A 230686-nucleotide genomic window follows, 5' to 3' on the forward strand; every position below is an offset into this window, starting at 1 on the left:
TTTTCCTAAATAAAATGAAATACAGGGACATGATAGAACTGATCCAGAAAGGTGAATTCGTGAGTTACTTGCAGCCGATCATGGAGCTTGAGAAATATGAATTGTATGCGTATGAAAGTCTTCTCCGGAGTGCTGATCCTTCACGAAAGATAAATCCAGGGCAATTGTTCAAAGCTGCTGAATTAACCGGATTTCATTCCATGCTGGATCAGCGTGCAAGGAAGACGGCGATCGAAAGCAGGGTGGGCAATATTGAAAAAGGCGTTAAGAGCTTTATTAATTTTCTGCCATCGACCATATACAATCCTGAGTATTGCCTGAAACATACTTTCCAAATCGTTGATAAATACGGAGTGAACCCGGAGGATTTAGTTTTTGAAGTGGTAGAAACAGAGAAGATCGAGGATGTATCCCATCTGAAGTCCGTATTGGAAGTCTATAAACGTGAAGGAATGAAAGTGGCTCTGGACGATGTGGGGAGCGGGTTTGCCACAATTGAAATGCTCTCACTCCTGCAGCCCGATATTGTCAAAATCGATCGTTCCTATATTTCAGGATGCGACAGGGATACTGATAAACAGCAATTTTTAAAAACAGTCATCCAAACTGCGCGGGAGTTGGGCATCTCCGTACTGGCTGAAGGAATTGAACGAAAAGAAGAGCTGGCATTCTGTAAAGAGGTCGGGGTCAACTATGGTCAGGGCTATCTGATCGGCAAGCCTGCTTTGGTCCCTGAAAAGCCGTTGATTTCCGCATTGTAAGCAATTTTTGTGGAAACTTCACTCCATGTCAATCGAGCATGGAGTTTTTTTATATTATCATATTGACTTCCCTTCACATCATGATAAAATAATAACTATAACCAATTACTTTAGTGCATAAAAGCTTAAAAGCGTTTAAGTGTAAAAATAAATAGTCAATGTCTTGGACAAATCAGTAGGAGCTCTTTTGACAGCAGCCAGAGACTAAGCGGAAGGTGGAAGCTTAGGTCAAAGATGATCTGAATTACAGTGTTCATAAAAGTCGTATCACTTTGACTTTTATAAAGAGGCAGTCTTTACGAAGCGGGAGTTCATGATCTTACTTTGAGATTGAACTCCAACTAGGGTGGTACCGCGGAGAAACTCTTCGTCCCTATATGAGGGATAGAAGGGTTTTTTCTATTTTCTGCACATGCTAAAGCTAACCATGACGACACAAATATAAAAGGAAGTGACAACAAGTGTTAAACATCAAACCTGTACAAAATCCCAGATTAATCGAGGCAATTGCTATTTTAATGATCATACTAGCTATTATCAGTTTCAGCATCATCCGTTTGGAAGCAGTACCGCACATCCCGATCATCATTTCTTTATTCATTCTCATGGTGTACGGGTTCATTCGCGGTTTGAAGTTTAAGGATATTGAAGAAGGGATGATTCTCGGTGCGCAAGGTGGACTGGGAGCCGTATTGTTATTCATTTTCATTGGCCTTCTGATCAGCAGCTGGCTGATCAGCGGAACCATTCCAACCTTGATGTTCCATGGATTTGACCTGGTTTCACCGCAGTTTTTTTACGCGGTCGCTTTCCTGCTGACTTCTTTAAGCGGAGTGATGATCGGCAGCTCTCTGACAACAGCTGCGACCATCGGGGTAGCTCTCATCGGAATTGGTGAAGCGATGGGGTTGTCCATGGCAGTTACTGCAGGGGCAATCGTATCAGGTGCATTTTTCGGGGACAAGATGTCTCCGCTGTCTGATACGACAAACCTTGCATCTTCCATTGTAAAAGTGGATCTGTTTACCCACATCCGAAATATGGCGTGGACGACCATTCCAGCATTCATCATTACCCTTGCCGTGTTTCTATTTTTATCACCGGGGAAGCAGCAGGTTGACTTTGCGGAATTGCAGGCAATCCAAAATGGATTGAGTCAGTCGGGTCTCATTCATTGGTACAGTTTCATCCCTGTCATACTGTTATTGCTGCTTATTGCATTTAAGGTCCCTGCCCTGCTTGCACTTGCGATAAACGTCGCAGTGTCAGTATCCATTTCATTCATTCATTCTTCAATGGGACTCAAAGACATTTTTTCAGTGCTGTTCTCTGGCTTCACATCAAAAACCGGAGTGGAAGCCGTCGATTCGCTGTTGACCCGGGGAGGGGTGGAAAGCATGATGTTCACCATTTCTTTAGTCATTCTTTCGTTGAGTCTGGGAGGTCTGCTATTCAAGCTGGGGATCATTCCTGTCATTCTTTCTAAATTGTCAGGGGTAATCGGATCAGCAAGACGTACCATTTTTGCTGCGGCTCTTTCTGCAATCGGAGTGAATGTGGTCGTTGGTGAACAGTATCTGTCCATTTTGTTGACCGGAGAAGCCTTTCAGAATCAATTCAAGAAACTCGGCCTTCATCCGAAGAATTTATCCAGGACCCTGGAAGATGCCGGGACCGTCGTTAACCCTTTAGTTCCATGGAGTGTGTGTGGAATTTTTCTGACAGATGTCCTTGGTGTATCTACCATTGAATACCTTCCGTTTGCCGTATTCTGCATCGTCTCCCCTCTGATTACCATTCTGTATGGGTTTACGGGGTGGACAATAAAACGGGAAAATACAAAAATAAAACCTGCAACTAACCAATAACGAAAGAAAAAAGACTGTTTTCCATCCGATTGGCCAGGTTTCTTGGTTAATCATGATGGGGCAGTCTTTTTTTGTGCTGATTTTGGATAGACCTTAAAGTATCGGCTGTATACATGCCTGCCTGTCTGAATCAGAAGTAAGTGAAATGCAGGAAGCAGGAATATATAAACGGGTGCCTTTAGGAACAGAATTCCCTGATTCACCATTGCTATCTCAATGAATGATAAAAAGGCGACAGTCATTATGGTGAATGAAAGTTCGGTGTTCCGAAAATAAATGACAAGTGTATAAAGATAAGTGGTGAAAAATAGATAGACAAAATTCCCGGTAATATTATTTCTCGCTTCCTCTGGGAACGCATAGATCGGCAATTCATACAAACTCAATAAAGAGGAAAAAAACCAGCCTCCCGATTGAGCCAGGGTCAGCATGGCAAAGAACAGGGTGGTAAAGTTGATGTAGCGTGACCTGTTGTTATCCATGTGTTTCCACCATATCTTTGAAAGTATCACAGTCAGTATCAGAAAAAATGTAGTGAAAATAGTCCTCCACCAAATATGGACATACACATCCAGATATATGAACAGCGTTTCAATCAAGAAAAAAAGACCAATAATAAGGATGATCCACCTGATTCTTAAATGTGTTACAACGACAAATGTAATGGCCACTGGTACGGCGAAGGCTTGTGAAACGAGAGAACCCAGCACACTGTCGTTATATTCATTGGCAAGAATTCCGGGATCATACTCATAGCTTTTGAACAGAACAAAAATGATGAACTCAAATAAAAAAGCAAGCCCACAGATAAAGAGCCAAAAGATTACAATCATATGGGATTTATCACGGTTTTTTAAAACGGTATAGGCCATAAGGAAGATACTAAAAACGGTGATGGCTGCAAACGGAATCCAGTTTGGCATTATTATACTCCCTCATTAAAGGATAAGTTTATCGTTCGCAAAAACGCCTGAAATTATTTATTTGGTGACCAATGTGTGAACATTTGAACGGCGGGACGGTTTAATATTGAAGGTTCATCAGGAAGGACTTATAGTAAAGCTAGCTGCAATTTATTCCCTGTGTGATAGGAATGCCAGAGATTTGGTATAAAAGTACATAGATAAAAATGATGAACTAAATAGAAGTAAACCTAGAAAGGGGAGAAGCATCATTGAAGATCAGTGATTTTTCCATACGCCGTCCAGTATTTACGGTTGTTACGATGTTATTAATTTTGATATTAGGGGGAGTCTCCCTATTCAGAATTCCTTTAAAGCTCATTCCAGATCTGAATCCCCCAGTAGGGGTCGTAGTGACCAATTATCCGGGAGCAAGCCCCGAAGAGGTCGTGGAGAAAGTTACAAAACCATTGGAAGAAAACCTATCCACACTTCCTGGAATGAAAAATATCCAGTCCACTTCCAGGGAAGGTTCCAACTTCATTCTCCTAGAATTTTCATGGACGACCTCCATCGACGAAATTGAAAATGACGTACTCCAGCGAATCGATCAATCTCCTCTGCCGGACGGAGCACAGCAGCCCAGATTCTTGAAATTCGACCCGGCCCAGTTTCCCATCATCCAGGTATCACTGAGAGAAGAAGGGGAAGGGAATAATTTAAAAGCACTGGCAGAAAAACTAAAGTTGGAACTGACCAGGGTCGAAGGCGTTGCCAATGTAAATGTTTCAGGTTCCTTTAACGATGAAGTGGTCATTGAACTAGATCAAGAGTCATTAAAGAAGTATCAATTGAAGCAGTCTGATATCGTCAATGCAGTAAGGGCGAACAATATCACTTCACCGGGCGATACCATCGAAACAGATGGCCAGACATTGACGACAAGGGTCATCAGTCAATTGCAGAATATCGATGACATAAAAAAGCTTGTTTTAGGAGTGAACCCTCAAACAGGCAAGAATATTACATTAAAAGAAGTAGCAACTGTGGAACGCAAGGAACAGAGTACCAATACCTCCACCCGGGCAAATCAGGAGCCTGCCGTTCTATTCAGCGTTCTTCAGCAGTCAGATGCCAATACAGCTTCTGTTTCCAAAGCGTTTCAAGAAGAATTAGACAGGCTGCTGAAACAGGATCAATATAAATCCATAAAATCCAACATTTTATTTGATCAAGGTGACTATATCTCTGAAGCAATTGGCAACATTACCAGTTCACTATTGATTGGCGGAGCTTTTGCCATGCTCGTGCTATTTTTATTCCTCAGAAATATAAAAAGCCCATTAATCATAGGGGTGGCAATTCCTTACTCAGTCATTGTCACGTTTGTCCTCATGTTCTTTGCGGATTTCACACTGAACATTATGACACTTGGCGCACTTGCACTCGGTATCGGAATGCTTGTGGATAATGCAATTGTGGTGATTGAAAATATATACAGACATTTATCTCTAGGGAAAGATTCCCGGACTGCAGCAAGTGAAGGTGCAAAGGAAGTCGGGGCAGCCATTACAGCATCAACCTTAACGACGGTTGCGGTTTTTCTTCCGGTCGTATTCATTTCAGGATTGCTGGGGGAATTATTCACTGAATTTGCCCTGACCATATCATTCAGCTTGATTGCTTCTTTGGTGGTTGCCCTGACAGTAATCCCGATGCTCGCGAGCAGGCTGTTGAAGAAACCAAAAGGAAATCTTGAAGCAAGGCGCAGGCGTTCAAAGACCCGCAAACGTTTCATTCAAAGCATCAAATGGTCTCTGCGCCACAGGTTCGTTATTTTATTTATCACTATTGCCACCCTTGCAGCCGGAGGCTATGGACTGACTACTGTCGGTACTCAATTTCTGCCTCCGACCGACGAAGGATTTTTCAATATGAAAGTCGAGCTTGAAAACGGCTCCTCCATAAATGAGACGAATAAAACAGTTAAGGCAATTGAAGCGAATCTGGAAAAGCAAAAAGATGTTGATGTATTTGTCAGCCTTGTCGGCACAACTCAGGAAGAATCATTCAGGGGTTCCGAAAAAGGAAATATAGCAGAAATATACGTAAAGATGAAACCTCTTGAAGAAAGAGAACGATCCATCTTTGCATTTGCAGATGACATTAAACCTGAGATAGAAAAAGCTGCCCGGAGCGTGAATGAATCAGCTGAGATTTCTTTCAATCTGCAATCCACTTCGGGTACCAGTCCGCAAACTTTGACCTTTAATGTCCGTGACACTGATCCAAACAGGCTTGATAAATCTGCAGACCGCCTGTTCGATTCACTGAAGGATATGAAAAACGTAACAGCTCTCAGTACGGATAAGATGGAGACGGTGAAAGAAATTCAAATGAGCGTCGATGAAGACAAGGCATTAAAACAAGGTCTTACACCAGCTCAAATCGGAGCGGCAGTCCAGGATATCACAAGAGGGGTGATGGCCACCCAAATCGTGACGAAGGATTCGGATGTACTTAGTGTATTTGTACAGTATGACCGCAATATAACCGAGAATCTGGATTCATTAAAAAAACTGCTGATCCCTAATGGAAGAGGGGAGTATATTGCACTCGATTCGGTTGTGGATTTCAGCATAGAAGATGGACCGGTCAGCATCCAGCGAATCGATCAGCAGCATGCTGTCCAATTCGATCTGAAATATTCATCAGCGACCAATCTTGGAACCATTTCCAAAGAAGTGGATGAAAAGATAGAAAAGCTTGATCTTCCTGACGGCACACAAGTTTCATTCAGCGGGGATAGAGAGCTTCTTGAAGACTCGATTGACGATATGGCTCTTGCACTTGGACTGGCCATTGTTCTTGTATACTTGGTGATGGCCGCGCAATTTGAGTCATTTAAATATCCATTTGTGATCATGTTCACTGTACCGTTAATGGTGATTGGTGTTTCCCTTGCCCTTACCATGACCAAAACGCCGATCAGCATATCAGCTATCATCGGTGTGATCGTCTTGGCTGGTATCGTAGTAAATAATGCCATTGTCATTGTAGATTACATCAACCAGCGGAAAGAAACCGCCGCTAACAGCTTTGAGGCGATCGTCGAAGCTGTACAGGATCGTACAAGGCCGATATTGATGACTGCCCTGACGACCATCCTTGGCCTGCTTCCTTTGGCTCTCGGAATAGGAGAGGGGACAGAGATCAATCAGCCGATGGGTATTGCAGTGATAGGGGGTCTGGTCAGCAGTACTTTGTTGACTATCTACGTCATTCCTGTCGTTTACAGTTTCTTTGACAAAGAAACCAGACGGATGAAAAGAAAAAAGACAACCTTTAAATATTAAGTGAAGTTCACCCTGATCCCGGGCTTAGAATGTTCGGTGGAAAGGGTGAACTTATTTTTTTCGTAGCACTCGTATAAGAAGGAAACTAACCACAAGAATGAATCAGCGTAATAATTGGGAGGAGAATGGTAAAAATAAATGGAGATACATCTATAGGAGGATTCTCAAGATGTTACATTCCCTTTATCTACATAACAACCGATTAATTAATATATTTAAGCGATACATGTTGCTCATTGAATCAAAGATTTCACTCAATAACAGTGGATATTCATGAAGAAGACCATCACGAAAACAGAAGGGATCCTCTGGAGTATTGCACTTCCGGGGTTTCCTCAATTATTGGTCGGCCTGTGGTTTAAGGGAACTCTGTTTGTCCTTCTTGAGATCATTATCAATGTACAAAGCAACTTCAATCAGGCAATCATGTTCAGTTTTCTGGGAGAAACACAAAAGGCTGCAAATGTGATTGATTATCAGTGGTTGATGTTTTATCCTTGTCTTTATATGTTTGCCATGTGGGATGCGTATAAAATCTCCGTGGTAAAAGAAGAAGAGTATGCGTACCTGCCATTTGTACTATCTGCTTACTTTGTCACCGTGGGTCTGATGCTTTCGCCTAAAGTATATTTGTTGGGGCGGTTCATAGGTCCAATTTTCTTTCCGATGATGTGTGTCATACCTGGTGTATTCATCGGTCTTGCACTGCGCTCCGTCTTACTCAGGTTCAGGTGAGGCATATTTCTTTACGCTGTTCTTAAAATGAAATAAAATGTATATATTAAAACATACGTTTTCTACCTGTCAAAGGGGAGTAGCTATAGGCTTCGGCCTAAACAAAGTCGTCATTTCATGGATATCTCCATCGGCTTTGTTGGCATTTTGAACAATGCTAAGCAAGACCTTTGCCTTTATTGGGCAAGGGTCTTTTTTATTTTATGAAATTCCTTGCCTAACTTGAAAACAATTTACTAACAGGGGGGATCTTACGAACATGGACGCGTCTATGCTTTTGGAATATGGATGGGTACTGCTTATCCTGGTAGGTCTTGAAGGCATCCTGGCTGCCGATAACGCTGTTGTAATGGCTGTAATGGTTAAGCATTTACCTGCAGATCAACGGAAAAAAGCCTTGTTTTATGGATTATTTGGAGCATTCTTATTTAGGTTCCTTGCCCTTTTCATGATTTCATTCCTGGTAGATGTCTGGCAGGTACAGGCGATCGGGGCAATATACCTTTTCTATGTGGCCATTCATCATTTTATTAAAAAGAAAAAAGAGACGGGTGAAGTCGAAGGCGAATCCTTTAATGCAAAGGGTTCAGGATTCTGGACAACGGTTTTAAAGGTGGAACTTGCCGATATTGCATTTGCTGTCGACTCTATGCTGGCCGCAGTCGCTCTTGCCGTGACCCTTCAGCCGGCAGGCTGGTTTAAAATCGGGGGAATCGACGGCGGACAGTTCGCTGTCATGTTTCTTGGCGGTATAATCGGTCTGGTCATCATGAGATTTGCTGCAACCTGGTTTGTTAAATTGCTGGAAAAATATCCGACATTGGAATCCACTGCCTTCTTGATTGTCGGATGGGTCGGAGTGAAGCTCGCAGTGTTCACTCTCGCTCACCCGGAAGTTGCAGTACTGGACCGTCACTTTCCGGAATCGAAAGGCTGGAAAGCAGTTTTCTGGAGTGTCCTCATTCTGCTTGCTGCCGGGGGATATTTACTTTCAAAAAGCAAAGCGAAGAAAACAGAATTAAAGGAAACTGAGTAATAATATAAAGCCGGTGCCGTGATTTTACTGCTGCACCGGCTTTTTGTTTTGCACATTTTTACAGGGTTTTATTTAAGGTATCGTAAAGAAGAATGAATTTTTCCCCGTGCAACCCCCTTAAAAAATTTTTTCATCACGTAATTCTTGTAATAGAGCGATCGCTTACAAAAAATTTCAGAGGTGCTACATATGACAAAACAAAAACAATTAAAAATCATGAAATCTACACTGGCTGTATTGCTTGCAGGATCAGTTACTTTCTCAGGGACTTCAGCATTTGCAAATTCAGATAGTGAAGTTGATACTGTGTCTATCGACCAGAAAGAAACGGATTCGAAGACAAATGTACAAGTGAACGATGAGGCGACAATCGATTCAGTAAAAGAAGAAGTTGAGAAATTAGAAGAATCCACTGAAGCTCCATCTTTATTACCTGGTGATTTCTTCTATTTCGCAAAGCTCGCTTTGGAAAAAGTAAAGCTTGCTTTCACAATGGACGATAGCAAAGAAGCGAAACTACTTGCAGAATACGCAGCCGAGCGTTTGGCTGAAGCAGAAGCATTGTTCCAGAATGGACAGGAAGAAGAAGCAGTCGAGGCAATCAACAAAGCAATCGACATGATGAATTCATTTGACGACAAATGGTCAGAAGAAGATGCTTCAGGAGAAGATACGGTTTCAGAAGACAAAGATGACGCTGCGGAAGATGAGGTTTCAACTGAAGAAGAACCCCCTTCAGAAGACACTGACCAGCCTTCCGAAGAGGAAGATAACACTGAAGACACAGAAGGAACGGTTGAGTCAGAAGAAGATACAACAGACGAAAGCAGTAAAACAGAAGAAAACACAACAGAAGACAAAGATACAGAAGAAATGAAAGAACTCATGTCCCAAAATATCGCAGCTTTAAGTGCAGCAATGGAAAAAGTGAAAAACCCTAAAGCAAAAGCCGCGTTACAGAAGAATATTGAAAAGAGCTATGAAAAATTAGCTGAGAAGCTTGCCAAGTTCGAAGATAAATGGGCAAAAGAAGAAGAGGCAGAGGAAACAGCCGACGAAGAAACGGATGTAACTTCAGAAGAAACAACAGAAACACCTAAAGCTGATACTTCAGAAGAACCAACTGGTGAAACTACTGAAGAAGAACAACCAGTTGAAGAAGAACAATCAGTTGAAGAAGAAGTTGCTCCAGCACCAGCACCAGTGAAGACAGATAAAAATGCAGTGAAAGAAGAGCGTAAAGCAGTCAAGCAGGAAGCGAAAGTACAGCGTGAAGAAAGAAAGCAGCAGGCAAAAGAGCACCGCGAAACGCTGAAAGAAGAAAGAAAGCAAGTGAAGGATGGCCGTAAAGAAGATAGAGGCCAGAGTGAAAGCCATAAAAATAAAGGTGAAGGACATCAAAAGAACGATCATGATAAAGGGCAGGGTCAAAAAGGGAACGGACATAACTAATTTTGCGGCTGTAAAGAAAAGGATGAAACACCTTGAAGGGTAAAACGTTTTAATCCATCAGTCTGAAGGGGGAACTGCAGTACTATTCATCGTATTCCATTAATTGGGAAGTGCCAATCAAAGCACGTTTTGATGAAAAAGGGCCTGCAGTACCCCTTCCTCTCATTTTTTATTGAAAAATGGCAGCTTATTAGTATAATAGTGTGCATGATGGGGTGAGACTGATGCTAAATTTATTACTGTTTTTATTAACGAAAAAAATGAAGAAGCCGTCGTTGGAAGAATTGGCAGCAGACATACAAGGCGGTAACGAGCAGCTTCTTAATACAGTCATCAATGATTATAAACCATTTGTTAAGAAAACCGTTTCTTCCGTATGTAAACGGTATATTTATGAAAGCGATGATGAATTTAGCATCGGTCTGATTGCGTTTAATGATGCTATTTTGAAATACAACCAAGATCGTGGTTCATCTATTCTTAGTTTTGCAGAAGTGATCATTAAGCGGAAAGTAATCGATTTTATAAGGAAGAATGGAAAATATCAAGATATCAGTATGGATCGGAACCTAATTGAAGATGATACAGATTCATCAAGCTTGAGCGTTGAGCAGGTGGTTTCCGTTGAAGAATTTGAGAAGCAGCAGGAAATTGAGAAAAGAAGAGAAGAAATAGTTGATTTCCAAGAGCACCTCTCAGAATACAGTCTTTCCTTTAACGACTTGGTTGAACAGTCGCCTAAACATGAAGATGCCAGACTTAATGCGATTGAAATTGCCAAAAGAGTCGTCACGTCGAATGAATTAATGTCTTACCTTAAAGAAAAGAAACGTTTACCTATAAAAAAATTAGAGAAACAGGTGAATGTCAGCAGAAAGACGATAGAAAGAAACAGGAAATACATAATTGCTATCTCTCTCATTATGAGCGGTGATTATATGTATTTAAAGGATTACTTAAAAGGGCGGTTAGATAAATGAAAAAAGGGATCATTATGGAAATTAGACGTGATGTACTCATTATGATGACGCCTGATGGGCAATTTATGAACGGAAGGAAAGCACCGGACGGCAGCTATTCAATAGGTGAAGAGATAACTTTTTTTCCTGTAAAGGAAGGCAGAAGATTCGGTTCGGGATCTAATTGGAAGACAGCTGCATCGATCCTGACAGCGGCCATACTTATGATTACGCTCTTTTCTGCATCATTCATTCAAAGCAATAAAGCATATGCCTATGTATCAGTAGATATTAACCCAAGCCTTGAGCTTTCTTTAAATAAGGAAAACCAGGTGATTGACATAACCCCGTACAATGAAGATGCAAAGATATTGATGGAGAAATTAGATAATTGGAAGAAAGAAAATGTCAGTGACGTTACTGAGGAAATACTCCGTCTGAGTGAAAAGCTTGGTTATTTAAAAAATGACCAAAGAGTGTGGATCACGTCCACCATGACAGATTCCTCAAAAAGCAGTAAACATTCAGCATTGTTTGATGACTTGAATTCTTTCGTTAAACAATATAACAACTTGCACAGCAATGAAATCATCATAAATGAAACGTCCAAGGACATTCGAGATAAAGCAATAGAGAAAGGGATAACGGCTGGTGCCTTTCTGAAAGAAGAAGTTAAATCCGAAAAACCAAAACCTGTTAAGCCTGCCGGGGCCGCCCCTAAGGAAAGTGAGAGGGAAATGGAGAAAAGTGCAGATTCCGACACTACACCAGTTGAAAAAGAGCCTCAGTCGTCTGAAGGAAAAAAGGATGCCCTTGGTGATTCAGAACAAAAAAATGATGGAGAGACAGATACCAGCAGCAGTAAAGGGAAAGAAAAAAGTCATGAGAATAAAAGCAATGAGAGAAACAAACATTATGAACCAAGTCATCCTTCTCAGAAGAATCATTCTGACTCTGGGAACGGTTCTAACAATGGTCAAAAGGCAAGCGGGGAAAAACCAGGGAATCATTCAACAAATAAAAGCGATAATAATGGTCAATCCAATCGGGAAAAAAGAAAAGGGCATGGAAATAGGCAGGATGAACAGTCTCCTGACAGCAGGGGCAACCAGAATAAAGATAAAAATAACCGATAAATAGCAATAATGGAGGAAGGCTCATTTGCTTATAAAAATGAGCCTTCCTTTCTTTTAGCTTTTATATATGTAAATCCGGCCGGCATTACCGGCCGGGTTTAGCCATATTATTTAGTTTGACCGCCTGAAAGCTGGGATTGAGCCTGCTTTACAAGACGCTTTGTAATTTCCCCTCCAACTGAACCGTTAGAACGGGAGACAGTGTCAGAACCAAGTGTCACGCCAAATTCCTGAGCAATTTCATATTTCACTTGATCAAGATACTGCTCGACACCAGGAACTAATAACTTGTTGCTGCTTCTAGCCATAATGAATGACCTCCTTTTTTGAAAAACGTGAAGCTTATTTGCTTCCGTACAAGTAGTATTCGTAAAGGATTAGTAAGTGATGAGTGGTAATTTTTATTCGGATTGGATAGTGGTGCGGACAGTTGGTTTTAAGCTTCCTTGATATATGTAAGAATAAAATAGAAGAAATCTGCTTTTTTTCTTTCTTTCCATGTCCATTTTATTTAAGATAGATAAAGTACATATTATTATTGCTTTGAAAGGGAAGTCCATTATGTGGTTATCATTACGTTCGAAACTGAATAAGTTGACGCCGGCTCAAGTGATTGTCAGCTATTATCTGCTTGCAGTTACGGTTGCGACATTATTGCTTAGTATGCCCGTCGCCCACAAGCCAGGGGTGGAGTGGAAGTTCATAGATGCTTTATTCACTTCTGTTAGTGCAGTCAGTGTCACAGGACTGAGTGTCGTAAGTACAGCCGACACGTTCAGTACAACGGGAATCTTCCTGCTGATATTCGTCCTTCAGTTCGGGGGAATCGGTGTCATGGCAGTCGGGACGTTTTTTTGGCTGCTTGTTGGAAAGAAAATCGGCTTAAAAGAACGCCAATTGATCATGACAGATCAAAACCAAACAAATTTATCCGGCCTGGTCAATCTTTTGAAGCAGATACTGCTTTTGATTATCATCATTGAAATTATCGGAGGTCTTACTCTCGGTGTGTATTTTATGAGCTATTATCCCACGTGGCAGGAAGCCTTTATGCAAGGATTATTTGCATCGGTGAGTGCCACCACGAATGCAGGCTTCGATATCACCGGCCAGTCGCTGATTCCATTTAGGCATGATTATTTCGTTCAGTTCATCACGATCATCCTCATTACGATGGGTGCCATCGGTTTTCCAGTGTTGATTGAGACAAAGGACTACTTAATGAATAATAAGAAAAGCAAGCATCATTTTTCACTTTTTACAAAGGTAACGACGTTGACGTTTGGATGTTTGTTAGTGTTTGGAACATTCATGATCCTCATTCTTGAGTACAATCATTTCTTCAGCGGAATGGTCTGGCATGAATCGTTCTTTTATGCATTTTTTCAATCGGCTTCTACCCGAAGCGGTGGGCTTGCGACGATGAATGTTTCAGAATTCTCTACAGCTACATTACTGGTTTTAAGCGGGTTGATGTTCATAGGTGCTTCCCCAAGTTCAGTGGGTGGCGGGATAAGGACTACTACATTTGCGCTCAACCTTTTATTCCTGTTTCATTTTTCAAGGGGAAATCAAACCATTAAGATTTTCAGAAGGGAAATTCATGAGCAAGATATCATAAAATCCCTTGTTGTGACGATTCTAGCGACCTTTATGTGTTTTCTATCCATCGTCATCCTAACCATGACGGAAAGGCACTCACTAGTCGAGATCATCTTTGAAGTTGCATCTGCGTTTGGTACTTGTGGTTTATCACTGGGGATTACTTCAGAATTGAGCACGATAGGAAAATGCGTCATCATGATCCTGATGTTCATCGGCCGTGTCGGAATCCTCTCCTTCCTATTCATGATAGGCGGAAAAGAGAAAAAGGCAAACTTCCATTACCCTAAAGAGAGGGTAATCATCGGATAAAGAAAACGGTGCCTGAATTTTGGCACCGTTTTTTATTTCTGATATAAATCTCGAACGGCTATTTTAAAACAGAATAGGGCACGTCAAAAATGATCCACAATCCAATTATCACTGGAAGGGAGGCGGCCCATGCTAGCAATGGACGCTTATGATGTATGATGAGCATCGTAAACATCATAAGGTTGAATGCGATGTCCCAACCAAAATGCCAGCCATTGTGGTAAGTCATAATGCCGGCATAATGAGATAATCCCTCGGTTATCCCGAAGATGAATGTCCAAAACAGCACCCAAAGGACCGTTTTGGTAAATGTGTCTGGAAGTCTTCCGATAAAGATGGCCACCGTGGCTGTATATTGGATGATCATCTTCAGCAGAGCGATAAAGGTATGGTTTAGTTTTAAATAGTGAGCAAGAGGATCGGCAGGCTGGAATTCCCACATTGAATAATCGAAAAGAAGAAATTGTGAAAGTAAATCCCCAATGATAAAAAATAGCAATGTCGGGTAAAAAGAATGAAACTCCTTCCAATTGCCGAATTTCCATCCTGCCAGTGCATATACGAGTAAAAATAGTAAGATCATTTTATTTCCTCATTCTATTTTTTTTTAGTCTTTGGTAATCGTGTTCATTTATTCATGTTCCTTGGTTATTGTTTCTAAAACAGTTTCCTGGATGAGCATATATATAAGTGGGAAAAGTAATGATTAAAGGAGATGATCAACCATGGCTAAACGAAAAGCACAGCATGATGCAGCTGAGAAAAATAATAAGACACCATTGAAGAATAAACAGGAAACTGAATTTGCTGCCGATTATACACATGGCGAGGATGCCATAAAAGGTAAGAATAGAAACTCAGCAAAAGGTAAAGAAGGCAGAAGCTGATGAAGAATAAAAAAGACACCGTTCGAGAAGAATTCGGTCAGGAGTTTGGAGATGTCAATGCAGCGAAGCTGATTGAAGCTTCATTAAAAGAAAACAAGCAGCATAAAGAAGATAAGAAAAAGTGCTAAGCGTCGTCGCTTAGCACTTTTTTATTATATTGAATATTCCCTATCAAATAAAAACAATGAAGAGCGGCCGTCAGCAGGCTCATAGTAAGCAAGTACGTACTGATTGCTGCCATCTGGAGAAACAATCCTCTCGAGCAGTGTATGTTTGTAGATTTCTTTTTCCGAAAGGTTCAATCCTATAAATTCTTCCCCGGCAATTTGAGGCGATCGCAAGAGTTCCTGGTAAACAGATGAACGATCTTCTTTTGTCATTTCATGATCCCACCAGGCCTTGCGAGGTTTATACTTTTGATTTCGTAAATAATCAAGTTTCATAAGTCCTTCGATCACGCTCATATCATGCTTTTCTTGAGAAGAAAGGAATTCGTATAATCTCTTGTACAGATCCTCAAGCTGGTGACCGATCCTGGACCAGCCGCGGCTTTCCCAATAAGAACCGAATTGCTGGAAGAAATCAAACGGAGTTTCGAAACAATTTGTAACCAGGTGCTCGATTGTCTGATCCATCCTATGGTCATTCCAATACTTTTCCAATACATCTTCCACTTGTTTGATCTTTAGGATATCATCAAAAGATAAAACATTGTTTCCGAGTATCTCGTAAGGGGAGTGATACATGTAAATGTATTTGTGATCGTTTGCCCGAATACGCAGGCCGGTACCCCTCAGCATTTTTAAGAAACCTAACTGCAATTCTTCAGGGCGAAGTTCGAATACATCATTGAAGGTTTTACGGAAAGAATGATAATCTTCTTCAGGAAGACCGGCAATCAAATCCAGATGCTGATCAATTTTTCCCCCGTCCTTTACCATGGTTACAGTTCGCGTGAGCTTTTTATAATTTTGTTTCCTCATGACCAGATCGTTGGTTTCATCGTTTGTAGACTGAACCCCGATTTCAAACCTGAATAATCCAGGAGGTGCTTCCTTATTGAGGAATTCAATGACTTCCGGCCGCATGATATCCGCCGTGATTTCAAATTGAAAGACTGTTCCGGGTAAATGTTCATCAATCAGGAATTGGAACATTTCCATTGCATAACTTCTGCTTATATTAAATGTCCTATCCACAAATTTAATTGTTTTTGCACCATTTTTCATTAAGAAGCGGATATCTTCCTTTACCTTTTCACGATCAAAATATCTGACTCCGACCTCTATTGATGAAAGGCAGAACTGGCAGCGGAATGGACACCCCCTGCTCGTTTCGATATATGTGACTCTTTTTGAGAGCTGAGATAGATCTTCTTCAAACCTGAAAGGTGAAGGGACGTCCCTAAGGTCGATTTTATTCTGCTGTGGTTTAATAACAGGCTTGCCATTGTCTAAGTAGGCGATGCCATGAACCTTGGACCAGTCTTCACCTCCGTGCAGTTCATCAAGGAACTGTTTGAAGGTTTCTTCGCCTTCACCAAGGGCAATGAAGTCCACTTCCCCGTCCAATCGGTCAAGCCAGTAAGGCACATCATAAGTGACTTCCGGCCCTCCAAGAACAATCTTCACATCAGGAAGAATCTTTCTAATCACCTGGATGACTTTAATCGTCTCTTCGATGTTCCAGATATAACAGCTGAATCCGATGACATCCGGTTGTTTTGAAAAAAGATCGGTCGCTATATTCAAAATCGGGTCCTTAATCGTATATTCAGCCAATTCTGCATCATAATCGGGTTCTATATATGCTTTCAGGCAGCGAATGGCGAGATTGGTATGGATATATTTCGCGTTTAACGTACTTAATACGACTTTCTTCATTGAGAATAACTCCTTTATTACTTCTTAGATCAACGTTTCATGTCTGATGTATGCCAACTCTGTCAGAAATGATCCGAAGAACCGCTCTACCCATTTTATCCGAGGGAGCGAAAAAGCTCAATATTTGTCTAAAAGTAATTCGGATTTATTGTATGAATAAGAAGGATTTCAGAGAATAGTTCCGAATTATATAGAGTAGAATTAATAAACAAGACAAAAACTGCAATCCATTTATAAAAAAGGACTGACCCATGAGGTCAGCCTTTTATCGGTGTAGAGATATTATCTTGTTTTCATCTCTCTTTTCGAGAGTAACTTTTGAAGCTTGGTAGATTTCAACTCAATGATTGGCTGTGTTATCGAAGTCAAAAGCTTTGTGGAAAAAATGCTCGTCAATATTAGAGAAACGGCCAGGAACAATAACAGGCTTGCCGTTGGATTGATTGAGTCCTTTATATCACTTACCCTGAACAATCGGATGATAAAACCGTGAAGCAGATACACGTAAAGTGTATTTCTTCCCCAATTCGTAAAGAATTGCTCTTTGCTTGGTACAAAAGCATAGAAGCTGAATATCATTACAAAATTGAGGGCGTACACAATGGCCCTTACTCCTAAGCTGATGATGTCGTTCCATTCGAAATCTCCATAAGGCTTTGATCCAAGCAGCCATTTATCAGAAAACTCCGGTACGAAATACATTCCCAAGAATACAAGTAGAATGATGATTCCTGCAGAGATGCGGGCTTTGCTTGTTTTGAAATATTCGAAGTGCTCTTTTTTCATATAGTACCCCAGCAGGAAGAACGGAAAGAATACAAATGTCCTGGACAGACTCAGATAGTTAGAGACTTCATCAACAAAGCCGACCAGCAGTCCGAGTACAATGGCTGCAGTCAATCCCATTGCGGGTTTGAACTTGAACCATTTAATGAACACGTAGAGAAGGACGTTCCAGCAGAACAGGCTGATCAGGAACCACAACGACCAATGAGGATTCAAAGGGTCGAGTTCAAATGTCGATTTGTCATACAGGAAATAATAATAGATGGTATAGATGAGCTGAAACAGGATATAAGGAAGTATCAGCTTCTTAGCAAGCTTTCCGATATATCCTTTCTTGTAGAAACCTTTTGCGAACAGACCTGCAACTAAAATGAAGGCAGGCATGTGAAACGTGTAGATGGTTTTGTAAAGCGAGAGTACAAAAGGATCGCTCTCGATGTATGAACGGATAAGATGTCCGAACACCACTAAAAAGATCAAAATGAATTTAGCATTGTCAAAATATGAATCACGTTGTTTCATAAAATCATCACCGTCTTTTTGTCTAATATGCGCTAATAAATTTTCTACCCTAGGATACAACGTGTAAAACCTGAATTTCACTGTTAATTATCACCATCTGGAAACGGTACTATTCAATCTCTATGGTAAGTTAAGCCGAAAGTCTTCTTTTGAGAATATAGGGGGATGTAGAAATGACTAAAAGCAGCAAGTTGGAAAATCAATTAGTTAAGGAAGAATGTCATCCTGTCGATAGGGAAATTTGCTTAGCCTCTCCGATGCCAATGGTTATCATAAATGACGAATTGAAAATCTGTTATGCCAATGATCAAGCTTGTAATGTTTTGAAAATGGACCTCTCCACACTGACGGGCAGGCTTTTCAACAGCTTTTTCTCATCGGTGCCTTCCCCGATTGTTGCACACTACCAGGAAGTGATGAAGTCTGGAAAATCACTCGAGGATGAAACATTAATGAATATCAAAGGCGATAAAATCATCCATGTTGAATTGATCCTAAAAAAATCCTCCGTTTCTACTAATGCCTATTTATACTTTAAAGATGTCACGAAATCCAAGGAGAGTGAACGAAAAGACCATCTCAACGTTCACCTGCTGTCGAATATATTCCAGAATGCCTCGGAAGGAATTGTCCTTTTCGACCTTGAGGGAAACATAAACGACGTGAATATGGCGTTCACCAAACAAGTCGGCATGTATAAAAAAGAAATCATCAAACGGAATATCCGTTCATTCATTCCAGAAAACTCGCATTATAAAATAGATAAAATCAAGGAACTGCTTTCTAAGAACAGAAAAGCGAGGGGGGAAATCCCGATAAAGAAGGCGAATGGGATTTCGATTGTAGAATTCACCACAAGCCCCTTTATCCATCATAAACTCCATATGGCCATCCTCAGGGATGTTACCGAAAGAAGGCAGATGGAAATCCAGGTGAAGCGAAATGAAGAGTTATTCAAGGGGTTATTTGAAGAAGCGATTGATGCCATTGTCCTTTGGGATCAGGATGGAAGGGTGTTGAAGGCGAATGCTTCTGCGCTGAAGATCTTTGAATGTTCCTTATCCGAACTATTATCAAAAAAAATAAAAGACTTCGTTTATCCGCTGGAAACCCAGAAGTTCGACCTTGTAATGGAACAATTGTATAAAAGCGGAGCTGTCAGAGACGAAGTTCTCTTCTTAATGCCTAATAATCAATTGAAGCACCTGGAGTTCACTTCAAAGCTTCATTCAGTGGATGGTTATAATATGACGATCTTCAGGAATGTAAGCGAGCGGTATCAGATGGAAAAGGAACTGAGAGAAAGTGAGGAGAGATTCAGGAAGATATTCGAAGGATCTTTGGACGGCCTATTCCTCACCAATCATAATTATGTGGTGGTTGATGCAAATCCGGAGGCAAGCAAGATCTTGCATCTGGACAAGGACCAGTTGATCGGGAAAGATGTACGGGAAATATTAAGCATTAAAGCAGAAGATGAGGCGTATCACGATTATCTGGTACAATTAAAAGAGGAAGGCCAGTCCAGTTTTTTAAAGACATTCCGCTCCCAGGATGAACGGCTTCATTATATCGAATTATCATCAAAATATAACCTTCTTTCCAATCTCAACTTGACGATCATCCGTGACATCACCGAACAAATTGAATTGCAGGAACAATTGAGAAAGTCGGACACACTGAGTGTTGTAGGAGAGCTGGCAGCCGGGATTGCGCATGAAATCCGCAATCCGATGACTGCAATGAAAGGCTTCATCCAGCTCCTTGAAAACAGTGTGGGTGAAGATCACGAAATGTATTTTAATGTCATAACGTCCGAGCTTCAAAGAATTGAATCGATCATAACAGAATTTTTGGTGCTGGCCAAACCTCAGGCCGTTCAGTATCAGGAAACAAACCTTATTAAAATCATGAAAGATACCGTCGAGTTGCTAAGTGCACAGGCGACCATGCATAACGTCCAATATGATGAACAGTATCAGGAAGGGCTTCCGCATATTTTTGCAGAACCCAATCAGTTAAAACAGGTTTTTATCAATATCATTAAAAACGCTATTGAAGTTATGACCCATGGCGGAGTCATCACGATTGGCATCCATGAAACAGATGATGATTGTGTCCATATCGAGATAAGGGACCAGGGAAGCGGCATTTCAAGAGATAAAATTAAAAAACTCGGAGAACCTTTCTATACGACGAAAGAACGCGGAACCGGACTTGGTCTTATGGTAAGCTTTAATATAATTAAAGAGCATAATGGCAGAGTGGAAGTCGATAGTAAAATAGGGGAAGGCACTGTCTTTCATATCTACCTGCCAAAGGTGTAAGGAGTTGAACGTTTATGACCGTATCAAAACTGGTGATGGATAGTCCGATTGGGCAATTGGAGCTTCTGGCTGATGATGAATCTTTAGTATCTGTGGGGTTCGGGGGAGAAGGGCAGGATCCTGCAGTTACTGATCACCGGGTCCTCCTCGAAGCAAAGCATCAATTGCAAGAGTATTTCAATGGTGAAAGGAAAGCATTTGACCTTCCCATTAAAATAGAAGGAACTCAGTTTCAGCAGGAAGTATGGAAAGCATTATGCGAAATACCCTATGGAACAACCTGTTCCTACGGAGAGATAGCTGCACGCATTAATAGACCGAAAGCCGTCAGAGCCATCGGCCAGGCCAATAAAGCCAATAAATTCCCCGTCATCATACCTTGTCACCGGGTGATCGGGAAGGATAAAACAATGACCGGCTACGCAGGTAAGCAGGTGGATAAAAAAGAAATCCTGCTGTCACTCGAGCAGGGCCTTTAGGATTTAAAGCATTTTTCTTCGGAAGAATGCTTTTTTTTGTTGTAATATTAATCCATTTAGATTATCATCTAATTAGATATACATCTAATTAGAGGGGTGAGTTCTTTGCAGCTGGAAAAACAAGTCGCTTTCCATAAAACAATGGGAGATCCCACACGAATTAAAATTGTGCATCTATTGGGGGTCGGTTCAATGCATGTAAATGCGATTGCCGGAAAATTGGGGTTGACGGCGCCTACCATTTCCCATCATCTCAACAAACTGAAGGAATGTAATCTTGTCTACTCGAGAAGGGACAAGAATACGATGTATTATTTTCTGAATAAAAAAGTGCTGGAACACCACGCAGCAGTACTTGAGCGATTCACCAATCAAAAGGGAGTGACGACACAAATGAATGAAAAAATACTGAAAGAGAAGCAAAAAGTCTTGAATAATTTCATGGAAAAGAGCGGGAGAATGAAATCCATACCTGCTCAGCAAAAGAAAAAGCTCTTTCTACTTGAACATATGGTGGAAGGGTTGAAGACCGGAACCAAATATACTGAAAAGGAAATCAATGAGTACATTAAAAACTTTCATGATGACTTTGCCACCCTGAGAAGGGAATTCATCATCCACCAGTTTATGTTCAGGGGAAATGGGATTTATGAAGTCAATCCACGGGAAATGTGGGGATCGACAGCTTTGTATAAGGGGGAATGAGAAATGGGGAAGGCGGTATCTGCGTATGGTTGATCGTGGCTCAGGTGCGCTTTTGCGGGTCTTGTCGCTAAGTGAATAATTTTTGTTGGTAAATTCCGAAAAACGTCAGAAAATTCCCAAAAGCGTTGGTGAATCCCAAAAAACGTCGGCAGCAACGAACAGACGTTGCGCAAATCCACCTTCCAAAGTCAACTCAGGAACAGTCCATAAAAAAGCACCAGTCCGCTCCCCGGCAGACCGCCGGAAAGACACTGGTGCTCCAATCTGCAATTCCTTACGTCATCCTCCGGATATCATCCTTCCGATATTCTCTTCATAAGAAGGATAAATGACACCCTTTTCGGTAATGATGCCCGATATCAGTTCATTCGCCGTCACGTCGAATGCAGGGTTGTAAACTTGGGTTCCCTGAGGAGCAATCCTTACCCCATTGATTTCAGTCAGCTCTTCCGGTGCCCGTTCCTCAATGGGGATGGAGGTACCTGACGGCAGTGTGAGATCAAAGGTGGAAGAGGGGGCCGCCACGTAAAATGGAATAGTATGAAACTGGCATAAGATGGCGAGCATCGATGTGCCGATCTTGTTTGCTGTATCACCATTTGCTGCGATCCTGTCAGCTCCCACGATCACAGCTTCGACTTTCTTTTCCTTAATCGTATGGGCGGCCATGCTATCTGCAATCAGTGTGACATTCACACCGGACTGCAGTAATTCCCACGTTGTCAGCCTTGAACCTTGAAGGACAGGCCGGGTCTCGCATGCATATACATCAAAGTTTTTTCCTTTTTCGCTCCCCAAATGAAAAGGCGCCAAGGCTGTTCCGTACTTGCTGGTTGCGATTGAACCTGCATTGCAGATGGTCATGATCGTGGACTTATCTTTAAGAAGCTCAAGGCCGTACTCGCCGATTTGTCTGCAGATAACTTCGTCCTCCGTATGAAGTTGAATCGCGGTGTGAAGAAGGGTGGTTTTTGCTTCATTGACAGACTTGGCTTTCTCGATTGCTTTTTCCAATGAATCTAATGCCCAGCCGAGATTCACCGCAGTGGGACGGGATGAATACAAATATTCCTTAACCTGTCTGAATTCTAAAATGAACTCAGACAGGTTTACGGTTTGATGTTGATTCATGGTCATTGCCAGTCCGTAAGCTGCAGTAATACCGATTGCAGGTGCACCTCTTACTTTCAAGGTGACGATGGCGTCATAAAATTCATTTAATGAAGAAAGCTTCAGGTATTCAATCTCATGGGGAAGCTTTTGCTGATTTAATATCTCTAAACAGTCATCACGAAAATTCAGTGATGTCGGAATGGTCGTTGTGTTTGTCATGATAGGCTCCTTAAGATGAATGGTTTCGGATCAATTCTGTCAGTTCTTCGATTGAAGAGAGTTTGTGCCTGTTCAGGATGAGTTCTCTGCCAAGGGAGAGTGATTTTCTTTTAGCGTCTAACCTTTTTTCTTTACCTTCAATTCCATCAAGATCTTCCACATGGGCTAGGCCTGCCGTTCTCCTAATAAGCTCACATCCGCTGAATCCTGCGCTGTCTTGAAAGGCTTTGTTCAAGACATATTCCAGGTATCCACGAACTTTTGTATACGCATCTCCGCTTTCCTGCCAATGCTTTGAAAACGTTTCAGAGAATACCTTCCAAGTGTCTGTGATGATCAATAGGATCTCTTCTTTACGTGTTATATCTTCCCTGGTGATGGCCTGAAAAGTCAGATTCGCTATGAACTGCCCAATGTCGAAGCCGATGGGGCCGTAAAAGGCAAACTCCGGGTCGATGACCTTAGTGTGTTTTTCATCTGCGAAAATACTGCCGGTGTGAAGATCGCCGTGCAGGAGTGCTTCGCTCTCAGTGATGAAACTTTTCTTCAGCTTTGCCACTTCAAGTTTCAAGCTGAAATCATTCCAAAATTCCTTTAAAAGGGGCAGGAGTTCTTCTTCAAAATCGTTTGTTTCACTGTTGAAAAAAGGGTCTGTGAAAACCAGATCTTCTGTGATCTTGCAAAGTTCAGGATTTGAAAAGTTCTTTACGTATTCTTTTTTTTTAAAGGGATGCAGGGCATAGTCGGACGTAAAGTACAGGGTGTTGGCAAGGAACGTGCCTATATGTTCAGCTAAATGCGGGAATGGATCACCATTGATCAGTCCTGCCCGCAAGATATTCAAGAAACTCAAATCCTCCATCACCGTGACTGCTAGCAAGTCATCACTATGGTAAACCTGAGGTACCAGCCCAGGGGCATGAATTTCCTGAAGCTTTAATGCATCCGCCTCGATTCTTGCACGGTCCACTGTTAACGGCCAGCTTTCACCAACCACTTTTGCATAGGGGAGGGCCTGTTTTATAATGATCCCTTTTTTGCCATTTTCCGTAATCCGGAAAACAAGGTTCAAGTTCCCATCACCTATTTCACAGCAGGTCAAATCGGCATCTTCTTCAAAAAAGTTCAGGTTGACCGCTAATTCTTTAGCGGTTTGCTCGTTTAGTGATTGATAGCTGGATATCGCTTTGATTGACATTATGGTTCCTCCTTAATCTTCTTGAAAAGTCAGGAGGCTTATTTTCTAAAATGAAAAAAGCCTCTTTCATTGGGGAAAGAGGCTTAAAGAACGAATCTCATTCGCCTCTTATCTCTCAGAAAGGTATCCTTTCTGTTGGAATTAGCACCGTGCCTTATGGAATCTTCCGGCGCATACAGCGCCCCGTCTCACAACGGTATTACGGTCGGTTGCTGGGCTTCACAGGGCCAAATCCCTCAGCCAGCTCTTGATAAGAGTTATTCAGTTGCACTAGCGGTTGCTTCTCAGATTGAAAAGCTTGTGGTTTGAATAGTATCATTATTTGAAATACTGAGTCAATAGCTTTTTGGTAAAATTTTATTTTAATAAAATTCCGGCCGCCGGTCTTGGAAGATCGGGATCTTCTTCCTCACTTCATCTGCTTCATTCAGATCGATTTCCGAAATGATCAATTCCTCTTCAAGGCTTCCTTCCGCTATGATGTCCCCCCACGGACTGATGATCAGCGAATGGCCACCGAATTCGTTCTTTGGATCGCTTCCGGCACGGTTGCATGCGATGACGAAGCATTGATTTTCAATGGCACGTGCCGTTAAAAGGGTCTTCCAGTGCGAAATTCTTTCGGCAGGCCACTGGGCCACCACGAAGACGGCCTTTGCCCCTTCGACTACATGTCTCCTGAACCATTCGGGGAATCGGATATCATAGCAGATCATGCCGGCCATCACTGTATCCAGTATTTTGAACAGGCCGTCTTCCTTACCTGGAAGAAGATAATGGTGTTCATCCATCAGCTTGAATAGGTGAAGTTTGTTATACTGCTTAATGATGTTACCGCTGCTGTCGGCAACAAGGAGTGTGTTTGACACACCATCTGCTGTTTTCTTTGCAATCGAGCCGCCGACAATATGAATGGAATATCGGGAAGAAAGATCTGAAAGAAATGCAGAAATGTCTCTTGCATCTTCATCAGCGATTTCACCGATTCTTGTTAAGTCATAACCGGTCGTCCACAATTCAGGAAATACCACGATATCGCAGTCTGCTTCGACGGCTTTCTTAACCCACATCTGAACCCGTTTTTTATTTTCATCAGGGCGGCCAAATGTGATATCCATTTGTGCCAGTCCAATCTTCATACTCAAAGTAACACCTCATTTTTGAAATTTTCACTTTACAATCATTACTTTACGTTATATCATTTGTGACTAGAATTTGAAAGTAAATAATTTTCTAAAAAGTGCAGAAGGTGAAAAGATGACAACCTTTAAAAAAGCAGAACGAATCAACTCACTGCCGCAGCAGTTTTTCGCATCGCTTACTGGGAAAGTCCAGGAAGTGATGAAACAAGGGCACGATGTAATCAATTTGGGTCAGGGAAATCCGGATCAACCGACACCTCCGCATATCGTCGATGCGATGATAAAGGCGGTAAACTCGCCGGACAACCACAAATATTCCCCATTTCGGGGGTTGGATTCATACAAGGAAGCCATCTCGGTTTTTTATAAGCGGGAGTATGGTGTGGATATCGATCCACAGGAAGAGGTTGCCGTGTTGTTTGGGGGAAAAGCAGGGCTGGTTGAACTGCCTCAATGTCTTCTGAATCCTGGGGAAACGGTGTTGGTACCGGACCCGGGGTATCCGGATTATCTTTCAGGGGTATCCCTGGCAGAGGCCAGAATGGTGACGATGCCGCTCAAAGAAGAAAATCAGTTCCTGCCTGATTATGGAGATATAACATTGGAGGAAAGGGAAAAGGCCAAGCTCATGTTTTTGAACTATCCAAATAACCCCACAGGAGCGGTTGCCTCCCGAATATTTTTTGAAGAGACGGCAGCTTTTGCAAAGAATCACGGGATTTGCGTTGTGCATGATTTTGCATATGGTGCCATCGGTTTCGATGGGAAAAAGCCTGTCAGTTTCCTGGAAGCCGACGGGGCAAAAGACACGGGCATTGAAATTTACACACTCTCTAAAACCTATAATATGGCAGGATGGAGAGTGGGCTTCGCAGTCGGGAATAAAAGTGTGATCGACGCTATCAATATCTTGCAGGATCACATGTATGTGAGTCTTTTCGGTGCTGTCCAGGAAGCGGCAGTGGAGGCTTTGCTCGGTTCCCAGAATTGTGTGGAAGAACTGGTGGCTTCTTATGAATCCAGAAGGAAGACATTTATCAACGGACTGAGGGAAATCGGATGGGATGTAAAGGCACCGGCTGGTTCATTCTTTGCGTGGCTGAAGGTCCCTGAAGGTTTCTCATCTGTGGAATTCTCAGATTTTCTTCTTGAGGAAGTCAATGTGGCAGTAGCACCCGGAGTGGGATTTGGTGAATATGGAGAAGGGTATGTGCGAGCAGGATTATTGACCAGTGAAGAACGCCTCTCTGAAGCCGTGAAGAGAATTGAAAATTTAAAATTATTCGATAAATAGATTGACAGAAATGAAAAATGATGCCATAATCCAACTGAAATTAAATTAATAGCAAATGATTTTTCTTATCAAGAGCAGGCGGAGGGACCAGCCCTATGAAGCCCGGCAACCGACTTTTAAAAAAGCACGGTGCTAATTCTTGCAGCATTATTTTTGCTGAGAGATAAGACAGAGTATTGTATAAAAACCTCTTCTTATCGAAGGGGTTTTTTTGTTGAAAAGTTGCGTTAAAAGAACATACATGATCGGAGGAAGCGTGAATGAGTGAAGTGATTGCAACATATGTTTTGTCCGGAAAGAGCGGTACATTCGAGAAGAAAGCGGAAGGAATCGCACTTGGACTGACGGTAGGTTCATGGACAGATCTTCCCCAGTTGGAACAAGAACAATTAAGAAAGTACAAAGGAAGGGTAGTGGAAATAAACGAACTGGAAAGCGATACGGCAGAAATTCGAATTGCGTATCCATCCGGTAACTACTCAAACGATATACCTGCCATCCTGACGACCGTCTTTGGCAAACTTTCTCTAGATGGCCGAGTGAAACTGACGGATATTGAGTTTTCCGATGATTTAAAGAAAGCATATCCCGGGCCAAGGTTCGGGATTGGAGGAATCAGGGAAAAAGTGAATGTTTTCGACAGACCGCTTCTAATGAGTATTTTTAAAGGGGTGATCGGAAGAGATCTTGATTACCTTCAGTCACAGCTGAGAGCTCAGGCACTGGGTGGTGTGGATCTGGTAAAGGATGATGAAATCCTGTTCGATAATGAATTGACGCCATTTGAAGAAAGGATAAAGGCCGGCACCAACATTCTTCGAGAGGTTTTTGAAGAAACAGGGGCCCGCACTCTCTACGCAGTCAATTTATCCGGACGGACAGCCACATTAAGGGAAAAAGCAAGAAGGGCGAGAGAACTTGGGGCTGATGCCTTATTGTTCAATGTGTTTACATATGGACTGGATGTACTGCAGGAGTTAAGGGAAGATGAAGAAATCAGCCTTCCTATTATGGCCCATCCTTCTTTTTCCGGTGCTTCAGCTGCATCCCCTCAATACGGGGTGAGTTATTCTTTGTGGCTTGGTAAATTTTTAAGGATGACCGGCGCAGATTTATCTTTATTCCCTTCTCCTTATGGAAGTGTGGCATTAGACAAAAAACAAGTGTTGGCCATCAGGGATGAATTAGTTAAACCTGATGAATTCAATGAGACATTCCCGGTTCCTTCCGCAGGGATTCATCCAGGGCTGGTACCACAGTTGATTGCTGACTTTGGGCATGAGTGTGTCATAAATGCAGGGGGAGGAGTGCATGGCCATCCGGATGGTGCTGCAGGAGGAGGGAAGGCCTTCCGGCAGGCAATAGAAGCTGTATTGGATGGAACGACTCTTGTTGAGGCGGCATTTGCAAATAAAGAATTGGATGAAGCCCTCAAGTTATGGGGAGAGGGGGCTGCTGTCAGTGTCAAGAAATGATTATAGTACTCAATGGGATGAGCTCGCACAAGTGAAAAAAGAGCTTGCAGACCGGGATTGGTTCATGGGGACGAGCGGGAACCTGGCCATCAGGGTCAGTGCTTCTCCGACCGCTTTTCTCGTTACAGCAAGCGGGAAAGACAAAAGGAAGCAAACGGATGAAGACTTCTTGCTGGTAGACGAAAGAGGAGAACCACTTAAAGACACCACCCTGCGCCCATCTGCGGAGACACTTCTTCACAGCAAGATTTTTCAGAGCAGTCAGGCTGGTTGCAGCCTTCATGTCCATACAGTCCCGAATAACGTAGTGAGTGAGCTGTACGGTGACAGAGGGGAAATTACTTTCAAGGACCAGGAATTGATTAAGGCTTTTGATAAATGGCAAGAGGATGACACGCTGACTATTCCGATCATTCATAATCACGCACATATTCCCCGTCTGGCAGAAGAGTTTTCCCCTCATGTAACAGGGGATAAAGGGGCCGTGCTGATCCGCAATCATGGAATCACCGTGTGGGGACGCAATGCTTTTGAGGCTAAGAAACTTCTTGAAGCATGCGAATTTTTATTTCAGTACCAACTATCACTATTAACTTTAAAAAACATCAAACAGCCCATTTAGGAGGAATCAATATGACTACAATCAAGATACAGGAATCCCGGGAGATAATAGATAACCAAGAAGAAGTTGTCTCTTTCTTACAAGACCAAGGGGTCATTTATGAAAGCTGGACACTTTCAAAGCTGGATGACAGTCTGCATGAAAAGTTCGATTTATCCGATTCCGAAAAGGAGAGCATCATCGAAGCGTTCAGGGAAGAAATAGAAGATATATCCGCGAGAAGGGGATATAAGGCATGGGACGTCATTTCATTGTCTCCCACTACACCAAATCTTGAGGAACTCCTTAAAAACTTCCAGCAGGAGCATCATCATACTGACGATGAAGTCCGTTTCATCGTGAGCGGGCATGGTGTCTTCATCATTCAAGGCAAAGACGGAAGATTCTTCGAGGTTCATTTGTATCCGGGTGACTTGATTTCGGTACCGGAAAATATTCGACATTATTTTACACTGAGCGATGATAAACAAGTGGTGGCCATCCGTATATTTGTCACACAAGAAGGCTGGGTACCGATCTATTAAGTAAGCTCTTTTCACAAAGATTGTTGGTATTCCCTGGTGAAAAGTCAGCAATTGCCAGTCAAGCTATCTTGTACAGTCTGGAAAAGTGCACGCCAGCAAGGAATATATCGGTAAAAAGGATTTAGTATAAGTAAAACCCGAACTAATTTGCATGAGGTGAGGCAAATTAGCTCGGGTGTTTAATTTGTTCATTGCACATTTAGGTTTTAACTCATTCAGCAGATGACCTAAAGTGGCTAGCCGCCGGAGCTGGACAGGATCTGCCGCGAGAATGCGGGGAGGCTCACGGGCTGTCCGCGGAAAGCGAAGTCTTGCACGGAAATCAATAGCGTTGTTTAGAGTCCATTCTGAAGTGTTCGTCTTTAGACATGGAATTTTAAGTTTTGTCCAAACCTCTTTGTTGAAAGGAGGTTTTAACATAAAAAGTATGATAAAAGAACCCAGAGCATAAGTTAATGTAATTCTTAGTTATGGAGGAGTGTTGGGGTGAAACTGATTCCGATTTCGATAAACAGCAGCTATTTCAATGACATGCTTAACTTATACCGGCTTCTGCATGGCAGCGATCCATTAGACATGCAAAAACAATTTAAAAGACATTTAGGGTACCCCGGATTCGAAGGATATTTCGCAGTCTCCGGCAATAAACTGGCGGGGTTCATATACGGTTACACCTCCCGCGATGGACAGTATTATCATGATTTACTGGCTAAACATCTCAAGAGGGAGGAGATGTGGTTAAAAGACTGCCTGGAACTCGCCGAATTAGGAGTCCATCCCCATTACAGAAGGGAAGGAATAGCTAAGACATTAACCGCACAATTGCTTGAAAACAGAAAAGAATCCACAGCGTTGCTGACTGTAAGAAAAGATAATGCCGGTGCCATCCTTTTTTATAAAAAGTTGAATTGGCAAGTTATAAAGGATGGATTCTTTCCGAATACACCCTATGAATACATAATTATGGGAAAGAAATTTCAGAAAGGGCGTGTCAACTGACGTGGCGATTTTTGTCAAAAAAACAGACATTACTAGGGATTTTGTCTTGTTTTGCGAATCTATTTACTTTTCTGAGAATAGTTGCGATACTAACTAAGTAACGTTTTTATTAATAGAGTCAGCTTTACGGAAAAGGTGATTCGAACAATCAACTGCCGCGTTATCACTGTATACAATAAGTATTTCAGTTGGATTTTCAGACGGACAGTCACAAAACAAAAAGGAGTTAGTACGAAATGGGTCAATATCTTAAAAAGAAGTGGTTACTAGTAAAAATTAATCAAAAGCGTGCTGAAATGATTTCGCTCGGGGAAAACATGGGGCTGGGAGCACAGGAAACGATCGAGTGCAGCCAGCAATTGGATGATCTCTTGAACCAATATCAAAAATGTACTAAACGAACTTATAACTTTCAAGAAGTTGTTCCTTATGAATTCAGCCAGGCGATTAAAACCTTACTCAAAAAAACAGCATCATAATATCCCCACAATAACACCTTTTAGGATAAGAAACCTCACAGAATGACCACTAACTATGAAATCAACAACTTCATTTATTAAAAATGAAAATAAATTACCTTCCATGTGAAAACCCCTGTATCGGCAACGGACTGGTACAGGGGTTTTTCTGCTGTCTTTAAGAGATTGACTAATCCACTAATTTCTAGTATAATATTTTGAAACTGAGATATTAGTTCAAAGGAATGAAGAACATGACAGAAAACCAAGATACAAAACAATCATTAAAACTTTTTATCGTACTCTCACGTGCTTATAAAGCATTAAATGAAGAGATTAATAAGAACATACAAGAAAATGGTTTGAATCCCACAGAGTTTGCTGTTCTGGAATTGCTTTATCACAAAGGGGATCAGCCGCTGCAGCAAATAGGCGGAAAAATCCTGTTAGCCTCCGGCAGCATCACGTATGTTGTGGATAAATTAGAGAAAAAAGGGCTGCTTAAACGGGTTGCCTGTCCCAATGACCGGCGTGTGACGTATGCACAAATTACTGATGAAGGCAGGAGTCTGATCGACAAGATCTTTCCGAATCATGAAATGAGGATTCATGAATTGATGTCGGCACTTACTCAAGAAGAAAAGAGTGATGTAATCGATTTGGTCAAGAAGCTGGGGCTTTCCATCAAGAATCTATCATATTGAAAGATATAAAGAGTCTTTCCAAGGAAAGACTCTTTTTTTATGTAGGAAAAACAGAAGTACAGGTCGAATACAATAGATGGACTTTAAAAAGGGGGATTTTATATGAAGTTTGAACAATATACATACGAACGGCCGAATCTGCTTGAAATCAAAGATGGAATCAACCAGGCCCTGAAAACGTTTAAACAAGCCGATACAGCGGACGAACAAGTAAAAGCAATGAAGGAAATCAATGAACTGCGACTTCATTTCGATACGATGCTAAACATTTGCTATATCCGACATTCAATTAACACAAATGATGATTTCTTTAAAGCAGAACAGGATTATTTCGATGAAGCCATGCCTGATTTCCAGGGTCTCGTTACTGATTATTATAAGGAGCTCCTGAATTCTTCTTTCAGGGCGGATCTGGAGGAGCGCTTTGGAAGACAGTTATTTTCACTGGCGGAAAGTGAAATCAAAACCTACTCACCTGAAGTGGTAAAGCTGCTCCAGGAAGAGAATAAACTATCTTCCAAGTATACGAAATTAATGGCTTCTGCAAAAATCCCATTCCAAGGGGAAGAAAGGACACTCGCTCAGATGGGGCCTTTCACTCAAGCTGTGAACCGGGAGACCCGCAAAGAGGCCACGCTTGCTTCCGTCCGTTTCTTTGAAGAGAATCAGGAAGAACTGGACGGCATCTTTGATGATCTCGTCAAGGTCCGCCACAAAATAGCTGTCACTCTTGGTTATGAAAACTTTGTTGAACTCGGCTATTACCGAATGACGAGAACAGATTACACACCGGAAATGGTGAAAGTGTTCCGTGAGGGTGTAAAAAATCATGTGGTGCCGTTGGTGAGTAAATTAAAAGAGAGACAAGCTGACAGAATTGGAATCAGTTCCATGAAATTTTATGATGAAGGGTTTAAATTCACTTCCGGGAATGCTGTCCCTAAAGGAGACCCCCAGTTCATCATTGAAAATGGTAAAAAGATGTATGAAGAATTATCGCAGGAAACAAAAGAATTCTTTCACTTTATGATAGAGCGCAGCCTGATGGACCTGGAAGCGAAGAAAGGTAAGGCCGGAGGGGGCTATTGCACATACATGCCGAATTATGCGTCCCCCTTCATCTTTTCGAATTTCAATGGGACTTCCGGTGATATTGATGTCCTGACTCACGAGGCCGGCCATGCATTCCAAGTATACAGCAGCAGGGGTTTCGATATTCCGGAGTATCAGTGGCCGACATACGAAGCCTGTGAAATCCATTCGATGAGTATGGAGTTTTTTACATGGCCATGGATGGAACTGTTCTTCAAGGAAGATACGGACAAATATAAATTCTCCCATTTAAGCGATGCCCTTCAATTCCTGCCATATGGAGTCGCGGTAGACGAATTCCAGCATTTCGTTTACGAAAATCCCGAAGCGGGTCCCGCAGAGAGGAATGCAGCCTGGAGGGAGATTGAAAAAGAATATCTGCCTGGCAGGGATTATGACGGTATCGATTATCTTGAAGCTGGCGGCTTCTGGCAGCGTCAATCGCATATTTATAACTCGCCTTTTTATTATATCGATTACACACTTGCGCAGATCTGTGCATTCCAATTCTGGGTAAAAATGAACGAGAATCGTGAAGAAGCATGGAATGATTATGTAGATCTTTGTAAACTTGGCGGAAGTCTTTCGTTCACTGAGCTTGCAGCTTCAGCCAACCTTGATTCACCTTTTAAAGAAGGGGCAGTAGAAGAAGTGGTCGAGCCGATCGCAAAGTGGCTGGATCAAATAGATGATAAGAATCTTTAAAAAATAACAGTCTATTTTCGTAGCGGGTAACTGCTCCGTGTTTAAACGAAAATGCACCAAAAAAGGAGTGCCTTCTCAAATAGATTTTGCCACTCCTTTTTGTGATTTGAAGGTATGAATGCCGGGGTAATCTGCTCCATGCTAAGTAAAGAACAAAGGTACCTATCACAGAGAAACCTTTAATGGCAGAGCATGCGTTTTCGTTCAAGCAGGAAGTTTCAGTCTATATGAAAGCCGAACTAATTTGCCTTTTGGAAAATTAGTTCGGCTTTTTTGATTATACAAATATATATGTAATTAATTCCCATCGATTGCTTGTAGTGTAAGACGAAGACTCTTGACCGAAAGGCGGGAGGGCTTTGGTCAAAGGATGGTGGCATAAGACGTACCAGTCATGAAGGGGTTGTTTGCCTGAGCGAACGATTTGGCTTTCTGAGCCCTGCAGCTGGACAATAGAAAAGGGGAGGCGGCTTGCTCAGCCCCGACAAGCATAAAATGGGTTTGCCGGGAGGAGGGGTGTCCTTTTTAGTCCAATCGGTGTTAAATTTGGATACTTTTGGTAAGTGGCGGAATAAATTTAAACATTCAAAGATTATTGAGCAGAATTCGAAGATTAATGTATGAAATTGAAAGAAAAAGTCCTGTTTTCGAAAGATTACGGACAAAAATTAAAAGATTCCCCTGATTTACCCTCATTCCGCAGGGTGAATTAAAGCGTTCATATAGCCAAAACTCAGATTAACACCTACTATTCGGTTACAGCAATCTCATATTCCCCCGTTAGAATGCCTGTTACCTCTATAAACAACGACATCATGAACCCAAAAGGCTGGCAGCCGGATTTGGGCAGAATAAGCATCTGAAATGACAGGAGCCTCACAGGCTACTCGCGTAAAGCGAAGTATTGCACGAAAATCAATAGCGGTGTTTTAAGTCACTTCTTAAACTTTCGTTAAAACAAGTACCTCATTCAAGTAAATAGGTAATTTATTGTCCTTTTGCTTCTGATTTCTTCAGCTTGTACATAGAGTGAAGTAGAAGAGGTATGAGGTGAGTGAATGAAAAGAATATCAGGGGCATTTCAAATCGCTGCTGTGTATGTCGGAACGGTAATCGGTGCAGGGTTCGCAACGGGAAGGGAAATAGTGGAGTTTTTCACCCGTTTTGGATTCATCGGTTTCATCGCCATCTTATTCAGTGGATACTTATTCATTACCATGGGTACACGGATCATGCTCAAGTCACATGATATGCAGGCAAAGTCCTTTGAACAATTTAACGAATACCTTTTTGGGAAATGGTTCTCAAAATTCATGAATATCATGATGATGGTGATGCTGATCGGTGTATCGGCGGTCATGCTGTCAGGTGCAGGCGCAGTATTCAAGGAACAACTTCTGATGCCGAAACAGTTTGGAGTCCTCTTGACAATCGTGCTTGGATTCCTGACGATGATGATCGGTATGAAAGGACTCTTTGCCGTTAATACATTCGTTGTGCCGCTCATGATCATGTTCAATTTATTCCTGATGGGACACTCGGTTACAGATGCAAGATTTTTAGAGGCTTTCCTGACTATCCCGCCGGTGGATGACGGCTGGAAATCAGTGGTCGCCCCTTTTTCGTATGTTGCTTTCAATTTGGCTATGGCCCAGGCTGTCCTTGTGCCTGTTGCGAGTGAAGTAGAGGACAGGAAAGTGATTAAATATGGAGGTTATTTAGGCGGTTTGTTTCTGACGCTTATTTTGATCTCGAGCCATATGACCCTGGTCTTGATCCCGGAGGTCACTTTGTATGAAATACCAATGGCAGCAGTGATGAAATCATTTGCTGCAGGGTTGTATTTTATCTATATCCTTATCATTTATGGTGAAATCTTTACTTCTGTCATCGGCGGTGTGTTCGGTTTGGAGAAACAGCTGGCAGGTTATTGGAAAGGGCCTTCCCTCGTTACATTTACGGCGATCTTTTCAATGATCTATTTACTGAGCTTTTTTGAATACAGTGAATTATTATCATATTTATATCCGTTGTTCGGTTATTTGAGTCTATTGTTTTTAGTACTTCTCTGGATGAAACATGACAGTGAAAAATGATCGCTCCTAGGGGTTATTTCTTCTTTTTTTGCTTAACATAAACATGTAGCTAATAAAGGAGGAAACATAATGACGAAATCGAAGCACGAAAAAGAAAGACAATGGAATGTAAGGAAAGAGGACCAAAAACCGCATGGCAAGGTACCTTCATTCAAAGAGTTATCGCAGCCGGATAAAGGAAAATAATAAAAGGGGGTGGCTCCAGGCCACCCCCTTTTATTGTATATATTGCGGATCTAGCTGTTTTCATCCGTTTGATTTGCGTCTTCGGTTTTATATTTATTTGGAAAAAAAGAATTTCTTACTGCATCCCGGTCCCAATCAGGCAGGCCGCAGCTGGAAGCCAGTTCTTCGAGGTGCTTCATCAAGAACTTCATGTCCAGGTTTTGCAGGCTGTCATAATCGATTCCTTCCAAAATATAATCCTTGAATGTCCAAATTATCTTCTTAACGTCTTTCTTATTATTTTCTGCTATCATCCTGAGTGATCTCAGCATTTCGGCGATCACTGATATATCATGCTTACCATAATGCCGCAGCTGATAAAAACTCTGGTACAGATAATCTTCAAAATCCGGCTGCTCAAGGATGATGCGTATATTGCCTTCTTCATCTGCAATATGAGATCCTGGAAGCTTGTGTCTTGCTAATTTTGATAAGATGATCCCTATCTCCTCGATGCAATTTTTAGCAGTGTTCGGATCATTTATGGCAGGAGAAATGGCTCTGAGGGCGATTTCGACCAATTTTCTTATCCCGAGATCAATATCTTCGATCGGTTCCTTATCCGGGCCCAGAATAATAAAATTCAAATATTCTTCAGGTTTTATATCATCTTCCTCCGACCAGATTGTCATTGCTGCGGTTCCCTCCAGGAGATATTCGCCTGGCGTCTTGATCATGCGTACAATGCAGTCATTTGATACCGCTCTATGAAGCAGCCCTTCAATTTCAATATGCTGCAGATAACCGGATTCATTACTATATACATAACACGCCTCTGTATCCTCAAAAGATAAGGGATCGATTCCAGTGTGTGTCGATTCCAATTTATCTTTTTTTCTGTAAAGCGGGCTATTCTCAATTTTATGGTTCGTTTTAATCGTAATATTATGAATAAGGTTACTGACTTTAACCCAGTTCGAAACATGATGAACGAAATAAACAAATACAAAGAGGCAGATGATTGCCACTATTGCAGCAAATGCAGCAGATATGAAAAGCTCCTGTCCGGATTCGTCTTTCAGGAGAATAAGAAGGGTGATGCAGTAAACGACCCCAGAAACAAAAATGGCAAGAACGCGCTGGGTTGGCCGGTCATTGATGAAATTTTGAAGTGTCCTGGGTGAATATTGGGACAGAAAGGTTGTGAGTACAACCATTATAGTGGAAAAGGTAATGGTGGTCATGGTCATGATTGAAGAGGCAATGGTACTGATGATGGTCATGCTTAAGTCGAAGTTGGCAAACAATACTTTAGGGAGCAGCGGATAGTCGTGCTGGCTCAGCCACCAATCAAATGAAAAGGTGACAAGTGCAAGCACGAGTGAAATCAATGAGAAAACGAGCGGTATGAACCAAAAGCTTTTTTGGGCTTTTTTCAGGATATGGACATTCAGATGCATCTTCGTTGGGCCACCTTTTGTTTTATATGCTATAAGAATATCCTGAACGAAAGAAAAGAAACTATTCATTCCCTTCGCCCGCGGTAAAAAATTTAGATTAGTACAGGCAGCCGGTACCCACTTCCACCGGCCATTATGGCTAGTGTTTAGAGAAAAGTAATGATAGAGCAGCCGGCCCCCTCTAATAAAAGGAATGATTATTGCTCAATGATTTTATAGTTTTTATGATTTACAACTGTCTTTTCTTCAAGTTCCAGATCCCTGTAATTTTTCATATAAGTCAGATCGACAATGACAGAATTCTCGTTTACTTTTTCCACAACTCCTTTTAACCCTTCTTTAAATTCAATGACATTTCCAATTTCTGCTTTTTTCATTAGAGGCATCTCCTTTTTGCCAAAATTCTACAATCAATTACTAATATTTTGACTGAAACGAACTGAAAGGTAAAGAGTTTTCTAATAATTTAATAAAAAAACTAATGTTTGCAGTATTCTTAGAGTGGATTACAATAAGATTAGACAATTTGGGAGGAGGCTCATACCATTATGGAAAGCGAAATCATAAAGATGCTGGAAGCACTGAGGAATAAGGAAGTAGAAGAAATCTCTGTAGAAAAAGAAGATTTTCTTTCCTTCAGGGCTGTCCTGGTAAAACAACCGGATTTCAAACATTTCAGGGGAATTGCCGCTCACGGCGGCCATGTACGTTATCAGTATCTGGAGAACCCGAGAAGCTGAGATGTGATGAATGTGTTGTAAGCATTATGATATAAAGGCAGGTTTGATTAGAGCAGGTAACCATTTCCGGATGAAATCCTTAACCAACCTTGTTATTGTATAGGGTGAATCTCGTTAAGGGGGAATATCACATGAAAAAACATATTATCTCAGGTCTTGCAGCAATCAGCATGCTTGCTTTTACTAGTTCCGCGGCAGCGGCAGAAGGCGTTCACACCGTGAAGAATGGTGAATCGCTTTGTGATATCGGTAAAGCAAATTCTGTTTCTGTACTAGATTTGATGAAAGAGAATGGTTTGAAATCACATGAGATCCACCCGGGACAAACGATAAGCCTTCCGGAAAGAGATGTAAGCGAAGAAGATAAAGCACTGCTTGCAAAACTGGTTCAAGCTGAAGCAAAAGGTGAGCCATATGCAGGCAAGGTGGCAGTTGCTACTGTTGTCCTGAACAGGGTCGACTCGGATGAGTTTCCCGATTCAGTTAAAGAAGTAGTATACGAGGTTTCCAATGGACATTATGCCTTTTCACCCGTCCAAAATGGAGAAATCAATAATAGTCCTTCGGATGAATCCAAAAAAGCCGTAGAAGAAGCACTTGCCTTTAGAGGTCAGGGCCAGGGTTCCCTGTTTTTCTATAACCCGGATACTTCAAGCAGCAGCTGGATTACTTCAACCGATACGGTATTGACGATCGGGAACCACGTTTTTGCAAAATAATAAAATTAACAACATATGTTGAAAAGCGATTAACCTGCCATCCTACTAATATGGCAGGTTAATCTTTTTTTGGGAGCTGTTTTTTTGCCTGCCCAAAAAGGGTAATCTAATCTATGTATAAAATAGGAAGGAGAGATGATGTATGACAAAGCGTGTAGTCTGTATTACAGGAGGAGCCAATGGAATCGGTAAATCGCTTGTGGAGCATTTTGCCAAGTTAGGTGATGTAGTCCATTTCTTTGATAAAGACCGTGAAGCCGGTGTTAGGCTTGAGGGGGAACAAGTGAAAAGGGGCAGCTCAGTCGTGTTCCATCACATTGATGTCTCCTCACCTGAAGAAATCAAAAACGGATTTCAAGCTATTCGAAGGAATCACGAGTTTCTCGATGTACTTGTCAATAATGCGGGGGTATCAAAATTCAAATCATTCTGGGAGATGACGCCAGAGGATTGGAATAGCATTATATCCGCGAACCTCAGCAGTGTCTTCCACTGCTCACGGGAGGCTGCCGGGCTAATGAAAGATAAAGGGGGTGCAATCATCAATATTGCTTCCACCAGAGCCCAGATGTCTGAACCCCATACAGAAGCTTATTCTGCAACCAAGGGGGGCATCTCAAGCTTGACCCACTCCCTTGCTATCACCTTGGGGGAATACGGCATCCGCGTAAATTCCATCAGCCCCGGATGGATTGAAACAGGTGACTATTCCGCCCTGCGTGAAATAGATCACAGTCAGCATCCGTCAGGGCGTGTAGGAAAACCGGAAGATATTGCAAGGGCATGCCGTTTTCTGGCTGACCCTGAAAACGACTTCATTACCGGTGAAAATCTCGTTATAGACGGAGGCATGACGAGAAAAATGATCTATGAACATTAACCACTTGAGATTCCTGATTCTTGAACTGATGAATATAATGAATATTTGCTATATTTTTACTATTTCATTATAATTAGGTCAGAAAAAGGGGGATCAGAATGACTCAATTAACAGAGATAAAAAAAGAAATGAACAAGGTACTGGTCGGAAAGGACAAAGAAATAGACCTGCTTTTGATTGCCTTGCTGCAAGGTGGTCATGTTTTACTGGAGAGCGTTCCGGGGACAGGCAAGACATTACTGGCGAAAACATTCTCTCAATGCATAGAAGGAATGTTCAGGAGGATCCAATTCACCCCGGACGTCCTGCCAAGCGATGTGACCGGCATACAGTTCTTCAATCCCAAGACCCAGGAATTTGAACTCCGGACCGGACCGGTGATTTCAAACGTCCTGCTGGCTGACGAAATCAACCGTGCCACTCCGAGAACACAGGCAAGTTTACTTGAGGTCATGGAAGAGAAACAAATTACTATTGATGGCGAAACGGTTCCATTAAACCCGCCTTTCATCGTAGTTGCCACTCAAAATCCAATCGAATCACAGCAGGGGACGTTTCCGCTTCCAGCAGCCCAGCTGGATCGATTTTTACTGAAGATCCCTTTTACATATCCTGAATTTGAGGAAGAAAGAATGATTTTGAGCCGTTTTAAATCGGAACAGCCTTTGAATGCGGTGAGGGCCGTCATGAGTTTATCTGAAGTAGAAGCTTTGTCCAGAGAGGTAAAGAAGGTACATGTCTCAGCTGATATAGAGTCATATATCCTGCAAATGACAAGGGGAACGAGAGAACACGAATTGATTGAAGTAGGGGCAAGTCCAAGAGCAAGTCTGGCACTTCTGAAAGCCGCACAGGGTCAGGCCTTTATTGAGGGCAGAGATTTTGTCAGACCTGAAGATGTTTTACTTGCAGCTCCTTATGTCCTGCAGCATAGAATCCAACTGACCGCAGAAGCTTCACTGACCAAGTCCGAGGAAGAAGTTATAGCAAACTTGATTGAAACCATCATTCTTCCAGTTGAAACGAGGTAGCGAAAGTGACTTGGAAGCGTGAAGTGATCGAGGAGGGACCATATAACGGATTAAGTGAAATTCTTTTAATCATTCTGACAGCAGCGAGCTTATTCTTTCAGTTCTACCCTGGAGCGGGGATATTTTTGCTCTGTATCGCTTATTTTCGGATTCATAAATGGTACCTTGAAAATATCGGGAAAGAGTTGAAAATAAGGCAGCTGCCGAAGCGCATACGTCTTCACCCTGAAGAAAAAGGAAACTGGGAAATCCATTTTGATAATGAAGGAATGCCGTTATGGGGGGCTGTTTTGAGACTCACTTTCAAAGATATCGTAGAACCGGCCGATACTCCTTTTGAAACATATCACGGGGGAAACATCGAAGTGTCGATTCCCTTCTCGATGGGGAGAGGGGAGAGTGGAAAGGTTTCCCTGCCGATTGTAGGTAAAAGAAGGGGCCTCTGCCGTTTGACTAAAGTACAAATCCTCATTCCTCATTTATTTGGAAGCGGTAAAGTGCTAATGGATTTGATGGAGCCAGTAAAATCTACTGTCATGGTATTCCCAACCCCGGCTCCTGTCTTGCTTGAGAATAATCATGACTCCCATGACATTGGCGAGGTCCCTGCTCTGCATTCGTTATTTTACGATGTATTTCAGCCGATAGGCACAAGGGAATATGTACCTGGTGACAGGTTTCAGGACATACACTGGAAAGCAAGCGCAAGGACGCAAGTGTTACAGACAAAGGTCTTTGCACCCGCAGTGAAGAAAGAGTGGATGATTGCCGTAAACCTTTCAGAAAAGTACTCAATCACGAGGGACCTCGAAAAGATCATTAAACATACTGCATTTTTAATGCATCTTGCTGCCGGGCAGCAGATTTCTTTTTCACTGGTAGTGAATATCAGGAGTCAGGGGATCACCCCGTTCTATTACTTACCGTCAGGCACAGGCAGGAAACATCAGCAAAGAGCTCTTGAAATGCTTTCGGCATTATCGACTGACGATTCGACGATTCCGTTTCATATTGTATTGCAGCATCTTTCCATCCGTCAGCTTGTCCCTTCAGTATTGATCACTGCAGGCATACTTTCGGTGGAAAGCGAGAAAAGATTAAGTAAGATCAGAGCGGGTCACAGGGAAATTTACTCAATGTATATTGAAGATAAACAAGGAGTCGTCACGATATGGAAACAAAGATCGAAAATTCCTTCTTAACCGTCAGGGAGCAGCAGCTTCTGCTTAAAATAGCTTTATTATTTGGGGTGGACCTTCTGTTCGTGATGCTCTCTGCAACCCTGCTGATTGAACAGGAGGGCATCCTGACCCGATACGTCCCGTTTATGTCAGTTGTGTTTCTCTTCCTTTACCCGGCCATGATCATTTGGGTCAAGAAGAAAGGCATTCATTCCTTGATACTGTACTCAGTCCTTCTGTTTTCAGGGGCAGCAGGTTTCTATCTGTTTAACATTACCCTGTGGATGACGGCGGTTATCCTATTATTTCTTCATTGGAGAGTAGGCTCATATTTTCAAAGTGAAGATGATCAAATTGATGTCTCCAGCCCGATTATTCTAGGGTTTTTATGTCTATCTGCCTTTTCGCTTATCATAGGGAATGCAAGGGATTTGGGTAATGGCATGATTATACTGACCCTGATCCTGCTAATGTTTTCCCTTGTTTCAACCGTGACCAGCTTCCAGCGGATGCTCATAGGCGGTACCGGTGAAGGGAGCTCTAATAAAAGAAATCTTATGAAGCCCTTTGCTGTATTGCTCGTTGTGTTGGCTGCAGGAGGTGTTTTATCGGTTTTCAGTTCATATGCAAGGATGGGGTTTTACTGGATTTTGAATAAAGTATTCTGGCTCTTTTCCTTCCTTGTCAATCCTTTATTTGCATTGTTAGTGAAGGTAAGGGATTGGATCATGAGTAAGATTTCGAGGGATACGCTGTCCGGTTTTGGGTTGAAGCTTCCTGAAGAAAAGCTTGATGAGGCACAGCAAGCGGCTTTCTATGATGGAATGTCTTATCCTTGGCTGAACGAAATATTGATTGCTGTCTTTATCCTGGGCGTCATCATCTATTTCATTAAAAAGAAGAAAATAGCATATGAAGTAGAAACCGGTGGTCAAATGTCCCCTCTAATGTCAAAGTTTAAAAAGAGGGAGCTCAAACAAAAAGAGATTTCAGGGGCTATTCATTATTCAGCAGCGGGGAATGCCATCCGACAAGCGGTGAAGGAGCTGGAAAAAGAGGCGGCTGCCAAAAAAATTGGCAGGAAACCTAATGAAAACATCCGGGCCTGGTTTTTCAGAATGGGGTTAAATGAAGATGAGGCTTTCTTTAAACTATATGAAACAGTCAGATATGGAACCAAGATCCCGGATGAAAAAGAAGTATCCTCTTTTGTAAAACGCACAAAAGAGCATATGACTGCTTTGAATGACAGAGATAGATAAATAAACTGATGCGGGCTTAGTCTGCATCAGCTTTTTTAATTCGCTTGTTCATAGGGTAAGATAACAGTGTATAAAGGAAAGGGAGGTTTGGCTATTGTTATTTGCCATCAAAGACCTGGTCTACAAAGATATACTGGAAATAGGAGAGATGGACATACCTGAAAACAAAAATACGTGCATCATCGGAGAAAGCGGTGGGGGTAAATCCACCCTTCTCAAAATGTTCAACAAAATGTACATACCTGATAAAGGAACGATTCATTATAAAGGCAATCCAATCAAGGATATGGACCCTGTGAATCTGCGAAGGGAAGTGGTAATGATATCTCAGACACCTTTACTCTTTGGTGACACCATAGAAGAAAATCTTCAGAAAGGATTGATTTTCTCTGAAAAGCAAACCGCAAGCCGTGAAGAAATGACTCAGGCGTTGAAAATTGTGAAGCTGGACAAGGATTTGGATACGGATGCAAAAGAGCTATCCGGCGGTGAAAGGCAGCGGTTGTCGCTTGGGAGGGTGCTTCTGATGAAACCTGAAGCATATCTGCTGGATGAGCCGACCTCCGCTTTGGATGAGGAAACAGAATTAGAAGTGATGAAGAGCTTTATTGTAGCTGCACGGGAACATGGGGGGACAGTGGTTATGGTGACTCATTCAACGAATGTTGCTGAACAATATGGTGACGAAATAATCAGGATTTCAAAAAGGTAGGGAGCGATTGACAGGTGGAAAAAGGAATCATTAATATTGAGCTTTGGAGATTTATTGCAGCGTATGCGTTCATCCTGCTTTTGTTAATCATCGTAAAACTAAGGGGGATTTCGCGGGAAAAGCAAATCATCATTGCATCTTTGAGAATGACATTCCAATTGATCATCGCCGGATACATCCTGACTATTATTTTTGACAACCCAAGTCCGTGGCTGACATTGTTGATCATCTTAGTCATGGAGGTATTCGCAATCCGGAATGTCTTTAAACAGGTGAAACACGAGTTAAGTAAACAGCTTAAAGCCACGGTTAGTATTGCGATGACGGTCGGTACCCTTGGCTGCCTGTTTTATTTCAATATCGTAGTCATTCACTTCACTCCCTGGTATGAACCGAGGTATTTCATTCCGATAGCGGGAATGATCGTCGGGAATTCAATGACAGGAATCACGTTGGGGCTCAATACGCTCCTCGGAGGGCTGAAAGACCAGAGAGAATTAGTGGAGGGTGCATTGATGCTGGGGGCTACACCAAAAGCGGCATCCAAGAAATATGTCGATGATGCTTTCGACTCTGCCATTCTGCCTACTCTGAATAATATGATCGGCATGGGGATCATTTTCCTGCCGGGAATGATGACCGGCCAGATACTTTCAGGTGTCAGCCCGCTGGTGGCAATCGAGTATCAAATCGCCATTCTTCTTGGAATCGTAGGAAGTGTTGCGCTGACAGTCATCCTATTCATTTACTTAGGCTATAAGTTCCTCTTCACTAAACATTCCCAGCTGAATATTTAGGTTAATCTCCCGTTTTGGTAAAAATGATAGAAAGAAGGATCCTCCCGTTCTTTTTACCTTATATGTCTGCATATGATAGAGAAAGAAGAATAGGGAGGAGAAATCTTTATGAAGTATGAAACAGAGCAAGCACTTCGGGTGAAGAGTCTGGCGATGGATGTTATAGAAGAATTGATGAAAGATGAACCGTGCTATGAAGCGAGAGACCTGAAACAAGTCTCTGAACTGTTCGCACGGTGCATTTGTGACCTCGTGAACGTATATACCAATATCTCGGAAGACCATCAAACAACACTCAGCGGAACAGTGATCAAAGCCAGGATCGGGTATAATACACTGCTTAAAAACACATCTATTAATGTTAGGAATAATAAGCATATTGAAAAAAGAGATTGATTCTAACTTCGATCTTTTTGAAATATCTCATTTTTTGTTTAAATGACGGATTGCTCCCTCTGTTAAAAGCTAATTTCCCAGAGATGAATCCGAGGTGGCTCACAGGTCACTTGCGGAAAACGAAGTCCTGCACGGAAATCAACCGCAGCAACTCATTTTTGGGGGAAACTTAAAATGGCAAACATAATAGTGGCAAATATATGAAATACTAAAAAAATAAAGCTTTACAATTGTGTATATCGCCATTGCATGCTATTCTTTTTTATTGAGCAGGCTTATAGGAAGAATGGATTAATCACTAGAAATAGTTGACGTTTTCTTCATAATCCATTACTTTTATGAAGCAACCAAAAACATTGTAGAATAAGGAGTCGATTCATAATGGCACAAAAAACATTTACAGTTACAGCTGAAACAGGAATCCATGCCCGCCCGGCAACTTTATTAGTTCAAACGGCTAGCAAATTCGACAGCGATGTACATCTTGAATACAAAGAAAAGAAAGTAAACTTGAAATCAATCATGGGTGTTATGTCTCTAGGTGTCGGTAAAGATGCTCAAATCACAATCATTACAGAAGGCAGCGACGAAGAAGAAGCACTTAAAAGCCTTGAAGAAACATTAAATAAAGAAGGTTTAGCTGAGTAATGTCAAGCATTTTAAAAGGCATTGCGGCATCTAACGGGATTGCCATCGCGAAAGCCTACCGTCTGGTAGAACCTGATTTAAGCTTCGATAAGAAGTCTGTTGAAAATGCAGACGAAGAAGTTGCTCGTTTTCAGAAAGCAATTTCAACTTCTAAATCAGAGCTGGAAGCGATCCGTGATAAGGCAAGGGAAGACCTGGGGGAAGACAAGGCCCAGATCTTTGAAGCACATCTTTTGGTACTAAGCGATCCAGAATTATTGACACCTATTGAAGATAAAGTGAAAACTGAAAGTGTAAATGCTGAATATGCACTGAAAGAAACTGCTGATATGTTTGTTAATATGTTTGAGTCCATGGATAACGAATATATGAAAGAACGTGCAGCAGATATAAGAGACGTAACAAAACGGGTTCTGTCACATTTACTTGGCGTGCAGATTGCCAACCCAAGTATGGTGACTGAGGAAGTGATTGTCATTGCAGAGGACCTGACTCCATCTGACACTGCACAATTAAACCGTCAGTTCGTTAAAGGATTCACAACTGATATCGGAGGCAGGACTTCTCACTCCGCTATTATGGCACGTTCAATGGAAATCCCTGCAGTGGTGGGTACAAAGTCGATTACTTCCTCCGTTGAAAATGGAGACGTGGTCATCGTAGACGGCTTAAATGGGGAAGTACATATCAACCCTACACCTGAGGTCATTGAAGAGTACAAGAAGGAACATGCCCGCTATGAGGAACAAAAAGCGGAATGGGCAAAGCTTGTCAATGAGCCGACAGTTTCCAAAGACGGCCAGCATGTTGAACTTGCAGCAAACATCGGAACACCTAAAGATTTAGAAGGTGTAAGAAACAACGGCGGTGAGGGAGTCGGCCTTTATCGTACCGAATTCCTGTACATGGGACGAGATGAGCTTCCGACCGAAGAAGAGCAATACGAAGCATACAAAGCAGTATTGGAAGGCATGGAAGGAAAACCTGTTGTCGTGCGTACGCTTGATATCGGGGGAGACAAAGAGCTTCCATACTTAAATCTTCCAAAGGAAATGAACCCATTCCTTGGTTATCGTGCAATCCGTCTTTGTCTCGATGAACAGGACATCTTCCGTACGCAGTTGAGAGCCTTGCTGAAAGCAAGTCCTTACGGAAATCTGAAAATCATGTTCCCTATGATTTCAAATCTCCAGGAGTTCCGCGAAGCAAAAGCGATTCTTGAAGAAGAGAAAAAAGCACTTCAAGAGAATGGTACAAAGGTTGCTGACCGCATTGAAGTGGGAATCATGGTTGAAATTCCATCGACTGCTGTCATGGCTGATGTATTCGCGAAGGAAGTCGATTTCTTCTCAATTGGAACAAATGACTTGATCCAATATACAATGGCAGCCGATCGTATGAATGAACGCGTGTCTTACCTGTATCAGCCATACAATCCTGCTATCCTGCGCCTTGTGAAAATGGTCATTGATGCCGCTCACAAAGAAGGCAAATGGGCAGGTATGTGCGGTGAGATGGCTGGAGATGAAATTGCTGTTCCAATCTTACTAGGTTTGGGACTGGACGAATTCTCGATGAGTGCTACTTCCATTTTGAGAGCACGTTCTCAAATCCATCGTCTGAACAAGAGTGATATGAAAAAGCTTGCTGAAGAGGTACTTCAGCTCGACACAAATGATGAAGTCATCAAGGCGGTCGAAAAAGCTGTTTCAAATGACTAAAAAATGTTTATTTGTCTGAAGCGGGGGTAATGTAATTAAGAATAAGAAGTTGAGGCACCCAAACGGCCTTTTCATTCTCATTTCCCCCTTTTCTAAAGGATTGAAAGTGTACAGCTTTCAATCCTTTTTTTTTATGGTTAAATGAATGGATTCTTCCATTCCATTAATAAGCCATAGTTACAAGATTCTTTATCATCAAGGTATCCATTCACTGCTTTCAATGGAGTTCTTCCACATTGAAGCAGGAAGGTGATTACGGGGTCTTTATACTCTCCCGAAGTTAATTTATATACATATTCATCAATGGTTAAATGTTCAGAAAATTTGTGGTAGGTTGGTATGCGGCCCCCTCCCAGAAGGCGGTCAAGCTGCAAATGCACCACAATTTCATACATGGCATTCATCAATTCTTTCCCGAGTTTGAATCCCCGAAAATCAGGATCGATGCACAAATCGACAACATACAATGTATTCCCGAGCCCGCTGTGATTGCGGATGTAACCTTCATCCGTTATTTCGTCCCACGTATGATGAGGATACGCAGGATCAAAGGCGACGATAAGACCAGTCATGCTGCCAGCAATCCTGCCATCGATTTCAACACATAGTGCTCCTAATGGGAAGTTGTCAATATGACTCGCCAGTTGTTCCTTATTCCACCATAATTCCGGAGGGAATGGCGGAGGGAAGGCACGCTTCTGGATTTCAATGAGTCCGTTGAAATCCGAAGTGGTATAGTTTCGAATAGTGGCCTTGTGAATTTGATCTTTTCTGAAGACAAATTGTTGTTTTCGATACATGATCGAACCCCATTTATCAGAAATTTACTTGTTCATTATACTTTATGAAAGCGCTTTTTTAAAGGTATTTCACAAAAATAATTTACCTAGATACTCTAATTATTAAAAGTTGAAAGTGTTCCGGTTTTGTACCCCTGTTGATTTACGTGCAAGAGTTCGCTTTTTGCGGGCGTACGTTGAGCCTACAGGCATTCTCGCAGGAGATTCTGTTCAGGTCCAGGGTCCAGAGACCCTCGAGGGCAATGATCGGGATTTTTATGTAGGTTATATGGAGGTTATAGACGTTCTTGACACAGGAGACGAAATGGCTGCACTCGCCTGATTAGGTAAAAGCAGCGTTTTGGCTCGGGGAATGCGATAATGAGGCCTGCGGAAAGGGGTGCGATCGGGGAAATCTTTTAATTTTGACCCGTAATCTTTCGAAAACTGGACTTTTTCTTTCAATTCCGGGCAATAATCTTCGAATTCTGGGGTATGATGATCTTTTAATTTTAGAATTTATTCCGTCACTTACCGAATATACCCAAACAATAGGTTGGACGTGCTGGAAAAGCAAAGGACGCCTTCAACACCGGGGCGTCTTATGCTTCCGCCTCTAATCAAAGCCATTTGCATTTGTGCGGCAGCAGGGCTCAGAGAGCACAAGTTATAATCCATTGGAGTCTTCGTATTGCACTCCGATCAACTTCTGGAGTAGAGCAATAATCAGTATATATTAACAACCAAAAAAATTTTTTATAAAAGTTTTATTTTTTGGTTTAGTTATTTTAAAAGGGGGGTAACCTATAATTAAGCATGAAATTGGAGATTAATTTCTCACTAACACCCCCTTTTCCTTTTTTTGACTGACCGGTTTTATAGCCGGCAGTCTTTTTTTATTCTTTTTTATGGGAGGATTTGATTGAATACTTATGTAGTCCGCGATTAATACTAATTGTAGTGTTTCTGTAAAGAAGCATAAGAAGAGAAAAGGGGACCTGAGAAAATGGCTAAGCGAACAAAAAAGAATGATCCTCAGCAGAAAAATAAAAAGGGATTTGATTCTTCCCGTTTAAATGAAGAATTCGCGCATGAAATGGGCAGTGCAGCAGCAAACAAGATTCACAAAGATAAAGCAAAAAAAGAAAAAGCACCTAAAAACAACGGTGAATATACGAAGTAATGAAAAAGACAGACCTTGGTTTCGAAACCAAGGTCTGTTCTTTTAAATGTAAGTGTCAATGAAGGACTGAATCCTTGATAGACCTGATTTTAATTGCTCCATTGAGCATGCATATGAAATCCTTACGTAGCCTTCACCATAGCTTGAGAATGCATCACCTGGAACGACAGCCACCTTTTGCTCTTTTGCAAGGGCAAGTGCGAATTCAAATGAAGACATCTTAACCTGCTCCGGGATTTTCACAAAGAAATAAAATGCGCCGTCCGGTTTCACCACATCTTCAAATCCTATTTCTTTCAGACGATCAAAGACATAATCTCTTCTGACCCTATACTCCTCCTTCATTTCCACTGCATCATTGATTCCATTTGTCAAAGCTTCATACGCTGCTTTTTGTGAGACCGAAGAGGCACAGGACACATTATATTGATGAATCTTCAAAAGATGTTTGCTGATGGATTCAGGAGCAAAAATAAACCCTATTCTCCAGCCTGTCATACTGTGTGATTTGGATAGGCCATTAATCAAAATGGTTTGTTCTTTAAGGTATTCAGCTATGGATCGGTGAGCGCCTTCAAATGTCAGTTCACTGTAAATTTCATCTGCCAATACAAAGATATTCCTGTCTTTCAGCACTGCTGCGATTTCTTTCAATTCTTCTGCATCAAGACTGACTCCAGTCGGGTTTGATGGGTAAGGAAGGATGATGCATTTTGTAGACTCTGTAATGTGCTTCTCGATTGATTCGGCCGTAACCTTGAAATTGTTACTTGTGGTATCTATATGTACAGCTTTTCCACCACATAAATGAATGATTGGTTCATATCCGGGATATACAGGACCAGGAAGAAGACACTCGTCCCCAGGTTCTAATATTGTCCTTAGCACGACGTCTATTCCCTGTGAAGCCCCTGTCGTGACGATCACCTCGGATTCAGGTTGATAATGCACATTATATTTTCTGCTCATAAAAGATGCAGCCGCTTTTCTCAGCTGAAGAAATCCTGCATTATGGGTGTATGAAGTGAAGTTATCATCTATTGCATTTTTGGCTGCTTCCTTTATATGGAGAGGTGTCGGGAAGTCCGGCTGGCCAATCGTCAGTGAAATCATTCCTTCTATATCAGCGACCAAGTTAAAAAATTTTCGTATGCCTGATATTTTGATATTTCTCACGTTAGGATTCAAGTATTGTTCCAATATGCACACCTGCTTTTTTCATTTGCTACATATTTTATCATCTTTTACTGCAGTAAAGGAATGCATTTGTTTGAATCGATTAGAATCAGGGAATGGTTAGAAAAGAAAATAACATGGCATTGAAGGTGAGCAGCAATGATCAGGACTACGGCGATTTTGAATAATGGGGACATCCTTCAGGATATACCTTTATCAAGGGTGAAGGAAGACAATGTTAAATGGTACTGGGTCGATTTTAGCGAACCTGCAGATAAGGATATCCGCATGATGAAACGTTTCTTTCAGTTTCATCCGCTGGCTATAGAAGACTGTCTGGATGACTTTAGTGAAAGACCTAAATTGGATTTTTATGGTGGATATATTTTTGTGCTGATGCATGCGATAAATCGTCATACACTTGATTCATACGAAGTGAATCTTTTTGTTAATGGCAGATTCATCGTTACTTTTCATAAGAAACCGGTAAATCAAATCGATCATATGTGGAAGATGGTAAGTGAAGAAGGTGCACAGCTGACTCCGTTCACCATCATGCATGGAATTATCGACAGGCTGGTCGATGAGTACTTTCCGCTGATCTACAGCATTGAAGACCGGCTGAATACAATAGAAGAGAATACGAATGAAGAATCCGATTCAAATCTAATGGATGAATTATTCGATATCCGCCATGAAATGTCCAAGTTGAGAAGGACGCTCATTCCAATGAGGGATTTATTATATAGGATCAGTAATTCAAGCAGATTGAATTCATTGAAGGAAGAACAACTGTATTTTAATGATGTATATGACCATTTGATCAAGCAAGTTGAAATGCTGGAATCCTATCGTGAATTTTCCGCAGATATCCGGGATAATTATCTATCCATCAATTCAGACAAAATGAATAATATCATGATGACGCTGACTGTCATCACTACTATCTTCATGCCTCTTACATTCATAGCCGGCCTTTATGGCATGAACTTTGTATACATGCCGGAGCTGAATGAACATAACGGATACTTCGTTGTCCTGACAGTAATGGCTCTTATTGCAGCGGTCATGTTCGGTTTCTTTGTAAAAATCGGCTGGTTGAAATTTGGTGGGAGAAAAAGAAGGAGAAGAAAAAGGCTGCTCAAGCTTAAATAAACCGAATCGGCTTTTTGGATCTCGCTAAATGGCTTGTTAGCAAAAAAATACGGGAAAACGGTGGATTTTTATTTCAAAACGCGTTATATTGATTGAGGACAAAAGAAGAATTGGGATAGGAACATTCCCGAGAGGTTCTAGCACAACCCTCTATAAAAAACTAAGGGAAACGGCATCCTTTGGTGTCGTTTGTTTTTGTTTAAGCGGATTTTCATAGCTGTCATTTACAGTTTCGCTCTGGTGCATCAGATATTCAGAGGGAAAGCATGATTATAGAGAAATAAAGGAATCTTTTTTTCTTCTTTTCAAGGTGAAGTTGATGCCTGCAAAAAGAGAGGAGAATCATAATGAAACAAGAAAAAGCTTTGGTTGTATTCAGCGGGGGACAGGACAGCACCACATGCCTGTTCTGGGCAAAAAAGGAATTCAGAGAAGTTGAAGCGGTCACGTTCAATTACGGGCAGCGGCATGCAGCTGAACTGGATTGTGCAAAAGAAATAGCTGAGGATTTAAATGTATCACATCATACGCTTGATATGAGTTTATTGAATCAGCTGGCTCCAAGTGCATTGACAAGGAAGGATGAAGCCATTACACATGAGGAAGGGGAATTGCCTTCTACATTTGTTCCGGGGAGGAACCTACTGTTTCTTTCATTTGCCGGGGTGCTGGCGAAGCAGATCGGTGCTAAACATATCATAACGGGGGTCTGTGAAACGGACTTCAGCGGCTATCCGGATTGCAGGGATATCTTTGTGAAATCATTGAATGTTTCACTCAATCTCTCGATGGATGCACAATTTGTGATTCACACACCGCTGATGTGGATCGATAAAGCCCAGACTTGGGAGATGGCCGATCGTCTCGGAGTACTGGATTATATACGTGAAAACACCTTAACCTGCTATAACGGAGTGAAAGGTGACGGGTGCGGTGAATGTCCCGCATGTGAATTGAGGCAAAGAGGTCTGAATCAATATTTACTAAAGAAACAAGGGGGAGAGGAATGATGCTTCAGCAAATTTATCCGTCTCCTACTCATGAGTATGAATTTGAACTGAATAAGGATATGCATTTTGCTGCATCTCACTATATCCCGCATGAAGATGCAGGTGACTGTCAAAAGGTGCATGGTCATACCTATTACGCAAATATCACAATCGGTGGAAATCAACTGGATGACTCAGGTTTCCTCATAAATTTCAAACATATCAAGAAACTGATCCATAAACGTTTTGACCACACCTTGTTAAACGAGGACAGCCTTTTTTCAGATGAAGATCCTTTGAAATTCCCCACTACTGAAGTCGTGGCGAAAACTGTATGTGAAATCATCCAGGGGCATTTAGATACATTGGAACACCGTCCTGTGTGCCTTCAAGTGTTCTTAAGGGAAACGCCCACATCCTATGTCATATACAGGCCAAAAAGGGGGAAAGTATCATGAAAAAATTCCCCGTATTAGAAATCTTCGGTCCGACTATTCAAGGTGAAGGGATGGTAATCGGCCGGAAGACGATGTTTGTAAGGACTGCAGGATGTGATTACAGTTGTTCATGGTGTGATTCGGCTTTTACCTGGGACGGATCAGCAAAAGATGATATAAGGCTTTTGAATGCAGAGGAGATATGGAATGAGCTGAGTGAGATTGGAGGGAAAAGGTTCTCCCATGTGACGATTTCCGGGGGGAATCCTGCACTTTTATCCAACTTAGGTGAATTGCTCGACATTTTTAAGGAAAACGGAATTGAGTCCGCCTTGGAAACACAAGGAAGCAGATGGCAGGACTGGTTTTATGACATTGATGATTTAACGATATCACCAAAACCGCCAAGTTCAAACATGATAACAGATTTCAATAAATTGGATGAAATCATTCAAAAATTAAATGACAATGATTCTGCATTCAGCTTAAAAGTGGTGGTTTTCAACGATGGGGATATGCAATATGCAAAGAAAGTGCATAAACGTTATCCATCAGTGCCTTTTTACCTTCAAACGGGAAATCCGGAAACTGCTGAAGAAAACACTGAAAAATTGGTTTCAGACTTGCTGAATGACTTTGAAATATTGATCGATAAAGTATCTATGGATGACGAATTGAATAATGTAAGGGTGCTCCCGCAGCTGCATACGCTTGTATGGGGAAATAAGCGGGGGGTATAGAGAGAAACACAAAAAGCGATTGAGTTCTTCAATCGCTTTTTGTGTTGGAACGTCTTTCACTTTCTTGCATTTTCGTCTTGACTCTGGTCAATGCTGCTTTTTCCTTCAACATAAAAAACTTCGTCAAAGTCGTCATGACCTTCTTTGTTCTTGCTTATCGCAACCAGAGGATTTGAATACTGTGCAGGCAAAATGTGACCTGTTATCTCATCAAAATCAAGGATCCTTCTATTCTCCACATCTCTTCTCTCAGGCATATATACACCTCCTGGCTTTAGTTTGCTGATTAAGAAAAACAAGTATGTAAAAATTTTTATCACCTTTAAAATGCGTTGATGTGTAAAAAAATGCAGATATTGTTCGATATAAAATAGGTAAGGTATTTATCGTTGTTAACAAGAATGGAAGGACGTATCAAAATGAATGATTCTAAAGGTATCTTGCTCGAAAGCGGCACAAATGAACTTGAAATGGTTGAATTTGAAGTTCAAGGAAATAAATTCGGAATAAATGTAATTAAAGTGAAGGAAATCATTCAACCGGCCGCGGTCATACCCGTCCCTCACTCTCATACCCACGTAAAGGGATTGATTCAACTAAGGGGGGAAGTACTTCCAGTGGTGGATATGGCCAGAGTACTTGGACTTCAAGAAAAAGACTCTCCCCAGTCAAAATTCATCGTATGCGAGTTCAATAAACAAAAAGTGGTTTTCCATGTACATAATGTGACTCAGATTCACCGTATTTCCTGGAATCAGATTGAAAAACCTTCTGAAATGTATTCCGGAATCAAGTCGGGGATCATTGGAGTAGTAAAACGTGAGGATTCAATGGTTTTAATGCTTGACTTCGAAAGTATTATGGTGGAAATCAACCCGGAATCAGGGATACATATTGATCAGGTGAAAAAACTGGGTAAAAGGGAAAGAAGGAATAAGAAAATCGTGGCAGCTGAAGATTCACCGCTCCTCCGAAAACTGCTCAATGAAACCCTGACGGAAGCGGGCTACGATTCAATTGAATTTTTTGAGAACGGAGCTGATGCATTTGCTTATCTAGAATCACTGTCAGAAGGTTCTGGACCTATTGAAGATTCTGTCGGTTTGGTTCTAACAGATGTTGAAATGCCTCAAATGGACGGTCACCATCTGACAAAGCGAATCAAAAGTCATCCTGTATTAAAGAAACTGCCGGTCATTATATTTTCCTCGCTGATTACAAATGATTTGAGGCATAAGGGTGAGTTGGTGGGGGCAGAAGATCAAGTCAGTAAACCTGAAATAGCAGAACTGATATCAAAAATTGATCAGTACGTACTGTGAAATATAAGAAATGGCTGCATGCTTTTGAAACATGCAGCCATCTGCCAAAAAAGGAATTCGCTTTAAAGCGCTAAAATTCGAACGTATTAAAAGAAGCTGTCACCCAGCTTTTTGAATACAGGTTTTTGATAATTGTTTTTCCTTGGTCTTTTGTGTTTATCTTCGGAATCGGACATTCCTGTATAGTCTTCCAAGATGCCCTTTGCCTGGTGCAGCCCCATTTTACTTCTCGGGTTCCTTATTGCCTGATTGAGTGTCCCCAAGTGCGGGAGCTGCTTGAAATCTTCTTTGGAAGGCGGTATGTGAAAGGTGTATTCACCGCAATCAACTAAGACATCCGACTGCTGCTGGCTGAATTTAGGATTGTTAGAAAAATGGAGTCCTACTTTTTTTGCTTTACCTTCACGGATCATCTTCATCAATGCACGCTTCTTCAGTGCATACAAGTATTTTGGGTTACCGGCAGTCTTTGCATGACGATTAACAGTGAAAATAGCTTGAGAGAGGGTATTTACTGATGTGGAGGAAGGGGTATCATTACTGGTATTTCTCAAGTTTTTGGCTCCTTTCTACTATATTCCTTACTATTATACCTTCTTTTTCTATCAATGGAAAGTAGGAGTAGGGATCTATTGTTAGAAAACTGGTATTTTTCTTTATATTCTTTGCCGCGATTTATTTAAAAAAAGAACTGGATCATTAACTGACCAGTTCTTATAAGTTAATTCAAGTTTTTAACAGCTTACCTTTGCGGGTAGATGTTGATATTTTCCGTCATATAACTCGGGGAAGGAGCAAAAGTGTTCCCGTAAGGCGCTCCTCCATAAGGGACTCCACCATAAGGTACTCCCCCATATGGGACACCACCATAAGGCGGATAATATGGCGGGCAGCATGGTCTGTTAAATAACAGCGGGCCGATGGCTAAACCTGCTAAACCACCTGCTAAAAACGGAAGGCCGAAAAAAGGAAAGAAACGTTGATCGTATCCTCTCATGGCAGGGTAGTTATAGGTATTATAAGGAATAAACGACTGACGATACATGAATAACCTCCTCTCTATTCTTATTATTATATGGTCTTGCTAATCACTGTGAGCCTGTATTAAATGAAAAAGCAAAATAGGGGAATTTGCCGGTTCCGATAAATAAAACGCAATAAATATTGAATTTTCTTACATATTTATAGGAAACGAATTCATTTACTAGTACAATGTATGTAGGATAAAAGAATCAACAAGTATAAGCGGATGAGGATGAAATTCATGCAGGCACTAAATAGGAAACAAGATAATGATAGATTAGACGTTGTTTTAAAAGACGTTGTATTGGAATATATAAATGACATGATTTTTATAATGAAAGTCGAAGAGGGACCTTCTTTTCGTTATGTATATATAAATGAATCAGCCAGGAAAAGCACAGATATAAAAAATGAGGATATGGGACGGTTGCTGGATGAAGTGCTTACAGGAGGGCTTGGTTCGCATATAAAAGAGAAGTATGTTCAACTGGTGGAGAATGAGGAGACAATCATTTTCAGGGACACTGTCGAGCTGCCGGGCGGGGAACAGATGATAAACGAGTCGATCTTGACCCCTATAAAGAATGAATTGGGAAAAATTGAATATGTTGTTTGTATTACGAGAGACGTTACTCCAATCATGAGAGAAAAGAAAAGGCTTTCAAATGCAAGGAATAGGTATAAGTCAATCATCGAACATAATTTGGACGCCATTTTCATATTGGATTCAAACGGGGTAATAAAGGAATCCAATATTGCAGGCTGTCAATTGACAGGGTATCAAAAGAGCCAAATGGTGAATTCCGCAATTTATGATCTCTTTCATTCATCGGTCAAGAAGGAATTAGAAGAGGCCTTAAAAAAGGCTTCCAACGGTATACCGTCTACACTGGAACATTGTATGCTGAATACGGTGACAGGAAAAGACAAGATCACAAGCATCAAAGCTGTACCGATTGTAGTGGAGGAGAAATTCGACGGGTGTTATATCATTATCAAAGATAATACTGTTTCTTTTGAACAAAATGAAATGATCCATTACATGGCACTGCATGATCAATTAACCGGTCTTTGGAACCGTAAAGCTTTAGATGAGCATCTACCCTTGTTCGTTCAATCCATGGAAGATTCGGGCCGTGAGCTCTCGGTATTGTATCTGGACCTTGATCGATTTAAATTTGTGAACGACACACTGGGATTGACAGGTGGTGACCGGGTGCTTAATAAGATCACAAAGCGGTTAACGACGTTGACGAATGATAATTGCCTTCTTTACAGGCAGGGCGGTGATGAATTTATTTACCTTTTGAAAAACAGCAGCCTTGAGGAAACAAAAGAAAAAGCGACGGAAGTACTGACTTTATTTCAACAGTCATTCTTGATGGAGGGGCAGGAATTTTACATCAGTCCTTCCATAGGGATAAGCAGGTATCCTGCAGATGGCTTTGACGGGAACACTCTCATCCAAAAAGCGGCGCAGGCACTATTCCAGGTGAAAGAAAAAGGCAGGGCCCATTACAGATTTTATCAAACATACATGGAATCAAGTTTTCCGAATTATATGATCATGGAATCACATTTAAGAAAAGCGATTGAGAAAGAGGAACTGTCCATTCATTATCAACCTCAGATCAACCTTTCATCCGGCACTGTAGACAGTTTCGAAGCGTTGATACGCTGGAATAACCGGAAGTTCGGGTTTGTGTCGCCGGGTCAGTTCATCCCGCTGGCGGAAGAAACGGGCCTTATCCACGGTATTGGTGAGTGGGTGCTCGAGCATGTATGCCTTCAGCTCAGAAACTGGAGGGAAAGAGGGAATAAGGATGTTCGGATCGCGATCAATATCTCCCCTAAACAGTTTCAGCAGGAACAGCTGGTGGATACGATCCGGGAGTACCTTGAAAAGTATGGAATTCCGGCTGAATGCCTGGAGATCGAAATTACGGAAGGAGCCATGCAGGATACCCAGCAAACCTTGTCAGTACTTAAGAAACTTAAAGAATTGGGTGTGTTCATTTCTGTGGATGACTTCGGCACGGGCTATTCCTCGCTGAATTACCTGAAAAGGTTTCCGATTGATATTCTGAAAATAGACCAATCATTCGTAAGGGAAATCGGATCCAGTCAAAAAGATTCCGCCATCACGACTACGATCATCCATCTTGCTCACAGTCTTGGTATGGAAGTGATTGCTGAAGGTGTTGAAGAAGAGGGCCAGGTCCATTTCTTAAAAGAAGCAAACTGCCAAAAAGCACAGGGGTTTTATTTCAGTAAACCAAAAGTACCCGAAGAATTGGAGCATTATGTTTATGCTTAGTATGATTCGATCCATTAATTTGACAGTTTCGGGTGATATCACGTATGTTTAAGTGAGGTCACCACAGTTAGGTAAAAGAGTCAAGTTAATAAAGGAGAGGGATTAGATGAAGAAAAAGCAAATGGAAATCCTTTTTCTCCCCACCGATAGAGGGACGGTAAAAGTATATGTTTATGGCTTTCATACGCCCCGAACTCTTGGTCAGGTCTGCGTTACATTTCATAATGTTTCTGTTGAAGCAAAAGGATACAGAAGGAATAAGACGATTATTAAAGCATTGGCTCAGCTTCATGAAGCGATTGTCAATAATCAGGATAGTTAAATAAAGGTCCGGTACATTTAAAATCATGTACCGGACTTTTTTTGTAAGAAAGCTGGCTGATTAGGAAAAAGATGTGGTAAGATAATGAGTGAATATTCATTCATTTTAAGGGGGAGAAAAAATGGGAGAAAAACAAACGGTCATTATCACCGGGGGATCCAACGGAATGGGGAAATACATGGCAAAGTATTTTCTCGAAAAAGGTTCTAACGTCGTCATTACTGGTCGTAATGAGGAGAGACTTCAATCTGTAAAAGAAGAGTTTGCTTCGCTTCAGGGAGAAATTGACGTGTTCCAGATGGATGTTAGAGAGCCGGAGCATGCAGAGGCTATGGTCAAGTTTACAACAGAAAAGTTTGGGAAAATTGATGTTCTGATCAACAATGCAGCAGGGAATTTTATCTGTCCTGTGGAGAAATTGTCTCCAAATGGTTGGAAGTCAGTCATTGATATCGTCTTGAATGGGACCTTTTATTGTTCTAATGCAGTGGGCAATTATTGGATTAAAGAAAATCATAAAGGCTCGATCATCAATATGGTGGCTACATATGCTTGGAATGCCGGAGCCGGGGTAGCTCACTCTGCTGCAGCAAAAGCGGGCGTCTTGTCCTTGACAAGGACCCTTGCAGTCGAATGGGGTCACAAGTATGGAATTCGTACCAATGCCATCGCGCCTGGACCGATTGAACGTACTGGAGGGGCAGAAAAATTATGGACCTCAGAAGAAGCTGCCAAACGTACGATTGAAAGCGTCCCTTTAAAACGACTGGGGACACCCGAAGAAATTGCAGGACTTGCTTACTTCATTTCTTCAGAACAAGCTGCTTACATGAATGGGGAATGCATCACATTGGATGGCGGGCAATGGTTGAACCCATTTCCGTTTTGATATCTTACACGGAATGCTCACGATGCGGGGCATTCTTTTTTTTATCTCTTTTTTCAATCATAAACGAATGACAATTCTACTCCATCATGTGTTATAATTATGCAAAAAATGTATCAGGTTGGAGGAGTGCACATGGATCCATTGGATGTAATTAGCAATATTGACAAGGTCATTCCTTATTATCAACCGATTTTCAGTGCGGATGAACATAAGATAATCGGATATGAAGTGCTGGGAAGAATTCTCAAGGACAATGGCGAGGCAGTGAGCCTTGGTCCTTTTTTTAAGGGGAATGATATTCCTGACGAATATAAAATCGAAGTGGACCAGAAAGTGACGGCAGAGGCCATCCGCCAATTCATTATATCCGATCAGCAGGGACTGATTTTTATAAACAAGGATGCAAGGCTCCTCATGCTTGACCATGGTGAATCCTTCCTTGAGCAGATGCTTTCCTTTAAAACGCAAGGACTTCAATTGAACCGCATTGTGCTGGAATTGTCTGAGAAGACATTTCAGGGTGATTTTGAACAGCTTGTACATGTATTGCTCTATTATAAAACGTATGGAATAAAAGTAGCCATTGACAATGTGAAGGGGAATATCGGTGAACTTGACAGACTGTCCCTTTTTTCTCCAGATATCATTAAGGTCGATCTTTCACAGCTCCGTAACGATGCAGGGAATAAAATGTATAAAGATATCTTATTCAGTTTATCGGTGCTTGCAAGAAAAATCGGTGCATCCCTCCTGTTCGAGCATATCGAAATTAATTATCAGCTGCAGTTCGCATGGTTGAATGGCGGCAGGTACTACCAGGGTTATTACCTCAGGCATCCTTCAAATGAATTCGTGCAATCCAACATCCTTAAAGACAAATTAAAAGAGAGATGCCAGAATTTCATCCGCTACGAAAAAAAGCATTTAGAGGCAGGATATCAATTTGCTGAAGATTTACATAAGGAAATCAACCGTATACTGACACTTCTGAAGAAACAGACACAAGACTATGATCAACTGCTCACCGGACTTGCTGACGCATTTACGGATAAGTGCTTCCGCTTGTATATGTGCGATGAAAATGGGTTCCAGGTCACCAGCAATATTTTGAAAGTACATGGCAAATGGGAAATTCACGAACGCTTCAAAGGAAAAAACTGGAGCTGGCGCCCTTATTTCTTGGAAAATATCATCAGGATGAGAATAAACAAAAAGGGGTTATTGTCTGATATCTACAGTGATATCGATTCGGGTGAGCCGATCCGGACTTATTCATATCCGTACGGTGACGGCATGTACCTGTTCATCGATCTGTCTTACGAATTTTTATTTGAAGAGGAAAGCCTTCTTTATTAAGCAGCATTTTGACATCTTTATTCAGCTGCCTGCCTTTCCATATTTCTTTGAATAGTGTGTTTCCATTAGGGGAAATTATCATTAAAGGAATATTGAAGGAGGGGCATGGATGAGTATTTATATTATACTGCTCACTTTGGTTGCTGTAGGAGTGGCAGGTTATTCAGTTTATTATACATTTAGAATCGCTGGGCAGGAAAAAAGGTTAAAGGGTGAATATGACACAGACATACCGGAATCTGTTAAGGCGCATCCTTTTATGCGGAATCCGGTCTTCCTGGCGATATTAGTTTTTACTGTTTTCGTGGTAGTCATGATCCTTTATCTATCATTTAAATTTGCCTATTGATATTAGTCTAAGTTAACCAGAACTAATTTGCATGCGGTCAGGCAAATTAGTTCTGGTTTTTAATTTGTTCAGTGAACCTTTAAATCGGGAATCGGAGGCGGCTTGCTTAGAGGCGACAAGCCTAGACCAGAAGGGGGGGAGGAATCCAGTTATTTGGATTTTTTTGGTAAGTGACGGAATAAATCTTAAAATTCAAAGATTTTCCCGTTGAATTCGAAGATTATTGCTCCGAATTGAAAGAAAAAGTCCAGTTTTCGAAAGATTAAGGGCCAAAATTAAAAGATTCCCCAAAAATCCCTCCCGATTCACCCCGTTCCAAAGCCCGCATTACCGCTTGTAGAGCCCCAAGATGCTGATTAAACCTGATGAGGCGAATACAACTATTCCATATACTGCACTAAGAACGCCTTTAACCTCCGTAAACCTCCATATAAAACAGATCATCACCTCGAGGCGCTCTCATCCAAGCTTGACATCACCTGCTTCAAGAATGCCAGGAGACGCAGCGCCCGTCCGCCGAATCGAAATCTTGCATGGAAATCAATAGCGGAAAAAAAGCCTATACTCCTATATCACTTTTTTAAGTTGGTTTAATATTCCAGTATTCTTCGTGTTTAACATATAGATATCCGGGAAAATGGCAAATAAGTGAAAAAGATGTCAATCAGTGTTGTTATTTTTCGAACAAAACTTAGCCAATCGACAAAGTTCAATTGCTACAATAGATTCACCTATTTTTTTAAGGAGGGGAATAAAATGGCTAAAAGCAAATTATTTATCCTTGTTTTGATCATCGGCCTCGTTTCAGCAGCTTGCGGACAAGTCAAACAGACACAGGCGTCCACGTTCACAGACAAGCAGGCAATGGCTATGGTGAAGGAAGCATTCCAAACCCAGGTTTCTTTAAGTGAAAAGCCTCAACCGATGGAGGACATCGAAAAGCAGCTTAACGAATCATTTACGGAGGAACTGACAAGCTCATTCATAGAAGATAATGTTGTAATGGCAGAAGGAGGCTATATGACGTTCGGTTCAGACTTTGCACCGCATTATATTCCTTTCTTTTCTTACGACAAGTCCACCAATGTTGATTACAAAAACGGAAAGTGGTACATATGGGAAGAGCGTACAGGGGAAGATGAAGGTCCTGTAAGCACAGCTTCAGGAGTGGAAGCAGTGGTTTTAACAAAGGAAAAAGGAAACTGGAAGGTAGCTTCCATAACAAATGAAATACCGGATCATCTTAAATAGACAGAAAAAAGATACCCACGCGAGGTATCTTTTTTTTCTGGAAATCATTCATATTTCCAATGCTGCTTTGAGTCCATCCAAATCGAACCCGGTTATGACTGTATCGTCTACGGTGATTGTAGGAGTCGAATAGGCCTTTAACTGTTTTATTAAGTAATCTCTTGCTTCGTTGTCTTCCTTAATATTTTTTTCAATGTACTCGATTTTATATTCTTTCATGAAAAGCTTGACCACCTCACATGGAGGACAATCAGGCTGTGTGTACAACGTAACATGTTTCAACGTTTCATTTCTCCTTTCTTGGTTAAAAAATCGACGATCCCCATCGCTGAAACCTTCATGTCGAGTTTCAATAAGTTAAACATGGGGTGATCCGGATCAGCACCGCTGCGGAAGAATGAAGTTTTCACCATGTTAAAAAGCTCAATGGAAAGCTTCTCAACATTCTCATTGAAAGAGGCATTGGAAGAAAACACTGTTTCGGCCATGGCCATGAACTGATCCAGCCACACTTCAACTTCGCTTAAAGCATGGGCCGGTTCTTCTGACATGCCGTAATGCCCAAAGTAGATTCGTTTCAAGTCTTTGCCCTTGAAAAACTGAATGGAATCCTTCATGTCACCAGGGCTGAATTGGTTTGGGGAAGTGGAAGGGAGATAAAAGGATTTTCCTTCAGTCCGGTACTGTATTCCACAGGTATCACCTGTGAACATACCTTCTGACACTGGATCGTAAATGCTTAAATGATGTTTGGCATGACCAGGTGTGTCATAAAAGGTAAGCGTACATGTCTCACTGAGTCTTAAAGTGTCCCCGTGCCCCTTAACCACCATCCGTTCTTTTGGTATGGGTTTGATTGGAGAAAATAATCGTTCGAAATCATCTCCGTAAACCGCTTTAGCACCTGCAGCCAGCCTGGATGGATCATTCAGGTGCCTGTACCCTTTTGGGTGGACGACTATTGTCGCTGAAGGGCACTCTTCCAGGAACAGACCTGCTCCTCCGGCATGATCTAAATGGATGTGGGTCAGAATTATGTATTGAATATCTTCTAATTTAATGTTTAACTTAGAGAGACCTTTTTTTAGATAAGGAATTGAGGGACTGGCAGATGTTTCAATGATCGTAAGCGATTCTTCGTGAATGATATAGCTTCCGGTACGTCCTTTTAATGACAAATCCATCAGGTCGACTAATGATATCCTTGAATCCAAATGCTCGATACACATCGTAACAAATCCTTTCTTAACAGTTATCTTTCTTTTCATTATATAGGATTTTTCAGGTGATTAGGGCAAAACATTAGATTTAACAGGATAGAATTTGGTACAATGCAAAAGCTATGAAAAAAGAAATAGAACAGGAAAGGAGAGACTGCTTATGTCTCAGCTTCTTGGAATCATACAAAGATTAAAGACATTGCAAGAACAAGGTGAACAAGGGGAAACTCAACAGCGTTTTTTTGAATACAACGGAAAGAAGATCTGTGAGGTAAAGTATCTGCCGAAACAGGATACCTTTGAAATTGAAGTCATGAATGAAAAAGGGAGCAGTTTTCCTTTTGACAACATCGACATCACGGCAATCGAAATTTATGAATTGCTGCAGGAAGCAAATCAAGAATAATACAAAGATAACCAGATGAGATCTTAATCTTATTTGGTTATTTTTTTTGGATTCTACCCATTTATTGTAATTTAGGATTGATTATTACAACATTTTTCTGTTCATGTGTTAAAATTAATTTGGCACTTGCTGAAAAATTGATATTTAAAACAACATGATTTTAAAAAAAGTAACAAGGTAAATGAAACATTAAAAATGAGGGGTTTTGCATGATTTCATTGAATAGTAAGGAATTTTTAGAAACGAACATTAAAGATTTTATCATTCCATCAGAGAAAGTCGCTCATGTCCAGATCGGGAACTCCCTGGAACATGCCTTGCTGCTTCTCACTAAGAGCGGATATTCTTCTATACCCATATTGGATCCCGCATTTCGTTTGCAAGGACTTATCAGTTCCTCGTTAATAACAGATGCAGTGCTGGGGCTCGAGCGCTTTGAATTTGAAAGGCTTGAATCAATGAAAGTTGAAGAAGTGATGACGGGGGAATTCCCTTCCATTTCGCTGGGTTCTGATTTTAAGAAAGCACTAGAGCTGCTGATCAATCATCCTTTTCTGTGTGTGATATCAGAAAATGATTCATTTGAAGGGATTTTGACAAGAAGAGTGATGTTGAAGCAGTTAAAACGCAATATCTATACCTCCTGATATTTTTTGGGGGAGATTATATGGAGGGCAGGGTGAACCTGCTTGCAGAGCGGGGAGGATGGCATTACGTGTCATCCTCTTTCAATGAAGAATGATGTAAGGAGAACGATATGAGTAGTTTGGGGAAGAAAGCTATTAAACAGACAAAAAAACCATATGTACTGGGAGCAGTAATGCTTGCAATGTTTATGGGAGCGATTGAAGCTACGATCGTTTCTACCGCCATGCCAGCGATCGTAGGGGATCTGGGTGGTTTCTCACTTTACAGTTGGGTATTTTCTGCATATTTATTAATGAATGCTGTTACGGTATTGATCTATGGGAAGCTATCGGATCTTTTTGGGAGGAAACCGATCATTACAGTGGGCATCATCATTTTCCTGATTGGTTCGATCCTTTGCGGGTTTTCCCAATCAATGACACAGCTCATCGTGTTCAGGTTTATTCAAGGTTTCGGTGCCGGCGCGGTGCTCCCTATGGCAACGACGATCGTCGGTGACATTTATTCAAAAGAGGAACGTGCAAAAATACAAGGCTATCTGTCGAGTGTCTGGGGGATTTCGGCAATCAGCGGACCGCTCATCGGAGGAATTCTTGTAGAATATGTGAGCTGGCGGTTTGTCTTTTGGATCAATATCCCGTTGGGAATCCTCGCCATTGCAGGCCTATGGTTATTCCTGCATGAGGATATAGAGAAGAAGAAACCTGTAATTGATTACGGCGGTGCCGCATTGCTTGTGCTGACCGTATCCACATTAATGTTTGTACTGGTAGAAGGGGGTGTGCGCCTGCCGTGGGATTCCTGGCAGACGATCTTTCTGATCGGTTTGTCTGTCACGGGTCTGGCTGTGTTTGTTTATCATGAAATGAGGACACCCCAGCCTATGATGCCATTTGATTTGTGGAAAGTAAGGTCCATTCTCGTAGCGAATGTGGTGTCACTTACTACTGGTATCATGCTTATTGGGATTTCGAGTTTTCTTCCCGCCTTTGTACAGGGAGTCATGGAAAGAAGCGCTACTGTTGCTGGATTCACCCTCACAGCCATGTCGATAGGCTGGCCGATTTCAGCGACGATTGCAGGGCGGCTGCTGATAAAGGCCGGTTATTTCATCACCTCTTTGATTGGGGGGATTGCACTCGTGGCGGGTGCTGCTGTCTTTGTGTTTATGCAGCCTTCATACGGGCCGTTATGGGCAGCATCAGGCTCCTTTTTAATCGGGGTCGGGATGGGGCTTTCATCCACGGCTTTTATCGTTTCCATCCAGTCCACTGTCGAATGGAAGGTAAGGGGCATCGCGACAGCAACGAATATGTTTATGAGAAACCTTGGGACCACGATAGGTGCAGCACTCCTTGGAGGGATCCTGAACAGCAGATTGCAGGACTATCTCCAAAAGACGAATTCAGACAGTGATCTATCAATAGATGGGGTGAATGCTTTATTAAGCGAATCAGAGAGGGCAGCAATGAGCCCCGAGCTGATACAAACTCTTCAGGACGGTTTGACATCATCACTACACACCGTCTACCTTGTCGTCCTTCTCTTTGCAGTATTCAGTCTTATCGGAATCATTTTCATCCCAAAAGACAAGGGCTTAAAGAAATAGGCGGAGTCCAACTTGTAAGATAAGGATCAACGTAATGATATTCAATAAGATCCCAGCTTGTTTAATGGAGATTTTAGATGCCAATCTGACAGAGAGCTGAGCGCCGATCAAAGCACCAAAAGCAAAAGGGACCGCAGTCATCCAGTCGACATGGCCATTGACCAAATACATGATGAATGCCCCAAGGCAGCTGACAAAGGTCTGGAACCTCGTCAATGCAACGGTCTTTAAATAAGAGAAACCGTGCCTTAAATATGTGTACATGAGGATAGTGGCCTGGCCGGGGCCGAATAATCCGTCATAGCTGCTGATCAAAAAAAGTTTACCAAAAGGAAGCTTATGTTCTTCTGCTGCTTTTTCAGTCTTGTTTCTTTTTAATATGCTTAAGAGCAATGCACCCAATAAGAAGAAAAAAGCCATCCATTCGAGCACTTCCGGGTCTATCTTGTCTGAAAGGAGAGCTCCTGCAAGTCCGCCTGTAATGGCAATCGGGACGATGGGGAGGCATTCTTTCAGGGTTATTTTACGATCTTTAAGCAAGTAAACAAAGCTTGATGATGAACTGATGATATTTGAAAATTTTGCAGTCGCTATACTGGTGTGGACAGGGATGCCGAGAAGCAGCATCATCGGCATGCCGATCAACCCCCCGCTTCCTGCAAGTGTCCCGATAAAAGCGACAGTCATACCTGTTGCAAACAATAGCAGTTCCATTTTTCCCACCTCGCCGTTCTTTGTACTTATAGTGTATTCCAATATAAACGATAATGAAATTTTAATTATTTTAAGATATAATATAAGAAAAACTTATGAGGTAATGAGCATGGCATTTACGGAATATCAATTACTGCAAGTATTAGCCCAGGAAATGAATATGAGAAAAGCAGCCGAAAGACTGTTTGTCTCTCAGCCTGCGCTATCTCAGCGGCTGCAAAATATCGAAAAAGAATGGGGGACCAAACTTTTCCTCCGCTCACAAAAAGGATTGTCGCTGACCCCGGCCGGTGAGCTTGTCGTCAGGTTGGCAGAAGAAATGCTAGGGAAGCAGGAACTTGTGAAAGAACAGATCCAGGCACTTGAAAATGAGGTTCACGGTACATTAAAGATTGCCTGTGCGTCGATTGTCGGTCAGAACTGGCTGCCGAAAGTCCTGAAGCGCTTTGTCGAGACCTATCCCCACGCAAAAATATCTCTTATGACAGGGTGGAGCAGCGAAATCCTGAAGGCAATCTATGAGGATGAGGTCCATATCGGTATCATAAGGGGAACGCCAGATTGGAAAGGCCCGAAACATCATTTATTCCAGGACACTTTGTACTTGGTGGATCGTGAAATCCAGTCAATTGAAGAAGTGATGAAAACAGACAGACCGTTCATACAATTCAAGAGTGATTCGAATTACTATCAGGAAATACAGGAATGGTGGCACCGACAGTTCCAGACGACCCCGAAACGCACTATCGTAGTGGATCAGATCGAGACTTGCAAACAGATGACCCTGAATGGAATCGGATATGCCATACTGCCTGCAATCACTCTTGATGATGGGATGGAAGAAAATATATATAAAATTCCACTGGTCGATGATCATGATGCCCTCATTCACAGGGATACCTGGCTGCTCGGCTACGAGTATGCTTTTGAACTCAGGCAGGTCAGTGCATTTGTTGAGGTCGTAAAGGAATTCCTTGATGGAAATTCACAATAAACAGGATTTTGGGTTGTCTTCTACCCTTTAATTTGTTAAAGTAATTCAAGAAAGAATCTGAATTTATACATAACTTTGGAGGGGAAATGCATGAAAATGATGGATGCAAACGAAATTATTTCGTTTATTCAAAATAGTACAAAATCAACACCTGTAAAGGTTTATGTGAAAGGGGAATTGGACGGAATCGATTTTGGCGCTTCCTCTCAAACATTCATTGATGGAAAGACAGGGGTTGTATTCGGAGAGTGGAATGAACTTTCCAAGGTACTTAAAGATAACAGTGATAAAATTGAGGATTATGTACTTGAAAATGACCGCAGGAACTCAGCGATCCCACTGTTGGATTTAAAAAGTGTCAAAGCGCGTATCGAACCTGGTGCCATCATCCGTGATCAGGTCGAAATCGGAGAAAACTGCGTCATCATGATGGGCTCAGTCATTAATATCGGGTCAGTCGTAGGTGCAGGGACGATGATCGATATGAATGTGGTCCTAGGCGGAAGGGCCACAGTAGGTAAGAACTGCCATATTGGTGCAGGAGCCGTGCTTGCAGGTGTCATCGAGCCGCCTTCAGCAAAACCGGTCATCATTGAAGATGATGTAGTGATCGGGGCGAATGCCGTGGTATTGGAAGGCGTAACAGTCGGCAAAGGATCAGTGGTCGCAGCGGGTGCAGTAGTCGTTGATGATGTGGCACCATATACGGTTGTAGCAGGCACGCCTGCCAAAAAGCTTAAAGACATCGATGACAAGACCAAATCAAAAACTGAAATCAAACAGGAGCTTCGTCAGCTGTAAACGACTGTCGAAAAAGCTGGAATTCATATTTTAGAAACACTCTCATGAAAGAACGGGCGGAAAGAAAAATCTTTCGTCTGTTCTTTTTGTCTAGAGTGGTGACAGAAAGGCAGGGTGCGGCAGGATGATTGCTAAAGATTTCAAGACCATCAGAAGAGACCTTCACAAAATCCCGGAACTGGGATTTCAAGAATTCAAGACACAGAAGTATTTGATTGATTACATTACAGATTTGCCTGCACATCGATATGAGTTGAAGAAATGGAAGACAGGCCTGCTTGTAAAAGTGCCGGGTACAAACCCTTCAAGAGTCATCGGTTACCGTTCCGATATAGACGGACTGCCGATCAAGGAAGAAACAGGTCTGGAGTTCCATTCCACTCATGAAGGAAGGATGCACGCATGCGGCCACGACCTTCATATGTCCATTGCACTTGGCGTACTGACACATTTTGTTCAGTCCCCTATAGAAGATGATTTGCTGTTCATTTTTCAGCCGGCAGAAGAAGGACCCGGAGGAGCACAGCCCATGCTGGATAGTTCCGAGTTGAACGAATGGATGCCCGATGCCATTTTCGCGTTGCACATTGCACCCGAATATGAAGTCGGCACGGTGGCGATAAAAGAAGGGCTGCTGTTTGCCAACACATCTGAATTGTTCATCACATTCAAGGGGAAAGGAGGGCATGCTGCTTATCCCCATCAAACCAAAGATATGATTGTAGCTGCTTCTTATTTTGTAACACAGCTTCAGTCAATCGTATCAAGGAATGTGGATCCGCTTGACAGTGCGGTCATTACGATTGGAAAGATGGAAAGCGGCACCGTCCAAAATATCATTGCCGAAACAGCCACCCTCGAAGGTACTATCCGTACACTTTCCCCCAAATCGATGAAAAGTGTGAAAACGAGGCTGGAAGCTTTGGTCGAAGGCATGAAAATCAGTTATGACTGTGATATTGAAGTTGATTACGGCAGCATGTATCAGCAAGTGTACAACGATCCCAAATGGACGAAGGACTTCGTTACGTTTATTGAGAAAACAGAAAACAGGAATCTTGTTATCTGCAAAGAAGCCATGACCGGAGAAGATTTTGGCTATATGCTGGAGAAAATACCTGGGTTTATGTTTTGGCTGGGTGTGAATTCTCCATACGGCCTGCATCATTCTAAACTCGTTCCGGATGAAGGCGCGATTGATTTTGCCATCTCGTTATTGACGGACTATTTCGAATCACTGAATGGAAAGAATTAAAGGAAAAGGTCCGGAGCCGTTAGTATCGGCGCCGGACCTTTTTGTTATTGCTCTTTCTTTTCAATATAGACTTGATGAGGGAATGGAATTTCAATACCGTTTTGATCGAGAGCTTCTTTTAATGCTTTACGAAGCTTTCTTTCTACACCCCACTGTTCCATATTCCTCGTCTTCCCGATAATGCGGAGCACCACATCGGAGGCTCCCAGAGTCTGAACCCCGACGACATTCGGACCTTCCACAATGTTGTCGTCTTCCCGGGCAATCCTGTCGCACACTTCCTGCATGACTACCATTGCCTTATCGATGTCATCATCATACGAAATCCCTATATCCACAAGTGCACGCATATTCCCTCTGGAATGATTGCTGACACTGGTGATTTCCCTGTTAGGAACGTAATGAAGCGTGCCATCGAATCCCCGGATATGAGTAGTGCGGAGACCAACCTCTTCTACGATACCTGAGAAATTCCCAGTGCTGACATAGTCGCCGACGTCGACTTGTTTTTCTAAAAGAATGAAGAAGCCTGTCACCACATCACTGACTAGTCCCTGGGCGCCGAATCCAACTGCAAGACCGACGATTCCGGCACCTGCAAGGATCGCCGTTACCTGAATGCCGAATATCTGTAAAATTGTAACAAAAAAGATAAAAATCAGGACATATCCTACAATGTTTTTACTGAGGCTTTGGAGCGTCTGTGCTCTGCCTGCGGAAACGTCATTTCTTTTACTATACTTATCAAATATTCTTTCAATCACTTTGTTTGCAGCTGCCTTTACCATTATGAAGGCAATCCAGATAGCAAGTATCTGCAAGGCGCCTATTCCTATAGTGACAAGAAGCCCGCCCCAATTGAAATTGGCAATCCTGTCGCCTAAAACATTTAATCCAAGTATGTAATCCAATCCAAACATCCTTTCCAATAAAATTATGAACCTTTATAGTATACACATTGACAGATGGGTTATGTCAAAGAAGAAACCTGTCAACAGCCTATAGATTTATTCCCCTCCTGTATGGAGATAAACAACTTTCGCAGAACAGAATATCCAACAGAATGATTAGAATGTATCGGTCAAACGACCGATTTTTCAAGAAAAGTTTATTTATAGAATAGGCTTATAAAACAAAATATTATTTTATATTGTTCCAGCAGTTGATTGTAGTGCAAGACGAAGATTCCTGCGGGAAGAGTAGCTTATGTGAGACCTGTCTAGCAACGGGGCTTAGAGGCACATGTTCATAAGTCAACTCGTCCAAGAAGGCAAAGAACGCCTTCTTGGACGATTCGCCTTATGCCACCCGCCTCTGAGCAAAGCCCCTCCGCTTTTCCTTCCCGCAGGAACGCAGTGACGAGGAGGCTTACGGGCTACCCGCGGAAAGCGTAGTCTTGCCCGGAAATCAACTGCGGTATAGAGAAGATTATCTATAAGTATGTGAAACAATAATAAATAAAAACAATTCACAAAAAAGTAAAAAATTCTAAAAAAAGGGTAGATAAATATTTCGAAAGCCGATATATTTAATAATACGTCGTTTTTACGCACCCAGGGGAAGGGAGAGGAATTATGGAAACATTCAAAAAATTAAAAGCCTATTATTGGCCGTATAAGAAGTACTTTTTCATTTCAATGTTCTTCTTATTATTTGTAACGGGGATTACCGTTGTATATCCAATCATTCTTCAAAAAACCATTGATGATGTCATTTTAAAAGGGAACTATAAATGGATCCCATATCTTGCATTTGGATTCGTCGGCATCATGATATTGAAGGGAATCACCACATTCGTTCAGCAGTATTGCGGTGACCTGTTCGGAATCACTTCCGTTTACAGACTGAGGAATGAATTATATGAAAAACTGCAATTCCTGCCATTCAGTTATTATGATAATGCAAAGACAGGGGATCTGATGTCACGCTTGACGGCAGACGTTGAATCATTCCGCTTTTTCCTGTCATTCGGTTTCACGGAACTTTTACGTTTCTTCCTATTAATCAGTGTCAGCTTTGGAGTCATGTTCTATTATTCTCCGTCACTAACATTTGTGACACTGGTTTCACTGCCATTCCTGGCAATTGCCGTCTATAAATTTGATAAAGCTGTCCACCCTGCTTTCAGGGGAATCCGTAAATCATTCGGGAAGCTGAATACGAATGTACAGGAGAATATCAGCGGTATCAATACAGTCAAGTCTCTTTCACGTGAAGAGTACCAAATCAGTAAGTTCAACACGTCGAATGGAGACTACAAAGATAGATATCTGTTTACGTCAGATATTTGGGCAAAATATTTCCCGTTAATGGAGTTCCTGGGGAATGTCAGTGTTGTCACGCTCCTTGCTTATGGCGGATACCTCGTCATGAACGGCGGCCTCCAGCCCGGTGAACTTGTGGCGTTCTACAGCCTTGTCTGGTATATCATCTGGCCGATCATGAACCTCGGATTCACCATCAATCTATTCTCACAATCAAAAGCTTCGGGAGAACGCTTGCTGGAGATCCTTGAAGTCGATGAAAAAATCAAAGACCATGACGATGTGATCAATGTAGACAGGATGAAAGGTGAAGTGGAATTCAATCACGTAACCTTAAATTATACAGAACATGATGAAGCAGCCCTGGAGGATATCTCCTTTAAAGCCGCAAGCGGGAAAGTCATCGGGCTGATCGGGGGAACCGGATCAGGTAAAACGAGTATCACCCAGTTAATGACCCGATTCTATGAACCTACTAATGGCGAAATACTAATTGATGGAAAGGCGCTGGATGATTACTCTTTAAAATCCCTTCGCAACAATATCGGGGTTGTACTTCAAGAGTCATTCCTGTTTTCATCAACGATCAAGGCGAACATTTCATATGGCCGTCCCGAAGCGTCGATGGAAGACATCATTGAAGCAGCCAAGATGGCACAGGCGCATGACTTCATCACCGAGCTTCCTGATGGTTATGATACAAGACTCGGGGAGAGGGGACTCGGCCTGTCCGGCGGGCAGAAACAGCGAATTGCCATCGCACGCGCGCTCTGCACCGACCCATCGATCCTGATCCTTGACGATGCAACCAGTGCAGTGGATATGGAAACAGAATTCAGAATCCAAAAGGCACTCAAAAATGTCATGTCCGACCGAACGACCTTCATCATTGCACACCGTATTTCTTCATTGAAACATGCCGATGAGATACTCGTGCTGGAAAATGGAAAAATCGTCGAGCGTGGCGTGCATGACTTCCTGCTCAAAAACAATGGACCTTATCAGCGCATTTACGATATTCAATACAAAGACCAAAAAAAAATACTCCAGGCACAAGGAAGGTAGGTGAGGGGAATGAGTAAGAAAACGAAAGTGAATAAGAATGTCTTAAGCCGGTTTCATTATTCGACCGACCAGGCAATCGACAAACCCTTCAACTGGGAACAACTCTGGCGTTTGCTGACCTATTTAAAGCCATACTCAAAGAGACTGCTTCCCCTGTCGATCGTCACCGTCTTGATTACAACCGCGATCCGGCTGATCATCCCGATCCTGATTGGTGTATACACGCTTGACAAAGCGATCAGGCAGAAGGATGGAACACTTCTCTTTACACTGGTCGGCATCATTGCCGGACTCTATGTCATCAATTATATCGCCAATGTCCTACGGATACGCTGGATGAATCAGCTCGGGCAGGGTGTCATATATGACTTGAGGAAGCATTTGTTCAGTCACGTACAGTGGCTCTCACACCGCTTCTTCGACCAGCGATCGGCAGGTTCGATCCTTGTCCGGATCATGAATGACATCAACTCCCTTCAGGAACTGTTCACGAACGGGGTCATCAACCTGCTGATGGACATCATCCTGCTTGCCGGGATCATTGTTATCCTGTTTACGCTCAGTCCGGAACTTACATTGGCCGTTATGGTCATTCTTCCGATCATGTTCTTCATTTCAACCAGCCTGCGGAAAAAAATCCGCAGGTCCTGGCAAGACGTGAGGATCAAGCAGGCTAAACTGAATTCTCATTTGAATGAGAGCATACAGGGGATACGTGTCACTCAATCATTCACCCAGGAAAAAGAAAACATGGCTTTCTTCGATGGAGTGAATACAGAAACGTACGACAGCTGGAAAACAGCCACAAAGAAAAATGCGATGTTCAGGCCTATGGTGGAATTGACAAATGCCGTAGGTACAGCAGTGCTGATCTGGTATGGGGTACATCTTATCCAGGGAGGCTCACTGCAACTTGGGGAGTTTGTTTCATTTGCATTCTACCTGGGGATGTTCTGGGAACCGATTTCAAGGCTGGGGCAGGTTTACAATCAGCTTCTTATCGGTATGGCGTCCTCCGAACGTATCTTTGAATTTCTCGATGAGCAGCCTATTGTCAATGAAAAACAAAACGCTATCGAGTTGAATGATATCAAGGGAAGAATACAATTTGAAGATGTGGAATTCTCTTACGACGATAAGAGAAAAGCCCTGAAGAGCATCAATCTTGAAATGAAGGCAGGACAGACCGTCGCACTGGTAGGGCACACCGGTTCGGGTAAAACAACCATTGCGAATCTGATCAGCCGCTTCTACGATCCTACTAAAGGAGAAGTAAAGGTTGACGGTGTCAATCTGCGTGAAGTGACCGTCGCAAGCCTGCGCAGCCAAATCAGCATTGTACTTCAGGATACATTTATCTTTTCGGGAACGATCAAGGATAACATCCGCTTCGGGAGACCGGACGCCACGGATGAAGAAGTCCGCGCAGCTGCAGAAGCTATAGGAGCGAATGAATTCATCGAGAAACTCTCAGACAGCTACGAAACGGAAGTTGAAGAACGAGGAAACGTTTTATCCGTCGGAGAAAGACAGCTGCTGTCGTTCGCCCGCGCCCTGCTGGCAAATCCGCGAATCATCATCCTGGATGAAGCCACAGCTTCCATCGACACAGAAACTGAAGTCAAGATTCAAAACGCATTGAAAAAATTGCTGGCAGGACGAACGGCAATCATCATTGCACACCGTCTATCGACAATTCGTGAATCCGACAAAATCTTTGTACTGGAACACGGCAAGATCAAAGAATCCGGCAATCATGATGAACTCATGGAACAAGAAGGCGATTATTACGAATTGGTGAAGTCGCAGTTTAGGATGTTGGATGCTATGTAGTTTCATTCGATATATTAATTGGGGGACCCTGCACTTTTGGTGTGGGGTTTTTGAATGGAGCAGTGGTGTCGCGGGATTTGATGGATTGTGTCGAATTGTCGGTAAGTGCCTGTTGTTTGTTGGTAAACCCTGAAAAACGTTGATACCAGCTTCATTTTTGTTGGCAATTCCGAAAAAACGTTGGTAAATCCCAAATTTTGTTGATAACGCAAAGTTCCCTGTTTATTGCATCCGACAAACTCACTGATTCCTACAATATTGTTGAAGTACGTTAATTTGGCCGCCTTATTCAGGCGGATTTCAATTAAAAACAAACTAAATTCACCAATAATAAAGGGTATTGGTACCTGTATGGAGAAAAGAAAACAAACAAGTAAGTGAAAAATTATAAACAAAGGAGTGGAAAAGTGATACTCAGAGAAAGACCCGTCCCCGAAACGATCCTATATAACGAAGCTGCATTAAAAAGACTCCCGCCGCTATCAGATCTTCGCCCCCAAATAGAAGAATCCCTATTGAAAGCACGTGCAGGCTACTCTGGTGAATGTAGAGTAGACCGATTGTTAAGTATTATAGATTCAAAGGATACTTATATTATTCATGATTTATGCCTGCAAACAGGCAGTACCTATATTCAGATTGATACATTGATACTGACGAAATATTTGGCTCTCATCCTTGAGATTAAAAATATTTCAGGCAGGATTAAAATCTCCCCTGAATTCGGTCAAATAGAAAGAATAATTAATGGAGAGATAACGGCTTTCCCCAGCCCAATCGCTCAGTGTAAAAAATACAAGATTCACTTGAAGAACTGGTTAAAGAAAATGAAGCTGCCCAGCCTTCCCATAGAGTTTTTGGTTGTTTTTACAAACCCCTCGTCAATACTTTCAGCATCTCCCCACGATACAGAAGTAGTTCATAAAGTGTTGAGGATAGAAAACCTCCTTCCTAAAATTCAGGAACTAATGAATACCTCCAATTCTCACTTTATCGAAGAAAAGGAATTGAGACGCACTTCAAAAATGCTCTTAAAAGAGCACCGGCCATATCCAATTAATAAATTCCAAGTCGATTACATTAAAGGTATTCAGTGCACGAGATGTAAAGAATTTTCGATGGTTAGAAATAAGGCTTCCTGACTTTGTGCTCCATGCGGATCGTATGATAAAAGAGCCCATATGCAGGCATTTAATGATTATTTTCTTCTCATGGGTCCTGAAATTACAAATCATGACGCCAGGGACTTCCTCCAAATCTCATCGCCCCGCCTCGCTCAATATCTATTAAAGTCCATGGCTTTTATTTCAAGCGGATCAGGGAGAGGGACTAAGTATTCTCAACCAAATTGACTTTCCTTTAAATAAATAATTAAAACGGCAAGGGAGCATCCCCCAAACCAATCCCTTGCCCAACCCCAAAAACCAACCTATACTAAAATCAAACAAAAGTTTGTGAAATATGTCACAAAATATACATGTTCAACACTTCACAAACTCATGGATAGGTTTTATAATAACCATTAAGTGATAAATAGTAAGTATTCGCTATTAACTGTCAGGGGGATATAATTATGGAATTAGATAGTGTGATTTTGAGCAGGATGCTGACATCCACCACCCTTGCGTTTCATATAATTTTTGCAACGATCGGGGTAGGTGTACCGATAATGATTTCGATTGCCGAGTTCATGGGGATCAAGCGGAATGATCCTCATTATACTTTATTGGCAAGAAGATGGGCGCGCGGGTTTACGATCACGGTTGCTGTTGGGGTAGTCACGGGCACGGCGATAGGTCTTCAGCTGTCGATGCTTTGGCCGGCTTTCATGCAGGTTGCCGGACAGGTTATTGCGCTGCCTTTGTTTATGGAAACATTTGCGTTTTTCTTTGAGGCAATTTTTCTAGGAATCTATTTATATACGTGGGACCGTTTTAAGAATAAGTGGATTCACTGGCTGTTGACGATTCCGGTCATGATCGGATCTTCTGCTTCTGCTTTGTTCATTACGACGGTCAATGCGTTCATGAATACACCGCAGGGATTTGAACTCAGTAATGGGAAAGCGATCAATATCGACCCGATAGCTGCCATGCTGAACCCGGCGACTCCTACAAAAGTCTTTCATGTTCTGACTACAGCATACTTGACTTCAGCGTTGATTTTGGCAGGTATCACGGCCTTTACGATTTTAAAGAAGAAGGGTAGCGAGTATCACAAAAAGGCTTTGCGTTTAACGATGGTATCTGCCCTTATCTTTGCCTTTGCGACCGCTTTGGCAGGGGATTTATCTGCAAAGTTCCTTGCAGAGTATCAGCCTGAAAAACTTGCTGCAGCAGAATGGCATTTCGAAACTGAAAAAAATGCCGACTTGATTGTATTCGGTACGCTGGATGAAAACAATGAGGTTCATAACGAGATCAGGCTGCCTGGATTCCTCAGCTTTCTGGCAGGGAGTTCGTTTGAACATGAGGTAATCGGATTGAATGAAACGCCTGAAGATGAAAGACCGCCGTTGTGGATTCATTATTTATTTGATGGCATGGTCTCTATAGGATTTTTCAGTATTTTCATTTCAGGTTTGTTCATTCTCTTTTGGAAATGGAAAAAGCGGAATGAATGGAATAAGCCGCTTTTATGGGGGATCGTTGCCAGTGGTCCGCTCGCCATGCTGGCCATTGAATTCGGATGGATTTATGCGGAGGTCGGCCGCCAGCCTTGGATCTTACGAGGATACATGAAGGTTGCGGACGCAGCGACAAAGGCAGACGGTGTTGGCTTGACGTTCGCACTATTTGTAGGATTATACATTCTGCTCGGTATTCTATGTGTTGTAGTGTTAATCAAGATGTTCAAGAATAAACCGGCGGAAGCGGAGTTGGAACAACGATTTCCTAAACGTACAAAATAACCCTGACAAGCCTTTTCAACGAAACGAAATGAAAGGGGCTGGTAAGGATGTTGAGAGGGAGGAATGGCTATGAGTTTGGAAATAGTGGGGATCACAGTTTTGTGGATTTTCCTTTATGGTTATCTAATAGTGGCTTCCATCGATTTTGGCGCCGGATTCTTTGCTTTTTATGGAAGGTTGAAGAATAAGGAGCATACATTGAATGAGTTGATCAGCCGGTACTTGTCACCTGTATGGGAAGTGACGAATGTTTTCTTTGTATTCTTTTTTGTGGGACTTGTCGGTTTCTTTCCGGATACAGCCTATTATTACGGGACAGCACTTTTGATCCCGGGGAGCATCGCAATTATTTTGCTTGCCATACGGGGGAGCTTTTATGCGTTCAATAATTACGGTTCCAAGGAAAATATCATTTATCTTTTTCTTTATGGTGCAACAGGATTATTGATTCCCGCGTCGCTTTCTACAGCTTTGACGATTTCAGAAGGAGGTTTCCTCAAGGTCACGGACGGGAAGGTGGAGTTCCTGGCTGGAGAACTGTTTACAAGTCCTTATTCCTGGAGCGTAGTCGTATTGTCTATTGTTTCAGTGTTGTTTATTAGTGCGGCTTTTTTGACTTACTACGCAGATCGGGCGGGGGATATGGATTCAAGGGAGGTATTGAGGAAGTTTTCGTTATTCTGGAGTCCTCCTACTATCCTTGCAAGTTTCTTAGTATTTGTCGGACTGAGGGAACATAATCAGGAACACTTCACAAATGCGCTTGATATCTGGTGGATGTTCGGGCTGTCACTTCTCAGCTTCCTGGCGGCATCGTTCTTGATTTACAAACGAAAGAAATTCGGAACTGCTTTTGTGCTTGTGATGTTTCAATTCTTCTTTGCATTCTTCGGCTACGGAGCATCCCACTTGCCTTATATCTTGAAGCCTTATATTACGATTGAATCCAGTGTGACAAATCCAACGATGGGGATGGCGCTCGTGATTGCATTCGTGGCAGGGCTTTTGCTGCTGATTCCTTCACTGATTTTATTGATGAGATTGTTTTTATTTGATGCAGACTACGTAAAAGGTAAAAAATGACGTGTTCTATATAATTTGAAAGAAAAAGCGGGGAATTCCTTACGTCTGTAAGATTCTCCGCTTTTTTCAAGACAATAATCGAATTTCCGATATACTTCATGGTAATATATAGGTAGTATGGTACTGGAAAATCTGGGGGAATGAAGATGAAAAAAGAATTTGTGGTAATCGGGTTGGGCCGGTTCGGCGGAAGCATCGTGCGGTCGCTGACCGAACAGGGGATGGAAGTAATGGCCATCGATCAGGACGAAGACAAGGTCAATGAATTTTCGTCCATTGCTTCCCACGCCGTTATGGCTGATTCAACGGATGAATCGGTATTAAAAAGTCTGGGGATCAAAAATTTCGACCATGTGATCGTTGCGATCGGGGATGACATTCAGTCCAGTATCCTGACAACGCTTATGCTGAAAGAAATAGGTGTGGAAAAGATAACCGTAAAGGCACAAAATGACTATCATGAAAAAGTCCTCAGGAAAATCGGGGCGAATCAGGTTGTCCATCCTGAAAGGGATATGGGCAGGAGGATTGCTCACAATATTGTCTCCAATAACGTATTGGATTATCTTGAACTCTCAGATGAACACTCGATTGTCGAAATTGTCGCAAATGATCATCTGGCGGGGAATACGCTGAGCAGCCTTGACATACGGGCCAGATACGGTATTAATATTGTTGCAGTTAAACGTGACCGTGACATCATTGTTTCTCCACAGGCGGACGAGGAAATCAGAGTGGGGGATATCTTGATTGTAATTGGTGCGGATTCTGATATCAATCGGTTTGAAAAGAAGGTATTTTCAGTTTAATATTTTGAGGTTATCTATGAAAGAAAAAGGCACAGAGTGAAGTCACTCTGTGCCTTTTTAATATTATACTTCCATGATGATCGGGAGGATCATTGGACGGCGTTTTGTTTTTTCATATAAGAATGGAGCCAGGGTATCAGTGATTTCATTCTTGATTTCAGACCATTGTGATGTTCTTCTTTCCAGTACTTTGTTTAAATGCTTGGCAATCAGATTCTGTGCTTCGTTGATGAGATCGCCGGATTCACGCATATAAACGAATCCTCTGGAAATCAGGTCCGGGCCTGACGCAATTTTGAATTCTTTCATATCGATGCTTACGACTACGATGACTAGGCCTTCCTCAGAAAGGATGCGGCGGTCGCGCAATACGATGTTACCGATGTCCCCGATTCCGCTTCCATCAATGTAGACATTCCCAGAAGGGATCTTACCTGCCACTTGTGCAGAGTCATTGCTTAATGCAAGCACTTCTCCATTATCCATGATGAAGCAGTTTTCTTCACGCACTCCGCAATCGACACCGAGCTGGGCATGCATTTTCTGCATTCTGAACTCACCGTGGATCGGCATGAAGAATGTTGGATTCATGAGGCGCAGCATCAATTTCATTTCTTCCTGTCCGCCGTGACCTGATGTATGAATGTCACTTAGAGGTCCATGAATGACCTCGGCTCCGGCACGGAACAGCATATTGATCGTGCGGTTTACACTGATCGTGTTCCCTGGGATCGGGGAAGATGAGAATACGACGGTATCGCCAGGCTGAATTTGTATCTGGCGGTGAGTACCATTCGCAATCCTTGATAAGGCAGCCATCGGCTCACCTTGAGAACCTGTGCAAAGTATCGCTACTTCATTGGCAGGCAAACGATTGATCTGATTGTGTTCTATGAATGTATCTTTAGGTGCTCTGATATATCCTAATTCCTGTCCGATGGTGATGGCTGCTTCCATACTGCGGCCAAATACGGCTACTTTACGGTTATGGTAAACAGCTGCTTCAACCACCTGTTGAAGGCGGTGAATGTTTGAAGCGAATGTAGCAAAGATGACACGTCCGTCAACCTTACGGAAGATATCATTGATGCTTTCTCCGACTTTGCGTTCCGACATTGTGAAGTTTGGAACTTCAGCATTCGTACTGTCGGACAACAGGCAAAGCACGCCTTCTTTTCCGATTTCAGCCATTTTAGCGAGGTTCGCGGGCTCGCCGACAGGTGTGAAGTCGAATTTAAAGTCTCCAGTGTGAACGACATTCCCAGGTGGTGTCTTAACGACGATTCCATAAGAATCCGGGATACTGTGAGTTGTTCTGAAGAAAGTGACGGATGTTTTACGGAACTTGATCACATCATCTTCCTGGATGACATTAAGCTTGGCATTTCTTAATAAACCGTGTTCTTCAAGTTTATTCTTAATAAGGCCAAGAGCAAGTTTGCCGCCGTAGATCGGGATATTCAATTCCCTCAGAAGATATGGGATCCCTCCGATATGGTCTTCGTGGCCATGAGTGACGAAGAGTCCTTTGATCTTATCCGCGTTCTTTACAAGGTATGTGTAATCAGGAATTACATAATCAATACCGAGCAGCTCATCTTCAGGGAACTTGATCCCTGCGTCGATTAAAATGATTTCATCTTGAAACTGTACGCCATATGTGTTTTTACCGATTTCACCTAAACCGCCAAGGGCAAATACTGCGGTTTGGTCATTCTTCACAAATTTCATCCGATTATTTCTCCAGCTCGAAAGATTGATGTTCTTGTTCGTACTCTAAAAAAGCGCCCTCTAGCTTCTGTACGAATTCGATGTTGTAAGGTTTGTCTTTAAGTTTTAGGCGTACTTCTCTTTCTGATTCTGCTTCCATGTAAAGTGAATTTGTGCATTCGCGAACAGGCACTTCAGCTTTACTGTCTTGATAAAATACTTTGAAAATCATGTTTTTTCTCTCTCCTTATCCGTTTTCAAAAAATCTAACTTTCATCTATGATAAAAAAGTTATCAACTATATCCGCAGGGCAGACACAAGCCTGCCTCTCATTCAAGGGGTAATTCTTCCCTTAAGTCTTCTATAAATAAACAATAATAAAATGTAATCTACAATGATAGTATTGATTATGTATGTTTTGATTATAAAGGATTCTTGCAAGTAAATAAAGTTTTTCGAAGAACCACTGGTGATATATCCATGTAAATAAGAGAGGGACCGAAACCAAAGGAGACGACAAAAGTGCTCGTAATTGGCCTCAGTCCCTAAACGTATCACATTCTTTTATATCTGCAAGAAACTAGTGTAAAAGGGAGTCAGTCTAAGCGATTGTTTTTCTTTTGAGAATATCTTTCCATTGTTTTAAGAGCTTTTTCCTCAGCTTCTTTAACATATGGCTCACTCCTTATTATTAGTTTACCGAGAATGTGCAATGAAGTAAAGGTGCAATCAAGCTAACGTCTCTATTGTCTTACTTATAGTGTACGGAATTTTTAGATTCTCTTACATGGATAAGTATGGTAATGGCGGTGTGATCTAGTAGTTTGACAATTGATTTTGAAAGGTTTACGTTATTTAACGAATATTTTAAAAGAGGTAAAAGGAGATCAGTCATGAAAAAAATCGTTTTCTTTGATATAGATGGGACTTTGCTTGACCATGATAAAAAACTTCCCGATGCGACAAAAGAGGCAATCAAGACCCTTCAGGATAATGGAATATATGTAGCCATCGCGACAGGCAGGGCTCCTTTCATGTATGAGGGCTTAAGGGAAGAGCTCGGAATTGAGTCCTTTGTTTCGTTCAACGGGCAATATGTCGTTTTTGAAAACCAGGTAATCTATACAAATCCTCTTGATGTCGGAAAACTGGAGGAACTGCTTGAAGACAGCAAAAGAAGTGAACATCCTGTCGTTCATTTGAACCATGAAACGATGAAAGCGAATCATGAACACCACAGGTTTATTGAAGAAAGCATGGGGAGCCTGAAATTTCCTCACCCCGGCTATTCACCCGACTTCTACAAAGGCCGTGATATATACCAGTCACTGCTATTCTGTACGGAGGAAGAGGAGAGTTTCTACAGGAAAAAGTATAAGGAATTCACTTTCATCCGCTGGCATCAATATTCAATGGATATTCTTCCGGCAGGAGGTTCGAAAGCGGAGGGAATTAAGAAAATGATCGATCGTCTCGGCTTCGAGATGGAAGATGTATATGCATTTGGAGACGGCCTAAATGATATTGAAATGCTGCAATCAGTAGGAACCGGGATTGCGATGGGCAATGCTGTCACCGAAGTACAGAAGCATGCTGATTTGATAACAAAGCCTGTAGATGAAGATGGCATCTTTTTCGGCCTTAAAGAACTTGAACTTATATAAAATGGAAAGGACGCATCCGGGGTGGGTGCGTCCTTTGCTTTCCCGCGGCTTTGTGAGTTACCTTTCTATAGGCAAAGCACCCGGGATCGGTTCGAATGGATTCTCTTCATTGATATGATCGTAGAACATGATTCCGTTCAAGTGGTCGATTTCATGTTGAAATACGATGGCAGGAAGTCCTCTCAGTCTCAGTTTCACTTCTTCCCCGTTGATGTTCCATCCCTTTACGGTTACGCGGGCGTAACGCGGAACCAGACCAGGAACCTGACGATCGACTGACAAACAGCCTTCCCCGGAAGTCAGATATGCTTTTTCAACGGAATGGCTGATAATTTTAGGGTTGAATAAAGCATGGCTGTAAAGCGTCCCTTTTTCATCGATAACATTTACAGCAAGCATTTTCTTGGATACATTTATCTGAGGGGCGGCAAGGCCGATTCCTGGTCTTAAACCGTATTTACTTGCGACTTCCGGATCCTGACTGTTGACTACATATTCAAGAAGACTCCTCAATACCTCCTTGTCCTCTTCCGTAGGGGGCAGTGTTACTTCTTCAGCCACTTTGCGGAGAGTGGGATGCCCTTCGCGGATGATGTCCTTCATCGTTATCATAAATCTTCCTCCTTACGACAAACAGCGGCGCTGTAATAAAAGTGATTATTTTGTACTCAGTAAGAATATATGTATTTACATCTAATAAGATATACCAATAAGCATAAAATAAGTCTAGCATTTTTCCTTCAAAAAGTTAACAGAGCAGTATGGATAAATGGCGGAATACTTTTTAGGGCCAGTACATAATTATGTGAATAGGAGAATAGTCTAATCGACAAAATTTTCCACAGTTGTAAATCCCTATTGTCAAATGTTGTAGACGGATATATAGTAGAAGATGTTATATAGTTAAGGGGGATCTTGTTGTGTCGAAATTTCGTTTTGCTTTCGTTTTGGGGGCAGCCATTTTTATTCTTATGGGATGTATTGGGGGAGCTTCTCCCGAAGAGGAAATCTATGATGTTCTGGAAGAAACCGTATCCAAGGAAAAACAATACGTTGAAGTCCAAAAACCGCTTCAGGGACTGGAAAAGAAAGAAAAAGAAATTTATAGCGAAATCATGAACCTTGGAATGAAAGAGTTTGATAAAATAGTTAAACTATCTGATGACGCTCTTAAAAATATTTCTGAACGGACAGATTATATTGAGAAAGAACGTAAAGCCATGAAGGAATCAAAAGAAACCTTTTCAGGCCTTGATGGATTTATTGCAGAATTGGATGATAAAAAGCTAAAAGATGAAGCGGGGAAATTGGAAGACACAATGAAAGACCGATATAAGCTTCATGAAAAGTTTACGGATTCATACTTGGATGCATTGTCAGAAGATAAAAAACTATACGAATTGTTCAAGAAAAAAGATTTAACGATGGAAGAACTAGAAAAACAAATCAGTTCCATCAACAAAGCATATGAACAAACAATTGATTTAAATGAAGAATATAATACTGCCACTGAACAATACAATGAATTGAAACAAGGTTTTTATTCAACCGCCGGTATAGAAGTGGAATAATAAATCGATAGAATGAACAGGGAAGAAAGGCAGCGGACTGCGATCCGCCAGCCTTTCTTTTTTTATTTACAGGAAGCCTTAATGCTTACTCTATAACAGAAGACCAGGTGAGGGAGTTTATATATAACAGTTTAGAAAGGCTAACTAATACAGTTTTTTCAAAATAGAATTCTCAACTATTTATGTTATAGTGAGGATATTGAATTTATAACACTTTCTCGTTGACGAGATGAATTTTTATATTGTAAAATATGAAAGGTAGTCAAAGTTGTATTAGTGAAAGTGTAAAACAGACTAATACAGATAACCTAATATATAAATTTGGGTTTTCTTTCTTATTATTTGTGGAAAACTATCTATAATGTGATTCGCAAGTATTGTGGTAGGTCATACTGAATTTGGGTAATCTAAACTTTGTATGTAAAAAACCAAAATAAATGTAAACAGAAAGGATAGGTGACTTCGATGGCTTCTAAATCAAAGAAGGCACAATTCGATGCGGTTAAAACGCTCGAGCAGATTGAAGACAAGTTTGAAATGTTTCAAATTTTAAACGAAGAAGGCGAAGTAGTGAACGAAGACGCAATGCCTGAAATTTCCGATGAGGATCTTCAGGAATTAATGCGCCGCATGGTTTACACTCGTATTCTCGATCAAAGATCAATTTCCCTGAATCGTCAAGGACGTTTAGGTTTCTATGCACCAACAGCAGGACAGGAAGCATCACAGATTGCTTCTCATTTTGCACTTGAAAAAGAGGATTGGATCCTTCCGGGTTACCGTGATGTACCTCAAATCGTATGGCATGGACTTCCGTTATACCAGGCCTTCTTATTCTCACGCGGGCACTTCAAAGGCAACCAGCCTCCTGAAGGTGTAAATGTATTGTCTCCACAAATCATCATCGGTGCGCAATATATCCAGACTGCAGGTGTGGCACTTGGCCTTAAGAAGCGCGGCAAGAAAGCAGTTGCCATCACTTACACAGGGGACGGTGGATCTTCACAAGGTGATTTCTATGAAGGAATCAACTTTGCAGGTTCTTATGCCGCTCCGGCAATTTTCGTTGTCCAAAATAACCAGTTCGCGATTTCCACACCGCGTGACAAGCAGACTGCAGGTAAAACAATCGCTCAAAAAGCAGTGGCTGCAGGAATCCCTGGTATCCTAGTTGATGGAATGGATCCATTGGCTGTTTACACTGCTACCCGTGAAGCAAGAGAACGTGCGGTGAATGGTGAAGGGCCTTCACTTATTGAAACAATGTGTTACCGTTATGGTCCGCATACAATGGCAGGGGACGACCCTACACGTTATCGTACTTCAGAAATGGATACTGACTGGGAAAAGAAAGATCCATTGGTTCGTTTCCGCAAGTTCCTTGAAGCAAAAGGCTTATGGAGCGAAGAGAAAGAAAATGAAGTAATCGAAGAAGCGAAAGAAGATATCAAGCAGGCAATCAAGAAAGCTGATGGAGAGCCAAAACAAAAAGTTACTGATTTCATCAATAACATGTTTGAAGAGCTTCCATATAACTTAAAAGAGCAATTAGAAATTTACACAGAGAAGGAGTCGAAATAAGCCATGGCGCAAATGACAATGATTCAAGCAATCACTGATGCACTGCGCACAGAACTGCGTAATAACGAAGACGTATTAGTTTTTGGTGAAGACGTAGGTCTTAACGGCGGTGTTTTCCGTGCAACGGAAGGACTTCAAAAAGAATTCGGTGAAGACCGGGTATTCGATACGCCACTGGCAGAATCCGGAATCGGCGGTTTGTCAATCGGACTTGCCTTGGAAGGTTTCCGTCCAGTTCCAGAAATTCAATTCTTTGGTTTCGTTTACGAAGTGATGGATTCCATCTCTGGCCAAATGGCACGTATGCGCTACCGTTCAGGCGGTACTTACACTGCCCCGATCACTGTTCGTTCACCATTCGGCGGAGGGGTACATACACCTGAACTGCATGCAGACAGCTTGGAAGGTTTAATGGCTCAACAGCCGGGTCTTAAAGTGGTTATTCCATCCACACCTTATGATGCAAAAGGATTACTGATCTCATCTATCCGTGATAATGATCCGGTTATTTTCCTTGAGCACATGAAGTTATACCGTTCTTTCCGTCAGGAAGTTCCAGAAGAGGAATATACTATTGAACTTGGTAAAGCGGAAGTAAAGCGTGAAGGTAAAGATCTATCAATCATTACTTACGGAGCAATGGTGCATGAGTCCATCAAAGCTGCAGAAGAACTTGAAAAAGAAGGATATTCAGTAGAAGTTGTCGATCTTCGTACTGTCAGCCCGCTGGACATTGACACAATCATGGCGTCTGTAGAAAAGACAAACCGTGCTATTGTCGTACAAGAAGCTCAAAAACAGGCAGGTATTGCTGCGAATGTAGTCGCTGAAATCAACGACCGTGCGATCCTTAGCCTTGAAGCGCCTGTACTTCGCGTAACGGCACCGGATACTGTATATTCTTTCTCTCAAGCAGAACCTGTATGGCTACCAAACCATAAGGATGTTCTCGAGACTGCAAAGAAAGTACTTGAATTTTAATTGATTGATCAAAGGAATTAGAAGGGTTCTTCCCTTCTCTTTTCCCTTTTAAATAGAGATACTAGACAGAAAACAAAAACATTCATCTATATCATTATTCAATACAGGAGGTAGAATCCATGTCTTTCGAATTCAAATTACCGGACATTGGTGAAGGTATCCATGAAGGTGAAATCGTAAAGTGGTTTGTTAAACCCGGCGATAAAGTAGAAGAAGACGATGTACTATGTGAAGTCCAGAATGATAAAGCAGTAGTTGAAATTCCATCTCCAGTTGCCGGAACGGTAGAAGAGCTGCTGGTTGATGAAGGTACTGTAGCAGTAGTCGGTGACACATTGATCAAATTCGATGCTCCTGGCTATGAGGATCTTCAATTCAAAGGAAGCGACAGCGAAAGCGGAGGCAAGAAAGAAGAAGCCAAAGCGGAAGAAAAAACAGAAGGCCAAGTCCAAGGTACGGCGGAACAAGGTCAAAATGTTGACAAAGATGCTTCACCTGAAGCTGAACAGGAAAAAGCGGCAGAAGCTGACGTTGATCCTAACAAGCGTGTCATCGCAATGCCATCTGTCCGTAAATACGCAAGAGAGAATGGTGTTGAAATCCGCCAGGTTTCCGGTTCAGGTAAAAACGGCCGTGTCCTTAAAGAAGATATCGATTCATTCTTAAGCGGCGGAGCTAAAGCTGAAGCCCCTGCGACAGAAGAGAAAACAGAACAAGCACCTGCCAAAGAAGAAGGAAAAGCAGCTGCACCTAAAGCACCTGAAGGAGAGTTCCCTGAAACTCGCGAGAAAATGAGCGGAATGCGTAAAGCAATCGCTAAAGCGATGGTTAATTCCAAACACACTGCTCCTCACGTTACCCTTATGGACGAGGTTGATGTAACGAAGCTGTGGGCTCACCGTAAGAAATTCAAGGAAGTTGCAGCGGAAAAAGGTGTGAAACTGACTTTCTTGCCATATATCGTAAAAGCCTTGACAAGTTCATTGCGTGAGTTCCCGGCATTGAATACATCCATTGATGATTCTACTAGTGAAATCGTACAAAAACATTATTACAATATCGGTATCGCGGCTGACACCGACAAAGGTCTTTTAGTACCTGTCGTTAAAAATGCGGACCGTAAATCAATGTTCTCGATTTCAAATGAAATCAATGAGCTTGCCGGTAAAGCACGTGACGGTAAACTTTCAGGTGACGAAATGAAAGGTGCCTCATGCACGATCACCAACATCGGTTCTGCCGGCGGTCAATGGTTCACTCCGGTTATTAACCACCCAGAGGTTGCAATCCTTGGAGTAGGCCGTATCGCTGAGAAACCTGTAGTTAAAAATGGTGAAATTGTAGCAGCACCTGTGTTAGCATTATCATTGAGCTTCGATCACCGTATGATTGATGGAGCTACTGCTCAACATGCACTTAACCACATTAAGCGTTTGTTGAACGATCCAGAATTATTATTAATGGAGGCGTAATGAGATGGTAGTAGGAGATTTCCCAATTGAAACAGATACTATTGTAGTCGGTTCAGGTCCTGGAGGATACGTTGCGGCGATCCGTGCAGCACAGCTTGGACAAAAGGTAACGATCATTGAAAAAGAAAACATGGGCGGCGTTTGCTTGAACGTGGGCTGTATCCCATCAAAAGCACTTATCACTGCAGGACACCGTTTTCATCAAGCCCAGCATTCAGATGATATGGGGATCGTTGCAGAGAATGTAAAAGTTAACTTTGACAAGGTCCAAGAATGGAAAGCTGGCGTAGTCAAAAAGCTTACCGGCGGTGTTGAAGGACTTCTAAAAGGGAACAAAGCGGAAATCGTTCGCGGAGAAGCTTATCTTGTAGACCAAAACACTCTTCGTGTGATGGATGATAACTCTGCGCAAACATATAAATTCAACAACTTGATCCTTGCGACCGGATCACGCCCGATTGAAATTCCGAGCTTCAAGTTCTCTAAACGCGTTCTTGATTCAACTGGTGCTTTGGCACTTGAGGAAGTACCAGGCAAGCTCGTTGTCATCGGTGGAGGTTACATCGGAACAGAGCTTGGAACTGCATATGCCAACCTCGGTTCTGAAGTGACAATCCTTGAGGGTGCTGACGATATCCTTGGCGGATTCGAAAAGCAACTGACATCAGTTGTTAAAAAAGGACTTAAGAAAAAAGGCGTGGAAGTTGTTACAAAAGCAATGGCTAAAGGCGTTGACGAAAGCGACAGCGGCGTAGTCGTTAAATACGAAGTGAATGGTGAAGAGAAATCAGTGGAAGCAGATTATGTGCTTGTCACAGTTGGACGCCGTCCAAATACTGATGAAATCGGTCTTGAAGAAGTAGGAATTGAAATGTCAGACCGCGGTGTTATCAAAATTGATAAACAATGCCGTACAAACATTCCTAACATCTTTGCAATTGGTGATATCGTTGATGGACCACCACTTGCTCATAAAGCTTCTTATGAAGGTAAAATCGCTGCTGAGGTAATTGCTGGTGAGCCGGCTGAAATTGATTACCTTGGAATTCCTGCAGTTTGCTTCACAGACCCGGAACTTGCAACAGTAGGCTATTCCGAATCTGAAGCAAAAGAAGAAGGAATTGAAGTGGTTGCCGCTAAATTCCCATTTGCTGCAAATGGTCGTGCTTTGGCTCTTAATTCTTCTGAAGGCTTCATGAAGCTTGTGACTCGCAAAGTAGACGGTCTAATCATTGGAGCTCAAATCGTAGGTGCCGGCGCATCTGACATGATCGCTGAACTTGGTCTTGCGATTGAATCCGGTATGACGGCTGAAGACGTTGCGATGACGATCCATGCTCACCCTACCCTTGGTGAGATTTCAATGGAAGCAGCAGAAGTTGCGATGGGAAGCCCAATCCACATTGTAAAATAATGACCAATAAAAATGACCCTTCCAAAAATGGAGGGTCATTTTTTTATATCGAAAATAAGTTCACTGGCTGCATACAAATGGTACAAAGACACTCACCAATTACTGATTGCATGGGTAACAGATTTAATGATCTGATTCTTATGTGCCTTTCCGGTAATCTTAGTAACAACCTGGTTATTATCTACAACGACAATGGCAGGATAAGAAGTGGATTGGATTTTTGGGTTCGATTTGTCTGTGCTGAAGTTTACGACTTCCAGATGTTTTAAGTCTTCGGGGTATTCATTCTTAAGTTCAATGATGGCATCATAATATGCGACTTCCTTTGAAATATTGCGTTCATCAGTGAAAAATATGATTTGTTTTTCAATAAATCGATCCTCCGCCAACACTACTTTATCTGCAGCCAGATCATTGCATGAAGTGAGAAGCAAGGCTGTCGATGCCAGCATAAGCAAGGTAAGTAAATGTTTCATACATCATCCTCTTTTCTTAGTGATGCACCATGAACGAAAGTAATTAATACGCATAAAGACCTATTCGTTGGTCACATTTTATCATATGGATTCGCCGAAATGAGGCAAGTCACTGAAATGTTACAGAAATGAAAAGACATCAATAATGAAAGTAACATTCTAGGAATATACTTAATTATTAGATGTACTACTTGAAAATACTCCTAAATAGAGGGTGTTTTTATGAAATTTTATGTGGCTTTCACCATTCAGATGATACTGTGGAGTGTTTTTTATGTTGCTGAATGGTTGTCTGTTAAAGATCATATTGAATATAAATGGATCATGTTTGTTCTGTTCTTTTATTTAGCATTTATTGCTGCAAGGAAGATTATTCAGTCAAGGAGGCTTACATTGTTTATAACGTCCTTCAGTTTATCTTGTTTCTTTGCATTCAAATTTTTATTTGAATATCTGATGGAATTCTTTTAAAACTTATCCAGTTTTGCGCAGAATATGTTAAAATATTCAAAGCGAATCATGAAAGGTGAGTTAAATGAAAAAGATTATTGCAACAGGATTAACATTGATGTTATTGACTGCATGTAACGATGAACCTGCCACTGTCACGAAAGAAGCCGGCACGGTTGATCATCCTAAAGAAAATACTGATAGTAAAGAATCATCCGGTAAGAAAGAAATGGAAAATCACGAAGATAAATCTGAACCTGAAAAAACAGAAGATGTGGTTCAGGAGCCTGAATACAAGATTAATGAAAACAATTGGAGTATTGAACCAATAGCAGGTCAAAATGCTAAGGTCGTCCTTTTGACGATTGATGATGCCCCTGATAAGCATGCATTGAACATGGCTGAAGATTTGAAGGCCGTGAACGCTCCCGCCATCTTCTTTGTGAATGGACATTTTCTTGATACCCCGGAGGAAAAAGAGGTATTAAAGAAGATCTATGACATGGGCTTCATGATCGGCAATCACACATACAGCCACAGTTCACTTCCTGACCTTTCACCGGAGGAACAAAAAGAAGAAATTGTTTCGGTAAATGAGCTCGTTGAATCAATTACCGGTGAACGCCCAAAATTCTTCAGGGCGCCTTTTGGACAGAATACGGATTACAGTAGACAGGTCGCAGCCGAAGAGAAAATGGCCCTTATGAATTGGACCTTCGGATATGACTGGAACAAGGAATATCAAACAAAAGAAGCAATTACAGACATCATGGTTAACAGTCCATACCTTAATAACGGAGCAAACCTCCTCATGCACGACAGGACCTGGACCAGCGAAGCACTAACAGACATCGTAAAAGGACTAAGAGAAAAAGGATACGAAACCCTCGACCCAACAAAAATCAAAACCCCATAATCACATCAAAAACCTGAATGCGGCCATTCAGGTTTTTTTTACCTTTCATTAATTAAAGATTTTATTGATTATGAAAGTCGAAAATTCACCAGACGTTTTATATGTTTCTTTTGGTTGGAATGTCTTGATAAGTATATAAAAATTATAAAGAAGTCTGAGAATAGGGATCGAAAGCAAAGAGTAAAACCTATGAGCCTTCTGTGTGAAATTAATTACTCAAGCTTTGAGTTAGTGGATAAGAGTTAATCGAGGTTTTTGACTTCGTTCAGTGTTCTTACTGTTCTGTTCCATAAAATTAAAATATTCATGATGTGAAAATTTCTCCGATTCAAAACCGGTTCCAGCGATTGATTGGAGTGCAAAACGCAGACTCCTGCGGGAGAAGCGTGTTAGGTGAGACTTGTCCAGCTCCAGGGCTTAGAGGCACATGTCATAAGTCAACTCGCCCAAGAAGGCAAAGAACGCCTTCGTGGTCGATTCGCCTTATGCCACCCGCCTCTGACCAAAGCCCTTCCACTTTTCTAACCCGCAGGCGAAGCCGAGGAGGCTCACCAACCGCCCGCGGAAAGCGAAGTTTTGCACGGAAATCAATAGCGTTGATAAATGGAATCAAATAAGTTGAGAAGTCAAAGGGGCTTCTCTATTTAAGGTTATCTAAAAACTAAAACCAGTGGGGCTAAGTATTTTTGTCACGGGTCACCTGCGGTGTTCAGAAGTCTATAAGGTCTTATATACTCTTATACCGCATAAAGATAATTAATATGATTTATTAAAAGAATAAAAACTTAAATATGTTATACAATTTAAGGTTGATTTTTTAAATGTGTTATATTATTATAGAATCAGTTAAGATAAAACGCTTACAAAACATCATTAAGGGAGATGAAAAAAGATGGGAACAATTGTTTGTCAATCATGCCTTAACACTATTGAACATTACGAAGATGAGAAGGTTTCTGTTTTATTCTCTAACTGCTGCGAATGTAATGATGATGTAGAAATAGACGATTAAGTTACAGGGGAAACTTCGAAACGGTCAGACAAAAAGGGGTAAATATAAAGTAGGGGTGAAGAGGGATCGGGATGACCTTCTTCACCTTTTTGTTATGAACAAAAAAGACCCCTTTCGTAATAGGGGCCTCATTTGATTTATCTGATAGCATGGTGTTCTTTTATGACACGAAGGTGTCTTAAATCATAATCTTCCGGCCCTTGTACAGGGAGTCCGGCATCGATATTGGTTTTGATATAATCAATATTTTCCTGTGTAATGATCTCTCCCGGTATGAAAATGGGGATGCCCGGCGGATATACCATGATGAATTCAGCAATGGTGCGTCCGACGGTTTGATCGATCGGAATGACTTCTGTTTCCGCATAGAATGCATCACGGGGTGTCATCGAGAGGACAGGGATATCAGGAAGCATCACGGTTACTGGAGTGATGTCTCCATGTTTTTTCAGCTGGGCTGCAAGTTCTCTTAATCCGGTGACCAGCTGGCTGCCTTCCGTCTCAGTATCTCCGGGGGTTATGATGCAGAGAATATTGTAAAGGTCGGACATTTCGACCTCGATATTATAAGCTTCCCTCAGCCATTTTTCAGCATCGAAACCGCTGATTCCCAGTTCCTTTACCGATATGATTAATTTTGTCGGATCATAATCGTGAGTAGCCTTTGTGCCAAGGATCTCCTTGCCCACGCAATACAGACCATCGATTTTATTGATATCATTTCTGATGTTCTCCGCCAAGAGTATGGTGTCACTAATTAAATCGTGCCCTTCTGTAGCTAGGCGTTTTCTTGCTACATCCAAAGATGCAAGAAGAAGGTAAGAGGTGGATGTGGTCGTCAGCATGCTCAGGATCGTCTGCACTCGTTTGGCGGAAACCAATCCTTCCTTCATGTTCAAAACCGAACTTTGTGTCATGGAACCGCCTAGTTTGTGTACACTGGTCGCTGCAAGATCGGCACCTGCCTGCATGGCTGAGAGGGGAAGGTCATCGTGAAAATGAATATGAACCCCATGTGCTTCATCCACGAGGACTGGTACATTATGAGAATGAGCAATTTCAACGATTTTCTTTAGATCAGCAGAGATTCCAAAATATGTTGGATTGATGACTAGCACCCCTTTGGCATCTGGATGCTGCTCCAATGCCTTTGCAACTGCATCTGTAGTGATTCCATGGGATATACCCAAATCTTCATCTATATCCGGGTGTATGAAGATAGGCGTTGCGCCTGAGAAAACGATCGCGGACATGACTGACTTGTGAACGTTTCTCGGAACGATGATTTTATCCCCTGGTCCGCATACGCTCATTACCATGGTCATGATCGCACCGCTCGTTCCCTGTACTGAAAAGAAGGTATGATCTGCTCCAAAGGCTTCTGCAGCAAGGTCCTGGGCTTCCTTGATCATTCCTTTCGGCTGATGAAGGTCATCTAGGGGGCCGATGTTGATTAAATCGATACTTAGGGCATTTTCACCGATGAATTCTTTGAAATCGGGATCCATGCCGGCGCCTTTTTTATGTCCGGGTATGTGAAACTGGACAGGATTCTTTTTACTATGTTCAACTAAGCCGGTAAATAACGGGGTTTCATATTGAGACAATGCATTCAACACCTCTTTGATATGTTAGTACATATTTATAACGTACATTTTAGAGTCATGGTCTTTTTTCAAACAAAAGAATTATAGCATCTAGGTATTCCTTTGCATAGTGGTATTTGCCCATACTTTAATCATTTTAATCATCTTGAAGGAAATTATTTATCCAATAAAGAATACGTGTATGACAGGAGGGGTTAAATTGAACTGGACGACCAGAGTGACAGAATTATTAAACATTAAATATCCCATCATTCAAGGAGGACTTGCTCATCTTGCTTATGCCGAACTTGCCGCTGCAGTGTCGAATGCCGGCGGACTTGGGCAAATCACTGCAATGTCCCTGGATCACCCTGATGATCTGAAGGAAGAGATCAGAAAAGTAAAGAGACTCACCGATAAGCCATTTGGTGTCAATTTTGCAATCGGTCAGCACGGGCGGCCATATGAAGAGTTTGTAGAGGCTGCCATTGATGAAGAAGTATCTGTTGTGACAATCACAGGGGGGAATCCTGCCCCATTATTCAGGCAATTGGAAGGGACGAATATCATTAAAATGGTGCTGGTTGCATCCAAAAGACAGGCGGTAAAAGCCGAGCAATTGGGAGCGGATGCCGTCATGGCGGTTGGCCATGAAGGAGGCGGTCATTTAGGGAAAGACGATATCGGTACCTTCGTGTTAATACCGGGAGTCGTGGATGCCGTCTCGATACCAGTGATAGCATCAGGCGGCATCGGTGACGGAAGAGGACTTATGGCAGCTTTAAGTTTCGGGGCAGAAGGCATTGAAATGGGTACCAGATTTATAGCCACTGAAGAATGCATCCACGCTTCAGAAGAATATAAAAGAGACTTGTTGGAAGGGAGCGAGAATGATACAGTTGTGATTAAACGTTCTCTGGGTGCGCCTGCCAGAGCCATTTCCAATACCTGGACCGATAAAATCCTTAAGGCGGAACAAGCTGGTGCGGGATATGAAGGATTAAAAGGATACATCAGCGGAGAAGCTAACAAAAGGTATATCTATAATGGTACAAAAGAAGAGGGGTTCGGATGGGCAGGGCAGGTCATCGGGCTCATAAACGATATCCCGACCGTTGATCAGCTTATAAAGAGAATGGTCAGTGAGGCAGAACGTATCCGTTTAAAATGGAACTAATCAAGGAGTGTTACTTAACATGGAATATCAATATCCATTCTCGATAGACTGGACAACTGAAGAAGTAATCGATGTTATTTCTTTCTTTGAAGCAGTTGAAAAAGCGTATGAAAGAGGTATTAAAAAAGAGGACTTAATGGGCCGTTACCGAAAATTCAAAGAGATCGTACCGAGTAAATCGGAAGAGAAAAAGATCTGCAGTGAATTTGAAGAGTCAAGCGGTTACTCCTCCTATCATGTTGTAAAAAAGATGAAAGAGACAGGTGATTCAGAACTGGTCGCCATGAAGTGAAAACGACAGCCCCTCGAGGCTGTCGTTTTTCTTTACAAAGGGTTTAGTTCATTTTATAAAGGGGTAAAAGTGTTTCAAAGGCATTATCAATTTTTTGGATCAGCTCATCACCGTTAAGTTCAGTCACGGTTTCCCGATCCAAGTGCAGACCGCAAAGAAGTTCCGCTTTCTTTACATTTTGTACTCTTTGACAAAGAGACAGGAATTCGTCCCGGGACATAGAAGAAAATGTTATGGCATCAGGCTTAGTATGATCACCTGACCATACGTAGTCCGAGGGAATCATATCCCTTATTTCATCCACATTTTCTTCAGCTTTTTTACCGAATTCCGCCTTATGGGGAGCTTCATAAATCATTGCGAACCAGATGAATAAATGGGTATTCCAAAGACCGATTTGAAAATGAGGATGTTTTTTGTACCCACGCTTATTATTGGCGAATGCCACCCATGTATCATCTGGAGGGTTTACAGAACGGCGTGCGTGCTTGGCTACATGGTAGAACATTTCGTCGCCGGTCAACGTGCTGAGCGCAGGTGTGAAATATTGTCCAAGATATTCAAGTTTAGGGCGTATATGCTGTTGAATGGCTTCCATTCTATTTTCTAATCCATCAATTTTAAACACATCAAAGTCATTATCAGTAAATCCGTTGAATTTCATCGTGCAGCCTCCTTACCTGATGTTCATATTTTAACACAAGGAAAGGGATAAAATGTAATGATCCGTTTCACCAATGGGTGTCTGCACATTTTAGTTACATGATGAGATGAAATTTCATATTATGTATTAAATATTATCAGAACAATCAGATAAATTGAAAAACACGGAAGGGGTGCACGACATTGAAACAAGTGATGAACACGTCAAAAAAACGGGATGTCCAGCAGCAGCGTCTAAACGTATTGAGACTTGAAATGGATTATGAATTAGCTGTATTGTTCGAGGCGATCCAGACCAAAAACAAAGAAAATCAATCAAAGTCAAAAGAAAAGCTTATGAATATCCGTGAAGAATTAATTAAAATGAAGGCTTTATAATGATTTGAACACAGAAAGGGTATACGATGAAAGGATTCGAAATGAACGATTATGGCGAACTCTTCCGTTTACATACGTAGAGTTCTTTTTTTTGTCCGCTTAATATGGAGCGAAAAGGTTAAAAACTTGAATCTCCCCTTTTTTTCCATTAAGCTAAAGAGCTAAAGGAACACTTCAAGTTGGTATGAAGACTAGTATTGGAGGTCATTAAATTGACAAATTGGAAAGAATTGGACCAAAATGCCAGAGATTGGATCATGGAGGCGGGGAAGAAGATCCGCGACTCTTTTCAAGATGAACTGAATATAAAAACAAAGTCCAACCGCAATGATTTGGTCACGAATATGGATGAAGCAACAGAGCGTTATTTTATTGAGAAAATCAGAAGTACATATAAAGATCATCATATCATGGGAGAAGAAGGATTCGGTGACGAATTGAGCGAATTGTCCGGCGTGACCTGGATTATCGACCCGATAGACGGTACTATGAATTTTGTCCATCAACAAAGGAATTTTGCTATATCCATAGGGGTGTATGATGGTAAGCAAGGTGTCCTGGGATATATTTATGATGTCGTTCACGACGAGCTGTATCATGCTGAAAAGGGCAGGGGAGCTTATATGAATGATCAAAAGCTGCCTGTCCTCAATGAGGTTGCCGTGGAAGATTCCGTCATTGCTTTAAATGCTCAATGGATGACCACTAATAAGCGCATTGATCCTGAAGTATTGGCACCATTGGTTCAAAAAGTGAGGGGGACGCGTTCATATGGTTCTGCTGCGATTGAGATGGCGTACATTGCCTCTGGAAGGCTCGATGCATATATCAGCATGCGCCTGGCGCCATGGGATTTCGCTGCCGGAAAGATCCTGATTGAAGAAGTCGGAGGGGTTGTTACTGATTTAGAAGGAAATGAACTGAACCCTCTGAATAAAAGTTCTTTATTTGTAGGTAAACCAGGGCTGCACGGGAAGATTTTGAACAACTATCTTAAGAACTGATTCTATAGATTAAAAAGAGGATGGGGCAAAAGTGTTTTAGTCTATTTAAAATCCGATAATAATTGACTGATCAGTCAATTATTATCGGATTTTTAGTTTGAAAGTACATTTTTAGTTGTTAGCTCTCTATAAGCGGTTGGAGTGCAAGACGAAGACTCCTGCGGGAACAGCGGGTTAGGTGAGACCTGTCCAGCTCCAGGGCTTAGAGGCACATGTCATAAGTCAACTCGCCCAAGAAGGCAAAGAACGCCTTCGTGGACGATTCGCCTTATGCCACCCGCCTCTAACCAAAGCCCTTCCGCTTTTCTAACCGCAGGCTTGCCGAGGAGGCTCACGGGCTACCCGCGGAAAGCGAAGTATTGCACGGAAATCAATAGCGATGATTAGAGCCTATCGTCATTAGACAGTGTTTTATCTTCATAGCAGCATTTTAAAAATATTTATTACAGCCTGCCTTCTTCCCGGTATCTCTTTTTTGTAGTGAAACCGAACCCCATGATAATCGTAAGAGCAATGATGCTGCCCGCTGCTAAAAGAGGGCTTGCCAGACTTATTGATATGGCGACGCCCATCAGGGATACGGCGGCCAAAACAGAATAAAGTACGAAGATCCATTTGATATTACCCATATAAACACCTCCGCTAATATGTATTTCAATGATAGTTATGCGAATAAAAAAACAAATAGCAAATGAAACTGCTTACTTAAATTCTACATAGAGCCACAAGAATGTGCAACGGCAAATATAAAAGAGTGTTATCAGAGCTTTCAATAACCCCGGGACCGATTCATTCAATATTTATTAGGGATTTCAGCTGTGCTGTGCTATAATGGTCTAGTTGAACAGAATTACCCATTATCTTTAGCCTTCCAGGAAAGAAATCCAATATATTCAGGAGTGGAAATATGAACTTAAGAAATGATCTTAGAAATATTGCTATCATCGCTCACGTTGACCATGGTAAAACGACATTGGTTGATGAGCTGTTAAAGCAATCTGGAATCTTCCGCGAAAATGAACAAGTTTCAGAGCGCGCGATGGATTCGAATGACTTGGAAAGAGAACGCGGTATTACAATTTTGGCGAAAAATACGGCGATTCAATATAAAGATTCACGAATCAATATTCTTGATACACCGGGACATGCTGACTTTGGCGGCGAAGTGGAACGTATCATGAAAATGGTAGATGGTGTTCTGCTTGTTGTCGATGCGTACGAAGGCTGTATGCCTCAGACTCGTTTCGTCCTGAAGAAAGCACTTGAACAAAATCTTACACCGATCGTTGTCGTTAATAAGATTGACAAGCCTTCAGCGCGTCCTGAAGAAGTTATTGACGAGGTATTGGAATTATTCATTGAACTGGATGCGAATGATGAACAGCTTGAATTCCCTGTTGTTTATGCGTCTGCCATCAACGGTACTGCAAGCACCGATCCAGATCCTGCCAAACAAGATGAGAACATGCAGTGTTTATATGACTCAATCATTGAGCATATCCCTGCACCAGTCGATAATTCTGAGGAACCTCTTCAATTCCAGGTGGCATTGCTCGATTACAATGATTATGTCGGCCGTATCGGAATCGGACGTGTGTTCAGAGGAACGATGAAAGTTGGTCAGCAGGTTGCACTTATGAAGCTTGACGGCTCTGTTAAACAGTTCCGTGTTACAAAGATTTTCGGTTTCTTTGGTCTGAAGCGTGAAGAAATCCAGGAAGCAAAAGCAGGCGATTTAATCGCTGTTTCAGGAATGGAAGATATCAACGTGGGTGAAACGGTTTGCCCGGTTGAACATCAGGACCAGCTGCCGGTCCTTCGTATTGACGAACCTACTCTGCAAATGACATTCCTTGTGAACAACAGTCCGTTTGCCGGCAGAGAAGGTAAATATGTTACTTCAAGAAAGATTGAAGAGAGATTGCTGGCTCAGCTCCAAACAGATGTAAGTTTACGTGTTGAACCAACAGATTCACCTGATGCATGGACGGTTTCCGGACGTGGTGAGCTTCACCTTTCCATCTTGATTGAAAACATGCGTCGTGAAGGGTACGAATTGCAAGTATCTAAACCACAAGTCATCATCAAAGAAGTTGACGGTGTGAAGAGCGAGCCTGTAGAGCGTGTTCAAATTGATATACCGGAAGAATATATGGGCGGAGTCATTGAATCCCTTGGACAGCGTAAAGGTGAAATGCTTGATATGGTTAACAACGGTAATGGTCAAGTACGTTTGATGTTTATGGTTCCTGCTCGTGGTTTAATCGGTTATTCTACAGAGTTTATGACCCTTACACGTGGATATGGTATCATCAACCACACGTTCGACAGCTACCAGCCGCTGCAAAAAGGCCGTGTCGGCGGACGTCGTCAAGGTGTATTGGTTTCAATGGAAACAGGTAAGGCATCACAATACGGGATCATGCAAGTAGAAGATCGCGGAATTATCTTCGTTGAAGCAGGTACAGAAATATATGGCGGTATGATCGTTGGAGAGCATACAAGAGAAAATGATATTACCGTTAATATCACGAAGGTTAAACAGGCGACAAACGTCCGTTCAGCAAATAAGGACCAAACGGTTACGATTAAGAAAGCTCGCATCATGACTCTTGAGGAATCCCTTGAATATCTGAATGATGACGAGTACTGTGAAGTAACGCCGGAATCAATCCGCCTCCGTAAAAAAATTCTTGATAAGAATGAACGTGAAAGAGCGGAGAAAAAGAGCAAGGTATCTCAATAAACTGAGTGAAGGGGGAGCAGGAAATGGATGTAACTGAGCGTTTGTCCTTTTTCGCATCCCTTTACCGTGTTGATCAAAATGCGGAATTGGGGATGTGGCTTCTTTACTTAACCATTGTGGGACTCTCTATATTAGTGTACAAGCTTGGTTTTGCCCAAAAGCTGCCGCTTGGTAAATCGATCGTGATTTATTTATTCTTGATTGTCGGATGTACGGTTCTGACGTTTTTGGGTATCTTTTTACCGGTTGCAGAGGGTCTTGTCGTAGCGGCTCTTATCCTGATTATTTATAAGGTCCGCTTGAACAATGAAAAGAAAAAAGGAAATGTATAGAAAAAAAGCTGCAGGCTTATAAACTGCAGCTTTTTTCTATTAATTGGTTTTCCCCTTATGGTTCTCTATAGCCAGAAATAAAAGGGGGATGGATGCACCGTATACCAAATGGCCGGTCAGCCAAAGCAGGATGGCTGTGGGATCATGAGGAGCGGGGACATCCTTTATGGCAAGTGAAGAAAGTGGAAAGTATAACAAGAATGCGGGCAGGCTCAACGCAAATGATGTTATCCATACGGATATGCCGGCTAGTTTGAATCGATGGACTATTATCACAAAAACCATTCCGATCAGACAGGAAACAATCAAATGGAAAATGAATTCCATCAACTCCTGCCATTGGACAGCCCCTAAATAAGGTATGAAATCCACATTGAGCAGGAGTATGTATACTTTTATTCCAGTCAGTCCCTGCAGCAGTTTCAGGGTGAGGCCCAGCAGGATTCCCGATACGATGCCGATAAAGATTCCCTTGAGGGTCTTTTTAGAATTCATCTTCTACTTTTGGAGAGCGGTAAAGTTTGAAGTTACCTGTTGCGGCACGTTCTTCTGTTTTTTTAGTGATACGCTTGTGGCATGGGTCACACATATAAGTGTGAATGGGTCTGTTCCTTAATCTTTTCGCCTGCAGCGAATAATCTTCAATATTTTCTATTACTTCGCATAGAGCACATTTAACACGCATATTAACACCTCATTGCTTTTTCTCTCATAAGATTTCTCATTTTAGTATATCATGTAGTATGAGAGAACGCTTCAATTTACTTACAGCACATTTTTAATCTTCATTATATGATGTATAATGATATCAAAATAAAAAGAAGGACAATTAAATTCCATGACGAATTTTTCTTAATGAAGGACCAGGGAGGAGTGATTGTTTTGGCTAACCAAGTGGAACCGGGCTTGATCCCGGTACTATTCGAGGAACTTCAATCTGAACGCTTTGTTACCTTGTCCACCGTAGATCATGAAACGGGAGGACCGAATGTCAATGCAGTTTCATGGATTTTGGCGAAGGATGAAGAAACAGTACTTTTCACTGTGAATCAGAAATCCAAAATCGTTGAGAATATCAAGAAGAATCCGCTTGCTGTTATTAACTTAATTGCAAATGAATCAACTTATTCGATTGCCGGGAAGACGGAAATCAGTCAGGTACAGCTTGAAGGTGTACCGTTGAAACTCACTTTGATTAAGATGAAGATCGAAGAGGTGAGGGATGTCATGTTTTACGGCTCCAGGATCTCAGCAGAGCCTGCTTATGAGAAGACGTATGATAAAGCCGCTGCGGAACGCTTGGACCGCCAAGTAATAGAAGCCATGAAAAAAGCCTGAATCAGCTTTTTCATGGCTTTTTATATTTCAGAGCCTATTCGATATGATTCTCGCTCTGGTCTTCCTGTTCTTTGTTTAGCTGATTTTCTTTTGTCTGGTTCATTTTTTTCTTTGGTTGTTTTGGAGCATTTTCAGGGTCTGTCTGCTTAAGGGAGCGTGGAATTTCAGGCATGAGCCTGCCGGAAATGTCTGAGAGTTCGTTCATGATTCCCTGGACAGGTTCTCCGCGCTGGATATCCTTGCTTATTTCTTTCAAGCGTGCATTTACGTCAGGGTCTGCGACAACGATTGCCTGTGCCCCATAAGGATCATCTTTCAAGGCTTCTGCAACAGAGTATTTAATCGAGCCGACTTCAGAACGTTCGACATTGGAATCGATATCGATTCCTACAAAAGCGTATTTTCCTATGACGACGGCGGTTGCATCTCTTACATCCGGAACTCTTGTAGTCAGGTTAACCAGATGTTTTGAAATTTGCTGTCCGGATTTTCTTTCAACATGCTGGATGTTGCTGTCTTGGACCGTGATCGGTTTGTTTGGGTCAGATTGTGGATTTTTATTGTAACCGACCTCTTTATTGTTGGCGCAAGCCGTCAGAAAGAGGACAATTCCAAGCAGAGAGATGAATTTATTCATGTCAGTACCTCCCGGGTTAATTTCATTATCTTTTCTTATTGTGTAATTTTCTTCTATCTTTATACGTTTATTCATATATTTTAAGAAACGGGCCGTCCTATTTGAGTAGCTGGGAATAACCGGATCAACTTTGGCTACATACAATAGTAATAAGAAATGAGGAGCAGGAGGCATCGATTTGAAAAAAATTTATGTATTAGATACCAATGTCTTATTACAAGATCCACAAGCCATCTTTTCGTTTCAGGACAATGAGGTGGTTATACCAGCGGTCGTATTAGAAGAAGTGGATTCGAAGAAGCGTTATATGGATGAAATCGGACGAAACGCAAGACATGTATCGAAACTGATCGATAATTTAAGGCAAGAAGGAAAGCTCCATGAAAAGATTCCGTTGTACACAGGCGGGTCACTGAGAATAGAGTTAAACCATCGTTCCTTCCAGGAACTGCAAGAGATATTTGTGGAAAAAACAAATGATAACCGGATATTGGCCGTCGCAAAAAACCTCTCTTTGGAGGAAGAAGCCAAAGAAAACGGAAAATCGGTTATATTGGTAAGTAAAGACACGCTGGTGAGAGTCAAGGCTGATGCACTGGGGTTGCAGGCTGAGGACTTTCTGAGCGACCGGGTAGTGGAGGTCAACGATATATATACCGGATTCAATGAGTTATTTGTTGAAAAAGGTGCAGTGGACAAATTTTATGAAAATGGGGAATTGACCCTTAAAGATATAACGAAGCAGCGATTTTATACACATGAATTTATCATATTGAAAGATGCACTGGGCAGTTCTGCTTCTGCTGTCGGGATGGTGGATGGCTCTGGGACGAAGCTGAAGAAATTAGTGTATGATCATGACCATATGTGGGGGATTAAAGCGAGGAACGTTCAGCAGACGATGGCAACCGAACTTTTACTTAGGGATGATATTTCACTGGTCACGATGATTGGTAAAGCGGGTACGGGAAAGACCCTCCTTGCTCTGGCAGCGGGACTGCTTCAAACAGAGGACTTTCATAAATTCAATAAGCTATTGGTAGCCCGTCCGATTGTACCAGTGGGTAAAGATATAGGGTATCTGCCGGGGGAAAAACAAGAAAAACTCAGACCATGGATGCAGCCGATCTATGATAACCTCGAGTATCTGTTCAATGTAAAAAAACCTGGGGAACTTGATGATATATTAGCCGGTATGGCCTCGATTGAAGTTGAAGCACTGACTTATATAAGAGGCAGAAGCATACCTGATCAATTCATTATCATTGATGAAGCGCAAAACCTCACAAAGCATGAAGTGAAAACGATATTAACAAGGGTAGGGGAAAGAAGTAAAATCGTCCTGATGGGTGACCCCGCACAAATCGACCATCCTTATCTTGATGAATATAACAACGGTCTGACCTACGTAGTAGAAAAATTTAAAGAGCAACCGATAGCGGGCCATGTGAAATTGATGAAAGGTGAACGTTCCGGGCTTGCCCAGCTTGCGGCAGATCTCTTATAAAGCGAATCTGTTTTGGTGGAAATTAATTACATTTATACCTTATGAAAAACCCGGTGCAGAGGTTCCTGCGCCGGGTTTAGTTATGTAGAAACCATTTGATCCTTATTCCAGTCGAAAGGCTTTTACATTTTTAATTGGATTTTCTTTATTGGACCCATCTTTAAGAAGGATATGAACAGGTCCGTCTTCTTTCAAAGGTTTCCCGTCCTTTGAAAAGGCCATCAGCAGTTCTTCGGCTTTTTCAACAGGGAAGTTGAATTCACCGGACTCTGTCTCGATAATAATAGTTGAGGCATCTTCATGCGGTTCCGCGTTTTTTAAAAATGGTGCAAATGGTATGGCGAAAGTACCGGTAAGAACCTTTTCCTTTTCATACTTCTTTTCCGTCTTCAATGTAGGAGGATATGTGGCACCCTCCTGGATTTCGCGGGACCAATGCTTCGACACCGCTTTTGTATATTCTTCCAGTTCATCTTTCATTATACTTCCTTCTTCAAAGAAAGTGTTTAAATCAATTTTTCTGTCATCAAAAATCCATACTCCGGAATCTAACGTGATGACAAACTTAACTTTACCTTTGATCGGTACGATGCTTTCCACAACAGATTCCTCCCTTTCAATAGTTCTAGTATATCGGTTATAAATCTTTTTGTCACTTGATTTTGTGTAAGCATTTTCACTGTTTTCAATTTACCGATTTAGGGAAACTTACTAGAGAATGAAGGAGAGTGAGGAAAAATGTCAGATCAAAAACTACTGGGAGAACTGGTCGATATCGCGAGGGCTTTTGCCCCATATGGAAAGGTCGCAGATTATATCCCTGCGTTAAGCAATCAAAATCCGGATGATTTAGCTATCTGTATATACTCCATTGAAAATGAATCTTATTATGCAGGAGATCATCTTAAAAAATTCACCCTGCAGAGTATTTCAAAAGTCATCACCCTGGCACTTGTATTAATGGATAATGGTGAAGATGAGGTGTTTTCCAAAGTAGGAATGGAGCCCACGGGCGATCCATTCAATTCAATTGCCAAATTAGAAACGAACATACCTTCGAAGCCCCTCAACCCAATGATCAATGCAGGCGCCTTGGCAGTGACGCATATGATCAAAGGAGATACAGTCATAGAAAAATGGGACAGGTTGATTGAATTCATCTCTCATTTGACAGGGCAGCAAGTTACATACAATGAAGATGTTGCTTATTCAGAACTCCAGACCGCCAACCTGAATCGTTCGCTTTGCTATTTTATGAAGCAGCATGGAGTGATAACGGGGAATGTAGAGGATTTATTGGTGTTATACACGAAGCAATGTGCAGTGGAAATGAATTGTGTGGATTTGGCCAAAATGGGGGCTGTCTTTGCCAATGACGGACTGGATCCCGAAAGCGGAAGGCAGCTTATATCCAAAGATGTCGCAAGGATATGTAAAACCTTTATGGTCACATGCGGAATGTACAATAGTTCGGGTGAGTTTGCCATTAAGGTAGGGATCCCTGCAAAGAGCGGGGTATCCGGCGGAATCATGGGGAGTGTACCGGGAAAATGCGGGATCGGCATCTTCGGCCCTGCTCTGGATGAAGTAGGGAATAGTATTGCCGGCACCAAGCTTCTGGAAGGGCTCAGTGCTAAATATTCCTGGAGTATTTTCTAGCATCGGCTAATTGTGAACCGCCCCTTCAATCCAAATTCGTTCCTTACAAAAACGTTAATTATTCTTGCAATTTGTGCAGTTTAACGATAAAATTTTAAGACAGGAATGCTATTTGTACGGAATGGGGGGATCACTGTGGCGTCAGAAATGACAGTTAATCATCGAGAAAAAGCCTATGAGTTATTAAAGGCTGATGCGGAAAAGATTTTACAGCTAATTAAAGTGCAAATGGATAATTTAACGATGCCCCAATGTCCTCTTTACGAGGAAGTATTGGATACCCAAATGTTCGGATTATCCCGTGAAATAGAATTTGCTGTCCGGTTGGGACTGGTGGATGACGGAGATGGGAAGGAACTGATTGATTCTTTGGAAAGGGAACTTTCTGCCCTTCATGAAGCGTCCACAAAAAAGTAAAATAGTCATGACAACTCAAACAATATTGAACACTGTTGTTTGAGTTTTTTTATAGAGGTGCATAAATTGCCGAAAAAGAAAATGAAATAGATAAAGGGTTGAATTGTCATGATTAAAAAAATATTGAAGTCCTATGACTATTCTTTGATAGCTGTGTACATATTCCTGTGCTTTTTTGGATTGGTGATGGTTTACAGTGCCAGCATGGTGATGGCTGTGGAACGATTTGATCTTACAAGCGATTATTTCTATAAGAAGCAGCTGATCAACGTACTCATAGGATTTGCTGCATTTACAGTTGCTGCCTGGTTCCCTTATAAAGCCTTTCAAGTAGGGAAAATCATAAAAGGGCTTATGACCGTCATCATCATCATGCTCGTTTCAGTACATATATTCGGAAGTGAAGTCAATAATGCCAGAAGCTGGATCAATCTGGGTTTCATGAGGATTCAGCCTTCTGAATTTGCCAAGCTGGCGGTTGTCATATACTTGGGTTCCGTGTATTCAAAGAAACAGGCTTATATAAATGATTTGAATCGGGGGCTTGCTCCGCCATTGATTTTTCTCGGGTTCATATGCTTCATTGTTTTTCTTGAACCGGATTTTGGGACGGCAGCGATCATTTTTGTGATCGGGGCAATCGTCATCCTGTGTTCGGGAATCAATTTCCGGACGATCTCAAAGCTTGCAGGTATAGGAGCCGGTCTGCTGGTCATCGTTTCTCCCTTCATCTATCTGGCAAGGGGATTCATCTTTACAACTGAAAGGATGAGCAGGATCGAGGCTTATCTTTCGCCATTTAAGGACGCTCAAGGGGAAGGTTATCAGCTTGTAAACTCCTATCTTGCGATTGGTTCCGGCGGGGTGCAGGGGCTTGGCCTTGGACAGAGTATCCAGAAGCTCGGCTACATACCGGAACCTCAGACTGATTTCATCATGGCGATCATTGCGGAAGAACTGGGTGTCTTCGGAGTCAGTTTTGTTATTCTGGGCCTTACTTATATCGTGTTAAGAGGCATCTATATCGGTGTGAAATGCCAGGATCCATTTGGGACGATGCTTGCGATCGGGATCTCAAGTATGATTGGTATACAGGCTTTCATCAATTTAGGAGGGGTTTCCGGACTCATCCCGATCACCGGTGTGCCCCTGCCTTTCATCAGTTACGGGGGATCTTCACTGCTGGTCCTTTCATTATCGCTCGGTGTCCTTGTGAATGTTTCGATGTTTGTGAAATATGAAGAAAAATATAAAACAAAGAAGGAAAATGACGAACCTTTGGAGAATATGTCTAGTAACAAGAGAATATATGGTGTAAAAATGTAGGTCTCTAATAGGGAATTTAAAATCTCTATGTCTAGGGTCTGCCCCCTAAGATACGCTAGTATCCATCTTTCGGGTCAGTCCTTTTTTAATAGACTAGTAATGAAAGATTTTCAATCATGAACTAACTTAAAGGAGAGATTGTATTGAAGAAAATTCAAAAGGTATTAGTCGCAAACCGCGGGGAAATTGCCATCCGCGTATTCCGTGCCTGTACGGAATTGAACATCAGGACTGTTGCAGTCTACAGTAAAGAAGATTCAGGCTCCTATCACCGGTATAAAGCAGATGAAGCTTACTTAGTCGGTGAAGATAAGAAACCGATTGATGCCTATCTCGATATAGAAGGCATTATTAAAATAGCAAAAAAATCAGATGTGGATGCCATCCATCCAGGTTACGGATTCCTTTCTGAAAATATTCATTTTGCCAGAAGATGTGAAGAAGAGGGCATCATTTTCGTTGGGCCTCATTCAACTCACTTGGACATGTTCGGGGATAAGGTCAAGGCAAGAAAACAAGCCCAGCTGGCAGATATCCCTGTCATTCCTGGAAGTGACGGACCGGTTACAAGCCTTGAAGAAGTGATCAGCTTTGGAAAGGAAGCAGGATTCCCGATCATCATCAAAGCATCCCTTGGCGGGGGTGGCCGCGGCATGAGGATCGTCCGAAACCTTGAGACCCTGAAAGAGGCATATGAACGTGCCAAGTCTGAAGCAAAAGCGGCATTTGGAAATGATGAAATCTATGTAGAAAAATTTGTGGAAAATCCAAAGCATATCGAGGTTCAGATCCTGGGGGATGCCGATGGAAACATTGTTCATCTTTTTGAACGGGACTGCTCGATTCAAAGGCGGCACCAGAAGGTCGTGGAAATCGCCCCTTCCGTATCCCTTGATGACAAATTAAGAGAGGATATTTGTGAAGCGGCAGTACGCTTGATGGATAACGTGAAATATGTGAATGCCGGTACGGTTGAATTTCTAGTTGCAAACAACCAATTTTATTTCATAGAAGTGAACCCGAGGGTACAGGTCGAGCACACCATCACAGAAATGGTGACAGGGGTGGATATCGTTCAATCCCAGCTGCTCATTGCCGAAGGACATGCCCTGCACAGCCGTGAAGTGGGCATACCCCTGCAGGAAGATGTCAAGTTGCATGGATATGCCATTCAGTCAAGGGTAACAACTGAGGATCCGCTAAATAACTTCATGCCGGACACAGGAAAGATCATGGCATACAGATCAGGTGGAGGATTCGGTGTCCGTCTTGACGCCGGGAATGGATATCAGGGTGCAATCGTCACACCATATTATGATTCCCTGCTTGTAAAGCTTTCGACATGGGCCTTGACATTTGAACAAGCTGCATCGAAAATGGTCAGAAATCTTCAAGAATTTAGAATTCGCGGAATCAAGACCAATATTCCTTTCCTGGAGAACGTCGTGAAACATGAAAAGTTCATCACTGGAGAATATGATACATCATTCATCGATACGACTCCTGAACTATTCATTTTTCCTAAACGAAAAGACCGCGGAACGAAAATGCTCTCTTATATAGGAAATGTGACCGTCAATGGCTTCCCGGGAGTGGAAAAGAAGAAAAAGCCGGTATTCTCCAGACCAAGGATGCCTGAATTCGATCCTACAGGGACAGCAAAACCCGGAACCAAACAAATACTGGATCAGCATGGCGCTGAAGGGCTGGTAAACTGGGTGAAGGACCAGAAGCAGGTACTTTTGACAGATACTACATTCCGTGATGCGCACCAGTCACTCCTGGCTACCCGTGTCAGAACGAATGATCTGAAGCAGATTGCAGAGCCGACATCCCATCTTCTTCCTGATATGTTCTCCTTTGAAATGTGGGGAGGGGCTACATTTGATGTTGCCTACCGCTTCTTGAAAGAAGACCCATGGAACCGCCTATTGACGTTGAGGGAACGCATTCCAAATGTGTTATTCCAAATGTTGTTAAGGGCTTCCAACGCAGTTGGTTACAAGAATTATCCGGATAATGTCATCAGGGAGTTCGTGGAGAAATCTGCATTTGCAGGTATCGATGTATTCAGGATCTTTGACAGTCTGAACTGGGTGAAAGGAATGGAAGTCGCAATTGATTCCGTAAGACAGAGCGGGAAAATTGCTGAAGCAGCCATTTGTTACACCGGGGATATCGATGACCCGACACGTACCAAATATGATATTGACTATTACAAGAATCTTGCAAAGGAACTTGAAGCGAGCGGAGCGCATATCCTTGCAATCAAGGATATGGCAGGGTTATTGAAACCACAGGCTGCATACAGGCTTATTTCCGAACTGAAAGAATCTGTAAGCCTCCCTATTCACCTGCATACACATGATACAAGCGGAAATGGTATTTATACTTATGCAAGAGCGATCGATGCAGGTGTAGATATCGTAGATACTGCTCTCAGCACGATGTCTGGACTGACTTCGCAGCCTAGTGCGAACTCACTCTATTATGCTTTAAAAGGTACTGAAAGAGAGCCGGAAGTAAATGTTGAATCCCTTGAATCACTTTCCCACTACTGGGAAGATGTGCGTAAATACTATACCGACTTCGAAAGCGGTATGATGTCGCCTCATCCTGAAGTTTATAAGCATGAGATGCCAGGCGGCCAATACAGTAATCTTCAGCAGCAGGCAAAAGCCGTAGGGCTTGGCGAACGCTGGGAAGAAGTGAAAGAGATGTATGCAAGGGTCAATCATCTATTTGGTGATATCGTCAAGGTTACACCTTCCTCCAAAGTGGTAGGGGACATGGCTCTATTCATGGTGCAAAATGATCTCTCAGAACAGGATGTCATTGAAAAGGGTGAAAAGATAGACTTCCCGGATTCAGTTGTTGAACTGTTTGAAGGATATCTCGGGCAGCCGCATGGAGGATTCCCTGAGGAACTGCAGAAAGTCATTCTTAAAGGGAGAAACCCATTAACCGTACGTCCTGGGGAACTGCTGGATGACGTAGACTTTACGAAATTGAAAGAAAAGCTCTATGAACAACTCAACCGTCCGGTCACCAGCTTTGATGCACTTGGATATGCACTATATCCAAAAGTATTTTCCGACTATGCACAAACACTTGAACAATTCGGTGACATTTCCGTTCTTGATACACCTACATTCCTGTTCGGAATGAGACTGGGCGAGGAAATCGAAGTTGAAATCGAGACTGGAAAAACCTTGATCGTAAAACTGGTATCAATTGGTCAGGCTCAGGCTGATGGTACAAGAGTCGTTTATTTTGAGTTAAATGGACAGCCGCGTGAGGTTGTAATCAAAGATGAAAATATCAAATCCACGGTAGCCGCGAAAAGAAAAGTTGATCCTAAGGATGAAACTCATATCGGGGCTTCTATGCCGGGAACAGTCATCAGGGTGATTGTAGAAAAGGGCGAAAAGGTGGAAAAAGGTGATCACCTGATGATCACAGAGGCCATGAAAATGGAAACCACCGTCCAGGCACCATTCTCTGGAACCGTAAAAGACATTTATGTAGGAAGCGGAGATGCAATCAGTCCGGGGGATTTATTGATAGAAATGCAAAAATAACATCATAAAAAAGGGATGCCGGTACATTACCGGCATCCCTTTTATTCATTTGTCACTTTACTCCTGGAAGCAAGGAGTATGAAGTAACATAACAACCCAAATAAGCAGGAGATGATCAAAGCATGAAGCAATGCAATTCCTAGGTTCAACCTTGTGAAGACAACCAAAGCTCCTGATATAACCTGTAAGGATACAAGGGTGAATGCTATGATCCATCCCCAATAAATGACTTTCTGATGCTTGTGCTCTTTAATCGCGATATATGTGATGTAACCTATCCAGATAAATATCATCCCGGCTGCAAACCGATGTCCCATTTGGATCCATTCATACATATTTGAAGGCAGTCCCGGACTTGAATTCACACAAAGCGGCCAGTCTTTACAGACCAGACTTGAATTTGTATGGCGGACTAGAGCCCCGGTATAAACGACCATGTAACTGTAAATGGTCACACCTATCATATGAAATCTCATACGTTTATCGATAACCAGTGAGCTTGCCTCGAATTTTTGATCAACTTCGAAAATGAGTAAAGTCAGCAGCAATATGGCTGCAAATGAAATGAGTGAAATTCCGAAATGCAGTGCAAGTACGAAGTCTGATTGACCCCAGATAACTGCAGCGGCTCCTATCAATCCTTGCAGCAGGAGGAAAAAGAATGATAGAACGGATAGAAACTTGGTTTCGCGCTTATATCCGATGGCTTTCCAGGACCATACCGAAAGGGCAAGGACCAGCAGACCCACTCCTCCGGAAACCACTCTGTGAGCAAGCTCAATGACAAGTTCCACAGTAATGTCCGTAGGGATCAGCTGGCCGTTGCACAATGGCCAGGACCGGCCGCAGCCCATGCCTGACTCTGTTTTGGTCACCAGGGCACCGCCTAATAGTACAAATAGCATACCGAGTGTCGTGATGACGGCAAGCCACTTTAATCCTTTATGCAATCAATTCACCTTCTTAGTTTAAGTCTTTAGAGTTGTAGAAAATAAAAATATAGTAGAAAAATAGTTTGTCGCCTTTCGATAATAACGAAATGAAAGCTAAAACTCAATGTATAAAATGTTACAGAATATTGAGCATTACTCACCATCAAGTCGGGAAGACTACTTGCAGACAGCCGAAATTCCTGAATTTTACTTTACTGTAATTGTGTAAGCGCTTATCCAGAAAGTATGATATGATAAAGACGATGCCTTATACAATGTCGAAAGCATTGCCGACTGCCTTCTTCACAATTTCTTCACAATATTATTTTTTTTCACCCCAAAAAGGAAAAAATATATGGTTTAATATAATATTGATAGCATGATTACTATTTCTTATCTTTGCTAAAAATTTGAATTTGATATAGAAATGGCAGATCATTTACTTTATAGTAGTAAGAGGTGTCATCTGCCTCTGTTTGGTTTTAACGTGAGGAGGGGTAAAATGTCAAACAGTCGAATAATGACAAATGTTGAAAAAGCTGAGATCTCTACATCCACTGTATGGAAAGATTTCTTGGCACTTATTAAGGTCGGAATTGTTAATTCAAATCTAATCACTACTTTTACCGGGATGTGGTTAGCATTTTATTTTACTAATACACACTTTCTGAATTCTCTGGATATCATGTTCCTAACTCTAGTGGGTTCATCTCTGATCATTGCCGGATCATGTGTGATCAATAATGTCTATGACCGCGACATCGATCATCTGATGGAACGTACAAAGGAACGCCCGACAGTTACCGGGAAGATCAATGGAACGAAAGCTTCATTATTGGGGCTGCTGATGATTGCATTCGGAATCATCATGCTGTTCATGACAACTGTGACTGCAGGTGTAATAGGACTTATAGGTGTATTCAGTTATGTTGTATTATATACAATGTGGTCCAAAAGGAAATATGTAAGCAACACGATTGTTGGAAGCATATCTGGTGCAGTCCCTCCACTGATTGGGTGGGCCGCCGTAGATGCTAACCTTGATATCGTAGCATGGATGCTGTTTTTGATGATGTTCATCTGGCAGCCGCCGCATTTCTATGCGCTTGCGATGAAACGCGTGGAAGAATATCGTGCAGCGGATATCCCTATGCTCCCTGTTGTAAAAGGCTTTGCCGTGACTAAGCATCATATCGTTGCCTGGGTCGCTGCCTTACTGCCGATTCCTTTCTTCTTAATGGATCTTGGATTGTTTTTCTTCATTCTTGCCACAGCCTTCAATATCGGCTGGTTAGCACTTGGCCTTGCAGGCTATAAAATGAAGGATGATATTAAGTGGTCTAAATTGATGTTTGTATATTCACTTAATTATTTGACTATCTTGTTTGTAGCAATGGTTATTGTTACCGTTATATAAGATTAGTGGGAATTCTTTCTGATAAGAAATCCAAATAGATATTTTTTGAGTCCTTGTTTTATTTCAGGAAGTACATTACACGAAAGAGGGGTTTGATTAAGCTATGAAAGCAAGGCTAACTAAGTGGCGCTTATTCTCCATTGTAGCCATGATGGCACTTATTCTTTCCGGTTGCGGTGAGCCGTTTCTATCTACACTGCAGCCGGCAGGGGAAGTAGCACAGACACAATATGATCTAATGATTCTTGCTACATCAATAATGGTATTGGTTATTATTGTAGTAGTAATCATCTATGCAGTGGCGATCATCCGTTTCCGCAGAAAAAAAGGAGACACTGCGATCCCAAAACAAGTTGAAGGAAGCCATACGTTGGAAATCCTATGGACAGTCATTCCAATCATCCTTCTGCTTATCCTTGCAGTTCCTACAGTCACTGCAACATTCCAGCTTGCTGATACAAAAGCAATGGACAAAAAAGACGCTGACGGTAATCGTGAAGCGCTGGTTGTAAATGTTCGTGCCAACCTTTATTGGTGGGAATTCGAATATCCAGACCAAAAAATCATCACTTCTCAAGATTTGGTTGTTCCAACCGATCAGAAGGTCTACTTCAATGTAACAGCTTCTGATGTAAAACATTCATTCTGGATTCCAGCAGCAGGAGGAAAGATTGATACTAACGTGGATGGTGTGAACACATTCTTCCTTGAGTTTGATGGTAAAAAGGCTGAAGAAGCCGGCGGGGTATTCTATGGTAAATGTGCCGAACTTTGCGGTCCTTCCCACGCATTAATGGACTTCAAAGTTAAAGCGTTACCAAAAGATGAATTCACTGCATGGGTGGACGATATGCAAAACGCAGGAGATCCAAAACCTGCTTCTGACTTAGCGCAACAAGGACAAGATATCTTCAATCAAAAATGCTTGAGCTGTCATGCGGTTTCCCCGGAAGATGGCCGTCCCGAATCTGCACGCCTTGCTCCGAACTTAGCAACTTTCGGCGAGCGTAACCGTATTGCTGGGATTCTCGAACATAATGAAGAAGAACTCAAAAACTGGTTGACAGATCCGGAACAGTATAAGCCAGGAAACAAAATGACAGGTACATATGGAGAGTTAACTGAAGAAGAAAAGGATGCTCTTGCAGAATACCTGATGGGTCTGAAAGTTCAAGATTAATAGGGGATAAGTTAAAAGGGAGGTTAAATCGTGAGTAGCTTAGCACAGAAAAAAGGCTTCGGTGCGACTGTTTGGGATTACTTAACTACAGTAGACCATAAAAAGATCGCCATCCTTTACCTTATGGCAGGAGGATTCTTCTTCCTACTCGGTGGATTAGAAGCTCTTATTATCCGTATACAGCTTGCAGTGCCTAATAGTGATTTCATTAGTGCAGGCTTATACAACGAAGTATTAACGATGCACGGTACAACGATGATATTCTTGGCAGCCATGCCGCTGATATTTGCATTTATGAATGCAGTTGTACCTTTACAGATCGGTGCTCGTGATGTTGCATTTCCATTTGTGAATTCACTTGGATTCTGGTTATTCTTCTTCGGTGGAGTATTCCTGAATCTTTCATGGTTCATGGGTGGAGCACCTGATGCAGGATGGACATCTTATGCATCACTGTCAATGGCCTCTGAAGGTCATGGAATTGATTTTTACGTCTTAGGTTTACAGATTGCCGGTGCAGGTACATTGATTGGCGGTATCAACTTCCTTGTTACCATCATTAATATGCGTGCCCCTGGGATGACATATATGCGTATGCCACTGTTCACCTGGACAGCGTTTGTTACATCAGCACTAATCTTATTTGCATTTCCAGCCCTGACAGTCGGTCTTTTCTTAATGATGTTCGACCGTATGTTCGGCTCTAATTTCTTTGATGTTGCCAATGGCGGTAACACGATTATCTGGGAGCATTTCTTCTGGATCTTCGGACACCCGGAAGTATACATCCTTGTATTACCGGCATTCGGAATTTTCTCAGAGATCATTCCGCACTTCTCAAGAAAACGTTTATTCGGTTACTCATCCATGGTATTTGCGACCGTATTGATCGGTTTCCTTGGATTCATGGTATGGGCTCACCATATGTTCACAGTTGGTCTTGGACCGATTGCAAATGCAATCTTCGCAGTTGCTACCATGGCGATTGCCGTACCGACAGGTATTAAGATCTTTAACTGGCTTCTCACAATGTGGGGAGGAAGCTTGCGATTCACTACACCTATGTTGTATGCGGTTGCTTTCATTCCTTCATTCGTTGCTGGGGGAGTCACAGGTATCATGCTTGCATCAGCAGCAGCTGACTACCAATTCCATGATACGTATTTCGTAGTGGCACACTTCCACTATGTAATCGTTGGTGGTGTTGTATTCGCACTATTGGCTGGAACGCATTATTACTGGCCGAAGATGTTCGGTACGATGTTAAATGATTTCCTTGGAAAAATCTCTTTCTGGTTATTCTTTATTGGATTCCACTTAACGTTCTTTATCCAGCATTTCCTCGGTCTTATGGGGATGCCGCGTCGTATTTGGAAGTTCTTGCCTGGTCAAGGGTTTGAAACAGGAAACCTGGTTAGTTCCATCGGAGCAGGATTTATGGGAGTTGCTGTAATCATCCTGTTATTTAACATCATCATGACGCAAGTTAAAGGTGTTAAAGTCGGTAATGACCCTTGGGGAGATGGACGTACCATCGAATGGTCAATTCCATCACCGCCGCCATTCTATAACTTCAAGCAGACACCTCTTATCCGTGGATTGGATGCTTTCTGGCTTGAGAAAATGGAAGGCAAGAAAGAGCTTACACCAGCAGAACCGATCGGTGATATCCATATGCCGAATAATTCAATTCTTCCTGTATTCATCTCATTCGGTTTGTTTGTGGCAGCATTCGGTGCCATGTACCGTCCGGATGGAGAAGCATGGGCACTGCCTGTTTTGATTATCGGTATGCTGATCACATTAAGTTCAATGTTCCTGAGATCTGTAATCGACGATCATGGTTATCATGTTCACAAAGAAGATTTAATGGATGATGATAAAGGGGGTAAGGCATAATGCACGCTGAAGAAAAATTCACGCCGAAGACCTGGCCGGCCTCCCCTGAAAAGGCAACCCTTGAGGGGAAAAATAAGTTCATGGGATTCTGGTTCTTCCTTGGCGGAGAAACAGTTCTGTTCGGCTCGTTGTTCGCTACTTATCTTGCTCTTAAGAACAAAGTGCCTAGTGAAAGCCATGCATTGACGACTGATTTATTTGATCTGCCTCTTTCATTCGTGGCTACTATGCTTCTTTTAACAAGCTCGTTAACAAGTGTTTATGCAATGTACCATATGAAAAATTACAATTTCCAGAGAATGCAGGCCTGGTTACTGATCACTGTATTATTGGGTGCAGGGTTCCTAGGGTTGGAAATTTATGAGTTCAATCATTATGTTCATGAATACGGGCATACTTTTACTAGCAGCGCGTTTGGCTCGGCATTTTATGCGCTTGTTGGCTTCCACGGAGGGCACGTAGCATTCGGGCTCCTTTGGATCATTAGTCTAATGCTTCGTAATGCGAAACGCGGACTTAACCTTTACAACGCTCCGAAGTTTTATTTAGCTTCACTATACTGGCACTTCATCGACGTTGTATGGGTATTTATCTTTACAGTAGTATACTTAATGGGAATGGTGGGATAAACTGATGGCGAATCAACAATCAAATTCAGGTAACCCAAGTGTAGATTACGAATATAAACGTAAGAAAAACGCGGAAGACATGAGGATGCAGGTAACTTCATTCATGTTTATGATTTTCTTAACACTTGTTGCTTTCATCGCTGTTGCAGGTGATTTTGATAAGTACTTCGTAGTACCATTCATCCTGCTGCTTGCAGTAGTACAATTGATTTTCCAATTATACTATTTCATGCACATGAGTCACAAAGGACATGAAGCTCCTTCATTGTTCTTGTATTCCGGGGCACTTGTAGCGTTTATCACAGTGTTAACATTCTTGACGATCGTATGGATCTAATTAAGAAAAGCCAGCCAATTTAATTGGCTGGCTATTTTATTGTTCTGCTTCAGCTGCTGGAGGCTCATGTCATACATGGTTTATTTAAGGATGTATACTTGGTTTTAGGCTTTTTTGACGCTGTTTTCTATATGGCTGCCCCCGTTCTAATTGGGGAAATCAGCGTTTTGGCTCTATAAGCGCTTAATTGGAGCCTGCGGAACGGGTGGAATCGGGGTAATCTTTTAATTTTGGCCGGTAATCTTTCGAAAACTGGACTTTTTCTTTCGATTCCGGGCCATAATCTTCGAATTCTGGGAGATAATCTTTTAATTTTAGGATTTATTCCACCACTTACCAAAAATATCCAAACTGTCCACTGCATGATATACGAAGGCAAAGAACAACTTTCCTGCAAGTCCCATTCATATTGGCTGGGCGAGCCGCCTCCGCTTTTCTATTGTCCAGCTGCAGGGCTTAGAGGCACATGTCATAAGCCAACCCGGCCAAGAAGGCAAAGAGCGCCTTCCAGTCCCGCCCGTCTTATGCCACCCGCCTCTGAGCAAAGCCCTTCCGCATTTCTATTGTCCAGCTCCGGCGGCTAGAGGCTCGAGGTCATAAGCTAAATGGACCAAGAAGGCAAAGAACGCCTTCCCGGCCCATTCATCTTATGCTTGTCGCCTCTGAGCGAGCCGCCTCCGCTTTTCTTAATTGTTCATGAACTTGTCATTAGCTTGGATTGAAGTGGGGGGGAGTTGACAGTATAATGGGGGTAGCGGTTATTAGTGAAATGAGGTGAGGATATGCCGTTGGGTATATTTGGTTTTATGGCTTTATGGAGCCCATTTTTTATTTTGGCATTGGTGTTTATCACAGTTGTTTATTTTTTGGTCACCACGAAGTGGAGAACAAGCTTTAGGGAAAGTACTCCGCTGACTGGAAAGGAAGCAGCTTATTTTATAGTGGCGATCCTCCTTTTATATGCCATCAAAGGTTCGCCTGTTGAAGTAATGAGCACGATATTATTTTCTGCTCACATGACTCAGATGGCCCTTCTGTACTTAGTAGTAACACCTCTGATTATCATGGGAATTCCTAATTGGGTCTGGAAGGAAATAATAAACCTCCCAGTTGTCAAACCAATATTTAAGTTCATGACAAAGCCTTTGATTGCTCTGCTTTCATTTAATGTTGTGTTTTCGGTTTATCATATTCCGCTGGTATTTGATCATGTCAGAACAGATGTTACAGCGCACGGATTGGCTACAGTCATCTTGTTCTTATTATCCATTGTAATGTGGTGGCCGCTCTTGAACCCTGCGGATGAGGATATCGACTTAGAAGGTTTAAAGAGAATTGGATATATATTGGGAAGTGCGGTTTTATTGACACCGGCTTGCGGATTGATTATCTTCGCAGAGAATCCCTTGTATGCACCTTATTATGACCCTGAAGCGTTTATGCAATCTTTGGCCCTCTGTGTGCCGGTTGACACGTTACAGGGCATGACGCTGACCGGTCCCGAGTTATTCACCTCTATGTCCACCTTGAATGACCAGCAGTTGGGTGGAGTCATTATGAAAATCATTCAGGAGATTGTTTTCGGAGTAATGCTTTTTAATCTTTTCTTTCAATGGTATCGAAAAGATATGGAAAAACAGGAAAGACTTTCGTATGATCCGGTTGTAGACCAAACAAGGACTGAATAATGATCATACTTTCAGGGATAGCTTGCCGCCATTCCTGCCGTACATAGAATAAATACAGAAAAGTGAGGACTTGTAAAAATGGGTGTACCAATTTTACCTACGATCAGCACCAGTTTCATCGTTCTAAGTGCTATCACTGTAGCCATTGGCTGGTGGCAAATCAAACAAAGGAAAATCGAGAAGCATCAAGGGACGATGACCCTTGCAGGGATTTTTGCACTGATTTTCTTTATTATTTACGCAAGCAGAACCATCTTCATCGGGAATACTTCATTTGGGGGACCGGATAATATCAAGATTTATTATACAATCTTCTTGATTTTCCATATCACCCTCGCGACTGTAGGGGCTGTGTTCGGTTTAATGAGTTTATGGACAGGATATAAAGAAAAATTGGCAAGACATAGAAAGCTGGGACCTGTCACCAGCATCATTTGGTTCTTCACCGCGATCACCGGGGTTGCTGTATACATGCTGCTCTATGTCTTTTATGAAGGCGGGGAGACGACATCTGTCATAAAGGCAATAATAGGGAGCTGAGTTCCCGGTCCGTATAAGAACGTTCTTATACGGGCTTTTTTATTGCAGAAAAGGATAAGCGGTTCTTCTGTCGAATTAAACAAGTGAGAAAGGGGGTAATCATACTATGACACACAGTATAAAAAAACTTGAACAAAACCTTTATGAAGAATCTTTACAGTTATCCGAATATGCATTTCAATACAAAGTACCTTCTGAGAAGAGAGATAAAAGACTTCAACAGTTAAAGGTGCAGGATGTCTATGGTATCTTTTCTGAGGGTTCCCTGGCGGCCAAGCTTCATTTGCTTTCCCTGGAAGTATGGATTGGTAATGAGAAGTATTCGATGGGGGGAATAGCAGGTGTTGCAACTTACCCGGAGTACAGGCGAAAAGGATTAGTAAGGAGTTTACTGTCTCATGCGCTAGAGGAAATGAATAATAAGGGGCAGACGATCTCGATGCTGCACCCATTTGATATTGATTTCTACAGGAAATTCGGGTGGGAGGTTTTCGCTTATTTTAACAAGTTATATTTAACAAAAAAAGATTTAATCCCAATAAAAAAAACAAATGGTAGCATCAAAAGATTTACAAAGGAAACTTACCCTGTAGAACTTCATCAATTGTATGACCGTTATGCCTCTAATCATAGTGGAATGCTTGAACGCACAAAGGAATGGTGGAAGGAAAGAAGTATCGGGGATTTATGGATTGCGATATACTATGATGAAAATCATGTCCCGCAAGGCTATCTTAGTTATGAAGTCAAGAATCAAAAAATGAAGGTAGAGGAATTCGTTCCATTGAACGCTGAGGCGAGACACGGATTATGGAACTTTATCTGTCAGCATGATTCGATGATCAACGAATCAGAACTGGTGCTGAATCCAAATGAGCCATTGTCATTTCTGCTCAGGAATCCCCGCGTGAAAATGGAGCGTTTTCCTTATTTTATGAATAGAATTGTGAATGTGGAAAGCTTCTTGAATGCCCATTTGAAGCATATTGAGTTTGATGACCGCTTAACGCTAACAATTAAAGATGATCAAGCTGAATGGAATAATGGTACCTTTACAGTGTCGGCACACGGTGTGAAGAAAAGTGAACCGGCAGACAATACTGTAGTCATGGATATCAACACTCTAACAGCTGTCATTTTTGGAGTTTATTCACCAAAAGCACTGATGGATATGGGACAGATCGAAGGAGACTTGCCGGAAGTTGCTAAATTGGAAAAATTGACGAAGGATGTAAGTCCGTTTTTCTATGATTTCTTTTAAATATTAAAGGCTGTTTTCTAAAAGATTGTTGCTTTCCGTAAATTGGCTAGTAGCCTGAATGTTGCTTGTGGACGTGCTCTTTTCGAATTCAAGTTTAAACCACAGGTGGACGGACATCTGTAAACACCCAAGTTCCGGTATTTTCTTTTGTATAAAGCAACAAAGGATGAGAAAAGAGCTATATTAAAAAAAGGACCGGCCGGGATGGCAGGTCCTTTTTGCTCAAACTTTGAAATTGGTCTTGATTATGCCGGCTTCTTTTGCTGAATTGAATACAATCAATATCATCGGGCCGATGATGAAACCGAGTACTCCGAATAGCTTCAAGCCAAGGTACATGGCAATCAACGTAGCTAAAGGTGACAATCCAATATGAGTCCCCATGACTTTAGGTTCCACGGTTCTCCTGATGATTAATAATATGGCGGCCAGTACGGCAAGCTGAGTCCCAAGCGCAATGTTACCTGTAATCAAATGGAACATTGCCCATGGTCCCAGAATGACAATTGAACCTATCAGAGGGATGAAATCAATGATCCAAATGACAAGAGACATCACAATCGCCACTTCAGGGGAGATGAAAAGCAGCCCAATGAGTGAGACGAGAAAAATGATGATACTAACCAGAAACTGTGCTTTGAAAAAGCCGAAAATCACGTAAGACAGCCGGGACGTCATGAAATTCACTTTTTCGGCCGTCCGTTCAGTCAAGTGTCTGAAAATACTCAATTTTATTCCTGGCAGATCCAGCATAAATAGAAACAGTGCGATTAAATATACTAGAAAACTAACCAGGTAGCTTGGGATATAGGATAAAAATGCGCTGATTTTTTCTATATTTAACGAGTTAAGTATTTTTGTCTTAACCGAGGTCAGGAAGTTCTGCACTTCTTCACTAAAGCCCGTTACCACCTCATCGGGGAAGTCTTCTGCAGCATCCAGGAGCTTTTCCTCGTAATCCAGCCATATTTCACTTAATTGATTAATGTATTTAGGTGTATCTTCTATCAGCTGAATTCCTTCACCGACAACTTTTGTTGTGACGAACACAGCTGATAAACCTATTAACAACAAGAAAAGGATAAACACGGATAAAACCGCTATTTTTCTGTTGGTGGAAAAACGTTTTTGAGTGAATTTAACTGCTGGCTCAAGGAATAAGGCAGTGATGAGAGCAGTAATCAAGGGGACGGATATAGGCAATATAAAAAACGAAAGGATTGCCAGGATGATGATGCTTATTAGGATGATAAAAACTTTTCTGGTGAAAAACTTTGACAATTGAGAACCCCTTTCTAACGTTTCCTCTTACTATTTATTATATTAGAGTAAAGAAAGAATGAACAGTAGGGAAGGAATTTAATTTTGATATTTTTGAGGCAGATAGACTGCTAAAAAATGCCCGAAGGCAGCTGCTGCCTTCGGGCATTTTCCGGGTAGTAAGCCGTCTCCACTTTTGGTTCATCCAGCTCCGGCGACTAGCCCCTCGAGGTCATAACTGAAAAATCCCTAAAGGCAAAGAGCGCCTTCAGGGATTTCCCAGTTATGCTTGTCGGGGCTGATCAAGCCGCCTCCGCTTTTGGTATTGTCCAGCTGCAGGGCTAAGAGGCACATGTCATAAGCCAAACCGCACAAGAAGGCAAAGAGCGCCTTCCAGTCCGGTTCGTCTTATGCCACCCGCCTCTGACCAAAGCCCTTCCGCATTTCTATCATCCAGCTACGGCGGCTAGAGGCTCGAGACATAAGCTAAGCCGGACAATAAGGCAAAGAACGCCTTTTTGTCCGGCTCATCTTATGCTTGTCGCCTCTGGGCGAGCCGCCTTCGCTTTAGGTATTACCAAGCGAATTCTGTTACTTCTTTTTTTACGTCTGCGATTAGTTTTTCACAAGAGGTCAGCAGGTGTTTAGGGAAATCTTCGCCTTCACCGTACTCTACGCCGTGTGGGTAGTAGTGTTTGCCCAATAGTGGTGTCATCAGTTGGATGACGGCGTCGTGCTTGCCGATATCGCCTTCCACTGCCAGTCCCTGAATACGAAGATAGAAAATGCCTTCTCTGATTTCAAACTTACGGTCGTATGTTACCCTTTCGTAATCCCACTGACCTGCACGGACAAGGCCGTGTGACTCCATGATGTCGTCAAGACGGTTCAAATCTACTTTAACACTCTCAATTCCTGTTTCTTCAAAACGCATAATATTTCCCTCCTATAATGTCTGGCGAAAGGATCAGGGTATAAAGTCATGTTCCCATTGCCTTTTTGATGTTCTTGTTAACAGCATTTATATCGGCAGTATGTAAAATGATACTAAATGCGGTATTTCTCATTCTTTATAATAGTGTAAAATTCTTTTTCTTGCAATGTTTGGATGAAAGCGATTTATGATTCTTTAAGGTGCATAAGTTATGGATGTAAGAGAAGAATAAGGAGAATCTCTAGATTGGAGGAGGGCTAGGATGCCGACGTTGAAAGAAATCATGACAAAAGATGTTGAAACATGCACGCTTCTCGATAATGTGTATGAAGTGGCAGTGAAAATGAAGGAATATAATGTGGGCTCGATCCCAATCGTAGACGGCGACAAAATTGTTGGGGTCATAACAGACAGGGATATTGTCACTAGATGTATAGCAGAAAAACACCCTGCTTCATCAAAAGTCGAGGATATCATGAGTAAGGAGCTTATCACGATCGCGCCGGACTCCGATGCTGCCCAGGCAGCACAGTTGATGGCATATAAACAGATCAGAAGGCTTCCGGTAGTAGAAGGCGGCCGGCTCGTCGGCGTCGTTTCCATTGGGGATTTCGCCATAAGGGAATCTTTGGAGGCACAAGCGTCTATAGCGCTCGAAGAGATTTCAGAATCCCACTTCAGTAACAAGCCATGTTAACCAAAAAAGGCGATCCCACCATCGCCTTTTTTAGTTGTAACTAAATTTATAAGATCTTTACATACCCATCAGTTTTAGTGAAAAATAAAATATGCTATGCTTTATACAATACATAATAATCAGAAACATTTTAAATGGTATAATAATGCTAGTATTTTATGCATATCCTGCTAGAGAAGGCAGAGAGGAGGGAAATCTCTGAAGACGGTTTTTCGCATCGCTATTATTCTTGTATTTATTCTATTAATAAGTATTTATCAAAGTCTAGAGGACGAGAACGAACCTTTAAAAGGACCTGATACACAGACTCTTAAGAAAGATCACGATAATCAGATGAAAAAGCCATTGGAAAATGCCGGGGAACGGCCTGTGTCAGGTCTCTCTACCTGGATAGGGAAAGGTTCGGATAAAGTAATCGATGCCTTTGGCGAACCGGAACGAATCGAGCCCGGCCTGTACGGATATGATTGGTGGATTTATCCGATTTCTCGGAAGCAATACCTCCAGATGGGGGTGGAAGATAATAAAGTAGTCACTCTTTATGCAATCGGCAATGAAGTCGATGTCAGTCCTTATAAGCTTGGGCAGAAGCTTGAAGATATCTATCGTTTTACCATTATCGAATCTGAAATCGTTGTCAATGATGAATCGGGATCCTATCAATTTGAACTGAATGAAGAAGATCTTAATACCCGCCTGCTGGTTTCATTAGGGGATATCTATGCACAGCTTTACCTTGATAAATTCACGGGAGAATTAATGAGTATCCGATTTTTGGACAGCGCCACCCTTATTAAAATGCATCCATATGAAATGATGTACCGGGGCGAGCTTGCTGAAGAACCACAACCCACTGATAATGAATGGAGTAAAATAGATACCGCAAGTGAACAGCAGATATTTGATATAACCAATGTAATGCGTGCTCAATTTGAGGCAGATGAGGTAGAGTGGAATGAAGAAACGGCAGAAGTAGCAAGGGGACATAGTAAGGAAATGTATGAGAAAGACTATTTTTCCCATGATTCACCTGTATTTGGAAGTCTTACTGATCGATTGGAATCCCAAGAGATCACGTTCAAGTCTGCAGGGGAAAACATTGCCTCGCAATATACTGATGCTCCCGAAGCAGTACACGGCTGGCTGAATTCTGAAGGCCACAGAAAAATCCTTCTTGAAAAAGATTTTACCGATCTGGGAGTGGGAGTCTATAAAAGATATTATACTCAGAACTTCATCGAGAAATTTATGATAGAGGAATAAAAAAGGTTGGCTATTCCAGGACACAGACAAACAGTCCTTGAAACGGCCAGCCTTCTTTTATTTCTTTTCAAAAATAAAGAATGATCCGGTAGAATGAGCTACCAATTTGCCTGAGGAATTCGTAACCTTGCCTTCAACCACCATTGTCTTTGTTCCCTTATGAACAATTGAGGCACTCGCAAACAATTCTTCACCGACTCCGGGTGAGACATAATGAACAGTTAAATTTGTTGTCACCGCTCCGTATCCTTCAGGGAGCATCATATTGGCGAGTGTCCCCATTGCTGTATCCACCAGGGTGGCAGTTACACCGCCATGCACTATTTTCAATGAATTATGTGTGACTTCAGTAATTGGGATACTTATTGTGAAGTTTCCGTCCACTGTGGATTTATCCATGGCAAATATCCCGCCGATTATGGATTCATTCAGATTATTCTGCTTCCGTTTAACTCCATTCAGCAGTTGACGGATACTTATTACTTCTTCTTCATCTGCTGTTTTTAGCACTTCATCCAGCAATTTGTGTAATTCTTCTTGCATAATCAAACATCCTTTTCTTTTACACAGCGTAAAATAATAATTATGAACACGACTGCTTAGTTTAGTTTTTCTGGTTGGTTTCTACAAAAGAATTTTACTACAAAAAGGAATGTATCACCATTTTTTCATTCCCATCATAAAATAATATAGGTTAATGTCCTGAGCAGGAGGTGCTGGGAATGGGAAAATCATTACACCCTAAAGTAAAGGAATTCAAGGAATTTGTCAGAAAGCATCCCAAAATTGTAAAAGATGTGCGAAACGGAAATGCAAATTGGCAGGATTTGTTTGAAGACTGGTATTTGCTTGGGGAAGAGGATACCCGGTGGAGCGTATACAAGGATGCTGAAAACAATAGTGACACTGGTACAGACAAAGAAGATAAAAGTAAAAATGGCTGGTTTGACCAAGTAGGTGATTTAGTGAAGAAAATGGATGCCAATCAATTGCAAAGCCATATCAATAATATCAATGAAGTGTTGGGAACCGTTCAGGGTGTCATCAGTCAGTTTCAATCTAATCCAAAAGGGACCTCAGTGACAAATGAGACACGTACCAAGCCTTCTCATCCCTTTTCATTCAGGAAAGACTAGGGGGGAAAGCATGAGAACGGATATCATCGAATACATTCATTCCAATGAAGAATTAAAGTTGTTTTTGAGGGAAAAACCTGAATGGTACAGGCGACTTTCAAGAAATCCAAATGAACTTGAAAAGTTTGAAATCGCATCGATCAATCACTTCCAAAAAACGATTCCACACCGGGTACAAAAATTCTCCAATGGAGTCCAGATGGCATCTATGATGATCAGTATGTTCCAAAGCATGAATGAATCATCTCAATAGGGTGTAAAAAGGAAAAGCGGCCGCTTTTCCTTTTTTATTTTCTGTTTATCAAATAACGCGTTTCTAGTTGAATAAACGTGAGTAAACAACGGTAAAGTTGGGGATGGCTAAGATAAAGGAGTGGTTTCAACTATGAAAAAGTATATCGTTCTAGCTGCTGCACTGCTCGTGGTTTTAAGCGGATGTAGAGACAATGCCCCCCCTGAACCTGAAAGTTTCAGCTTTGTGAAAAAGGCGCAGGCCCAAGAAACACTTTCTGTTAAGCACATTGTTCAGGGAAATCAGGTATTTATAGAATGCATCGTTCCTGATGTAACGTTTTCCTCCTTAAAAAAAGGAGCAAAAAAGGGGAAAATCGTTGTGACTTCAAATACAAACGGTCTTTACAAGGAATATCACACAGCGGCATTCGTCGTGAAAAACCTGCCCAAGGGCAACCATATATTGACGATTGAAGTGGTAAGCCCCAAGAATAAATCATTGGGAATAAAAAAACAACTATATGTAACGATTCCTTAGAGGTTCAAAAATAAGCGGGATTTTTTTACAAAGCATATTCGCTTCCAGTTCCTAAACGTGTTAAAATAACGTTATGGAGGTGGGCACTATGCTTGCTACTATAGAAAGAATGGAAATTCTGGATAGTGCAGATGAACTATCCCAATGGATATTAAATTCCGATGTGGCAGAAAATTATCGGAAGTCTCTATATAAACTTCGTAATAATGACGTTACGCAAAAAAAAATACAATTGTTTACGCGTATGAAGGAACGTTACGAAGAGGTACAAAGATTTGGACGTTATCATCCGGATTACAAAACGGTCATGAAGGAGATACGTGAACGTAAAAGGGAAATGGATATGGACGACAACGTAGCCGAGTTCAGAAGGGCTGAAAATGAACTTCAGGACCTCTTGGATAAAGTGAGTTTGATCATAGGACATTCCGTTTCAAAAAATGTGAAGGTTCCTTCCGGAAATCCTTTCTTCAGTGGGAGTTCTTGTGGAGGGGGCTGCGGATCTGGAGGCAGCTGCGGCTGTTCAGCCTGACAGATAAAAAAAGAGCTGGCGCTTCGTCAGCTCTTTTTTATTGCTTTAGCCGTACACAATCGACGCATAAGTTACCACAGCAGAACATCTTTTCCTGAGGGACATAAAAGCGATGGCGGTAGACGTATAACGAAGGCTGGGATCTGAAGAATATTGTATCGGAGTGCAGTCTCTTCCCTCTCATTGCACGCGCTGATCGTTTGCGGATTAGATATTCAACCTCATCCCTGTCCAATTCGGTTTCTACATACAGAAAGGGGATGCCTGCGGTCCATTTGGCGTAACAAGCGGCAATGCCGGGTTCATTGCGAAGAGAATCGATAAAATCATCCCATATGTACTTTAGGTCCATCATATCCCTCCCAAGTATTAATTTCTGCTTTATTAATGTACTATACCCTAAATACTATAAATATGTTCCCGCGTATAAGAGAATTTCCTCAAGCCCAAAGCCCTTCCTCTTTTTCTGTATTTGTGCTAGACTGAAAAAAAAGTGATTCCTAGAGGGGAAACGTTATGTTGACGCAAAGACAAGGTTTAGTTGTTTGGTTACATAGTTTGAAGCATGCAAAGTCTTTGAGACGATTCGGGAATGTTCACTATGTTTCAAAAAAAATGAAATATGTTGTATTGTACTGTAATCAGGAGGACATTGATTCTGTCATGGAAAAAATCAATTCCTATTCTTATGTGAAAAGAGTGGACCCTTCCTTCAAGCCTTTCATTAAATCGGTATTTGAAAACTCAAGGCCTGATAAGGCGAAGGAATATGATTATAAAATGGGGTTCTAAAAAATCAGCTGCCAACATCAGAGTTTGGCAGCTTTTTTTTATTACTGCAGGGGGGAGATATAGTGATTCAATCTTAATATGGCAATAAGATGCTGATAATAAAGATCTTTTTCCGGGAAGAAAGATGATGGCTTGACGTCGAGTTGAATAATCATTTTTTCAAGTTCTTTTGCGGTCTGTTCGAAAAGCGAAAACCTTTTATTTTCCATCATATTCGGATTGGGTATTCCTTCCCGGCAAATATAGATTGCCTGAAACTTCCCTTCAGCTGCCGGCTTCATTACGACGCCAAGCGATGTTACCGGTCTGTCTTTCACGATGGTGTGAAAGGCCATTAAATGCTGTACCCTTTCCTTGTTATATCTTGTCATTTCCAACAGTTCATAAATATCGGCCAATCCTTCACCTAATTCGATAAACCTCTGAATCATGTTTTGACTCCTTTTTATTCATAGTTAATCAGTTTCTTATTATTTCAAACAAACAACGAGAAGTAAAGAATATATAAGTCGAGGGAGGGAAGGAGAAATCCATTGTAATTGACGGAGAAGGCTGTTAAAAGATTTTGAACATAAAAAGCCCTGCAGATATTTCTGCAGGGTCCTTCTATATCCATTTCTGGAAAGAAGGCAAAGGGAGAGGAGAAACCGGAGGAAGAACTTATGGGGAAACGTAAGTCTTCTCCGCGGTTGGCAACAACATCAATTAGGATGTTGTTACTTCCATTATCACCTAACCAATTGATTTTATACATTAAGGAGGTAATTTTCGTATGTGGCGAATCATGTTGATTTGTGTTAGGATAGTGAGGAAAAAATACATATATGGTGGATGATTATGAGAGTGATTTCAGGAACACTAAAAGGACGGCAATTAAAAGCGGTCCCGGGAAGCGGCACACGCCCGACTACAGATAAAGTGAAAGAGTCGATTTTTAATATGCTTGGTCCTTTCTTTGAAGGCGGTACCGGCCTGGATTTATTTGCAGGAAGCGGGGGGCTCGGAATAGAAGCTCTCAGCCGGGGGCTGGATAAAGTGATTTTCGTGGATAAGGATTCGAAGGCACTGCAAACGATAAAGAATAATCTTAATGATTGCAAATTGATGGACCAGACTGAAGTATATCGGAATGATGCCGCAAGAGCACTTAAAGCGTTAGTTAAAAGAGAGGTAACATTTGATTATATCTTCCTGGACCCTCCGTATAAACAGAAAAGATTGGAAGAACTGGTCGCATACATTGATGAACATAATCTTTTAAATGAAAACGGTTACGTTATGTGTGAATACAGTTCAGACAGCAGGCCGTCAGATCAGATCGGGAAGTTGCAAAAAGTGAAAGAAGAAACCTACGGGATCATCGGTATATCAATTTATACATATTAAGAATGGCAACTAGCAGACATTTGGGGGTAAATGAATATGACGAGTATTGCAGTATGTCCGGGGAGTTTTGATCCGATTACATATGGACACCTTGATATCATAACAAGAGGGGCAAAGGTTTTTGATCAAATTTACGTTGTAGTCCTGAATAATTCCTCGAAAAAACCTTTATTTTCAGTGGAAGAAAGAATCGAGTTGATCCGTGAATCTACTAAAGACATTCCGAATGTCGTGGTCGATTCCTTTCAGGGTCTTCTTGTAGACTATGCAAAAAGCGTAAAGGCCAGTGCGATCATCAGGGGATTGAGAGCGGTATCCGATTTTGAATATGAAATGCAGATCACGTCCATGAACAGGGTGCTGGAAGAGGATATAGAAACATTCTTCATTATGACAAACAATCAGTATTCTTTCTTGAGCTCGAGCATTGTGAAGGAAGTGGCGAAGTACGGAGGGAATATATCCGAATTGGTCCCTGCGCCTGTCAAGAATGCATTGAAAGAAAAATATAATACAATCGAATAAAAAAAGCGGTTCATGGGAGTTTTATCACATGAACCGCTTTTTTGATCAATGTCCTTTATTAAATATTCTACTGCTGTAGATTAAGATATATAGCAGTAAGCAGAAGATTGTAATTGGAGGTCCAGCGGATTTCAGCCAGTAAAGAATTTCATTCCACATATACTCATTCCCATAGGAAAATACAGGTACGGCATTCGAAAGCTGTTCATCGGATAACCTTTCATAGACCGGTTTCCAGATGATGAGCGTCACGATGGAAGCTGCGGCACCGTGAAGAAATCGTGCGTAGAAGAAAGGCTTAAACCGGATATCTGTCTGGGCAAGGATGCTGGCCACCTGGGCTTGAACACTGAATCCTGAAAAGCCAAGGATAAAACTTGTGATGATCGCCTGGTGCAGCAGTGTTGCTTCAGACGTACTGCTTGTCAATTTTGATCCCAGGGTTATTTCAAACAAGCCGGAAATGAAGGGGATGCTCAATTGCTCGGCCAAATGGGCCAGCTGGAACAAAGCAGAAAAACCTGCAGCCACAAACGTGGTGATATGAAGGTGGTACAGCATTTTGTTTATGACCGAAAAAAGAATGATAAACCCGCCTATCATCAATAAAGTCTGGATTGAGGATGTGACGGCGTCCCCCAGCAGTTTACCAATCGGACGATTATCTTTCAATCTGGTTTCATGAAGGGCAGAGAACGCTTCCCTAAGAATGAATCCTCTCTTCTCCGCGGTTCTGTTGTCGAGGGCTTCATGGTCTTTTCCCCCATAAAATCTCATCGCGAGACCTACACAGAAATTGCCTATATAGTGAGCGGCCGCAAGCACCACACCGAGTGTAGCGTTTTGAAAAAACCCCACTGATACAGCTCCGAAAATAAATAACGGGTTAGAAGAGTTTGTGAAAGAAACCAATCTCTCTGCTTCGATTTTTGTAAGCTGTTTTTCCTGACGAAGGCGTGCTGTTAATTTGGCACCTGCCGGAAAACCGGATGCCATCCCCATAGCCCAAACAAACCCGCCTGTTCCCGGTACCCGGAATAAGGGGCGCATCATTGGTTCGAGGACCACCCCTATAAATCTTACTACCCCAAAACCAATCAGCATTTCGGAAACGATAAAAAAAGGCAGCAGTGAAGGAAATACAATTTCCCACCACATATCCAGTCCCCTTATCGAAGCCTCCAATGATTCATCTGGCATAAGAATCAATGCTGCAGCAAAAACTGTCACACTTGCCGATAAGACCAACGTTTTCAATTTCGACTTCAACAACCGGACGTCCCTCCTCCGAGAGCTATGTCAAATTCTTGTGAAACACAGAAAGAATGATAAAATGAGAGTAACCTCAACTTGTCCTCATATTTATCAATATACTCATACATATTAGAAATAGACCATATGATGAATTGAACCGCTAACTAAGGGTGAAGGGGGTACTCATATGAAAAGACCAAAGATTGGCTTGGCCCTTGGTTCAGGTGGAGCTCGAGGATTTGCACATTTAGGGGTCTTGAAGGCTCTTAAAGATGAAGGCATCCCCGTCGACATGATTGCCGGGAGCAGTATGGGTGCACTGGTGGGCTGCTTGTATGGGGTCGGTCACAGGATGGAGGACCTCTATAAATTATCCACGACCTTCAGAAGGAAATATTATTTGGATTTTACAGTTCCGAAGATGGGATTCATCGCCGGGAAGCGTATAAAAGAATTCATTCAATTGTTTTCACATAATAAGAACATTGAAGATCTGAACATCCCTGTAAGCGTTGTGGCCACTGATATAACAAATGGAGAAAAAGTGGTCTTTACATCAGGTCCGGTCGCAAGTGCAGTCAGGGCAAGCATAGCGATTCCTGGCATATTCGTACCGGAGAAGATAGACGGACGCCTTCTTGTAGACGGGGGCGTCATCGACAGGGTCCCTGTTTCGGTCGTGAAAGAAATGGGGGCAGATCTTGTTATCGGCGTTGATGTATCCCACGTCAAACGGAATGCTGAAATTACTACTATATATGATGTCATAATGCAGAGCATTGATATCCTTCAGCTTGAAATCGTGGCTCATCGGGAAATCGCTTCCGATTTCATGATCCGGCCGCATGTGGAAATGTACAGTACACGGGCTTTCAAGAATATCGAAGAAATAATTGATATGGGGGAAGAGGAGGCAAGGAAGGTTATTCCTTCTATTAAAAAAGCGCTGGAGGAATGGAAGGGGTAAAATCTATGAAGAACAGAACGCTGATCAGAATTATGGTTGTGATGACGGTATTTATCGTAGCAACGTCCTTTTATTATCTTCCCTATTATGTAACGAAGCCGGGGAGCGCCCATGAGCTGGATCCCATCGTAAAGGTGGAAGACGGCTTTGATGATAAGGGTGAATTTATGCTGACTACTGTAAGGATGGGGAAAGCAAATATATATGCCTATCTTATCGCCAGCTTTAAAAAATATGAGTATATTTATCCTGTTGAAGAAATCCGGAATCCTCATGAAAGTGATGAAGAATATAATCTGAGACAACTTCAGCTCATGGAAAATTCCCAAAATCACGCGATTGAAGTCGCCTTCAAAGCAGCGAATAAACCCTATCATTATAACTACAAAGGGATATATGTCTTAAATGTTTATCCTGAAATGCCGGCTGCTGACATCCTGAAACCAGGCGACAGGATCACAGCCATTGACGGGCAGGAATTCGAATCATCTGAAGAATTCATCCAATATGTGGGGAAGAAAGAAAAAGACGATAAAGTAGAGGTAAAGTTTATAAGAAATGACAAAGAGAAAATTGAAACAGTCCCATTGAAGGAATTTCCGGAAATGCCGGATAAAGTGGGACTTGGCATTTCATTAAGTGACGACAAGGATATCGTCACCGACCCTGAAGTATCCCTGGATACAGAGGAAATTGGCGGCCCGTCGGCCGGGTTGATGTTCAGCCTCGAAATTTATAATCAATTGACGAAACCGGATTTGACCAAAGGGTATCCGATCGCAGGGACCGGAACAATTTCAGAAGACGGGGAAGTAGGCAGAATCGGTGGGATTGAACAGAAAATCATCGCAGCTGACAAAGCAGGTGCAGAGTATTTCCTTGCCCCTGACGATACGATATCAGAGGAAATAAAGAAAAACAATCCGGAACTTGAATCCAATTATTCAACAGCCAAAAAGACGGCAGAAGACATCGGGACAGACATGAAAGTCATTCCGATCAAGACATTTGATGAAGCGATAAAATTCCTTCAATCACTTCCTGAGAAATAAACAATGAAAGAGACTGCGCAGGCAGTCTCTTTTTTGCTTTGATCTTATCTCATCATGACTGGAGGCTGAGACCACTCCTGATGAAGTAACTTTTTCTTAGCTTCATTAGAGGAAAGACCAAGTGAATAGATGTCGGCAGCTTTCATGTCTAAAAATATATCTTTTTTATCTGCGCTGGAAAGTTTGCTGATCAGAGGAAGTTCCAATGATTTTTTCATTTTATTCAAATATTCCTGCCCGGTCTTATTCATCCCCAGCAATCTGATGTAGGAAGGGGCAGCATGCCTTTCATTCATTTCACTTTTTGTTGTATTGGTCAATATATGCAGCGCCATCCTCTGCAGACGTGTCCACGTATACCTTTTGGATTTCACCCTGTTCATGAAATCTTCAAACGAAAGCGCTGACTTTGAGCTTTCGATCATTCTGTTTTCAATACCTTCTTCTATTTCATAGATCTCCCGCAGCTGGGAAGGAGAAGAGGACATAATCTTGTATTGAAGCAATGGCCAATATTTTTCCCATCTATGATACCCTCCAAATTCCTTTCTGTAATGTTCCAATATTTCGTATGTGGCGGACGGTATGTAGCGGTTGATCACATTTTCTTCTTTATCCGGGTCGAAGAGATTTTTTCGGATACTGGTGGCACTTGCGATGGAAGGGGACGCAAAGTGCTCATCATGATAGCCTGCTGATTCACGTGTTATCGTAAATGCCTGTAAAGACGGAGCAACTGTATTTCTTGCTTCAATATAATGGTAGCCCAGGATATTATTCGGTTTGCTTAAATCAATCAGGTTTCCGCTGCTTTTTAGGTCCTTGAACGCTTTCGACAAGGCAGAAGGATAGCTTAGGCCTTCATTCATATAGTTTTTTATCGATGCATCATATGTGTCCCGGTTGCTTTGAATTAAATTGACGGTTTCTTCAAATGCGGAGATTCCTCCGTCTTCACTCCCAAAGCAAAAGCTTTCGCAACCTATTTCATGGAGCAGGGAGATGGATCCTTTCGCGAACGTTTCTGCATGCTGTGTCGCGAATGCATAAGGAAGTTCAATGACGATATCAACCCCTGCTGCCAAAGCCATTTTTGTGCGTGCCCACTTTGACACGATGGCGGGTTCACCGCGCTGAAGGAAATGCCCGCTCATACAGGCGATTACAAGATCAGCCCCCGACGTTTTTTTTGTCTCAGTCAGATGATGCAGGTGTCCATTATGAAACGGATTATACTCAACTACTACCCCTGTTGCTTTCATAGTAAATGTCACTCCTTCTGCAAAAAATAGATGAATAAATGATAAATATCTATAAGTATCATATCGGATATTCAAAAATATTTGAAACGGATTATCATAAAGCGTTATAATTGCAACACTGACACCGTAATAAGTGTAAAGAAAAAATATTGACAAACGGTAATATCAAGTCTATAATTACCTTTGTTGCCTTGAGGTGATGACATTGAAATGGTCGATAATACAATTACAAAAGTACAGGGATAAAGGACTTACCCTTGATGAAACAGTGACTTTCGACAATCCCGAAGAAATTGATCCGCAAGTCAGGAACGTTTCTCCGATCCATGTTACAGGTAAGGCTGACATTGGAACGAATCGCGTCACTTTCCATCTTAACATAACGGGGCATATGGTTTTACCCTGTTCCAGAACCCTTGTGGATGTGGATTTGCCAATCAATCTTAAAACGATTGAAACCTTTCTTCTTTCAGAGACTGAATATGATCATTATGAAGAAGAAGAAATCCACCGCATAGAAGGGGATGTAATTGATTTAAAACCAGTAATCAGAGAGTTGCTGTTACTTGAGATACCTTTACAGGTAATCAGCGATGAAGCGAGAGAACAGGATAAGCTTCCTTCCGGTAAGAACTGGGAAGTGATGACGGAAGAACAAGCTTATGAAGTCGAAGAGGAAAAAGAGAAGAAAGTTGATCCTCGACTCGCTGACTTAGCAAAGCTTCTTGATCAAAACAAGAACTCTTAAAAGCGAAGTACCAGTTCGTTCTGGCTTCATAATATTTTTATCTCTTTAAGGAGGTGGGAAGAATGGCAGTACCTTTTAGAAGAACATCTAAAACAGCAAAAAGACAACGTCGTACACACTTCAAACTACGTGTACCTGGTATGGTAGAATGCCCAAACTGTGGTGAAATGAAACTAGCACACCGTGTTTGCAAAGAGTGCGGAACGTATAAAGGAAAAGAAGTTGTAAACAAATAATTTTATTTACAACTGGTTGCAAATAATCATTTGCAACAAATAAAAAAGCGTGAAGAGGCCATGGCTCTTCACGCTTTTTTTATTGCGGCACTGTTCAAGTCAGTTGAATCCATTTACACTATAGAAAAAAGGAGGGGCAGCAAGATGGGAGAATATATCATACATAAAGATGAGAAGGGGATACTTCATTTCATAATCAACCGTCCTGAAAAAAGAAATGCTATCAACTATGAAATCATGGACGGACTCGACAAAGCTTTAAAAGAATGTCATGTGAATTCATCCGTAAAAGCATTTGTCATCACTGGCAGTGGAGAAGAAGCCTTTTGCTCAGGAGGGGATTTATCCGAGTTCCACCGCTTGAAAACCGAAGAGGAAAGTTATGAAATGCTCAGGCATATGGGGGACATCTTAACAAGAATTGCGTTTCTGCCCAAGCCGACGTTCGCTTTTATCAATGGGACGGCAATTGGCGGGGGATGCGAGATTGCGGCTTCATGCGATATTAGAGTTGCCAGAAAAGGGATCAAGATGGGATTTGTCCAAGGGAACCTTGCCATAACCACCGGCTGGGGAGGAGGAACTTTGCTCCATAAAAGGATTAATTCGTCCAGAGCTATATCCCTTCTGATGGAAGCGAGCTTGAACGAAGCTGAATTTTTATACGAAATCGGCTTCATAAATGAACTTGTAGGGGAGAAGGGAGATATGAGGGACTTGCCCTTATTAAAAGCTGTTTCAACTAAGACCGCTGGTGTACTCAAAGCATACAAAAAACAGCAGTTGAACGATTGGGACAGAACAGTTATGGAGAAGAACATTGAAAGTGAAATCCGTGAATGTTCAAGGCTGTGGGCGTTGGAAGAACATCACAAGGCGGTTGACCGTTTCTTAGCCAGATAAAGGAGCCGGATTAATTATTTTGAATTCAAGTAATCTGTTGATTCTATCTACTCTAGTAAGTGCATATGCATGAATAAATGGATCTTACAGGAGGGATGGAAATGTCTTCAAATAGACAGGATGCTTGGAGTCAGGATGAAGATGTAATACTTGCTGAAGTTGTATTGCGCCATATACGGGAAGGCGGCACTCAGCTAAAGGCATTTGAAGAAGTTGGAAGAAAGCTATCGAGGACATCCGCCGCATGTGGTTTCCGGTGGAATTCGTTTGTACGCAAACAATATAAATCAGGTATAGAGTTAGCGAAGAAACAAAGGAAACAAGCAAAAAAACATACTCCTCTGGTGAATAAGCCTCACCAGGAAACATCTTTCCAACCTGAGATCGGTGAAAACGCAAATGAGCATTTCTCGATGAGCAGTATGATCCAGTATCTGCAAAAAGCAGAAGAAGCGGTCAGTAATGAAGCGAAGGCAATGCTTGAAAATAAAAAGCTGAAGGATGAAATCTCTCAATTGGCACATAAGTGTGAACAGGTTGAATCAGAATTAAAAGAATACAAAAGTAAATTCTCTTTACTTGAAGAAGATCATAAATCCCTGTTGACGATTTTTGAAAAAGCTCGAAAAATGGCCCTTTTACAGGGGAATGAAGAAAAAGTGAAATTCCAAATGGACAAAAACGGGAATCTTCAAAGAGTTAACAAATAAGAGACATCTAAAAAGGCTGGCTAATGATTAGCCAGCCTTTTTGTTGATTAGCCGATTTTTTGTTCTTTTACACCTTCAGGATACCAGACCATCGGATTTTCACCGAGATCTCTTTCCACATCGTAGGTGACTGCCTCAAAGCCCATCTTTTCCCAGAATCCTTGGGATTTGATTCTGGAATTCGTTTTGATCGGCAGGCCGTAACCTTTTGCGAATTCAACAAGGAGCTTTCCGTATCCTTTGCCTTGATATTTAGGCAGAACCTCAAGTTTCCACAATTCCAAATATCTTTGCGGTGGATCGAAATATTGATCGAACCGGGCCTCCCTTTGATACAGACTCATTCGTGCAATCAATGTATCTCCGAAATAAATGCCGTAAAAAGGAGACTCGCTGTCGTTTTCGATAATATTGGCCTGGAGATCCTCAAGCATGGATAATTCTTGCACTCCATACTCTTTAAACTTCTTGAACTCTTCGAGAGTTTTATAATTCACTTTTAATTTCTCAACTTTTACTGCCATCATATTACCTCCTACTATTACTTCCAGATAGCTTGCATAAACGGATATTTTTGAATCCGTCTGCAGCTATTTAAATAATAAATTGATTATTTACTATTATTATATAACAAATAAACAAAAAATTCTGCACTCAAATAAGAAAACGTTTACAATAAAGAGGAGGATTTCGACGGTTTTTGTAGAAATCTTTATATGTATTGCTGTTTTTTATAGAAAGGGGAGATAGTGTGCAAAAAGTTTTAATTGCAAACAGGGGAGAAATTGCTTCAAGAATCATTAAAACGTGTAAACAATTGAACATTCAGACGGTTGCTGTCTACTCTGATGCAGATGAGGAACTGCCTTTTGTCAAGGAGGCCGATATTGCTCATCGAATCGGTGAACCGCCCGTAAACAAATCTTATTTAGTTATAGATCATATTCTTGAAGTGGCAAGGAAAGAAAAAGTTGACGGAATCCACCCTGGATACGGCCTGTTATCGGAGAATGGGGAATTTGCGAAAAGGGTTACGGAAGAAGGTTTTACCTTCATCGGACCATTGCACAGTACAATCCAGAAAATGGGAGATAAAGTAGAAGCCAGGAAGGTCATGCAGCAGGCCGGGGTCCCGGTTGTCCCGGGAAGCGAAGGCGGGGTAGACAATATCGAAACTGCCAAGGAACTTGCCGAAGGAATCGGGTATCCGGTCATGCTTAAGGCGAGCGGGGGCGGGGGCGGAATCGGAATGATTCGCTGTGAAAATGAGCAAGCGCTCGTTCAAAGCTTTGACTCTACAAAAAATCGTGCAAAAGCATATTTCGGTAAAGATGAAGTCTTCCTTGAAAAATGTGTTGAGAACGCGCGTCACATTGAAGTGCAGATTTTCGGTGACAGCCATGGGAACATCGTCCACTTGTTTGAACGAAACTGTTCAGTTCAGAGACGAAACCAGAAAGTAATAGAGGAATCCCCTTCACCGGTGCTGTCTGAAAAGACAAGACAAGCGATGTATGATGCAGCAGTCCAAGCGGGGAAGGCAGTTGATTATATCAATGCCGGGACAGTGGAGTTCATTGTGGATGGTGAAGAAAATTTCTATTTCCTCGAAATGAATACAAGGCTTCAAGTCGAGCATCCGGTAACAGAATCCGTCACCGGTCTTGACCTTGTTAAATGGCAGCTTTTAGTAGCTGATGGAAAGCCTCTTCCTTTATTGAAGCAGGAAGAAATCACTTCTGAAGGCCATGCATTGGAATTTAGAATATACGCCGAAGATCCTAAAACATTCTATCCTTCCCCTGGCCAGATCAAGGTGCTTAATTGGGGAGGAAGTGAAAATGTCCGGATAGACTCGGGATATGACGAAGGGAATAAAGTCACCCCTTTCTATGATCCGATGATTTCTAAATGCATCATCACCGGTCAAGATCGAACAGAAGCAATAGAAAAAGCAAAGACATTTTTCTCTGAAGTGCAAATTGAAGGTCTCAAGACAAATGTGGGTCTCTTCAAAGAAATAATAGGGGAAAAAGAGTTCCTTGATGGTACGTACACAACGAAATGGCTACAGGATTATTTGACTGCAAACAGAACATAAGATGATAAAACACATAATTGGAGGAAATGAAAATGAAAGAAATTACAGCAGCTATGGCAGGAACAGTATTAAATGTTTTGGTAGAACAAGGAGGCAGCGTCTCTGCCGGTGACACAGTCCTCATGCTTGAATCAATGAAAATGGAAATCCCGGTCGAAGCCGAAGCCGAAGGGAAAGTCTCAGAAATAAAAGTAAACGTCGGCGACTTCGTCAACGAAGGCGACGTACTAATAGTCCTTGAAGGATAAGACAGCTTTGGATATTGGTATGTATTAATTTTCGGACGAATATTGATGAAGATACATTCCAATGAAAATGATAAAAAGTGATTTCATGGTAAGAGACTGTTCCAGCTGTTTGCTGGAGTGGAAGACGAAGACTCCTACTAGAAAAGCGGAAGGGCTTTGCTCAGAGGCTTATGACATGTGCCTCTAAGCCCTGGAGCTGGACAGTTCCTTCACCCGTGAATAAGCCGAGTTCACGGGACACCAGCGAAAAGCGTAGTCTTGCATGGAAACCAACAGCGGAGTTAAATAGCCATCACCGTATTAAATGACTTAAAGTAGATGAAGATAGCGTTTTCAGAGGGGTACAAACACTACATAACGAACAAAGGGGGATTCATATGACTGCATCTAAAACATTCATAGATACACTCAATGAAACAAAAGAAAGAATAAACGCCGGCGGCCAGCCGAAATACCACGAAAAATTAAAAGAACAAAACAAAATGTTCGTCCGTGATCGTCTTCAGCTATTATTCGACAATGGGGATTACCAGGAAGACGGCATGTTCGCAAACAACAAAGCGGAAGATCTTCCTGCAGACGGTGTTGTAACAGCCATCGGTAAAGTAGGCGGACAGACAGTCTGTGTAATGGCCAATGATTCTACGGTCAAAGCTGGTTCGTGGGGTGCAAGGACTGTAGAAAAAATCATCCGCATCCAGGAAACGGCACTGAACCTTCAAGTCCCTATCTTTTATTTAGTCGATTCAGCCGGAGCCCGTATCACCGACCAGCTAGAAATGTTCCCGAATCGCAGAGGGGCTGGTAAGATCTTTCATAATCAAGTGAAAATGTCCGGGATGGTTCCTCAGGTCTGTATCCTTTTTGGCCCATCCGCGGCAGGCGGAGCATATATCCCGGCTTTCTGTGATATCGTCATCATGGTTGATGGGAATGCATCGATGTACCTCGGGTCACCCCGTATGGCGGAAAAGGTAATAGGAGAAAAGGTAACGCTGGAAGAAATGGGCGGGGCTAGAATGCACTGTTCTGTCAGCGGCTGCGGTGACTTACTTGCTGCATCTGAAGAAGAAGCGATCGAAGAGGCGAAAAGATATTTGGGTTATTTCCCGGCAAACTATAAAGAGAAACCTTCCGTGAAAGAAGGGGTGGCACCAAAAACGGATAGACTTCTCGAAGACATCATCCCTCAGCATCAAAATGCACCGTTTGATATGTACGAAGGCATAAATACTCTGATTGATGAAGGCAGCTTCTTCGAAATGAAGAAATTATTTGCTCCTGAGCTAATCACAGGATTTGCCCGTATGGATGGAAAAGTGGTCGGAATCATTGCCAACCAGCCAAAGGTTAAGGGCGGTGTCTTGTTTCATGACTCTGCGGATAAAGGTGCTAAATTCATCCAGCTGTGTGATGCATTCCATATTCCTTTGCTTTTCCTTGCTGATGTTCCAGGCTTTATGATCGGGACAAAAGTTGAAAGGGCTGGGATAATCAGGCACGGTGCCAAGCTTATTGCAGCCATGAGCAGTGCGACTGTACCGAAGATTTCTGTTATCGTAAGAAAGGCATACGGTGCAGGATTGTACGCTATGGCTGGACCGGCATTTGATCCAGATGTCTGCATTGCACTTCCTACTGCACAAATAGCCGTGATGGGGCCAGAAGCAGCAGTGAATGCAGTGTATTCAAATAAGATCCAGGCGATTGAAGACCCGAAAGAAAGAATAAAATATGTTCAAGAGAAACAACAGGAATATAAAGAACATATCGATATCTATAAATTGGCTTCAGAATTGATCATCGATGAAATCACAGCTCCGAATGAGCTACGTTCTGTATTGATTGAGCGTTATAAACTGTACGAAACAAAAGATGTGCAGTTCAGTGAAAGAAAGCATCCGGTGTATCCGGTTTAAGGTTTTGAAGCAGACTTGTTCCTGGAATATCAGGAACAAGTTTTTTTGTGCTTCTTTTTACCTGTAGTTTTCTGAAAGGGAAATATTTGCTAAAATATGAATCATACATAATCTGTTTAAAAAAGGAGATAGCATGAAGATAGGGATTATAGGCGGAGGGGCACTCGGACTTCTTTTCTCTCATTATTTAAGTGAAAAGTTTGATGTCACCCTGTTAGTAAGGAGATCTGAACAAGTTCAAGAGATAAACCGTCATGCTCTCACTCTTAAGAGGGATGGTCATGACTATCATTCTTTTTTCCAAGCAGAGAGGCTCAGGGGAAGTGGCATGGGATTCAATCTCATCATAATAGCTGTTAAGGAATATGACCTTGGACCGGTATTGAATGCCTTGGTAAATACCGATGTCAGTGTTCCATTATTGTTTCTGCAGAATGGTATAGGTCATATAGATCGGGTGAAAAGCCTGCCCCACGAAACCCTTCTTGCAGGCTCTGTCGAACATGGGGCATTAAAAGAAAATGATCACTCAGTCGTCCATACAGGTAAAGGCAGGACAAATCTTGCTTTTATAAGAGGAGAATCGACCCGGATAGAAGAACTATTAATACAGGAAATAAAATATTTTCCTTTTTCACTCAAAGACGACTATGAAAAAATGATTTTAAAAAAATTATTTATTAATGTATTGATTAATCCTCTGACCTCGATTGCCCGAATAAAGAATGGCAGGCTGGCGGAAAATCCACATTTCCTTCATATACAGCATGCGTTATTCAATGAATTGCACATCCTTTTTCCTCATATGAAGGACCACATCCGCTTCGAAGAAGTCATGGACGTAGTCAAGAGCACTTCATCTAATCGTTCATCCATGCTCAAGGATATTGAAGAGAGAAGAAATACAGAGGTTGAGACCATTCTGGGAGCTTTGTTGTTAAAGGCCGAAAAAGAAAACCATTTTTTACCCATCATGAAAACACTTTACGAATTAGTTAAAGGAATTGAAAGAGAAGGTCAGGGGGGGTAAAATGGCTTCTATTTTTTCAACGATCATTGCCATTTTTGTCATTATTCCATTTTTGGGGTATTTCATCAGCTTTATTATTGCCAAGGAAGTAATGAAGAATCACCGCAAAGCGGTACATCTTGCGATTGACGTGACTACATTTTTGTTGATGGTCTCTGTCCATTTTATTGTGCTTGCCATATGGAACACTTCTTACTTGTGGATTATATTTCTTAGTGTTTGCTGCATAGGCTTGATATTTGCCGTATTATATTGGAGGGCAAAAGGAGAAATCCATTATCCTCAGGTCATCAGGGGTGTGTGGAGGATAAATTTCCTTTTGTTTTTTGCGGCTTATATCGCTTTAATGATCACGGGCTTGATCATAAGAATTATCGAACTGAATTAGTCCTTTTTACAGGCAGTTTTTTTTCTTTTCGGTCAGTGAAATGGTATACTCATCGTTAGGAAATAAAGAGCCAGAAAAGGAGTAGTAGTTCATATGGATTTGGAGAATCTGAACATTCCGGCGATCAACCAGTTTGCTTCATTATATATAGAGCAGAAAGAACCAGTGACTTCTTTTTTTCACTATAATATAAATCAGTCCGATGTCTATTCGCAGCGGATGGAAGACTTGGCGGCCCGTGAGTTCCCTCGTGCCGAACTGACGGATTGTATCGCCGGGTATATGAAAGGTCTGCCTGGCTCCCGGGAAGTAAATGAGTCCCTGGCGAAACTGAAGAACGATGCAGTAGCCGTCGTGGCAGGCCAGCAGGCTGGTTTATTAACAGGGCCGTTATATACGATACATAAAATCATCTCTATCATCAAACTGGCAAAGCAGCAGGAAAAAGAGTTGAATCATCCTGTAGTGCCTGTATTTTGGATTGCCGGGGAAGATCATGATTATCAGGAAGTGAATCACATTTATCTCGAGAAAGGGAACATAATCGAGAAAAAAGGCTATCCCGAAAGAGTGTCTGGAAAGAAAATGACTTCGGACATTTCATATGATAGAAACGTGATGAAGAACTGGGTGACAGAAATTCTCAAGACCCTTGGTGAAACCCCGCATACAAAAAAACTGGCAGGCGAATTGACAGAAATGATAGAAGATCAGAACGATATTGTAAGATTCTTCGCCCATTTCGTCATGCACCTGTTCAAAGACTTTGGACTGCTTGTGATCGATTCCGCCTACCCGCAATTACGGTCCCTTGAAAAACACCACTTTCATCATCTGATTGAGGGAAGTCAGCAGATTACGAATGCAGTTCTCGAGCAGCAGGGTGAAATAAAAAGAAATGGTTTCAACACCCAGCTGGATATCTCTCCCGATGCAGCAAATATTTTTATCAACTTAAACAATGAACGCGCATTGCTTGAAAGAGAAGATTACAGCTTTACTGAAAAGAATACCGGGAGTGTGATCTCGGCCGCTGAATTGCTGTCGATGCTTGAAAAAACACCGGAAAACTTCAGCAATAACGTGGTGACAAGGCCAATGATGCAGGAATGGCTGTTTCCTACGCTTGCCTTCATCGGAGGGCCGGGAGAAATTGCTTATTGGGGAGAATTGAAGAAAGCTTTCGAATATGTGGGATTAAAAATCCCGCCTGTCATCCCCAGATTAAGTATCACCCTGCTTGAAAGGGAAGTGGAGAAGAAAATGGATCTCCTCGGTCTTTCATTATCCCAAGTGTTAATGAATGGTGTCACTGAAGTGCGCGAAAGATATTGGGAATCCATAAAGTTGCCGAGTCTGGAAATCGAAATATCCGAGCTTGAACAAATGATGCAGAAAAAATATGAGGATATCCGTGATAAGACCGCACGGATCGGACACGGGTTGGATCAAATTGCGGATAAGAATCTTTCAATCCATCTGCAGCAATTAGATTTCTTAAGGAAAAGGACAGATAAGGCGCTGAGGGATAAGCATGATAAAACGTTTTCAGATTTTGCAAAAGTAGATAACTGTCTGCGCCCAAGCGGCGGTCCCCAGGAAAGGACCTGGAATGTCCTTTATTTCCTCAATAAGTATGGAGAGGACTTTATCCGGAACCTGACATCCCTTCCGATGGACTTCGACGGAAGTCATAAAGTCGTTTATGTTTGAATTCAAGTACGAAAAATAAAAAAGGACTTCTTTCGTAATAAAAGGCGAAAGAAGTCCTTTTTGTGTGTTTATAAGACAAGTTTTTCTTCCTTTCCCTGTCAGGAAAAGGAGGAAAAAGGAAACAGAAAATTAAAGGAAAAATTTTATAAAAAGAGAATTTAGAAAACAGTGGAGAAAAGTGGGGGGATGTGGTACATTTGTGATAGAAAGTGGGGGCAGTGCATATGTTCATGGGCGAATATCAACATAACATTGATAATAAAGGCCGTTTAATAGTGCCTGCCAAGTTCCGCGATCTACTCGGCGATTCTTTCGTCATCACCCGTGGTTTGGACCAATGCTTATTCGGCTACCCCATGGATGAATGGCGCGCACTTGAAGAAAAGTTGAAAGCATTGCCTCTGACAAAGAAAGACGCACGTGCTTTTACACGCTTCTTCTTTTCTGGAGCAACAGAAAGTGAATTGGACAAGACTGGCAGGATCAACATCCCTTCAACTCTTGTCAATTACGCAAAGCTGGATAAAGAATGCATCATCCTTGGAGTTTCCAATCGGATTGAGATTTGGAGTAAGGCTTTATGGGAAGACTACTTCACAGAGTCCGAAGATTCTTTTGCAGAGCTAGCAGAGAATATGATAGGATTTGATATTTGACAGCTCAAAAACGTTCGATTGGAAAGGTGACGTCAACATGTTTAAACATACAACGGTATTATTAAAAGAAACAGTAGATGGATTGAATATCAAAGAAGATGGAGTTTATGTCGATTGTACACTGGGCGGTGCGGGACATAGTGAATACCTGCTGAGCCAATTATCAGATAAGGGGCATCTATACTGCTTCGATCAGGATGAAACGGCAATCCGCCATGCAAGGGAAAAACTTTCACCCTATAAGGGACAGGTGACCTTTGTTCAATCGAATTTCCGCAACTTGAAACATGAGCTTGGACAGCTCGGAGTACATAGTGTAGATGGCATCCTGTATGATTTGGGTGTGTCATCACCGCAGCTTGATACACCGGAAAGGGGTTTCAGCTATCATCATGACGCCCCGCTGGATATGAGGATGGACCTTGAAGGGGATGTGAGTGCATTCGATGTTGTGAATCACTGGGCTTTCGAAGATCTTGTCCGTATCTTTTACCGGTATGGGGAAGAAAAGTTCTCAAAGCAGATTGCCAGGAAGATCGAGGCCGCTCGTGAATTAAAACCGATCGAAACCACTGGAGAGCTTGTTGAATTGATTAAGGAAGGAATTCCAGCACCCGCTAGGAGAAAAGGAGGCCATCCTGCCAAAAGGGTGTTCCAGGCGATCAGGATTGCAGTCAATGATGAACTCGGGGCTTTTGAAGATTCCCTTGAACAGGCGATTGATGTGCTTGGAAAAGGCGGAAGGGTGAGTGTCATCACGTTTCACTCGTTAGAGGACCGAATGTGTAAAACGATGTTTAAAGAGAAAGCATCGGGGCCTGATCTGCCGCCAGGGCTTCCCATCATCCCAAAGGAATACGAGCCGGTGTTAAAACTAGTCACGAGAAAACCGATATTACCAAGTGAAGAGGAACTCACAGAAAATAATAGGGCAAGATCAGCAAAGTTAAGAATTGCAGAAAAAAATAGATAAAAAAAGGAAATGGGAGGGAGTAACAATGAGTAACTTAGCCAGAAAGGTTGAAAGGGAGCAAATGTCTGCCCAGACTGCGGGTGTGAATCCCCAGCCGCTTAGAAGAGAACAGCGATCTGTCATAACACCAGGGGAAAAGATTCTTGTTGCGATTTTTGCGGTGGTGTTTTGCTTCTTGGCTGTTCAAATCGTACAGACTCAAGCAGCCATATATGATGTTAATAAAGAAGTGCAGGTAATGGAGACGGCTGTTGAAAAGCAGGAAAAGGCAAACAATGACCTTAAGCTTCAAATCAGCGAGTTAAGTACATATGAACGTATTTTGGAAAAAGCAAAGGAACTTGGACTTAACTTAAAAGAAAAGAACGTGAAGGTTGTTGAACAATAATGAAAAAGAGACCAAGCATGAACATAGGGGCAGCCATCCTTTTTGGGATTTTCGGCTTGCTCTTTTTTGTATTAATGGTTCGATTTATTACGATTCAGGTAACGGGCGAGGCAGAGGGGAAAGTGCTCGCTTCTCAGGCAGCTGAAAAATATATTAAAAGCCGGATACTGGAAGCCCACAGAGGAACCATTTATGATCAAAGAGGGGAAGTCATTGCAGAGGATACTTCAGCCTACACTCTGGTTGCCATACTGAGTCCGACAGTGACAAGTGACCCAGAAAACCCAAAACATGTAACCGATCCAAAAAAGACGGCAAGTGTACTTTCTGACTATATCGAGATGGACGAAAGTGAAATCTATGAAAAACTGACAACCGAAGGTGCTTACCAGGTTGAATTCGGTGCAGCGGGAAGGGCACTTACCCATCAGATGATGCTTGATATAAGAGATGAAGAGCTCCCTGGAGTTACATTCAGGAAAGAAGCGAAGAGGTTTTATCCCAATGGGACCTTTGCCTCCCACCTTATCGGGTTTGCTCAAAAGTCAACTGATGAGGACGGCAAGCCCGTGACAACAGGCAAGATGGGAATTGAAAAAAGCTTTAATGACGTCCTCGGCGGTGAAAATGGTTCAGTCGAATATAAAAGCGACGTATGGGGCTATCTCCTTCCCAATTCTGAAGAGCATGTTTCCCCCCCGAAGGATGGAAATGATATTTATTTGACGATCGACAAGAAAATCCAGACGTTCCTGGAAGAAGCCATGAATCAAGTGCAAAAACAGTACAAGCCCAAGAATATGTTTGCGATTGTATCGGACCCTAAAACGGGAAAAATCCTTGCGATGTCACAGCGTCCGACCTTCCACCCCGATACGAGGGCGGGACTGACGGATAACTGGACGAATACCATTGTGGAAGAAACCATTGAACCAGGTTCCACGATGAAGTCCTTTTCGCTTGCAGCTGCAGTGAATGAAGGGAAATTCAATCCCAATGAAGCATACCAATCTGGGACTTATAAGGTGGATAATGTACCGAATCCCATCCGTGATCACAATGGCGGAGAAGGATGGGGGTCGATTTCTTTCCTTGAAGGCGTCCAGAGATCATCCAATGTTGCATTTGCCTATCTGTTGGATAAAATAGGATTTAAAGAATTTGAAGGATACCTTCACGATTTCGGATTCGGGGAACCTACGAATGTCGGCCTGCCCCATGAGGCTTCAGGATCTATTCTTTACCATTATCCAATCGAAAAATATACCACCATCTTCGGTCAGGGGACTACCGTTACCCCTCTGCAGATGATCCAGGCGGAATCAGCGATTGCGAATGATGGAAAGATGATGAAACCATATATCATTTCAAAAGTGGTCGATCCGAATACAAAAGAAACAGTGAAAGAAACAAAACCTCAAGTGGCGGGTAATCCCATTACTAAGGAAACTGCCGAGAAAACGAGAAAATACTTAGAAACGACTGTCACATCAGAACACGGAACAGGTACTAGATTTGCGATAGAAGGGTACAGCGTGGCCGGCAAATCAGGGACTGCCCAAATCCCAGACCCTGAAACAGGCGGTTATCAATATGGAAAGGAAAACTATCTGTTTTCCTTTATGGGGATGGCCCCGGCGGATGACCCTCAGTTGATTGTTTACGTAGGGATTCAGCAGCCGGAATTAAAACCTACTGAAATCGGGTCCGACCCAGTCTCACAAGTTTTCAAACCTGTAATGCAAAACAGCCTGAAGTACTTAAATATCAAGCCGCAGGAAAAGGTGAATTTGAAACAGGAACAACTTCCAGATCTGTCAGGCATGAGTGTAGAAAAAGCAAAAGCTGAAATCGAAAAAGCAGGTGCGGAACCTTTCATTGTGGGGGACGGATCAGAAATAATCAGGCAGCTTCCTCAAGCAGGGAATGAGATCCTCGAAGGAGGAAAGGTCATTCTTAGAACGGACGGAGAAGTGACCATACCGGATATGAGAGGATGGTCAATAAGGGATGTCTTCAAGGTAGCGAATATATCCGGTCTTAAAATAAATATGGTTGGCAAAGGATTTGCCGTAAGCCAAAATATACAGCCTGATTCTCCTGTGAAAGAGGATGAACCGCTCGTAGTGAATTTTGAAACTCCTGAAGAACAGCTGCAAAAGAAGGATGAAGCGGATGACATGGAAGAAGGAAGGCCATAGTATTCGTTAGAAGAAAGATGGACGATTCGATGTGTTCACTCTTTGCTCAACCGGACGATTTTCCGAGGGGCAGGGGGCACTGTGAACGAATCGTCCTTTTCTTTTTGCCCCGGGCAGCAGGGTGAATATCCCCCCTTTATATCGGCAGGCAGTGAATGGTATGTCCGATAAAGAAATACATACCCCTCTATGTCCAAGCATATAATGGAACGAGCCATAGAAGGGGAGGTCCATTTGTGAAAAGAGTATCGAACGTGACAGTAAGGAAGAGATTGGCGATTGCTCTGATTGTGGGAGTGTTGATATTTTCCATCATTGACTTGAGGCTTGGTTATGTGCAGTTTTTTATGGGGGATATGCTGACAAGCCGTGCCAAAGATTCTTGGAGCCGGAATATCCCTTTTCAGCCTGAACGGGGGAAAATAGTGGACCGGAACGGGGTTGAGTTAGCAAGCAATCAAAGTGCCCCGACGATATTTGTCGTTCCAAGACAAATAACCGATCCGCAGGAAACCGCTGAGAAGCTGGCGCCAGTTCTTAATATTTCAGTAGAAACTGCATATAAATATGTAACACAGAAGGCCAGTATGGTTTTGATTAAAGAAGCAAGGAAGATATCTTATGATAAAGCAAAAGAGGTCACTGAACTAAATTTGAAAGGGGTTTACCTTGGGGAGGACTCCAAGAGATATTATCCTTATGGAAGTTATTTGTCCCATGTGCTTGGTTTTGCGGGCATCGACAATCAGGGGCTGATGGGGCTTGAATTATCCTATGATGAAGAACTGACGGGAGATAAAGGGTATGTGAAGTTTTTCTCTGATGCGAAAGGGAAAAGGATGGGGGATATGGCGGATGATTTCGAAGATCCCGAGAATGGACTTGATCTGAAGCTGACAATTGATACGAAGGTTCAAACGATTGTAGAGAGGGAGCTTGACATTGCACAGGCAACCTACAACCCGGACGGAATGATCGCCATCGCAATGAATCCAAAAAATGGTGAAATTTTAGCGATGGCCAGCCGCCCCACATTTGACCCTGCGAATTTCCGGAATGTGCCTCAGGAAATTTACAACCGGAATCTTCCGATATGGAGTACGTATGAGCCTGGATCAACCTTTAAAATTATCACTCTGGCTGCTGCCTTGGAAGAAAAGAAGGTAGATTTAAATAAAGAGACGTTTTATGATTCAGGTCATGTCGAGGTGGCAGGTTCTACACTTCACTGTTGGAAAAGAGGAGGGCACGGCAGTCAAACCTTCCTTGAAGTAGTCCAGAATTCTTGCAACCCGGGGTTTGTAGAATTGGGGGAACGCCTTGGGAAAGAAACATTATTTAAATATATAAAAGACTTTGGATTCGGACAGAAGACAGGAATCGATCTTCAAGGTGAAGGGAAAGGGATTCTGTTTAATTTAGACCGTGTTGGACCTGTTGAACAGGCAACCACTGCTTTCGGTCAGGGGGTCGCCGTAACACCGATCCAGCAGGTGGCTGCCGTTTCCGCAGCTGTGAACGGGGGGACCCTATATCAGCCATACATTGCAAAAGAACTGATTGATCCCGAAACAAATGAAGTTGTGATGAGAAAGACGCCGCAGGTAAAGAGGAAAGTAATCTCGGAAGAAACATCCAAACAAATCCGTGAAGCGCTCGAAAGCGTAGTGGCACAGGGTACTGGCGGCAATGCTTTCGTTGATGGATACAGGGTAGGAGGAAAAACCGGGACTGCCCAAAAAGCCAAGGATGGAAAATACTTGGAGAATAATCATATTGTTTCATTCATGGGTGTGGCACCAGCCGATGACCCTGAGATCGTCGTGTATGTTGCCGTCGATAATCCAAAAGGTACCATTCAGTTTGGGGGAGTCGTAGCTGCTCCAATTGCGGGAAGCATCATCGGGGATAGTCTTGTTGCTATGGGTGTACCGAAAAGGAAAGATCAGATTGAGAAGAAAATGAAATGGGATGATATCCCGTTGATCGAAACTCCTGACTTAATCGGTTTAAACAAAAAAGAGCTTCAGGAACAACTGGTCAACTTAAATCTTGATATCAGCGGAAGCGGTGATAAAGTCGTAAATCAGTCGCCTGACCCTGGTGTGAAAATCAAACAGGGATCCACAATCAGGATTTACCTGTCTGAATAAAAGACGTCAGTGGAAAATTACGAACTAAGTTAAAAGGTTGATAGCTTTCAAGACTATTTTTATGTAAAATATAAAAAGGTTGCTTTCTACCTGTGAGGAGTTGAAATGATGAGATTGCACGCTTTGCTGGAAGTACTGCCGTTTTACAAAGTACAGGGTGAAGGAAATCCGGCTATTTCAAACATCGCAAACCACCATAAGAAAGTAAGGAATGGGGATTTATTTATCTGTATCAAAGGTCTGGAGGTTGACAGCCATTCCCTCGCCCATGTTGCTGAGAAAAACGGTGCAGCTGCTATTCTTGCAGAAAGGGAAGTGGACGTTGACATACCCGTAATCATTGTGCCGGACACGAAAAAAGCTATGGCTGTCCTGTCGGATCATTTTTATGAACAGCCCTCACATCGTTTGTTGCTTGTTGGTGTGACGGGCACAAATGGCAAAACCACTACCACTAATCTGATTGATCAGATATTTACGGGTAATGGAATGAAGACGGGACTTATAGGGACGATGCATATAAAAGCAGGCGACGAGCTTGAGGTGAGTCATAATACGACGCCGGACAGCTTGACTCTGCAGCAGACGTTTCATCGGTTCTGCAAGAAAGGCGTCAAGTCTGCCATCATGGAAGTTTCCTCACATGCCCTCGATCAAGGGAGGGTGCATGGATGTGACTATGATATTGCCGTTTTCACCAATTTATCTCAGGATCATCTGGACTACCACCGATCAATGGATGAGTATCGGAATGCGAAAGGCTTATTGTTTTCACAATTAGGAAATACTTATTATAAAAAAACTCCTAAATATGCCATCATAAACAAAGATGATCATGCCGCGGAATATTTCATCAGGTCCACAGCAGCTCATGTATTCACATATGGTTTATCAGCGGAAGCAGACTTCTGCGCACGGGACCTGCAATTGAAACCTTCTGAATCTTCCTTTACCCTGGTCAGTCCGTTCGGGGAGAAGGACATAGTCCTCCCGCTTGCCGGGAAATTCAATGTGTATAATGCACTTGCCGCGATTGCTGCAGCTTCTGCTGCCGGCATATCCGTCGAACAAAGTGTTAGGCTGCTCGAAAACGCCCAAGGTGTAAGAGGGAGATTTGAATCGATTTCTGAGGGTCAGCCTTTCTCTGTGATCATTGATTATGCCCACACACCTGATGGGTTGAAAAATGTACTGGAAACCATTCAGTCGATAGCGGCCGGCGAGATCATCGTCGTTGTGGGGTGCGGAGGCGACAGGGACAAAATCAAACGGCCGATCATGGCAGAAATCGCTTGTGAGTACGGGGATTTCGCTGTTTTCACATCAGATAATCCAAGGACGGAAAATCCTATCGATATTTTAAAAGATATGGAAGCCGGAGCCGTCGGAAAAGAATATAAGTTGATTACTGATCGGAAAAATGCGATAAAAGAAGCCATCCTTCAGGCAAAAGAAGGGGACGTTGTCCTCATTGCCGGCAAGGGCCATGAAACTTACCAGATTATCGGGAATGATGTATATGATTTCGATGATCGGGAAGTTGCAAGACAAATTATAAGGGAGCTGTAACCATGCTCTTTTATGAAGATGTCAAGCAACTCTTTCCACATACACGAGGAGTAGAGCTGACGGGGATGGTATTTAAAGCTGTTTCCCCGCTCCCGCACGTCAAACTGGAGAAGGGGTTATTTATTCCATTGGATTCTCAGATGAAGCTTTTTGACAGCATCTCGAATGGTGCAGTCGCTTCTCTATGGAAAAGAAGTGAAACGGTTCCTCTATTTGTTCCGAATCACTTTCCTTTATTTCTGGTTGATGATGTTCATACAGCTTATCAAGAGCTTATACATTTTTATAATCAAAAAAACAAAGAAGAAAAGTGGGAAATTATGACGATGTTTATTTGTAATAGTGAATCTGATTTAAAAACAGCAATGAACGAAGAAAACTTGGAAGATATGGACCAAGGTAAGAAAGGAGGGGAATAGTGTGCTAGAGCAAGTTATATTTTTCACAATTATTATGGCATTTCTCATCACCGTGCTGCTCTCTCCCGTTTTTATTCCCTTCTTGCGGAGGTTGAAATTTGGTCAGAGCATCAGGGATGAAGGTCCTCAGTCGCATCAAAAGAAAACGGGCACCCCTACAATGGGGGGGATTGTATTTCTTCTATCGATTGTCATCACGACCTTTGTCATGACAGGGAAATACTCAGAGCCGGGCGCTGAAACCTATCTTTTGCTTCTCGTGACAGTTGGATTTGGCCTCCTTGGTTTTCTGGATGATTTTATCAAAGTAGTCATGAAGCGTAACCTGGGCTTGACTTCCAAGCAGAAGCTCCTGGGCCAGATTGTAATCTCTGCAATATTTTATTTCATCTTTAAGCAGAATGACTTTCCGACCACTGTATCCATTCCATTGACAGATATATCATTTGATCTTGGCTGGTTTTATGTAGTGTTCATTATATTCTGGCTGGTCGGTTTTTCAAATGCTGTGAATATTACAGACGGACTGGATGGATTGGTATCAGGTACATCGGCTATTGCTTTTGGTGCTTTGGCAGTTCTTGCCTGGAATCAAGGTCAATATGATATAGCGATATTCGGGGTAGCAGTGGTAGGAGCCGTCCTTGGTTTCCTAGTGTTCAATGCACATCCGGCCAAGGTATTCATGGGCGATACCGGCTCACTCGCACTCGGAGGGGCAATTGCTACGATTGCCATCCTTACGAAACTGGAGATCATCCTGATCTTGATCGGTGGAGTCTTTGTAATAGAAACACTGTCAGTCATTCTACAGGTTGCCTCTTTTAAAACAACGGGAAAACGAATCTTCAAAATGAGTCCCCTGCACCATCATTACGAGCTCGTCGGCTGGTCTGAATGGAGAGTGGTCGTGACATTTTGGACGGTTGGTTTGCTTTTTGCTGTATTAGGAATCTATATTGAGGTGTGGTTATAATTGAAGAAAATTACGAAGTTCAAACATAAAAAAGTTCTAGTATTGGGTCTGGCAAAGAGCGGAGTGAGCGCCGCTTCATTACTACATAAGCTGGAAGCTTTTGTAACAGTCAATGATCAGAAGCCTTTGGCAGAAAATCCCGAGGCTCAGGGTCTCCTTCAAGAAGGGATCAAAGTGATATGCGGGAGCCATCCCATCGAATTATTGGATGAAGGCTTTGAATATGTCGTGAAGAATCCCGGCATCCCTTATCATAATCCGCTTATAAAAAGGGCGGTTGAAAAGGGGATTCCGGTTCTTACCGAAGTGGAGCTCGCCTATTTAGTATCTGAGGCTGAAATGATCGGCATTACCGGTACAAATGGAAAAACGACCACAACGACACTGCTCTATGAAATCCTTAATGAAGGCGGACAGCGCCCGCTGATTGCAGGGAATATCGGGACGGTTGCATCAGAAGTGGCGCAGACAGCGGCTAAGGATGAAAAAATGGTTGTTGAGCTTTCTTCGTTCCAACTAATGGGCACCCAGGAGTTTTCCCCTCATATAGCCATTATAACCAATCTCTATGAAGCACACCTTGATTATCACGGAGATCTCGGGGAATATTGGCACGCGAAAGCAAATATTACAAAGAATCAGACTGAAGATGATTACTTGATCATCAATCATGACCAGGACCATCTCGTGAAGACTGTCGGTTTTACTAAAGCGTCCATTATCCCTTTCTCCACTACTCAGGAAGTGGAAGGGGGCGCCTATATAAAGGCAGGCGGAATCTATTTCAAAAAAGAACGCATCGGGGATTTGTCTTCTGTGGTACTGCCGGGTGCACATAATCTTGAAAATATACTTTGTGCCGTGGCTGCTGCTAAATTATATGGAGTATCGAACGAAAGCATTATGAGTGTGCTTGGAAAATTTGCGGGAGTAAAGCATCGTACTCAATTTGTAAAAGAAGTGAATGGACGGAAGTTCTACAATGATTCCAAAGCAACAAACACGCTGGCAACGAAAAGTGCACTCAATGCCTTTAACACACCGACTATATTACTGGCAGGCGGGTTGGACAGAGGGAACGGATTCGATGACCTTATTCCACATCTTAAAAATGTTAAGACACTCATTACGTTCGGCGAGACGGCTGATAAATTGCAGCAAACGGGACAAAAGGCAGGGATAAAAACGATCCTCCGTGTCGATAATGTGGAAAAGGCAGTGCCGGCCGCTTTTGAAAACTCGGAAGAAGGGGATGTGATCCTGTTGTCCCCCGCATGCGCAAGCTGGGATCAATATCGAACTTTTGAAGAACGAGGTGACATTTTTATTAAAGCGGTGCATACCCTTTAATAAGGGCTTGTCATTATAAAGCAAGATTACTTAAACAACCAGAAAGGCATTCTTAGAAACTGAACGGTATGTATTGCTTGAAGCGGCTCAAATACGTTTATTCGAGGTGTTAAGATGCCTTTAAAAAAATCTACTCCGGATTTCATCCTTATCATCGTGACGCTTACACTTTTAGCTGTAGGATTGATCATGGTGTACAGTGCCAGCGCGGTATGGGCGGATTATAAATTCGATGATTCATTCTTTTTTGCCAAAAGACAGCTGCTGTTTGCGGCCGTCGGGGTATTTGCCATGTTTTTTATCATGAATGTGGAGTATTGGACATGGAGAAACTGGGCGAAAGTCCTTGTCATCATCTGCTTTGTACTGCTTGTACTTGTATTGATACCGGGAGTAGGAGTATTGAGGAATGGATCCCGGAGCTGGATAGGAGTAGGAGCCTTTTCCATTCAGCCTTCAGAATTCATGAAGCTGGCAATGATCGCTTTCCTGGCAAAATATTTATCTGAAAACCAAAAATATATCACTTCCTTCAGAAAAGGGGTCCTGCCTTCGCTGTTATTGGTATTTACAGCGTTCGGCATGATTATGCTCCAGCCTGATTTAGGGACAGGTACCGTCATGGTCGGCACCTGTGTGGTGATGATTTTCATCTCAGGAGCAAGAGTGATGCATTTTGCCTGGATGGGGCTGGCCGGCTTGGCCGGATTCGCTGCCCTGGTCGTATCTGCTCCATACAGGATCAAACGGATCACTTCCTTTCTGGATCCCTGGGAAGACCCTCTTAACAGCGGATTTCAGATCATTCAATCGCTTTATGCAATCGGTCCCGGAGGACTTTTTGGTTTAGGGCTGGGTGAAAGCAGACAGAAGTTCTTCTATCTGCCTGAACCGCAGAATGATTTCATATTTGCGATATTGGCAGAGGAACTGGGGTTCATAGGAGGTACATTTGTCCTTCTCCTTTTCGCCCTGATTCTCTGGCGCGGAATACGTATCGCGCTGGGGGCACCCGACCTCTTCGGGAGTTTCCTTGCTGTAGGGATTGTATCCATGATCGCCATCCAAGTCATGATCAATGTCGGGGTCGTAACAGGCTTAATGCCGGTAACAGGCATCACACTGCCATTCCTCAGCTACGGGGGATCCTCCCTGACCCTCATGCTCATGGCAGTCGGCGTCCTCCTCAACATCAGCCGCTATTCAAGAAACTAAAGAGATTGGCTTCCAGTCATTCACTGTCAGAAACAACTGACAGAATGATTCGGAAGCCAATCTTTTTTGTTCTTTTTCAATTCCTAGGTTGATTGCGAAGTTTTGCACGGAAATCAATAGCGGTGATAATGGAATCAGGTAAGTTAAGAAGTCAAAATTGATTCAATAATCAGGGTTGCAAAAAAACAAACAAAAATCAGAGCGGGATGAGTATGTGAAAAGGAATTTCTTCACGGGAAATGAAAGAAGTCAATAAGTAGAATTCTATTTTAGTGAAAAAAGAACTATTCAGTAAATTTTATTGAAATAGTAATAGGATATTCGGAGGTTAGATGTTACAATTAATTACATAAACGAAACGTGTGAAAGTACCTAAGGTTTTCAATATTATAGGAGATTATATTACTTTTTTTAACCAAAACTTTTACAATTCAATGACATCCTTTCATAACATGGAATTGGTGTTTAGAATAGAGGGAAAGAGTGTAATTAACTAAAGGTTATTCTCTTTATGATTCCATGGAATATACATAACGATCATTTGAAATTTTCATTATGTTTGATGCAGGTAAGGAAAGTAAATTGACTTTAAAATGATAACCGTCCTAATCTCTTTCACATGTCCTTCACATTCATTGGGAAGGAAGCCCGTATTGGAAAGAGTACTTTCATTTTTCAGGTGTGGTGAAACATGCCCCATAAATACGAAATGAAATTGAGGAAAAACGTAATGAGAAAAGAAAATGTTGTTTCCATTGAAGAAAGAATTCCAAAACTGAAACAGCACAGAAAGAAGAAAGCAAACAGAAGGCTGATATTCCTGCTCTCGCTTTTCCTGATCATGATTCTGTCTGTAATATACTTTCAATCTCCTCTCAGTCATGTCAAGAACATTGAAGTGAAAGGGAATGAGCTTGTCCCAAGCGAAACCATTATTTCCAAAAGCAAGATAAAGCAGGGAATGAATGTATGGAGCGTCAATAAGAAAGAAACCTCCGAACGGCTGAATAAGCTTCCTGAAATCAAGAATGCCAAGGTGAAGATGTCATTTCCCAATTCTTTTGTAATTGAAGTGGATGAGCTGGGGAAGAAAGCCTATCTTCTTAAGGACAATAAGTTTCAAATCATTTTGGAAAACGGCAAGGTTCTGAATAAGGGAACAGAATCCATTCCGGTTGATGCTCCTCTGCTGAGGGGATTCAAAGAGGATAAAGCATTGAAAAAAATGATTTCTGAATTGGGGGAGCTCCCGAAAGAGGTCCAGCACCTCATTTCAGAAATCAACCTGACGCCGAAGAAGACGGACCAATACCACTTGACTCTATTTATGAATGATGGGTATGAAGTAAGTGCTACGATCAGGACATTTTCAGAAAAGATGGAACATTACCCTTCGATTGTCAGTCAATTGGACCCTTCGCAAAAAGGGGTCATTGATTTAGAGGTGGGTTCTTATTTCCGATCATACGAATCTGAGGAATCAGAAAGTGAAGCGGAACCAGCGGGTGATGCTGTAGAAGAAGATGAAGGTGAGGGGGATGCCGGGGATGAAAGTTAAGGGTAAACATGTTATCCTCTCCCTCGTAAGCTTGGTACTGGGTTTCATCCTGGCTTTTTCTTACAGTATTGCCAACTCGGAAGAAAACGGTCAAGGTAAACGGAGCAACGGCCAATGGAAGCAGGAAGAAGAGCTGCGGGATCAAATTCTTTCCCAGCAGCAGAAGAATAATAATCTTCAGGAACAGCTTTACGAAAAACAGGAAAAAGTAGTCAATATGGAAAAGGAATTCTCTAAAGAAAAGCAAATCTATTTCAACCTTGCAGAAGAGGCGGAAAAATACCGCATGTTCTTAGGGAAGACCAAGGTCAAAGGTCCGGGAGTGAAAGTGACTCTTTCTGACGCTGACTATAAACCAAAAGAAGATAACGCAAACAATTATATTGTCCATGAACACCATATATTCAAGGTGATAAACGAATTGTATATAGCCGGTGCTTCGGCGGTCGCCATAAACGGACAGAGGCTGAAGCATGATTCCTATGTGCTATGTAATGGACCGGTCATACAAATCGACGGAATTGAATATCCCGCTCCGTTCGAAATTGCAGCAATTGGGGATTCGGAGGTTCTCTCTTCCGCAATGAATATTACGGGTGGAGTCAAGGATCAACTGGTCAATGAAAATATTGAATTTTCTTTAGAAAAGAAAACAGAAATTGTTCTGGAACCATTGATCGGCGAATTGCAGTAGTCTGCACTCCAATTTTAAAGAAAGTGATCTGGAAGCAAGGTGAAGGGGATTGGACAACAAGCTTAAAGCAAGTTTTACGGTTATCACCATTATCATCGGTTTCATGATTGCCATTCAATTTCAGACAGTCAAGGAACCTGTTGTCCGTGATACGAGAGACATATGGGAATTAAGGGATGCTCTCCTTAAAGAGAAAGAACTGAATTCCAGCCTTCTTGAGGAAATGCGAACTGTCGAAGAGAAGCTAGAAACTTATGAAACAGACAGAGAGGCAAGCCCTGAGCAGGCATTGAAACAGACTTTAGATGAACTGAAAACGGAAGCGGGTTTGACCGAGAAAAAAGGAACCGGTCTGATCCTTACCATTGAGCCCGCCATGGAAGAAATATTACTGGGTGAAAAAGTACAGACTGTATCCCCTCAGCTCCTCGAGAGGCTGGTCAATGAGTTAAATCAGTATGATGCGATGGATATTTCGATAGATGGACACCGGCTGATCAACACCTCAGTTATCCGTGATATTAACGGGGAAACAAATATCGACGGTTTTTCCATTACTAAAATCCCGTTTGAAGTCAGAGTATTGACAAAGGATCTTGAGACTGCACAGAAATTGTATAACCGGATGCAGGTATCGCAATCTGCGGAGGATTTCTTTATCGATAATCTCCGGGTATCCATATCCAAACCTTTGGAAGAAGTGGTATTACCATCATATGAGGATACAATCCGGATCCGATATATGGAACCGGTCAGTGAAAGAGGAGGTAACGGATGATATGTGGCTTCCCATATTGGGACTGCTGGTAGGGGTCATACTCGGCCTTCTTACGGATATTAGAATTCCAGATGAATACTCGAATTATTTATCGATAGCAGTCCTGGCTGCACTGGATACGCTCTTTGGCGGAATACGTGCACACCTCCAAAATATCTACGATGATAAAGTTTTTGTTTCGGGGTTCTTTTTTAATATTTTACTGGCAGCAAGTTTAGCTTTTCTAGGGGTTCATCTTGGTGTAGACTTATATCTGGCGGCTGTTTTTGCTTTTGGAGTCAGGTTGTTCCAGAACATAGCAGTCATAAGAAGGATACTTATTAGCAATTGGACGAATAATCAAGAAAAAAGAGAAAAAAATTCAGAATTTTAAAAGGGAATCGTTTTTGTTACGACGAATATCTTATTTAAGATATACTTAGAATTGAGACTATCTAGGGGTTGTTGTTCCCATAAACATTTTTTAAGGAGGTGCCATAGAGTGAACAGCAATGAAATTTACGTTAGCCTAGACATCGGTACATCCACAGTGAAAGTGATCATTGGAGAAATGTCAAATGATTCCTTGAACATTATCGGTGTAGGAAATGTAGAATCGGAAGGAATCAGAAAGGGTTCCATCGTAGACATAGACGAAACTGTTCAAACAATAAAGAAGGCAGTAGAACAAGCAGAAAGAATGATCGGGTTATCCATTAACCAGGTCATCGTCGGCATTACCGGAAATCATGTTTCCCTCCAGAATTGTCACGGAGTGGTGGCCGTTTCCAGTGAGAACCGTGAAATAGGGGATGAGGATGTCCTCAGGGTGATGGATGCTGCGCAAGTTGTATCGATTCCGCCTGAAAGGGAAATCATCAATGTCATTCCTAGACAATTCATCGTTGATGGATTGGATGAAATTACAGACCCGAGAGGCATGATTGGTGTGCGCCTTGAAATGGAAGGCACAATCATTACGGGATCCAAAACAATATTACATAATACGCTGCGTTGTGTTGAAAAAGCAGGACTTGAAATTGTGGATATTGTGCTGCAGCCATTGGCAGCCGGATCAGTCGCTCTTTCCAAAGATGAAAAGAATCTGGGGGCGGCGCTGATTGATATTGGCGGTGGTTCCACAACGATAGCCGTTTTCGAGCACGGTCATTTGAAGGCTACTACGGTACTGCCTGTTGGCGGTGAACATATTACAAAGGATTTATCCATCGGTCTAAGGACATCAACCGAAGATGCTGAGAAGATAAAGACTAAATATGGACATGCTTTTTATGATCATGCATCAGAAGATGAAGTATTCAGTGTCCCGATTATCGGAAGTGACCAGCATCAACAATTTAATCAATTAGAAATTTCTGATATCATAGAAGCAAGGCTTGAAGAGATCCTTGACCTTATCAGCCATGAACTGAAGAGAATGGGTATCAGGGACCTGCCTGGCGGATATGTATTGACTGGCGGTGTAGTAAATCTCCCAGGTGTGTTAGAATTAGCACAAATTGTATTCCAGAACAGGGTACGCGTAGCCATCCCGGATTATATCGGGGTGAGGGAGCCGCAGTATACGACAGCTGTCGGATTGATAAAATATGCACAGAAGAATGCCAGATTACAAGGAAAGACCGTAAGTGCAGAACCTGTGCCTGTTGAAGCATCCGAGAAAAGGCAGCAGCCGAAACAAACAAATAAGAAGCCGAAGCCAGCTAAAGTAACAGAAGAAACACATGAAGATGATAAGGCGATGTCAAAAGTGAAAAAGTTCTTTGGATACTTCTTTGAATAATAAGGAATCCATTGATTCGACGAGTTAGGAGGATTTGTCATGTTGGAGTTTGATACAAATTTAGATTCATTAGCAACCATAAAAGTTATCGGTGTCGGTGGCGGCGGAAACAACGCAGTCAACCGTATGATTGAGCATGGCGTCCAGGGTGTTGAATTTATTGCCGTAAATACAGACGCACAGGCTCTTAATCTATCAAAAGCCGAGATTAAGATGCAAATCGGCGGGAAACTGACGAGGGGACTTGGCGCAGGAGCCAACCCTGAAGTAGGTAAGAAAGCTGCAGAAGAAAGTAAAGAGCAAATCGAAGAAGCATTAAGAGGGGCGGACATGGTTTTCGTAACCGCAGGTATGGGAGGCGGTACCGGTACAGGTGCGGCACCTGTCATTGCTCAGATCGCACGTGAAATCGGTGCGCTGACGGTCGGTGTTGTGACCCGTCCATTCACATTCGAGGGCCGCAAGCGTTCAAATCAGGCAAGCGGCGGGATCGCTGCCATGAAGGAAGGCGTGGATACGTTAATCGTCATTCCTAATGACAGACTTCTTGAAATCGTTGACAAGAGCACCCCGATGCTTGAAGCATTCAGGGAAGCGGATAACGTCCTCCGACAAGGTGTACAGGGTATTTCCGATCTTATCGCAACACCTGGATTGATCAATCTTGATTTTGCAGATGTTAAAACAATCATGTCCAACAAAGGTTCCGCTTTAATGGGGATCGGAGCGGCATCAGGGGAGAATCGTGCTGCCGAAGCGGCTAAAAAAGCTGTCTCCAGCCCATTGCTTGAAACATCAATCGATGGTGCCCAGGGTGTATTGATGAATATCACCGGCGGTACAAGCCTGAGCCTGTATGAAGTTCAGGAAGCTGCAGATATCGTTGCTTCTGCATCCGACCAGGATGTTAACATGATTTTCGGTTCAGTCATCAACGAAGACTTAAAAGATGATATCATAGTAACTGTCATCGCAACGGGATTTAATGAAGAAGTATTACAGGCACCGAAACAGACACGTCCTACATTTGGCGGTGTAAAGCCAAATCCTGCTCCAACAGGACAGCAGGTTAAGCGTGAACAGCCAAAACGTGAGGAAACTCAACAACAGGAACCTGTACGCTCTTCATCCAATAATCAGGGTGCCGAGGAAACACTTGATATTCCTACATTCCTTCGCAACCGAAACAGAAGACGATAATCACTGTTTGAATCGACTGAGTTCAGTTAAATAACTTTCACAAAAAAGACCCCGGTTCAGGGGTCTTTTTTTTTGGTGTGCCAGGCATGGCAATTATCTAGGTGGTGAAAGTCCACTGTGGGGGTACACATCGACCAACCACTAAGGAAGCGCAAGGTACTTATCGTGAGGTAAGGGCTGGAGGAAGCGTGGAATAAAATCTTGGCTCGACGAACAGAAATCTGATACAAAGGCCTTGCATAGGGATAAGACTCCCAAACAAGTCAAAGTCCAAAAGATGTGCGTAACTTTGTAAGGTAAATCAGGCGAGTAAAAGAGGAAAGATAATTGTCTTACCCTGGGAGATCTTGTGGATGTACAGCAGTACAGTCGGAAAAGGTTAGCCGCAAGAAGTCAGCAGAAGCCATAGTAGTGAAGTAAATTCATGAAGGGCGGAACAATTTATAGTGTTTCGAGTACCAGGAATGCGTAAGTGACCTACTCCGAATGTGTTAATGGTGAAAGTATGAGCGTATCTCAGAGGATAACCAAAATGGGAGATATCACTTACTACGTGAGAGGGAAGGAGAAACGAGTGTGGAACTTCTAGAACAAATCCTTAGTAATCAAAATATGAATGAAGCCTACTTGCGTGTTTACAAAAATAAAGGCGCTAGTGGGATAGATGGGGTAACAGTCGATGAACTGAAGCAATATCTGAAAGAGAACAAGGACGAATTACGGAGGCGCATCAGAACAAGAAAATATCATCCACAAGCTGCCTTAAGAGTGGAGATCCCAAAAGAAAACGGGAAGATGCGCAAATTGGGAATACCAACAGTAGTGGATAGAGTTGTTCAACAAGCAATTCATCAAGTTCTCAGTCCGATATTTGAAGAGCAGTTCAGCGAATTTAGTTTCGGATTCAGACCAAAAAGAAGTTGTGAGATGGCAATTATTAAAAGCTTGGAATTTCTGAATGAAGGACATGACTGGGTTATTGATATCGATCTTGAAAGATTCTTCGACACAGTCCACCATGATAAACTGATGCGCATCATATCTCAGACAGTTGATGATGGAGATGTCATTTCATTAATTAGAAAGTACTTAGTTAGTGGAGTCATGGTAAATGGAAAGTATGAAGAGACACCTGTCGGTACTCCGCAAGGAGGAAACCTCAGTCCACTACTGAGTAATATCATGTTGAACGAACTAGATACAGAACTTGAAAATAGAGGATTAAGATTCGTAAGGTACGCTGATGACTCACTTATTTTTGTGAAAAGCGAAAAAGCAGCGGACCGAGTAATGAAATCAATTGTGAGATTCATTGAGAAGAAATTAGGACTTATAGTCAACGCAGAGAAAAGCAGAATTGCCCGCCCCAAAGAACTGAAGTTTCTAGGATACGGGTACTATTACGACTATAAGAACAAGAAATATCAAGTGAAACCTCATCTAAGTTCAATACGGAGATTTCAAAGAAAACTTCGCCAGCTCACAAAACGAAATTGGAGTGTTCCACTAGATTTTCGAATTTTGAAATTGAAACAAGTCATTTTTGGATGGGTAAACTACTTCAGGATTGCCAATATGAAAAAAGTGACCAAACAAATAGACCAGAAGCTCCGATCTAGAATAAGGGTCATCATCTGGAAACAATGGAAAGTTCCGAGTAAACAAATCAAATCGCTTATTCAACTAGGGATTCCGAAGGAAGAAGCGAAAGGACTAACCTACTGCAGAAAAGGTTATCGGTTTATAGGACTTTCTAAAGTGGTCCATAGAGCAATTTCAAATAAAAGACTAAAACAGAGGGGACTCCCCTCTGTTTTAACCCATTATCTAAAAGTACACACTGTAATATAAGTTGAAGCGCCGTATACGAGACCCGTACGTACGGTGTTGTGAGAGGGGCGAAAATAAAATACATTTATTTTCCCTCTACTCGATTTTCCTCCATTTACTCTGTCTTTTTGAATCGTTCAAAGATGAAGTGACATATTTCGTTTCTTTCTCTTAAAAGTTTTCCGTCCTCCCATACATAAAATGACAAACTTTTAGAGGGGATGTACGATATACTTCCTATAAGTCAATCAGTTTTAATTGAGGCATAGGACTAGATGAAGTTTAAGGAGGGCAGGAATTGACCTTATATTTAGATGTCATCTGGCTGCTGAATGTATGTGTGGATTTTATATTGCTATGGCTAACAGGCTTGATCCTCAAGAGACAATATGCTCTGTGGAGAATTGCGATAGGGAGTTCAATAGGTTCCGCCATCATCATTCTTTCGTTTTCTCCCTATGCATTTCTGGTAGGAAATCCTCTGGTTAAACTGTTATTTTCTTTGGTCATGGTATATTCTTCATTCGGGTTTAAGAGACTTCGTTACTTCTTGACAAATCTTCTCATGTTTTATTTCGTTACGTTCTTAACAGGTGGGATCCTTATCGGTGCACATTACTTCCTGACGTTTGACCCGGGTTCTAAAACGACTGTTCTGCTCGCAAGCATCAAGGGTTTTGGTGATCCGATCAGCTGGGTATTCGTCATGCTCTCCCTTCCTGTCGCGTGGTATTTTTCTAAAAGCAGGATGGACAGTGTGGAGTACGTAAAGATCCAATATGATCAGCTGGTGGATGTCTCTTTGAATATCGGTGCATTTGAATGGACCGTCAAAGGGTTAATGGACAGCGGCAACCAGCTGCAGGACCCCATTTCCAAGGCTCCTGTCATGATCGTGTCGGTTTCCTCCTTAAAGGAAACTGTTCCGGAAGAGGTCATTTTGTTATGTGAAGAAGCTGAAGATATTTTCTCAGGTCAACGTAATCTGAACGAAGAGTGGTCAGACCGGCTTAGAATCATCCCGGCTCAGTCAGTCGGAAGGAAAAGTCAGCTGCTCGCAGCGATAAAACCCGACTCCATAACTCTAAAAGATCATGAATCTTCGTGGCCGGCACACGGACTAATCGTTTTCAGGAAAGAACCGCTTTCTGCGGATGAAAGTTTTGGAGCGATCGTACATCCGAGGATGGCTGCCGGTAAGCCGGTACAGAATGTTTCGTAATTCGAATACTACTACTATACTCACATTCTAAAGAAATAGAAGGGGGAACAACGATGAAAAAATTAAAAATCAAATTTTTATATGTCTGGTACAAATTATTAATCAAGCTTGGTATAAAAACAGATGAAATTTACTACATAGGAGGCAGTGAGGCCCTGCCTCCCCCCCTTAGTAAAGAAGAAGAACAAGTACTTCTGAATAAATTACCTAATGGTGATAAAGCAGCACGATCACTTCTTATAGAACGGAACCTGAGATTAGTCGTATACATTGCAAGGAAATTCGAGAATACCGGGATTAATATTGAGGACTTGATCAGTATAGGAACGATTGGCCTGATCAAAGCAGTCAATACCTTCAATCCTGAAAAAAAGATCAAACTAGCTACTTATGCCTCAAGATGCATTGAAAATGAAATACTTATGTATTTAAGAAGAAACAATAAAATCCGGTCGGAAGTTTCTTTTGATGAGCCCCTTAATATTGATTGGGACGGCAATGAATTACTGCTATCAGATGTTCTCGGGACAGATGAAGATATTATTACAAAAGACCTGGAAGCGACTGTGGATAAAAAGTTGTTGTTTAATGCGCTCCACCAGCTGTCAGAACGGGAAAAACAAATCATGGAACTGAGGTTCGGCCTTATGGGGGAAGAAGAAAAAACCCAGAAAGATGTAGCTGATATGCTGGGAATTTCCCAATCGTATATTTCCAGGCTGGAGAAAAGGATCATCAAAAGATTGAAGAAAGAGTTTAATAAAATGGTGTAAAAGACAGGGCTGACTTTTAATGAAAAGTCAGCTTTTTTGATTGTTAAAATAAAAAATTTCGTGTGTTTTTTTCTAGTATTTGTAAGGGGTTTTAAGGAATTCATGAGCAGACCGTCCGGATGAAATGCATATTTTTCCTCTTCAAGGAAATACTGAATTTTGTACAACAGCTCCTGCAAGGAGGGGAAAGAATGACACGAAATAAAGTTGAGATTTGCGGTGTAGATACTTCAAAATTACCAGTATTGAAGAATGAAGAAATGAGAGTGCTGTTCAAACAAATGCAAGCTGGTGATATATCAGCAAGAGAGAAGCTTGTGAATGGTAATTTACGTCTCGTCTTAAGTGTAATTCAACGCTTTAACAACCGTGGTGAGTATGTTGATGACTTGTTTCAAGTCGGATGTATCGGTTTGATGAAGTCAATCGATAACTTTGATTTAGGTCAAAATGTACGATTCTCCACCTATGCAGTACCGATGATCATCGGGGAGATTCGCCGCTACCTGCGCGACAATAACCCTATACGTGTATCGAGATCTCTGCGCGATATAGCTTATAAGGCCCTGCAAGTAAGGGAAAAGCTGATGGGTGAAACGTCCAAAGAACCGACAGCTGAGGAAATTGCCAAGGTTCTGGATGTACCGCATGAAGAGATTGTCTTTGCGCTCGATGCCATCCAGGATCCGGTTTCATTATTTGAGCCAATATATAATGATGGGGGAGATCCTATCTTTGTAATGGACCAGCTTAGTGATGAACGGAACCGTGACTTTCATTGGATCGAAGAAATCGCATTGCAGGAAGGTATGCGTAGACTGAATGACAGGGAAAAGCTGATTATCAGTAAACGCTTTTTCCAAGGAAAAACACAGATGGAAGTGGCTGACGAAATCGGGATTTCACAAGCTCAAGTATCCCGATTAGAAAAAGCAGCCATAAAACAAATGAATAAGAATATCCAATAAGAGAAAAACATGAGAAAAATGGAACCTCTCATGGACAATCGAGAAAGGCAGATCCTTAATTCCCGGGTCTGCCTTTCTTTTTCCTGCATACAATATAATACGGTGCAAAATGTTTACACCTAGGTGCAAAATGATTACACCTTGGTGCAAAATATTACACCTTGGTGCAAACATTTTGCACTCTATGCCATTCAAAAGCATGCGGGAGGGGAATCGCTTGGTACGAATTTCTGAATTCCAAGTCAAAGATGTTGTCAATATATCGGATGGGAAAAAACTGGGGAACATAGGAGATATTGAAATCAATCTGGATACAGGCAGGATTGAAGCCATCGTAATAGGAACCGGCGGCAAGTTATTAGGGTTCTTTGGCAAGGAAGAAGATGTTGTCATTCCTTGGAAAAGTATCGTGAAAATCGGGGAAGACGTCATCCTTGTTCGACATAAAGAGAGTCACTATGTACAGGGACAACTTGAGGAACCTAAAGAATCTCCTTGAAAAATGACGAATATTCAGTATCTGTGGTACACTTATAAAAAAAAGAAGGAGATTCACTCGTGTCTATTGATCCTTTTTATAAAGAAACGGAATCCATCTATACCATCAAGACCTGGACTGATGTTATCCCGGGGCTGAAAGCAGGAATCACTTCCAGACATGGCGGGGAAAGCAAAGGGAGCTATACGTCTTTGAATATGGGACTGCATGTTGGTGATGAAAGCTCCGATGTGCTGAAGAATAGGGAAAAGATAGCCCAATCCCTTCAATTCCCATTAGACACCTGGGCAGCTGCAGAACAGACCCATGGAAGCAGGGTTCATGAAGTCATTCCTTTGGAGCGCGGAATGGGAAGCACCTCATATTCCACGTGTATAAAGGACACGGATGGTTTTATTACAAGCCATAAAAATATTTTACTGACGATGTGTTATGCAGATTGTGTGCCTATCTATTTCCTTGACAAACATACCGGTCTGATCGGTGTGGCCCACGCAGGCTGGAAGGGGACAGCAGGAGAAATCGGGCCGGCAATGATACACGGATTCATTGCAAGAGGTTCACGGGTCAGCGATATTGAAGCCGTCATTGGCCCCTCGGTATGCCGGAATTGCTATGTTGTTGATGACAGGGTGTTGGATGCAATAAAAAAAGTACTAGAAGATGGGAACGACTTACCCTATAATTTAAAGGAAGAGGGACAGTATCATCTGGATTTGAAAGAAGTCAACAGACTTTTGCTGCTTCAAAGCGGTCTGGATGAAAAACAGATCCATACTTCTGGTTATTGTTCTTCCTGCAGCGATGATTTTTATTCCTTTCGGAGAGATGAGGGGAAAACAGGAAGAATGATGAGTTTTATCGGCTGGAAGGAGTTATGAAATGAAAGTAGCAGAAAAACTGGAAATGATAAATAATCAAATAATCAAAGCTTGCTCTAAAGTTGCAAGAGATCCCGATGAAATCAATATTGTTGCTGTAACCAAATATGTTTCGATCAAAAGAGCTGAAGAAGCCGTTCAGGCAGGTTTGATTCACTTGGGTGAAAACAGGGACTCGGGACTCATGGAGAAATGGGAAGTATTAAAAGGGGAACCACAATGGCATTTCATCGGTACACTGCAATCGAGGAAGGTCAAAAATATTATTGATAAAGTTTCATACATACATTCTTTGGACAGGCTTTCCCTAGCCAAGGAAATCCACAAAAGAGCGGATAGGCCCGTGTCTTGTTTCGTTCAGGTGAATGTATCCGGAGAGGATTCGAAACATGGCATGGATCCGCAGGAAGTAGCGGGGTTCATCAGGAATCTGGAAGATTACCCTAATATCAAGGTGGTCGGATTGATGACAATGGCGCCTCATACAGATGATGAGAATTTCCTGAGAAAATGCTTCCGCTCGTTAAGGGAACTTCAGGAGCACATACATTCCATGGAATTACCATATGCACCATGTACAGAGCTATCAATGGGGATGAGTAATGATTATACAATTGCTATTGAAGAAGGAGCCACTTTTATCCGTATTGGATCAGCGTTAGTTGGAAATGACTGAGAGGGGATGTACGCAAATGGGCATAAAATCAAAATTGAAAACGTTCTTTTTATTGGATGAGGAAGAATATGATTATGAAGAAGATGAAAGATACGAAGAGGAATTCGAGGAGAAGAAGAAAATGAAAACTCAACCCGCTGCGCAAACAAAACAAAATGTAGTCAGCCTTCAAAGCGTGCAGAAATCCTCAAAGGTGATCCTTGTGGAACCAAGGGTTTATGCAGAAGCACAGGAAATTGCCGACCATCTGAAAAATAGAAGGTCCGTCCTTGTGAATCTTCAAAGAATCCAGCACGATCAGGCTAAGCGTATCGTTGATTTCCTGAGTGGTACAGTTTATGCGATAGGCGGGGACATTCAGCGTGTAGGCATGGATATTTTCCTCTGTACACCGGATAATGTGGAAGTGAGCGGGAACATTTCGGAGTTCTTAAAAGAAGAAGACATATCTGATTCAAGGTGGTAATGTAAATTATGGCATTCGTTTTTGACGTTTTATCTACACTCATTCAGCTTTATTCATGGGCATTAATCATCTATATATTAATGTCATGGTTCCCTAACGCCAGGGAATCATCCATCGGCCAATTTCTTGCGAGGATCTGTGAACCATACCTAGAACCGTTCAGACGTTTCGTGCCTCCGCTTGGAATGATCGATATTTCGCCAATCGTCGCATTCATTGTCTTGAATTTGGCTCAGATGGGCCTTCGCCAATTATTCTTTTGGTTCATCTAGATTTTTGTAAAATGGTAAAGAGCTGAAACATACAGACCGGTTTCAGCTCTTTTATTTTGCCGCTGATGCATCTTAAACAATAGAGGGAAGTGAAATGATGTCCATTTATCAACATTTCAGGCAGGAAGAAAAAGAATTTGTCGATGGGGTACTTGAATGGAGAGAACAGGTGGAAAACCAATACGCACCAAAGCGGACTGATTTTCTTGACCCCAGGCAGCAGCATATCATTCAGTCAATCGTCGGGCAGAATGAAGAGGTGAAACTCTCCTTTTATCCAGTGGGTACGGAGAGAAAAAGGGCGCTTTTGTATCCCTCCTATTTCCAACCTCAGGAAGAAGATTATGGTATACGTTTATTTGAGATTGAGTACCCGGGCAAGTTTGTTACAATAGAACACAAGCACGTTTTGGGAAGCATCATGTCACTCGGGCTGAAACGTGAGAAATTCGGAGATATCCTTGCAGCCGGCCAGAAGCTCCAGCTGTTACTGGCTGAAGAAATATCAGAGTATGTCAGGCTGGAATTAACACAGATCGGGAAAGCAACGGTGACCTTGCAGGAAGTCCCGATGACTGATCTGATTGAGACGATGGAAGAATGGCAGGAGAAGGTGACGACCGTAAGTTCACTGAGGCTCGATGCGGTTATGGCTGCAATTTATAACATTTCACGTCAGAAAGCCCAGACTTTTATCAAAAGCAATCTTGTGAAACTGAATTGGAAAGTCACCGAAAATGCATCCATTGAAGTAGAAGCGGGGGATGTTATATCGGTAAGGGGGTTCGGCAGAAGTAAGCTGATCTCGATCGAAGGAAGAACAAAACGCGAAAAATGGCGCATTTCTTTGGGGATTTTGAAATAATTTAAAGAAAAATAAAGGGATTTCCCCACATGCTGTCGAAATTTTAGTTATAATGAAAATGTAATTCACCAAGTACTGGAGGTGGCTCCCATGCCTTTAACGCCGTTAGATATACATAACAAGGAATTCAGTCGCGGTTTTCGCGGCTACGATGAGGATGAGGTCAATGAATTTTTAGACCAGATCATTAAAGATTATGAGATCCTTATCCGTGAAAAGAAAGAAACCGAGGAACGGTTGAATGCGTTAAATGAACGTTTAGGTCATTTTACAACGATTGAGGAAACCCTCAATAAATCCATTGTCATCGCTCAAGAAGCAGGGGAAGAAGTAAAACGGAACGCTACTAAGGAAGCGAAATTGATCATCAAAGAAGCAGAAAAAAATGCTGACAGGATTGTCAATGAATCATTGTCAAAAGCCAGAAAGATTGCGATTGAAATCGAAGAACTTAAGAAACAGTCAAAAGTTTTCCGTACACGCTTCAAAATGCTGATCGAAGCTCAGCTCGATCTTCTGGGAACGGACGATTGGGATAAGCTGATGGAATTCGATTTGGATGCCACTGAATTAAAAACTTTGAAAGAAGAAGAGACACTGTCTTGACGAAAGCTGCGTTCTTTTCATATAATTGAAAAATAATCTAATTTGCCATAATAAAAGCTGGGATAGGGACAGTACGTTTCTACTTTTTATCCTATATAGCGAGCCGGGGATGGTGGAAGCCCGGTAAGGAGATAGATGCGGAAGATCACCCTTGAGCTCCATGCATGAAATTATCCATCGAACCGGGATAACTAGTGTTTGGCGTTTATTCACGTTACGAATGAAACGAGTGAAAATATCCCGTTGGATATTTTTATGAGGGTGGTACCGCGGGAAAGCTTTCTCGTCCCTTTTCAGGGATGAGAAAGCTTTTTTGTTGTTCTGATATGATTAAACACGTACCAAAGTAGAAAAAATGGCAATAACGATCATGCTGAAGGAGGATATAGCTATGGAATATAAAGAAACATTATTAATGCCGAAAACAGAGTTCCCGATGAGAGGGAACCTGCCTAAAAGAGAACCTGAAACACAACAGAAGTGGGAAGAGATGGATATTTATAAGAAGGTACAAGAACGCACACAGGGACGTCCTCTGTTTGTCCTTCACGACGGTCCTCCCTATGCAAATGGGAACCTCCACATGGGGCATGCCCTGAATAAGATCTTGAAGGACTTTATCGTACGGTACAAATCGATGAACGGTTTCCACGCACCATATGTGCCGGGATGGGATACGCACGGTCTTCCAATCGAGCAGGCACTTACGAATAAAGGGGTAAAAAGAAAAGAAATGACTGTTGCGGAATTCCGTAAGTTATGTGAAGAATACGCATATGAGCAAGTTGATATCCAACGAACTCAATTCAAACAGCTTGGCGTCCGCGGAGACTGGGAAAATCCTTATATTACGTTAAAACCTGAATACGAGGCACAGCAAATCAAGGTGTTCGGTGATATGGCGAAAAAAGGATATATTTATAAGGGGAAAAAACCTGTATACTGGTCTCCTTCCAGTGAATCCGCTCTGGCAGAAGCTGAAATTGAATACCAGGATAAGCGGTCCCCGTCCATTTATGTTGGATTCAATGTGACTGATGGAAATGGAATCCTAGAAGAAGGAACTCAGTTCATTATCTGGACGACAACCCCGTGGACGATTCCGGCGAATCTTGGGATCGCGGTTCATCAGGATCTCACATACGTAGTAGTATCAATCAATGACAACTCCTATGTAGTAGCCGAAGATCTGCTTGAGGATGTTGCAGAAACCCTCGAATGGGCAGATTACAATGTAACGAAAAAAGTCAAAGGCGCCGAACTTGAGCGTTTGAAAGCGAAACATCCGCTTTATGACCGTGAATCACTTGTAATCCTTGGTGATCATGTTACAACAGACTCAGGTACAGGCTGTGTACACACTGCTCCGGGTCATGGGGAAGACGACTTCCTTGTCGGTAAAAAGTACGGATTGGACGTCTTGTGCCCTGTCGACGATAAGGGTGTAATGACTTCTGAAGCACCAGGATTTGAAGGTTTATTCTATGACAAAGCTAATAAACCTATTACTGAAAAGCTTGAGGAAGCCGGGGCATTATTGAAGCTGAACTTTATCACACACTCTTACCCTCATGACTGGCGTACGAAAAAGCCGGTTATCTTCAGAGCGACAGCACAATGGTTCGCATCAATTGATAAGTTCCGTGATGAGCTGCTGCAGGCTGTCAAGGATACGAAGTGGGTGCCAAACTGGGGTGAAACACGCCTCTTCAATATGGTAAGGGACCGCGGTGACTGGTGTATTTCAAGACAGCGTGCATGGGGCGTCCCAATCCCGGTATTCTACGCTGAAAACGGCGAGGAAATCATCACGGATGAAACGATTGATCATGTGTCTGCATTATTCAGCAAGCACGGTTCTAATATCTGGTTTGAGAATGAAGCAAAGGATCTTCTGCCAGAAGGCTTCACTCATGAAGGAAGTCCGAATGGCCGGTTCACGAAAGAACAGGACATCATGGATGTGTGGTTTGACTCAGGTTCTTCGCACCAGGCAGTACTTGAAGCCCGTGATGACCTGCAGCGTCCTGCAGACCTTTACCTTGAGGGGTCCGATCAATATCGCGGCTGGTTCAACTCATCACTTACGACAGGTGTGGCGGTCACAGGAAAAGCACCTTATAAAGGGGTACTGAGCCACGGATTCGCACTTGACGGAGAAGGAAGAAAGATGAGTAAATCACTTGGAAACGTAGTAGTACCGGAAAAAGTCATGAAACAGCTCGGTGCGGATATCCTCCGCCTATGGGTGGCTTCAGTTGATTATCAATCAGATGTACGCGTATCTGATTCGATTTTAAAACAAGTGGCTGAAGTATACAGGAAGATCCGCAATACGTATCGATTCCTCCTCGGTAACCTGGCTGACTTCGATCCAAAAGCCAATAAAGTATCATATGAGGATCTTCGTGAAGTTGATCAGTTCATGATGGTCAAACTGAATGACCTGGTCAAAAATGTGAAGAAATCATATGACAATTATGAATTTGCAAGCATCTACCATGCGGTCAACAACTTCTGTACTTTGGATTTAAGCTCATTCTATCTAGATTTTGCAAAAGATGTCCTGTACATCGAAGCTGAAGATAACTATGAGAGAAGAGCGATGCAGACTGTGTTATATGAAGCGTTGGTTGTTCTTGCGAAATTGATGTCACCGATTCTTTCTCATACAGCAGACGAAGTGTGGGCTCATGTCCCTGGAGTAGAAGGAGAAAGTGTACAATTAACGGATATGCCTGAATGGAAGGAAATCCCTAATGCCGAAGAGCTTAAAACAAAATGGAACGCATTCCTTGAAATTCGTGATGATGTATTAAAAGCTCTGGAAGAAGCGCGTAATCAAAAGGTGATCGGAAAATCATTAACGGCAAAAGTGACTCTTTACGTAAATGATGAAACTCAATCTTTACTTAACTCCATTTCAGAGGATCTGAAACAATTATTCATCGTTTCAGCCATAGAAGTCGGCGGTGAAGCAGCTGATGCACCTGAACATGCATTGACAGTCGGACAAAACAAGATTGTCGTCGAAAAAGCTGAAGGCGAAACATGTGCCCGCTGCTGGGTAGTCACTCCGACAGTAGGGGAAGACAAAGATCACCCCGAACTATGCACGCGTTGTGCTTCCGTTGTGAAAGAAAATTATTCTCATCTAGCATAAAATATATGTTAGTGATTGGAAAATAAAGTGTCTTGGTCTTAGCAAAACCCTAACTAATTTGCCTCAGGTATGCAAAATAGTTAGGGTTTTTTTGTTTAAATGTACAGTTAAATGTTAGCTCTTTCCAGCGGTTGATTGGAGTGTAAGACGAAGACTCCTGCGGGTAGAGTAGCTTATAAGAAAAGCGAAAGGGCTTTGTTCAGAGGCGGGGGGCATAAGACGAGGCGGCCTGGAAGGCGCTCTTTGCCTTCTTGGCCGGTTTGGCTTATGACCTGTGCCTCTAAGCCCTGCAGCTGGACAGGTGAGAACCCGCAGGAGCGCAAGCTCTGAGGAGGCTCACGGGCTACCCGCGGAAAGCGAAGTCTTGCACGCATTAGCGGAATTGCAACAGAACCATTTATGTTTTGGCTTTATTAAGCATGAAATCATTGACATATTTCTTTAAATGGCGCAGTTATGTCATCGGCAGGCACAATTCCATAATTACTATATCTTGCAAGACAACTTTATTTTTCTTTCCTCCATACTATAAATGGAGGGATCAAGATGACATATGACCGATACACATCCATCATTCAGGAATTGACAGCATCTTTAAAAGAGCTGGAGGCAAGTCGATCTCAACACCCGTTAATACAACATTTTATTAAAGAGGAAATTTCAGATGTGAAACACGCGCTTCATCTTGCTTCTCAGGATCGTTTCGGACTATGTGAGATGAGCGGTGAAGAAATTCCCTTTGACCTGATTAAGATGAACCCGACTGTTACTTCATTGCGAGAGGCTAATGAATGGAGGCAATACGGGAAAATCCATGTGGGAAGGCAATCATAAAACCATCTTTTCTCGCGGATTAAGTGTCTTTATTCTATTGTTTATGCTAAAATGCAAAGGTAATCATTTCTTACGATGTGGAGGTTGCCTTTGTGTTTTATTATTTAGTGGCTTTGGTTGTAATTGGATTGGATCAGCTGACGAAGTGGTTGGTTGTGAAAAAGATGCAAGAAGGGGAAAGTATAGAAATCATTCAAAACGTTTTCTACTTGACTTCTCATCGGAATCAAGGTGCAGCATGGGGAATACTCCAGGGGCAAATGTGGTTTTTTTACATTATTACGTTAGTAGTAATTGTGGGAATTGTGTATTATATGCAGGTCCATGCGAAAGGTAAGGCTTTATTCAGTATAAGCCTCGCATTTATGCTTGGGGGGGCAATTGGAAACTTTATTGACCGTATCTTCCGAAAAGAAGTTGTCGATTTTTTAAATACATATATTTTTTCCTATGATTTTCCGATATTCAATATTGCCGATGCAGCATTGACAATCGGAGTGGCACTATTAATCATATACATGTATCTGGACGAACGAAAAGCAAAGAAGGAGAAACAAAATGGAAGTAATTCAACATATCATACAACAGAATGAGCAGGGTGAACGGATCGATAAGATAGTAAGCGGACTGAATAAAGAATGGTCCCGATCACAGGTCCAGCAGTGGATCAAGGACGGACACATCAAAGTTGATGAAGAAAAGGTCAAGCCAAACTTTAAATGTCCTGCTGAATCAACAATCACAGTCACGATTCCAGAACCCGAGGGACTTGATGTCGAACCTGAGAATCTTCATCTGGATATTGCTTATGAGGATTCGGATGTCATTGTAGTGAATAAGCCAAAGGGGATGGTTGTCCATCCCGCACCAGGCCATTATTCCGGTACGATGGTGAATGGACTTATGTATCATTGTAAAGATCTTTCCGGTATCAATGGTGTATTAAGACCCGGAATCGTGCATCGGATCGATAAGGATACATCCGGTTTATTGATGGTTGCAAAAAATGACCTGGCACATGAACATCTGGTCAATCAGCTGGTGGCAAAGACGGTAACGAGAAAATACACAGCAATCGTCCACGGGACCATCCCTCATGAATACGGGACAATTGATGCTCCGATCGGCAGGGACCCCAAAGACCGCCAGAGTATGACGGTGGTGGACAATGGAAAGAATGCCGTCACTCACTTTAAAGTATTGGAGCGTTTCAAGGACTTTACATTGGTTCAGTGTGAACTCGAAACCGGCCGCACCCATCAAATTCGTGTCCATATGAAGTATATAGGTTATCCGCTCGCCGGAGACCCTAAATATGGTCCACGCAAAACGTTAAATATAAATGGACAGGCGCTCCATGCCGGAGTTCTCGGCTTCAACCACCCAAGGACTGAGGAATATATGGAATTCCAGGCTGAGCTTCCAAAGGAATTCGAGCAGTTGTTAGCACAGTTGAAAAATAACCATTGACAAACGTGGAGACAACCTGTACCATTTAGTTAATTGAATAACACCTTTAATACGGTCCCGTGAGGCTGAGAAGGAGCAATGTACGACCTGCGACAGGCGTGCAGTGATTATTAACGATAAGTGTGCCCTCTCATCCAAACGGTGAGAGGGTTTTTTTATAAACAAAAAGGCGAAAAGAGGTGCAGGAATGGCAAAAAAAGCAACGGTATTAGATCAACCCGCGATCAGGAGGGCATTGACGCGGATCGCCCATGAAATCATCGAACGAAATAAAGGCATCGAGAATTGTGTCCTCGTCGGAATCAAGACCAGGGGGATCTATATTGCCAAACGCCTTGCGGAACGCATTCATGACATAGAAGGAGAAGAAATTCCTGTAGGAGAAATCGACATCACGCTGTACAGGGACGATCTCAGCAAGAAGACAGAAGACAATGAACCGGAAGTGAAGGGATCAGACCTGCCGGTAGATATCACCAATAAAAAAGTTATTCTGATAGATGATGTATTATTTACCGGAAGAACCGTTCGGGCAGGACTCGATGCTCTGATGGACAGAGGGCGCCCAAGCCAGATTCAATTGGCCGTCCTAGTGGACAGAGGACACAGGGAACTTCCGATCAGGGCAGATTTTGTAGGTAAAAACATACCAACTTCAAGTTCTGAAAAGATCATGGTATCACTCTCCGAAGTAGACGGGGAAGAACAGGTAACCATTCATGAAAAAGAATAAAGCATAATCCTTTTAAGATTGGTCCAGAGAGGCTGACAAAGGATGGGAATGATGGGCTGAATGCCTTCTTATACCCTCTTTGTACCCTCTTACAGGACAAAGAGGGTTTTTTTATGAAAAAAAGCAAACAGATTCAAGGGAGGAACAAGTAATGAACGAAAATCAAAAAATAGTACTTGATGTAGAAGAAAGACCGAATCCTGGGAAATGGCTGACACTAAGCATACAGCATCTTTTTGCCATGTTCGGAGCAACGGTCCTGGTTCCTTTCCTCGTAGGATTGAGCCCGGGTGTTGCCCTGATATCAAGCGGGTTGGGAACATTGGCATACCTGCTCATCACAAAAGGGAGAATCCCGGCTTACCTTGGATCATCCTTCGCCTTCATCGCACCGATCCTTGCAGCGAAAAGTCTTGGCGGGCCCCAGGCTGCCATGATGGGAAGCTTCCTGGCAGGGATTGTCTACGGAATCGTGGCACTTCTTATTTCAAAACTGGGATTAAAATGGCTGACCAGGATTCTGCCGCCGATTGTGGTAGGCCCTGTAATCATGGTCATCGGTCTTGGTCTTGCAGGTACTGCAGTAGACATGGCGATGTATAAGAACCCGGGTGCAGAGAATCTGGTATACAGCAATACGCACTTCATGGTCGCGCTGGCAACGCTCGCGATCACCATCATCTGCTCGATATATTTCAAAGGTTTCCTCGGGATGGTCCCGATTCTTGCAGGGATTGTCGGAGGCTACATCATAGCGGTATTCGCCGGGCTGGTTGACTTCCAAAAAGTCATCGACGCTCCATTCTTTCAGATGCCGGATTTCTTCATCCCGTTTGTTGACTACACGCCAAGCTTTTCTTGGGAAATCGTCTCCATCATGGTACCTGTCGCCTTAGTAACGCTCGCGGAGCATACGGGTGACCAGATGGTATTGAGCAAAGTGGTAGGCAGGAACTTTATCGAAAAGCCGGGACTGCACCGCTCGATTCTCGGAGACGGGGTTGCAACTGTGATTGCATCCATGCTCGGAGGACCTCCTAATACTACTTATGGGGAAAACATCGGAGTCCTGGCAATAACACGGGTTTACAGCGTATTCGTCATCGCCGGGGCCGCGGTGCTTGCAGTCACATTCGGGTTCATCGGAAAAATCACGGCACTGATCGGCTCGATTCCATCAGCAGTAATGGGCGGTGTCTCCATCCTTCTTTTCGGAATCATCGCCTCCAGCGGGCTCCGGATGCTGATCGACAACAAAGTGGACCTTGGGAACAAACGCAACTTGGTGATTTCTTCAGTCATTCTAGTCATCGGTGTCGGCGGAGCGTTCGTAAAAGTGAGCGATGAAGTTTCACTATCGGGAATGGCACTGGCCGCGATTGTCGGAGTAGTATTGAACCTGGTCTTACCGGGAAGAGAAGAAAGTGAAGGAAACCAAAATTTATTCGAAGAAGAACAATCTTCAAAAAGTGAAGTCGCATAGAAACACCTTTTAAGTTAGTCCAGAGAGTCTACAAGGGTGAAATTGAACGGGACAGGGGAGCAGTGTACCCCCTTGTCGCCATGTACGTATGTTCAAAACCACCCTGTCGAACCCTGACAGGGTGGTTTTTTTAGGAGGGTCCATCGTGAAGAGTTTATTGACAATGAATGAATTAACAAAAGACGAAATCATTGAAATCCTTGATCAGGCTGAACGATTTAAAAACGGAGAGGCTTGGAACAAAGGAGCGGATAAATATGTGGCCAACCTTTTTTTTGAAGCAAGTACGCGGACTAAATGCAGTTTTGAGATGGCGGAAAGGAAACTGGGGCTGGGGGTCATCCCTTTCGAGGCACACACCTCGAGTGTCCAAAAAGGAGAATCACTATACGACACCGTCCGGACCCTTGAATCGATCGGGGTGGAAACGGTTGTCATCCGGCATTCGCTGGATCGCTATTTTGATGAACTCGCAGGCTTAAAGATCAGCGTGATCAACGGCGGCGACGGCTGCGGAAATCATCCTACACAATGCTTATTGGATCTTCTGACGATACGCCAGGAATTCGGGGGATTTGAAAATCTGCAAGTGGCGATCATTGGTGATATAGCACACAGCAGGGTGGCGCGCTCAAATGCAGAGGCACTGTCAAAATTGGGAGCGGAAGTCGTATTCTCGGGTCCCCGTGAATGGTTTCCGCCCGAATATCAGAACCGGTATATGACAGTGGATGAAAGTATTGCGACTTCAGATGCAGTGATGCTTCTAAGGATTCAGCATGAACGCCACGGCAGCACATCTGCCCTGACAAAGGAAGAATATCATGAAAGCTTCGGACTGACTGTCAGTAGAAAACAAAGGATGAAAGATAGGGGAATCATTCTTCATCCCGCCCCAGTCAACAGGGGGGTCGAAATAGATGATTCTTTGGTGGAATGCGAGAATTCAAGGATATTCAAGCAAATGGAAAATGGAGTATTCGTAAGGATGGCTGTTTTAAAAAGAGCGCTAAACAACTAATAGGGGGAATGGCAGATGAACTGGATCATACGGAATGCTAATATCATCAATGAAAATGAAGAAATGGTACAAATTGATTTAAAGGTACAAGGAAATAAAATTACCGCAATGGGTCCGGAGCTTGCAAGCGGTAATCACGAGGAATTCGAAGCTGAAGGATTATTGATTTCCCCTGGATTTGTCGACCTTCATGTTCACTTGAGAGAGCCTGGAGGAGAACATAAAGAAACAATCAAAACCGGGACTGCAGCAGCTGCAAAAGGGGGATTCACAACGATTGCGGCCATGCCTAATACGAGACCTGTACCTGACTCGGAAGAAACACTTGCAGCCCTGAATGAAAAGATTACTGAAACTGCCAGCATACGTGTCCTCCCATACGCTGCAATCACTGAAAGGCAGGCGGGTAAGAAGCTGAATGACTTTAAAACACTGAAAGAGGAAGGGGGATTTGCCTTCACGGATGACGGTGTTGGCGTCCAGTCTGCAGGAATGATGCTTGAAGCGATGAAACAGGCAGCAGGCATCGGGGCCTCAATTGTCGCACACTGTGAAGAGAACACCCTCATCAACAAGGGAGCGGTGCACGAAGGCAAATTTTCACGGAAACATGAAATCGCTGGAATCCCCTCTGTATGCGAAGCCGTACATATTGCACGGGATGTGCTGCTGGCTGAAGCGGCAGGCGTTCATTATCATGTATGTCATATCTCAACAAAAGAATCGGTAAGGGTAGTGAGGGATGCCAAAAGGGCCGGCATCAATGTCACTGCTGAAGTAACACCCCACCATCTTATTCTTTGTGAAGATGATATACCGGGTCTGGATCCGAATTTTAAGATGAATCCACCGCTTCGAAGCAAAGAAGATCAAGAAGCGTTGATTGAAGGTTTATTGGATGGAACGATTGATTTCATCGCGACTGACCATGCACCGCATACGAAAGCTGAAAAATCAGAGGGAATGCAGCTGGCGCCATTTGGGATTACAGGACTTGAAACTGCCTTTCCGCTTCTATATACAAACTTTGTCGATAAGGGAATTTTCACTCTGAAGCAGTTAATCGATTGGATGACTGTCAAACCAAGCAAGGCATTCAATCTTCCATTCGGACGCCTGGAAGTCGGAGGGGAAGCGGATTTCACCCTCGTTAACTTATCAGAAAAGAAAACAGTGGATCCCGATCAATTTTTATCAAAGGGAAAAAATACACCTTTCAAAGGCTGGGAATGCAAAGGTTGGCCTGCAGCTACATTTTATCAAGGATCACTTGTATGGGAAAAAGGAGGAAATGAAGAATGAAAAGAAAACTCATATTAGACGATGGAACAGTATTCATTGGAGAAGGCTTTGGAGCGAATGAAGAAACAATCGGAGAGGTTGTATTTAATACAAGTATGACCGGCTATCAGGAAATTCTCTCAGACCCCTCCTATTGCGGGCAGCTTGTAACGTTAACATATCCCCTGGTTGGAAACTACGGCATCAACAGGGACGACTTTGAATCGATCACCCCTGCCATCAAAGCATTCATCGTAAGGGAAGAGGCTGACTTCGCTTCGAACTGGAGAAACGAATCAACACTTGATGAGCTGTTGAAAGTGAAAGGGATCCCGGGGCTTGCAGAAATAGATACGAGGAAACTGACACGTATCATCAGAAAGCATGGGGCAATGAAGGGGATCCTATGTTCAGCAGAAATGGATACAGAGGAAATGCTTGAAAAACTGCATCGGACTCCATTAAGAAGAGACCAAGTAGAGCAGGTTTCGACTCAAACGGCTTATGCAAGCCCGGGAAGAGGGTTCAGGGTCGTCCTGATGGATTTCGGCATGAAGCACGGAATACTGAGGGAACTCAATAAACGTGATTGTGACGTCATTGTGGTCCCTTACGATACTTCAGCAGAAGAAATCCGCAGGCTGCAGCCGGACGGCATCATGCTGTCGAACGGACCGGGAGATCCGAAAGATGTCCCCCAGGCAATTGAAACAATCAAATCGCTGCTAGGGGAGATCCCGCTCTTTGGAATCTGCCTGGGACACCAGTTATTCGCACTGGCTTGCGGCGGGGATTCTTTCAAGATGAAGTTCGGACACCGCGGGGGCAACCACCCTGTCAAAGACTTGAAAACCGGGAAAGTGGCATTGACTTCGCAAAACCACGGTTATTCTGTGGATGAGAAATCACTCGCTGGTACGAGGATCGAAGTCACTCATATTGCCATCAATGATGGTACGGTGGAAGGCTTGAAACATTTGGATTACCCTGCGTTCACGGTGCAATATCATCCAGAAGCCTCACCGGGGCCGGAGGATTCCAACTATCTATTCGATGATTTCATGAAATTAATGGAAGATGAAAAAAGAAAGGAGCTTCAACATGCCTAAACGTACAGACATTAAAAGTATTTTAGTAATCGGAAGCGGACCAATCATCATAGGACAGGCGGCAGAATTCGACTATGCGGGGACACAGGCCTGTATCGCCCTTAGGGAAGAAGGTTACCGGGTCATATTGGTCAACTCCAACCCGGCAACAATCATGACAGACGCTGAAATGGCTGACAAAGTCTATATTGAGCCTCTGACACTCGATTTCGTGAGCAGGATCATACGCAAAGAACGTCCGGATGCGGTCCTTCCGACGCTCGGTGGGCAGACCGGCTTGAATCTGGCTGTTGAGCTTTCAAAATCAGGAGTATTAGACGAATGCGGAGTCGAAATTCTCGGAACGAAATTATCTGCCATTGAAAAAGCGGAAGATCGTGATCTATTCAGGAATCTGATGAATGAGCTCAATGAGCCGGTACCTGAGAGCGAAATCATCCGCAGTGTGGAAGAAGCGTTTCACTTTGTCGATGGGGTGGGATTCCCGGTCATCGTAAGGCCTGCATACACACTTGGAGGTACAGGAGGCGGGATTTGCCATAATGAAGAAGAACTGATTGAAATCGTAAGCTCCGGGTTGAAATACAGCCCTGTGACACAATGTCTGCTTGAGAAAAGTATCGCAGGATTTAAAGAAATAGAGTACGAGGTTATGAGGGACGGAGCCGATAATGCGATCGTTGTGTGTAATATGGAAAACATCGATCCTGTTGGAATCCATACAGGCGATTCGATAGTAGTTGCCCCAAGTCAGACCTTAAGTGACAGGGAATATCAAATGCTCAGGAACACAAGCCTGAAGATTATCCGAGAACTGGGGATAGAAGGAGGCTGCAACGTTCAGCTCGCACTGGATCCCGACAGTTTCCAGTATTACATCATCGAAGTGAATCCGAGGGTGAGCCGTTCTTCGGCACTTGCTTCAAAAGCAACCGGCTATCCGATTGCCAAGCTGGCAGCGAAGATCGCAGTAGGTCTTACGTTGGATGAAATGATGAATCCGGTCACTGGAAAAACATACGCCGCCTTTGAACCGGCACTTGATTATGTGGTGACAAAGATTCCGCGCTGGCCATTTGACAAGTTTGAAGCAGCCAAACGGAATCTCGGCACCCAGATGAAAGCAACCGGTGAGGTGATGGCAATCGGTAGAACATTTGAGGAATCACTGTTAAAGGCCATCCGCTCATTAGAAAGCAATACGTATCACATGGAGTTAAGCGATGCGGAGCAAATGACCGATCAATGGATTGAGAAAAGGATCCGCAAAGCTGGTGATGAACGTCTCTTCTATGTAGGGGAAGCACTCAGAAGAGGAGTGAATATAGAAACAATTCACGAGTGGAGTAAGATTGACCTTTTCTTCTTATATAAGATGAATAGAATTGTAGAGTTTGAAAGAGAATTAAGGGACCATCCGTTTAACGTGGAACTTGCTGAAAAAGCAAAACGTATGGGCTTCTCTGACATTACTGTCGCAAAACTTTGGGACTGTAAGGAAAATGAAGTCTATCAGTGGAGAAAAGAAAACAGCCTTCTCCCGGTATACAAGATGGTCGATACCTGTGCAGCCGAGTTTGAATCTGAAACACCATACTTCTATGGGACGTACGAGGATGAAAACGAATCGAAAGTCACTGAAAGAGAAAGTGTCATTGTTCTGGGCTCCGGACCGATCCGAATCGGTCAGGGTGTGGAATTTGATTACGCAACAGTCCATTCTGTCTGGGCGATCAAAGAAGCAGGATATGAAGCGATCATCGTAAACAACAACCCTGAAACGGTCTCAACAGATTTCAGTATTTCAGATAAGTTATACTTTGAGCCGCTTACGGTTGAGGATGTGATGCACATCATTGATCTAGAGAAACCTAAAGGAGTTGTGGTCCAATTTGGAGGACAGACGGCGATTAACCTGGCAGAGGAGTTGGTGAGAAGGGGAGTCACTATTCTTGGGACTTCACTTGAGGATCTCGACCGTGCCGAAAATCGCGACAAATTCGAACATACACTTAACCAATTAGGGATTCCCCAGCCAGAAGGGAAAACCGCGGTTTCTGTAGAAGGAGCACTTGAAATTGCAGAATCCATCGGATACCCGGTACTGGTCAGACCTTCATATGTACTCGGCGGAAGGGCCATGGAGATTGTATATAGGAGAGAAGAACTCCTTCACTATATGAAAAACGCAGTAAAGGTAAATCCGCAGCACCCTGTACTGATCGACAGATACCTGATCGGAAAAGAGATTGAAGTCGATGCAATTTCAGACGGCGTCGATGTCGTTGTCCCTGGAATCATGGAGCACATCGAACGGGCAGGCGTCCATTCAGGGGATTCCATCGCAGTGTACCCTCCGCAGCAGTTGACGCATGAACAAAAAGAAACATTAGTGGACTACACTACCCGCCTCGCAAAGGGGTTGAATATTGTCGGCCTGCTTAACATTCAATATGTCATATCAAAAGGTGAGATCTTTGTTCTGGAAGTGAATCCTCGCTCAAGCAGAACGGTGCCATTCATCAGTAAGATCACAAATGTGCCGATGGCCAATATGGCGACGAAATCAATCCTCGGAATATCTTTGAAAGAGCAGGGGTATGAATCAGGGCTTATACCTGAAAAACAGGGAGTATATGTAAAAGTCCCGGTATTCTCTTTTGCAAAGCTGAGAAGAGTGGATATCACGCTGGGCCCTGAAATGAAATCCACCGGGGAAGTCATGGGGAAAGATTCTACTTTAGAGAAAGCACTGTACAAAGGAATGGTCGCTGCCGGGATGGAAATGAAGGAGCACGGATCCGTCCTGATGACAGTGGCGGATAAAGACAAGGAAGAAGCGGTGTTATTGGCTAAACGCTTCGTGAATATAGGCTATCAAATCCTTGCCACGAAGGGAACGGCTCAGCATTTGATGAAAGCAGGTATCGGTGTCAAAGAAGTCGATAAGATCGGTTCTGAGGGGCCGACATTGCTTGACCTCATTCAAAGCGGAGAGACGCAGCTTGTCATCAACACCCTTACTAAAGGAAAGCAGCCGGCCAGGGACGGTTTCAGGATCAGAAGAGAATCAGTGGAAAATGGAGTGCCATGTCTTACTTCTTTAGATACGGCAGAAGCGATCTTGCGGGTGATCGAATCCATGACCTTCTCGGCAGAGGCACTGGAAGCCTCGCCAGAAAAAAGAAAGGCGGTTCATCAATGATCGTAAACGACCAGATGAAGGTGGTTTCCCATGAAAAGATTGCAAAAAATATCTTTGAATTAGTCCTCCATGGGGAATTGGTGAATCAAATAAAGGCCCCTGGACAGTTTGTCCATGTGAAAGTCGGGACCGGGATCGACCCATTGTTAAGGAGGCCTATCTCCATTGCAGCTCGTAATCAAGAAGAGCAAAGCATGACGTTGATTTACCGTGCTGAAGGCAAGGGGACGAAGCTTCTTTCCCTCGTCGATATAGGGGAAACAGTTGATATTCTGGGGCCTCTTGGAAATGGATTCACTGTGGAAGAGGGGGAAAGCAAGACTGCATTATTGATAGGCGGGGGAATCGGTGTTCCTCCCCTATACGGTCTTTCCAAAAGTTTAATCGCTAAAGGCTGGGAAGTAAAACATATCCTGGGCTTTCAAGACCGGTCTGTCAGCTTTTATAAAGAACGATTTGAGGAACTGGGAGAAACGTTTATTGCCACAGTGGATGGATCACTCGGGACAAAAGGGTTTGTCACCGATGTCATTCAGAAGGAAGCACCCGGTTTTGATGAGTATTTTTCTTGCGGTCCGACACCGATGCTAAAAGCCTTACAATCCAGATTAGAGATGAAAAGCGGTTTCATTTCTTTAGAGGAGAGAATGGGCTGTGGAATCGGAGCATGTTTTGCATGCGTATGTCATAAACAGGACGATCCGGATGGTTACAGTTATGTGAAAGTATGCAGTGACGGCCCAGTATTTTCGGCAGGGGTGGTGCAATTATGAGAAGGTTGAAAATTGAATTACCAGGATTATCGCTGAAAAATCCGGTCATGCCGGCTTCAGGCTGTTTTGGGTTTGGACGCGAATACAGTCAATTCTATGATTTAAGTGAACTTGGCGCAATCATGATAAAGGCGACCACCGAAGAACCGCGCTTCGGGAACCCCACTCCTCGTGTAGCGGAAACAAACGGGGGGATGTTAAATGCCATCGGGCTTCAAAACCCGGGGCTTAAGGGGGTTATGGACAATGAACTTCCATGGCTCTCCCAGTTTGATGTCCCCATCATTGCCAATGTGGCCGGTTCAAAAATGGAAGATTATGTTGAAGTCGCAAAGGAAATCTCAACAGCATCCAATGTAAAAGCACTGGAACTGAACATATCATGCCCGAATGTTAAAACGGGCGGAATCGCATTCGGGACCATTCCGGAAGTGGCAAAGGAACTGACGAAAAGAGTCAAAGAGGTGTCGGAGGTCCCGCTATATGTAAAGCTTTCACCGAATGTCTCCAATATTGTTGAAATGGCCAAGGCGGTTGAGGCAGGCGGTGCGGACGGTTTGACGATGATCAATACTCTCCTTGGAATGAGACTGGATATCAAAACGGCCAAGCCCGTACTGGCCAATAAAACAGGCGGTTTATCCGGACCTGTGATCAAGCCTGTTGCCATCAGGATGATCTATGAAGTAAGCCAGGCAGTCGACCTTCCGATTATAGGGATGGGCGGCATTCAGACAGCCGAAGACGTCATTGAATATTTTTATGCAGGTGCAAGTGCAGTGGCAGTCGGGACAGCTAACTTCGTCGATCCTTTTGTATGTCAGCGGATCATTAACGAACTGCCTGCCTTACTTGATGAACTTGGGGTGGATCAAATTTCCGAACTAATTGGGAGGAGCTGGGGTAAGCATGAATCAAAAACCATTTATAGCTCTTGATTTTCCGACGTGGGAAGATACGTCTTCATTTCTGGAATTAATCGATGAGAGTTTGAATGTGAAAGTTGGTATGGAATTATATCTTCAAAACGGGCCAAGCATCATCGAAAAGCTATTGAAGGATAATCACCGTATATTCCTTGATTTGAAACTCCACGATATCCCCAACACTGTTTATGGGGCAATGAAGGGTCTAGCCCAATATGACCTGGAACTGCTCAATGTGCATGCCGCGGGGGGCACAGCTATGATGGAAAAGGCTTTGGAAGGCCTTCATACTGGGAGACCGGCCAATCAAAATCCTACAAAACTGATTGCAGTGACCCAATTAACATCCACCTCCGAAAAGCAGATGAGGGATGAACAACTGATTGCTCGATCAATCAATGATTCAGTCTTGCATTATGCGAGTCTCGCAAAACAGTCAGGGCTCGATGGAGTGGTATGTTCACCTCATGAAGCAATGCTGATCAGGGAACATTGCGGGGAGGATTTTTTGAGGGTCACCCCGGGGATCAGACTATCTGACGATGATAAGGGGGATCAGCAAAGAATTACAACCCCTGAAAAAGCGAGGGAAATGGGGTCTTCATTAATCGTAGTAGGAAGAAGCATCACCAAAGCAGAAAATCCACAACTCGCTTATGAACAAGTTGTAAAAGAATGGGAGGGCTTGAAATGAAAATAGAAATTGCCAATAAACTATTAGACATCGAAGCTGTCTTTTTAAATCCTGCAGAGCCTTTTACATGGTCATCGGGGATTAAGTCGCCGATTTATTGTGATAACCGTTTAACCATGTCCTATCCATCGGTGAGAAATGAAATTTCGAGCGGACTTTCAGAGGTGATAAAAAAACGCTTTCCCGAAGCAGAAGTGATAGCCGGTACAGCTACAGCAGGGATTCCGCATGCAGCCTGGGTAAGTGAAAAACTGAACCTTCCGATGTGTTATGTCCGATCCAAAGCAAAGGCACATGGAAAAGGAAATCAAATTGAGGGTAAAGTCGCTGCCGGCCAAAAAGTAGTGGTGGTAGAGGATCTGATATCAACAGGCGGAAGCTGCATCACAGCAGTTGAAGCATTAAGGGAAGCAGGGTGTGAAGTATTGGGGGTTGCTGCCATCTTCACTTATGAACTTGAAAAAGGCAAAGCAATGCTCGAAGAACATAACATCAATGTTCATGCATTATCGGGTTACTCCAGTTTACTCCAAGTGGCACTAGAGCGTTCAATCATCAGGGAAGAAGAGCTGGAAAAATTGAATGCTTGGAAAGATAATCCCGAAGCATGGGGGAATTAACCCAAAAAAGCACTTTTACCAGGAAAACGGTAAAAGTGCTTTTTTTATCAATCCTTTAAAGAACGTACAAGGTCCAAGTCAGGAGTAACATAAACCGTCTGCTGCCCTTCATAAATGACAAACCCGGGCTTTGCTCCTTTTGGCTTCTTAACTTGTCTGACGGCGGTGAAATCGACTGGAACTGAACTCGATTCACGTGCTTTGCTGAAATATGCAGCGATATTTGCTGCTTCTTTAATGGTTTGTTCGGATGGGTCGTTACTTTTGATCACCACATGAGACCCCGGTATATCTTTGGTGTGCAGCCAGATGTCATCCCTGCCTGCCGCTTTATTTGTTAAATAATCATTTTGCTTGTTGTTTTTTCCTACCAAGATTTGAGTTCCTTCACTTGAAGTATAGCTTTCAAGTACAGGCTTCCCATTTGTTTTCTTCTTTTTCGTCTGTTTACGGGCTCTCAGGTAGCCTTCTTCCTCTAACTCTTCCCGTATTTCCTCCACGTCCTTTGTGGATGCTGATTCAAGCTGCTGAAGCAGCCTCTCCAAATAAATGATTTCTTCTTTTGCTTTTTCAATCTGCTCATTCACAATTTCAACCGCATTTTTGGCCTTTTGATAACGGGAAAAATAAAGCTGAGCATTTTCAGAAGGAGATTTCTGGGGATTAAGAGGGATGGTGATGCTTCCCCCGTCCTCGTCATAGTAATTGACGACACTGACTTCAGTCATACCTCTTTCCACTGCATACAGATTTGAAGTAAGAAGTTCGCCTAATAATTGAAAGCGGTCAGCCTGTTCGGCATCTTTCAACGTTTGCTTCAGCTTTTCGATTTTATTTACGTTTTTATCCCGTTCATTCCTGATAAACCGCTCCAGGTCGTTTCCTTGCTGTTTCACGCGGTCCCTTGCCGCTTTTTGATAGAAGAATCGATCCAGTAATTCACTTAATGAAGTAAAAGCAAGCTTTTCTCCTTCCACATGTTCAAGGGCTGTCCAGTAAAATATTTCTTTCTCCCCCATGATGAGAGTGGGGGACACTTGATTTTCTTTGGCCTTCTTTACTAAATCAAGGAAGGACCGGGCGATTTCAGACTGTTTACCAAGGCCGGCATGGTGGGTCACTTCTTTGGCAAACAACGGAGAGATACCGGCGAATGATTGAACGATTTGTTTATCCAGCTTCCCGGCGTTGAAGTCGAGGGCCTTCAGTACATCTTCACTTGTCGCTTCCAGCGGGTTTCTTTTGTCCTGCTGCGGCGGCATGACATACTCATGGCCCGGTAAAACGGTCCGGTGCGTATTCATGCTGGGAGAAATATGCTTGATGCTGTCCAGGATCATATTTCTTCCTTTATCGACTAATATGATATTACTGTGCCTGCCCATTATTTCAATGATCAGCTGTTTATAAGAGACATCTCCTATTTCATTTCTTCCTTTTACCTCAAAAACGATCATTCGGTCTAGCGCCGATTGTTTAATATCTTCAATGATGTACCCTTCCAAATGCTTGCGAAGAAGCATACAGAACATAGGAGGGACCGACGGATTCTCGTAATCTTCTTTCGTAATCTGAACCCTAGAATAACTAGGGTGGGCGGATAGGAGAAGCTTATGATTCTTACCGTTCGCCCGCACGATCATGATGATCTCATTCTTATAAGGCTGATGAACCTTATTGATCCTCCCATTCATCACCTCATCCTTCAATTCCTTCGTCATAGCTCTAGTAAACAATCCATCAAATGACATAACCAACATCCTCTTCAAATTAACGTATTTTATATATTCTCTTAATAATTTTCTTATAGATTTATCTTTTTTAATGGAAATGGAAAATCATCATTGCCCATTTCTTCCCGCTCCACTAGCCGCCTGAGCTGGACAAGTCCCGACCTTTCCTCTAATTCCCTCCGGAGTCAAGTGCCTTCCGCTCCAATCCACTCTGTATTTTTCAATGAGTAAATAATAACAAATTCACGATGTGGATTTCTTTAATTACCTGATTCGATAAAGCATGTTTCTACTTATGGTTCTAAAATTTGATTGCTTAATAATTCCTTGTAAACCTTATAGATGATTTAGGGCGTCTCCAGCTTTTGGTTGGAGTGCAAGACGGAGACTCCTGCGGGAAGAGTAGCTTATGTGAGACCCCGCAGGCGAAAGCCGAGGAGGCTCACGGGCTACCCGCGGAAAGCGTAGTCTTGCACGGAAACCAAAAGCGGTGTTCAAAGCTGATCCCCTATTATACAGGAGGAATGTAATTAATCAGCCAAGCCTAAAATTCATAATTAAATCATATCATTTTTTAGGACGAGTCTGAATAAGAATGCTAAGAGAAGAACAACTTTTCGTTATCGTAGGAGGAGAGTGAATTGGTTGAATGAAATATCATGAGATGAGACAGGAAGATATAGAAAAGTCACTAAACACCAACTATACCAATGGCTTGTCAGAAGAAGACGTATCTCTAAGAAGGAAACAATTCGGCTACAATCAGCTTGAAGAAGCAGAAAAACAATCAAATTTATTATTGTTCTTCAGCCAATTTAAAGATTTCATGGTGCTTGTATTACTCGCAGCCACTCTCATTTCTGGATTATTGGGAGAATATATTGATGCGGTCGCCATCATTGCCATTGTGCTTATCAACGGTTTCCTCGGTTTCTTCCAGGAACGAAAAGCTGAAAAGTCGCTTCAGGCACTCAGAGAGCTGTCGGCTCCTCAAGTGAACGTACTCCGTGATGGAAGCTGGGTGAAAATCCTTTCCAGAGAAGTGACCGTGGGAGATATCATCCGCTTCGCGAGCGGAGATAGAATAGGAGCGGATGTACGCCTGATCAATGCCAATAACCTTGAAATTGAGGAATCTGCATTGACTGGTGAATCTGTGCCTGTTGCGAAATCGATAAATCCTGTTACAGGGGATCATGTCAGCCTTGGGGATTTGGAAAATATGGCTTTCATGGGGACGATGGTTACAAGGGGGAACGGTACAGGTGTTGTCACGGCAATCGGAATGAAAACGGCAATGGGACAGATTGCGGATATGCTTCAAAAAGCGGAATCTATGGTCACGCCTTTGCAGCGGAGACTAGAGGAATTAGGGAAAATCCTCATTACAGTCGCTTTGATTCTTACCGCTCTGGTTGTAGGGGTAGGGGTGATCCAGGGGCATGATATTTATACGATGTTCCTTGCAGGTGTGTCTCTTGCAGTTGCGGCCATACCTGAAGGCCTTCCTGCAATCGTGACAGTCGCGCTGTCTCTAGGTGTACAGAGAATGATCAAAAAGAAGGCAATCGTCAGAAAACTTCCGGCTGTAGAAACTCTCGGATGTGCTTCTGTCATCTGTTCAGACAAGACAGGGACCCTTACTCAGAATAAGATGACCGTGACCCATCTGTGGAGCGGAGGAAAGACCTGGTCTGTAACCGGGACAGGGTACGAACCGGACGGGCAGTTTTACAGCGGCGAGGAAAGGGTCTCGCCTAACAACCAGAAAGCTCTCAATCAATTGCTGACATTCGGGATGCTCTGTAATCACGCCGAACTGGTCACCAGGGATGACAGTTTCATGGTGGATGGTGATCCCACTGAAGGAGCCCTTCTGGTCGCCGGATTAAAGGCGGGATTAAACAGGGACCTCCTGCTGCAAAAATTTAAAATTATAAAAGAGTTTCCGTTCGATTCTACGAGGAAGATGATGAGTGTCATTGTAATCGATCAAAACGGAAAACAATTTTCGGTAACAAAAGGAGCCCCCGATGTGCTTGCTGCCAAGAGCGAGTCCATTCTCTGGGATAACAGGCTTCAAATGAAAACAGGTGAATTGTTTAAAGAGGTAGAGTCGGCTATCGGCGAAATGTCATCGAATGCTCTTAGAAACATCGCGATTGCCTATAAACCATTAAATGGTATAAAGGCTGAAACGTTATATGAAAAAGACGTGGAAGAAGGATTTACTTTCATCGGGCTTCAAGGCATGATCGATCCGCCAAGGCCTGAAGTGAAACAAGCAGTCAGGGAATGTAAGGCTGCCGGGATCAAGACCGTGATGATTACTGGAGATCATGTCTTAACGGCAAAAGCCATAGCCGCGCAGTTAGGGATTTTAAAAAAGAATGATAAAGTCCTCGATGGTAAAGCCCTGAATGAAATGGATGTGGAAGAACTTCAGGAAGTGGTTGAAGATGTCTCTGTATTTGCCCGAGTATCACCGGAACATAAATTGAAGATTGTGAAAGCCTTGCAAAACAGGGGGCATGTGGTGGCGATGACCGGGGATGGTGTAAATGATGCCCCTGCCATTAAATCTGCTGATATAGGAGTGGCCATGGGGATTACAGGGACCGATGTGGCAAAGGAATCCTCTTCACTCGTCCTTCTCGACGATAATTTTGCCACGATAAAATCCGCCATTCAGGAAGGGCGGAATATCTATGAAAATATCCGGAAATTCATCAGGTACCTACTGGCATCCAATGTAGGCGAAATCCTCGTCATGCTGTTTGCCATGCTGCTTGCTTTGCCGCTTCCGCTCGTACCGATTCAAATTTTATGGGTCAATCTTGTCACTGACGGACTCCCGGCAATGGCACTCGGACTTGATAAGCCGGAAGATGATGTCATGAAGAGAAAGCCAAGGAATATGAATGAAGGCGTTTTTGCCAGAGGCCTGGGATGGAAAGTCGTTTCAAGGGGGTTCCTCATCGGCCTGGTCACGCTCTTCGCGTTCATGCTTGCTTATAAGGCGCATCCTGATCATCTTGCATATGCCCAAACGGTCGCTTTTGCGACACTGGTAATGGCTCAATTGATTCATGTATTCGACTGCCGCAGTGAAGTTTCTGTATTCTCAAGGAATCCATTCGGCAATATGTATCTGGTCTGGGCGGTCCTTTCATCACTTGTTTTGATGCTGCTGGTCATATATATCCCGTCCCTGCAGCCAATTTTCCATACAGTCCCGATCCAGCTGAAGGACTGGATGCTGATCATCGGTTTGAGCTCAGTACCGACGTTTTTGCTGGCAGGGTCATTTTTTGCAAGAAAAAAATAGTGGAATGTGGTATAATCCAAAAGGTAATAGAGTTTTGTCCTCTATTACCTTTTTTCATATATTCCGACTGTTCATTTTGATTCCCGCCAAGAAAGAAAGCCGGGAGTTTTTATACATATCGAACAACATTACATACACTAATACACATAAAGATTGGAAGTGAGCGTAATGGTTGTCAGCATGACAGGCTTTGGAAGAAGCAATCTGAATTCTGGACGACATACTGTAACAGTCGAAATGAAATCGGTGAACCACCGGTTTCATGAATGTACGATCAGGCTGCCGAGGCAGCTGATGAAGCTTGAAGAAAAAATCAAGAAACAGATTTCAGGATTCATCAAAAGAGGGAAGGTGGATATTTTCATCACCATTTCCGGTGAAGGTCTTGTACATAGGAATCTGCGTATTGACTGGAAACTCATTCAAGATTATTATCAGTTAGTACATGAAGTCAAAGACCGCTTCTCCTTGAAGGGTGCAGTGGAACTGGATCAGATATTATCACGGGAAGAGTTCATTACGATTGAAGAAATGGAAGAAGAAAACGAAGAACTTGAACAAATGGTATTGAATGCAGTGCAATTGGCTGCAAAGGAATTAAGGGAAATGAGATTGAAGGAAGGAGAAACCCTTGAAGTGGATTTCCACCTTCACTTGAATCAATTTGAACAAAAAGTTTCCGAACTCAGCATTATATCACCGCGTGTCATCACGGAATACAGGGACAGACTTGAAAAGAAAATGATGGAATACAGTGAAGGTGCCATCGATGAAAGCCGTTTGATGAATGAGGTGGCCATCATGGCGGACAAATCCGATATCACGGAAGAATTGACCCGCTTGAAAAGCCATATCCTTTATTTCCGTTCTACTATGGGTCTGAATGAACCCATTGGCCGAAAATTGGATTTCTTGATTCAGGAAATGAACAGGGAAGTGAACACCATTGGTTCCAAGTCGAATGATTCCAGTATCACAGCATTGGTGGTAGAGTTGAAGTCCACGCTTGAAAAGCTTCGGGAACAAGTACAAAATGTTGAATAAGAAGTTTAGTTTACCGTCCATACGGAGAAACTAAGCTATTGATTAGGAGGAGCGTCATGTCTATTAAGCTCATCAATATAGGATTTGGAAATATTGTATCAGCTAACCGGATCATCTCGATTGTTAGTCCAGAATCTGCGCCGATCAAGCGTCTGATTCAAGATGCAAGGGACCGGGGTACTTTAGTGGATGCTACATACGGAAGGAGAACGAGGGCAGTCATCATCACAGACAGCGACCATGTGATTTTATCGGCTGTTCAACCGGAGACCGTTGCTCACCGCTTAACGGATAAAGATGATTTGCAAGAAGAAGGGCAGGGTAAATAAATGAATGAAAAAGGATTGCTGATCGTACTTTCCGGTCCATCCGGAGTCGGCAAAGGGACAGTGCGTAAAGCGATTTTTTCCCAGGAAGATACGAAATTTGAATATTCCATTTCAATGACGACCCGTAAGCCGCGGGAAGGGGAAGTGGACGGGATTGATTATTTCTTTAAATCCAGGGAAGAGTTTGAGGCGCTGATCGAACAGGGAAAGCTTCTTGAATACGCAGAATTTGTAGGGAATTATTATGGCACGCCTGTCGACTATGTACGTGAAACGATCAACAATGGCAGGGATGTATTCCTTGAAATCGAAGTGCAGGGAGCACAGCAGGTACGGGATAAATTTCCGGAAGGTTTGTTCATTTTCCTTGCCCCTCCAAGCCTTTCCGAACTTCAGAACCGCCTTGTGACAAGAGGCACTGAAACAAATGAAGTCATCCAGGGCAGATTGAATACCGCCAGGAAAGAAATTGAAATGATGAATTTATATGATTATATCGTCGAAAATGACAAAATCGAAAACGCTGTTGAAAAAATTAACTCGATCGTGCAGGCTGAGCACTGCAAACGGGAAAGAGTTCAACAAAGATATATTAAAATGCTGGAGGTTGAATAGATGTTATATCCATCCATTGACTCATTGATGAAAAAAATCGATTCCAAATATTCTTTAGTAAGTGTCGCTGCTAAGCGGGCAAGAAATCTTCAGGATACCGGTGATTTCCGCCTTGAAAAGTATTCTTCTCAAAAATTTGTTGGAAAAGCACTTGAAGAGATACATGCTGGTCAATTATCCATGAAAGAAAGAGACGAAAAAGCTGTTTACTCTGATGAGTAAAAAAGACAATTCGACTTTATGAAAAATCAGAGGGTTGACCCGGAAGATTTTATGAATCTTTTCGGGACAGCCCTATTTTCTTTTTTACTCAAAATCCTTCATAATAAAAGGAAGTATAAAGGAACTGGGGGAAGTTCGATGAATCAGGGGAAAAAAATATTATTATGTGTAACCGGTGGAATCGCCGTATATAAAGCCGCTGCTCTGACAAGTAAGCTTGTGCAAAGCGGTGCGGAAGTTAGAGTCCTCATGACAGAATCCGCACAGAAATTTGTCACTCCTCTTACGTTTCAGGCACTTTCCAGACAGGATGTCTACTGGGACACATTTGACGAAAAGGATTCTTCTAAAATAGCACATATCGATTTGGCAGATTGGCCTGATTTGATTCTTGTTGCCCCGGCGACTGCGAATATCATAGGAAAGCTGGCTAATGGCATTGCCGATGATATGATTTCGACAACCCTGCTCGCCACGACTTCACCTGTCTGGATGGCACCGGCAATGAACGTACATATGTATGACCATCCCGCGGTCCAGAGGAATATCCAGAGGCTGTATGATGACGGGTGCCGTTTCATAGAACCCGGCGAAGGTTATTTAGCCTGCGGGTATGTCGGGAAAGGAAGACTAGAGGAACCCGAAAGGATCGTTGAACTCATCCAAGACCACTTTATGGAAAAGATGACGGAGCAAAGGCTGCTTGAAGGGAAACGCATTGTGATTACTGCCGGCCCGACAAGGGAAATGGTGGACCCCGTCCGCTTCTTCACCAACCGCTCAACGGGAAAGATGGGCTATGCATTGGCTGAAGCCGCTTTGCAGCTCGGAGGGGATGTGACACTGATTTCCGGTCCCACTGATTTATCCCCGCCAAGAGGAGCACATTTTATTCAAGTGAATTCTGCAGAGGAAATGTATGAGGCGGTCCATTCCGGATTCAATCAAGCGGATATCGTGGTCAAGAGTGCCGCAGTTGCTGATTATCGGCCAAAAGAGATCCTCGATGAAAAATTAAAGAAGCAAGAAGGCAGTCTGGTTCTTGAATTTGAACGGACCAAGGATATTCTTAAAAGTCTTGGCGAACGTAAAGACGGTCAATTCTTGATCGGGTTCGCAGCGGAAACAACAAATGTAGAAGAATATGCCAAAGCGAAACTGCATAAAAAGAATGCGGATATGATTGTCGCTAATAACGTGAAAGAAGCAGGGTCAGGCTTTGGAACGGATACGAATAAAGTATCCATCGTCACGGCGGATTCTGTCCGTCATTTGCCGCTGCTTTCAAAACAGGAGGCTGCAAAGGAAATCTTTAAGGCAGCCATTCACCAAATGAGGGGTCAGCATGAAGAACGTAGCTAGTGTCATAGTCGATGTTCCGGCCATGCAGACGGACCGTGCTTACGACTATCTTGTACCTGAAGAATGGCTGGGAAGCATTTTACCTGGTATGAGAGTCGTCGTCCCATTCGGACCGAGGAAGATTCAGGGCTTTGTGATGGAACTGAAAGAAAAAGGTGAGGTTTCCAAGCTTAAAGCAATCTCTGAACCAATGGATCTCGTCCCGGTACTGAACGAAGAGCTTTTATCGTTGGGAAACTGGCTCACTGATAAAACCTTATGCTTTAAAATATCTGCGTTTCAAGCAATGCTGCCTGCAGCCATGAAAGCAAAATATGAAAAGTTTTTCAGGTTGGAAGAGATGACCAGATTGGATGAACTGCCTGACCCCTTGCCGGATTTATTTAGGAAAAACAGTGAAATCTCATGGAAGGCGGCCCAGGAGGCGGGGATTCTTCCCCTCATCCAAAAACAGGTGAAACAAGGAAAAGTTGATGTCATTTATAAAGTCAAAGCCCGGGCAAAGAAAAAAACGGTAAGAAAAATACTGCCGGCTTTCAACAGGGATCAGCTTGAAGGGATTCTTGAAAGCCTGCCTCCCCAAGCCAGCAAACAAAAAGAAGTCCTGCGTTACGTTTCCGATGCGTCAAATGAAGGTGCGCCTTTGCTTGTTAAACAAGTCATTGAAAATGCCGGGACGACAGCCTCCACTATTAAAACGCTTGTAAATAAAGGTTTGCTGGTGGAAAAAGAGGAAGAAGTATATCGTGATCCATTTGAAGACAGGTTATTTGAACAGACCTCGCCACTGCCTCTGACGGAGCAGCAGTCCCAAGCAATTAAACCGATTGTGGACGTGATCGATCAAAACCTTCATCGGACGTTTCTTCTTTATGGAGTGACAGGAAGCGGAAAGACAGAAATTTATCTTCAATCCATCCAGAGGGTATTGGAAGAAGGAAAAGAAGCGATTGTTCTTGTGCCCGAGATTTCCCTTACCCCTCAAATGGTCCATCGTTTCAAAGGAAGATTCGGTGACGATGTTGCCGTCCTTCACAGCGGCTTATCGGTAGGGGAGAAATATGATGAATGGAGAAAGATCCAGAGAAAAGAAGTGAAAGTCGTGGTGGGGGCACGATCGGCTATCTTTGCCCCTTTTGAAAATATCGGGATCATCATCATTGATGAAGAACACGAGACAAGCTACAAGCAGGAAGAAAACCCCCGCTATCATGCCAGGGATGTGGCGGTGCAGAGGGCTGAGACCCATAAATGCCCGGTAATCCTGGGCAGCGCCACTCCTTCTCTGGAGACGTTTGCACGTGCTTCAAAAGGGGTCTATCAGTTGTTGACATTAAGTAAGCGGATGAATGATGGGGATCTGCCCCATGTATCGGTCGTTGACATGAGGGAAGAATTGAGAAATGGAAATCGTTCAATGTTCTCGCAGGAATTGTTTGATAAGCTTCAGACGCGCCTCGAGAAAGGGGAACAGACTGTACTTTTCTTAAACAGGAGAGGCCATTCATCATTTATTATGTGCAGGGACTGCGGTTTTGTCGTCCAATGCCCGAATTGTGATATTTCACTGACGTACCATCGCTTTTCAAATGGGATGAAGTGCCACTATTGCGGTTACGAAGAAGCTGTGCCAAATACTTGTCCGGAATGCACCAGTGAACATATCCGCTATTTTGGAACCGGGACACAAAAAGTGGAAGAGGAGCTTACTAAACTTCTTCCGGGGGCAAGGATCATCCGGATGGATGTCGACACGACCAGCAGGAAGGGATCGCACGAGAAACTTCTTACCGCATTCGGGGAAGGGAAGGCAGATATCCTTCTTGGCACTCAAATGATCGCCAAAGGTCTTGATTTTCCGAATATCACTTTGGTCGGTGTCCTCAGTGCCGATACGATGCTTCATTTACCTGATTTCCGTGCAGCAGAAAAGACCTTTCAACTCCTGACCCAGGTTAGCGGACGAGCCGGCAGGCACACACTGCCGGGGGAAGTGGTGGTTCAAACCTATACCCCCGAGCATTACTCGATCGAGTTGGCGGCAGAGCATGATTATGACCGTTTTTATTTGCAGGAGATGGCGATGAGGAAAATGGGAGCCTACCCGCCTTTCTATTACATTACCATGATTACAATGAGTCATGAGGATTTGATGAAAGTCGTTGCAATCGCAGAGAAATTATCCGCTTTTGTCCGGTCGAGGCTGTCCGAGTCCACGATCATCCTTGGTCCTGCAGCGTCTCCGATTCCCCGGATAAAAAATAGATATCGTTACCAATGTTTGATAAAATACAAGCGGGAACCGAATCTCACTCCCACATTAAAAACAGTGCTGGATCAATTTCAGCAGCAATATGCATCCGGAGGGTTGACGATTTCAATTGATGTAAACCCCTATATGATGATGTAAAGTACTATAGAAAGTCGAGGATTCACATGGCCATACTACCGATTGTAATGCATCCTGATCCGATCTTGGAAAAAGAATGTGAGAAGGCAACTGCATTTGATAAGAAACTTAAAAAATTACTCAATAATATGTACGATACAATGATCGAAGCAGACGGTGTCGGACTCGCAGCCCCTCAGGTAGGTGTTGATCTGCAGGTTGCAATAGTCGATATAGGTGATGACAGCGGCACGATCGAGTTGATCAATCCAGAGATTGTAGAGAGTGATGGGACACAGACAGATCTCGAAGGCTGCCTCAGTTTTCCTGGTCTGTATGGAGAGGTTACGCGCCCCTCATCGATCAAAGTGCGTACGTATAACAGAAAAGGCAAGCTGGTGGAATTCAAAGCAAAAGATTTCCTTGCACGCGCCATACAGCACGAAATCGATCATCTGCATGGGGTCCTTTTTACAACGAAAATAGAAAAATATATTACTGAAGAAGAACTGGAAGGATATGAAGCGGAATGACAAAAATTGTTTTTATGGGAACACCGGATTTTTCAGTGCCTGTCTTACAGGCATTGCTGGAGGAAAATTATGAAGTGGCAGCGGTGGTAACACAGCCTGACAGGCCGGTCGGAAGGAAGAGAGTGTTGACACCCCCGCCTGTTAAAGCAGAGGCAATGAAGCACGGGATCCCGGTTTATCAACCTGAGAAAATCAGGAATCAGGAGGATTTGGATGAAATTCTTGCATTGAATCCAGACCTGATCGTAACCGCTGCATTCGGCCAGATCCTTCCAAAGGAACTGCTGGAAGCCCCGAAATACGGATGTATTAATGTCCATGCTTCCCTGCTCCCAGAACTGAGAGGCGGAGCACCTATCCATTACTCCATTATTCAGGGCAAGGAAAAGACAGGTGTCACGATTATGTATATGGTTGAAAAGCTGGATGCAGGTGATATGATCAGTCAGGTTGAAGTAGAAATCGAAGAAAAGGATCATGTCGGCACTCTTCATGATAAACTGAGTGCTGCCGGTTCCAACCTTCTGATCGAGACCCTTCCTGATCTATTGGACGGAAAGCTAACCCCGGAGAAACAGGATGATTCAAAAGCGACCTTTGCGCGCAATATCAAAAGAGAACAAGAAAAGATCGACTGGTCTAAATCAGGAGAAGAAATCTATAACCATATCCGGGGGATGCATCCCTGGCCGGTTGCCTATACCACACTGGACGGCACGGTCATGAAGATATGGTGGGGTGAAAAAGTCAGCAGTCATTCTTCAAGTCCTGGAGAAATCACCGGAATTGAAAAGGATGGCTTCATCGTGTCGACCGGGAACGAAACAGCGATAAAAATAACAGACCTGCAGCCTTCGGGAAAGAAAAGGATGAGTGCTGTTGACTACCTCCGTGGAGCAGGTGGTCATTTAGAAGAAGGAATGAGGTTGGGAGAATAAGATGAGTAAAAAAAAGAAAAGTGTCAGGGAAGCTGCACTGGATGTCATTGAAGCAGTAGAGAAGAATCAATCATACAGCAATCTGTTATTGAACTCCGTGATTGAAAAAAATGAGCTTCCCCAAAAAGATATCGGCCTCTTGACGGAACTGACATATGGAACGATACAGAGAAAAATGACATTGGATTATTTTCTTGCCCCCTTCCTAAAGGGAAAGCTGGATCACTGGGTTCGGCAATTATTAAGGTTATCCCTTTACCAGATTGTCTATCTTGACCGCATCCCTGACAGGGCGGTACTCCATGAAGCAGTCGAAATCGCAAAGAAGAGGGGACATAAAGGAATTTCAGGTTTGGTGAACGGTGTCCTGCGTTCGATTCAAAGAAAAGGGGTTCCTTCCCTGGAAGAGATTAAAGATCCGATCGAAAGGGTTTCCATAGAAACAAGTCATCCTTTCTGGCTGGTGAAACGCTGGGCGGATCAGTTCGGATTGGAAAAGACAAAGGAAATGTGCGAAATGAATTTGGTTGCTCCAAAACAGACAGCGCGTGTCAATGTGACAAAGTTGTCCAGGGATGAACTAATACATAACTTAAGCGGAGAAGGCGTAGAAGTAAAGCCGAGTCCAGTCGCTGGAGAAGCTGTTCAAACACTGCGCGGAAATCTGGTGAAGACGGAAGCTTACCGGAACGGAGAGCTGACCATCCAGGATGAGAGCTCCATGCTGGTTGCACATGCCTTGGATTTAAAGAAGGACATGAAGGTCTTGGATGCATGCGCTGCCCCTGGAGGTAAAACCACTCACATCGCTGAACTTCTTGGAGGGACCGGAGAAGTGCAGGCACTTGATTTACACAAGCATAAAGTCAAGCTGATTGATGAGAACGCTTCACGGCTGGGACTTGCAAATGTTTATACAGACACACTCGACAGCAGAAAAGCCGGTGAGAAATTCAAAGAGGGAAGCTTTGACAGGATCTTGGTTGATGCCCCTTGTTCCGGTCTCGGGGTGCTTCGAAGAAAACCTGATATCAAATATGCAAAGAAAGAACAAGATTTGCATTCCCTTCAAAAAATTCAGCTCGACATATTATCAGCGGTTGCTCCTCTGCTTAAAGAAGGCGGAATATTGGTATACAGTACATGTACAGTTGACAAGAATGAAAATGAGGGAACAGTCCGCTCATTCTTAAGTGACCATACTGAATTCAAAGAATTTCATCTTAAAAATCTTCCTGAGACAGTACAGGCTTTTACAGAAGGCAATCAACTTCAAATATTCCCACAGGATTTTGGAGGCGACGGTTTTTACATTTCCAGCTTCATTAAAACGGGTTCTTAAACGAAAACCATCGTATTTTGAAAGAATTTGTATTTTGCAAGCAGGAAAACGCCAGATATAAGTCGTACATTTACTAGAAGTACGGCATAACTTTATGGGCAAAATGTAATAATGTTATGTTCCATTCATCTTTTGCCCCCGACGAAGGGTTCTTTGGTCCTTAAAATAGACAAGATGACGGGGGAAGGTTGATGGAGCTTCTGCATAGGGGAGCGGAAAGAAGAGAAGAGGTGACCTAGTGAAAACTGTTTTTTATACGGATAAAGGGAAAGTGCGTCAACATAATGAAGACAGTGTCGATGTATTCAAAAATTCACATGGAGACTATCTCGCAGTCGTAGCCGATGGTATGGGCGGACATCGTGCAGGCGATGTGGCAAGTCAATTGGTTATTTCCAGCTTGAAGGACATGTGGAAAAATACGGAGAAATTCGAGACTGCAGACCAGGCTGAAAATTGGTTAAAAACGACTATTAACGAAGTAAATAAAGAAGTTTATAGTTATTCTCAATCCCATAGTGAATGTGAAGGGATGGGAACGACGCTTGTAGGCGCAATCTGTACTTCCCTGTTTGCTACGATTGTGAATATTGGTGACAGCAGGGGCTATATCTTAAATGAAAACGGATTTCATCAGCTGACCGAGGACCACACTTTAGTGAATGAACTGGTCAGAAGCGGTGAAATCTCCAAGGAAGATGCAGAGCATCATCCACGGAAAAACGTGATCTTGAGAGCAATCGGGACAGAGACAACAATCACGATGGATATCAAGACGATCATGTTTGAAGACGATGATGTATTGCTCTTATGCTCCGATGGTTTATCGAATAAAGTTTCAGAACAAGAAATGAAAGAGATCTTATCAAATGATGACTCTCTCGGGAACAAAGGCGAGAAGCTCGTTCATTTGGCTAACGATTACGGCGGGGAAGATAATATCACCGTCCTGATTGTTGAGTATGCCGCTGAAACGGAAAGCGGGTGATAGTAAATGATGAATGGAAAGCGCATCAGCGGCCGATACAGGATCATTAAACTGATCGGCGGCGGGGGAATGGCCAACGTATATCTTGCGCATGACATGATCCTTGATCGTGAAGTGGCCATTAAGATGCTTCGAATGGATTTTGCCAATGAAGAAGAATTTATCAAACGGTTCCAGCGCGAGGCGCAATCTGCAACAAGCCTTGTCCATCCGAATATCGTAAGCATCTATGATATCGGTGAAGAAGATGATCTTTATTATATCGTAATGGAATATGTTCAAGGAATGACCTTGAAACAGTACATACAGCAGCATTCACCTGTCGATATCGATACGGCTTTGGATATTATGAAACAGCTGACCCTGGCTATTTCACATGCCCATCAGAACCATATCGTACACAGGGATATTAAGCCACATAACATATTGATCGATGAGGAGGGCACGGTCAAGATCACTGATTTCGGTATTGCGATGGCCCTCAGCGCCACGTCCATCACACAGACCAATTCAGTTCTCGGCTCCGTGCATTATCTGTCTCCTGAGCAGGCGAGAGGCGGAATGGCAACGAAAAAATCGGACATTTATTCACTGGGGATCGTCATGTTCGAATTACTCACCGGCCGTCTCCCATTTTCCGGGGAATCAGCCGTCTCAATCGCATTGAAGCATTTGCAGTCGGAAACCCCATCGTTGAGAAGATGGAATCCCGACATCCCGCAAAGTGTAGAAAATATTGTTCTTAAAGCCACGGCAAAAGATCCTTTCAGAAGATATGACAGCCTGGAGGAAATGGATGAAGATCTTACAACGGCCCTTGATCCGAGCCGTGTGAATGAACCTAAGTTCTCTGTCCCGATGGATGATGAAGCCACTAAGGCAATCCCGGTCATTACGGATGACCAAGGATCTTCAAATCTGGACGATACCATCATCCATACCCAGTCAAGCATAGACACCAAGCCTGCAGTACCTCTCAATGCTGACAAGGACGCCAAATCAGCTAAAGGGAAAAAGAAGAAAAAGCCCAAAGAGAAAAAGAAGAGGAAGTGGCCGGTGCTGATCATCAGCTTGTTCTTTTTGCTTATTTTGCTGGGGGTTGCTGCTGTGACTCTAGTTCCTGACTTACTGGGGCCTAAAGAAATTGAAGTTCCGGATGTCACCGGGAAAAAAGATTCAGAAGCTGTTTCGATTCTCATTTCTGCCGGATTTGTGGTCGGGGAAACAAAAGAGCGTCCGGATGATAAAGTGCCCGAGGGACAAGTCATCAATACAAACCCTAAAGCAGGCCGCATGGCCAATGAGGGGTCCTCTATAGACATGTATGTAAGTACGGGGAAAGAAAAAACCGAAGTGGAAGATTATGTAGGCAAGAACTATGATGATGTTGTTTCTGACCTTGAAGATCAAGGATTCAAAGTTGAAAAACTTGAAGAATCCTCCAATGAAGTCGGAGATGGGACAATCCTTAGCCAAGACCCTTTACCTGGCGAAAGTGTGGTTGCCGGTGAGACTACGATTAAACTGACAGTCAGTACTGGTCCTGATTCCTTCGAATTAAGAGATTTATCAGGCTACGATCAAAAATTACTTGATGAATATGCTGACTTGAGGGGCATATCAATAGAAAAAAACGGTGAGGAATATTCCGATGAAATCCCTGAAGGACATGTGATGAGCCAACAAACTAAAGCTGGCACTCCTACCTATCCAGGTGATACAGTGTACGTTGTGATGTCCAAGGGGCCAGAGCCGCCTAAAGAGAAAGAAGAATCTCTTGAAATCGAAGTCAAGTATGAGGGAGACGGAACAAAGCCGCAGTTTGTTGAAATCTTCATCGAAGACAAGGACAGTACGTATGAAGACAGTGAAGAAAAAACAGGAATTACGGAAGATACCACGTTCACACTGAACTTCTTACTGGAAGATGGCAAGCAGGGGAAATATAAGATACTTGTAGACGATAAAGAGTATAAATCTGGAACCGTTGAGTATCCTAAAGACGAATAATAAGCGAGCGGGACTGTACCCCGGGTTAATGTTGACCTTAGGGGACAGTCCTCTTATTTTCCTTTATAATGGAATTATGATATAAAATGAAGATATACATACGAGAATGTTTAAAGAAATAAAAGGAGGTCCCGAATGGCAGAAGGGAAGATTATCAAAGCATTAAGCGGGTTTTACTATGTTCTCTCTGAAGGGCAAATTACTCAATGCCGCGGCAGAGGGGTGTTTCGAAAGAATAAGGTGACCCCGCTTGTAGGGGATTATGTGGAATTCCAGGCAGAGAACGAAACCGAAGGATATATCTTGAAAGTATTTGAACGCAAGAATGAACTGGTGCGCCCTCCGATTGCGAACGTGGATCAGGCCATTTTGGTTTTTTCCGCCCGGGAACCGGATTTCAGCACAGGATTACTGGACCGTTTCCTTGTTTTAGTCGAAAGCAAGGAAATCGACCCGCTTATCTGTATCACCAAAATGGACTTGCTTAAACAAGATGAAATACAAGAAGTGGAAAAGTATGCAGAACAATACCGTTCTTTTGGGTATGAAGTGGTGGCCACGTCATCGAAGACTGAAGAGGGAATTGAAGAATTGGCTCCTTACATGAGAGATAAGACTTCTGTATTTGCAGGGCAGTCGGGGGTGGGTAAATCAAGCTTATTGAACGTGATCAAACCTGAACTCGAATTGAAAACAGCCATGATCTCATCTCATTTGGGGAGGGGGAAGCATACGACCCGCCACGTTGAACTGATTCATATCGGGGATGGCTTGGTGGCTGACACCCCTGGTTTCAGTTCCCTAGAATTCACAGACATTGAAGTTGAAGACCTGCCGCACTATTTTCCTGAAATGGTGGAAGCTTCCGAGCAGTGTAAATTCAGGGGATGCCTTCACATCAACGAGCCGAAATGCGCGGTAAAGAAAGCAGTTGAAACAGGGGACATACCAGGCTACCGGTATGATCACTACCTAACATTCCATCAGGAAATAAAAGACAGAAAGCCGAGGTATTAAGAAATGAAGATAGCACCATCAATACTTTCTGCAAATTTTGCAGAACTGGGGAAAGAAATCAAGGACGTCGAAAATGGGGGAGCCGATTACATCCATATCGATGTGATGGACGGTCACTTCGTCCCGAACATCACAATGGGCCCGATGGTTGTCAAAGCGGTACGGCCGCTCACGGACCTGCCGCTGGATGTTCACCTTATGATCGAGGATCCGGACCAGTATATAGAGGCATTTGCCGATGCCGGAGCGGACTATATCACTGTACATGTCGAGGCAGCAGCCCACTTGCACAGAACCATCCAGCTGATCAAAAGCAAAGGTGTAAAAGCCGGAGTCGTTCTAAACCCGGCCACTCCTGCTGAATGGGTGAAACCGATTCTTCAAGATATCGATATGGTCCTGTTAATGACGGTTAACCCAGGCTTTGGAGGCCAGTCATTCATCCCGTCGGTCGTACCGAAAATAAAGCAAATACGCAGCTGGGCAGATGAAATCAACCCGAAACTTGAAATTGAAGTGGACGGCGGCATCAACACGGACACAGCAGCGGTCTGTGCTGAAGCGGGAGCGGATGTATTTGTTGCCGGTTCCGCCATTTATAATAAAAATGACAGAGAGGCTGCGATCCAAGATTTAAGAAAATCGCTGTCCAAATAATTTTAATGACTGATCCAGTAGTAATATGGATCAGTCTATTTAATATGTGAGGTGCAGAAAATGGAATTTTGTATCGTAGCCGGGGGACCGGAGAGGTATTTGCCGGATTTGAAAAAGTTCAATAATACAAATGTAAAATGGGTTGGTGTGGACCGGGGAGTATTCACCCTTCTGGAAAACGGCCTGGAAGCAGAGGGTGCGTTCGGTGATTTTGATTCAGTGAGTTCAGCTGAATGGTCATTGATCACTGATCGAGTTGAAAAAGTAAACACATACAAACCCGAAAAAGATGAAACGGACTTAGAGCTTGCCTTAAACTGGGTCCTCGGCCAAAACCCAGATTCCATCAAAATATTTGGAGCTACAGGAGGGCGTCTCGATCATTTCATGGGGAATGTCCAATTATTGATGCAGCCGACCCTTATAGATTCAGGAATAAAGAGCGAATTGATCGATGTTCAAAACCGTTTATGGGTCGTAAAGGCAGGAGAGCATGAAGTGATTGAACTCCCTTCCCATCAGTATATTTCATTTGTCCCAATGACCGGATCCGTCGAGGATCTTACACTTACCGGCTTCAAATACCCGCTAAAAAACCGGAATATTTTCCGCGGATCAACACTATGTATTAGTAATGAACTTATACAATCATCTGGTACTTTTTCTTTTACAAATGGCATATTAATGGTGGTAAGAAGCAGCGACAGCACTTCTTGACCCAATTCAAAAAGAAGACGTACTTACATGCAACTGCTTGAATAGACTGAAATGATGTCAAGCGAAACATTATGTTCTTTAGATTGCGGGGAGGGACTAAAATGCGATTTTATACAATCAAATTACCAAAGTTCTTGGGCGGGCTTGTTCGAGCGATGTTAGGAACATTCAAAAAGGAATAATGTTGGGTTTGAAGGCAGCAGGGGGCTGTCTTCTTTTTTTGATTTAGATTGCAATTCTGTATTTGAGTGATTGATTTGTTTTGAAAAGAGTTTTTTTGGATGAGATCAATGGTTTTTTTATTATAAATGAAAAAAGTAAACGGATTCCAAACGTAAACATGGGTTTTCAGGATGAATTGGCAGTTGGTGTTATACCCGTGCAGGTGTTTGTGATCCGGTTTTCAAGATTTACGGTCCACTTTTGAAAAATACAAGCCACTTTTCAGATTTACAGGCCAGATCTCGAAAATACGATCCACTTTCACCGAAATACGAGCAACTTGTCGAAAAATCTTTAAGCTTCAAGGATTCAGCGGCCTTCATGACTCGGTTAAATGGTTAAGTGATTTCGATGGCTATTTCATTGACTGATACGCCTTTTCCGTGGGGGCATGAGCGGAATCTTTTAATTTTGCCCTGTAATCTTTGAATTAGTGCCGTTAATCTTTTAATTTATAACATTAATCTTCGAAATTCCCACGATAATCTTTCAATTTCACTGATTATTCCGTCACTAGGAAAAATATGGAATATGATTACCTCTTACCAACAATAAAAAAACCTGCAGAGAACCACCCGGCAGGCAAAATCATCACAGATCCATTTGTCAGTCCCTATTTCTCAAAGCCCTTCCGCTTTTCGAATTGTCCAGCTCCAAGGCTAGAGACTCGAGACATAAGCCATGCCATCCAAAAAGGCAAACCCCGCCTTTCCGGCTGCCCTGTCTTATGCTTGTCGTCTCTGAGCGAGCCGCCTCCGCTTTTCTGGCTGTCCAGCTCCAGGTCTTAGAGGCACATGTCATAAGTCAAACCGGCCAAGAAGACAAAGAACGCCTTCCCGTCCGGTTCGTCTTATGCCACCCGCCTCTGAGCAAAGCCCTTCCGCTTTTCTACCTGTCCAGCTCCAGTGGTCTGCTCCCGTTTGAAAATTAACCTTTGGCTTTTGAGGCAAAAAACGCCTCTAAAGCCAAAGAACATTTTTCAAAGGGAGCAAAACGCCCACTTCCGCTTTTCTGGCTGTCCAGCTCCAAGGCTTAGAGGCACATGTCATAAGACGAATCGGCCAAGAAGGCAAAGAACGCCTTCCCGTCCGATTCGTCTTATGCCACCCGCCTCTGAGCAAAGCCCTTCCGCTTTTCAAGCTGTAAAGTATTTTTTCTTGAAAGCTTTTAATTGAACTGTTGCATTATGGGAGCGTGTGTGATAAATTATTAAAGTATCTTTATGATAAAAGCGAAATGTAGAACTGAAATGTAACTTCAGCTTCTTGTTAGTGAGGAGGGAATAGATTATGGCAAAGAAATGCGTAGTAACAGGCCGTAAAGCTAGCGCTGGTAACGCTCGCTCTCACGCGATGAATGCGAACAAGCGTACTTGGGGTGCTAACCTGCAAAAAGTTCGTATTCTTGTAGACGGTAAGCCTAAAAAGGTTTGGGTTTCTGCAAGAGCGTTGAAATCAGGTAAAGTTGAGCGTGTATAATACTTAAACAAATGAGGAGACGTCTTTCTTGAAGGGCGTCTTTTTTCTATTTATAAGAGTAATGCGCCGGAAAATGGAAAAAATGATAGATACTGAGTTCATAAATAGTGCCTGGAGTATACTTTAGCTTTCAAAAAGTGCATAGTTATAGTAAAATGTTTTTAGCCAAGCATGTATTTAAAGGGGGAGAACATTCCATGTCCATCGAATTGAAAACGCAGTACGGACAAATTGATATTACGAATGATGTCATTGCAATGATTGCTGGAGGTGCAGCGGTGGATTGCTACGGAATTGTTGGAATGGCTTCAAAGAATCAGATAAAAGACGGTTTTACAGATATCCTACGTAAAGAAAATTTCACTCGCGGAGTGATTGTTCGTCAAGATCAAGAGGAAGTACATATTGACATGTATATTATTGTGAGCTATGGTACAAAAATTTCTGAGATTGCTCATAACGTACAATCCAAGGTTAAATATACCCTTGATAAGACCGTCGGCTTGGCGGTAGATTCAGTAAATATTTTTGTGCAGGGGGTTCGAGTTACGAACCCGTAGTGAGGAGGAAGATTTGTGTCGATTACATCTTTGGAAGGAAAGCGTTTTGCCGAAATGGTCATCCAGGGGGCTGCAAAGCTTTCTGCCAATGCGCAGCTGGTTGATGCGCTGAACGTATTTCCTGTTCCTGATGGTGATACTGGAACAAACATGAATTTATCAATGACTTCAGGTGCAAAAGAAGTTAAACAAAACACCCAAGAACATATAGGTAACGTTGCTTCTGCACTCTCTAAAGGGTTATTGATGGGGGCCAGGGGTAACTCCGGTGTTATCCTTTCCCAGTTATTTAGAGGATTTGGAAAGGCCATTGAAGGCAAAAGCTCTTTAACAAGCAAGGAATTTGCGGATGCACTGCAGTCTGGTGTGGAAACAGCTTATAAGGCTGTCATGAAACCGGTTGAAGGAACGATTTTGACTGTGGCAAAAGATGCAGCCAAAAAAGGTGTGAGTTCAGCACAAAAAGAAAGCGACTTTATAAAGTTGATGCAGGATATCGTAGATGAGGCAAAGGCTTCCCTCGATCGTACTCCCGACCTTCTGCCAGTGTTGAAGGAAGTAGGGGTTGTCGACAGCGGCGGCCAAGGATTATTGTTCGTCTATGAAGGGTTCCTGGCTGAATTGAAGGGTGAAAAAGTATCCGATCAGGTATCATTGCCATCCATGAACGATCTTGTGAGTGCAGAACACCATAAGGCTGCCCAGGATTTCATGAGCACCGAGGATATTGAATTCGGTTATTGTACAGAGTTCATGGTCAAGTTCGAGGAAGATAAGAAGGCATTCAATGAAGAAGACTTCCGTAATGACCTGAGCGAATACGGAGATTCACTGCTTGTAATCAGCGATGATGAGCTGGCAAAAGTACATATCCACTCAGAACAGCCCGGGAATGTATTGAGCTATGGACATAAATACGGCAGTCTCATCAATATTAAGATTGAAAATATGAGACAACAGCACAGCAGTATCGTTGGAGAATCCCACACGGCAAAACCTGAGGCCCCGCCTGTTAAAAAGGAAGTGGACTTTGCCATTGTGACAGTTGCGATGGGTGAAGGGATTTCTGAACTCTTCAAGAGTATCGGTGCCACTGCGGTAATCGAAGGCGGACAGACGATGAATCCGAGCACGGAAGATATCGTAAAGGCCGTGGAAGAAGTGAATGCCAAGAAAGTCATTATCATGCCTAATAATAAGAATATTATCATGGCAGCGGAACAGGCGGCGGAAGTGCTTGGTGCAGAAGTTGCTGTCGTACCGACGAAGACTGTTCCGCAAGGAATGGCTGCTTTGCTCGCTTTCAATCCAACCGCTTCTGTAGATGATAATAAAAAGGCAATGAGTGAAGCTTCACAGCAAGTGAAGACAGGTCAGATCACTTATGCGGTAAGAGATACGAATATTGACGGTATGGCAATCTCGAAGGATGACTTCATGGGAATCTCTGAAGGCAAAATCGTGATCGCCGAGAAGGATCGTCAGCAGACAGCAAAAAGTCTATTGGACGAGATGCTCGATGAAGATTCTGAAATTCTTACCATCCTCTACGGTGAAGATGTGTCTGAAGAAGATGTAACTTTATTACAGGAATATGTAGAAGAACACTATGAAGATGTGGAAGTGGAAATTCATAACGGAAAACAGCCACTTTACTCCTATATTTTTTCAGTTGAATAAAAGGATGAAGGGGACAGTGCCAAACATGCGCCTGTCCCCTTATATTATGTTAAAATAGAAGTAGTTTGCTTGTTTAGACAGGGGGAAATCTACGATGAAGTACAAAAGTGTATTTGATATTATCGGTCCTGTTATGATCGGACCATCAAGCTCCCATACTGCAGGGGCTGCTCGGATCGGAAGGATTGCACGCAACCTTTTCCGCCGGGAACCAAAGTGGGTCAAGATTTCATTTTACGGTTCTTTTGCGAAAACGTACAAAGGACATGGTACCGACGTAGCGATCATCGGGGGAATCCTGGATTATGATACGTTTGACGAGCGCATCATCCATTCAATCGATCAGGCACGGAAAAAAGGGATCAGAGTCAAATTTCAGGAAGAGGATGCCGTTACGGATCATCCGAATACTGCGCGTATACAAATGGGCGATGATCAGGGTGAATTGGATCTTGTCGGCATCTCGATAGGAGGCGGAAAGGTGGAAATCATCGAATTAAATGGTTTTGAACTGAAACTGTCAGGTCATCACCCAGCCATACTGGTAGTCCATGATGACCGCTTCGGTGCGATTGCATCCGTGTCCAATATTCTTGCCAAACATAAGTTGAACATCGGTCACATGGATGTTTCCAGAAAAGAGAAAGGCAAAATGGCACTGATGACCATCGAAGTGGATCAACCGATAGATGAAGCTGTAATCGAAGAGATTACATCACTCTCCAATATCACACAGGTAACAAGGATCTCAGATTAAATCATTATTTTTATGAGAACGTTTACATCATCATTGTAAGGGGGTTTCTATATGTTTAGAAATGTTGCCGAGTTAATCGAACTGGCGGAAAGTCAAGATAAAAAAATATCGGACATCATGATTGAACAAGAGAAAGAATTCACGGGGAAATCATTTGATGAGATTTATGCCCAAATGGAAAAGAACCTGGAGGTCATGGAGCAGGCTGTGGCACGCGGACTGGAAGGTGTAAAATCACATTCCGGACTGACAGGCGGAGATGCTGTCCTCCTTCAGAAATATATTGAAAAAGGGAAATCTTTAACAGGAGACACAATATTGGATGCTGTAAGCAAAGCCGTTGCTACAAACGAAGTAAATGCAGCAATGGGAACAATATGTGCCACTCCCACAGCAGGTTCAGCCGGGGTTGTTCCGGGTACTTTGTTTGCTGTGAAAAACAAATTGAATCCGTCTAAAGATGAAATGGTGAGATTCTTATTCACTTCCGGTGCTTTTGGTTTTGTGGTTGCAAATAATGCATCAATATCAGGGGCTGCCGGTGGGTGTCAGGCTGAAGTGGGCTCGGCAAGCGGAATGGCTGCGGCGGCGATCGTTGAAATGGCAGGCGGTACGCCGAGTCAATCTGCAGAAGCGATGGCCATTACGTTGAAGAATATGCTTGGGCTGGTGTGTGACCCGGTAGCAGGATTAGTGGAAGTCCCATGTGTAAAACGAAACGCCATGGGGGCCGCCAACGCAATGGTTGCAGCGGATATGGCACTTGCAGGCATCACCAGCCGCATCCCTTGTGATGAAGTGATTGATGCTATGTATAAAATCGGTCAAACAATGCCTGTCGCCTTGAGGGAAACGGCACAAGGGGGATTAGCCGCAACACCTACCGGCAGGGAACTTGAAGCGAAAATTTTCGGGGTTTCTCTGAATAAACGTGAAGATTCCTAAAGAAGGACTGACAATCCAGAACGTCAAGGGGATTGGTGAGGAAACTGCTTTGCAGATGAACCAGATGGGGATATACACGGTTCTGGATTTGTTGGAATACCTGCCTTATCGATTTGAGGATTACAGACTGAGAGATTTAGAGGAAGTTGCACATGACGAGAGAGTCACGGTCGAGGGGAAAGTTCATTCCGAACCTTCGCTCATGTATTTTGGAAGGAAGAAATCCAGGCTGACAGTAAGGCTGCTGGTGGGGAGATACTTGATTCAGGCGGTATTCTTCAATCAGCCGTATCTGAAAAAGAAAATAAATCTTCATGATACCGTCACTGTGACGGGGAAATGGGATAAAAACAGACAGGTCATAACCGTACAGCATTTCACGGGAGGTCCCCACAACAAAGACGGGGACTTCGAGCCTGTTTATTCATTGAAAGGAAATATTAAAAATCAAACCCTTAGAAAATTCATAAAGAAAGCTTTCGATGATTATCATGAGATTATTTCTGAAAATCTGCCTGACGCCCTCCTTGAAAAATATAAGTTGATGAGCAGGTCGGATGCCCTTTATCAAATGCATTTTCCGGCTTCTCCCGCTGACATGAAACAGGCGAGGAGAAGATTTGTTTATGAGGAATTTTTACTGTTCCAGCTTAAAATGCAGGCACTGAGAAAATTCGAGAGGGAACATTCCAACGGAATGGCCCAGCATTACGATGTAGAGAAGATCAAAGCATTCACGGATTCACTCCCGTTTCCTTTAACCGGGGCGCAAAAAAGAGTGGTGAATGAAATTTCCGCTGATATGAAGTCACCTTTCCGGATGAACAGGCTTCTTCAAGGGGATGTCGGATCAGGTAAGACTGTTGTGGCTGCTATCGCTTTGTTTTCCTCCGTGACAGCGGGCTATCAAGGGGCTCTCATGGTTCCCACCGAAATACTGGCCGAACAGCATGCAGATTCGATGAGTGAACTTTTGACCCCTGCAGGATTATCTGTTGCGCTGCTGACCAGTTCCGTCAAGGGTAAAAGAAGAAGACTTCTTTTGGAGAAATTGAAAGAGGGAGAAATTGATATCCTCATCGGTACCCATGCGCTGATCCAGGACGACATTGAGTTTAAGTCATTGGGTTTGGTCGTCACCGACGAACAGCACCGCTTTGGTGTCAATCAGAGGAGGGTGTTGAGAGAAAAAGGGGAAAGCCCGGATGTCTTATTCATGACGGCCACCCCTATCCCGAGAACCCTTGCCATCACGGTCTTCGGTGAGATGGATGTCAGCATCATAGATGAAATGCCGGCGGGAAGGAAAGAAATCGAGACCTATTGGACAAAGGCAGATACTCTTCCCCGTGTCCTTGCCTTCATGGATAAAGAACTTGATCAGGGCAGGCAGGCGTATGTGATCTGCCCGCTGATAGAGGAATCGGACAAACTCGATGTCCAAAACGCGATCGATGTCTATAATCAGCTCCTTGTTTATTTTGAGGGGCGCTATAAAGTCGGACTCATGCACGGCAGGCTGCACCCTGAGGAAAAAGAGGATGTAATGAGACAATACAGTTCAAACGACATTCAAGTCTTGGTATCCACTACAGTTGTAGAGGTAGGGGTGAATGTTCCGAATGCCACGTTCATGCTTATTTATGATGCTGAAAGATTCGGTTTATCACAGCTTCATCAGCTGCGCGGCCGGGTTGGCCGCGGTGAAAGCCAATCCTATTGCATCCTATTGGCTGAACCGAAGACAGAGGTCGGTAAAGAGCGGATGAAGATCATGACAGAGACCAATGACGGCTTTGTCCTTAGTGAAAAGGACCTGGAACTTAGGGGGCCGGGTGATTTCTTCGGTAAGAAGCAAAGCGGGCTGCCTGAATTCAAGGTAGCGGATATGGTGCATGATTATCGTGCGTTGGAGGTTGCAAGGGACGATGCCCAAGCATTGATCAACTCTAAGGATTTCTGGGAAGATCCCCGGTGGGAGCAGCTTCGTTTGTTCTTGTCGGAATCAGGTGTAATGAAAGGTGAAAAGCTGGACTAGTAAGGCAGATTGTGAGATTAATTCTTGCAATCTGTTTTTTTAGATTATATACTACTATTAGTACCTAGTACTAATAGTGGACGGTGTTGAAAAATGAGACTTTCGAAAAAAGAAAGACAAGCGAACCTATTAGAAACGATTAAAGATAATCCGTTTATAACTGATGAAGAATTGGCGGATAGATTCGGTGTCAGTGTTCAGACCATCCGTCTTGACAGGATGGAACTCTCTATACCCGAACTTCGTGAACGCATTAAGAACGTTGCAGAGAAATCTTTTGAAGATGAAGTGAAGTCCCTTCCTATTGAAGAGGTCATTGGGGAAATAATTGATATAGAATTGGATGAAAGTGCAATATCTATTTTCGATGTGAAGACTGAACATGTCTTTGTACGGAATAGAATTGCAAGGGGACATCACCTGTTCGCACAGGCAAATTCCCTTGCAGTTGCAGTCATAAATGATGAACTTGCTTTGACGGCCAAGTCCACTATCCGGTTTACCCGCCCTGTTAAAGAAGGCGAAAGAGTCGTGGCGAAAGCAAAGGTCTTACATATTAAAGATGAAAAAGATCGTACAATGGTAGAGGTACAAAGTTATGTCGGAGGAGAGCTCGTTTTCAGGGGTGACTTCGAGATGTACCGTTCCAAAAAATCAGAAAAGGATGAAGCATAGATGAAGTTAGCCGTTGATGCAATGGGCGGAGATCATGCTCCTAAGGAAATCGTCCTCGGTGTAAAGAAGGCCCTGGAAGAATTTCAGGATATTGAAGTTCTCCTTTACGGTGATGAAAATAAAATCAAAGAGTGGCTGCCTTCACATAAGCGATTGACGATCGTACATACAGATGAAGTGATCGAAGGCACGGATGAACCTGTGCGAGCAGTAAAAAGAAAGAAGAATTCATCGATGGTCTTGATGGCACAGGCTGTAAAAAACGGCGAGGCTGATGCGTGCATTTCCGCAGGGAATACAGGCGCGCTGATGACAGCGGGATTATTCATTGTGGGAAGGATAGATGGAATTGACCGTCCTGCCCTTGCCCCGACCCTTCCGACGCTTGACGGGAAAGGCTTCCTGATGCTTGATTTGGGGGCGAATGTGGACGCAAAGCCTGAACACTTGGCTCAATACGCCATAATGGGAAGTATCTACGCTGAAAAAGTAAGAGGCATTGAACAGCCGCGGGTCGGCCTGTTAAATATCGGGACTGAAGATAAGAAGGGGAACGAGCTGACGAAGAAAGCGTTCAGTTTGATGAAGGATGCGCCTGTTAATTTTATTGGAAATGTCGAATCAAGGGATCTATTGGAAGGTGCCGCAGATGTGGTGGTCACCGACGGTTTCACGGGGAATATGGTACTGAAAACAATTGAAGGCACCGCCCTTTCGATTTTTTCCCTGCTTAAAAAGACGCTTACTTCTTCCATTAAGAATAAAATCGCTGCCGGACTTGTGAAAAATGATTTGAAGGAACTGAAAGGCATGCTTGATTATACAGAATATGGCGGAGCCGGTTTATTCGGTTTAAAAGCCCCTGTCATCAAAGCCCACGGTTCTTCAAATGAAGTTGCTCTGTTCAATGCGATGAGACAAGCAAGGGATATGGTAAAGAACGACGTTTCAAATACAATCAAGGAAGCTGTAAAAGGAGGAGAAGTACATGAGTAAAATCGCATTTGTTTTCCCGGGTCAGGGCTCTCAGACAGTCGGAATGGGGAAGGAACTGGCCGAAAAGTATCCAGAGGTTGGAGGTTACTTCAAAAGAGCGGATGAAAAGCTTGGGGATGACCTTTCCTCTATTATCTTTGAGGGACCTCAGGAAGAATTGACTCAAACGACGAATGCTCAGCCGGCATTACTGACAACGAGCGTGGCGATACTGGACAGGCTGAAATCAGAAGGAATCACAGCCGATTATACAGCAGGCCACAGTCTTGGTGAATATTCTGCACTGGTTGCAGCCGGTGCCCTTTCTTTCGAAGACGCAGTTTACGCCGTGAGAAAAAGAGGGGAATTCATGGAAGAAGCCGTTCCGAGCGGTCAAGGTACGATGGCTGCAGTTCTTGGCATGGACAGAGATGTGTTAAAATCAATCACGAACTCCGTAACTGAAGAAGGTCATTCTGTTGGACTCGCCAATCTCAATTGTCCGGGACAGATTGTGATTTCAGGGACTGTAAAAGGAGTGGAAGCCGCTACGGCACGGGCAAAAGAAGAAGGTGTCAAAAGGGTCATCCCTCTTCAAGTGAGCGGACCTTTTCACTCAGAATTAATGAAGCCGGCCGCTGAAAAATTCATTTCAATCTTAGATTCGATTGAAATCCATCATGCGGATAAGCCGGTTATCGCGAACGTTACGGCATCGCCTGTGTCAGAAGCAGAAGAGATCAAGCGTTTGCTGATTGAACAGCTGTACTCCCCGGTGCTATGGGAAGATACAGTTGAAAAGTTATTGGAACTTGGTGTGGATACTTTTATTGAAATTGGTTCGGGTAAAGTATTATCAGGTCTCATCAAAAAAGTGAATCGCAGGGTTAAAACTTACGCGGTCCAGGATGAGGCTTCCTTGACTGAAACGATTGCAAAGTTAAAGGAGGAAGCGTAAATGAAGTTGGAAGGAAAAGCGGCACTTGTTACAGGTGCATCCAGGGGGATCGGAAGAGAAATCGCGCTGGAGCTTGCCCGTGAAGGTGCCAAGGTTGCCGTCAATTATTCAGGAAGTGAAGCGAAGGCAAATGAAGTGGTCGATGAAATAAAAAGCATGGGCGGAGAAGCTTTTGCCGTTCAGTGCAATGTAGCTGACGGTGAGTCTGTCCAAACCATGGTGAAAGAAACCATCAGCCAGTTCGGGTCACTGGACATCCTGGTGAACAATGCAGGAATTACGAAAGATAATTTATTGATGCGCATGAAAGAAAGTGAATGGGATGACGTTATCAATATAAACCTGAAAGGTGTGTTCCTTTGTACCAAGGCGGCAACCCGCCAGATGATGAAACAAAGAAGCGGACGCATCATTAACATCTCATCCATTGTAGGGGTGAGCGGTAATCCCGGACAAGCGAACTATGTGGCTGCCAAGTCAGGTGTCATCGGTTTGACGAAAACCGCTGCCAAGGAACTGGCGCCGCGTGGAATCACGGTGAATGCAGTTGCACCCGGCTTTATTTCAACAGACATGACCGATGAGCTGCCTGAAGATGTACGCAGTGAAATGTTGAAACAGATACCATTGAATCGCATGGGAGATCCCAAGGATATAGCCGGAGTAGTAAGCTTCATTGCCTCGGATGCCTCTTCTTACATGACCGGACAGACCCTTCATGTTGACGGCGGAATGGTGATGTAACCCGATTTGTGCCAATGCGAAATCAGGAAAATGATTAAATTCCGCGGATATGCTTTTCATTCCGGGTGGAAATACTCTATAATACCTTGAGGGGAGGTGACAAAAATGGCAGAAGTATTAGATCGTGTAACAAAAATCATTGTTGATCGTCTTGGTGTAGATGAATCTCAAGTAACTCTTGAAGCTTCTTTCAAAGAGGATTTAGGAGCTGACTCCCTAGATGTAGTTGAGCTTGTTATGGAACTTGAAGATGAATTCGACATGGAAATTTCTGACGATGATGCTGAGAAAATTGGCACAGTGGGTGACGCTGTGAACTACATAAAAGCAAACGCATAATCGTTCAGTTGAATGCAGGCCATTCAACCATTTTAAACTTGGCAGAATTCCTCTGCCAAGTTTTTTGTCTTTTTATTTAGGGCTACTAAGATGCATATATGAGATTAATTGAAATAGTGAATTGGTTCCAGCTGTTGATTGGAGTGCAAGACGAAGACTCCTATCAGAAAAAGCGGAGGCGGCTTGCTTAGCCCCGACAAGCATAAGATGAATGGGACGGAAAGCGTTCGCTGCTTCTTTGGGCCATTTAGCTTATGACCTCGAGGGACTAGCCGCCGGAGCTGGACAGGATCTGCCGTGGAGGAATGCTGAGGAGGCTCGCCAACCGCCAGAAAGCTAAGTCTTGCACGGAAATCAACAGCGGCATACAGGCTTGGAATTCATGGATCAGAATTAAATTAACTTTTGATTATTTGTTTTATTTATCATAAACTTGATAAGTGTATATTTGAGAACCTATAGAGCAAGGTGGAGTGCTTTATGCGAAAGCATAGTAGAAACAAAGGAATGTCAAAACAAAAAAACGAGCTGAAATTCAAGAAATTCCAAGAGGAAATCGGAATTAAATTTCAGGATGAAAAACTTCTTAAACAAGCTTTCACTCATTCATCCTATGTGAATGAGCATCGCAGAAAACCTTATGAAGACAACGAACGCCTTGAGTTTCTTGGCGATGCGGTGCTGGAGTTGACCGTATCCCAATTCCTCTTCAAAAAATACCCGATGATGTCAGAAGGTGAATTAACCAAGCTGAGGGCCGCCATTGTTTGCGAACCCTCATTGGTGAAATTTTCAACAGAAATGAACTTCGGTGAGTTGATCCTCTTAGGCAAGGGAGAAGAGATGACCGGCGGAAGGGAAAGACCGGCACTGCTTGCTGATGTTTTTGAGGCATTCATCGGGGCGGTTTACCTTGACCAGGGCCTTGATACTGTAATCGGCGTTCTTGAAAAAGTTGTCTATCCTAAAATAAATATCGGTGCTTTTTCTCATGTGATGGATTATAAAAGCCAACTGCAGGAATTCGTACAAAGAGGGAATGCAGGCATGATTGAATACGGGATCCTCGAAGAAAGCGGCCCCGCACATAATCGGCAATTCATATCCCGTGTCTGTCTTAATGACCAGGAACTGGGGATAGGGAAAGGCCGCTCAAAAAAAGAAGCGGAGCAGCAGGCTGCTCAAAAAGCGCTTGAAATGCTAAAACAAAAGCTAGACGTAAAATAGGGGGAAAGAAGATGTTCCTCAAACAACTGGAAGTAATGGGGTTTAAGTCTTTTGCAGAAAGAATATCGGTAGAATTCGTACCGGGTGTCACGGCAGTGGTCGGACCGAACGGAAGCGGAAAGAGTAATATCATCGACGCGATCCGCTGGGTTTTGGGAGAACAGTCTGCCAAAAGCCTCCGCGGATCAAAGATGGAAGACGTCATCTTTGCAGGGAGTGACTCAAGAAAAGCACTGAATATAGCTGAAGTCACACTGGTGCTTGATAATGAGGACGGGGCACTCCCGATCGATTACAGCGAAGTAAGCGTGACTAGAAGGGTTTTCCGTTCAGGTGACAGCGAATATCTCTTGAACAAGCAGCCATGCAGGCTTAAGGATATCATCGAGTTATTTATGGACTCCGGGCTTGGAAAAGAAGCATTTTCCATCATCAGTCAGGGGAAAGTGGAAGAAATATTAAATAGTAAGCCGGAAGAAAGAAGAACCATCTTTGAAGAAGCTGCCGGTGTATTGAAATATAAATCAAGAAAGAAGAAAGCTGAATCGAAGCTGTTTGAAACACAGGAAAACCTGAATCGTGTAAATGATATCCTTCATGAACTGGAGGGCCAAGTGGAGCCGTTGAAAATCCAGGCTTCGATGGCAAAGGATTATCTGGAAAAGAAAGAGGAACTTGAGAAATTCGAAGTGGCACTTACCGTCCATGATATCGAGGATTTACATAAACAGTGGGAAAGTCTTAGTGTGGATTTCGAGAGACACGGAAATGAGGAGCTTGCGCTTTCTTCACGTGTACAGAAAAAGGAAGCAAGCCTTGCCCAAACCCGCGATAAAATTGCAGCGCTGGATGAATCGATCACTGGTCTTCAGGAGATTTTGCTTTCAACAAGTGAAGAACTGGAAAAGCTGGAGGGAAGGAAACAGGTCCTGATCGAACGCAAGAAAAATTCTTCTTCCAATGAAACTCAACTAAAACAATCGATTGTTGAGACACAAGACCAATTGGAACGACTAACCCTGGAGAAAAAAGAATTGGTGGAGAGTTTCAAAGAAGTTGAAAGTGAAGTCTCCGGCCTTAAACAGCAGCTGACTTTGAAGCAGAGCCAGCTCAAACACTACAGTGAAAACATCGAAGAAATCATTGAGTCCTTGAAAAGCGATTATATTGAAAAGTTGAATCAGCAGGCCTCTGCCAAAAATGAAATTCAGTATCTTCAGCAGCAGCTTGAGCAGCAGTCAAGCAGAAGCGGGCGATTAGAAGCCGAAAATGAAAAGTATGTTCAACAGAGAGACGAACTTGAGAAAATTCATAAAGAATTAGCGAAGGAATTGCAGATTCAAAAAGAAAAGTTAGATGAACATATCCTTTTATTCAGAGAAGAGAAAAAGAAGCTGGAATCCGTTAAAGCGAAGTATGAAAAACAGGAAAAAACACTCTATCAGGCATATCAGTACCTACAGCAGGCCAAATCACGGAAAGAAATGCTTGAAGAGATGGAGGATGATTACTCCGGTTTCTTCCAGGGAGTAAAAGAAGTATTGAAAGCCCGTGATGGCGTCCTGACTGGAATAGAAGGTGCGGTAGCGGAATTGATCCAGGTGCCGAAGCAATATGAAACCGCGATGGAAACCGCGCTGGCGGCGTCCATGCAGCATATCGTAACTGCAACTGAAGAAGACGGCCGCAGAGCCATCGGTTACTTGAAGAAAAACCAATACGGACGCGCGACTTTCCTCCCGATGAATGTCATTAAAGGAAAATCAGTTCCTGAAAGTCAGCTCGCTATGTTAAAAGGGCATCCCTCGTTTATTGGGGTCGGCTCGGAACTCATTGGTTATGATTCAAGGTTTGGGACAATTATGTCTAATTTGCTTGGTAATGTCCTGGTCACAAAAGATCTAAAAGGAGCAAATGAGATTGCCAAACTGGTTCAGTACCGCTACCGGCTTGTCACGCTGGACGGGGATGTTGTCAACCCTGGAGGATCGATGAGCGGGGGGACCGTAAAGCAAAAAAAGAACTCCCTTCTTTCGAGAAAAGGCGAATTGGAAGAAATGAAAGAGAAGCTATCGGTAATGGAAACGCAGACGGAAGAGCTTCAAACACAAGTGAAATCCTTGAAGGAAGAGAGTTCTTTCAGAGAAAAGAAGCTTGAGGAAATGAGAATATCAGGTGAGCGTCAGCGTTTAAAAGAGCAGGAACTTCTCTCTCAATTAAGGGAAAATGAACTGTCCAGGCAAAATATGGATGAACGATTGTCTCTTTACGATCTCGAGAAAAAAGACTATACATCTGTCAAAGAAAAGCATGACTCCAGAACAAAGGAATTAAAGGATTTCCTAAATGAAATCCAAATTGAAATAAAAGAACTGGATGAAAGAATTGAAGACTTGACGCTTCAAAAGAATTCAGATCGTACGTCCAAAGATGCGATCTCGTCTGAAATAAGCGATTTAAAAGCAGTGTTGGCTGCCCGAAATGAACAGCTCGTCAATACAAGGAATCAACTGGAGCGTGTAAAAGGAAATTCAGCTGATACTGAAAAAAGGATTAATGCATTAAAAGATGATCTTCAGTGGCTCCAGACAGAAATGAAGGACAATTTTTCCGGCGAAAATCAGCTGGTGGAAGAGGCAGAAAGATGTGCCGTGCATAAAGCCGAGACGACGGAACTTATATCCATGCGCCGTGATGAACGGTTAAAACTCCAGCAAGCTGTCGAAAGTGAAGAGCTCGATTTGAAAGAATTGAAGCGTCAGCACAAAGGACTTGTGACTGCGCTTAAAGATGAAGAAGTTAAAATTAACCGTCTTGATGTAGAGCTGGAAAACCGTCTGGATCATTTAAGAGATGAGTATATGCTTTCATTTGAAGCTGCAAAGAATGATTATCCGCTTACAATCGAGGTGGAAGAAGCGCGCAAGAAAGTAAAGCTTGTCAAATTGGCTCTTGAAGAGCTTGGTACGGTGAATATCGGTGCGATCGATGAATATGACCGTGTAAAGGAGAGGTATGATTTCCTTTTGGAGCAGAAGGAAGATTTGACCGAAGCGAAAGACACCCTGTATCAGGTCATCAATGAGATGGATACAGAGATGATCAGGCGTTTCGACCACACTTTTTCTGCAATCCAGGTAGAATTCGAGGGAGTCTTCAGAGAACTCTTTGGAGGGGGGCGTGCGGAGCTGAAACTGACGGATCCGTCAGATCTCCTTCATACGGGTGTTGATATTGTCGCACAACCCCCGGGCAAGAAACTTCAGAACCTCGGCCTTATGTCCGGAGGGGAAAGAGCATTGACTGCGATTGCTCTCTTGTTCTCGATTCTGAAAATCCGTCCTGTGCCTTTCTGTATTTTGGATGAAGTTGAAGCAGCGCTCGATGAAGCGAATGTTCAGCGATTCAGCCAGTACCTGAAGAAGTTCAGTGACGATACTCAATTTATTGTCATCACCCACCGTAAAGGGACCATGGAAGAAGCGCATGTCCTATATGGGGTGACGATGCAGGAGTCCGGTGTATCCAAGCTTGTATCCGTAAGGCTGCAGGAGACACATGAATTACTTGAAACTTAATAGGCGAGGTGTTACAGATGAGCTTTTTTAAAAAACTTAAAGATAAATTCTCTCAATCAAGTGATAATGTAACAGAAAAATTTAAAGACGGTCTGAGCAAAACCCGTAATAACTTTACTTCCAAGGTGAACGATCTTGTGGCCCGTTACCGTAAAGTGGACGAAGACTTCTTCGAAGAGCTGGAAGAAATTTTAATCGGGGCGGATGTCGGCTTCGATACTGTAATGGAACTGGTAGATGAGTTGAAAATGGAAGTGAAGCGGAGGAACATCCAGGATACCGAACAGATCCAACCGGTAATTTCGGAGAAGCTGGTTGAAATCTATCACGGAGATAATGATGATGATAGTTCATTGAATATCCAGGAGAATGAGCTTACTGTCATTCTGTTTGTCGGAGTGAACGGTGTGGGTAAAACCACAACGATCGGAAAAATGGCACATATGCTCAAGGAAGAAGGAAAGAATGTGGTCCTTGCAGCTGGCGATACCTTCCGAGCCGGAGCGATCGAACAATTGGAAGTCTGGGGCGAAAGAGTCGGGGTGCCTGTCATTAAACAGGCTGCCGGAAGTGACCCTGCAGCGGTCATGTTCGATGCCGTTCAATCGGCCAAGGCCAAAAAAGCGGATGTTCTGATCTGTGATACGGCCGGACGACTGCAAAACAAAGTTAACTTGATGAAAGAGCTGGAAAAAGTGAAGCGGGTCATTGAAAGGGAAGTGCCGGGTGCACCCCATGAAGTCCTGCTTGTCCTTGATGCGACCACGGGCCAGAATGCCATGATCCAGGCCAAGACATTCAAGGAAGCTACAGATGTTTCAGGGATAGTCCTTACAAAGCTAGACGGAACGGCAAAAGGCGGAATCGTCCTGGCCATCCGCAACGAACTCAACGTGCCGGTTAAATACGTCGGCCTCGGAGAAAAAATGGACGACCTACAGCCATTCGACGCAGAAAAGTATGTATACGGCCTATTTTCAAACCTTGTTGATAACGAAGAAGAATAAAATTCAGAGAAAAGCAGCTGATACTAAAGCTGCTTTTCTTTGTGTCAGTATTTTGTTGGTAGATTCCATGCATCTATATTTCTCTTAGCTGTTGATTGAATTTCGAGACGAAGACTCCGTAAGTATAGTTTTTAGAAAACTTTCTTGCTATGCATAGAGGCGCATGTCATAAGTCAACTCGGCCATACGACTTTTAGGAAGCCCGTCGGATTTTTTATTTGCTCAGTCCCCTGCGGCTGGTCCCTCGAGGTCACAAGCTAAAACTAATATAAGTTGCAATCCATTATTCAGGATGAAACTGTGAAAATTTATCATATTCAAAACCCCTTCCAGCGATTGATTGGAGTGCAAAATGTAGACTCCTGCGGGAAAAGCGTGTTAGGTGAGACTTGTCTAGCTACGGCGGCTAGAGGCTCGAGGTCATAAGTCAAGCAAGCCAAAAAGGCAAAGAGCGCCTTTCCGGCTAGCTCGCCTTATGCCACCCGCCTCTGACCAACGCCCTTCCACTTTTCTAGCCAGCAGGCAAAGCCGAGGAGGCTCACCAACCGCCCGCGGAAAGCGAAGTTTTGCACGGGAATCATTAGCGGTGTTTAGAAGACTAATTAAAATAAAACAATTCAAAAATATAGTCCGAAACCTTGACAAAAACGCGCAGAATCTGTATTCTTCATATGTAAAGGTTTTTCACTTAACAAGGAGGGATATCGTGTTAGAGAAAACAACGAGAATGAACTATCTCTACGACTTTTATCAATCTTTGTTAACCCCAAAGCAAAGAAGCTACATGTCCCTCTATTACCTGGACGACTTCTCACTGGGTGAAATCGCTGAAGAATACGGGGTTTCAAGACAAGCTGTCTATGATAACATCAAACGTACGGAAGCGATGCTGGAGGAATATGAAGAAAAGCTTTTATTATTTAAGAAGTTTCAAGAACGCAACGAGATTCTTGCTCAATTAAGAAAAAGAATAGAAGACTCATCAATTGATTCTTCTGTCTGTCTGAAACTCATTGATGAACTTGAAATATTGGATTAGGAGGCGGCATGAATGGCATTTGAAGGTTTAGCCGACCGACTGCAAGGTACAATTCAAAAAATCCGCGGAAAAGGAAAGATTTCTGAAGCGGACGTTAAAGAAATGATGCGTGAAGTTCGTCTTGCGCTTCTCGAAGCGGACGTTAATTTTAAAGTGGTTAAGCAATTTGTTAAGAAAGTAAGCGAACGTGCTGTAGGGCAGGAAGTCATGAAAAGTCTTACGCCCGGCCAGCAGGTCATCAAAGTGGTGCAGGAAGAGCTTACTGAATTAATGGGCGGGGAACAGAGTCAGATTGCCGTGGCTAAGAGACCTCCTACCGTCATCATGATGGTTGGTCTGCAGGGTGCCGGTAAAACGACCACCACTGGTAAACTTGCAAACCTGCTCCGGAAGAAACATAATCGCAAACCGCTTCTTGTAGCGGCAGATATCTACAGACCGGCTGCCATCAAACAGCTGGAGACAGTCGGAAAGCAGTTAAGCCTGCCTGTCTTCTCTTTGGGGGATCAAGTTAGTCCGGTTGAAATTGCGAAGCAGGCGATCGAGAAAGCAAAAGAAGAGCATCATGATTATGTACTCATCGATACCGCGGGCCGTCTGCATATTGACGAAAACCTGATGGGAGAATTGAAGGAGATCAAGGAACTTTCAACTCCAGATGAAATTTTCCTCGTTGTCGATGCGATGACAGGTCAGGATGCTGTCAATGTGGCACAAAGTTTCGACGATGCCCTTGGCATCAGCGGCGTCGTATTGACCAAACTTGATGGTGACACCCGGGGCGGGGCGGCTTTATCGATCCGCTCAGTCACGCAAAAACCGATCAAGTTCGTCGGTATGGGTGAGAAGATGGATGCACTCGAACCTTTCCATCCGGAACGAATGGCTTCCCGGATCCTCGGCATGGGTGATGTCCTGTCATTAATCGAAAAAGCACAGGCTAATGTCGATGAAGAAAAAGCCAAAGAACTGGAACAAAAGATGCGTACCATGTCTTTCACATTTGATGATTTCCTTGACCAGCTGGGACAGGTAAGACAGATGGGGCCTCTCGATGAATTATTGAAAATGATGCCGGGAGCGAACAAGATGAAAGGCCTGGACAAGCTGCAGGTCGATGAAAAGCAGATCAGTCATGTTGAAGCGATCATTCAATCGATGACTAAGAATGAAAAGATTCATCCTGAAACCATCAATGCAAGCCGCCGTAAACGGATTGCAAAAGGAAGCGGTACATCCATTCAGGAAGTGAACCGTCTTCTGAAGCAGTTTGAAGACATGAAAAAAATGATGAAACAAATGAGCGGCATGCAGGGAAAAGGGAAGAAAAAAGGGATGAAGTTCCCATTTATGTAGGCTATTCCGTTCGATTTTTGCAAAAAAAATTGAACTGTTAAGAAAAAACACTTTACAAACAAAATACACATTTGATATCATACTAACTTGTGTGAAACTATTCGGAGGTGCTTTAATAATGGCAGTAAAAATCAGATTAAAACGTATGGGAGCAAAAAAATCTCCTTTCTATCGTATCGTAGTAGCAGATTCTCGTTCACCACGTGATGGACGTCAAATCGAAACAGTTGGAACTTACAACCCGGTTGCTAAGCCAGCTGAAGTGAAAATCGATGAAGAGCTTGCTCTTAAATGGCTTTCAAATGGTGCTAAACCATCTGACACAGTTCGTAACTTATTCTCAAAACAAGGCATTATGGAAAAATTCCACAATGCTAAGAACAGCAAGTAATCGATCAAATCGATGAAAGATCTTATTCTAACGATTGTGCAGCCCTTGGTCGACCGTCCGGAAGATGTCCGTATCGAAATGGAAGAAGGTTCAAACGGAATAACCTATAAGTTGTCCGTGCATCCTGAGGACATGGGAAAGATAATCGGGAAGCAGGGGAGAGTAGCTAAATCGATTCGAACTGTGGTATATGCTGCAGCAGGATCTTCACAACAGAAGAAAATCTTCTTGGAAATAGTTGAATAACCGCTGATCAATGCGTTTCAACTTTAACTTGGAGAACAGGGGACTGACCCAAAAGGTTCATAAAGCCTTATCAAGTCAGTCCCTTTTTTCATATCCAAAACGAGACTCCCTAAGAATAAGCCCTTTTCACCAAGACATCTCTGGGGGTGAAATAAGGAGGGACGATAGTTGAATATTTTACATACGATCACCGTGAAGCAAGTGCTGACCGTAAGTACGAAAGAAGCCCTGCAGAGTCGGTATGAAGATCAAAAGTTCCAATTGAAGCGGGAACATGAACAGCTTCAATTTGAATGGAAAAAAATTGAACGCGCGAAGAAATATCCTTCTCAAAAACTCAGCCAGCATTTTCAAAAGGAAATGGAAGAAAAGCTTGAAAAAATCAAGCTGCTGGACTTTCAATTGGAGCAGCTGGCCATCCTGCCCATCGGCAGTGAATTGAAAGAGAAAGAAGTACAAGGTATGATAGATATTCAAGTTGGTGACAATTGGGATGAAGCGGCATTGTCTAAAACAATCATCGTAGAAGATGGAGTTATAAAAGAAATTCGGTAACAACTAGAGGTGAAATTATGGAAAAATGGTTTAATGTAGGTAAAATTGTGAATACACACGGTGTCAAAGGAGAAGTGAAAGTGGTATCCAGTACAGACTTTCCTGAAGAGCGGTATCAAAAAGGCAACACACTTCATCTTTTCCTTCCCGAAAAAAAAGAGCGCATTGAGGTAATTATTGCCTCACACAGGACGCATAAAAATTTTGACCTTCTGACATTTGAGGGATATAACGATATCAATCAGGTTGAAGCCTTCAAAGAAGGTATACTTAAGGTACAGGAAAATCAACTGCAGTCACTTGAAGAAGGCGAGTATTATTATCATGAAATCATCGGCTGCAAAGTTGTGACCGGCGATGGTACAGAATTGGGGACGGTCAAGGAGATTCTGAGTCCTGGAGCGAACGATGTATGGGTCGTGAAGGGGGAAAGAGGGAAAGAGCACTTGATTCCTTTTATTGAGGATGTGGTCAAGGAAGTCGATCTCGAAAAAGGATTGATCCTGATTGAACCGATGGAAGGGCTTCTTTCATGATGAAAATTGATGTATTGTCACTATTTCCTGCAATGTTTGAGGGTATTTTTGGAGAGTCTATTCTGAAAAAAGCCAATGAAAAGCAGGCTGTTACGTATAATGTGGTCAATTTTCGCGGGTTTGCTGACAATAAACATGGCCAGGTTGATGATTATCCATACGGAGGCGGAGCAGGCATGGTCCTCAAGCCTCAGCCGATCTTTGATGCGGTGGAAAGCTTGAAGAATGAAAATGAATCAAAACCGCGTGTCATACTTATGTGTCCCCAGGGGGAGCGTTACACTCAGTCAAAAGCAGAGGAATTGGCGAA

Annotated in this window: 227 protein-coding genes, 4 riboswitches and 1 other annotated feature (2 of these 232 running past the window's edge); of the genes, 187 read left to right on the top strand and 40 right to left on the bottom strand. The window is 42.8% G+C overall.

All coding sequences use genetic code 11. The annotated features are described in order from the left end of the window. On the top strand, positions 1 to 761 hold the 3' portion of the coding sequence (locus tag AS034_RS09155; RefSeq protein ID WP_244888141.1) for an EAL domain-containing protein. It extends 259 nt beyond the left edge of the window; 761 of the gene's 1020 nt are visible here — the last part of the coding sequence; its start codon lies off the left edge, out of view; its stop codon occupies positions 759 to 761. Between the two features lie 461 nt (positions 762 to 1222). Further along, entirely contained in the window at positions 1223 to 2629 is a 1407-nt protein-coding gene (gene nhaC / locus AS034_RS09160) for a Na+/H+ antiporter NhaC (RefSeq protein ID WP_074439987.1), read from the top strand. A 50-nt stretch (positions 2630 to 2679) separates the two neighbouring features. On the opposite strand, the gene AS034_RS09165 is transcribed toward nhaC, so the two are convergent. Then, a complete protein-coding gene (locus tag AS034_RS09165) occupies positions 2680 to 3552 on the bottom strand; it encodes a hypothetical protein (protein WP_058298289.1) in 873 nt (290 codons plus the stop codon). Positions 3553 to 3803: 251 nt separating this feature from the next. Here AS034_RS09165 and AS034_RS09170 point away from each other — a divergent pair, with 251 nt between their 5' ends. From AS034_RS09170 to AS034_RS09195, 6 genes are all read left to right on the top strand, one after another. Next, complete coding sequence (locus AS034_RS09170; protein ID WP_058298290.1) at positions 3804 to 6887, top strand: efflux RND transporter permease subunit; 3084 nt, start codon at positions 3804 to 3806, stop codon at positions 6885 to 6887. A 273-nt stretch (positions 6888 to 7160) separates the two neighbouring features. Beyond that, positions 7161 to 7622: a hypothetical protein gene (locus tag AS034_RS09175; protein WP_058298291.1), complete on the top strand. Its 462-nt coding sequence runs from the start codon at positions 7161 to 7163 to the stop codon at positions 7620 to 7622. Between the two features lie 62 nt (positions 7623 to 7684). Then, positions 7685 to 7836: riboswitch (yybP-ykoY riboswitch) on the top strand. A 45-nt stretch (positions 7837 to 7881) separates the two neighbouring features. Further along, positions 7882 to 8658: a TerC family protein gene (locus tag AS034_RS09180; RefSeq protein WP_058298292.1), complete on the top strand. Its 777-nt coding sequence runs from the start codon at positions 7882 to 7884 to the stop codon at positions 8656 to 8658. Between the two features lie 189 nt (positions 8659 to 8847). Further along, positions 8848 to 10110 (top strand): DUF5667 domain-containing protein, encoded by a 1263-nt coding sequence (locus AS034_RS09185; RefSeq protein ID WP_058298293.1) that lies wholly within the window; start codon positions 8848 to 8850, stop codon positions 10108 to 10110. A 224-nt stretch (positions 10111 to 10334) separates the two neighbouring features. Further along, on the top strand, positions 10335 to 11090 hold the full coding sequence (gene sigI, locus AS034_RS09190; RefSeq protein ID WP_058298294.1) for an RNA polymerase sigma factor SigI: 756 nt from the start codon (positions 10335 to 10337) through the stop codon (positions 11088 to 11090). A gap of 14 nt (positions 11091 to 11104) precedes the next feature. Beyond that, positions 11105 to 12205: an anti-sigma-I factor RsgI family protein gene (locus AS034_RS09195; RefSeq protein ID WP_162266029.1), complete on the top strand. Its 1101-nt coding sequence runs from the start codon at positions 11105 to 11107 to the stop codon at positions 12203 to 12205. Positions 12206 to 12312: 107 nt separating this feature from the next. Here AS034_RS09195 and AS034_RS09200 read toward each other — a convergent pair whose 3' ends face one another. After that, positions 12313 to 12513: an alpha/beta-type small acid-soluble spore protein gene (locus tag AS034_RS09200; protein ID WP_032089084.1), complete on the bottom strand. Its 201-nt coding sequence runs from the start codon at positions 12511 to 12513 to the stop codon at positions 12313 to 12315. Positions 12514 to 12766: 253 nt separating this feature from the next. On the opposite strand from AS034_RS09200, the gene AS034_RS09205 reads away from it, so the two are divergent. Next, the gene (locus AS034_RS09205; RefSeq protein ID WP_032089083.1) at positions 12767 to 14119 is read left to right on the top strand and encodes a TrkH family potassium uptake protein; all 1353 of its coding nucleotides are present in this window, start codon (positions 12767 to 12769) and stop codon (positions 14117 to 14119) included. A gap of 58 nt (positions 14120 to 14177) precedes the next feature. Here the strand turns inward: AS034_RS09205 and AS034_RS09210 are convergent, their stop codons facing one another. Next, positions 14178 to 14702 (bottom strand): hypothetical protein, encoded by a 525-nt coding sequence (locus AS034_RS09210; RefSeq protein WP_058298296.1) that lies wholly within the window; start codon positions 14700 to 14702, stop codon positions 14178 to 14180. 142 nt (positions 14703 to 14844) lie between these two features. Here AS034_RS09210 and AS034_RS22965 point away from each other — a divergent pair, with 142 nt between their 5' ends. Beyond that, positions 14845 to 15006, top strand: a complete 162-nt coding sequence (locus AS034_RS22965; RefSeq protein WP_032089081.1) for a hypothetical protein — start codon at positions 14845 to 14847, stop codon at positions 15004 to 15006. Then, on the top strand, positions 15006 to 15134 hold the full coding sequence (locus tag AS034_RS23320; protein ID WP_269751571.1) for a hypothetical protein: 129 nt from the start codon (positions 15006 to 15008) through the stop codon (positions 15132 to 15134). The genes AS034_RS22965 and AS034_RS23320 overlap by 1 nt, the downstream gene beginning before the upstream one ends. Before the next feature lie 24 nt (positions 15135 to 15158). On the opposite strand, the gene AS034_RS09220 is transcribed toward AS034_RS23320, so the two are convergent. Together AS034_RS09220 and AS034_RS09225 are read right to left on the bottom strand one after the other, a co-directional pair. Continuing rightward, positions 15159 to 16889 carry a B12-binding domain-containing radical SAM protein gene (locus tag AS034_RS09220; protein ID WP_058298297.1) on the bottom strand — a complete coding sequence of 577 codons (1731 nt, stop codon included), beginning with the start codon at positions 16887 to 16889 and terminating at the stop codon, positions 15159 to 15161. Between the two features lie 282 nt (positions 16890 to 17171). Further along, entirely contained in the window at positions 17172 to 18197 is a 1026-nt protein-coding gene (locus AS034_RS09225; RefSeq protein ID WP_032089079.1) for an acyltransferase family protein, read from the bottom strand. Positions 18198 to 18370: 173 nt separating this feature from the next. On the opposite strand from AS034_RS09225, the gene AS034_RS09230 reads away from it, so the two are divergent. The 3 genes from AS034_RS09230 to AS034_RS09240 all read left to right on the top strand — a co-directional run bounded on the left by AS034_RS09230 (position 18371) and on the right by AS034_RS09240 (position 21708). Then, a complete protein-coding gene (locus AS034_RS09230; RefSeq protein WP_064565154.1) occupies positions 18371 to 20524 on the top strand; it encodes a PAS domain S-box protein in 2154 nt (717 codons plus the stop codon). A 14-nt stretch (positions 20525 to 20538) separates the two neighbouring features. Continuing rightward, positions 20539 to 21003: a methylated-DNA--[protein]-cysteine S-methyltransferase gene (locus AS034_RS09235; protein ID WP_058298298.1), complete on the top strand. Its 465-nt coding sequence runs from the start codon at positions 20539 to 20541 to the stop codon at positions 21001 to 21003. Between the two features lie 105 nt (positions 21004 to 21108). Then, positions 21109 to 21708, top strand: a complete 600-nt coding sequence (locus AS034_RS09240; RefSeq protein WP_058298299.1) for a DUF2087 domain-containing protein — start codon at positions 21109 to 21111, stop codon at positions 21706 to 21708. 279 nt (positions 21709 to 21987) lie between these two features. Here the strand turns inward: AS034_RS09240 and mtnA are convergent, their stop codons facing one another. From mtnA to AS034_RS09255, 3 genes are all read right to left on the bottom strand, one after another. Beyond that, positions 21988 to 23040, bottom strand: a complete 1053-nt coding sequence (mtnA, locus tag AS034_RS09245; RefSeq protein ID WP_058298300.1) for an S-methyl-5-thioribose-1-phosphate isomerase — start codon at positions 23038 to 23040, stop codon at positions 21988 to 21990. 10 nt (positions 23041 to 23050) lie between these two features. Then, the gene (gene mtnK / locus AS034_RS09250; RefSeq protein ID WP_058298301.1) at positions 23051 to 24238 is read right to left on the bottom strand and encodes an S-methyl-5-thioribose kinase; all 1188 of its coding nucleotides are present in this window, start codon (positions 24236 to 24238) and stop codon (positions 23051 to 23053) included. Positions 24239 to 24343: 105 nt separating this feature from the next. Beyond that, positions 24344 to 24495: riboswitch (SAM riboswitch) on the bottom strand. Positions 24496 to 24600: 105 nt separating this feature from the next. Further along, complete coding sequence (locus tag AS034_RS09255) at positions 24601 to 25383, bottom strand: carbon-nitrogen family hydrolase (protein WP_419184978.1); 783 nt, start codon at positions 25381 to 25383, stop codon at positions 24601 to 24603. Positions 25384 to 25495: 112 nt separating this feature from the next. Between AS034_RS09255 and AS034_RS09260 the strand changes: the two genes are divergently transcribed. The 10 genes from AS034_RS09260 (at position 25496) to AS034_RS23140 (ending at position 35535) form a co-directional block, all read left to right on the top strand. Beyond that, on the top strand, positions 25496 to 26674 hold the full coding sequence (locus tag AS034_RS09260; protein WP_058298303.1) for a pyridoxal phosphate-dependent aminotransferase: 1179 nt from the start codon (positions 25496 to 25498) through the stop codon (positions 26672 to 26674). Between the two features lie 62 nt (positions 26675 to 26736). Then, a riboswitch (SAM riboswitch) is annotated at positions 26737 to 26844 on the top strand. A gap of 90 nt (positions 26845 to 26934) precedes the next feature. Continuing rightward, positions 26935 to 28149, top strand: a complete 1215-nt coding sequence (locus AS034_RS09265; protein ID WP_032089071.1) for a 2,3-diketo-5-methylthiopentyl-1-phosphate enolase — start codon at positions 26935 to 26937, stop codon at positions 28147 to 28149. Further along, positions 28136 to 28771 carry a methylthioribulose 1-phosphate dehydratase gene (locus AS034_RS09270; protein WP_058298304.1) on the top strand — a complete coding sequence of 212 codons (636 nt, stop codon included), beginning with the start codon at positions 28136 to 28138 and terminating at the stop codon, positions 28769 to 28771. Before AS034_RS09265 ends, AS034_RS09270 begins: the two co-directional genes overlap by 14 nt. 11 nt (positions 28772 to 28782) lie before the next feature. Next, the gene (locus AS034_RS09275; protein WP_058298305.1) at positions 28783 to 29295 is read left to right on the top strand and encodes a 1,2-dihydroxy-3-keto-5-methylthiopentene dioxygenase; all 513 of its coding nucleotides are present in this window, start codon (positions 28783 to 28785) and stop codon (positions 29293 to 29295) included. Positions 29296 to 29781: 486 nt separating this feature from the next. Beyond that, on the top strand, positions 29782 to 30294 hold the full coding sequence (locus AS034_RS09280; protein WP_058298306.1) for a GNAT family N-acetyltransferase: 513 nt from the start codon (positions 29782 to 29784) through the stop codon (positions 30292 to 30294). Positions 30295 to 30530: 236 nt separating this feature from the next. Continuing rightward, complete coding sequence (locus AS034_RS09285) at positions 30531 to 30773, top strand: aspartyl-phosphate phosphatase Spo0E family protein (protein WP_032089067.1); 243 nt, start codon at positions 30531 to 30533, stop codon at positions 30771 to 30773. Between the two features lie 224 nt (positions 30774 to 30997). After that, positions 30998 to 31456, top strand: a complete 459-nt coding sequence (locus tag AS034_RS09290; RefSeq protein WP_411158967.1) for a MarR family winged helix-turn-helix transcriptional regulator — start codon at positions 30998 to 31000, stop codon at positions 31454 to 31456. A gap of 102 nt (positions 31457 to 31558) precedes the next feature. Then, positions 31559 to 33253: a M3 family oligoendopeptidase gene (locus tag AS034_RS09295; protein ID WP_058298307.1), complete on the top strand. Its 1695-nt coding sequence runs from the start codon at positions 31559 to 31561 to the stop codon at positions 33251 to 33253. 1058 nt (positions 33254 to 34311) lie between these two features. Continuing rightward, on the top strand, positions 34312 to 35349 hold the full coding sequence (locus AS034_RS09300; RefSeq protein WP_058298308.1) for a YkvI family membrane protein: 1038 nt from the start codon (positions 34312 to 34314) through the stop codon (positions 35347 to 35349). 69 nt (positions 35350 to 35418) lie between these two features. Next, positions 35419 to 35535: a DUF6254 family protein gene (locus tag AS034_RS23140; RefSeq protein ID WP_231938030.1), complete on the top strand. Its 117-nt coding sequence runs from the start codon at positions 35419 to 35421 to the stop codon at positions 35533 to 35535. A gap of 50 nt (positions 35536 to 35585) precedes the next feature. Here the strand turns inward: AS034_RS23140 and AS034_RS09305 are convergent, their stop codons facing one another. Both AS034_RS09305 and AS034_RS09310 read right to left on the bottom strand, forming a co-directional pair. Then, positions 35586 to 36974, bottom strand: coding sequence for a DUF2254 domain-containing protein (locus tag AS034_RS09305; protein ID WP_058298309.1), 1389 nt, complete (start codon positions 36972 to 36974; stop codon positions 35586 to 35588). A 197-nt stretch (positions 36975 to 37171) separates the two neighbouring features. After that, positions 37172 to 37351 carry a YkvS family protein gene (locus AS034_RS09310; protein WP_032089063.1) on the bottom strand — a complete coding sequence of 60 codons (180 nt, stop codon included), beginning with the start codon at positions 37349 to 37351 and terminating at the stop codon, positions 37172 to 37174. A gap of 171 nt (positions 37352 to 37522) precedes the next feature. Here AS034_RS09310 and AS034_RS09315 point away from each other — a divergent pair, with 171 nt between their 5' ends. From AS034_RS09315 to ptsP, 11 genes are all read left to right on the top strand, one after another. Next, a complete protein-coding gene (locus AS034_RS09315) occupies positions 37523 to 37714 on the top strand; it encodes a hypothetical protein (RefSeq protein WP_032089062.1) in 192 nt (63 codons plus the stop codon). Between the two features lie 131 nt (positions 37715 to 37845). Next, a complete protein-coding gene (locus AS034_RS09320) occupies positions 37846 to 38433 on the top strand; it encodes a cell wall hydrolase (protein WP_058298310.1) in 588 nt (195 codons plus the stop codon). Between the two features lie 142 nt (positions 38434 to 38575). Then, positions 38576 to 39313, top strand: a complete 738-nt coding sequence (locus AS034_RS09325) for an SDR family oxidoreductase (RefSeq protein WP_058298311.1) — start codon at positions 38576 to 38578, stop codon at positions 39311 to 39313. 98 nt (positions 39314 to 39411) lie between these two features. Further along, on the top strand, positions 39412 to 40344 hold the full coding sequence (locus AS034_RS09330; RefSeq protein ID WP_058298312.1) for an AAA family ATPase: 933 nt from the start codon (positions 39412 to 39414) through the stop codon (positions 40342 to 40344). A gap of 5 nt (positions 40345 to 40349) precedes the next feature. Beyond that, positions 40350 to 41546 carry a DUF58 domain-containing protein gene (locus tag AS034_RS09335; RefSeq protein ID WP_058298313.1) on the top strand — a complete coding sequence of 399 codons (1197 nt, stop codon included), beginning with the start codon at positions 40350 to 40352 and terminating at the stop codon, positions 41544 to 41546. Continuing rightward, positions 41516 to 42787, top strand: a complete 1272-nt coding sequence (locus AS034_RS09340; protein ID WP_058298314.1) for a hypothetical protein — start codon at positions 41516 to 41518, stop codon at positions 42785 to 42787. The genes AS034_RS09335 and AS034_RS09340 overlap by 31 nt, the downstream gene beginning before the upstream one ends. A 148-nt stretch (positions 42788 to 42935) precedes the next feature. After that, positions 42936 to 43499 (top strand): ABC transporter ATP-binding protein, encoded by a 564-nt coding sequence (locus AS034_RS09345; RefSeq protein ID WP_058298727.1) that lies wholly within the window; start codon positions 42936 to 42938, stop codon positions 43497 to 43499. 14 nt (positions 43500 to 43513) lie between these two features. Then, positions 43514 to 44296 (top strand): ABC transporter permease, encoded by a 783-nt coding sequence (locus AS034_RS09350; RefSeq protein ID WP_058298315.1) that lies wholly within the window; start codon positions 43514 to 43516, stop codon positions 44294 to 44296. Positions 44297 to 44404: 108 nt separating this feature from the next. Further along, positions 44405 to 44692, top strand: a complete 288-nt coding sequence (locus AS034_RS09355; RefSeq protein ID WP_058298316.1) for a hypothetical protein — start codon at positions 44405 to 44407, stop codon at positions 44690 to 44692. Positions 44693 to 45073: 381 nt separating this feature from the next. After that, positions 45074 to 45340 (top strand): phosphocarrier protein HPr, encoded by a 267-nt coding sequence (locus AS034_RS09360; protein WP_032089054.1) that lies wholly within the window; start codon positions 45074 to 45076, stop codon positions 45338 to 45340. Beyond that, entirely contained in the window at positions 45340 to 47061 is a 1722-nt protein-coding gene (gene ptsP / locus AS034_RS09365) for a phosphoenolpyruvate--protein phosphotransferase (protein WP_058298317.1), read from the top strand. The genes AS034_RS09360 and ptsP overlap by 1 nt, the downstream gene beginning before the upstream one ends. Positions 47062 to 47198: 137 nt before the next feature. Here the strand turns inward: ptsP and AS034_RS09370 are convergent, their stop codons facing one another. Further along, positions 47199 to 47861, bottom strand: coding sequence for a GNAT family N-acetyltransferase (locus AS034_RS09370; protein WP_058298318.1), 663 nt, complete (start codon positions 47859 to 47861; stop codon positions 47199 to 47201). A gap of 163 nt (positions 47862 to 48024) precedes the next feature. Here AS034_RS09370 and AS034_RS22720 point away from each other — a divergent pair, with 163 nt between their 5' ends. Beyond that, complete coding sequence (locus AS034_RS22720) at positions 48025 to 48183, top strand: hypothetical protein (protein ID WP_156416140.1); 159 nt, start codon at positions 48025 to 48027, stop codon at positions 48181 to 48183. Between the two features lie 663 nt (positions 48184 to 48846). After that, positions 48847 to 49023: a hypothetical protein gene (locus AS034_RS22970; RefSeq protein ID WP_169792809.1), complete on the top strand. Its 177-nt coding sequence runs from the start codon at positions 48847 to 48849 to the stop codon at positions 49021 to 49023. 42 nt (positions 49024 to 49065) lie between these two features. Here AS034_RS22970 and AS034_RS09375 read toward each other — a convergent pair whose 3' ends face one another. After that, entirely contained in the window at positions 49066 to 50223 is a 1158-nt protein-coding gene (locus tag AS034_RS09375; protein WP_058298319.1) for an aminotransferase A, read from the bottom strand. Positions 50224 to 50358: 135 nt separating this feature from the next. Here AS034_RS09375 and corA point away from each other — a divergent pair, with 135 nt between their 5' ends. From corA to queE, 4 genes are all read left to right on the top strand, one after another. After that, positions 50359 to 51354: a magnesium/cobalt transporter CorA gene (gene corA, locus AS034_RS09380; protein ID WP_058298320.1), complete on the top strand. Its 996-nt coding sequence runs from the start codon at positions 50359 to 50361 to the stop codon at positions 51352 to 51354. A 125-nt stretch (positions 51355 to 51479) separates the two neighbouring features. Then, positions 51480 to 51524, top strand: a riboswitch (PreQ1 riboswitch). Between the two features lie 177 nt (positions 51525 to 51701). Then, a complete protein-coding gene (gene queC, locus AS034_RS09385; protein WP_058298321.1) occupies positions 51702 to 52364 on the top strand; it encodes a 7-cyano-7-deazaguanine synthase QueC in 663 nt (220 codons plus the stop codon). After that, positions 52364 to 52801 (top strand): 6-carboxytetrahydropterin synthase, encoded by a 438-nt coding sequence (locus AS034_RS09390; protein WP_032089147.1) that lies wholly within the window; start codon positions 52364 to 52366, stop codon positions 52799 to 52801. Before queC ends, AS034_RS09390 begins: the two co-directional genes overlap by 1 nt. Continuing rightward, positions 52795 to 53520 carry a 7-carboxy-7-deazaguanine synthase QueE gene (gene queE, locus AS034_RS09395; protein ID WP_231938038.1) on the top strand — a complete coding sequence of 242 codons (726 nt, stop codon included), beginning with the start codon at positions 52795 to 52797 and terminating at the stop codon, positions 53518 to 53520. The genes AS034_RS09390 and queE overlap by 7 nt, the downstream gene beginning before the upstream one ends. A gap of 56 nt (positions 53521 to 53576) precedes the next feature. Here queE and AS034_RS09400 read toward each other — a convergent pair whose 3' ends face one another. Continuing rightward, positions 53577 to 53777, bottom strand: coding sequence for a hypothetical protein (locus AS034_RS09400; protein WP_032089048.1), 201 nt, complete (start codon positions 53775 to 53777; stop codon positions 53577 to 53579). A gap of 162 nt (positions 53778 to 53939) precedes the next feature. Between AS034_RS09400 and AS034_RS09405 the strand changes: the two genes are divergently transcribed. Further along, entirely contained in the window at positions 53940 to 54842 is a 903-nt protein-coding gene (locus tag AS034_RS09405; protein ID WP_058298322.1) for a chemotaxis protein, read from the top strand. An 86-nt stretch (positions 54843 to 54928) separates the two neighbouring features. Here AS034_RS09405 and AS034_RS09410 read toward each other — a convergent pair whose 3' ends face one another. Then, the gene (locus tag AS034_RS09410) at positions 54929 to 55396 is read right to left on the bottom strand and encodes a YkyB family protein (protein ID WP_058298323.1); all 468 of its coding nucleotides are present in this window, start codon (positions 55394 to 55396) and stop codon (positions 54929 to 54931) included. Between the two features lie 188 nt (positions 55397 to 55584). Then, positions 55585 to 55887, bottom strand: a complete 303-nt coding sequence (locus AS034_RS09415; RefSeq protein WP_058298324.1) for a hypothetical protein — start codon at positions 55885 to 55887, stop codon at positions 55585 to 55587. Between the two features lie 219 nt (positions 55888 to 56106). Between AS034_RS09415 and AS034_RS09420 the strand changes: the two genes are divergently transcribed. The 6 genes from AS034_RS09420 to AS034_RS09445 all read left to right on the top strand — a co-directional run bounded on the left by AS034_RS09420 (position 56107) and on the right by AS034_RS09445 (position 62349). After that, complete coding sequence (locus tag AS034_RS09420; protein WP_162266030.1) at positions 56107 to 58182, top strand: sensor domain-containing protein; 2076 nt, start codon at positions 56107 to 56109, stop codon at positions 58180 to 58182. A 106-nt stretch (positions 58183 to 58288) separates the two neighbouring features. Continuing rightward, the gene (locus AS034_RS09425; RefSeq protein ID WP_032089044.1) at positions 58289 to 58504 is read left to right on the top strand and encodes a hypothetical protein; all 216 of its coding nucleotides are present in this window, start codon (positions 58289 to 58291) and stop codon (positions 58502 to 58504) included. A 121-nt stretch (positions 58505 to 58625) separates the two neighbouring features. Further along, positions 58626 to 59393, top strand: a complete 768-nt coding sequence (gene fadH / locus AS034_RS09430) for a 2,4-dienoyl-CoA reductase (RefSeq protein WP_032089043.1) — start codon at positions 58626 to 58628, stop codon at positions 59391 to 59393. A gap of 132 nt (positions 59394 to 59525) precedes the next feature. Then, complete coding sequence (locus AS034_RS09435) at positions 59526 to 60749, top strand: EAL domain-containing protein (RefSeq protein ID WP_058298325.1); 1224 nt, start codon at positions 59526 to 59528, stop codon at positions 60747 to 60749. 109 nt (positions 60750 to 60858) lie between these two features. Then, positions 60859 to 61098: a hypothetical protein gene (locus tag AS034_RS09440; RefSeq protein ID WP_058298326.1), complete on the top strand. Its 240-nt coding sequence runs from the start codon at positions 60859 to 60861 to the stop codon at positions 61096 to 61098. A 756-nt stretch (positions 61099 to 61854) separates the two neighbouring features. Beyond that, entirely contained in the window at positions 61855 to 62349 is a 495-nt protein-coding gene (locus AS034_RS09445) for a DUF3993 domain-containing protein (RefSeq protein ID WP_058298327.1), read from the top strand. 48 nt (positions 62350 to 62397) lie between these two features. On the opposite strand, the gene AS034_RS09450 is transcribed toward AS034_RS09445, so the two are convergent. Together AS034_RS09450 and AS034_RS09455 are read right to left on the bottom strand one after the other, a co-directional pair. Next, positions 62398 to 62631, bottom strand: coding sequence for a glutaredoxin family protein (locus tag AS034_RS09450; RefSeq protein ID WP_032089037.1), 234 nt, complete (start codon positions 62629 to 62631; stop codon positions 62398 to 62400). Continuing rightward, on the bottom strand, positions 62628 to 63578 hold the full coding sequence (locus AS034_RS09455; RefSeq protein ID WP_058298328.1) for an MBL fold metallo-hydrolase: 951 nt from the start codon (positions 63576 to 63578) through the stop codon (positions 62628 to 62630). The genes AS034_RS09450 and AS034_RS09455 overlap by 4 nt, the downstream gene beginning before the upstream one ends. A gap of 151 nt (positions 63579 to 63729) precedes the next feature. On the opposite strand from AS034_RS09455, the gene AS034_RS09460 reads away from it, so the two are divergent. The 3 genes from AS034_RS09460 (at position 63730) to AS034_RS09470 (ending at position 66232) form a co-directional block, all read left to right on the top strand. Then, a complete protein-coding gene (locus AS034_RS09460) occupies positions 63730 to 63975 on the top strand; it encodes a YkuJ family protein (RefSeq protein WP_032089035.1) in 246 nt (81 codons plus the stop codon). Positions 63976 to 64184: 209 nt separating this feature from the next. After that, the gene (cbpB, locus tag AS034_RS09465) at positions 64185 to 64622 is read left to right on the top strand and encodes a cyclic-di-AMP-binding protein CbpB (RefSeq protein ID WP_058298329.1); all 438 of its coding nucleotides are present in this window, start codon (positions 64185 to 64187) and stop codon (positions 64620 to 64622) included. Between the two features lie 110 nt (positions 64623 to 64732). Then, positions 64733 to 66232, top strand: a complete 1500-nt coding sequence (locus AS034_RS09470) for an MDR family MFS transporter (protein WP_058298330.1) — start codon at positions 64733 to 64735, stop codon at positions 66230 to 66232. On the opposite strand, the gene AS034_RS09475 is transcribed toward AS034_RS09470, so the two are convergent. Then, entirely contained in the window at positions 66221 to 66946 is a 726-nt protein-coding gene (locus AS034_RS09475) for a sulfite exporter TauE/SafE family protein (protein ID WP_058298331.1), read from the bottom strand. The two genes, AS034_RS09470 and AS034_RS09475, sit on opposite strands and share 12 nt — an antisense overlap. A 109-nt stretch (positions 66947 to 67055) precedes the next feature. On the opposite strand from AS034_RS09475, the gene AS034_RS09480 reads away from it, so the two are divergent. From AS034_RS09480 to AS034_RS09490, 3 genes are all read left to right on the top strand, one after another. Continuing rightward, positions 67056 to 67940: a LysR family transcriptional regulator gene (locus AS034_RS09480; RefSeq protein WP_058298332.1), complete on the top strand. Its 885-nt coding sequence runs from the start codon at positions 67056 to 67058 to the stop codon at positions 67938 to 67940. A 90-nt stretch (positions 67941 to 68030) separates the two neighbouring features. Then, the gene (dapD, locus tag AS034_RS09485; protein WP_058298333.1) at positions 68031 to 68741 is read left to right on the top strand and encodes a 2,3,4,5-tetrahydropyridine-2,6-dicarboxylate N-acetyltransferase; all 711 of its coding nucleotides are present in this window, start codon (positions 68031 to 68033) and stop codon (positions 68739 to 68741) included. A gap of 124 nt (positions 68742 to 68865) precedes the next feature. Beyond that, the gene (locus AS034_RS09490) at positions 68866 to 69996 is read left to right on the top strand and encodes an N-acetyldiaminopimelate deacetylase (RefSeq protein WP_058298334.1); all 1131 of its coding nucleotides are present in this window, start codon (positions 68866 to 68868) and stop codon (positions 69994 to 69996) included. A gap of 44 nt (positions 69997 to 70040) precedes the next feature. Here the strand turns inward: AS034_RS09490 and AS034_RS09495 are convergent, their stop codons facing one another. Then, positions 70041 to 70907 (bottom strand): mechanosensitive ion channel family protein, encoded by an 867-nt coding sequence (locus AS034_RS09495; RefSeq protein ID WP_232353977.1) that lies wholly within the window; start codon positions 70905 to 70907, stop codon positions 70041 to 70043. A 663-nt stretch (positions 70908 to 71570) separates the two neighbouring features. Between AS034_RS09495 and AS034_RS09500 the strand changes: the two genes are divergently transcribed. From AS034_RS09500 to AS034_RS09525, 6 genes are all read left to right on the top strand, one after another. Beyond that, the gene (locus AS034_RS09500; protein ID WP_058298335.1) at positions 71571 to 73325 is read left to right on the top strand and encodes an ABC transporter ATP-binding protein; all 1755 of its coding nucleotides are present in this window, start codon (positions 71571 to 71573) and stop codon (positions 73323 to 73325) included. Positions 73326 to 73334: 9 nt separating this feature from the next. Next, entirely contained in the window at positions 73335 to 75158 is a 1824-nt protein-coding gene (locus AS034_RS09505) for an ABC transporter ATP-binding protein (RefSeq protein ID WP_058298336.1), read from the top strand. Between the two features lie 407 nt (positions 75159 to 75565). Next, complete coding sequence (locus AS034_RS09510; protein WP_058298337.1) at positions 75566 to 76300, top strand: nuclease-related domain-containing protein; 735 nt, start codon at positions 75566 to 75568, stop codon at positions 76298 to 76300. Between the two features lie 431 nt (positions 76301 to 76731). Continuing rightward, positions 76732 to 78069, top strand: a complete 1338-nt coding sequence (locus tag AS034_RS09515) for a cytochrome ubiquinol oxidase subunit I (RefSeq protein ID WP_058298338.1) — start codon at positions 76732 to 76734, stop codon at positions 78067 to 78069. Positions 78070 to 78138: 69 nt separating this feature from the next. Continuing rightward, a complete protein-coding gene (locus tag AS034_RS09520; protein WP_032089019.1) occupies positions 78139 to 79152 on the top strand; it encodes a cytochrome d ubiquinol oxidase subunit II in 1014 nt (337 codons plus the stop codon). 146 nt (positions 79153 to 79298) lie between these two features. Then, positions 79299 to 79961: a potassium channel family protein gene (locus AS034_RS09525; RefSeq protein ID WP_032089018.1), complete on the top strand. Its 663-nt coding sequence runs from the start codon at positions 79299 to 79301 to the stop codon at positions 79959 to 79961. Between the two features lie 63 nt (positions 79962 to 80024). Here the strand turns inward: AS034_RS09525 and rnjA are convergent, their stop codons facing one another. Together rnjA and AS034_RS09535 are read right to left on the bottom strand one after the other, a co-directional pair. Continuing rightward, positions 80025 to 81692, bottom strand: a complete 1668-nt coding sequence (gene rnjA, locus AS034_RS09530; RefSeq protein WP_032089017.1) for a ribonuclease J1 — start codon at positions 81690 to 81692, stop codon at positions 80025 to 80027. Positions 81693 to 81696: 4 nt separating this feature from the next. Continuing rightward, entirely contained in the window at positions 81697 to 81903 is a 207-nt protein-coding gene (locus tag AS034_RS09535) for a DNA-dependent RNA polymerase subunit epsilon (protein ID WP_032089016.1), read from the bottom strand. A gap of 662 nt (positions 81904 to 82565) precedes the next feature. Here AS034_RS09535 and AS034_RS09540 point away from each other — a divergent pair. Further along, a complete protein-coding gene (locus AS034_RS09540) occupies positions 82566 to 83336 on the top strand; it encodes a Cof-type HAD-IIB family hydrolase (RefSeq protein ID WP_058298339.1) in 771 nt (256 codons plus the stop codon). Positions 83337 to 83393: 57 nt separating this feature from the next. Here AS034_RS09540 and def (AS034_RS09545) read toward each other — a convergent pair whose 3' ends face one another. Beyond that, positions 83394 to 83948 (bottom strand): peptide deformylase, encoded by a 555-nt coding sequence (def, locus tag AS034_RS09545; RefSeq protein WP_032089014.1) that lies wholly within the window; start codon positions 83946 to 83948, stop codon positions 83394 to 83396. 308 nt (positions 83949 to 84256) lie between these two features. Between def (AS034_RS09545) and AS034_RS09550 the strand changes: the two genes are divergently transcribed. The 5 genes from AS034_RS09550 to lpdA all read left to right on the top strand — a co-directional run bounded on the left by AS034_RS09550 (position 84257) and on the right by lpdA (position 90355). Beyond that, positions 84257 to 84907, top strand: a complete 651-nt coding sequence (locus AS034_RS09550) for a YkyA family protein (RefSeq protein WP_032089013.1) — start codon at positions 84257 to 84259, stop codon at positions 84905 to 84907. Positions 84908 to 85372: 465 nt separating this feature from the next. Further along, positions 85373 to 86488, top strand: a complete 1116-nt coding sequence (gene pdhA / locus AS034_RS09555; RefSeq protein WP_032089012.1) for a pyruvate dehydrogenase (acetyl-transferring) E1 component subunit alpha — start codon at positions 85373 to 85375, stop codon at positions 86486 to 86488. 3 nt (positions 86489 to 86491) lie between these two features. Beyond that, complete coding sequence (locus AS034_RS09560) at positions 86492 to 87469, top strand: alpha-ketoacid dehydrogenase subunit beta (protein WP_032089011.1); 978 nt, start codon at positions 86492 to 86494, stop codon at positions 87467 to 87469. Positions 87470 to 87588: 119 nt separating this feature from the next. Beyond that, positions 87589 to 88941, top strand: coding sequence for a dihydrolipoamide acetyltransferase family protein (locus tag AS034_RS09565; RefSeq protein ID WP_058298340.1), 1353 nt, complete (start codon positions 87589 to 87591; stop codon positions 88939 to 88941). A 4-nt stretch (positions 88942 to 88945) separates the two neighbouring features. After that, positions 88946 to 90355, top strand: a complete 1410-nt coding sequence (lpdA, locus tag AS034_RS09570; protein WP_058298341.1) for a dihydrolipoyl dehydrogenase — start codon at positions 88946 to 88948, stop codon at positions 90353 to 90355. A gap of 92 nt (positions 90356 to 90447) precedes the next feature. Here lpdA and AS034_RS09575 read toward each other — a convergent pair whose 3' ends face one another. Then, entirely contained in the window at positions 90448 to 90831 is a 384-nt protein-coding gene (locus AS034_RS09575) for a hypothetical protein (protein ID WP_052011645.1), read from the bottom strand. Positions 90832 to 91366: 535 nt separating this feature from the next. Between AS034_RS09575 and AS034_RS09585 the strand changes: the two genes are divergently transcribed. Further along, positions 91367 to 92197, top strand: coding sequence for a polysaccharide deacetylase family protein (locus AS034_RS09585; protein ID WP_058298342.1), 831 nt, complete (start codon positions 91367 to 91369; stop codon positions 92195 to 92197). 892 nt (positions 92198 to 93089) lie between these two features. Beyond that, positions 93090 to 93209: a GapA-binding peptide SR1P gene (locus AS034_RS22330; RefSeq protein ID WP_074439988.1), complete on the top strand. Its 120-nt coding sequence runs from the start codon at positions 93090 to 93092 to the stop codon at positions 93207 to 93209. Positions 93210 to 93346: 137 nt separating this feature from the next. Here the strand turns inward: AS034_RS22330 and AS034_RS09590 are convergent, their stop codons facing one another. Then, complete coding sequence (locus tag AS034_RS09590) at positions 93347 to 94816, bottom strand: aminotransferase class I/II-fold pyridoxal phosphate-dependent enzyme (RefSeq protein WP_058298343.1); 1470 nt, start codon at positions 94814 to 94816, stop codon at positions 93347 to 93349. Between the two features lie 199 nt (positions 94817 to 95015). On the opposite strand from AS034_RS09590, the gene AS034_RS09595 reads away from it, so the two are divergent. Both AS034_RS09595 and AS034_RS09600 read left to right on the top strand, forming a co-directional pair. After that, a complete protein-coding gene (locus AS034_RS09595) occupies positions 95016 to 95972 on the top strand; it encodes an NAD(P)H-dependent flavin oxidoreductase (RefSeq protein WP_032089001.1) in 957 nt (318 codons plus the stop codon). 19 nt (positions 95973 to 95991) lie between these two features. Continuing rightward, entirely contained in the window at positions 95992 to 96264 is a 273-nt protein-coding gene (locus AS034_RS09600; protein WP_058298344.1) for a UPF0223 family protein, read from the top strand. A gap of 43 nt (positions 96265 to 96307) precedes the next feature. Here the strand turns inward: AS034_RS09600 and AS034_RS09605 are convergent, their stop codons facing one another. Next, positions 96308 to 96928 (bottom strand): YktB family protein, encoded by a 621-nt coding sequence (locus AS034_RS09605; protein ID WP_032088999.1) that lies wholly within the window; start codon positions 96926 to 96928, stop codon positions 96308 to 96310. Between the two features lie 191 nt (positions 96929 to 97119). Here AS034_RS09605 and AS034_RS09610 point away from each other — a divergent pair, with 191 nt between their 5' ends. Both AS034_RS09610 and AS034_RS09615 read left to right on the top strand, forming a co-directional pair. Next, the gene (locus AS034_RS09610; protein WP_318293704.1) at positions 97120 to 97305 is read left to right on the top strand and encodes a hypothetical protein; all 186 of its coding nucleotides are present in this window, start codon (positions 97120 to 97122) and stop codon (positions 97303 to 97305) included. Between the two features lie 212 nt (positions 97306 to 97517). Next, complete coding sequence (locus tag AS034_RS09615; protein ID WP_074439989.1) at positions 97518 to 98309, top strand: inositol monophosphatase family protein; 792 nt, start codon at positions 97518 to 97520, stop codon at positions 98307 to 98309. Between the two features lie 443 nt (positions 98310 to 98752). On the opposite strand, the gene AS034_RS09620 is transcribed toward AS034_RS09615, so the two are convergent. Beyond that, the gene (locus AS034_RS09620) at positions 98753 to 98938 is read right to left on the bottom strand and encodes a YlaF family protein (RefSeq protein ID WP_032088995.1); all 186 of its coding nucleotides are present in this window, start codon (positions 98936 to 98938) and stop codon (positions 98753 to 98755) included. Between the two features lie 278 nt (positions 98939 to 99216). On the opposite strand from AS034_RS09620, the gene typA reads away from it, so the two are divergent. Together typA and AS034_RS09630 are read left to right on the top strand one after the other, a co-directional pair. Beyond that, complete coding sequence (typA, locus tag AS034_RS09625) at positions 99217 to 101055, top strand: translational GTPase TypA (protein ID WP_032088994.1); 1839 nt, start codon at positions 99217 to 99219, stop codon at positions 101053 to 101055. Positions 101056 to 101078: 23 nt separating this feature from the next. Beyond that, entirely contained in the window at positions 101079 to 101387 is a 309-nt protein-coding gene (locus tag AS034_RS09630) for a YlaH-like family protein (protein WP_032088993.1), read from the top strand. Positions 101388 to 101426: 39 nt separating this feature from the next. Here the strand turns inward: AS034_RS09630 and AS034_RS09635 are convergent, their stop codons facing one another. Together AS034_RS09635 and AS034_RS09640 are read right to left on the bottom strand one after the other, a co-directional pair. Beyond that, entirely contained in the window at positions 101427 to 101882 is a 456-nt protein-coding gene (locus AS034_RS09635) for a hypothetical protein (RefSeq protein ID WP_058298345.1), read from the bottom strand. Then, complete coding sequence (locus AS034_RS09640) at positions 101872 to 102072, bottom strand: YlaI family protein (protein ID WP_032088989.1); 201 nt, start codon at positions 102070 to 102072, stop codon at positions 101872 to 101874. Before AS034_RS09640 ends, AS034_RS09635 begins: the two co-directional genes overlap by 11 nt. A gap of 197 nt (positions 102073 to 102269) precedes the next feature. Here AS034_RS09640 and AS034_RS09645 point away from each other — a divergent pair, with 197 nt between their 5' ends. Beyond that, the gene (locus AS034_RS09645) at positions 102270 to 102725 is read left to right on the top strand and encodes a pyridoxamine 5'-phosphate oxidase family protein (RefSeq protein ID WP_032088988.1); all 456 of its coding nucleotides are present in this window, start codon (positions 102270 to 102272) and stop codon (positions 102723 to 102725) included. A gap of 34 nt (positions 102726 to 102759) precedes the next feature. Here the strand turns inward: AS034_RS09645 and AS034_RS09650 are convergent, their stop codons facing one another. Then, positions 102760 to 103362, bottom strand: a complete 603-nt coding sequence (locus tag AS034_RS09650) for a YhcN/YlaJ family sporulation lipoprotein (protein WP_032088987.1) — start codon at positions 103360 to 103362, stop codon at positions 102760 to 102762. Between the two features lie 178 nt (positions 103363 to 103540). Between AS034_RS09650 and AS034_RS09655 the strand changes: the two genes are divergently transcribed. Next, positions 103541 to 104869 carry a PhoH family protein gene (locus AS034_RS09655; RefSeq protein ID WP_058298346.1) on the top strand — a complete coding sequence of 443 codons (1329 nt, stop codon included), beginning with the start codon at positions 103541 to 103543 and terminating at the stop codon, positions 104867 to 104869. A gap of 102 nt (positions 104870 to 104971) precedes the next feature. Here the strand turns inward: AS034_RS09655 and AS034_RS09660 are convergent, their stop codons facing one another. Continuing rightward, on the bottom strand, positions 104972 to 105469 hold the full coding sequence (locus AS034_RS09660; RefSeq protein WP_032088985.1) for a hypothetical protein: 498 nt from the start codon (positions 105467 to 105469) through the stop codon (positions 104972 to 104974). Between the two features lie 138 nt (positions 105470 to 105607). On the opposite strand from AS034_RS09660, the gene glsA reads away from it, so the two are divergent. The 4 genes from glsA (at position 105608) to pyc (ending at position 111852) form a co-directional block, all read left to right on the top strand. Then, a complete protein-coding gene (gene glsA, locus AS034_RS09665; protein ID WP_058298347.1) occupies positions 105608 to 106528 on the top strand; it encodes a glutaminase A in 921 nt (306 codons plus the stop codon). Between the two features lie 135 nt (positions 106529 to 106663). Then, the gene (locus AS034_RS09670) at positions 106664 to 106945 is read left to right on the top strand and encodes an Fpa/YlaN family protein (protein WP_032088983.1); all 282 of its coding nucleotides are present in this window, start codon (positions 106664 to 106666) and stop codon (positions 106943 to 106945) included. A gap of 108 nt (positions 106946 to 107053) precedes the next feature. After that, positions 107054 to 108271: a putative lipid II flippase FtsW gene (gene ftsW, locus AS034_RS09675; protein WP_032088977.1), complete on the top strand. Its 1218-nt coding sequence runs from the start codon at positions 107054 to 107056 to the stop codon at positions 108269 to 108271. 143 nt (positions 108272 to 108414) lie between these two features. Beyond that, positions 108415 to 111852, top strand: coding sequence for a pyruvate carboxylase (gene pyc / locus AS034_RS09680; RefSeq protein WP_058298348.1), 3438 nt, complete (start codon positions 108415 to 108417; stop codon positions 111850 to 111852). Between the two features lie 41 nt (positions 111853 to 111893). On the opposite strand, the gene AS034_RS09685 is transcribed toward pyc, so the two are convergent. After that, positions 111894 to 112802, bottom strand: coding sequence for a COX15/CtaA family protein (locus tag AS034_RS09685; RefSeq protein ID WP_032088975.1), 909 nt, complete (start codon positions 112800 to 112802; stop codon positions 111894 to 111896). 484 nt (positions 112803 to 113286) lie between these two features. Here AS034_RS09685 and cyoE point away from each other — a divergent pair, with 484 nt between their 5' ends. The 8 genes from cyoE to AS034_RS09725 all read left to right on the top strand — a co-directional run bounded on the left by cyoE (position 113287) and on the right by AS034_RS09725 (position 121735). Next, positions 113287 to 114201, top strand: a complete 915-nt coding sequence (cyoE, locus tag AS034_RS09690; protein WP_032088974.1) for a heme o synthase — start codon at positions 113287 to 113289, stop codon at positions 114199 to 114201. 103 nt (positions 114202 to 114304) lie between these two features. Further along, entirely contained in the window at positions 114305 to 115381 is a 1077-nt protein-coding gene (coxB, locus tag AS034_RS09695) for a cytochrome c oxidase subunit II (protein ID WP_032088973.1), read from the top strand. Between the two features lie 30 nt (positions 115382 to 115411). Beyond that, positions 115412 to 117280, top strand: a complete 1869-nt coding sequence (gene ctaD, locus AS034_RS09700; RefSeq protein ID WP_032088972.1) for a cytochrome c oxidase subunit I — start codon at positions 115412 to 115414, stop codon at positions 117278 to 117280. Beyond that, entirely contained in the window at positions 117280 to 117909 is a 630-nt protein-coding gene (locus AS034_RS09705) for a cytochrome (ubi)quinol oxidase subunit III (protein WP_032088971.1), read from the top strand. Before ctaD ends, AS034_RS09705 begins: the two co-directional genes overlap by 1 nt. Positions 117910 to 117913: 4 nt before the next feature. Next, positions 117914 to 118246, top strand: a complete 333-nt coding sequence (gene ctaF / locus AS034_RS09710) for a cytochrome c oxidase subunit IVB (RefSeq protein WP_032088970.1) — start codon at positions 117914 to 117916, stop codon at positions 118244 to 118246. A gap of 782 nt (positions 118247 to 119028) precedes the next feature. Next, entirely contained in the window at positions 119029 to 119934 is a 906-nt protein-coding gene (gene ctaG, locus AS034_RS09715) for a cytochrome c oxidase assembly factor CtaG (protein WP_058298349.1), read from the top strand. 78 nt (positions 119935 to 120012) lie between these two features. Continuing rightward, positions 120013 to 120474 (top strand): DUF420 domain-containing protein, encoded by a 462-nt coding sequence (locus tag AS034_RS09720; protein WP_032088968.1) that lies wholly within the window; start codon positions 120013 to 120015, stop codon positions 120472 to 120474. Between the two features lie 106 nt (positions 120475 to 120580). Next, positions 120581 to 121735 (top strand): GNAT family N-acetyltransferase, encoded by a 1155-nt coding sequence (locus AS034_RS09725; RefSeq protein ID WP_058298350.1) that lies wholly within the window; start codon positions 120581 to 120583, stop codon positions 121733 to 121735. Positions 121736 to 121957: 222 nt separating this feature from the next. Here the strand turns inward: AS034_RS09725 and ytvI are convergent, their stop codons facing one another. Then, positions 121958 to 123016 carry a sporulation integral membrane protein YtvI gene (ytvI, locus tag AS034_RS09730; RefSeq protein ID WP_032088966.1) on the bottom strand — a complete coding sequence of 353 codons (1059 nt, stop codon included), beginning with the start codon at positions 123014 to 123016 and terminating at the stop codon, positions 121958 to 121960. A gap of 553 nt (positions 123017 to 123569) precedes the next feature. Beyond that, positions 123570 to 123929: a YugN family protein gene (locus AS034_RS09735; protein ID WP_032088965.1), complete on the bottom strand. Its 360-nt coding sequence runs from the start codon at positions 123927 to 123929 to the stop codon at positions 123570 to 123572. Positions 123930 to 124191: 262 nt separating this feature from the next. Here AS034_RS09735 and AS034_RS09740 point away from each other — a divergent pair, with 262 nt between their 5' ends. Both AS034_RS09740 and AS034_RS09745 read left to right on the top strand, forming a co-directional pair. Next, positions 124192 to 124626 carry a CBS domain-containing protein gene (locus AS034_RS09740; RefSeq protein WP_058298351.1) on the top strand — a complete coding sequence of 145 codons (435 nt, stop codon included), beginning with the start codon at positions 124192 to 124194 and terminating at the stop codon, positions 124624 to 124626. 333 nt (positions 124627 to 124959) lie between these two features. Next, positions 124960 to 125889 carry a CAP domain-containing protein gene (locus tag AS034_RS09745; protein ID WP_052011642.1) on the top strand — a complete coding sequence of 310 codons (930 nt, stop codon included), beginning with the start codon at positions 124960 to 124962 and terminating at the stop codon, positions 125887 to 125889. A 57-nt stretch (positions 125890 to 125946) separates the two neighbouring features. Here the strand turns inward: AS034_RS09745 and AS034_RS09750 are convergent, their stop codons facing one another. Then, positions 125947 to 126432, bottom strand: coding sequence for a PaaI family thioesterase (locus tag AS034_RS09750; RefSeq protein ID WP_058298352.1), 486 nt, complete (start codon positions 126430 to 126432; stop codon positions 125947 to 125949). A gap of 179 nt (positions 126433 to 126611) precedes the next feature. On the opposite strand from AS034_RS09750, the gene AS034_RS09755 reads away from it, so the two are divergent. The 4 genes from AS034_RS09755 (at position 126612) to AS034_RS09770 (ending at position 128329) form a co-directional block, all read left to right on the top strand. Continuing rightward, positions 126612 to 127025 carry a YlbD family protein gene (locus AS034_RS09755; protein ID WP_058298353.1) on the top strand — a complete coding sequence of 138 codons (414 nt, stop codon included), beginning with the start codon at positions 126612 to 126614 and terminating at the stop codon, positions 127023 to 127025. A gap of 10 nt (positions 127026 to 127035) precedes the next feature. Continuing rightward, positions 127036 to 127278: a YlbE-like family protein gene (locus AS034_RS09760; protein ID WP_032088960.1), complete on the top strand. Its 243-nt coding sequence runs from the start codon at positions 127036 to 127038 to the stop codon at positions 127276 to 127278. Positions 127279 to 127410: 132 nt separating this feature from the next. After that, a complete protein-coding gene (locus AS034_RS09765; protein WP_058298354.1) occupies positions 127411 to 127797 on the top strand; it encodes a hypothetical protein in 387 nt (128 codons plus the stop codon). 88 nt (positions 127798 to 127885) lie between these two features. Next, positions 127886 to 128329 carry a YlbF/YmcA family competence regulator gene (locus AS034_RS09770; RefSeq protein WP_032088958.1) on the top strand — a complete coding sequence of 148 codons (444 nt, stop codon included), beginning with the start codon at positions 127886 to 127888 and terminating at the stop codon, positions 128327 to 128329. A gap of 37 nt (positions 128330 to 128366) precedes the next feature. On the opposite strand, the gene AS034_RS09775 is transcribed toward AS034_RS09770, so the two are convergent. Further along, entirely contained in the window at positions 128367 to 128681 is a 315-nt protein-coding gene (locus AS034_RS09775) for a hypothetical protein (RefSeq protein ID WP_032088957.1), read from the bottom strand. Positions 128682 to 128845: 164 nt separating this feature from the next. On the opposite strand from AS034_RS09775, the gene AS034_RS09780 reads away from it, so the two are divergent. Beyond that, positions 128846 to 129121 (top strand): YlbG family protein, encoded by a 276-nt coding sequence (locus AS034_RS09780; protein ID WP_032088956.1) that lies wholly within the window; start codon positions 128846 to 128848, stop codon positions 129119 to 129121. Between the two features lie 41 nt (positions 129122 to 129162). Here the strand turns inward: AS034_RS09780 and AS034_RS09785 are convergent, their stop codons facing one another. Beyond that, on the bottom strand, positions 129163 to 129552 hold the full coding sequence (locus AS034_RS09785) for a DUF7147 family protein (RefSeq protein ID WP_032088955.1): 390 nt from the start codon (positions 129550 to 129552) through the stop codon (positions 129163 to 129165). 406 nt (positions 129553 to 129958) lie between these two features. Between AS034_RS09785 and rsmD the strand changes: the two genes are divergently transcribed. Together rsmD and coaD are read left to right on the top strand one after the other, a co-directional pair. After that, the gene (gene rsmD, locus AS034_RS09790; protein ID WP_058298355.1) at positions 129959 to 130507 is read left to right on the top strand and encodes a 16S rRNA (guanine(966)-N(2))-methyltransferase RsmD; all 549 of its coding nucleotides are present in this window, start codon (positions 129959 to 129961) and stop codon (positions 130505 to 130507) included. A gap of 36 nt (positions 130508 to 130543) precedes the next feature. After that, entirely contained in the window at positions 130544 to 131032 is a 489-nt protein-coding gene (gene coaD, locus AS034_RS09795; protein WP_032088953.1) for a pantetheine-phosphate adenylyltransferase, read from the top strand. 45 nt (positions 131033 to 131077) lie between these two features. Here coaD and ylbJ read toward each other — a convergent pair whose 3' ends face one another. Further along, positions 131078 to 132304, bottom strand: coding sequence for a sporulation integral membrane protein YlbJ (gene ylbJ / locus AS034_RS09800; protein ID WP_058298356.1), 1227 nt, complete (start codon positions 132302 to 132304; stop codon positions 131078 to 131080). A gap of 169 nt (positions 132305 to 132473) precedes the next feature. Between ylbJ and AS034_RS09805 the strand changes: the two genes are divergently transcribed. Then, positions 132474 to 133253 (top strand): patatin-like phospholipase family protein, encoded by a 780-nt coding sequence (locus AS034_RS09805; RefSeq protein ID WP_032088951.1) that lies wholly within the window; start codon positions 132474 to 132476, stop codon positions 133251 to 133253. A gap of 5 nt (positions 133254 to 133258) precedes the next feature. Next, positions 133259 to 134305: a SepM family pheromone-processing serine protease gene (locus tag AS034_RS09810; RefSeq protein WP_032088950.1), complete on the top strand. Its 1047-nt coding sequence runs from the start codon at positions 133259 to 133261 to the stop codon at positions 134303 to 134305. A gap of 44 nt (positions 134306 to 134349) precedes the next feature. Here AS034_RS09810 and AS034_RS09815 read toward each other — a convergent pair whose 3' ends face one another. Next, complete coding sequence (locus tag AS034_RS09815; RefSeq protein ID WP_032088949.1) at positions 134350 to 135567, bottom strand: nucleotidyltransferase; 1218 nt, start codon at positions 135565 to 135567, stop codon at positions 134350 to 134352. A gap of 205 nt (positions 135568 to 135772) precedes the next feature. On the opposite strand from AS034_RS09815, the gene AS034_RS09820 reads away from it, so the two are divergent. From AS034_RS09820 to AS034_RS09835, 4 genes are all read left to right on the top strand, one after another. Beyond that, positions 135773 to 136315 carry a YceD family protein gene (locus AS034_RS09820; RefSeq protein ID WP_032088948.1) on the top strand — a complete coding sequence of 181 codons (543 nt, stop codon included), beginning with the start codon at positions 135773 to 135775 and terminating at the stop codon, positions 136313 to 136315. A 62-nt stretch (positions 136316 to 136377) separates the two neighbouring features. After that, the gene (gene rpmF, locus AS034_RS09825) at positions 136378 to 136551 is read left to right on the top strand and encodes a 50S ribosomal protein L32 (RefSeq protein ID WP_032088947.1); all 174 of its coding nucleotides are present in this window, start codon (positions 136378 to 136380) and stop codon (positions 136549 to 136551) included. Between the two features lie 144 nt (positions 136552 to 136695). Next, the gene (locus AS034_RS09830; protein ID WP_032088946.1) at positions 136696 to 137454 is read left to right on the top strand and encodes an enoyl-CoA hydratase/isomerase family protein; all 759 of its coding nucleotides are present in this window, start codon (positions 136696 to 136698) and stop codon (positions 137452 to 137454) included. 101 nt (positions 137455 to 137555) lie between these two features. Then, the gene (locus tag AS034_RS09835; protein WP_058298357.1) at positions 137556 to 138164 is read left to right on the top strand and encodes an RsfA family transcriptional regulator; all 609 of its coding nucleotides are present in this window, start codon (positions 137556 to 137558) and stop codon (positions 138162 to 138164) included. 47 nt (positions 138165 to 138211) lie between these two features. Here AS034_RS09835 and AS034_RS09840 read toward each other — a convergent pair whose 3' ends face one another. Further along, positions 138212 to 138688: an N-acetyltransferase gene (locus AS034_RS09840; protein WP_032088944.1), complete on the bottom strand. Its 477-nt coding sequence runs from the start codon at positions 138686 to 138688 to the stop codon at positions 138212 to 138214. Between the two features lie 227 nt (positions 138689 to 138915). Here AS034_RS09840 and AS034_RS09845 point away from each other — a divergent pair, with 227 nt between their 5' ends. The 47 genes from AS034_RS09845 (at position 138916) to pyrE (ending at position 189846) form a co-directional block, all read left to right on the top strand. Beyond that, a complete protein-coding gene (locus AS034_RS09845) occupies positions 138916 to 140265 on the top strand; it encodes an acetyl-CoA carboxylase biotin carboxylase subunit (RefSeq protein ID WP_032088943.1) in 1350 nt (449 codons plus the stop codon). Positions 140266 to 140297: 32 nt separating this feature from the next. After that, positions 140298 to 140513 carry a biotin/lipoyl-binding carrier protein gene (locus tag AS034_RS09850; RefSeq protein ID WP_032088942.1) on the top strand — a complete coding sequence of 72 codons (216 nt, stop codon included), beginning with the start codon at positions 140298 to 140300 and terminating at the stop codon, positions 140511 to 140513. A 377-nt stretch (positions 140514 to 140890) separates the two neighbouring features. Further along, the gene (locus AS034_RS09855) at positions 140891 to 142432 is read left to right on the top strand and encodes an acyl-CoA carboxylase subunit beta (protein ID WP_058298358.1); all 1542 of its coding nucleotides are present in this window, start codon (positions 140891 to 140893) and stop codon (positions 142430 to 142432) included. A 133-nt stretch (positions 142433 to 142565) separates the two neighbouring features. Continuing rightward, positions 142566 to 143462 (top strand): ketopantoate reductase family protein, encoded by an 897-nt coding sequence (locus AS034_RS09860; protein ID WP_058298359.1) that lies wholly within the window; start codon positions 142566 to 142568, stop codon positions 143460 to 143462. A gap of 1 nt (position 143463) precedes the next feature. Continuing rightward, positions 143464 to 143850: a DUF3397 domain-containing protein gene (locus tag AS034_RS09865; protein WP_058298360.1), complete on the top strand. Its 387-nt coding sequence runs from the start codon at positions 143464 to 143466 to the stop codon at positions 143848 to 143850. Positions 143851 to 143943: 93 nt separating this feature from the next. Continuing rightward, positions 143944 to 145563 carry a bacillithiol biosynthesis cysteine-adding enzyme BshC gene (gene bshC, locus AS034_RS09870; RefSeq protein WP_058298361.1) on the top strand — a complete coding sequence of 540 codons (1620 nt, stop codon included), beginning with the start codon at positions 143944 to 143946 and terminating at the stop codon, positions 145561 to 145563. Between the two features lie 224 nt (positions 145564 to 145787). Next, the gene (gene mraZ / locus AS034_RS09875) at positions 145788 to 146219 is read left to right on the top strand and encodes a division/cell wall cluster transcriptional repressor MraZ (RefSeq protein ID WP_032088937.1); all 432 of its coding nucleotides are present in this window, start codon (positions 145788 to 145790) and stop codon (positions 146217 to 146219) included. Positions 146220 to 146256: 37 nt separating this feature from the next. Next, positions 146257 to 147192 carry a 16S rRNA (cytosine(1402)-N(4))-methyltransferase RsmH gene (gene rsmH / locus AS034_RS09880; protein ID WP_032088936.1) on the top strand — a complete coding sequence of 312 codons (936 nt, stop codon included), beginning with the start codon at positions 146257 to 146259 and terminating at the stop codon, positions 147190 to 147192. Positions 147193 to 147217: 25 nt separating this feature from the next. Continuing rightward, complete coding sequence (gene ftsL, locus AS034_RS09885; RefSeq protein WP_032088935.1) at positions 147218 to 147580, top strand: cell division protein FtsL; 363 nt, start codon at positions 147218 to 147220, stop codon at positions 147578 to 147580. Then, positions 147580 to 149781 carry a penicillin-binding protein gene (locus tag AS034_RS09890; protein WP_058298362.1) on the top strand — a complete coding sequence of 734 codons (2202 nt, stop codon included), beginning with the start codon at positions 147580 to 147582 and terminating at the stop codon, positions 149779 to 149781. The genes ftsL and AS034_RS09890 overlap by 1 nt, the downstream gene beginning before the upstream one ends. A 236-nt stretch (positions 149782 to 150017) precedes the next feature. Beyond that, positions 150018 to 151934, top strand: a complete 1917-nt coding sequence (locus AS034_RS09895) for a stage V sporulation protein D (protein ID WP_058298363.1) — start codon at positions 150018 to 150020, stop codon at positions 151932 to 151934. A 108-nt stretch (positions 151935 to 152042) separates the two neighbouring features. Further along, entirely contained in the window at positions 152043 to 153503 is a 1461-nt protein-coding gene (locus tag AS034_RS09900; RefSeq protein WP_032088932.1) for a UDP-N-acetylmuramoyl-L-alanyl-D-glutamate--2,6-diaminopimelate ligase, read from the top strand. A gap of 2 nt (positions 153504 to 153505) precedes the next feature. Then, positions 153506 to 153922 (top strand): hypothetical protein, encoded by a 417-nt coding sequence (locus AS034_RS09905; protein ID WP_058298364.1) that lies wholly within the window; start codon positions 153506 to 153508, stop codon positions 153920 to 153922. 1 nt (position 153923) lies between these two features. Next, a complete protein-coding gene (gene mraY, locus AS034_RS09910) occupies positions 153924 to 154898 on the top strand; it encodes a phospho-N-acetylmuramoyl-pentapeptide-transferase (protein WP_032088931.1) in 975 nt (324 codons plus the stop codon). Further along, entirely contained in the window at positions 154899 to 156248 is a 1350-nt protein-coding gene (gene murD, locus AS034_RS09915; RefSeq protein ID WP_058298365.1) for a UDP-N-acetylmuramoyl-L-alanine--D-glutamate ligase, read from the top strand. 114 nt (positions 156249 to 156362) lie between these two features. Then, positions 156363 to 157463: a stage V sporulation protein E gene (gene spoVE, locus AS034_RS09920; RefSeq protein ID WP_032088929.1), complete on the top strand. Its 1101-nt coding sequence runs from the start codon at positions 156363 to 156365 to the stop codon at positions 157461 to 157463. Positions 157464 to 158193: 730 nt separating this feature from the next. Further along, complete coding sequence (locus tag AS034_RS09925) at positions 158194 to 159021, top strand: cell division protein FtsQ/DivIB (RefSeq protein WP_032088980.1); 828 nt, start codon at positions 158194 to 158196, stop codon at positions 159019 to 159021. Then, complete coding sequence (locus AS034_RS09930) at positions 159002 to 159715, top strand: DUF881 domain-containing protein (RefSeq protein ID WP_419184979.1); 714 nt, start codon at positions 159002 to 159004, stop codon at positions 159713 to 159715. The genes AS034_RS09925 and AS034_RS09930 overlap by 20 nt, the downstream gene beginning before the upstream one ends. 49 nt (positions 159716 to 159764) lie before the next feature. Further along, positions 159765 to 160493 (top strand): DUF881 domain-containing protein, encoded by a 729-nt coding sequence (locus AS034_RS09935; RefSeq protein WP_032088927.1) that lies wholly within the window; start codon positions 159765 to 159767, stop codon positions 160491 to 160493. Between the two features lies 1 nt (position 160494). Continuing rightward, complete coding sequence (locus AS034_RS09940) at positions 160495 to 160866, top strand: small basic family protein (RefSeq protein ID WP_058298367.1); 372 nt, start codon at positions 160495 to 160497, stop codon at positions 160864 to 160866. A 108-nt stretch (positions 160867 to 160974) separates the two neighbouring features. Next, positions 160975 to 162276, top strand: coding sequence for a cell division protein FtsA (ftsA, locus tag AS034_RS09945; RefSeq protein WP_032088925.1), 1302 nt, complete (start codon positions 160975 to 160977; stop codon positions 162274 to 162276). A 39-nt stretch (positions 162277 to 162315) separates the two neighbouring features. Beyond that, a complete protein-coding gene (gene ftsZ, locus AS034_RS09950; RefSeq protein ID WP_032088924.1) occupies positions 162316 to 163476 on the top strand; it encodes a cell division protein FtsZ in 1161 nt (386 codons plus the stop codon). 576 nt (positions 163477 to 164052) lie between these two features. Continuing rightward, complete coding sequence (gene ltrA, locus AS034_RS09955; RefSeq protein ID WP_058298368.1) at positions 164053 to 165327, top strand: group II intron reverse transcriptase/maturase; 1275 nt, start codon at positions 164053 to 164055, stop codon at positions 165325 to 165327. 277 nt (positions 165328 to 165604) lie between these two features. Continuing rightward, a complete protein-coding gene (spoIIGA, locus tag AS034_RS09960; RefSeq protein WP_058298369.1) occupies positions 165605 to 166528 on the top strand; it encodes a sigma-E processing peptidase SpoIIGA in 924 nt (307 codons plus the stop codon). Between the two features lie 53 nt (positions 166529 to 166581). Then, positions 166582 to 167301: an RNA polymerase sporulation sigma factor SigE gene (gene sigE, locus AS034_RS09965; RefSeq protein WP_058298370.1), complete on the top strand. Its 720-nt coding sequence runs from the start codon at positions 166582 to 166584 to the stop codon at positions 167299 to 167301. Between the two features lie 191 nt (positions 167302 to 167492). Further along, on the top strand, positions 167493 to 168269 hold the full coding sequence (gene sigG, locus AS034_RS09970) for an RNA polymerase sporulation sigma factor SigG (RefSeq protein ID WP_032088921.1): 777 nt from the start codon (positions 167493 to 167495) through the stop codon (positions 168267 to 168269). 217 nt (positions 168270 to 168486) lie between these two features. Beyond that, positions 168487 to 168768, top strand: a complete 282-nt coding sequence (locus AS034_RS09975) for a YlmC/YmxH family sporulation protein (RefSeq protein WP_032088920.1) — start codon at positions 168487 to 168489, stop codon at positions 168766 to 168768. Between the two features lie 59 nt (positions 168769 to 168827). Further along, entirely contained in the window at positions 168828 to 169649 is an 822-nt protein-coding gene (pgeF, locus tag AS034_RS09980; RefSeq protein WP_244888143.1) for a peptidoglycan editing factor PgeF, read from the top strand. A 1-nt stretch (position 169650) separates the two neighbouring features. After that, positions 169651 to 170325, top strand: a complete 675-nt coding sequence (locus AS034_RS09985; RefSeq protein ID WP_032088919.1) for a YggS family pyridoxal phosphate-dependent enzyme — start codon at positions 169651 to 169653, stop codon at positions 170323 to 170325. 16 nt (positions 170326 to 170341) lie between these two features. Beyond that, positions 170342 to 170791, top strand: a complete 450-nt coding sequence (locus AS034_RS09990; protein WP_032088918.1) for a cell division protein SepF — start codon at positions 170342 to 170344, stop codon at positions 170789 to 170791. 8 nt (positions 170792 to 170799) lie between these two features. Beyond that, positions 170800 to 171063: a YggT family protein gene (locus AS034_RS09995; RefSeq protein WP_032088917.1), complete on the top strand. Its 264-nt coding sequence runs from the start codon at positions 170800 to 170802 to the stop codon at positions 171061 to 171063. 97 nt (positions 171064 to 171160) lie between these two features. Beyond that, a complete protein-coding gene (locus AS034_RS10000) occupies positions 171161 to 171928 on the top strand; it encodes a YlmH family RNA-binding protein (RefSeq protein WP_058298732.1) in 768 nt (255 codons plus the stop codon). A 90-nt stretch (positions 171929 to 172018) separates the two neighbouring features. After that, complete coding sequence (locus AS034_RS10005) at positions 172019 to 172534, top strand: DivIVA domain-containing protein (RefSeq protein ID WP_032088916.1); 516 nt, start codon at positions 172019 to 172021, stop codon at positions 172532 to 172534. A 50-nt stretch (positions 172535 to 172584) separates the two neighbouring features. Further along, positions 172585 to 172828: a binding site (T-box leader), on the top strand. Between the two features lie 97 nt (positions 172829 to 172925). After that, positions 172926 to 175697: an isoleucine--tRNA ligase gene (gene ileS / locus AS034_RS10010; RefSeq protein ID WP_058298371.1), complete on the top strand. Its 2772-nt coding sequence runs from the start codon at positions 172926 to 172928 to the stop codon at positions 175695 to 175697. Positions 175698 to 176243: 546 nt separating this feature from the next. Beyond that, on the top strand, positions 176244 to 176531 hold the full coding sequence (locus AS034_RS10015) for a hypothetical protein (RefSeq protein WP_032088914.1): 288 nt from the start codon (positions 176244 to 176246) through the stop codon (positions 176529 to 176531). 92 nt (positions 176532 to 176623) lie between these two features. After that, positions 176624 to 177124 (top strand): signal peptidase II, encoded by a 501-nt coding sequence (gene lspA / locus AS034_RS10020; protein WP_058298372.1) that lies wholly within the window; start codon positions 176624 to 176626, stop codon positions 177122 to 177124. Then, on the top strand, positions 177090 to 178001 hold the full coding sequence (locus tag AS034_RS10025) for an RluA family pseudouridine synthase (RefSeq protein ID WP_032088912.1): 912 nt from the start codon (positions 177090 to 177092) through the stop codon (positions 177999 to 178001). Before lspA ends, AS034_RS10025 begins: the two co-directional genes overlap by 35 nt. 187 nt (positions 178002 to 178188) lie before the next feature. Beyond that, entirely contained in the window at positions 178189 to 178734 is a 546-nt protein-coding gene (gene pyrR, locus AS034_RS10030) for a bifunctional pyr operon transcriptional regulator/uracil phosphoribosyltransferase PyrR (RefSeq protein ID WP_032088911.1), read from the top strand. Between the two features lie 151 nt (positions 178735 to 178885). Then, on the top strand, positions 178886 to 180217 hold the full coding sequence (locus AS034_RS10035) for a uracil-xanthine permease family protein (protein ID WP_032088910.1): 1332 nt from the start codon (positions 178886 to 178888) through the stop codon (positions 180215 to 180217). Between the two features lie 145 nt (positions 180218 to 180362). Next, positions 180363 to 181238, top strand: coding sequence for an aspartate carbamoyltransferase catalytic subunit (locus AS034_RS10040; RefSeq protein WP_058298373.1), 876 nt, complete (start codon positions 180363 to 180365; stop codon positions 181236 to 181238). 15 nt (positions 181239 to 181253) lie between these two features. Then, positions 181254 to 182540 (top strand): dihydroorotase, encoded by a 1287-nt coding sequence (locus tag AS034_RS10045; protein WP_058298374.1) that lies wholly within the window; start codon positions 181254 to 181256, stop codon positions 182538 to 182540. Further along, positions 182537 to 183628 (top strand): carbamoyl phosphate synthase small subunit, encoded by a 1092-nt coding sequence (locus AS034_RS10050; RefSeq protein WP_098151216.1) that lies wholly within the window; start codon positions 182537 to 182539, stop codon positions 183626 to 183628. The genes AS034_RS10045 and AS034_RS10050 overlap by 4 nt, the downstream gene beginning before the upstream one ends. Beyond that, entirely contained in the window at positions 183621 to 186833 is a 3213-nt protein-coding gene (carB, locus tag AS034_RS10055; protein ID WP_058298375.1) for a carbamoyl-phosphate synthase large subunit, read from the top strand. Before AS034_RS10050 ends, carB begins: the two co-directional genes overlap by 8 nt. Further along, positions 186830 to 187606 (top strand): dihydroorotate dehydrogenase electron transfer subunit, encoded by a 777-nt coding sequence (locus AS034_RS10060; RefSeq protein WP_058298376.1) that lies wholly within the window; start codon positions 186830 to 186832, stop codon positions 187604 to 187606. The genes carB and AS034_RS10060 overlap by 4 nt, the downstream gene beginning before the upstream one ends. Further along, the gene (locus tag AS034_RS10065; protein ID WP_058298377.1) at positions 187603 to 188544 is read left to right on the top strand and encodes a dihydroorotate dehydrogenase; all 942 of its coding nucleotides are present in this window, start codon (positions 187603 to 187605) and stop codon (positions 188542 to 188544) included. Before AS034_RS10060 ends, AS034_RS10065 begins: the two co-directional genes overlap by 4 nt. Next, the gene (gene pyrF, locus AS034_RS10070; RefSeq protein ID WP_058298378.1) at positions 188516 to 189226 is read left to right on the top strand and encodes an orotidine-5'-phosphate decarboxylase; all 711 of its coding nucleotides are present in this window, start codon (positions 188516 to 188518) and stop codon (positions 189224 to 189226) included. The genes AS034_RS10065 and pyrF overlap by 29 nt, the downstream gene beginning before the upstream one ends. Continuing rightward, positions 189223 to 189846 carry an orotate phosphoribosyltransferase gene (pyrE, locus tag AS034_RS10075; protein ID WP_058298379.1) on the top strand — a complete coding sequence of 208 codons (624 nt, stop codon included), beginning with the start codon at positions 189223 to 189225 and terminating at the stop codon, positions 189844 to 189846. The genes pyrF and pyrE overlap by 4 nt, the downstream gene beginning before the upstream one ends. A 47-nt stretch (positions 189847 to 189893) precedes the next feature. On the opposite strand, the gene AS034_RS10080 is transcribed toward pyrE, so the two are convergent. Further along, the gene (locus AS034_RS10080; RefSeq protein ID WP_058298380.1) at positions 189894 to 191597 is read right to left on the bottom strand and encodes an Rqc2 family fibronectin-binding protein; all 1704 of its coding nucleotides are present in this window, start codon (positions 191595 to 191597) and stop codon (positions 189894 to 189896) included. Between the two features lie 631 nt (positions 191598 to 192228). On the opposite strand from AS034_RS10080, the gene AS034_RS10085 reads away from it, so the two are divergent. The 37 genes from AS034_RS10085 to trmD all read left to right on the top strand — a co-directional run. Then, positions 192229 to 194907: a cation-translocating P-type ATPase gene (locus tag AS034_RS10085; protein WP_058298381.1), complete on the top strand. Its 2679-nt coding sequence runs from the start codon at positions 192229 to 192231 to the stop codon at positions 194905 to 194907. A 168-nt stretch (positions 194908 to 195075) separates the two neighbouring features. Continuing rightward, positions 195076 to 195951 carry a YicC/YloC family endoribonuclease gene (locus AS034_RS10090; RefSeq protein WP_058298382.1) on the top strand — a complete coding sequence of 292 codons (876 nt, stop codon included), beginning with the start codon at positions 195076 to 195078 and terminating at the stop codon, positions 195949 to 195951. A gap of 56 nt (positions 195952 to 196007) precedes the next feature. Further along, positions 196008 to 196280: an extracellular matrix/biofilm regulator RemA gene (gene remA, locus AS034_RS10095; protein ID WP_032088890.1), complete on the top strand. Its 273-nt coding sequence runs from the start codon at positions 196008 to 196010 to the stop codon at positions 196278 to 196280. After that, entirely contained in the window at positions 196281 to 196895 is a 615-nt protein-coding gene (gene gmk / locus AS034_RS10100) for a guanylate kinase (RefSeq protein WP_032088889.1), read from the top strand. After that, on the top strand, positions 196896 to 197117 hold the full coding sequence (gene rpoZ / locus AS034_RS10105) for a DNA-directed RNA polymerase subunit omega (protein ID WP_032088888.1): 222 nt from the start codon (positions 196896 to 196898) through the stop codon (positions 197115 to 197117). It begins immediately after the preceding gene. Between the two features lie 138 nt (positions 197118 to 197255). Next, entirely contained in the window at positions 197256 to 198479 is a 1224-nt protein-coding gene (gene coaBC / locus AS034_RS10110) for a bifunctional phosphopantothenoylcysteine decarboxylase/phosphopantothenate--cysteine ligase CoaBC (RefSeq protein ID WP_058298733.1), read from the top strand. Beyond that, complete coding sequence (gene priA / locus AS034_RS10115; protein WP_058298383.1) at positions 198463 to 200889, top strand: primosomal protein N'; 2427 nt, start codon at positions 198463 to 198465, stop codon at positions 200887 to 200889. The genes coaBC and priA overlap by 17 nt, the downstream gene beginning before the upstream one ends. 26 nt (positions 200890 to 200915) lie before the next feature. After that, positions 200916 to 201401, top strand: a complete 486-nt coding sequence (gene def / locus AS034_RS10120; RefSeq protein ID WP_058298384.1) for a peptide deformylase — start codon at positions 200916 to 200918, stop codon at positions 201399 to 201401. Next, the gene (fmt, locus tag AS034_RS10125) at positions 201398 to 202339 is read left to right on the top strand and encodes a methionyl-tRNA formyltransferase (protein ID WP_058298385.1); all 942 of its coding nucleotides are present in this window, start codon (positions 201398 to 201400) and stop codon (positions 202337 to 202339) included. Before def (AS034_RS10120) ends, fmt begins: the two co-directional genes overlap by 4 nt. A gap of 1 nt (position 202340) precedes the next feature. Beyond that, entirely contained in the window at positions 202341 to 203681 is a 1341-nt protein-coding gene (rsmB, locus tag AS034_RS10130; protein WP_058298386.1) for a 16S rRNA (cytosine(967)-C(5))-methyltransferase RsmB, read from the top strand. A gap of 238 nt (positions 203682 to 203919) precedes the next feature. Continuing rightward, positions 203920 to 204669 carry a Stp1/IreP family PP2C-type Ser/Thr phosphatase gene (locus AS034_RS10135; protein WP_058298387.1) on the top strand — a complete coding sequence of 250 codons (750 nt, stop codon included), beginning with the start codon at positions 203920 to 203922 and terminating at the stop codon, positions 204667 to 204669. A gap of 6 nt (positions 204670 to 204675) precedes the next feature. Further along, the gene (pknB, locus tag AS034_RS10140) at positions 204676 to 206679 is read left to right on the top strand and encodes a Stk1 family PASTA domain-containing Ser/Thr kinase (protein WP_058298388.1); all 2004 of its coding nucleotides are present in this window, start codon (positions 204676 to 204678) and stop codon (positions 206677 to 206679) included. Between the two features lie 135 nt (positions 206680 to 206814). Further along, positions 206815 to 207696, top strand: coding sequence for a ribosome small subunit-dependent GTPase A (rsgA, locus tag AS034_RS10145; RefSeq protein ID WP_058298389.1), 882 nt, complete (start codon positions 206815 to 206817; stop codon positions 207694 to 207696). A 3-nt stretch (positions 207697 to 207699) separates the two neighbouring features. Continuing rightward, positions 207700 to 208353, top strand: a complete 654-nt coding sequence (rpe, locus tag AS034_RS10150; RefSeq protein WP_058298390.1) for a ribulose-phosphate 3-epimerase — start codon at positions 207700 to 207702, stop codon at positions 208351 to 208353. Between the two features lie 60 nt (positions 208354 to 208413). Next, positions 208414 to 209070, top strand: a complete 657-nt coding sequence (locus AS034_RS10155) for a thiamine diphosphokinase (protein WP_058298391.1) — start codon at positions 208414 to 208416, stop codon at positions 209068 to 209070. A gap of 101 nt (positions 209071 to 209171) precedes the next feature. After that, positions 209172 to 209252, top strand: coding sequence for a stage V sporulation protein SpoVM (gene spoVM, locus AS034_RS10160; RefSeq protein WP_032088878.1), 81 nt, complete (start codon positions 209172 to 209174; stop codon positions 209250 to 209252). A 1329-nt stretch (positions 209253 to 210581) separates the two neighbouring features. Continuing rightward, the gene (gene rpmB, locus AS034_RS10165) at positions 210582 to 210770 is read left to right on the top strand and encodes a 50S ribosomal protein L28 (RefSeq protein ID WP_032088875.1); all 189 of its coding nucleotides are present in this window, start codon (positions 210582 to 210584) and stop codon (positions 210768 to 210770) included. A 197-nt stretch (positions 210771 to 210967) separates the two neighbouring features. Continuing rightward, positions 210968 to 211330 (top strand): Asp23/Gls24 family envelope stress response protein, encoded by a 363-nt coding sequence (locus tag AS034_RS10170; protein ID WP_032088874.1) that lies wholly within the window; start codon positions 210968 to 210970, stop codon positions 211328 to 211330. A 15-nt stretch (positions 211331 to 211345) separates the two neighbouring features. Then, entirely contained in the window at positions 211346 to 213010 is a 1665-nt protein-coding gene (locus tag AS034_RS10175; RefSeq protein WP_058298392.1) for a DAK2 domain-containing protein, read from the top strand. 94 nt (positions 213011 to 213104) lie between these two features. Then, the gene (sdaAB, locus tag AS034_RS10180; RefSeq protein ID WP_032088872.1) at positions 213105 to 213767 is read left to right on the top strand and encodes an L-serine ammonia-lyase, iron-sulfur-dependent subunit beta; all 663 of its coding nucleotides are present in this window, start codon (positions 213105 to 213107) and stop codon (positions 213765 to 213767) included. A gap of 51 nt (positions 213768 to 213818) precedes the next feature. Beyond that, positions 213819 to 214712 (top strand): L-serine ammonia-lyase, iron-sulfur-dependent, subunit alpha, encoded by an 894-nt coding sequence (gene sdaAA, locus AS034_RS10185; RefSeq protein WP_032088871.1) that lies wholly within the window; start codon positions 213819 to 213821, stop codon positions 214710 to 214712. Then, positions 214705 to 216750 carry an ATP-dependent DNA helicase RecG gene (recG, locus tag AS034_RS10190; RefSeq protein ID WP_419184983.1) on the top strand — a complete coding sequence of 682 codons (2046 nt, stop codon included), beginning with the start codon at positions 214705 to 214707 and terminating at the stop codon, positions 216748 to 216750. The genes sdaAA and recG overlap by 8 nt, the downstream gene beginning before the upstream one ends. 93 nt (positions 216751 to 216843) lie before the next feature. Further along, the gene (gene fapR / locus AS034_RS10195) at positions 216844 to 217425 is read left to right on the top strand and encodes a transcription factor FapR (protein WP_058298394.1); all 582 of its coding nucleotides are present in this window, start codon (positions 216844 to 216846) and stop codon (positions 217423 to 217425) included. Beyond that, entirely contained in the window at positions 217426 to 218421 is a 996-nt protein-coding gene (plsX, locus tag AS034_RS10200) for a phosphate acyltransferase PlsX (RefSeq protein WP_058298395.1), read from the top strand. Next, the gene (fabD, locus tag AS034_RS10205; protein WP_058298396.1) at positions 218414 to 219358 is read left to right on the top strand and encodes an ACP S-malonyltransferase; all 945 of its coding nucleotides are present in this window, start codon (positions 218414 to 218416) and stop codon (positions 219356 to 219358) included. The genes plsX and fabD overlap by 8 nt, the downstream gene beginning before the upstream one ends. Then, complete coding sequence (gene fabG / locus AS034_RS10210; RefSeq protein ID WP_032088866.1) at positions 219359 to 220102, top strand: 3-oxoacyl-[acyl-carrier-protein] reductase; 744 nt, start codon at positions 219359 to 219361, stop codon at positions 220100 to 220102. It begins immediately after the preceding gene. 105 nt (positions 220103 to 220207) lie between these two features. After that, positions 220208 to 220441 carry an acyl carrier protein gene (gene acpP, locus AS034_RS10215; protein ID WP_032088865.1) on the top strand — a complete coding sequence of 78 codons (234 nt, stop codon included), beginning with the start codon at positions 220208 to 220210 and terminating at the stop codon, positions 220439 to 220441. 480 nt (positions 220442 to 220921) lie between these two features. Further along, entirely contained in the window at positions 220922 to 221668 is a 747-nt protein-coding gene (rnc, locus tag AS034_RS10220; RefSeq protein ID WP_032088864.1) for a ribonuclease III, read from the top strand. 11 nt (positions 221669 to 221679) lie between these two features. Continuing rightward, entirely contained in the window at positions 221680 to 225246 is a 3567-nt protein-coding gene (smc, locus tag AS034_RS10225) for a chromosome segregation protein SMC (RefSeq protein WP_058298397.1), read from the top strand. 17 nt (positions 225247 to 225263) lie between these two features. Then, a complete protein-coding gene (ftsY, locus tag AS034_RS10230) occupies positions 225264 to 226253 on the top strand; it encodes a signal recognition particle-docking protein FtsY (protein ID WP_058298398.1) in 990 nt (329 codons plus the stop codon). 706 nt (positions 226254 to 226959) lie between these two features. After that, positions 226960 to 227292, top strand: a complete 333-nt coding sequence (locus AS034_RS10235; protein WP_058298399.1) for a putative DNA-binding protein — start codon at positions 226960 to 226962, stop codon at positions 227290 to 227292. Positions 227293 to 227304: 12 nt separating this feature from the next. Continuing rightward, on the top strand, positions 227305 to 228648 hold the full coding sequence (ffh, locus tag AS034_RS10240; protein ID WP_032088860.1) for a signal recognition particle protein: 1344 nt from the start codon (positions 227305 to 227307) through the stop codon (positions 228646 to 228648). Between the two features lie 118 nt (positions 228649 to 228766). Next, positions 228767 to 229039 (top strand): 30S ribosomal protein S16, encoded by a 273-nt coding sequence (rpsP, locus tag AS034_RS10245; protein ID WP_032088859.1) that lies wholly within the window; start codon positions 228767 to 228769, stop codon positions 229037 to 229039. Between the two features lie 12 nt (positions 229040 to 229051). Then, positions 229052 to 229285 (top strand): KH domain-containing protein, encoded by a 234-nt coding sequence (locus AS034_RS10250; protein ID WP_058298400.1) that lies wholly within the window; start codon positions 229052 to 229054, stop codon positions 229283 to 229285. A gap of 168 nt (positions 229286 to 229453) precedes the next feature. Then, positions 229454 to 229840, top strand: a complete 387-nt coding sequence (locus tag AS034_RS10255; RefSeq protein ID WP_058298401.1) for a YlqD family protein — start codon at positions 229454 to 229456, stop codon at positions 229838 to 229840. 17 nt (positions 229841 to 229857) lie between these two features. Beyond that, entirely contained in the window at positions 229858 to 230376 is a 519-nt protein-coding gene (gene rimM, locus AS034_RS10260; protein ID WP_058298402.1) for a ribosome maturation factor RimM, read from the top strand. After that, positions 230376 to 230686: the 5' portion of a tRNA (guanosine(37)-N1)-methyltransferase TrmD gene (gene trmD, locus AS034_RS10265; protein WP_141687712.1), read on the top strand. It continues 424 nt past the right edge of the window; only the first 311 of its 735 coding nucleotides appear in the window; its start codon is at positions 230376 to 230378; the stop codon falls past the right edge of the window. Before rimM ends, trmD begins: the two co-directional genes overlap by 1 nt.

Origin of the sequence: [Bacillus] enclensis (assembly GCF_001456935.1) — a bacterium.
Classification (GTDB): Bacteria; Bacillota; Bacilli; order Bacillales; family Bacillaceae_B; genus Rossellomorea; species Rossellomorea enclensis.

Excerpts from the sequence above, each read along its gene's own strand:
- AS034_RS09165 (WP_058298289.1), bottom strand. The coding sequence starts at position 3,552 with ATGCCAAACTGGATTCCGTTTGCAGCCATCACCGTTTTTAGTATCTTC.
- AS034_RS09175 (WP_058298291.1), top strand. The coding sequence starts at position 7,161 with ATGAAGAAGACCATCACGAAAACAGAAGGGATCCTCTGGAGTATTGCA.
- AS034_RS09180 (WP_058298292.1), top strand. The coding sequence starts at position 7,882 with ATGGACGCGTCTATGCTTTTGGAATATGGATGGGTACTGCTTATCCTG.
- AS034_RS09185 (WP_058298293.1), top strand. The coding sequence starts at position 8,848 with ATGACAAAACAAAAACAATTAAAAATCATGAAATCTACACTGGCTGTA.
- sigI (WP_058298294.1), top strand. The coding sequence starts at position 10,335 with ATGCTAAATTTATTACTGTTTTTATTAACGAAAAAAATGAAGAAGCCG.
- AS034_RS09195 (WP_162266029.1), top strand. The coding sequence starts at position 11,105 with ATGGAAATTAGACGTGATGTACTCATTATGATGACGCCTGATGGGCAA.
- AS034_RS09200 (WP_032089084.1), bottom strand. The coding sequence starts at position 12,513 with ATGGCTAGAAGCAGCAACAAGTTATTAGTTCCTGGTGTCGAGCAGTAT.
- AS034_RS09205 (WP_032089083.1), top strand. The coding sequence starts at position 12,767 with ATGTGGTTATCATTACGTTCGAAACTGAATAAGTTGACGCCGGCTCAA.
- AS034_RS09210 (WP_058298296.1), bottom strand. The coding sequence starts at position 14,702 with ATGATCTTACTATTTTTACTCGTATATGCACTGGCAGGATGGAAATTC.
- AS034_RS22965 (WP_032089081.1), top strand. The coding sequence starts at position 14,845 with ATGGCTAAACGAAAAGCACAGCATGATGCAGCTGAGAAAAATAATAAG.
- AS034_RS23320 (WP_269751571.1), top strand. The coding sequence starts at position 15,006 with ATGAAGAATAAAAAAGACACCGTTCGAGAAGAATTCGGTCAGGAGTTT.
- AS034_RS09220 (WP_058298297.1), bottom strand. The coding sequence starts at position 16,889 with ATGAAGAAAGTCGTATTAAGTACGTTAAACGCGAAATATATCCATACC.
- AS034_RS09225 (WP_032089079.1), bottom strand. The coding sequence starts at position 18,197 with ATGAAACAACGTGATTCATATTTTGACAATGCTAAATTCATTTTGATC.
- AS034_RS09230 (WP_064565154.1), top strand. The coding sequence starts at position 18,371 with ATGACTAAAAGCAGCAAGTTGGAAAATCAATTAGTTAAGGAAGAATGT.
- AS034_RS09235 (WP_058298298.1), top strand. The coding sequence starts at position 20,539 with ATGACCGTATCAAAACTGGTGATGGATAGTCCGATTGGGCAATTGGAG.
- mtnA (WP_058298300.1), bottom strand. The coding sequence starts at position 23,040 with ATGACAAACACAACGACCATTCCGACATCACTGAATTTTCGTGATGAC.
- mtnK (WP_058298301.1), bottom strand. The coding sequence starts at position 24,238 with ATGTCAATCAAAGCGATATCCAGCTATCAATCACTAAACGAGCAAACC.
- AS034_RS09260 (WP_058298303.1), top strand. The coding sequence starts at position 25,496 with ATGACAACCTTTAAAAAAGCAGAACGAATCAACTCACTGCCGCAGCAG.
- AS034_RS09265 (WP_032089071.1), top strand. The coding sequence starts at position 26,935 with ATGAGTGAAGTGATTGCAACATATGTTTTGTCCGGAAAGAGCGGTACA.
- AS034_RS09275 (WP_058298305.1), top strand. The coding sequence starts at position 28,783 with ATGACTACAATCAAGATACAGGAATCCCGGGAGATAATAGATAACCAA.
- AS034_RS09285 (WP_032089067.1), top strand. The coding sequence starts at position 30,531 with ATGGGTCAATATCTTAAAAAGAAGTGGTTACTAGTAAAAATTAATCAA.
- AS034_RS09290 (WP_411158967.1), top strand. The coding sequence starts at position 30,998 with ATGAAGAACATGACAGAAAACCAAGATACAAAACAATCATTAAAACTT.
- AS034_RS09295 (WP_058298307.1), top strand. The coding sequence starts at position 31,559 with ATGAAGTTTGAACAATATACATACGAACGGCCGAATCTGCTTGAAATC.
- AS034_RS09300 (WP_058298308.1), top strand. The coding sequence starts at position 34,312 with ATGAAAAGAATATCAGGGGCATTTCAAATCGCTGCTGTGTATGTCGGA.
- AS034_RS23140 (WP_231938030.1), top strand. The coding sequence starts at position 35,419 with ATGACGAAATCGAAGCACGAAAAAGAAAGACAATGGAATGTAAGGAAA.
- AS034_RS09305 (WP_058298309.1), bottom strand. The coding sequence starts at position 36,974 with ATGCATCTGAATGTCCATATCCTGAAAAAAGCCCAAAAAAGCTTTTGG.
- AS034_RS09310 (WP_032089063.1), bottom strand. The coding sequence starts at position 37,351 with ATGAAAAAAGCAGAAATTGGAAATGTCATTGAATTTAAAGAAGGGTTA.
- AS034_RS09315 (WP_032089062.1), top strand. The coding sequence starts at position 37,523 with ATGGAAAGCGAAATCATAAAGATGCTGGAAGCACTGAGGAATAAGGAA.
- AS034_RS09320 (WP_058298310.1), top strand. The coding sequence starts at position 37,846 with ATGAAAAAACATATTATCTCAGGTCTTGCAGCAATCAGCATGCTTGCT.
- AS034_RS09325 (WP_058298311.1), top strand. The coding sequence starts at position 38,576 with ATGACAAAGCGTGTAGTCTGTATTACAGGAGGAGCCAATGGAATCGGT.
- AS034_RS09330 (WP_058298312.1), top strand. The coding sequence starts at position 39,412 with ATGACTCAATTAACAGAGATAAAAAAAGAAATGAACAAGGTACTGGTC.
- AS034_RS09340 (WP_058298314.1), top strand. The coding sequence starts at position 41,516 with ATGGAAACAAAGATCGAAAATTCCTTCTTAACCGTCAGGGAGCAGCAG.
- AS034_RS09345 (WP_058298727.1), top strand. The coding sequence starts at position 42,936 with ATGGACATACCTGAAAACAAAAATACGTGCATCATCGGAGAAAGCGGT.
- AS034_RS09355 (WP_058298316.1), top strand. The coding sequence starts at position 44,405 with ATGAAGTATGAAACAGAGCAAGCACTTCGGGTGAAGAGTCTGGCGATG.
- AS034_RS09360 (WP_032089054.1), top strand. The coding sequence starts at position 45,074 with ATGGCACAAAAAACATTTACAGTTACAGCTGAAACAGGAATCCATGCC.
- ptsP (WP_058298317.1), top strand. The coding sequence starts at position 45,340 with ATGTCAAGCATTTTAAAAGGCATTGCGGCATCTAACGGGATTGCCATC.
- AS034_RS09370 (WP_058298318.1), bottom strand. The coding sequence starts at position 47,861 with ATGTATCGAAAACAACAATTTGTCTTCAGAAAAGATCAAATTCACAAG.
- AS034_RS22970 (WP_169792809.1), top strand. The coding sequence starts at position 48,847 with ATGGCTAAGCGAACAAAAAAGAATGATCCTCAGCAGAAAAATAAAAAG.
- corA (WP_058298320.1), top strand. The coding sequence starts at position 50,359 with ATGATCAGGACTACGGCGATTTTGAATAATGGGGACATCCTTCAGGAT.
- queC (WP_058298321.1), top strand. The coding sequence starts at position 51,702 with ATGAAACAAGAAAAAGCTTTGGTTGTATTCAGCGGGGGACAGGACAGC.
- AS034_RS09390 (WP_032089147.1), top strand. The coding sequence starts at position 52,364 with ATGCTTCAGCAAATTTATCCGTCTCCTACTCATGAGTATGAATTTGAA.
- AS034_RS09400 (WP_032089048.1), bottom strand. The coding sequence starts at position 53,777 with ATGCCTGAGAGAAGAGATGTGGAGAATAGAAGGATCCTTGATTTTGAT.
- AS034_RS09405 (WP_058298322.1), top strand. The coding sequence starts at position 53,940 with ATGAATGATTCTAAAGGTATCTTGCTCGAAAGCGGCACAAATGAACTT.
- AS034_RS09415 (WP_058298324.1), bottom strand. The coding sequence starts at position 55,887 with ATGTATCGTCAGTCGTTTATTCCTTATAATACCTATAACTACCCTGCC.
- AS034_RS09420 (WP_162266030.1), top strand. The coding sequence starts at position 56,107 with ATGCAGGCACTAAATAGGAAACAAGATAATGATAGATTAGACGTTGTT.
- AS034_RS09425 (WP_032089044.1), top strand. The coding sequence starts at position 58,289 with ATGAAGAAAAAGCAAATGGAAATCCTTTTTCTCCCCACCGATAGAGGG.
- fadH (WP_032089043.1), top strand. The coding sequence starts at position 58,626 with ATGGGAGAAAAACAAACGGTCATTATCACCGGGGGATCCAACGGAATG.
- AS034_RS09435 (WP_058298325.1), top strand. The coding sequence starts at position 59,526 with ATGGATCCATTGGATGTAATTAGCAATATTGACAAGGTCATTCCTTAT.
- AS034_RS09440 (WP_058298326.1), top strand. The coding sequence starts at position 60,859 with ATGAGTATTTATATTATACTGCTCACTTTGGTTGCTGTAGGAGTGGCA.
- AS034_RS09445 (WP_058298327.1), top strand. The coding sequence starts at position 61,855 with ATGGCTAAAAGCAAATTATTTATCCTTGTTTTGATCATCGGCCTCGTT.
- AS034_RS09455 (WP_058298328.1), bottom strand. The coding sequence starts at position 63,578 with ATGTGTATCGAGCATTTGGATTCAAGGATATCATTAGTCGACCTGATG.
- AS034_RS09460 (WP_032089035.1), top strand. The coding sequence starts at position 63,730 with ATGTCTCAGCTTCTTGGAATCATACAAAGATTAAAGACATTGCAAGAA.
- cbpB (WP_058298329.1), top strand. The coding sequence starts at position 64,185 with ATGATTTCATTGAATAGTAAGGAATTTTTAGAAACGAACATTAAAGAT.
- AS034_RS09470 (WP_058298330.1), top strand. The coding sequence starts at position 64,733 with ATGAGTAGTTTGGGGAAGAAAGCTATTAAACAGACAAAAAAACCATAT.
- AS034_RS09475 (WP_058298331.1), bottom strand. The coding sequence starts at position 66,946 with ATGGAACTGCTATTGTTTGCAACAGGTATGACTGTCGCTTTTATCGGG.
- AS034_RS09480 (WP_058298332.1), top strand. The coding sequence starts at position 67,056 with ATGGCATTTACGGAATATCAATTACTGCAAGTATTAGCCCAGGAAATG.
- dapD (WP_058298333.1), top strand. The coding sequence starts at position 68,031 with ATGAAAATGATGGATGCAAACGAAATTATTTCGTTTATTCAAAATAGT.
- AS034_RS09490 (WP_058298334.1), top strand. The coding sequence starts at position 68,866 with ATGATTGCTAAAGATTTCAAGACCATCAGAAGAGACCTTCACAAAATC.
- AS034_RS09500 (WP_058298335.1), top strand. The coding sequence starts at position 71,571 with ATGGAAACATTCAAAAAATTAAAAGCCTATTATTGGCCGTATAAGAAG.
- AS034_RS09505 (WP_058298336.1), top strand. The coding sequence starts at position 73,335 with ATGAGTAAGAAAACGAAAGTGAATAAGAATGTCTTAAGCCGGTTTCAT.
- AS034_RS09515 (WP_058298338.1), top strand. The coding sequence starts at position 76,732 with ATGGAATTAGATAGTGTGATTTTGAGCAGGATGCTGACATCCACCACC.
- AS034_RS09520 (WP_032089019.1), top strand. The coding sequence starts at position 78,139 with ATGAGTTTGGAAATAGTGGGGATCACAGTTTTGTGGATTTTCCTTTAT.
- AS034_RS09525 (WP_032089018.1), top strand. The coding sequence starts at position 79,299 with ATGAAAAAAGAATTTGTGGTAATCGGGTTGGGCCGGTTCGGCGGAAGC.
- rnjA (WP_032089017.1), bottom strand. The coding sequence starts at position 81,692 with ATGAAATTTGTGAAGAATGACCAAACCGCAGTATTTGCCCTTGGCGGT.
- AS034_RS09535 (WP_032089016.1), bottom strand. The coding sequence starts at position 81,903 with ATGATTTTCAAAGTATTTTATCAAGACAGTAAAGCTGAAGTGCCTGTT.
- AS034_RS09540 (WP_058298339.1), top strand. The coding sequence starts at position 82,566 with ATGAAAAAAATCGTTTTCTTTGATATAGATGGGACTTTGCTTGACCAT.
- def (WP_032089014.1), bottom strand. The coding sequence starts at position 83,948 with ATGATAACGATGAAGGACATCATCCGCGAAGGGCATCCCACTCTCCGC.
- pdhA (WP_032089012.1), top strand. The coding sequence starts at position 85,373 with ATGGCTTCTAAATCAAAGAAGGCACAATTCGATGCGGTTAAAACGCTC.
- AS034_RS09560 (WP_032089011.1), top strand. The coding sequence starts at position 86,492 with ATGGCGCAAATGACAATGATTCAAGCAATCACTGATGCACTGCGCACA.
- AS034_RS09565 (WP_058298340.1), top strand. The coding sequence starts at position 87,589 with ATGTCTTTCGAATTCAAATTACCGGACATTGGTGAAGGTATCCATGAA.
- lpdA (WP_058298341.1), top strand. The coding sequence starts at position 88,946 with ATGGTAGTAGGAGATTTCCCAATTGAAACAGATACTATTGTAGTCGGT.
- AS034_RS09575 (WP_052011645.1), bottom strand. The coding sequence starts at position 90,831 with ATGAAACATTTACTTACCTTGCTTATGCTGGCATCGACAGCCTTGCTT.
- AS034_RS09585 (WP_058298342.1), top strand. The coding sequence starts at position 91,367 with ATGAAAAAGATTATTGCAACAGGATTAACATTGATGTTATTGACTGCA.
- AS034_RS22330 (WP_074439988.1), top strand. The coding sequence starts at position 93,090 with ATGGGAACAATTGTTTGTCAATCATGCCTTAACACTATTGAACATTAC.
- AS034_RS09600 (WP_058298344.1), top strand. The coding sequence starts at position 95,992 with ATGGAATATCAATATCCATTCTCGATAGACTGGACAACTGAAGAAGTA.
- AS034_RS09605 (WP_032088999.1), bottom strand. The coding sequence starts at position 96,928 with ATGAAATTCAACGGATTTACTGATAATGACTTTGATGTGTTTAAAATT.
- AS034_RS09620 (WP_032088995.1), bottom strand. The coding sequence starts at position 98,938 with ATGGGTAATATCAAATGGATCTTCGTACTTTATTCTGTTTTGGCCGCC.
- typA (WP_032088994.1), top strand. The coding sequence starts at position 99,217 with ATGAACTTAAGAAATGATCTTAGAAATATTGCTATCATCGCTCACGTT.
- AS034_RS09630 (WP_032088993.1), top strand. The coding sequence starts at position 101,079 with ATGGATGTAACTGAGCGTTTGTCCTTTTTCGCATCCCTTTACCGTGTT.
- AS034_RS09635 (WP_058298345.1), bottom strand. The coding sequence starts at position 101,882 with ATGAATTCTAAAAAGACCCTCAAGGGAATCTTTATCGGCATCGTATCG.
- AS034_RS09640 (WP_032088989.1), bottom strand. The coding sequence starts at position 102,072 with ATGCGTGTTAAATGTGCTCTATGCGAAGTAATAGAAAATATTGAAGAT.
- AS034_RS09650 (WP_032088987.1), bottom strand. The coding sequence starts at position 103,362 with ATGAATAAATTCATCTCTCTGCTTGGAATTGTCCTCTTTCTGACGGCT.
- glsA (WP_058298347.1), top strand. The coding sequence starts at position 105,608 with ATGTCAGATCAAAAACTACTGGGAGAACTGGTCGATATCGCGAGGGCT.
- ftsW (WP_032088977.1), top strand. The coding sequence starts at position 107,054 with ATGATTAAAAAAATATTGAAGTCCTATGACTATTCTTTGATAGCTGTG.
- cyoE (WP_032088974.1), top strand. The coding sequence starts at position 113,287 with ATGTCAAACAGTCGAATAATGACAAATGTTGAAAAAGCTGAGATCTCT.
- coxB (WP_032088973.1), top strand. The coding sequence starts at position 114,305 with ATGAAAGCAAGGCTAACTAAGTGGCGCTTATTCTCCATTGTAGCCATG.
- AS034_RS09705 (WP_032088971.1), top strand. The coding sequence starts at position 117,280 with ATGCACGCTGAAGAAAAATTCACGCCGAAGACCTGGCCGGCCTCCCCT.
- ctaF (WP_032088970.1), top strand. The coding sequence starts at position 117,914 with ATGGCGAATCAACAATCAAATTCAGGTAACCCAAGTGTAGATTACGAA.
- ctaG (WP_058298349.1), top strand. The coding sequence starts at position 119,029 with ATGCCGTTGGGTATATTTGGTTTTATGGCTTTATGGAGCCCATTTTTT.
- AS034_RS09720 (WP_032088968.1), top strand. The coding sequence starts at position 120,013 with ATGGGTGTACCAATTTTACCTACGATCAGCACCAGTTTCATCGTTCTA.
- AS034_RS09725 (WP_058298350.1), top strand. The coding sequence starts at position 120,581 with ATGACACACAGTATAAAAAAACTTGAACAAAACCTTTATGAAGAATCT.
- AS034_RS09735 (WP_032088965.1), bottom strand. The coding sequence starts at position 123,929 with ATGCGTTTTGAAGAAACAGGAATTGAGAGTGTTAAAGTAGATTTGAAC.
- AS034_RS09740 (WP_058298351.1), top strand. The coding sequence starts at position 124,192 with ATGCCGACGTTGAAAGAAATCATGACAAAAGATGTTGAAACATGCACG.
- AS034_RS09745 (WP_052011642.1), top strand. The coding sequence starts at position 124,960 with ATGAAAAAGCCATTGGAAAATGCCGGGGAACGGCCTGTGTCAGGTCTC.
- AS034_RS09750 (WP_058298352.1), bottom strand. The coding sequence starts at position 126,432 with ATGCAAGAAGAATTACACAAATTGCTGGATGAAGTGCTAAAAACAGCA.
- AS034_RS09755 (WP_058298353.1), top strand. The coding sequence starts at position 126,612 with ATGGGAAAATCATTACACCCTAAAGTAAAGGAATTCAAGGAATTTGTC.
- AS034_RS09760 (WP_032088960.1), top strand. The coding sequence starts at position 127,036 with ATGAGAACGGATATCATCGAATACATTCATTCCAATGAAGAATTAAAG.
- AS034_RS09765 (WP_058298354.1), top strand. The coding sequence starts at position 127,411 with ATGAAAAAGTATATCGTTCTAGCTGCTGCACTGCTCGTGGTTTTAAGC.
- AS034_RS09770 (WP_032088958.1), top strand. The coding sequence starts at position 127,886 with ATGCTTGCTACTATAGAAAGAATGGAAATTCTGGATAGTGCAGATGAA.
- AS034_RS09775 (WP_032088957.1), bottom strand. The coding sequence starts at position 128,681 with ATGGACCTAAAGTACATATGGGATGATTTTATCGATTCTCTTCGCAAT.
- AS034_RS09780 (WP_032088956.1), top strand. The coding sequence starts at position 128,846 with ATGTTGACGCAAAGACAAGGTTTAGTTGTTTGGTTACATAGTTTGAAG.
- AS034_RS09785 (WP_032088955.1), bottom strand. The coding sequence starts at position 129,552 with ATGATTCAGAGGTTTATCGAATTAGGTGAAGGATTGGCCGATATTTAT.
- rsmD (WP_058298355.1), top strand. The coding sequence starts at position 129,959 with ATGAGAGTGATTTCAGGAACACTAAAAGGACGGCAATTAAAAGCGGTC.
- coaD (WP_032088953.1), top strand. The coding sequence starts at position 130,544 with ATGACGAGTATTGCAGTATGTCCGGGGAGTTTTGATCCGATTACATAT.
- AS034_RS09805 (WP_032088951.1), top strand. The coding sequence starts at position 132,474 with ATGAAAAGACCAAAGATTGGCTTGGCCCTTGGTTCAGGTGGAGCTCGA.
- AS034_RS09810 (WP_032088950.1), top strand. The coding sequence starts at position 133,259 with ATGAAGAACAGAACGCTGATCAGAATTATGGTTGTGATGACGGTATTT.
- AS034_RS09815 (WP_032088949.1), bottom strand. The coding sequence starts at position 135,567 with ATGAAAGCAACAGGGGTAGTAGTTGAGTATAATCCGTTTCATAATGGA.
- rpmF (WP_032088947.1), top strand. The coding sequence starts at position 136,378 with ATGGCAGTACCTTTTAGAAGAACATCTAAAACAGCAAAAAGACAACGT.
- AS034_RS09830 (WP_032088946.1), top strand. The coding sequence starts at position 136,696 with ATGGGAGAATATATCATACATAAAGATGAGAAGGGGATACTTCATTTC.
- AS034_RS09835 (WP_058298357.1), top strand. The coding sequence starts at position 137,556 with ATGTCTTCAAATAGACAGGATGCTTGGAGTCAGGATGAAGATGTAATA.
- AS034_RS09840 (WP_032088944.1), bottom strand. The coding sequence starts at position 138,688 with ATGGCAGTAAAAGTTGAGAAATTAAAAGTGAATTATAAAACTCTCGAA.
- AS034_RS09850 (WP_032088942.1), top strand. The coding sequence starts at position 140,298 with ATGAAAGAAATTACAGCAGCTATGGCAGGAACAGTATTAAATGTTTTG.
- AS034_RS09855 (WP_058298358.1), top strand. The coding sequence starts at position 140,891 with ATGACTGCATCTAAAACATTCATAGATACACTCAATGAAACAAAAGAA.
- AS034_RS09860 (WP_058298359.1), top strand. The coding sequence starts at position 142,566 with ATGAAGATAGGGATTATAGGCGGAGGGGCACTCGGACTTCTTTTCTCT.
- AS034_RS09865 (WP_058298360.1), top strand. The coding sequence starts at position 143,464 with ATGGCTTCTATTTTTTCAACGATCATTGCCATTTTTGTCATTATTCCA.
- bshC (WP_058298361.1), top strand. The coding sequence starts at position 143,944 with ATGGATTTGGAGAATCTGAACATTCCGGCGATCAACCAGTTTGCTTCA.
- mraZ (WP_032088937.1), top strand. The coding sequence starts at position 145,788 with ATGTTCATGGGCGAATATCAACATAACATTGATAATAAAGGCCGTTTA.
- rsmH (WP_032088936.1), top strand. The coding sequence starts at position 146,257 with ATGTTTAAACATACAACGGTATTATTAAAAGAAACAGTAGATGGATTG.
- ftsL (WP_032088935.1), top strand. The coding sequence starts at position 147,218 with ATGAGTAACTTAGCCAGAAAGGTTGAAAGGGAGCAAATGTCTGCCCAG.
- AS034_RS09890 (WP_058298362.1), top strand. The coding sequence starts at position 147,580 with ATGAAAAAGAGACCAAGCATGAACATAGGGGCAGCCATCCTTTTTGGG.
- AS034_RS09900 (WP_032088932.1), top strand. The coding sequence starts at position 152,043 with ATGAGATTGCACGCTTTGCTGGAAGTACTGCCGTTTTACAAAGTACAG.
- AS034_RS09905 (WP_058298364.1), top strand. The coding sequence starts at position 153,506 with ATGCTCTTTTATGAAGATGTCAAGCAACTCTTTCCACATACACGAGGA.
- spoVE (WP_032088929.1), top strand. The coding sequence starts at position 156,363 with ATGCCTTTAAAAAAATCTACTCCGGATTTCATCCTTATCATCGTGACG.
- AS034_RS09925 (WP_032088980.1), top strand. The coding sequence starts at position 158,194 with ATGAGAAAAGAAAATGTTGTTTCCATTGAAGAAAGAATTCCAAAACTG.
- AS034_RS09930 (WP_419184979.1), top strand. The coding sequence starts at position 159,002 with ATGCCGGGGATGAAAGTTAAGGGTAAACATGTTATCCTCTCCCTCGTA.
- AS034_RS09940 (WP_058298367.1), top strand. The coding sequence starts at position 160,495 with ATGTGGCTTCCCATATTGGGACTGCTGGTAGGGGTCATACTCGGCCTT.
- ftsZ (WP_032088924.1), top strand. The coding sequence starts at position 162,316 with ATGTTGGAGTTTGATACAAATTTAGATTCATTAGCAACCATAAAAGTT.
- sigE (WP_058298370.1), top strand. The coding sequence starts at position 166,582 with ATGAAAAAATTAAAAATCAAATTTTTATATGTCTGGTACAAATTATTA.
- sigG (WP_032088921.1), top strand. The coding sequence starts at position 167,493 with ATGACACGAAATAAAGTTGAGATTTGCGGTGTAGATACTTCAAAATTA.
- AS034_RS09985 (WP_032088919.1), top strand. The coding sequence starts at position 169,651 with ATGAAAGTAGCAGAAAAACTGGAAATGATAAATAATCAAATAATCAAA.
- AS034_RS09990 (WP_032088918.1), top strand. The coding sequence starts at position 170,342 with ATGGGCATAAAATCAAAATTGAAAACGTTCTTTTTATTGGATGAGGAA.
- AS034_RS09995 (WP_032088917.1), top strand. The coding sequence starts at position 170,800 with ATGGCATTCGTTTTTGACGTTTTATCTACACTCATTCAGCTTTATTCA.
- AS034_RS10000 (WP_058298732.1), top strand. The coding sequence starts at position 171,161 with ATGTCCATTTATCAACATTTCAGGCAGGAAGAAAAAGAATTTGTCGAT.
- AS034_RS10005 (WP_032088916.1), top strand. The coding sequence starts at position 172,019 with ATGCCTTTAACGCCGTTAGATATACATAACAAGGAATTCAGTCGCGGT.
- ileS (WP_058298371.1), top strand. The coding sequence starts at position 172,926 with ATGGAATATAAAGAAACATTATTAATGCCGAAAACAGAGTTCCCGATG.
- AS034_RS10015 (WP_032088914.1), top strand. The coding sequence starts at position 176,244 with ATGACATATGACCGATACACATCCATCATTCAGGAATTGACAGCATCT.
- AS034_RS10025 (WP_032088912.1), top strand. The coding sequence starts at position 177,090 with ATGGAAGTAATTCAACATATCATACAACAGAATGAGCAGGGTGAACGG.
- pyrR (WP_032088911.1), top strand. The coding sequence starts at position 178,189 with ATGGCAAAAAAAGCAACGGTATTAGATCAACCCGCGATCAGGAGGGCA.
- AS034_RS10035 (WP_032088910.1), top strand. The coding sequence starts at position 178,886 with ATGAACGAAAATCAAAAAATAGTACTTGATGTAGAAGAAAGACCGAAT.
- AS034_RS10045 (WP_058298374.1), top strand. The coding sequence starts at position 181,254 with ATGAACTGGATCATACGGAATGCTAATATCATCAATGAAAATGAAGAA.
- AS034_RS10050 (WP_098151216.1), top strand. The coding sequence starts at position 182,537 with ATGAAAAGAAAACTCATATTAGACGATGGAACAGTATTCATTGGAGAA.
- carB (WP_058298375.1), top strand. The coding sequence starts at position 183,621 with ATGCCTAAACGTACAGACATTAAAAGTATTTTAGTAATCGGAAGCGGA.
- AS034_RS10060 (WP_058298376.1), top strand. The coding sequence starts at position 186,830 with ATGATCGTAAACGACCAGATGAAGGTGGTTTCCCATGAAAAGATTGCA.
- AS034_RS10065 (WP_058298377.1), top strand. The coding sequence starts at position 187,603 with ATGAGAAGGTTGAAAATTGAATTACCAGGATTATCGCTGAAAAATCCG.
- pyrF (WP_058298378.1), top strand. The coding sequence starts at position 188,516 with ATGAATCAAAAACCATTTATAGCTCTTGATTTTCCGACGTGGGAAGAT.
- pyrE (WP_058298379.1), top strand. The coding sequence starts at position 189,223 with ATGAAAATAGAAATTGCCAATAAACTATTAGACATCGAAGCTGTCTTT.
- AS034_RS10080 (WP_058298380.1), bottom strand. The coding sequence starts at position 191,597 with ATGTCATTTGATGGATTGTTTACTAGAGCTATGACGAAGGAATTGAAG.
- AS034_RS10085 (WP_058298381.1), top strand. The coding sequence starts at position 192,229 with ATGAAATATCATGAGATGAGACAGGAAGATATAGAAAAGTCACTAAAC.
- AS034_RS10090 (WP_058298382.1), top strand. The coding sequence starts at position 195,076 with ATGGTTGTCAGCATGACAGGCTTTGGAAGAAGCAATCTGAATTCTGGA.
- remA (WP_032088890.1), top strand. The coding sequence starts at position 196,008 with ATGTCTATTAAGCTCATCAATATAGGATTTGGAAATATTGTATCAGCT.
- gmk (WP_032088889.1), top strand. The coding sequence starts at position 196,281 with ATGAATGAAAAAGGATTGCTGATCGTACTTTCCGGTCCATCCGGAGTC.
- rpoZ (WP_032088888.1), top strand. The coding sequence starts at position 196,896 with ATGTTATATCCATCCATTGACTCATTGATGAAAAAAATCGATTCCAAA.
- coaBC (WP_058298733.1), top strand. The coding sequence starts at position 197,256 with ATGAATCAGGGGAAAAAAATATTATTATGTGTAACCGGTGGAATCGCC.
- priA (WP_058298383.1), top strand. The coding sequence starts at position 198,463 with ATGAAGAACGTAGCTAGTGTCATAGTCGATGTTCCGGCCATGCAGACG.
- def (WP_058298384.1), top strand. The coding sequence starts at position 200,916 with ATGGCCATACTACCGATTGTAATGCATCCTGATCCGATCTTGGAAAAA.
- fmt (WP_058298385.1), top strand. The coding sequence starts at position 201,398 with ATGACAAAAATTGTTTTTATGGGAACACCGGATTTTTCAGTGCCTGTC.
- rsmB (WP_058298386.1), top strand. The coding sequence starts at position 202,341 with ATGAGTAAAAAAAAGAAAAGTGTCAGGGAAGCTGCACTGGATGTCATT.
- pknB (WP_058298388.1), top strand. The coding sequence starts at position 204,676 with ATGATGAATGGAAAGCGCATCAGCGGCCGATACAGGATCATTAAACTG.
- rsgA (WP_058298389.1), top strand. The coding sequence starts at position 206,815 with ATGGCAGAAGGGAAGATTATCAAAGCATTAAGCGGGTTTTACTATGTT.
- rpe (WP_058298390.1), top strand. The coding sequence starts at position 207,700 with ATGAAGATAGCACCATCAATACTTTCTGCAAATTTTGCAGAACTGGGG.
- AS034_RS10155 (WP_058298391.1), top strand. The coding sequence starts at position 208,414 with ATGGAATTTTGTATCGTAGCCGGGGGACCGGAGAGGTATTTGCCGGAT.
- spoVM (WP_032088878.1), top strand. The coding sequence starts at position 209,172 with ATGCGATTTTATACAATCAAATTACCAAAGTTCTTGGGCGGGCTTGTT.
- rpmB (WP_032088875.1), top strand. The coding sequence starts at position 210,582 with ATGGCAAAGAAATGCGTAGTAACAGGCCGTAAAGCTAGCGCTGGTAAC.
- AS034_RS10170 (WP_032088874.1), top strand. The coding sequence starts at position 210,968 with ATGTCCATCGAATTGAAAACGCAGTACGGACAAATTGATATTACGAAT.
- sdaAB (WP_032088872.1), top strand. The coding sequence starts at position 213,105 with ATGAAGTACAAAAGTGTATTTGATATTATCGGTCCTGTTATGATCGGA.
- sdaAA (WP_032088871.1), top strand. The coding sequence starts at position 213,819 with ATGTTTAGAAATGTTGCCGAGTTAATCGAACTGGCGGAAAGTCAAGAT.
- fapR (WP_058298394.1), top strand. The coding sequence starts at position 216,844 with ATGAGACTTTCGAAAAAAGAAAGACAAGCGAACCTATTAGAAACGATT.
- plsX (WP_058298395.1), top strand. The coding sequence starts at position 217,426 with ATGAAGTTAGCCGTTGATGCAATGGGCGGAGATCATGCTCCTAAGGAA.
- fabD (WP_058298396.1), top strand. The coding sequence starts at position 218,414 with ATGAGTAAAATCGCATTTGTTTTCCCGGGTCAGGGCTCTCAGACAGTC.
- fabG (WP_032088866.1), top strand. The coding sequence starts at position 219,359 with ATGAAGTTGGAAGGAAAAGCGGCACTTGTTACAGGTGCATCCAGGGGG.
- acpP (WP_032088865.1), top strand. The coding sequence starts at position 220,208 with ATGGCAGAAGTATTAGATCGTGTAACAAAAATCATTGTTGATCGTCTT.
- rnc (WP_032088864.1), top strand. The coding sequence starts at position 220,922 with ATGCGAAAGCATAGTAGAAACAAAGGAATGTCAAAACAAAAAAACGAG.
- smc (WP_058298397.1), top strand. The coding sequence starts at position 221,680 with ATGTTCCTCAAACAACTGGAAGTAATGGGGTTTAAGTCTTTTGCAGAA.
- ftsY (WP_058298398.1), top strand. The coding sequence starts at position 225,264 with ATGAGCTTTTTTAAAAAACTTAAAGATAAATTCTCTCAATCAAGTGAT.
- ffh (WP_032088860.1), top strand. The coding sequence starts at position 227,305 with ATGGCATTTGAAGGTTTAGCCGACCGACTGCAAGGTACAATTCAAAAA.
- rpsP (WP_032088859.1), top strand. The coding sequence starts at position 228,767 with ATGGCAGTAAAAATCAGATTAAAACGTATGGGAGCAAAAAAATCTCCT.
- AS034_RS10250 (WP_058298400.1), top strand. The coding sequence starts at position 229,052 with ATGAAAGATCTTATTCTAACGATTGTGCAGCCCTTGGTCGACCGTCCG.
- rimM (WP_058298402.1), top strand. The coding sequence starts at position 229,858 with ATGGAAAAATGGTTTAATGTAGGTAAAATTGTGAATACACACGGTGTC.